This window comes from Paenibacillus sp. DCT19 (assembly GCF_003268635.1).
Lineage (GTDB): Bacteria > Bacillota > Bacilli > Paenibacillales > Paenibacillaceae > Paenibacillus.
Window position 1 is genome coordinate 6,386,713 of record NZ_CP029639.1, and the last position, 230,686, is coordinate 6,617,398.

A 230,686-nucleotide genomic window follows, 5' to 3' on the forward strand; every position below is an offset into this window, starting at 1 on the left:
AGATAAGATAGGGCGACTGATTAAAGTCAATTAACTTCTCCGCTGTATTGAACACCGTGCGGAAGCCAAGCTCCTCCCGAAGCGGCCGAAGCTGTTTCAATGGAATACACCAGTCTTCAGAGGATACAAACATCACATTGGTACGAGAGGCTGCACGCTTGGCATCTTCCCGATCCATGGTAGACGTATGAATCCCCGCCTCTCTCAGCAGCACTGGCAGTGTTACTCCCCACTTAGGAGGCAAGGGCTCGCTCCCATGCAATGTTACAGGGACACCCGCAGCAGCTAATACAAAAGCAACCGGAAACGTCGCTATAAACGACTTCGTTCGTCCATCATAAGGTCCTGCACAATCGAGTCCATTATCGAAAAGAGACATTCTGTCCGCACTGTTGCGGCATGCATGAATGAAAGCTTCGAGTTCCTCGACATTCTCCATCTTCATTCGTTCAGCCATCAGAAAGGCTCCCGCCTGGGCTGGTGATACCTCCTGCTTCAGAATCTTCTCCGCAACAGCCAACGCCTCGGCATAGTTTAAATCACGTGAACCCCGTTTTCCCCGTCCGACTTCCCTGAGAATTTCAGACATATCCATGATGATCCCTCCTTCCAATTAAGACTGGAGTAACTGATGCGCCTTCACAATCGCTGTAGCGACATCAACCATCCGTTTGCGTTCATCCATAGCCTTCTTCCGTAACAGATCATACGCTTCCGATTCAGAGATCTGCTTCAAATCACAGAGGATAGCCTTAGCCATATCGATCCACTTCCGATCCTCTAACCTGGATTGTAGCTGTTTGCGTTCCTGCTCCCATTGTTTCCGTTCCATATATCGCCTGGCTGCAAAATGCAGCGTCCAATGAATCTCCGACCCAGCCATAGATGGAGTAAGTATTCCGTCAAAAGAAGTTTCTACCTCGCATGATTCTACCGAAGATGCCGCCGTATCTGGTGCACACCACCAGAGCAATGGCGCATCTGACCTTCCCTTTTCCAGGCAGTGAACCCAGTGCTCTACATCGGCCAGAGATAGATGAAGAATGGAGGCCTCAGCCTTGCTGATCAACTTCAGCGCCTCGGTCTCACTGTCTGTCACCTGCACATGATATCCGTTCGCTGTAAGTAACTGCTCCGGTGTAAGAGGGATTGTTGCATCGGACGAGGCAGCTATCGTTGGTTGTACACGGATGACCAGTAAAGATCGCATGATGGATCAATCCCTCCCTATTACATCTATAACAAATCCATTAGAATCAATGCCTGAATGATTGCTTCTTCGGATTCGTGTTACATTACCTCACAATTCGGTCATATTACCGATCCTAATTAGACGATACTTCTGTTCGTTCATTTCCACTTCCATTACACACATGTAAACATAATTAACTTTAAATTTCAAACACTTTTTTATGTTAACTATATTGACACGAGAAGAAGGATCTTTTATAGTTATGCCATAACAACTCTATATTTGAATCGATCACAGTTACAACGGCGTAGCTGGTTGAAACGGCAATGAAGCCTGTTTTGCAATCTCGGAGCAAGGGATGCGTGTGTACTTACGCAATCCACCGAGGCATGACAGGCTTTTTATATTTTTCTGGACATGATTACTGGACACGATTGTTTGTAGGTATTTTGCAGAATGGATCTAAGGGGGCTAATCATAATGAGTTCAACAAAAAACTGGTGTTGGTCGGAAATGGTATGGCAGGTTTACGCACAATTGAACATATTCTTAAGCTTGCTCCGCACGCATATGAAATTACGATCTTTGGCGCAGAGCCGCACCCGAACTACAATCGGATCATGCTATCCTCTGTGCTGGCTGGCGGAACGAGCATCGAAGATATCGTTATTAATGACTGGAACTGGTACGAGGAGAACAACATTCGTGTATACCCTGGTGATCCGGTCGTTCAGATTGATGCTGAACGCAAAGAGGTCGTATCGGAGTCCGGTGTTCGCGCCTCGTATGATGAGCTTATTATGGCAACTGGCTCTTCGGCCTTCATCCTCCCCTCCCAGGGGCTAATAAAGAAGGCGTCATTGGCTTCCGTGATATTAAGGATTGCGAAACCATGATGGCTGCATCGCATAAATACCGCAAAGCGGCTGTCATCGGAGGCGGATTGCTCGGCTTGGAAGCAGCTCGCGGTCTACTTAACCTTGGTATGGATGTCACTGTTATTCACATCAATGGTCACTTGATGGATCGTAACCTGGATCTACCTGCAGGCTTGATGCTTCAACGGGAGTTGGAAGAACAGGGTATGAAGTTCCTTTTGAACAAACACACCGAGGAAATCACAGGCAAGAACCGGGTGAAGTCCCTTCGGTTCACGGATCAAACGGTACTAGAGACTGATCTGGTTGTTATGGCTGTGGGCATTCGTCCTCAGATCGAATTAGCTCGTCAAGCTGGGTTGGATGTTAATCGCGGCGTAATCGTAGACGACTATATGAATACCAACATTCCAGGAATCTCTGCTGTAGGTGAATGTGCAGAGCACCGCGGGATCGCTTACGGCTTGGTAGCTCCATTATATGAACAAGGTATGGTGCTGGCTAAACGTCTGGCAGGTGCGGCAACCGAGGGCTATGAGGGCTCCGTTACTTCAACTAAGCTGAAGGTGTCAGGCGTGGATGTGTTCTCCGCAGGACAATTCAAGGACTCCCCTGATACGCGCAGCATTCGCATTCAAGATGACGTGGATGGTGTCTACAAAAAGATGGTCATCCGCGACGGGAAACTCATTGGTGCGGTGCTGTTCGGGGATACCTCCGATGGAGCCTCACTCTTCTCCCTCATTAAAAGCGGCGAGGACATTAGCGGCCGTGAAAAAGAAATTTTGCTCGGCGTACCCTCTGGCGGTTCAGGCGCTGGCCCATCTGTAGCTGAACGCATGGCAAGCATGCCTGATGATGAAATTGTCTGTGGCTGTAATGGTGTTACCAAGGCTACCATCGGAGATGCTGTTTTGAACAAAGGCTGCAATACCCTTGGCGCAATTAAATCATGTACAAAAGCTTCCGCCTCTTGCGGTGGATGTAAACCAATCATTGAATCTCTGCTCACACATTATGCAGGTGATAATGTAGGCGAACAGGTCAAAGAAGGCATCTGTGGCTGTACGTCCTATGATCGAGATGAACTGGTTGCACAGATCAAGGAAATGGGATTGAAAAGTGTTAAAGAAGTCATGAACGTCCTCGGTTGGAACGAACCTGAAGGCTGCTCCAAATGTCGTCCTTCCCTGAACTATTATCTCGGTATGATCTGGCATACAGAGTATGAAGACGAGCGCGTATCCAAATTCACCAACGAGCGTTATCACGCCAATATTCAGAAGGATGGTACGTATTCCGTTATCCCACGGATCTACGGCGGAGTCACTTCTCCGGCAGAGCTGATCAAAATTGCTACCATTGCGGAGAAATATGATGTACCGATGGTGAAATTCACAGGTGGACAACGACTGGATCTACTTGGTGTACAGAAGGAAAATCTGCCGAAGATCTGGGAAGAGCTTGATATGCCGTCCGGATTCGGTTATGGCAAGGCACTCCGTACGGTCAAAACTTGCGTAGGTAATACCTTCTGCCGCTTCGGCACCCAAGACTCCATTGAAATGGGAATTCGACTCGAGAAAAAACTCGACAAGATGGTGGCTCCAGCCAAAGTAAAACTTGCTGTATCGGGATGCCCACGGAACTGTGCTGAAGCAACCATTAAGGATCTCGGTGTTGTTGCTATCGATGGTGCATGGGAACTGCATGTTGGCGGTAATGGAGGCGTCAAAGTCCGCGCTGCCGAGCTTCTCTGCACAGTGAAAACCGATGCTGAAGTCGAAGAATGGACATACGCTTACCTGCAATATTATAGAGAGAATGCACGTTGGAACGAGAGAACAGCGGCTTGGATTGAACGCGTAGGACTGGATCATGTGAAGACAGCACTGGAAGATCGTGAAGTCCGTCTGGCACTGGTTGAGCGACTTGAAGCAACACTTGGTCGCACCGTTGATCCTTGGAAAGAAATCATTGAAGATGAGAACTTACGCAAAAACTTCACACCCCTGGCTAGCGCTCAAAATGCAGCCCACTAGAATAGGAGGAACAGCGATGAATCGATTGCACATTGGACACCTGGCAGATATTGAAGAAAAGGGTGCACGTACGTTTATGGTAGAGGATACGGAGATCGCGGTCTTCAAGCTCAGCGACGGTAGCCTGCATGCGGTAGAAAATCGCTGCCCTCATAAGGGCGGCAAGTTGTCCGAAGGTATGGTATGTGGGACGTCTGTTCATTGTCCGCTCCATGACTGGAAGATTGATCTTCGTAACGGCAAAGTACATGAACCGGATGACGGTTGTCTCAATAAGTATAAAACGGAGATTGACGGAGCTAGTGGTGAAATTTATATAACTATCGCAGGTTAGATCGTCACGATTTGCGGTGGCCTGACAGCAAGGAGGAGTGCACTATGGATTTTGTTAAACCCGCAGAAGTACTGCAATCAATGGTGGAAGCAGGTGAGAATAAAGCCAGGATGAATCGGATTCAAATGCTGATTCGTGGTTTCTTGGCTGGAGCTATCCTCGCCTTTGCAACAACACTTGCTTATACCGCTGTATCTCAAACTTCCGTTGGTTTGGCAGGTGCACTGATTTTCCCAGCGGGATTCGTCATTATCATTCTTCTGGGACTGGAACTTGTGACAGGCAATTTCGCCATGATTCCACTGGCGCTGCTGAAACGACGAGTCACATGGATGAGCATGATGCGCAATTATTGCTGGGTTATTGTCGGTCATCTCTTAGGATGTTTATTCTACGCTGCTCTATACGGGCTGACTCTTACTAAAATGGGCACAGATCTGAGCAGTCCACTCATTCAAACGTTGATTCAGACAAGTGAGGCTAAAACATTAGGGTATCAACATTTAGGCGCAGCAGGTATCGGTCTCGTTGTAATCAAAGCGATATTATGTAACTGGATGGTAACCCTCGGCGCAGTGATGGCTATGACCTCTATGTCCACCATAGGCAAAATTGTTGCGATGTGGCTGCCTATCACGATATTTTTCGCGCAAGGATTCGAGCATGCCGTGGTGAATATGTTCGTCATTCCTGCAGGTATGATGCTCGGTGCTAATGTAAGCATCGCAGATTGGTGGTTATGGAATCAGATTCCCGTGTTAATCGGAAACCTCATTGGCGGAGCCATTTTCACAGGCTTAGGTTTGTACGCAGCCCATACGTGGGGAACTTCCTCCCACTCTCCTTCCAAACTGGCAACGATTCAGGGCAGACGTTCAGGCTTAACAAGCACAGATTCAGCACCGAAGGTGGGGACACGATCATGAGTACATCATTTGTTAGTATTATTGGCGCCGGCCCTGGTGATCCTGAACTAATTACGGTAAAAGCCTTGAAACGAATCCAAACGGCGGATGTCATTCTATATGATCGTCTTGTGAATGACCAACTGCTTGCTGAGGCTCGCGAAGATGCACTGCGCATCTATTGTGGCAAGGCTCCTGGGCTGCATTCGATGAGCCAAGAGATGATTGGACATATGCTTATCAGCCATGCAGCGGAAGGGAAACGGGTTGTTCGCCTCAAAGGCGGTGATCCGTTCATCTTCGGACGCGGCGGTGAAGAGGCACTTGCGCTGGCACAGGCTGGCATTGCCTTTGAAATCATTCCGGGCATTACCTCTGCTGTCGGCACATCCGCATCCACCATGATTCCACTAACTCACCGCGGACTGGCTTCTTCCTTCGCCTGTGTAACTGGAACCGGCAGTGATGGTAACGTATCCTCAGTGCGCTGGGATCTGTTAGCTCACAGCGTGGATACCCTGGTCATTTACATGGGAATCAGTCAACTAGCTGATATTCAACGGGAACTATTGCATCATGGCAAACACAGCTCCACACCAGCCGCCCTTGTAGAACGAGGCACGACTTCGCAGGAGCGAATCATTACGGGCACACTCGCCGAACTGCAATCACTCGCAGTCTCGGAAGATGTGAGTAATCCAGCTTTAATTATTATTGGAGAGGTCGTACGTGTGCGCGAACAATTGCTGCAACTGCAACGCGCCGCTGACGCTTCTATGACTGGATAGCCATCCTCTCTTTCTTTTCTTAATCTAACAGCATACGCTCGTGAATCGTCCGACCCTTCTGCCCTGGTTCAATCAGCAGACGGGTCGGTTTGATGTTGATTAGCGCCGTTAACTGCTCACCCATATAATGCGCAGAATATTTAAATCCAATCTCCGCCCAGTGCATAATGACACCAACCGTTGCCGATACGAGGTAACTAAGCATAATGTCGTAATTAATGACGTGCTCGCTATCCTCGGTGACAAGAACAAAATCCTCTGTTAAATAGGTACGAAACATATTACATAACCTGGAGCTCATGTCACTGTGCATCGTAATTAAGGCACGGAAGATGTCCTGGTGTGCTTCTATATAATTAAAAACCGGCATCGTAGATGGCAGCAATGCGGTCATATCCACTTCTTTTAAATGTGTATACGGTTCTGCGTACGCTTGTCCCACACCCTGCATGAAATCTTCCAAAATGAATTGCAGTAGCTCCGGCTTGCCCGGAAAATGCAAATAGAACGTACCTCGATTGTAATCCGCTCGCTCCGTAATGTCCCGAATCGTTACAGCTTCCGCTCCCTTTTCCAATATTAAAGAAACCGCCGCAGCGATGATAGCATCCTGCGTTCTTCGTGCTCTGCGATCCTGAGGATGTTCAATAATCAACATTCCCGCCTCCTTTGTCCATTATTGTAACCTAAATGAACACCGCTTACATCTGTGTTCGATAGCTGACATTTGCGTTGTCAATGACGATTGTCACATTCTTATGTATATCTTAACATTAAGACAGGAAGTATAGACGACAGGTTGAATCATTTTTTAAGAAATGGTCGCCTGAACAACATCACACCAAAGGAGAGGATTAGATCATGAGTACATCCTACACACATACAGCCGTAATTACAGGTGCAGCCGGAGGAATTGGTAAAGAATTAGCACGCCGCTTTGCTGAACGCAAAATCAACCTGGTGCTGGTCGATCTGAATCAAGAAGCAATCGAGCAGACAATTACAGATCTTAATCTAGATCAAGAGCATGTCATCGCGGTGAAAGCCAACGTATCTCAGGAAGAAGACGTTAAAAACTATGTGCAAAAAGCGCTTGATGCCTTTGGAAGAATCGATTACTTCGCCAATAATGCGGGTATTGAAGGACCAACTGGCTCCATTGATGAACTGAGCGTTGAAGCACTCGACCTCGTATACAATGTCAACGTGCGTGGTGTATTCCTAGGGTTGCAAAATGTCATTCCTGTTATGAAAAAACAAAAATCCGGAGCGATTCTGAACACATCCTCCCTTGCTGGCTTAATGGGAGCTCCTGGGATGTCTCCATATATTATGTCCAAACATGCGGTAGTAGGTCTTACCCGTACAGCTGCTAATGAACTGGCTTCTTCTAATATCCGAGTTAATGCAGTATTGCCAGGAACAATCAATACTCGCATGATGCGTCAGATTGAAGCTAACTCTGGTAATGTGGATGATTATCAATCTGCAACAGTTTCTACGATTCCAATGGGTCGCTATGGCGAAGCCGCAGAAGTTGCTGCCGTAATGAACTTCCTTTTGTCCGAAGAAGCTTCTTATGTAACAGGTTCTCTCTACACTGTGGACGGCGGAATGGTTGGTCAATAAACCATAAGGCACATGTAGCATTAACATTATCAATAAAATAGATCAATACGTTGAAAGACCTGCAACGAGAATGCGGTAAAGCATACCTCGAAGCAGGTCTTTCAAGTGTTAATATACGCTACTCTTAATCAATGTACCCTGCGTGGCCCTTGTCCATCAGGTAATCCATTTCAGCATCGAGGATGTTCTCTACTGTTAGTTCATCCAGCTTCACGTCTTTGCGACTCACGATATAATCGGCCAGATCGTCGCCGTCGATATCTACATCACCTTTGGCATTCTCATGTGCCTTGTTGATGTAAGCTTGCTCATGCTTCAGAACAAGCGCAATGTTCGCTTGACTCGCTTTTGTTTTATCTGCAATATATTGCATCATTTCTTGTTCGTTAATTGGATTCGTCTCGGTCAATTCAGTCAGCTCCTTGATTCATACATGCTGTTGTTATTGTAGCATAGGTTAACCCGTTACTGGCACATCTTATGCTAGGGCGAATCTCTTTTTCAAGATCATCCATGGCGCCAATGTATACAACGCACGCTCCATTTACGTTAAACGTACGTAGAACGTCGCTCCTTCTCCAACCACGCTTCGGGCATAGATCTCACCCTTATGCTGATCCACAATAGAACGGGCAATGGCAAGTCCCAGACCATGTCCACCATGTTGTCGAGCACGGGAGGCATCCGTTCGATAGAAACGATCGAAGATTCGATCCAGATGTTCAGGGGCAATACCCTCGCCTGTATTAGATACCGCAAGCACCACTTCGTTATTCTGCTTCTTCAACGTGACATTCACTGCACCCTTGGATTTAGCGTATTTAACGGCGTTGTCCAGTAGGATCAGAATGACCTGCTTGATCTGTTCATTGTTGCCATGAACCATAAGCTCAGGCTCTATGCTGTAGTCGAGTGAGATATTTTTCTCAAATATCATTGCTTCCATCGTCAAAATAATCGTCTCAACCGCATCGCTCATATTGAATTTGGCATGAATCATCGTAGATCTGGAATCATCAATCTCGGTCAGATACAGCAGACTACTCGTCAGTTTGGACATCCGCTCTGTCTCCGACTTAATGTAATGTAGCCATTTGGACTGATGTTCAATGGTATCCTCGCTATTGGCAAGCAACACATCGGCATTGGTATTAATGATAGCAAGCGGTGTTTTCAGCTCGTGTGATGCATCGGCAATGAATTGCTTCTGCTTCTCGAATGCTTCACGAACAGGCTTAATGGAACGATTCGCGAAGTAGCGGCTTAGGAAATAAATAACGATCAGCATGGCTAGCCCTACAACAGCAAACGTATAGATCAGGTTCGTAAGAATGCCCTGTTGTGCCGTTACATCTATGAACACGATCATATATCCATTACTGCTCGAATCAACTACATAGGCCCACTCGGTGCTATCCAGTGCAAATTGTCCGGTCTGACGATTACCCCCGCTCAGCTTATCCTGATCGACCTTTCCCAGGGCCTCTTCATAAAAGGTAGCATCCATGTCGAAGCGAGAATGTGTGTTGGTAATCTTCCAATCACGATCTGTCTGGATCATAAACGATACGGAACGTGCAGGCGGAGAGTTAGGATCTTCTCCCATCGCCCCTCCATTCTCTCCAAGCCCATCCGCTGGCGGTGACCCTATCCCTGACGCACCGGATGTACCCGATACACCCGACGTACCTGACCCTGATACACCGGAGAACCCATCTTCATTACGCGGCATTTTGGAAGAATTATAAGGACCGTGATAGAAATCAGAGACCTTATACAGCTCCATGTTGGTCTCTCGCTGAACATTCTGATAGGTAATCGTATAGATCGTTGCGAAGGCGACCAGCATCATAATCGAGATGGACACCAGGTTTACGATGAGAAACCGATTTCTGAGTTTCTTGAACATCAGGCTGTCACCTCAAGTACATAACCCACACCCCGAATAGTATTAATGCGGACAGCGGAATTCAGGAAGGTTAATTTTTTGCGCAAAAACGAGATGTACACTTCCACATTGTTATACTCCACTTCCGAATCGAATCCCCACAGCTTCTCAATGATCTGCTCCTTGGAGGTGATCGCCGATTTACGTGTGATCAGTAGCTCCAGCAGTTCATTTTCCTTGAGATTAAGCTTCATTTCTTTGCCTTGCACCGAAAGCTTCAGTTGCACGGTGTTTAGCTCAATATCTCCGAATTTGAGAGCATCCTCAGGAACAACCTCACCTTTGCGTCGCAGTGCTGCCCGAATCCGAGCTAGAAGCTCTTCTGTAGCGAATGGCTTCGCGATATAATCGTCGGCTCCATAGTCGAGCCCGGTGACTTTATCGTCAATCTCTCCCTTAGCAGTCAGCAAAATCACCGGTGTATGGTTACCTTCGCTGCGCAATGTCTTAAGTACCGTGATTCCATCCATTTCTGGCATCATAATGTCGAGCAGCAGTAAATCGTAAATGCCACTGAGTGCATAATCAAGTCCCGATCTTCCGTCATGCACCATATCTACGGAGTAATTATTTTTCTTCAATATCTGTGACACTGCTTCTGCCAAATGAATCTCATCTTCCGCAATTAGTATTCTCATCTGTATTCATCCCTCTATATGGATTGGTTGTGAACATGTTCATCTATTATACCAATGATTATATCTGTGGAACCTTGAATCAATCTTAATTTATGTTTTGGCTCAGCACTATTATAGGAAGGTAAAAAAATGTTAACGCAATGTAAAATCATTTAAGATTCATTCAAGGTTAGCCCTCTAAGATACAGACATGAAGCAAATACGCAACGAAATAAAACATACAAACTCACGAACGAAAGGATTGAACCCACATGGCAATTGAAGTATTCAACCGATATGAGAGCAAGTATCTACTGACGGACGAACAATACGAACATTTTTACAGCGATCTGCTGAAATACATGGAACTGGACGCCTACAACAAAAAACATGAATTCTACTCCATCAGTAACCTTTACTTCGATACACCGCAAGATTCACTGATTCGTGCAAGTCTCTCCAAACCGAAATACAAGGAGAAGCTGCGGCTGAGAGCATACGGTGTACCTGAGGAGAATGCCAAAGTGTACTTAGAGATCAAAAAGAAAGTTTTCGGCCTGGTCAACAAGCGCAGAACAGCCCTGAAGCTGGATGAAGCATACGAGTTCGTCCGCACTGGACAGGCGCCGGAACTCGCCGATTACATGAACAAGCAGGTCGTTGAAGAGATCAAATACTTCCTACGGCTGTATGATCTTGAACCGAAAGTGTATCTAGCGTATGAACGCAAAGCGTTGTTTGACAAAAACAGCCGCGATCTGCGGATTACCTTTGATACCAACATTCGTAGCCGCAGATACGATCTGAAGCTGGAACAGGGAGATTACGGCGAGCCGCTTGTGAAGGACGGTCGATGGCTCATGGAAGTGAAGGCAGAGAAAACCGTTCCGATCTGGCTGTCTCAACTGTTATGCGAACACGGACTCTACCGTACTGGATTCTCCAAATACGGTAACGAATACAGACATCTGGTGAGAACAACGAACCTGAACTACCAGACAGAGCGTGTACTCGTACCAGGTACAGACTTCGAACCTGCAATGGAACAAGAACAATCAATTAGAGAAAGAGAGCGTGTCCTATATGCTTGATTCATTATTCAGCTCCGCATTAGACGATACAACACTAACCTTTAGCAGTTCCGTTATCACCATTGGACTTGCCATTATTCTGGGACTCATCATTAGTCTCACCTACATGAAGACCAATCAGAGCACATACTCACAGAGCTTCACCTTGACCATGGTTGTTCTACCAGTCATTGTCGCCATTATCATCCTACTCATCGGCAGCAACATTGCCCGAGCGTTCAGCTTGGCGGGTGCCTTCTCTATTATCCGTTTCCGGAGCGCACCTGGTGACCCAAAAGATATCGCATACGTATTGTTCACGATGGCATCTGGTCTAGCGTGCGGTGTTGGTGCTTTTGGATACGCGGTTCTGTTCACGGTAGTCCTGTGTGTACTGATGTTTGTCCTGAGTCGCTTCAACTTCGGTGGCAAGAAGAGCCAACAGAAAACACTGAAAGTAACTATTCCCGAGAACCTAAGCTATGAAGAAGCACTGAACGAAGTGTTCCATACATTCAACGTACCATTTGATCTGAAAAAAATCAGAACGACCGAACTTGGTAGTCTGTATGAGTTGGTATACAGCGTAACCATTCACGAAAGTGTTAGCCAGAAGGAATTCCTCGACGCGATCCGTACACGGAACGGCAACCTGGATATCTCCTTAACGATGAGCCCAACCACCGACTATTAAAGCTCTATTAATTTAAATTTGAAGGGATCGATATAATATGAAGAAAAAAATGATAGCCGGCAGCAAACTGTGGTCTATAGCGATGATTACTGCACTTGTGACAGCATGCAGCGCCCCAGCTGCAACGAATACAACCGCCAATGCAGCAACAACAACAACGACAGGAACCACCAAAACTGTCTCCGTGAGTGAACAAACTTCCGTCAAGTTCGCCGACCTGGTCTCACTCGATGCAGATGATACCAATGTGAGCTGGACCGAAGCGGACTCCACCATCATCAAACTGAACGGAACAACCGCAGCAGTGACTGGATCGGGAGCTAAAGTGGCAAACGGTACGGTAACGATCTCAGAAGCCGGTACGTATGTGCTTAGCGGTGAGCTGACAGATGGGCAAATTATCGTCAACGTTGCCGATAAAGGTGTCGTACACCTCGTATTGAACGGGGCAAAGATTAATGATAACGATAGTGCAGGCATCTACATTCAGAAGGCTGGCAAAGCCGTCATTACACTTGAAAAAGGAACGAAAAACGAAGTTTCAGATGGCAAAACATACGTATACGCCGATGATACGACGGACGAGCCGGATGCAGCGATCTTCAGCAAAGCGGATCTGACATTTAACGGTACAGGCCAATTAACAGTCACAGGTAACTATAATGAGGGTATTACGAGTAAGGATGATCTGAAAATTATCAGTGGCACAATCAATGTTAAGGCTGCCGATGATGGCATTAAAGGTAAAGACATGGTTGCGATTCAGGCAGGAACAATCACTATCGATGCAGAAGGGGATGGCATTAAATCCACTAATGATACGGATACCTCTAAAGGTTTTGTCGCCATTGCAGATGGTACCTTCAACATTGAAAGTGGTAGCGACGGTATTCAGGCTGAGACTGCCCTTGTTACGGATGGCGGCACATACAATATCGTAACTGCTGGTGGAAGTGCAAATGCACCAGCCAAAGTAGAGGAAAGACCGTTTGGCGGCGGTGGCGGTGGATTCGGAGGTGGCACACCTCCAACAGACATGGGTACACCACCTACCGATATGGGTACACCGCCGGATGGCGAGCATCCTGCCGATATGCCGGATAATGCTGGCGGGAATGCTGCAGCAGGCACCAACAACGCAGCTGCATCCAGCTCTGCCAATACAGCAACGACGGAAACCAATGCCGATGCAGACACAGCCACCACGACAACGGAAGAGGAATCCATCAGCGCCAAAGCGCTCAAAGCAGGTACCGATCTCACCGTTAACGGTGGTACGTATACAATCGATTCCATGGATGACTCTCTGCACAGCAACAGTAATGTCACAGTAAATGACGGGACGTTCAGCTTAAAGTCTGGCGATGACGGAATCCATGCAGATCAGGCACTTACCATTAATGGTGGAGATATCACGATCGCGAACAGTTATGAAGGACTCGAAGGTGCAATCATTACACTGAATGATGGCAATGTGGATGTCACAGCATCCGATGATGGCGTTAATGCAGCTGGTGGTGAAGAGACTACAACTACAGCAACTACTGAAACTAGCCAAAACACGGGTACAACAGGTACGACATCCACTACTGATCAGACTGGCACGAATGCAACACAACAAAACGGTGGACCTGGTGGTATGCCGGGTGAATCGTCTGGCAACAACGAATTGCATATTAACGGCGGATCACTCACCGTAAATGCAGGCGGTGACGGGCTGGATGCGAACGGTTCGATCTATATGACAGGTGGTACCGTAATCGTCAATGGTCCAACAGACAATGGCAATGGAGCACTCGACTATGATGGCACATTTGAGATGAGCGGCGGATATCTGGTCGCAGCCGGAAGTTCAGGCATGGCACAAGGTACATCTGATGCGTCCACTCAAAATGCAATTGTCATGACATTCCCTTCCACTCAAAAAGCAGGAACACTCGTTCATGTCGAAGACAGTGAAGGCAACAACATTCTGACATTCGCTCCAGCGAAGGATTACCAATCCGTAGTCGTTAGCTCCCCTGACCTAAAAGCAGACGGATCTTATGTCATCTACTCTGGCGGAACTTCTACAGGCACAGCCGTGGATGGACTGTACACAGATGGCACCTATAGCGGCGGAACTAAAATCGTCGCATTCCAATCCACAAGCAATGTAACTTGGGTCAATGAATCAGGTGTCACTACAGCTCAGTCAGGCATGGGCGGTTTTGGCGGAGGTAATGGTCAAGGTGGATTCGGAGGTGGAAGAGGCCGCGGACAATCTGGCACTACTTCTGACAGCACAAGTACAACCGATTCGGCAAAATAAACAACGAGTTAACTCAAATTTGAATCTATGCAATAACTTAATAAACAACGTATCTGTTCCAAGCTAAACGTAAGGCTCCGAATCCACTTAAAGAGTGTGTTCGGAGCCTTTGTTCGTTCATATACATCCTTTTGCATATGATCATCCGTATTTTTCAGAACAGAGTCCCCACCGTTGTATTGCCTTAGAACACATAGACGTACACCTTCGTACGCAATGCATCCGGGCAAGTAATCGTGCGAAGCGGCACCTTGCCTGGCAATGCAAAACAGACACTAATCACTCTTGCACCTGGCGGCAATTCACGTATGAACTTGTCCAGCAATCGCTCCATCGCCCCAGGAAACAAATAACAGATGACGCAGTCGGCATGTTCATAGGAGCTATTGTAGATATTGCCGCGGATGAACCGCAGTCTACCCTTCATGGATTGTTGTCGACCTTTGGCCTCACGGAAGCGTACACTCAGATATGCTATTCCTTGGGAGACCCACAGAGGCAGGAGAGAATTTTCGATACCCGTAAGCCGTTTACCCGGACAATACCGTACCACATCCAAGCCGAGTGTACCCCACCCGGAACCCGCCTCAATGACATCACCATAACCAGGAATGCGATTCACCTCCTGAATGACGACGCGTCTGACCAATCGGGACGTGGGCATCGGGGAGATTCCATTTTTCCAGCTAACGAGCACGATCGACAGGACAGCAATTAAGGTAATCACGGCGAGCAGCCATGGAATGAATGGAATAATGAACATATAACCTCATCCTTTAGGGATTAAAGATGTTGATTAAATAGCGCTATTTCGCGATCCAGCAGGACTACGGAAGCAGCCTCTTTCGTTCAATTTCACGAACCTGTTCACAGCTTCCTTTCCAGCAGGTTCTCTCATTATACTACAGTACTCGTGCATACCCGTTTAATAATATTATTGAAAAATTATCTTGAAAGAGACCCGTACATATTTATCATAACGAAATTATTCTTCATGAAGATGCAGTTCATAGGTTTGTTCGATGTGATGCGTGCCCCAACCCATGTTCTCTTGTTCTAGGGTTTTGACGAACCCTGCTTTTGTATACATAGCGATGGCTGTCTTCTGATCATCCGTTGTTTCCAGAAAGACATCTCGGTATCCTTTTTCCCGGCAGTATGTGATAGCCTCTTGAATGAGCTTCTTCCCAATCCCCATCCCCCGATAATCTGTATGCAAGATAAACCAACGAATTTGGGCTCTCTCCCCCGGATGACCAATAACCGCGATACTACCGACAATTTCATGATCCGATTCTACCAACCAGAACCGATCCTTGTCCGGGCTGTAGGTTTGCAGAAAATCATAAAACGTTTTGCAGACATATGCTTCAAATGTGTGGTTATAGCCGCATTCCTTGGCATAGACCCAGCCGTGTAGTTGAATCAGTGCTCCGACGTCTCCCGGTTTCAGCTCGGTTCGGACATGTATTCTCCGTTCTGTAGGTTCACTAGACAACTCCCTCTCAATGACCGTCATGCTTCTGGCAATGCTTCGTTGGCTCTGATCGGGCAATTCGAGGATCATATTGCGTATCTGTTCATCGGATAACGCGTCCATCCGAGCCAGTGTTTCTTTTCCAAATTCTGAAAGATACAGCAGTGATGATCTTCCATCTTCTTTGGATTGTACACGGTAACTTAACCCCAACTTTTCAAACCGTTTCAACATTCGGCTCAAATACCCCGGATCCAGACGAAGTTGCTCGATGAGCATGCTAGCTGTGCAGTGCTCGGAATGGCCAATCTCATAAAGAACCCGCACTTCCGATAGAGAAAAGTCGCTGTCGAGCAAGTGTTTATCCAGCAGGCCAAGTACCTTTGTGTAGAATCGGTTAAATTGGCGGATGATAGGAATGATCGATGTATATGAATTCATGCAAGCCTCCTAAATGATACCTAGTATATTATTTGACTAAGTCAACTATATACACTGTATTCAATTTAATTGACTTAGTCAAATAAATTCAGTTAGGCTTGAATCCCATATCAACGCTAAGTTGCGCTCCTGAATAAGAAGAGCACACGATAGGCGGTATAGAATAAGTCATTTCAAAAGAGCAGCATGCATCCTTCGTAGCTACAAAAAAAAACAGACAAGCATTAGCGCTTATCTGGCCTCATTGATTGCATTTTTCTATTATACTGACTTGCTCTGAGTGCTCGAACTGCACAATAAGGTCACCCTATCATAAATAAAAAGGCTTCCTCCGACCCATCAGGATTACGGAGGAAGCCATTTACTTTAATCAGGTACATGAGATTTCATGTACACGCCCTTCTTATACACCGATTTGATCGTAAAATGAATGCCGAGCTTGCGGTTCGTCCGGTAGATCAAGGAGTTAATCTCATCGATCCCCACCGGTTCACTTTCCAATATGCTACGTTCAGGCCATACCTGACTGACAATCTGCTCACGCGTCACAAAATGGTCTAGCTGACTATAAAGTAATTTGAACAGCTGGAATTCCTTCTTCGATAACGGGATCTCCACCTCACCGACCTGTACGGTTTGCATATGGTCATGCACTCTAACTCCTTCACCGAGTAGGTCAGAAAGGCGATACTCCCTCGTCTCCTCCAAATCGTTCTCCATCCGAAGCTGGATCAGTCCATTCACCAGCGTCAGACTATCCCCTTCTGCAAAAGGATACCTCTCATATGGAACAAGGCGTTGCCCATTCAACTCCGTTCCATTTTTACTATCCAGATCCTCGACCCACAGCTGAAACTGTGCATCATAATGAATACGGCAGTGCCGTTTGGAAATCATCTGATTGTACACGGACAGATCCAGCTCACTACCTCCTGTGTAACGCCCCACCGTTATGGAGCGCCCTTGCCGTACATAAGCAAATGAACCGTCACTTTCCTGTCCAGGTGTACGAATGACGATTTTTGCCGTCTCCCGCATGTTATTCCCCACCTTCAAAATTCACTCTCTCTCTATATATGTTCAACTAAGGAGTATTTACAGTTGCACTCCGATGACAGAACAACCTCCGATCGCTGTTATCCCCGGATTTTTTTGAATCCCTTTTTCAAAGGGGAAATCCTGGGATAAAGGCGAACGCTTCGCTTCTTCAGTTTGTTTCTGTCCTCTCCGTTCCACTGTAAATGCTGAGCGAACATATATGTTCGTTCAAATAATAATGATAACTTCATCAGATTTGTTCCATTGTTTGCATTCATGACAATTTATATAGTGTATACATGGCGTCGTTCTATGCTTTTCTCTACTATACCAGACGTTGTGCTTTTTTTCTCATAACGGCCGGACAGATGCTTTAGCTTATCCAACAAGAGAGGTATTTCCCATGAAGAAAAAAACCATTTTAATATACGTGCTACTTGCCTTCGCTCTATCTATCACCTTAACTGTATTGTCTCGCGTAACTGAGGATGGTGGTTTATCACCAAAAGATACATCCGCCTCCGAAATCTCATGGCTTCGAATGAACAGTCAGCCTTAAAGCGGTAGTACCTTATTATAAACGAGGCTCCTGTACAAAACGTTTCACGAATGTCATATTAGGCAGGGGAGAATTCAGTGGAAGGATAACAGGGAGGTAATCATGAGATGAAAGGTAACCGGTTGAAACAAATAAAGATATTTTTCATAGTTGCGCTTGTTGTTATTCTTCTTGAACAGATCCCTCCAATTCAGCAGCAAACCGCTATTTTTGCATCCAAAATATATGTATTGGTCAACTATGGATCAACCTTTACGTATCAAAACATAGAATACAGTCCGCAATTCGGGAACTACGATGTGTTCTATACGGATCAACATAGAGAACAACACTCCTTTACAGTCATCCCCAAGTATTTTCCTATATTCGTAAGCTATGATTCTATAAGTAAACAGGCGTTAGCCTTCCCTGAATACAATAGTTAAAATAAAAAAACTTACTTCCACCAAAGCACCGTTTCAGTGGAAGTAAGTGAGATATATTCATTTATTTTGTTGCACGCTGTGAAACCTCATTTATTTTCTCCCGGATCAGTTGAACCATTACCATTACCATCATCCTCAGCCTTCACTGCACTTTCCCTAGGCTGAACTTCCTCCATCTTGCTCGAAACCTTTTGATACAGATAAGAGATGCCCAAGAGTAAGATACCAAAGCTGAAATAAGCGATAATCTTACTGCCCGCGGTCAGCAAACTAACATCATAGAATACCATCTTGCCTGTAGCCAGCAGGGTTAGACCTAGACCCAGACGGCGAATCATCACATATTTTCTACGGAAACCGTAGGCAATGTAGAGGATGGCAAGAATCAGGTAGATTAGGCTGAAGAGCAGCCCCACATCCCCCCATTGGAACTGCACCGTCATGAAGACGGTGATTACACCTAACAGGTAGACTCCTGCAATGACAGGATACCATTCAATACTTTTGAACTGCCCACGGATAGCTGTAATTAACAGATCTCTTCCTGCGAAGAATACCCCCACATTGAAGATGATCAGTACAATAAGTCCCACAATCTCGGCAGCCGTATGTTGCTGGACATCAGGTTGCAAGGCTGGCAGATTCAACGTTACCGCTAGCGCTATGCAGTAACCCACAGCATGTAGAATGTTCGTGTAGTAGCGTACAAATCGACCTTGTAACGACTTTACTTTGCTCAGTCCATAGGCTAACGCAATCGTCAGCGAGGCAAACAGAATGAATTTGTAGAACAGGTATAACGGGAAGCTATCATCCACAGCTCTGCTATACAGTTCATTCGATTCATACAGAACATAGAACCATAGGTTCACCAGCGTAACGTATTGGAATCCTTGCAGGAAGCCACGCTCTACTGTGTGATAACGCAGCATTCCTGAGGATGACAACGAGCCCCGTTGAACAAATGAATAATACAGCGTAATCGCCAGCGAACCAAATGTGATACAGGAATACTTCAGCATAAAGTGAGACTGCATTCCCATGATGAACATCACGAGCACATCAATATAGATAAAGGTAACGATGCAGAGCAGCACCACGCCCCATCCGGCACGTTCCACCGCTTTGAATCGCTTCAGATGACCAAGGGTGATAAGTAGAATTCCTTCGATTAACCAACCCAAGGACAACCATTCTGCTCCAAACTGGAACGGTATAATCAGAACCGCAAAGGTTAACGAAGTGATGTAGAACAACAGAATCGTCTGTCTTTCTTGCACCATATGACGACGGACGAATCGCGCCAGCCCGAAGTAAACCAGACAGAACACTAGAGCCAGCAGCCCTTGTGCATCCTCCCAGCCCTCTGCCCTGAACAGTACATAGAGCATGAGACAGCTGATACTTGTATTCATGGCGAGCAAGGCGAAGTCCCACCAGGTTAGTTTCACTCGATGTTTGAATGGATAAGCCAGCGTGATGCCCAGATACAACGCAAACGTCACAACCGAATACAACATGGCTACGATATTACTCGGCGATAACCACAGCAGAATGAGCATCGACGGTGTGTTGAACAAGAAGCTGATATAATGCACAATGGGCCAACGTTTACCAAACGAGATCAGAACGATAATCCCATTTAAGAGCAGCAAATAGATCATCGCCGCATAAACGGCGCGTCCTTCCAGCCCGAAATACCCCATGTATGAAAATAACGGTAAATAACCTCCGACGAGTCCTAGCGTACAGATTGTTTTGGATTGATACCTCAGCGACAGCACAACAGATACCGCTGATACAAGAACAGATAACCCTAGAGCCGTATACAGTCCAATGATATGCAGCAAGAAGTAACTGTAGAAAATGGACCCAAACAGGATGGATATGCCTCCACCTAACAGTCCCATGGCAAACGTCTGCCGCTTACGGCGGAACAACCACTCTCCCCCAGCGAGCATGAGTACACCTAATAAGAAAAAGGCTGTACCTTTCATCTGATCACTGAACCACGTGGAATAGGAGTAGCGGAATGCTGCACCCACACCCAGAATAAGGAGTAAAATGGCCACCTTGTTGATCCAACTTAAGCCAATCCTCATCTCCATCCGGTTTTGGCGAATGCGTTGCTTAATCGTCTCCTCACTCAGCTCTTCCGCAGCCATATGATCATATCCTTGATGCATCTGCTGACGTATCGCTTCTTCCCGCTCCCACAGCGTTTGCCGTTGCCGCTCTATCCGCTCTCTTACTTCCGCAGCTAAATATGCAATACGTTCCTTGATCTCATGCTCATCTTCTTGCAGCCCCTCGGCAGCCCGGTTATAGATGGCATTAAGATTCGCTTTGGTACGATGCTCATGAGCCTCCAGCCGATCATGATGTACAGCTGTCTTCCCCCGGAAATACGTCTCCATTTTCTCCTTCGATACACGGATCAGATTCAACTTCTCATCCAGCATCTGTTCAGACAGCGCCATCCGAAGGCGGCCATTCTCTTCTTCCATCTGACGCGCCCGAATCTCCAACTGTTTCAGCTTGAGCTTATACGCCTCAGACTGCTCGCGCAATTGTTCGTTCTGTACAATCAGATCATCGGATTGGTAATCCTGAAGCAGTTCGTTATACTCCTTAACCAACTGCTTCTGTTGCTCTTGCACCTGATGAAGCCGATCCTTGAACTCCTTCATACCTTTCCTCCATTGGTCGATGTTGATTTGTTTTCCTATATTTTACTCTATTGCGGTCTGAAAAAGATGTAAATGTTGCAATAACTCCGCTAATCCTTACCCATCCTTTGTGACAAAACAAAAAAAAGCCCAAGAAGCAATGAGCTTCTTCAGGCTTATATTTCACACAATCTGTACTCGAATCCATTATATTCGATGCTGAGATGCCGTCAGGCGTCCTTCGTAATCAAAAGTAAGCTTTTTGAACAACCTCTTTTATGCCGCATCTGTCGATTCTGTTGTATCATCTGTGCTTGGTTCAATAATTTCGGTCGCATCTGGATCAAGCCAGCTGGCAATCATTGTCCGTACATGTTGCAGATCTTCTTCCGATAGATCGTAATACCAGACACCGCCACGCATCGCACCCGTACCCTGTAACATATAATTGCTGATCGTAGGAATGCTATCTTTCATGTACAATGACTCGGCAAACTTCACAATAAAATCAGAGTTCATATTTGTTGTAAAGTTGGAGCCAGCAATCTTGATGACATCCGGGATCTTAGTTAGGTTTTTGACCTCAAGGGCACGATTCATGAATGCATTAAGAAAAATCCGATGACGCATCGTCCGGTTAAAATCGGAATCTTCACGATAACGCACATATCCCAGCGCTTCCTCTCCGTTATAGATCGGTTTGTTCGCTTCGACGAACAGCTTTTCATGCGTCTTTAGCTTGTTCTCAATATTTTTCTTGATTGGCAGCTCAACACCGCCTACCGCATCAACAATATCTTTCAGACCATTAAAGTTAATGGCCGCATAGAAGTCTACTTTATTCTCCAGCAGCTTCTCCACAGTATCCATAGCCATCTTGGCCTCACCGTGGGCATACGCTGAATTAATCTTCGATTTTACATCCCGACCTACGATTTCCGTATAGGAGTCACGCGGAATGGACAGTAACAGTACTTTATTATCTTCTGGACGAACAACGGAGTAGATGATGGTATCCGAACGACTTGGTTCGTTGTCACGTTGATCGATTCCGAGCAGTAGCAGCGAGAATGGATCGGTATGTTCCACAACGGGTGCATCTTCATTACCCGCTGGTTTGTAGGAATCATCCAGTGCTTCCTTCACGGTATTTGAGGCGAACATGTTAAATGCCAGTAAGACCAGTTGTTTTTGATAAATAAATCCCAGTCCGCCTAACAAGACAAGAACACTCAGGGTAATGATCAGGGGCTTCTTCCATCTCTTCTTCGGTTTCTTTGGCTTCCGTCTGGTTAGATGAGCTGCACTGTTTTCCATGATTTCTCCTTTAACTCTATAAGAGCGGTTTCTAACAATCATTTAACTATATTAATAACACCATTTCAATAGATTAGGTTATAATCGCCATGATAAGATATGGCACAAAAAGGAGCGATACATGATGGAATTTCGACATTTAGGCAACAGCGGCCTACGCGTATCTGCACTTGGTCTAGGCACCAATGCATTCGGCAAACGTGCTGACGAATCGACGTCTACCCGTATTATTCATGCCGCACTGGATCAAGGGATTAACTTCATCGATACCGCTAACATCTATGCTGGCACCGAATCCGAACGAATTATTGGACAAGCCCTTGCAGGCAAACGGGAAAACGCTGTGCTTGCTACCAAGGCCGGACTACCCCGGCACGATGGTCCTCATGGGCGGGGTTCCTCCCGCTATCATTTGCAACAAGAGCTGGAGCAGAGTCTCCGTCGTCTGCGGACGGACTATATTGATCTGTACCAGATCCATACCTTCGATCCGCATACACCGCTCGATGAAACGTTGCGCACGCTGGATGACATGGTATCCTCCGGCAAAGTCCGTTACATCGGGGCATCCAACTATGCCGCATGGGAGCTGATGAAAGCTCTCGGCACAAGCGAGTTGAAGGGCTACGTCTGTTATATTTCAACGCAAACAAGCTATTCCCTCGCTGACCGTACACCTGAGCTTGAATTGGTACCACTTTGCCTGGATCAAGGCGTCGGCATTATCCCGTATTTCCCGCTGGCTGGCGGTATCCTGACTGGCAAGTACAATGGAGAACAAGCTGTACCATCCGGCTCTAGGGCAGATACCGATCCATCTTTCAATCGTTTTCTGCTGGAGCACAATATTCATTTAGGACAACAGGTTAGCGAGAAAGCGGCAGAACATGGTTGTTCCCCGAGTGTATTATCCCTCGCTTGGCTACTGGCACGTCCGGCCGTTTCAACGGTGATCGTTGGAGCCACACGTACAGAACAACTGGAGCACAATCTCCAGAGCCTTGATCTCAAGCTGACATCCGACATGATGGCTGAACTGGATCAGCTTAGTGATTCGTTCCGTCATAGGGAGCCTTTTGCAACCTACCGGCTAACTGAATAACCATGAATCTAAACTTGCAACCGTTCATAGTTCATCATAATTTCTCTTAAGCTATGAGCTAGTTTAGCAAAATAATTAAAGCCCAAAATAAATAACCTCCCGGCTGCAACGTCAGGGAGGTTTTCAATGGTTGAGTATGATTTTATGTAGGATAATCTTCTTCTCTCACTACAATGTGTAGTTTAATAATGTATACAAAATCCAATAAAGTCCGTTATTCGGATTTATGATTAATAAACTCACGTAAAATATCCATATACTCTTCCTTACGATCACTTACCAGATCAAAAAACGCCTTGTCCGCAGCCTCTACAACCTGAATCCCCCGATTCGCAAGAGCCGTGCCCTCTGGAGTTGTAGAAATAATATTTGCTCGTGTATCCGTCTTATGACGAGTACGTTGAATCAGCCCTCTCTTTTCAAGCGCACGAAGAACTTGGGATGTGACATTAACATCAACATTAGTAAATTGGGAAATTTGAACCTGAGTAATACCATTACCCTCTTCATCGCGTTCATTCAACCATAAGCATCCATGTAGAAGTACAAATTGTGGGTGTGTTAACCCAAGCGGCTCTAGAACCCGTCTCATTTCCTTACTCCACATGGTTGTAACCTGCCATAGCAGGTGTCCTGGACTTTCATTTGCATTTTTAAACTGTGAACTCATCTCAATTCCTCCATCATCGATGCCTTAGAATTCTACTTAAATTTCATATACTAGAGAATAGTACAGAATAATGGTCGTCACAAGAACCGGCTCATGGCGGCTTTATCACGCTTTGGGACAACCACTATATCTAGGCATTACAGATTAATTATTGTTATAACGTTTTTGCCATCCTATCCGTTGCAACTTTGCAGCTTATTTCATGTCTGTTTAGCGTGAAGGGATAAATTGCTTCACCCATTGTCCGAACCCCTGCGGATTGCGACTCTGGATCAAGACCGTTCCTTCTCCCCTGAACCGGCATACCAATCCTTCTCCACTAGTTACGCTGGACAGCCAGCCCTGTGATGCCTTCTCAATGCGATAATTCATATACTGAGGCCATGCAACGAGATGCGCATTATCAACGATCACCTCTTCGCCCGCAGCCAGATGAATGGCATGGATTGCACCATACGAGGACAGAAATACCGTTCCCCGACCACTGATCTCAATAATGAAGAATCCTTCTCCCGAAAAGAGACCTTTTTTGAGATTCTGCATTTTGCTATTCACCTGAATACCTTCAGTACCCGCGAGAAATCCATCCTTCTGAACATAAAGAGAGTATGATCCGTCTAACTCAACCACTTGAACATCTCCCATGCTTGCAGGGGATAATAGAACCTCTCCCGATCCTCCAGTTGCCGTAAGCTCTTGAAAGAAGAACTTCTCCCCACTAATCATGCGTCCAAACCCTGCGAACATGCCGCCTTCCGCAGAGCCTCTCAGTTCAAGCGTAGGGGTCATAGATACCATCGCTCCACTCTCAGCCTTGAACCGTTCTCCGCGCTCCAGATTAACCTTGAGCATAGCAAACGCACCTTGATGCAGAATCTCATAATTCATTGCTTCATCAGCTCCTTGTGGTCTTCAGAACCAAAATCATTCAATCCATTGTCCTCTAACACCAAAGCCTTATCGCCATATTCTCTTACGATATGCTGATCGCCCCAATTGCATAATGCATTGAGTATCGGTTCCAAACTCCGACCATAATCGCTTAATTCATACTCCACCTTCGGTGGAACCTGGTTATACACGATTCGATTCACAATGCCATCATCCTCAAGCTCTCTCAATTGCTGTGTCAGCATCTTCTGTGTAATGGCGGGCATAATGCGCTTCAGATCACTGGTGCGTTTCTTCCCGTGGGTCAGATGGCATAAAATCACACATTTCCATTTCCCGCCGATAACCTCAAGGGTTGCCTCAACAGAAATGTTGTACTTCTTCCTCTCCATGGTATATCTCCTCCCTGGTGAATTTCATTAACGGTATAGGCACCAAAAAGTACGTATGGTACTAAAAAGTACGTACTATTCATTTTGTATGGAATATCTCATAATAGCATTTGCCAGTACGTAAATCCACATTCCAGGGAGTTGAGCTATATATGTTACAAAGTTCCAAACGAAGTACTTTCGCGCTGCTGGCACTCGCAATTAGTGCATTTGCCATCGGCACCACGGAGTTTATCAGCGTAGGTCTGTTGCCGCTTATTGCAGACGATCTAGGCATATCTGTAACCACAGCGGGATTAACCGTTACCTTATATGCACTTGGCGTGACGTTTGGGGCACCCATCCTGACCTCTCTAACGTCTACTATCTCACGCAAAACGTTGTTACTTGCAATCATGCTTGTTTTTATTGCCGGCAACACGCTTGCGGCATTATCTAGCGGGGTTACGCTGTTGCTTATTGCTCGGATCATCACGGCTCTGTCCCATGGTGTGTTCATGTCGATCGGTTCAACCATTGCAGCAGATCTTGTACCCGCCAATCGTAGAGCTAGCGCGATCGCCATCATGTTCTCCGGTCTGACCATTGCGACCGTTACCGGTGTACCTCTGGGTACCCTCATTGGTCAGCACTTGGGTTGGCGTGCAGCTTTTATCCTGATCGTGGTCATCGGGCTCATCGCTTTGGTCGGCAATCTGCTGCTCGTGCCCTCCACACTGGAGCGCGGCACACGCACGGCCTTCCGGAACCAGCTGAAACTTGTGACCAATGGACGATTGCTGCTTGCTTTTGCCATTACAGCCGTCGGCTATGGAGGAACGTTTGTTGTCTTCACCTATCTGTCTCCACTATTGCATGATATTAGCGGGTACGCTGAGCAAACGGTGGCACTCATTCTGCTTGTGTACGGCATCGCTATTGCAATCGGTAATATCCTTGGTGGAAAAGCAGCCAACCGTAGTCCACTGCGGGCACTTTTTTACATGTTTATGATCCAAACCGTCATTCTGGGTATACTATATTTCACAGTTCCCTTCCAAACAGCAGCATTGGTTACCATTCTAGGGATGGGGCTGCTTGCTTTCATGAATGTACCCGGATTACAGATGCATGTAGTGACACTCGCAGAGCGGTATGCACCGCAGGCGAAAGACGTAGCCTCAGCATTTAACATCGCCGCCTTTAACGCAGGTATTGCCATTGGCGCCTATCTCGGTGGTGTAATCACCGACTCCATAGGCTTAATCCATACAACATGGGTAGGTGCACTTATGGTGCTCGTTGCGGTCATCCTAACCGCTTGGGCGAGAGTACTGAACCGTAAAGAAATGAATGTACCGGCTCATGAGTAACGTCTCTCATTAAAGTCTACGAATCAAGATACTCTCTAATCTAGGAGCTTATCTTGAGTAGGGAACCGGTTTCAAAAAAGTGTATAGTTATATAATATACGTTGATTCCAATTTGATCTACTATGATTTGATTTTGTATCATGAAATAATAGCAATTCTGCATGAAGTAACGAATTGTATACACATCAAGGAGGACATTTTAATGACAACAGCACATAACCTACAATCGACAACAACATTGCATAACGGCGTTCACATGCCTTGGTTTGGACTCGGTGTATTTAAAGTAGAAGAAGGAGCAGAATTAATCTCAGCGGTTAAACATGCCATTAAACATGGTTATCGCAGTATTGATACTGCTGCGGTATATGGCAATGAAGCTGGCGTAGGGCAAGCGATTGCTGAAGCATTACAAGAGAACAACCTTAAGCGCGAAGACCTCTTTATCACGTCCAAAGTATGGAATGCCGACCTTGGATACGAAGAAACACTTGCCGCTTTTGATACAACGATGAATAAGCTGGGACTCGACGTCTTAGATCTATATCTGATTCACTGGCCAAAAGCGGGTAAATACAAAGCTGCATGGAAAGCCATCGAGGAGCTTTACCAAGCTGGACGGATTAGAGCAATCGGAGTAAGTAACTTCCAGATTCATCATTTGCAGGATCTCATGCAGGACGCTACGATCACCCCTATGGTGAATCAGGTGGAATACCACCCTCGTCTGACGCAGATGAAACTGAAAGCTTTCTGTGAAGAACACAACATTCAACTTGAAGCATGGTCGCCGCTCATGCAGGGTCAGCTGTTGGACAACCCAGTGCTTACAGAGATTGCATCAGCAAAAGGTAAATCCGTTGCACAGATCATTTTGCGTTGGGATCTACAAAACGGTGTCATTACGATTCCGAAATCCACTAAGGCGCATCGCATTGAAGAGAATGCTTCGATCTATGATTTCGAGCTATCTTCTGAAGAGATGGAACGAATCAATGCGCTGAATGAAGATCAACGCGTTGGCCCTGACCCGGATAACTTTAATTTCTAATGGGTTAAATTAGATATCTCCAGTTAATCATATCCATAAAGCCTCCATATCTACGCCATGGCGTAAGGTATGGAGGCTTTTCGTACAATCTCAGAAACTTCAATGTAGGGAATATAGTTAATACGAGAGCAACGCTCTCTACAGCTAAAATATGATTCACGGACACATGCGGATAAGTATGCTAACCGCTTGGCTTCTGAATCGGGGTGGAGGCACGGAAAGGTTGCCAATCATCCTCACCCGACAAAATAAGAGGTACCGTATATTCAGCCGCTTCCTCATCCGTTAGAAGGTTCGCCCAAGGTACACGAGCTCCTGCTTGTGCCTTTCCTGGCCCTGAACTGTTATATTCTGCGAATACCACCGTGCTCTCTGCATCTGTTTTATTCCAGTTATGCCAGCCTTCCTGCTTCACATGGGCTCCAATCCAGCACTTGAGGAAGCACACTTTTGCGTAATTGCGCCAAGGCCGCCCAAGATACACCGATTCAGGAGGTGCGTTGCTGGTCAGATCACAGTCAATGAACACATAACCATACTTCACATCTTCAGGCGTGGAAGCTGCGGTAACATAGCCCTGCACTTCTGCCTTTGCCTGATCCGTACCAGACACACGAACTTTAGAGAAGATCTCACAATCTTTGAATACCGCTGTCGCCGAGCCAAAAATAAAATCTACATCGCCCTCAATGTAGCAGCCTTCATAATACTGTCGTAGCTTACGCCGCTCAGCCCCATCGCGAGGACCGCCAAAAAAGCTTCGATCTAACGGTTGCTCCGGGAGCGGCCCGGTGAAGATTGTATCCTGGTGCCCAATGAATCGGCAGTTCCGGAAGGCTGCCCGGTCTCCATCAACATAGATGGCTAGAGCCTGACCAACCACCTTCCCTGGCCCCGCTGAGTTTACGAACGAGAGTCCTTCTGCGGTAAAGTCATCAGACCCAACAAGCACAGTATAAGAGTGAAAGGTATGATAAAGCTCGCCATTCGGGAACGTCTTGAGGGCATAGTCATCATACGTGATGATCGTCTGCTCGGCTCCCTCACCGATGAGGTGAACCATAGGCTTCTCAATATGCAGCTTCTCAACATACACACCTGGCTTAATGCGAATCTCTAGCCTGCCTTTAGAATGATCAGGAATTGCATCAATCGCAGCCTGAATGGTCTTGTAATCACCACTTCCGTCAGTTGCCACGGTATAACACAAGGTGTCCTGGTTCGAATCTGTGGGTGGCAGCATGGGTTTTGTCATGACAATCGCTCCATTTCCAGCGCGGCCAGTAGCAGTGGTGCTGTACCCATGAAGGAGTCACTAACTATCTGCTCACTTACGTAATAGCTGTACGATCCGTCTCGATCAAGACTGAGTCCTGCCCCATGACATATGCTGTTCAGCTTCACCCCATCTGCCGTCTCTTCTACCAACCGAGATGTTAGACCTTGCCATCCTTTCTCAGCCGCTTGCTTGAACTGTGGCTCCAAATAACGCAAGCGCACACCTTTAGCGAGTGCATACACAAACATACTGGAACCTGAAGCTTCCAGATAGTTGCCTTTGCGGAACCCTTGATCCAGCACCTGGAACCAAAGACCACTATCCTGCTCCTGCACGCGTACCAATGCGTTACACATCCGCTCGAAGATACCAATAATCGTTCCCCGCTTCGGGTGATGGATTGGGAAATGTTCTATACTGTCCACGATGGCCATCGCATACCAACCCATAGCTCGACTCCAGAAGTGTGCGGAACATCCTGTCGTAGAGTCTGCCCACACCTGCTCCTTCGATTCATCCCATCCATGATAGAGCAGACCTGTTCGCGGATCACGTGTCTTACGTTCAACCAGCAAAATCTGATGAGCGACCTCATCCCATAATTCCGGGCGATTGAATTTTTTCGCGTATTGTGCGAGAAAAGGGGAGGACATGTACAGTCCATCCAGCCACATCTGGAATGGATAGATTTTTTTGTGCCAAAAGCCACCTTCCGATGTTCTTGGCTGCCCCGCCAGTTGTGCCGCGAGTAGATGCGCCGCTTCCTCATAACGCTGATCTTCGGCATCTTCCATCAGCCGAAATAGATTCTTACCCTGATTAATCTGATCCAGGTTGTATTCTTCAAGCGAATACGTCGCGATCGAACCATCCTTATGAATATATAGATCCATATGCCGCTTCATAAAATCGATATATTCGCCTCTGCCATACTGTTCACCCGTTTGCGCCATCGCCATAAGAGTCATGCCTTGAACATAAGCCCAGCGTTCAGAAGGAAATGCATGATAACCGTCATTGTCACATTGCTCTACAATTGTCTCTGCTATTCGTTCAGACCAGGATAACTGCGTCTGTATTGGCATAAAAACCAACCTCCTAGGATGTGATACGGTAATGTATATTGCAAACTCGATCCTCAAACGACCAAAATACCTGTTATTCGTTATTGATGTTCAGGTAATCGCTTCCGAGAAACTGCCGTTGAACTGCGGTGATTCAGCTGCGGTTGAATCACCACCGGATACTCCCTCTGCTCGCCGCGAATCAACGATACGATTAACTCTGCTGCCTGTGCCGCCAGTTCCTCCAGCGGTGGACCAATCGTGGTGAGCGCGACTTCGGCGTACTGCATATCCGGCAGATCATCATAACCAATTAATGATATATCCTTAGGCACGTTATAACCGGCTTCGAGAAGCGCACGCAGCGCCCCCGGGTCACCAGGTTGTTCAGCCCGATAAACGCTGTTGGTGATTCCGACCCAAATGAATAATTTCGAATGGCAAAATATCCGTCCTCCCACGATGAGTGCGCAGGCAACACATCGTGAGGTTCAAATTCAAGACCTGTACGCTGCAACGCTTCCCGGTATCCCTCCAGCTTGATATTCTGGGAGTTTCCGATGAATCCGATTCGACTATGTCCCAGGGATTGAAGGTGCTGTACAGCCTTGTAGATTCCTTCTTTGCGATCAATCTTGATGTAAGGTGAATTCGGGGCTTCATCCGTACCGAGTACAAAACAAGGCATGTTCAAGGTAGCGAACTTTTTCCAGAAGGCTTCCCGATCTTCGAGCGCGTAATCCCAGAGGATACAGCCGTCCACACGTAACTGACTGAATATATCCACTCCATCATCCGCTACAACGAGGATCATCTGGTAGCCCCGTTTCTTGAGTTCCGCATGCAAATTGCCTGATATGTTGGAGAACAATGGATTGCTCAGTTCATCAAGAACAAAGCCAATGATGTTGCTTCTGCCAGTGGAGAGCTGCTGAGCCATAATGTTTTTTCGATACTGGTGCTTCTCTGCCACCGCGAGCACTTTCTGTCTCGTCGCAGGTTTGATTCGAGGATCACCGTTGAGCGCCTTGGATACCGTGCTATAGCTCACCCCTGCCAGTTTGGCAATGTCCTTAATGGTTATCAAAATCAATCAACACCTCTCATACCTTGGGAAACTTATTGCTGTGCAGCCTTATACCGGTCATATTGCGCCTGTCTGCCGGCAATAACTTGCTCAATGTTCATTTTCTTTAATGTTTCAATATAACTATCGAACTGATCTAGACTTGTATCTCCACTAATAAACTTGAAGTTCATTTCTTCCACATATGTCGTAATATCCGGCATGGACATGCTCTCTACGCTAGCTTCATCTGGCAGAGCATACACAAACGGGAAGGGCTCACGGATATACGGTTCCATTTCCTTATCAAGCTTGGCATGCCACTCTGCTACGACGGAATCCGCAGAATCGGTAGATTGGATATTCGGCAGATTGACCGGCCCAATACCGAGCTTCTGAATGTATTCGTTGTCTTTACCTTTATCCGTGAAGGTCTTTACGCCATTTTCTTCGGTGTATGTGTCATCCTTGATGCCCCATGTGTAATACGTCTGTGCTTCCTCACTTACCGCATAATCCAGGAAACGGAAAGCTAGCTCTGGATTTTTACTGTCCCGGGTAATCCCGAAAATGCCACTCACCGGTGTACGTCCAATATAGAACTGGTCACCATGCGGCCCTTTTAACGGCAGGATACCTTTGAAAATGGGCTCAGCCGGGTCGTAATCCTTGTACAGCGGACTGTAGACCATCGACATATACCAACTAAAATTAAACGTTGCACCTGTTAAATCCTGCGAGATCCGAGAAGTTACCTGATCACTCGTTGTGCTGGCATAATCTACACCGAGCAGACCTTCCTTATAAAGCCCGTTCAGATAGGTCAAATATTCCTTATAGGCAGGCTCATAATAGCTGAAATGGACCTTGCCTTGATCGTCAGCGTAGAATTGGTTCGACAGATCCAAACCAAATACTGGTCCAAATGCCATCGGAATAAACTTGGATTCCATGGACAATGGAATTTCATCCGCCTGCCCATTGCCATTCGGATCATCGGTCTTGAATTTGCGCAGCATTGCTGTGAACTCATCCAGCGTTGTTGGCTCGTTCAAGCCGAGCTTCTTCAGCCAGCGCTGATTAAGCATAAATACAGGCATATAGTTTTTGGTCAGCGTTTGCTGTGGCACATAATACATTTTACCATCTGGCGTTGTTAAACTGGCTTTGACAGAGGGGGATTGTTCATATATTTTTTTGAGGTTCACCCCGTACTTATCCACCAGCTCATTCAGTGGAATAAACAATCCACTATTAATGTATTTCATAAGCTGATCCTGATCCGGCAAGTAGACGATATCTGGTAAGCCAGTGCCTGCTGCCAGCCGTGGATTGACTGCATCCGCATAGTTCTGGGGCGGAATCAGATCCCAATCAACCTCAACCCCTGCATTACTCTCAATTTTTTTGACAATGGCGGCGGTAGATAGATCAACGTTGGTCGTCCACGCATTCGTTCCAAGAATGGACAGCTTCGCATCAGGCTGATCGGTCACCGGCCCTGCTCCGGTGTAATTGAATGCTGGTTCTGAGCTTGTTGGGGCATTCTCTGCATCGGTTCCTGTTCCTGCGCCGCCACTACATCCTGCTAAACTGATTGCCAATATTGCTGCAATGACACTTTTTCTTCCTGCTCCTCTAATTCTCATCCGCTAATCCTCCTTGTTATGAACAACCTGGGTCATACGGTGATCAAGTTGTAAGGCTATCCTTTCACGGCTCCGAGGGTAATCCCCTTGACGAAGTACCGTTGGATAAATGGGTAGATCGATACAATCGGCAGAATGCTGACCACAATAGATACGTACCGGACTTGAAGTGTTGAGACTGCCAGCGCACCTGAAGTCATGGTACCTCCCATCTTCTGCATCACCTCAGGTGAGGCCATGATCAATACTCGGCGTAAGAACATCTGTAAGGGCTGCATATCCTGCTTGCCGAGATATAGTAGCGCAGAGAAGAAATTGTTCCAGTGAAATACGGCATAATACAGCGTTAGAACAGCTAATGTTGGCTTGATAATAGGCACCGCCAGGCGGTATAGCATGGTCATTTCGTTGGCACCGTCGATGCTTGCGCTCTCGAAAATCTCATTCGGAATGCCTTCAAATGCAGAGCGACAGATCATCACGTTAAATGTAATGACCAGCACAGGCAACACCATGACCCAGCGTGTATTGTACAGTCCGAGAGATGTAATCAACATGTAGACGGGAATGAGTCCACCCGAGAAATACATCGTAAAGGCGATGAAAAAGTTCAACTTTCTACGCAGGAAAAATTGCTGTCTGGATAACGGGAATGCCGCTAAACAGGTCGCTACAATATTGAGCAGCGTACCTACGACGGTGTACCACAGGGTATTGTAAAAAGAGACCCATAACTCGCTATATTGCAGCACCATTTTATAACCCGATAGCGTAAAGCCTACAGGCCACAAGACCACTTGTTGTTTGTCGATGGCTTCCACCGAACTGAATGAAATACTAACAACGTACAGAAAAGGATATAACGTAACAGCGACTGCCAAGATGGTCAGCAAATAGATAAATGCATAGAATAACCGGTCACTTCTCGATTTTTGCATATCAGATCTCCTTTGGGGGAATGGTCTTACCAGAGTGACATCTTGGTCAATCGCCGAGTCATTGAATTGGCTGCAAATACAAGCACAAACGTGATGATGGAGTTAAACAGACCTACAGCTGTTGCAAAACCGTAATTCTGCCCTTCAATCCCCATCCGGTATACGTAAGTGGATAATACATCGGCCGTCTCGTAGGTAGCTCCGTTATAGAGCAGATATACTTTCTCGAAGCCTACGCTCATAATTCCACCTAGCGACAGGAGCAACAGAATGACAATCGTTGGTTTGATACTTGGAAGAGTCAGATGCCACAGCTCTTGAAATTTGTTGACTCCATCAATCTTGCCGGAATCATACATCTCAGGGTCTATGCCCATAATTGCGGCAATGTAGATAATGGAGCTGAAGCCGAAGCTCTGCCATATATCCGAGCTGGTGAAGATGGTGCGGAACCATCCGGCGTCCATCATGAAGTTCACTTTTTCCATACCAAGCTTGGCGATCAGGGTGTTGACGATTCCGTCTGTAGGGGACAGAAAATTGATAATCATGCCTGCAACAACGACGGTGGAGATAAAGTGCGGAAGATAAGTTACGGTCTGGGCAAATCGCTTGAAGGTTCGATTCTTGATCTCAACGATACAGACAGCGAACAGGATGGGGATGGAGAATCCGAATAGAAGCGGCAGGAAGGCGAGTAGGAACGTGTTGCGTAGCAGCCTCCAGAAGTAGATGGAATTCACAAACTGATCAAACCACCTTAGACCAACCCATTCCCCACTGAACATTCCCTGACCGGGGATGAAATTCCGAAAGGCGAGCAGAATGCCCGGCATGGGGACGTACATGAAAATCACGTAATACAGAAAGATTGGAGAGAACATAAGCAGCAAATACTTATCCCGTTTGACTAGGCTGAACAACGTGGACATCCGTTTTTTCACCTTGAATCAATCCCCTCGAAATAAAATTACAACGTTTGAATTTTTGGATAGAATTAAATCTTTTTTCCATAATCACACCTACTCAGCAAATTTATTATAGTTAATAAACATTATTAAATTAGCATAAAGTGCTATATACTCTGATGGTGTGAAGCTGGGTTAATAATCTACGTCCATAATTACAACGTTGTAATTTTAACTTAAATGTATACGCTTACATAAACTTTTAATCATCTTAGCAAAGTCTAACTTGTTTGGCAACAACAAAAATCAGTTTCCAGCTGTAACTTTCTTGAATGCAGTCTCGCATACGCGAGACTGCCCATGATAATTTAGACCTGATTCCGATATTCCATCGGTGTCATAACATACACTCGCTGAAAAGCTCTATACAACTGGCTGACGCTGGAGAATCCCAGCTCATAACTGATTGTGGTTACTGAATCAGTCGTAAGGCGGAGCCTTCTGGACGCTTCTTCTACCCGCAAATTCAGCAAATATTGATAAGGTGTTGATCCCGTAAGAGCCTTGAAAGAACGCATAAAATGATACCGGCTCTGATGCGCAACCACCGCCATCGAATCAATATCCATTGGGCCTGTGTAGGCACTGTGAATGTAATCAAGCACTCGGCGGAGATGAGGATCAATGAATGTACCGGTATCTACCGTTTCTATTTCATTTTCCTGCCCCATCAACATACGTCTTAGATATGTCTCAATCGCTAGTTCTGTTTCCTGTACTCGCAGCAAATCGGGCATGTCATCTAACAAAATGGAATGCCAGCTTCGAAACAAGCTACTGATCTCCGCAGGATCGAAAGTCTGGGCAAGCCGAAACTCAGTCCGTCCCCCACTTAACTCCGCGCCTTCGTAACTTCCTAAAGGCGGTTTACGGAACTTGATCACTATGACAGCCGAATCTGAACCTATTTCAAAATTATGCTCCATTTGAGGATGGGCAACAATCCCCATGCCTGCTTTCAGAGGGTATGCATGCTGTTCCTGTACCAGATAACATTGGCCTCTGACCGGCAGAGTTAGCTGATACCAGTCGTTATGTACATGAGGCTCATTCGCGAATCCACCAGTAGCTTTCCATAATTCCAACCCATTTAGCGTCATGTTTAATTCCATCGTTTCCTCACCTGCTGACATTATAGCAAATCGTGCTCACTTTCCAAGCACTTTTCACAAAGACATGATCTGCCCCATCTTTTATCATAGAAAAAAATAATTCGAGGTGATCTCCCATGGCTCAGGCCACTTTAAGCAAAATGCAAATCAACTCCTCCGCCAATTGGGCACTCGCCGGAGTTAGTTTCGCCCATCTGCTGAATGATGCGGTGCAGACGGTTGTTCCATCCGCGTTCCCGCTGTTCCAGCAGACCATGCAGCTCAGTTTCGCCCAGATGGGCTGGATTGCCTTCACCCTGAATATTACCGCATCCGTTCTTCAGCCACTGGTCGGTTATATGTCAGATCGTAGGCCAATGCCCATCCTGCTCCCCGGAGGCATGTTATTCTCCCTGGTCGGTGTTCTTGGCTTAGCCTTGTCTTCCGAGTTATGGATGCTGCTTGTTTCGGCAGCACTGATTGGTATCGGCTCATCCATCCTCCATCCCGAATCCTCACGCGTGGCGCATATGGCAGCCGGACGTGGACGCGGCATGGCGCAGTCGATCTTCCAGGTAGGAGGCAACACGGGGCAGGCACTTGCTCCATTGCTGGTTGCCTTTATCCTGCTGCCACATGGGCAGCGTAGTTTTCTGTGGCTGATGGGTTTTGCCCTGATCGGCATTGTTATTCAGTCTTATGTCAGTCGCTGGTACAGAGACAAGCTTGCCGAGACTCGCATTCGTCAGCAACAGCCTCTAAAATCAAGCGGCGCAGAGTCGGTAGCTCGACCTATGAGCAGGGGATTCATCGCTTTTACAATGGGAATTCTCATCCTGCTGCTGTTCTCCAAGTTCGTATATATCGCTGGCATGACCGGATACTACGCCTTCTATTATGCCGACGCGTATCACTTGCCTCTCTCCCAAGCGCAGATCTGTCTGTTCGTTCTGCAATTCGCAGGCATGGTCGGAACCCTGCTCGGCGGCCCACTCGCTGATCGCTATGGACGTAAACCGATGATCTGGTTCTCCATTGCGGGCACCGCACCGTTCTCCCTGTTACTGCCTTATGCAGGACCCGTCCTGTCCATGGTGTTGTGCGGAATGATTGGACTAATTCTGATGTCCGGCTTCAGCGTCATCATTGTTTATGCACAGGAATTGCTTCCTCGTCATATTGGAACGGTATCCGGATTGTTTTTTGGCCTGTCGTTTGGCATGGCTGGACTTGGCTCGGTTGTGTTAGGTTCTTTAATTGATGTGACCAGCGTTGCGTTTGTTATCAAGTTATGTTCGTTTTTACCACTGCTTGGTGTGTGTGCTGTATTTCTGCGCAGGGATCGAACAAGAACAGCGTGATGACCGTTGAAACCTTCCCCTTTTTGTGACTACAATAAATAAAGCGAGGATACAGAAAGAAGGAATGAATATGATAATTGATGTGCAGCACGTGTCCTGGCGAAGAGGAGCGCTTACCTTGTTGAATGATGTCCGTTGGTCCGTCCGCAAGGGTGAGCATTGGGCACTTCTCGGTCTGAATGGTTCAGGGAAAACGACACTGCTTAACATGATTACCGGCTATCAATGGCCGTCTGAAGGTAAGATCTCTGTGCTTGGACATGCCTACGGGGATGTCGATTTGCGGCAGCTTCGGAAGTCGATTGGATGGGTCAGCTCTTCACTACAGGAGAAATTACATGGAAGCGACCGAACGCAGCATGTTGTTATTAGTGGAAAGCATGCCACCATTGGGCTGTATGATCAATGTTCGGATGAGGATCTCGAACAGGCGAAAGAGCTGATGAATACGCTCGGCTGCCAACATCTATGGGATCGAGAGTATCGCACATGTTCTCAAGGGGAGAAGCAGAAGCTACTCATTGCGAGAGCGCTGATGGCCAACCCACGTATCCTGATTCTGGACGAGCCTTGCAATGGCCTTGATCTATTCTCTAGAGAACGACTACTGGAGAGCATTCATAATCTGACCCTGCGTCCTGATGCTCCTTCTCTCATTTATGTTACACATCATACAGAAGAGATTTTGCCTGTATTTAGCCATAGTCTGCTACTTCGTAGAGGTGAGGTTGTAAACCAGGGGTTAACCAGCGAGTTGATGAATGCCGACGTGCTCAGTCAATTCTTCGAAGCTCCAGTTGAGGTTGATCGACATGGGGATCGTGTGTATGTCAGGGCAGCAGAACAATAATTAGCTTATTTCATCAACATCTATTGCTATGTTGTACACACATTTCTGTGTATAGTGCTCTAATTCATCAGCCCAAACCTCTTATCCACATGTGGATAGATGTTTGGGCTGATGTCGCTTAGATGAATTATCCACAGTAAGCTGTGCAAGTTCATCCTTTTATTTGCGAGCTGATAAGAATAAAAATAGCGGAATCCGCTGACGCCGCAGATACGTCTCTTCATTCACAAAATGCTGACGCTGTGGTGCTGACTCCCGTAGATGCTCCACACGGAAACCCGCCTTCTGTAATGCTATGTAGTATGATTCAAGTGCACGGTGCATCTTCTTCACCGAACCACCTAACCACTGTTGCTCTCGAAACCCTTCGATGAAATATTGATCTACGATCCAGTTCGTGCGAGTACCTGAAGGCTGTAAGGTGGATGTGATTACTGGATGTTCAACCGAAAAACTGAACGTTCCTCCGGCCTTTAAGGTGTGATACACCTTTTGGAATAGGCTATCTATATCTTCGATGTAGTGAATGGCTAATCTGGATATTGCCACGTCATAGGTCTGCGCCTCATCATTCCAGTCCTCAAGGAACGCTTGCTTGATCTGAGCATTCATGCCTTTAATCGACTCACGAGCTGCATCTACCATATTGACCGATCCCTCAACCCCGGTGTAGCTAGCCGCCTGATGTTTCACTCCAAGCAATTCTGCACCAAACTTGGCATCACCACATCCTAGATCTAATACGCTTTTGCCTGCGACGTCCCCAATTAACTCCAGCATAATGGGCTTCTCCAGCGTATCGTTCGCATTCTCCTGCCACCGCCGTCGCTCCATATACTTCTCAAAGTTAGCCTCATTATCATAGAAATCCGATCCCCTGTTAACCAGCCCCATCGCCTCCTATATGTGCTTTTTGAACAACCTCTATATATTCGCTCGCATGAGTATACCTGAAGTCTGTAAACCCGTCCACCTATGGCAAAAGGCCACTTTCCGAAATGTTCAGAAAGTAGCCTGATGGCGTTAGAATGATGTTGATTATCCAAAACGTTGTGTCTTATACCACTTGCTCTCACGCTTCCGAATCTTATCCATCGTTAACGAATAAGATGCCTTAACGGAGATGAGGATAAATAACTGTGCATAGGTAAAGTAAGATAGGCAGGCATATATGAAATTGCGTATATTGCTCTGTCCAATATCAGAAGCCAGGGCGAGATTAATCTGCAGCACATAAATGTAGTACATTAATGCCCAAGCGATGACAAGATACACATACACGTCTCCAGAGAACTGGAACGGAGAACTTACCGCTGGATTAAATATACCGATGATACGAAACACGAGGTTAACGATAAAAATAATATCCGATACGATGATCGCAATCATAAACCAAAAATAGCTGATAGCATAGTAGAGCAATAATACCTTACTACGCCAGTTTGTGCGGTTGAACAGGTTCAGAAAATTATCCATAACCACCTGGTAGTTTCCTTTTGCCCAACGTTCACGCTGTTTCATGTATACACTGAGCTTCTCAGGCTCCTGTTGGTACGCCTCAGCTTGGGGAGCCAGTGCAATTAATTGCCCGCGAGCGAGAATGTCAAAAGAAAGTGCTGTGTCTTCGGTAATGGCTGTAACATCCCAACCACCGATCTCACGGATGAGTTCTGTTTTAATAATATAGTTTGTACCTGGAATGGTGCCTAGCTTGAACAACTCCCAGAGGCCGGTGTGATAGACACGTTGTGCCGTAACAAGCTCCAAGTTAATACATTTGGAGAGGAAGTTCTGCCCTCTGTTCCGAGCTTTGTTTCTTCCATATACGACGCCATACTTCTCAGGGTCTTCCAATGACTTCTGTGCTAGAAACATTAACGAATTGCGCTCTGGAGCTGCATCAGCATCGAAAATGCAAATCCATTCCCCTGTTGCTAGCTCCAATCCGTCATTTAATGCACCGGACTTTCCTCCAGTTCCTTTGCGCTCCATCACAGTCACATCACGATGGACATAACGGGTTTTGCTTAGGAAGGCATGCAGCTTCGCCGCGGTATCATCTGTGCAGTTATCGGCAATAACAATAACCTGTACCTTCTCTTCGGGATAATTCATCTGCAATATATGTTCCACGGTAGCTACAATGACCAAACCCTCATTATGAGCAGGTACCATAACCGTTACTGTCGGATAATGATCCATATCTTTAGGAATATGAACGCCTATTTTCTCCTGTTTATGAATGAAACGAATGGCTCCCGTCATGATGAGGATGGACTCAAATACAGCTATCCAGATACTAAAAATTGATAACAGTAAAAGAATATCAGCCACTTCATTTCCTCCGATCATATTTGCGATAGACTTTCGAACGGAATCGAAGCGTGGCAATCGTTAAGCCTATTGTACACACCATAAAAATACAGCTTATAGCGATACATATAGGGATGAACCAGGTTACATAGTTCACGGAGCTTCTCTCCTTCTAGCTAGTTTAGATATATTCACCAATGAGATCTGTCTCTGTGTTCCGTTCAAGCGCAGCAATAACCGCATCAATATCTTCGTATTTATTGAAATTTTCTTTCTGAAATATGAGTGCTCCTGAGCGAATAACCGTCTGTAGTTCATTTCCCTTCTTATCAATAAAAGATAGATCCATCATCGCAGTTTTGATCCGCTGAGTTAGCACCGGAAGATACTCTACGTTCACCATCGGACATAGAATGACAAAACGCCCACGATCTACAAAAAATTTGTAATCCTCAAATCGGATCTGCTTCTGGATCGTGCTGGACAACTCCAACAGAAACTGCGCATATCTCACTGATCCGAGAGATTCCATAACCAAGGGTAGAAATTCAATTTTAAACATCGCCATACTAAATCCATACTGCTCGGAATACCTTTTGGCAAGGTTACTCTGCTTGATAACCGTATCCGCAAGTGCATCCTTGTTTCCAAGAGAGGTATCGAGATCGATCTCTGGATTACGATCCTGCATCTCCTGCAAGCGATCCATAATTCGTGCGCTCCGCACAAGACTCGCCTTAATGAATGCAGCCACAGCAACATTAGCGGGAATGAGTAACCACCATGAGAATGTAAGCACATTAACATCGGCATAAGTTACCAACCACACAAAGTAAGTAACCAGGTACACAAATACGACAACAACTGACACACCGACAGGTAGTATAAAACCTAGAACCAGTGCACCTAGTGACACCATACTAAAAATGGCATCCAACGTGGTAAAACTTTGATTCATATAAATCTTAAGATATACAATAAGCTGCTGAATTACGGCTAATCCAATCAAGCTGGCATATCCCCATCCAATACGGCGAATAGGTGCTTTATTTCTCATCATTCTCTCCTTTCTACATGTAAATTTTGTTATTTATACACCCTACTGAGTATTTCACCACTTTTCGACAAAATAATGCAAAATATATGCTACCATATTCACCATCTTATAAGATGACAGAATGATTACTTTCGAAGGTATTTTTGCAATTCTGTCTCAGCAATTAATGGAAAAAGGTTATCAAAAGCATGTGTGTTCCCGTTAAATACGTAACCACCGGGATAATTGGGATCCTGGCTTCGGAATGTGATCATATGGTTATACAGTTGTTTAGCCCATTTTGGATCACCTGACTTGATCGCAAGTAGAATCGCAAGTCCATATACAGATGGAGATTCATACGCAACGACGGGTGTATGGTCACTTCGTTTATATTGTCCAGCTAGCTGCTTCCGGGTCTTAAATTCTTTCTTCAGGAAAGAAATGAGCTTATCCGGTTGGTGACTGGTTGTTGCCAGATGATTCGCCACAATTAATTGATCAATCAGGTTTACCTTGTCATCATAGATATACGTTTTGGAGGTCACATTGAACGATTTGGGATAGAATACACCATCATCCGGCATGCTTTTTAGCAAATACTCGTACTTCTCGTACGTCCCTGGCTCAATCAATTCATACTGCTCCATCGCTTTCAACGCTGGTAAATCCACGTAAGCCAAACTTAAGGTATCCGATGAAATTCCATTCGAGAAATCATGAAAATCGACATAATAGCCTTCCATCTGCACCGACTGATTCAGTGTTTTGGTGAGTTCGGCAGCCGTCTCTAGTACGCTGGCCTTGTCCTGTTCCCACAGTTCAGCAGCCGATAGCAACGCACCTATGATTCGCAGATCATCCCCTAGCGCATTGGTAGTCACCGAAGATTCCCCTTCAGCATCAAGCTTCCAGGCTATATATTTCTGCGGCATTAGATAATAGGTCGTTAGCAGATCATAGTTTTGCTTGAACAACGCCTCATCGTTCTTGGCGATAGCGTATTGCATCCATAATCCCAGGGACTCTGATAATGCTTCCCGTCCTGCTACAATATCAGGTTCCTCCGATGTAGCATCCTGTAGGTAAGAAGCCAGCGTACCGTTCGGATTGGTCATATGATGCTGCACAAATGCAACCGTTGGAGAACGTTCATCCACTACCCATTGCCCCTTTATATAGATCATCGACCCTGCCGTAATACTAGCAACGACAATAAGCAGCCATAGCAGTCCTTTCCGGCTTATGTTCCTCATGTTGTCCTCCTGTATTCTTCCTCGAAAGTGATCGATCGAGGAGCTGATCATTCCTCCTGATCCATATACGGTCTACGCCCACCCTTCTTCACGAACCGCCAATCAACCTCAATGTTATGACGCATCCGGCGTAACAAAGAGACGGCCGTCTCGATCTCTTCTTTCGTTAATCCCGCCAGTGTAACTTGATCAGAGTGCACCCCTTCTCTGCGTATAAACTCCCACGCCTCCAGACCAGCCTCTGTTGGATATAACTCTTTATTTTTTTTGTTATCCACCGCCGAACGCTTACTAATAAATCCGTCGGATTCCAGTTTGCTGATTGCACGAGCTGCCGTAGTTCGGTCAACCTTGATGAGTTCAGCGAGCTGGTTCGGGATAATTCCCGGGTTCTCACATATGCGATAAAGGTAGAGATACTGCCCCCGTGATAAATTCAAATGTTGGAATTCAACATTACTAATGGAATCCAGACAACGTGCAATCATGCCAATTTCACGCAATACGTCCTTCAACGTACTCACATCCTCATCTAAATTTATGTTGCATTCGCAACAAAAAAAGTGATATAACTAATTTTAAATAATACTACGAGATGCATGGGATTGCGTATGGTTTTGCTGAAAATGACTTTGTTTCAGTCTACCATGCCCACTTACTATTATAATCAACCAAAGGAGACATATCATGAACACCACTGTTGTTGAAGTCAACAATCAAGAATTACTCGAAGCCTGTTTCGCCATTCGCATGGCTATTTTTGTGGAGGAGCAAGGGGTTCCGGCAGAAGATGAATTCGATGCTTATGACGCATTAGATACGGAAGCTCGCCACATTCTTCTCTATGTAGACGGAGTGCCTGCCGCTTCCTCCCGATTGCGGATCGTTGATGACGTTGCCAAGCTGGAGCGAATCTGTGTCATGCTGGAATACCGTAAACATGGTCTTGGCCGTGTACTGATCGACAAGCTGGAGCAAATGGCGCTAGACCAAGGACTGGCAAAAGCCAAGCTACACGCGCAGGTGCAAGCCTCCGGTTTCTATGAACGTCTGGGGTACACGCCAGCATCCGATGTATTTTTGGAAGATGGCATTCCGCATCTACTGATGGTCAAACCACTTAAATAAATGAAATAAATCAAAGAACGCCTATGTCGCTCACAGGTTGAGCATACCATAGGCGTTCTTTGTTATAGGCAAACCGAGCAACTGAAACGTTCAGTTCCCATCCAGCAGGATGAGTATCCCGGAACATACCTAGCCAAGAGCGAGGCGACCCGATTGCGGACCAGGCGCGTTATTTTTCATCTGTTTACTACGCAATTGTCCGCAGGCTGCATCGATATCTGTACCATGCTCCATACGCACCGTAGCGTTAATGTTGTTCTTTTTGAGCGTATCATAGAAACCCAGAATGGATTCCTCTGTGCTCCGTTGATACTGGCTATGCTCATCCACCGGATTGTATGGAATCAGGTTAACACTGACCATACTCTTCCGACTGGACAGCAGTTCAGCCAGCTCAGCAGCATGCTCGCGTTGGTCGTTCACATCACGTAGCAGGATGTACTCGAACATGATGCGTTTATTCGTTGTTGCTAGATAGTAATCAACAGCATCCATCAACTGCTCAATCGGGAACGCCCGGTTGATCTTCATGATGTGTGTACGCAGCTCATTATTCGGTGCATGGAGGGAAATGGCCAGATTGACCTGGAGACTGCTGTCTGCAAACTCTTTGATCTTGTCTGGCAAACCACTCGTGGACACGGTGATCCGCTTCGCAGCAATGGCAAGCCCTTTGCGCTCCTTGATCACTTCGATGAAATCCGTCATGTTCTGGAAGTTATCGAATGGCTCACCGATTCCCATTACAACAACGTTGGTAACTCGCTCACCTTGACCTGCTGCATCGAGATGCCGCTGCACATGCATGATCTGTTCTACAATCTCGCCACCAGTCAGGTCACGGCTTTTCTTGATCAATCCACTCGCGCAGAAGCTGCAGCCGATATTACAGCCCACCTGGGTGGTCACACATACAGTGAGACCGTACTTTTGACGCATGAGTACCGTTTCGATCAGGTTTCCATCCTGCAAACGCAGCAAAAACTTCACTGTACCGTCTGCCGATTCCTGCTTCACATGTTCACTCAGAGAGTTCATCGTGAAGTGTTCGGAGATCACGTCCAGACATTCCTGGCGCACATCGGTCATGTCTGTAAACTGATGCACACGCTCTTGATATAACCATTCCCAGATGCGGGAGGCACGGGATTTCTTCTGCCCGTGTTCCGGCAACCAGGAACGTAATTGCTCTAATGTTAATCCATAAATGGATGATTGGTTCATTACGCAGTCCTCTTTTCGAAAAAAAGCATATGGCTCATCGGTTTTTATTCCAAAAAAACCTCTACTCCGTATTGTCCCAAAATTGTCGTTGGAACACAAGGGCTTTTGCAATTCTTCCAAGAGGTTTTATGCTTGGTAAATCTGTGTAAGCTTCATGATGCTCATTCCCTATCCTGTACACTTTAGAAGTGAATAATACCGGATGTGTGCAGCAACACCAGAAGTACCAGAATTGGTGCCACATAGCGCAGCATGAACAGCCAAACTTTGAACCAGCCTGATTTCAGACCGGAAGCTTCTGCTGCTGTCTTCCAGAAGTAACCGGCAAATATGGTTACAAGTAACCCACCGACAGGAAGCATGATGTTAGAAGCCATGAAGTCCATCCAATCGAACAGGTTTGTCCCGTTAATGTTAAACTCAGGCACGAGTCCCATCGACAGAGCTGAAGGAAGACCCACGATGAAGACCGCGAGTGAAATAACCCATACCGCACGGCTGCGGCTCCAAGACAATCTTTCCATGAAATACTTAACTGGCACTTCCAGCAAGGATACGGCTGATGTTAATGCTGCAATAGCCAATAAGATGAAGAACAATCCGCCAAACAGGAAGCCGAGTGGCATCGCCGAGAATGCAGCAGGCAGCGCAACGAAGATCAGTTTAGGCCCTTGATCCGGTGCGATACCAAACGAGAACGTTGTTGGGAAAATAATCAAACCGGCGATAAAGGCATAGATGAGGTCACCCGCGCCAACAGCTACTGTCGCAGCGCCAAGGGATTGATTTTTATCAACATACGAACCATACGTCACGAGAATACCCATCCCGAGAGATAGCGAGAAGAAAGCATGTCCGAGTGCAACCAGTGCCGATTCGGTCGTTAATTGAGAGAAGTCTGGATTCAGGAAGAAGGAAACCCCTGCACCTGCTCCTGGCAACGTAATAGCTCGAATCATCAGTATAATAAGCAAGACCAGCATCGCTGGTATGAGCACTTTATTAAACTTTTCAATTCCGTTAGAGACCCCTTTAGCTACAATCCAGCCTGTGATCAGAACCGAAACGAGTTGCCATACAATCGGCATATAACCACCGATAAAGGAATCAAATTGTCCACCAAAATCCGCGTTACTAAACAGACTACCACTGAAAGATGTGATCGCATACTGGAGTGTCCAGCCTGCAATGATCACGTAAAAGGAAAGGATGATAAACGGTGTCAGTACTTGCAGTAGTCCTGCTGCCAGCCACCCTTTATGTCCGCCAGCCTTGATGAACGCTGTAGCTGCACTTCCGCGCCCACTTCGACCAATCGCAAGTTCCGCCAGCAACACAGGCAGGCCAATGAGTAACAGACAGACGATAAAGAGCAGGAAAAACGCTGCGCCTCCATTCTCTCCCGTAATATACGGGAACTTCCACATGTTACCAAGACCAACTGAACTACCGATGGCAGCCAAAATGAATCCTGCACGGGAGAATCGTTCACCCTTACCCGAGTTGTTCTGTTCTAGATGTGACTTACTGAAATTCATCTTATCTACTCCATCTGTTCTATTATTTCCCGTAATTATATACTACTCATCGTGTCAGGTCATTGAAAAAATGAAATTAATCAGAATGTTATTTTTTTACACTAACGCTTTAAAGGGAATAACAATCAAGCTTGTTCATGTATAGTATGTGACAAAGTTTGAATTTCACTCCTGTATGTTTCACATATGCCAAAAAAAGAGAGGTTCCTCGGCTAGAATCAGCTTCGAAACCTCTCTTTATTCAACAAGGTTAATTTATTCATCATTGAAAAGTCGATGTTCGTTCGTGGTTAGATGCGAATTTCGAGCAACTCATACTTGATAACGCCCATCGGGGCATTAACATGAATGACACTACCCACTTCTTTGCCCATCAGTTCTTTACCAAGCGGGCTTTCGTACGAAATTTTGTTATCTGTAACGTCAGCTTCGGCAGGTCCGACGAGTTTATATTCAATCTTTTCTGCGAACTCAATGTCATTCAGCAACACTGTGGAGCCAACGCCCACTTTGTTCGAGTCCATGTTGTCCGCCGTAATCACTCGTGCATTCTTCAACATTTTCTCTAGAATCAAAACGCGGGTTTCCATAAATGCCTGATCATCTTTGGCTGAATGATACTCACTATTTTCCTTCAGGTCACCGTAACTAATCGCGAGTTTCAGACGCTCGGCCAACTCTTTACGCTTAACTGTCTTTAATTCCCGTAGCTCGTCCTCCAGCTTTTCCAAGCCTTCCTGCGTCAAAATCACTTCATCATTAGCCATATTAACATCTCCTAATCCTGCTTTCTATCTCTATTCTAACCTATATCCACTCTAAACGGTTAACATACCCAAGAAAAAGAGAATCCACTCTCCCATACATGGGAAGAAGTGTATGCGCTCAAGGTAAGCTCGGTTATCCTATCGGCTCCCCATCCCAAGTAGGGTTTTCCCTCCCCTAATATGAGGCGTTAGACTTAAATATTATAATGGTTAATATTGCCAACAAACTCTCGCTAACCTACAATAGGAATACTGAAATCGAAGGAGGACATCTCTTGATTGCTACACTTCAATTCCTAGGCTTGTTTCTAATTATTCCGGCTGCATCAGGATGGGTTATGCTGAATAGTTTCATCAAGAAGGCGGCTGGGAATGGACGAATATTCCTCACCGTATGCGAAATTTTTATAATGGGATTTACAGTCGTTGGCTTTGCCATAGGCATAGCCTTCGATGCTTCAGGTGTTAACGGGGGAGAACCACTGTCTGTGTATGAAGATACAGGCAATTCGGCTTCCAACTATGCGACGATCAGCCACTACAGTCTTCCTGTATTTATTACGACTCATATCGTTGGTTTGTTGGCGTATATCCTGCTGTTTAGTCGCTCAAATAAACTCTCGCCAATCGTCTACACACTATGCAACAGCGCTCTCGTTCTCAGTATTGTCTGGGGAATCGCCTATATCACGCATACAGGTCTATCCTGGTATTACGAAACAGGGTTGCTCATCACGTTTTCCGTACTTACATTACAGAGCAGTTACCTATCGCTCATATTCCTATATGTCGGTCGCCTGAAGCGCTCGTGGGATGGTTTTGTACAGGCTCATGTTGAGGGACAAAGTTTGCTAACGGATATGGAGCATCTGCCTGGATGGCAACGATTCCTGTATCGGCACATCAGTCGTTTTCGCACTGCACCGCTTGTCTGGGTGATTCTCATGTTCCCGCTACAACTGGTGATCCAGCTCATTCTTGTCTTATTTGGTCAGCGACCTGACAGTGCCATTCGGACCTTCCTGGATACGAGCAGCTACAATTACTCTCGTCTCCCCATCCCACCGCCTGATATCATTCCGGGAAGTGGACACTATTTGTGCACCGTTGCGGCTGGTGGACATGCCAAATGGGTCAAACCAGTGCGAGATGGCATACGACACGGCCACGTTATTAAAGTGAATCGACAATTAATGATCGCAAATGCTTTTGAACATGTATTGGAACAGTACACGCCCCGATTCCATCGGCTCGTTCGTGGGTTATATGATCGCTATGGCTATCCGGTGAGTAAACATATTCGTTCCCGCTGGACAGCGGATCTTGTCTATCTGCTCATGAAACCTCTGGAATGGATCTTCTTACTGGTTCTATATACAACAGACAAACATCCAGAGAACCGAATTCATATTCAATATAGCGAAATGAGAGGCAAGTTTACGAAATTTTAGCTCTGCTTACACAAGATTGTACCGGTACAGTAGAGTGAAACGGCGGTGTTCAGTAACTTGTGCCTTACCTACAATAGATGTAGGAGCTATCATCGTTTAAACATGTGATGGCTCTCCATATGATTGGAGGTTATGCCAATGTACACGTTGAATGGAACTGAAATTGAAGCCTATCTTAAGCGGATAGGTATTGATGAGATAAAGCCGCCAACACTTGAATTTCTATCCGAGCTGCAAGCGGCACATGTAGAGTACCTGTCCTGGCAGACGGTTGATATTTTTACAGGTCGCCCCGCCGGAATTCATCTCAGAGAATCTGTAGAGCTCTTGTTGAATGGGCGTAGCGGGTACTGTTTTCACTTGAACGGTGCGTTTAGCGTACTGCTTCACTCACTTGGATATACTGTGCGATGGCATCGTGCAGGTGTTCAACCCCATGGGGAGCAACCACGTGTTAACTCGTTTCATTTAGGGCTATCCGTATTGATACCAGGATCAGAAAATCCAGATGAACAGTGGATTGTAGATGTCGGGCTTGGCGGTATGCCATTTCAGCCGCTTCCGTTACGTTATGGCAGCTATGGGCAGGCACCTTTCACGTATAATCTAATTCCATCATCTGTTGCTGCTGAGGGGTGGAGACTGGAGTATGAACCGAACGGCCCTAGCCTAGGTGTGGACTACGCCCCGGATTGGGTCAGCCAACTGGATGAGTTCATTCCAAAGCATGAATTCTACAGCCAGTCGATCCAGTCACCTTGGCACAATAATTTTCTTCTTCGTCAAAGAGATGCTCAGCGTAGTCATGAACTACGTGGATGTATGCTACGAATCCATGATGCTGAGGGTATTCGTAAGATGGAGATTAGAACCTTCAACGAGTGGATTAGCACTCTCACCGACATTTTCCATGAACCGTTGCTACGGTACAGTAAGATGGAACGCGAAGAGATGTGGAAGCAGGTACAGACTTCACACGAGGAATGGAAGAGAACACAACAGAGCTGATAACCTTATACGTACGTAAGTTGTTCAAGCAGGCGGGTTGCATTTGATGCCGCTGTACTATCGAGTTGCTCCATGTGCTAAACAGGATTAGTGCTGCTAAATGACGAATCTATCGACAGGTGATTAATGATGATGAAAATACAGGTTATGCCAGTACCTTCAGTATTGCTGGAAGAGGATTGGGAGCTGTTACTCTCTATGGTTTCCGCTGAGCGACGTGCGGGCGCAGCCCGTTATGTACATCAGGCGGATGCCTATCGTTCTGTACTTGGCGAAGTATTGGCTCGGGTTACGTTAGCAGATCACATTGGTGGACAGGTGAAGGATATATCGTTTAGCCGGAATGCGTACGGGAAACCTTTCCTGCGTGACCGTGCAGATCTCTCCTTTAACCTCTCTCATTCTGGCGGCTGGGTCGTTATGATCTCGGGCGGACATGATCTTGTGGGCATCGATGTGGAGCAAACGAACCCGATTGACCTTCAGATTGCAGACCGTTTCTTCGCTCCGCAGGAGCATCGTTACCTGATCAGCCAGCCAGCCAATATGCAGATTGACACCTTCTATCGACTATGGACGCTCAAGGAAAGCTACATGAAGGCCGTAGGTAAAGGGCTGTCAATCCCACTGGACTCCTTCGCCATTCTTCCTAATGATCAGGGAGATTGGCATTGTGAGCAGGATGAAGCCTATCGTTTTCAGAGCGAGCGACTGGATGATGGACATATGCTGGCAGCCTGTTCTGTAGGAACAGCACTGCCCACAGAGTACGATGTCGTCACCGTGCAGGAATTAGTTCAAGCTATACGCGAATAAGGGGCAATCGCCCCTTATTTTTGTGTTGTATTTTATACCTCAGATTGTCTCTGGGCTACATGCCATACGAAGTGAACGACTAATCAGAAAAGGTAACACCGATACGTGATTCTCTCCTTCAAACTCCGTAAATTTAATCGTCAAACCCGGATGATGCAGGCTAGATAGACGTTCCGTAAGACCTAAGGCTCTCCCGTTATTACCAGCAGGATGGATCTTTTCCTGTTCTCCTATGCCAATCCATACCTCAGCCTGAATCGGATCGGAATCCAAACGGGCAATAAATGCCTCTTCCTCCGTCTGTATTAGCTTCTGATTCCAATGCAGTGACGGACTGCCAGAGATATAATAACGAAAAGCTTCTGGCTTCGTCAGCAATGTATGTAGAACGAACAACCCGCCCAGAGAATGGCCAAAGATTGCTTGTCTGCTCCGATTAATTCGGTATTGCGCTTCTATTCTCGGTTTCAATTCGTCTTCAATAAACTGTAAAAACCGATCCGCGCCTCCCTGCGGCGGCAGAGGTGTACCATCCGGTTGATGCGTATACTCCGTAGTCGCCTCCGGGGTAAAATCAGCATATCGATGAGGCGAGAAAGTAGCCTCTGTTGGATAACCTATGCCTACAATAATAGCCGGGATGACTCCTGTCTTCTCTGGTCTACGACCCTGTAAACGAACGGCTTCTACCATCGTACCGAATACAGCATTTGCATCCAGCACATAGATGACCGGATACCCTGCCGCAGGGGCTTCTTCCACCGGCTCGTATACCATAATCTGATACGCATGACCTCCTGTGCTGGGGTTCATAATCCATTGTTCGGCGCGTGGAATCTTCACGACACTTCGTGCATTTTCTTGTTCAGGTATATCTAATTGGGGTTGCTTGGACTGAAACGTCATGATCGTTAATCCTCCTTACCAGCACCTCTACGGGAGCCACTTCAACTCTCTATTATTCTGCCAATGCCTTTAACGTATCATCAATTACACGTCGATATGCGATCAATCCACCGCCTAGCCAAGAGGCTGGTTCAACGGCGTACACATGTCCTGCTTTTACGGCAGGGATGCCTTTCCATACTGCGGTCTCCGTCATTTCTTTCATGCTGCCTGGGCCTTGCTCTACCGTGAAAATAAAATCTGCATCGATCTCAGGCAATATCTCGGTTGATACCATCGCGCTATTCTCCGTCTCTACCAATGCCGGCTTCCCTAAGCCAAGCTGCTCGTACACGACATAACCGCTGAAGTAGTTTCCGCCCATCAAGGTGATGCCACGCGGGGCAAACCGGATGATCGCTGCCTTTTTACCCTCTGCTACTTGAGCCAGTTTGGCTTTGGCTGATTCGACTTCTGCGTGATAGTCTTCAATCGCCTGTTTCGCCTCAGCGGATTTACCCAGCAGATCGCCGATGACCTCCAAGGACTTCTCTACATCACCCGAAGCGTTGCTAAATACATAGGTTGGTGCGATCTTGGAGTAGCTCTCGTACACACCATTCTCCGCATAATTCGCTGTATGCAAAATAATAAAGTCCGGGTTGAACGCCATTAATGCCTCAGGCGCAGGCAACCCACTGGAGAAGTCGAGCGTTGGAACATCGCTTAACTGATCCTGCAAATACACATGCCCCTGCGTGCCGCTCGCCCATTGTGCTACAGGTTTAACTCCCAGCGTGAGCAGGGAATCTTCCAGATAGGGTGCGAAGACTCGCTCTACATTAGCCGGGACAATGACATCATGGCCTAGCTCATCCTTTACTGTATGTTCACCCACTGCCTCCTGAGCCTGATCTTCCTCTACATTAGTGTCAGCGGATGCTGGTGCAGCCGCTTCTGTTGTTGGCTGCTCTTGCTGCGATTCCCCCACTTGCTCTGCACTCGAATCGGAACTACAAGCAGACAATAGACTCGTGATAAGCACTAATAAAACGAAGACAGGCACCCGTACATGACGCAGTTTACGAGCAACGGATTGCTGTCCTTTGGCTTGATTCTGTTGCAACATGATATATCCCCCTTGATAAACATTCTCATTTAGATAGTAGGATTATATGTCATGTCACTTGTGAATCACCATGGACAGTATCCAGATAACCATTTGGACAATATCCCGTAAACATAAGCAAGGCTTCGCTGAGCATACGCATCACGCCGACAGCAGAGTAGTCGAACCACGGATCACCTGCAATTAGGTGGATCTGATAATGCTGCGCTGCCTTGAGCTGTCGCCATAGAGACGAGTGCTGCAATCTGAGCCATGTTGCCCGTGATGCAGCTTCGGGGCACACCATCACGAGCATCCGGTCTGGATTCATCGCAGCGAGCTGCTCCAGTGTTATAGGTACATTAGCGCTCACATCCATCAGCAAATCCAGTTGTAGCGCATGATGAAATACCTCTTCTATACCCCGATTACTGTAGTGGTAGAGGTGCTGACCATACAATCGGAGTACGATTACTTTTTCCTGACCTACTTCCCTCTGTACATGTTCCCGCGCTTCTTGCACCCGTTGATGATATCCGTTGATCCATTGCTCTGCTTGCTCTTCCCGTTCCAAAAAAGCAGCAATCGTACGCAATTGTGTACGCCAATCCGATGGAAGCTTAGGCACGACACAGCATGGAGCGATCTTGGCTAACGTTGTCTTATCCTGCTCACTAATCTGGTCATTGCCAATAATAGCGTCAGGGCGAATATGCACCAGTTTCTCCACATTTGCTTCCATTCGCCAGCTTGTATATGGGTCTGTCAGTTTCAGATGGGACGAAATCTCTGTGCGATACACATTATAGTAATACGCTGTCCACTTCGAATCGATGGGCGCAGCAACAGGCATGACACCAAGCGCCAGAAGCTGCCCAATCATATTGGAGGAGTATGTGGCGATGCGTTTCTTCGTAGTTCTTGCATAATCCGATGGAGAAATGCCCACTTCTTTTTTGAATTTCCGGCTAAAATAATACTCGTCGCTATACCCCACCTTCAGTGCGATGTCGCGTAACTTATCTCCAGATTCCTTCAAATATCGCTTGGCATGATTAATGCGAAGATCGGTTAAGTACTCCATGGCACTCTGACCATAGGTTTTCTTGAATAAATCTACAAAGTATTTGGGACTGATGTTGGCTCTTGCGGCCAGATCAGCAATGGATAATGGTAAGTTATAATGTTGAGCCATATATGTCTTAACTTTAGCGATATCTGTCTTGGTGCTTCGGCTTGTCACTGCTCTTGATTCAGCTGGTGTTGGTTTAGCGGCATGTATTCCCTTATCGAATATCATGAGATGACTCCTTTCAGATAAATGAGAACCATTATCATTTAGGGTATCATATTATTTTTCTTAAGGTCAATCTATATCTGTGCAATTCGGATCGTTATCGTCGCAATGAAGGAATATAAACAAAAAAAGCTAACGTCGTGTTTAGACACGCGTTAGCTCGTTAGCTCTATTGCGGATTCATATAGGCTTGGTCTTAGCAATTCACCTAATTAACCAATCCCACTCCTAGTTTCTGCTCCGAAGTTTGCTGAGAAGACGGATAATCTCAATGTATAGCCACACCAGCGTGACCATTAGACCAAATGCTCCGTACCATTCCATATACTTGGGAGCTCCCTGCTCTGCCCCATGCTCAATAAAGTCAAAATCAAGCACCAAGTTTAGCGCGGCCACAATGACGATCACCACTGAAATGCCAATCCCGATTAGACTATTGTCATGCAAGTAAGGCACGGTAATTCCGAACAAACGCAGTACGAAGCTGAGAAGATACATAATCATAATACCGCCAGTTGCAGCAACAACGCCCAGCTTGAAGTTCTCCGTTGCCTTAATCAATCTTGTTTTGTAGGCCACTAACAATGCGACAAAAACAGCCATCGTTAACAGAGCCGCCTGCAACGTAATTCCGTTGTATAACGATTCATATGCCGCGGAGAACGCGCCGAGGAACATGCCTTCCGCAACGGCATAGATCGGTACAAGATAGGGAGCAGCTACTGGTTTGAACGAAATAATTAGCGCTAGAATAAAACCGACGATCAACCCACCGTAAGCCAGTGGAAGCACCTCTTGGCCGTTGAAAAACATCATCCACGTAGCAAATGCACTACCTAACAAAATGATCAACGTGATAAATGCCTTGTTAACTGTACCGTTAATCGTCATGAATTGCTGATACCGATCATCTCCATACCCTCTGTTGCCTTCAAATGTACTTTCTTTCAGTGTCGGATTACCACTACGACCGATCAAACCAATCACCTCTTCTATGTAATGTTGTTGCTCAAAAACGTAATACACTTCTATGATTTACTTTCTATAGGACTGCTGCTTATGCTGCTTCTGTTAAGCTTAATCTACCTTGGAGTTGGATGCTGGTTGGTTGCTGCACTACTAATAATTTTGCATAAATGTGCATCTCTTAGGATACGGTATGGCTTCTGCAATCCACGAGAGTCAGTAACATCTCGTTATCCCGGTCTTAACCACAGCCTTGTTCAGGAGAAACTTAGATACGGATGTAACCGTAAGATCACACCCGTGTCCGTAAATCACACCTGAGAAGGATAGTCCTCAACAGTGCGGTTTCACCCTACCTTACTTGTACAGCTTACTCGTACTCGTAAAACTTACTTGTATAACACTTTATCTACATTGTATTTCGCACGCATCGTGTTAATGATATACGTCTCGTAAATTTCACGATCCATCGGATCTTCAACCAGACATACTTCAATCTTCGTCACTTCTTCACGGTGATTCTTGATTGGGGATACAGTATCCTCAAAATGCTTCTTAATGCGTGGTCTTAATTTTCTCGCTTTTCCGACAAATAACAACTCTTCATCAGCATTGTAGAACATATAAATGCCACCTTGTTCACGCGTGATGAGATGAAAATCCGTAAATCCGTAAATATGGCTAAGCTGCGGATTAGCCTGCTTCGTGATGGTGACATCTGGTGTTGGCACAGTAATTTGAATCAATTGGCTCACTTCCTCATTATCTATAGGCTTACATCCTATCACATATTGTAAAAGGAGACTATTTCATTCTATTAAAAGTTGTTCAAAATCTAACCCATCTTATTGAACTTGCACTATTAGACGCACAATTCACGCTTTTTTCAACTATTACGACAAATATTTCAAAAAAAAGGTTAACTTCCCTGATTCAAAGTGGTACTATAGGGGTATGAGGAAGAAATTGGGCACTAAGACATACGTCTTTATATCTACTCACGTCTATTGTACCCTATGATTGGCACTCTTTTTCATACTGAATTCGTCATGTGGCCACATAAGAGTACAGTCGGTATTACACTTAGCCAACAGCTTATAGATTTATCATCTTTTCGACCCCTTGCAGCAAGCAAATGTAGCAAGTACTAGATTGACGAAAAATTATAGCAATGGATTCATGTAGAAAGCCTGCAATGATAGTCGTACGAACTAAATAGACACACGTAGAAGGACAAAAAGCTTTTGATCCTAGAGAGATTAGTCATGCCATGCAATCTTAGAACGTTATAGCAGCAGAACTATAGAAAAAACAGGATCTAGTTTTACCAGACAGCCCGGCAGAAGCCAGGGCTTTTTTATTTGTCTTTTGAATAATGCCTTTTGAACAACCTTTAATAGCTACTTAACCACCTGTGCTGCGAAACAAAGGTATCGTGGTTCTTTCCGGCGTATTTATAATATGGCAAGATAGCACATAGAGGGAGTGATGGGATGTATTCCGATCTACAATTGACGGACGACCGCCCTGTATATATACAAGTTAAGGATTATATGAAACGTCTCATACTCAAAGGCGGCCTACAGACAGATCAGAAGCTTCCTTCGACCCGAGAACTAAGCACGCTAATGCGTGTAAGCCGCAGCACCGTTCTGCTCGCATATGCCGAGCTTGAAGAGGAAGGATTAATCTATGCCGTCAAAGGCAAAGGGAATTACGTCAGCGCTGCTGTGGATACACCAGAGTCAGCTTCGGGTTGGACGCTGGATTGGAGCAATCATGTTAGCGACTATGCAATTCAGGCAGAGCAATACGATCTGATGAAGCATGGCTCCGGTGCCGAACGTGGAGAAATTTCGTTCACCAGCATTGCTCCAGATGAGAAGCTGTTCGATCTGCACAATGTGAAGAGGGCTTTCCTCGATCGGATGTCACTTGAAGGTGAAGTGCTCCTGAATTACGGATATGCTCAAGGATATCGCCCTCTTATGAAGTATCTTCGTCAATATATGGAGAACAAGGGTGTGGATCTGAGCGGCAAGGACATTCTCATTACAAACGGATTCACAGAAGGATTCGATCTTGTACTCGGAGCTCTTCGCAAAAAAAGCGGTAGAGCGTTATGTGAGAATCCCACCCACCACACGGCAATCAAAAACCTAAAGCTTCATAATTTTCACCTTACCGGCGTGGATATGGAACCAGATGGTCTTCATCTAGGACAATTGGAACAGGCACTGATGAAGCATTCTTATGATCTCGCTTATCTGGTGCCTTCCTACCATAACCCAACGGGCATCGTTACATCACCCGCCAAACGGGCTGAAATTATTCGTTTAATGAACCAATATCACGTTCCCATGATTGAAGATGGGTTCAATGAAGAGCTTCGCTACTCTGGCTCACACGTCTCTCCCCTCATCGCCAGTATGGGCAAGGGTAATGGACTGGTGTATCTGGGTAGCTTCTCCAAGGTGCTCTTTCCAGGACTACGCGTCGGTTGGGTCATCGCAGATGCTGCATTGATCGATTATCTGGAAAGTATGAAACGGGCTCGGAGCATTCATACCTCAACGCTGGATCAATCCTTGCTGTATCAATATCTGAGCAATGGGAATTTCGATAAATATCTGAAACGCGCTCGTGCCGAATATAAACGCAAATATGAGCTGGTTGTTCGCTGCTTGCGCCAGCATCTACCTATGTGCCGTATTTCCGGCGAAGGCGGTCTGCACTTATTTGTCCAGTTTCCAGCAGCGTTTCGAACAAGGGATCTGCTCGCAGCCTGCAAATTAAAAGGAGTCACCTTCACACCTGGAGATACCTTCTACCTCGAACCCGGACAGGGACAGAACACGATGCGTCTAGGCTTCTCCAGAGTGAGCGATGATAATATACGCAAAGGCATTCGGATCATAGGTGAGACGGCAAGAACGATGCAGTGATGCACGGTTGAATGTAGTTGTTAAAATTCCATGGAATGGAGAGGATTACGCATGAAGGTTGGCGTCATCATGGGTGGGACATCTTCGGAGCGGGACATTTCTCTGCTTACCGGACAGGAGATGATCACGCATCTGGATCCACAGAAATATGAGGTTGTCCCCGTTGTCATCAATAATAAGCGAGATTTAATTGAAAAGTCCGTAGGACTGGATATCGCGTTACTCGCTCTACATGGCAAATACGGTGAGGATGGTACCATTCAAGGTACACTCGATTCACTGGGTATTCCCTATACAGGCTGTGGTGTGCTCGCAAGTAGTGTCTGCATGGATAAGGATATCTCCAAGCGAGTTATGCAGCAAGCCGGTGTGCCCACGGTAGAATGGCTGCAGATCAGTGATCTAGCAGAGCTATCCTCCACAACCGTGGCGCAGCTATCCTATCCTGTGGTCGTGAAGCCTAACTCAGGTGGCTCCAGCATTGGTACGCAGATTGTACGTGAACCTAGTGCACTTCGTGAAGCTACTGAGGCAGCACTTGCTTGGGATGATACGGTGATGATTGAGCAATATATTGAGGGTGAAGAGATTACATGTGCAATACTGGACGGCATCATGCTGCCTGTCATCTCAATCCGGTCGAGTGGAACGTTCTTCGACTATTCCTCCAAGTACGATGACGGCGGCGCCGAGGAACGAATCGTTCAATTGCCTGCCGATATTCATAAACATGTGGAGGCTGCTGCATTAACCTGTTATCGCGTGTTAAAATGCAGCGTCTATGCACGTGTAGACATGATTATCCGAGACGGCATGCCTTATGTGCTTGAGGTGAACACACTTCCTGGGCTCACTCGAAATAGTCTGCTGCCTAAAAGTGCAGACGCTGCCGGTATCTCTTTTGCCAAGCTACTCGATTCCATTATTGAACTCTCTCTGCAACAACGCCATAGGGAGGCGAAGAAAGGATGAGTACAGAGGTTACAATACGGCACAGCTCTTCGGATGATCTTCCAGATTTGGTCACTCTCATGGATCAGCTTGGGTATCCAACAACGTATGCAGATATGCTAGAGCGCTATACCTACCTTGCTTCAGATCCTAGTTATACGACACTGGTGGCGGAGTTACACGGGCGAGCAGTAGGTATGATCGGATTGCAGACATTCTATATGTATGAGCAAAGTGGTCGCCATTGTCGCATTGCAGCTCTGGTCATTCATAAGCAATATAGAGGCTCCGGTATCGGCCGACAACTCATTCAAGCTGCGGAACATTGGGCATCTGCTCAGGGTATCGAAACAGTTTCTCTGAACAGCGGCAATCGACCAGAGCGCCAGATTGCTCATGCATTTTATGCACAGATGGGTTATACGGCTGGGAGCACTGGGTTTAGCAAAAGGCTTCCATTGTTACAACACACGTGAATGTATCGTTCATAGTTATAGATGTTGGAAAAAAGACCTTCTCCAATCTGCATTGGAAAAGGTCTTTTCTTCATCAACTTATGGACGAACGATGTAAATCCAGCCCGTTTCTTTCTCCTTGTCGACTGTCGCTCCAAGAGATTCAGCTACAAAGCGCAGTGGAACATAGGTTGTGCCGTTTTTGTTCACATAAGCCGGGTGCGTTAGTGTGACTTCCTCACCCGCGACCGTAGCTTTGTTGGAGCCTATCGTCAGCACAATTTCGTCACCTGTAATATCGTCAATAACAACGATTTTATCCGAGCCTTTTGTCCATTTCACCTCAGAGTCCAATTGCTCAGACAGATAACGAAGCGGGACAAACGTTGTATTTTTCTCAGTCACCACACCAAAGTACTCATCATCTGGTGCCAACATCACATGTTTACTCGTGATGCCTACTTCATCTTTTAACAACTGATACATCACAGAATTTGGATCGAAATTACGTAGCATGGTACCTGGAGTGATCTCTGTTGTCATAATATCCAGTACGCCCGCAGATGTATCTACTGCATCCACAGTTACCTCGCCGCCAATATTCCACTGCTCACTGTCTCCTGATACGGTCACAGATTGGAGCGGCAGATCTTGGGATGCTGGCAACGCTACCTTCATCTCAAAAGTCTGTTTACGAATGTCGAGTTTGCTGTCCAGGAAAAAGTCGAGTACCAGCTTGGTGTCTGTACCAAACACGGTTTTCAGCTCAGGTGTCTCGGTCAACAGCTTATCCAGCTCCTGATCGTAACTCACCAGAATCTCATCCAGACCTGTCTTCACCATCGCGTACATGGATGCAACAGCAACTTCCTTGGACTCAGGAATCATTGCATTCAAGTCAACGCCATCGGTAGGCTCCGTTAGATTAACGTTTGCGAGAATCGGTACAACTACATCATACAGATCACCAATCAGGTCTTTCAGTCCTTGCTCATCCTTCGCTATACTTTCCAAGAACGGCTTCACCATCGCAAGCAATTCTTCACCGGTAATCTCCATGTGCAATTTCGAGAGACTTAGCGTCTCACCGTTTACGGATTCCTGCACTGGTGTTACCGAGATGTTTTTCGGATTAGACAGATGCTTCATTACAAAAGAAAGCAATTTAGGCGAAAGCTCTTCGATCTGCTTCTCAAGCGCCTTCGTGTCGATCATGAGCAGGTCATCCTGCCCCTCAAGTGAGTCCAGAGATATGTAAAGAGGCTTCTGAGCTCCTTCCATATCAATCACCATTTCCTTCTCATTCATGGAGAGATGGAAAGGCAGCTTCTTCCCTTGAAAACCAACTGCACCTTCAATGGATGCAGTGCTTGCATCTTTTACTTTTGCATCACTAATATCTAGAGAAATAGAGTTAATAAGCTCAATCATTTCAAGGTCTTTGGCAGTTGCCAGCTCCGTTGCTGGTTCAATGTTAATTTTCAGTGATTGTTTGGATTCAACGGACTTCACCGTTGTGCTCTGAGCCATTGCTTTGCCAATATCAACCCCGCCTACAGCCTGACATCCCGTAAGCGCAACCATCATTAAAACAAGCGGCACGGCGATCCATTTAGCTAACCTTCGATTCTTAATATGATCTCCTCCTTCGAATAATACGGTTCACTTCTATTATGAAGGCTATAGGTAATTGTTGTAAACCAGATTAACAAAAAAATGCCAAAAAGACCGGAAACAGTTCCGATCTTCGTCACAATGCTATATGTCAGATAAGCTCTTCACTTATGCTCCAGAGTTCTCATCACTATTGCTATTCTGTTCCTCATCTTCCGTAGTTACAGGCGTCTCGAATTGATCCGGTTCATCGTCTTGAATGGCTTTGTTCTCTTCATTCTCAGCGTTCTGGTTCTGTTCTTGAGTCATATCCTATTCCCTCTCTTCTACCGGATTTTTAGATTAAGGCGTAAGCCTTATTTCTATCAATAACCCGAATATCGGCGGGTCAAACAGGTTACAGCTTCGCACCTAGAAAATATAAAAGACTATTCCGTTTCCGCTCCCAGCCGTCGCTTGGTATAATGCCTGAACCTCATCCAAGGTCTGAATGATCTCTTGAAATGTCGCCTCTTCATCCCAGCCTTCCATCACAGGATAGACGTCTTTATCCATCATGTCCTGTAAGCTAAAACGTGCCTTCAATTCATCGCGATCCAGTTGCTCCATCGCCATGTAAGCCTCCAATACCTGTTCGTTCGTAAGCAGAAACAGATCCATATCCGAGTAGTTCCCCAGATATTGCTCACCTGCGAGCGGCACCACGTAACCGAGAGGTCGCTCACCTTCTGCCATTTTCCCTGTCAACGTGAACTGCAGCATCTGCCACACTTTATCAATATCGAGATCAACGGGACAATCGTGTACACTGACTTCTCCCGACTTGATGGATTCAACTAACTCGTCGGTAACCACAACATATCTGCCGGACATTCCCATAGTCTTATCCCTCCTGAACGATGATTGCTCTTGTCCAACATTAACCTCGGTTCAGATACAATATTCAACTCAGCCGTATAATTTTTCATAAGGGGCATCCAAGGGTATAACGTTATCAATGAATAGATAAGCGAATAAAGCATGTTTGTATCGTTAGGAAAATGCTCAATTTAGGTATGAAGGAGGATGACGAGCAAATGAAAAAGTTCGATTACGATCTGAATTACAAGGAGCTTGACCTGCGCAAGCAACCTGAACTGTATACCGTAGGACGCGGAGAGCAAGGTGTACTCATGGTTGAACCATACAAAAGCGAAATCCTTCCGCATTGGCGGTTCAAAACACCAGAGATTGCAACTGAATCCTCACAGAAGATCTATGAGCTGTTTTTGGAATATAAAAAACAAGGAGATTTTGTGGGGATGGACATGGCGCGCAAATTCCTCCAGATGGGATACACGCGTGCCAGAAGGTATACCAACCATAAAGGAGGCCGTAAATACTCAAAAGAGGATGGCTCCATTCTGCCGTATCAGAACGACAAGGTAAAAGCAGAGGCCGCAGCTATTTTCAAAGCACAATGGGAGATTGCCAAGTCTGATCCCGATTATGTGCAAATGAAGAAGGAGCACCGGGAAAACTACGAACAAGCCGACGAGTAGCCACCTGTCCCTATGTGGTCTGTGATGCACTAACATGCCGTGGATTCATATTGAGTCTAACGAAGATGGGGCGTACAATGGGTCATAACAATATAGAATGAAATCAACAAGTAGCGAACTGACGTAGCAGACAATGTACAGTTTCTCAAGCTTGCCTCATTCTTGGAAACAGGTGATGGAATGATCGTATGGATTGTCGGTATCGCCGGAATCATCCTTCAAATTCTCTGTGCTGCCGCGTCTGGCACTGGTCTAGTTGTGGGATTTATATTTTTTCTGATCGGCTTCGGTGGCATGAAACGTGAAAATCAAACAGCGATCAAGCTATGGCTGAGTAAAGATACGATGATGATTATGGGTACTATGCTGGTGGTACTTATTTTCTTCCTCATTGCGTACTGGAATGTGAGATTGATGGGTGACACGTTGTTCCCAGGTCTGTTGGGATCACCGGTGCGAGATATTTCAGGCAAACAACTGCTTATCGCAGGCATTGCAAGTGCTTGCTGGACACTCCTTATGCTGTACTGGCTGTTACCCACCGTATTCGATTTCAAAGGACTGGGTCTCAAACCGCAGTTGGCCGCATTAAGCGCGTCTGCGCTTAGCATCCTACTTGCAGCCTTGCATACGGATTAATGGGTTTAGTTGGTTTGTACATGAATTTGCAGTTAACATACTTATATGAAAAAGGCGCTGTTCGTGAGAAGTACTTTCGCAGACAGCGCCTTTTTACCGTATTTACATGTTTCGTCTCAATGGAACCAACTACGTCTGAGCCTGGAACTTACTGCTTTTGTTACGAGGACGAAGCATGTTACCTGCGATCTGTAGTATCTGTCTACGCGGTATGAGCCGAACGAATTGAGCAACCCAGTAATTTCTACTTCCTGGTACTGCATAAGATTTGCCCGATTTCAGCGCCTTCATTGCAACCTGCACCACATGCTGGGGTGTATCCCGTTTCCCAACGGAGGCTTCTTCTGCACCCACGATATCAAAGAAGGAGGTATCCGTCGAGCCAGGACACAACGCCAAAAACTGAACGCCACGCTTCCGATTTTCTTCGTACAATGCCTCTGTAAAAGATAGAACAAAAGCTTTTGTTGCCCCATACACGGCCATATACGGATCAGGCTGGAACGCAGCCGTGGAAGCAACATTAATAACTGTCCCTCTCCGATTCTGCAACATAGCTGGTAAGAAGAGATGGGTCATGTTGGTTACCGCCAACACATTCAACATGATTTCCTCCTGTTGCCGCATATTATCTAGCTCCTCAAAGAGTCCGTGTGTAGCAAATCCAGCATTGTTAATTAACATGTTGATCTGAAGACCACGACGCTGACATTCCTCATATATTTGCTGTGGTGCTTCTGCTTGGGATAGATCGGCTACAATAACTTCTGCCTTGACCTGATATGTACGTTTAATTCGTGCTGCGAGGTTATCTAACTTCGATACAGATCTAGCTACGAGGACAACATTCATCCCTTTCGATGCCATATCAATCGCAAAAACCTCTCCAATTCCTGATGAAGCACCTGTAATAAGAGCCCATTGCGGCTGTTCCTTTTTCATGAATTTAACCATCCTTCGCAAATGATATAAACTACGTTTTCTATTGGAAACAGTGTTTCCTAATGAAATCATTGTATCTTCGGAGGGCTGACCTTGTCAACTCATCTCCAATCCAATTGACGTTATCTTGCGTTAAACAGTAGAATGACCATAAGAAATATGGTTTTAATTCAACACCAATAAGGTTATGAGGATGAAAGAAATGAAGGATCAACTATTCAATACCAAGGATTCAACACATAATGTGACTACATTCCAAGAAGCAAGACTTCAACATACTGAGAACTTACGCCAAAATATCGTTCACGCTGCTGCCTCCCTTCTTCAAGAGCATGGGCCAGAGGCGGTCACCGTGCGTCGTGTGGCAGAACGGATGGAATGCTCAACCAAAATTATTTACAACCTCTTCGGTAAGAAGGAAGGGTTGGCGAAGCATTTGTATATGGAAGGGTGCACTCTTCTATCTCAGACATTCGAGAATGTGCTCCCGCAAGCATCATTTGAAATTTATTTCCGAGATCTAACGCAGGCTTACTGGAACTTCGGCATACAGCAATCCAGCTTTTATCAACTGATGTTTGGTGGTTCGTTTTCTGAATTCAAACCAGATGCGGAGAGCATGCAAGGAACAGCAACAGCCTTGAAACAGATCTCCGAACTTACTCAAACCGCGATTAAACAAGGTCTTATTCAGGAAAAAGATCCTCTACTTGCAGTTCGTCTGATCTGGGCGCCTCTGCATGGTGTAATTCATCTGTATCTGGGTGGGCACATCGAGAGTGAAGAAGCAGCCAAAAAGCTCTATGACCATACTGTAACAATGATTATGAACACGCTCATCAACCCTTCTGTGCAAGGATAACTTGCGAAGATTGATCATACCTCCCTCTTTAGGAAAACAAAAAAACTCTCATCCCCAAAAGGGACGAGAGTTCTTCTTACGTGTTACCACACAAAGCTGAAATTCCTTACGACATAAAAATCAATTAGTTATTCTCGCCGTTCTCTGCTTCCCACCGTGCAATTTCCTTGCGTACAATTGGAGCAACCTCTTTACCCAACAGCTCAATCGCACGCATAACCTCATTATGCGGCATTGTGCCAAGTGGGGTGTGCAACATGAAGCGAGTGATGCCCACTTCTTTGCGCAGGTAAATGATTTTCTGAGCTACGGTTTCCACGTCGCCCACGTACAATGCGCCTTCCAGACTACGTGCCGCATCAAATGTTGCCCGGCTGTAATGCCCCCAGCCACGTTCGCGTCCCAGCATGTTCATCACCGCTTGTGCTGGTGGGAAGAATTTCTCTACCGCTTCATCCATTGTATCTGCAATAAAGCCATGAGAGTGAGAAGCAACAGTCAGTTTCGATGCGTCATGCCCTGCATGAGCAGCTGCCTTTTTGTACAGTTGTACCAATGGTGCAAACTGCACTGGACGACCACCGATAATAGCAAGCACCAATGGCAAGCCGAGCAGCCCTGCGCGGACAACGGATTCTTGGTTACCACCGCTGCCGATCCATACCGGTAGTTTCTCCTGTACCGGGCGTGGGTAAATGCCCAAATTGTTGAAGGAAGGACGATGTTTACCTTCCCAAGTTACTTTTTCCGAATCACGCAATTTCAGCAATAGATCCAGTTTCTCGTCAAACAACTCGTCGTAATCATTCAGATCATAGCCGAACAATGGGAAGGATTCGATAAATGATCCCCGCCCTGCCATAATCTCTGCACGACCATTCGAGATACCGTCCAGTGTTGCAAAATCCTGAAATACCCGTACCGGATCATCTGACGACAATACCGTTACTGCACTAGTCAACCGAATGTTCTTCGTCTGTGAAGCTGCTGCTGCCAAAATAACAGCAGGCGATGAAGCAGCATAATCGACACGATGGTGTTCACCTACGCCATATACATCCAGCCCCACCTCATCTGCCAACACAATCTCCTCAACTACGTCGCGAATCCGCTGTGCATGACTGATTAATTCTCCTGTATTCACATCCGGGTTCGTCTCCACAAATGTACTGATTCCGATTTCCATGGTCTGTTCCTCCCTGTTATGAAGCGATCCGTCGTCTATCTAACCTATTGTAAGTAGATCACCTTTTGTAATATGTCTTAATATTGAACTATTTTGAGAAAAAAAACAAGTACCCTCTGTCTCCAGCGGGCACTTTTCTTATTTTTTCTATATTTATAGCTTGCTTATACGTAGTTCCATATCGTTTGCATCTATTACAGTACCTGTTTGTCTCATAAAGTTGAAACCTAAGATTCCATCTAGCTCTAGACCATAATCGATGTTTCCTATTTCAATCTCAAAATTGTGAAGTAGCGCTCCATCCACCGTAATTGAGTCTAGCAACTTGGTATATACGTACTCTATGCCGCCTACACCTCTAATAATATTAACGACGTCATTCTCTTCAGGAACCATTCCTATCCCTCTGACTGCATCTGCGTTTAATAACGTACTGGCTGAGCCAGTATCGAGCAGTACGTTTTCGAGAGTTACTTTCTTCCCTCTAAACTCAATTTGTATACTTACAAAAGGCAGGCCATACATCCGTTATGTTCATCTGGGTCCTCTTATCCCAACATATCGCTCTCTCGCCACAACTTCTGAACGCGAAGTATGAAAAAAACAGTATTCTCGTTTAGGGTTATCCTGATGCAATTCACCTGAAAAATAATCTCAATGCATGGGGTACTACTTTTTCCTCCCGATGTACAACAGATGTGAAGAGATGCCCAAGATCGACGGGTCTTTCGCCGCTTCAATCAAATAACGGATCAGTTCATCATATTCGTCGCGATCCCGCCAGTATTGTTGCTGCTCATCTGTGAGCATAGCGCCTAGGCTAGATGAACCAATTAACGCTTCTGTCGCGAAGCCATGCTGTTCCATAAACGGGGTGACATCCTGAATGTTGAAGTAATACGCTCCCGTAAATCGTCCCTCATCCTGATGATTGAATATCCCCTTTTCTATAAAAGAACGGATCGCTCCCATATGATCGTTAGGCTTCCATTGCTGCGGTGAACGTAGCGAATTAATACTCATACGTATTCGGCTCTGCATTGCGATGTACACCACGCCTCCCCGCTTAGTCACCCGATGCAATTCCTGTACAGCAGCCACTCGCTCCGCTTCGGCCTGTAGATGATATAGTGGCCCCAGCATGAGAGACGCATCATAAGTTTCGTCCGCGATACCTGAGAGCGAAGTTGCATCCAGCACATGGAATCCATCAAATTGCTGCATCACGCCGAGCTCCTGCGCCTTCTGCTGTGCAATATCCACCGATACTGGTGTCAGATCAGACAAGGTAACACGATACCCCAACTTAGCCAGCTCCATGGCATACTTCCCTGGCCCAGCACCATTATCGAGAATGCAGCCGCCAGCCGGAAGATGCTCTCTGATGTAATGCATATTGACGATGAACTCAAGCGGTTCTCGTTCCAGTCTTCCCCACTCATCGAAACCTGAATAGTAATCAATAATGCGCTCTCTCTTCACCTTTGCCACCTACCTTTTCCTGAATATATAGGTCAAAAAAAAGCAAAAAAACCTGCCGCCTCAGCTAAGAGGCGACAGGTTAGACCTTCGCGGTACCACTCTTCTTCATCCATGACAGGATACATTGAATACATATGAATCCGTCATAGAATCTCAGGATCTGATCACGGAGATGAACCGTCAGGATCTACAGTTGGCTTGGCTTTGTGCTAAGGTTCTTATCCTTAGCATATACCTCAGCCTGTGCCTAGGCTTTAGGCATAAACTGCCTACACACCTTTCAATCCTGCCACTCACAGGCGAGTTGGGGATAGGGATGGACTGCCTCACACCATAATGACAGTTCTCTGGAACCAACCATAATCCTTAGTACTCCTGATCAGCGCGTTTATCGTTTAGATCAATAAATTCTAACCAGTATATTCCACCCATATATTTCCTGTCAATCTTATTTCGTTCTCTCTTGCAACTGAACCGATACTTTGCGTTCAGGCTCCTCTGTGCTATACGCCCAAGGGTATACGGTTGCTGTATCCGAAGTGTATTGCTTGTATTGATCGATGCCCTTGTTATCGCCATCACCAGAGAATTGGGCTTTGGTCACTTTGCCATAGCTTCGTTTTCCATTCTCGATCATATAGGTCTGATTCACCCCGCCAAAGCGAAGATCGTCGCTATACCGCTCCACATACAAATCCCCATCTTTGCGATAATATGTCCAATGAACAACGTAACCCCCAGCACGGTATCCAATTGTTGTGGCTTTTCACTGATCTGCGTCAGCGTAACCGGCTCAAATTCACCGTGGAACTGGTTGATTTTGTGACTAGCAATCAAGGCGATCGGGGTGTCCTGATTCACTTCCATACCCGGCGTTACCTCAAAACGAAGCTCAGTTTCATACTCCAGGCCACCGTTCATCAACCCACCGTACAACGTTGTTCCCTCCACATCCAGTGTGTAATTCACATAGGACAATGGCATGTACTTCTCCTGGTGACTTATAATAACTCTGATCTGTGTCGGGGTAATAATAGCCTCTTTGATCAGCGCCCCTTCGGGCAGACCTTCCATAGGTAAGTTCAGTGCTCTTGTACTCGTTCCACTGAGCATCTCCGTCTTATCCAACTGGATGTCGATGTTGAACGCTTGATCCACCTGACTTTCCTGTCTATTATAAGCAAGCACATAGGATGCAGCCGATTCCTTCAACGTCTCTAGGCTATAGTACTGCTCTGCTGTGTATTCGCCATGATCGCCCGGTGTACCAAAAACACCTCCGGTGCTTTCCTTGATTACATTTCCATCATGATCGTAGATGATCACCTGCGGGAAGGCATAGTCACGAACCTCAGGTTGCTCAAAAGTCAGAGACGTAGACAACATCACCTGATTTTGCATATCGCTGAACGCACTCACTTCCAACGTTCCCAGACCATCTTTATCAAGGTTGAAGGTTTGCACATCCTTTTGCAACGGATCGATGGTAAGTGGAGCCTCTGCAGGAACTAACATCTGAATGCCGCCCACGATAAAGTGAACATCTGCAAGCTTGCCTTTGGGTGTCCACTCGGTCTCAAAGTATCCCTTAAACTTGCTTTCATCTGAATCATATACATGGTGATACCTGCCCTCAATCAGCTTGCCATCCTCACCCTGAAGACCGATAGAGGAGAACTCGATGTTGTCGCCCGTATACTTTCCCGGATCAAGTGTATACAAGATGACAGTACGGTTATCATCTGTAAAAGCGGTATCCAGCGTCAACGTTACTCCGTCTAACGTCATCGACTGGTTAAGCTGCTGGCCAAGCTCCATCTGCAAGGCATGCTGAATCCCACTTCTGCCATCCAACAGATCATCCCAGTTATAATGAACTGCGGCATATACCGGTGTTGCCAGCAACACAACTGCGGCCGTTCCAATCAGTACCGTCTTCTTGAATTGTATACGTCGTCCTGCGTATTCTCTGGTTCCTGATACATGTAAAGCGGGACAACGTTCTTGATCCTGGCTAATCTGATTCCACATTGCATCAAAGTCAGGATAAGGCATATCTTTATCATTTTTCAGATGATGAGACAATTGATTTTCTGTACTTTTCACCATACACTTCCCCTTTCTGATGAAGCTTTCTGGCCTTTTCCCACTTTTTTCGTAATAATCGCAGTCCTTTATACACTCTGGATTTCACCGTTCCGATCGGCACATCTAGAATCTCCGCAGCTTCTGACAAACTCAGTTCATTCACATACCGCAGCAAGATGGCTGAACGTATCTTCTCGGGTAATTCATGAATCCACTGTTTCCACGCTTCCGATTCCTCTAGTTGCTCCATTGCCTGATCAGCGGAGTGAGCTGTAGCCTGCGCTGTGAGCATAAACTGTTTCTTCTCGCGCTCTTTAGCAGATTGCTTCTTCTTCAGAAAGTTAAGACAATGGTTTACCGTGATTCTCATCAACCATGTCTTCATATATTCAACCTTTCTCCAGTCCTGACGAAATACGGTGATGAACACATCGTGGCATACATCCTCCGCATCCTGCGCATGATGGAGCATGTAATAACAGGTGCGGTACACATCCTTGTTGTACATCTCGAACAATTCTTTGTCGCTCAAAACCCACCCTCCTCTCTGTATTTCTGCCTGCTTCAAATCTATAGACAAAGCCATGCTTGGAAAAGTTCATTTTTTATCGACACGCACTAATAATAAAAAAAGAACATCCAGTTCGCACAATATGCGAAATTGAACATTCTTTTACATGTTGCTAGATTTTCTTCACAAATTCGGACTTGAGCTTCATCGCACCTAGGCTATCGATTTTGCAATCAATATCATGATCTCCGTCGATCAGACGGATATTCTTCACCTTCGTGCCCTGCTTCACGACGAGTGAGCTGCCTTTTACCTTCAGATCCTTGATGACCGTTACCGTATCACCATCATTCAGCACATTTCCGTTCGCATCCCGCACAACTTTGCTATCCTCTGTATTCTCATTCTCAGCTTCCAAAGACCATTCATGAGCACATTCTGGACAAACGAGTAGGTTTCCGTCCTCGTAGGTGTACTCGGAATTACATTTCGGGCAATTAGGTAAATTCGACATATGTATTAAACTCTCCATTCTTATATATGCTTCCCCGCAAGTATAAGGGATTACGCCACATTCTTCCACCCAGGCGCGCCTTATACCCAAAGTAAACTCACCGAATTTAAACCAAATTTAAGGTTCAATCATCCCTTACATTAAGGGTATCGCTTTAACATATAACTATCCAGTACAACACGCTGAGCAACAAATTTTCACGAAGTTTTCCCCTTAAGGGGTCACATACACAGACCTAAATTTACGTTATAAAGGAGTTCTCACTCATGTCTTCCTATGTATTTCCTGTACAGGCGGCATTGGCTATCTTCGTCGTCATGTCCATGTTCCTGCTTGTTCCGTGGCTGATCTACGGTTATCGCAAAGACGGCTTTTTTAGCTGGTCTCGCTTTTTCGTTAGCTTTTCGTTTATCTTCTACATTCTGGCTGCCTACTGTCTCGTCATCCTTCCTTTGCCATCCACACGAAACACCTGTGCGCAGCAAGCGGCTGATTCGATCTATTACAACCTTGTCCCGTTCACGTTTGTGAAGGACATTATGCGCGAGACACCTATCGTATGGTCACAGCCCTCCACCTATCTTGGCATGATTCAGGGTAGAGCGTTCTTACAAGTTTTGTTTAATATTCTACTGCTTATGCCGCTGGGTGTTTACCTTCGGTACTTTTTACAAAAAAGATCTTACTGGAAAGTTGCCCTGTTTAGTGGCTTCGGACTCTCCCTATTCTTCGAACTAACGCAGCTCACTGGACTCTACGGTTATTACACCTGTCCTTATCGTCTGTTTGATGTGGATGATCTGTTAGCCAACACGTCAGGAGCGCTACTTGGATATTTCGCAGCTCCCATTCTTCTAGCGCTGTTTCCTTCACGGGCAAGCATCCAGGCGAAAAGCGAACAGATTGTGGAGCAGAACCGCGTATATCCTGTGGCGCAATTGCTCGCATTAATGATTGATGGAATTGTGATTGTATTTATCTCCAATGTGATGTCGATCTTCACCGATTCCAATGTAATCAACGATGTGTTGAATACCTCTTTAGGTATGTTTATTGTATTGTTCTGTATTCCATGGCTGCGAAATGGAGTAACTCCAGGCTCAGCCATCCTGCGATTCCGTTATGTTAATCAACAAACGGGTGAACCTTCATATAGCGCTATATTCAAAAGGTTCATTGCACTCTACGTTCCGTGGCTGTCATTTGCAATTATTCGGTTGGTTAATGACTATGCCTTCAAAAATACGCAAGACGGACTCCTTCAGCCTTATCTAATCTGGCTGTCTGTCGGGATGGTTATGCTGTACATGATCGTTTCGGTGATTCTCATCATTCATGTATTCATGGTTCTGTTCTCTGGAGGTAAACGTTCCTTTTACTTTGACGAGGTATCCCATACACGCGCTTCTAGGAAATAAGTGTTGTGTGTTCTATCCGAGCTAGTCTCCATCATGATGCATAACAAAAGGCGACTTCCATTCAATCGTACATGGAAGTCGCCTTTATTCTTGTTCCAACCTAGCTGCCCTGTAAATATGAAAATTCAAATGTGCACCGCGGTATTCATACTCTTAGGGAAAATAGGATAACGGACTTCGTTATACCACGTTATATCCGTTATATCTTTATAGACCTAGTAGCTCCCGCTTAGACGCTTCAGGATCATGCACCACTTCAAGCTCATGGTTGAAAATTAACGTTGCGCGATCCTGTTCATATGCAGGCCAAGCTATACCCGCCGTCTCTGGCTTACCGTGCTTGGCAAAGGAAATCCAGGCATCCTGTACCTTGAGCGCAAGCTCTGCCGCTGCCTCGTCTGGCTCAGCATTCATGAATTTCAATACAGGTAATGTATTGAACACAAAGAACATTTCAATGCTGTGAATGGCTCTTTTTAACAATGGATGCTCTGGCATCACCCAATCGAAGCGATACATCCAGACGGATGCGTGCTTCTGCTGAGCTGCCGCATATTGTAACGATGAACGCCAGAAGAAGAGATCTGTCATGACCTGAGCTTGGCCATCTGCCGTTTTGGGATAACTGTCTGCAATGGCCACACGGTTCTCCAGATCTGGTGCCATAAAGTCCACACCTTGTACCATATCAATCTCGGGTGAGAAAGGCACATGTGGCTGGATAAATAGCGCACCTTCATGCAATGTTGTTCCAATCAATACAGGAATGTCCTGCGCAGAACCCGCGTTCACCGCTTCAAGTGGGGTCTGAGGTAGCGTATTGCCATCCAGTACAGGCTGGAATAACAGAGCCATCCCAGCACCGATCTGCTGTTTAAGGGTCTGACCTGCTGCGATAATCTCCTCTGCCGGAATAGTTCTCAGTTTTTGCAGATTGTCTGGCTCAACGCCAAGAATCTTCAACATCCCTTCACGCATCGCAGATGCTTGTTCCGCGGTTATGAACTGTGAAGCCCCACTTTGCATGATGGCACGGTTAAACAATCCTTTCGCAGCAGGCATAGCCATTAGAGCTGCAATGCTCATGCTACCTGCCGATTCTCCGAATACCGTAACATTGTTTGCATCCCCGCCAAACGCTGAGATATTGTCCTTCACCCATTGTAGGGCGGTGGCCTGATCAAGCAGACCTGCATTCGTTACATAGGACTCACCGAGTGGAGCCATATGCAGAAAACCAAGTGGCCCAAGTCGATAATTGATGGTGACAACGATAATATCGCCTCGATGAGCCAATTGTGTCCCATCGTACATCGGCTGACTGCCTGAGCCCGATACGAATGAGCCCCCATGAATCCATACCATTACAGGTAGGGATTGCGAGCTTTCTTTTTCCGGTGCCCAGATGTTCAGATATAGACTGTCCTCTGACTCCACTGGACGTTGCCCACCTGTCCAATCTGATTCGTGGCGAGGCTGTATATTCTCAGGCCCAAATTGTGTAGCCTGTCTGATTCCATCCCATGATTCCGGTGGTACTGGCGCTTGAAAACGCAACTCACCTACTGGCGGTTTGGCATACGGGATACCTTTCCACACACGTGTACCATGCAAAAGCTTGCCTTGAACTGTACCATACTTCGTTTCAACTTGAAGTTCTCTCATGCCGCTTCTACTTCCTCTCCATGGATAGGTTAAACTAACATTTTAATAGGTTGTTCAAAAAATTCCGCACTTTGATAACGCACGTTAAGTAATCCGCATGTGTATCTATTTGAGTATAAATCGTTGTGGCACCCATTTACAACTTTACCCAGATTCCGCTCTGCTACTACGTTTCACGTGGAACTTTCTTATATAAATTTGACCTTTCTGTAGGCGTGTCTTATGTGAGAAACACACTTAACGAGTTCCAGATGATATGAAGTATTATCCCTGGGAGCAGTGATTTTGTTTTGTAAAATATATAGCCAAATATAAGACCAAAGATGGAAGTCGCTATAAAAACACCACCGTGTAGCATACCAAAGACCACCGAAGATATGATTAATGCCCACCATGTTCCATATTTATTTGAGATCGTTGTAAAGAGCAATCCTCTAAATAACAGTTCCTCGAAGAACGGAATAATTATAGAAATGGCTAAAATAACAAAGATATTTTGAAACGTCACGGCTGAACGAAGATCACTCGATTCGAAGAGATGACGCTGACCCTCATTTGTTTCTATTCCAGTTCCTAAGATTAGCACTGAAGTTAAAGCCAATAATACGAATCCAGCGATGATATATAAGGCGGCTGTTCTTATCTTTACTTTGGAGCATAGTGGATCACGTATGTATTCTCTGAACCTTGGATTAAGCGCAAGAAACCACGTATAAGTTATGATTTGAAACAATATGAATACAAACGCTGTATCTACATTTTTCACGTCTAACATTTCTAATATTAAGGATGTAATGATAAAAAAGATTGCAGGCAGTAGCAGTATTAATCCTAGTTGTCTAACTACCTCTTTCAAACTGTAACTTCTGTCTTGCGGCATTCGTAAGTTCCACCTTTGTATGATCTAATCTAACCCTTAAAAGAAACACCCGATACGATCAGACTGATATGTATTAATAGTAGGGACACTGTAACCATCCAATAAAGGAAGAGAGACGTATTAATCTTGCCTGTGCGTGTAACTTCCAGAAATAGAAAGATTGTGAACGCAACTAATGGCATCAACAGTAAAAATGTCGCCGATCTCTGGGAAGAAAACATCACACTAATGTAGCTCACAACCAATATACTCCCGATTAATTTATGACCTTTCATTGATCTAACCTCCTTTCTCCGTAATTTCGAGGAACGACCGTGAGCACTATTGTCTTGGCGGGTCATGCTGTATGCATGATTCAGATGTAGCGTATCCAAGCTAAACCAATCCAACCTACACTGTACCAAAATTAGAATGGCATAATCTACCTTAAACTAAAAGAGCCACCCTTATCTAAGGATGACCCTTTAACGTAGACTAACCCACAACATGTGAACCGCTTCTGCTCACTTATGATACTTATGATTGCCTCATGATTAATCTAATACCGGATAATGTACCGTAAACTCCGCACCCTCAATCCATTCACCTGTCACGAAGTTGCGTCCCTTCACAACGACCCGATCCTTGTAAATCTCTACGTGGAGCCCTTCGCTACCCTCCAGATGCTCATCCTGATCCGTCCAGAGGTAACCGACAGAAGATGCATTAAACATCGTTGGCATGTGCCCTTCTCCATCATACATTGTACGCGGTGCTTCTAACTGCCAGTGGGTATGACCTGTGAAAAGTATAGCCTGCGGATACTGGGCTAGAATCGCCTTAAGCTCAGCATCCTGATTCACCCCGTACCATCCTTGTTCCTTCATTGATCCCGCTACCGTGTTCATGAGTGGTTGGTGCAGGAACAGGAAAATCGGGCGATCTGCCGTTGCATGCTCAGACAACGTAAGCTCAAGCCATACCAATTGTTCGGCAGATAACTCGCAATCCTTCGGATGAGGCTGCTCCGTACCTAAGAAGATATAATGATACCCATCAATCCAGTGATCGTGATAAGAACGTTTCACCCCAGTAGTGGCTTCAAAATCGCTCAACCGACGATGCCACAATTCAGCAACCGTGATTGACTCAACTTCCGAAAGAAGAGACTCTCCATCCGGAGGAGGCTGAATAGTATACAAACCGCGGGATAACTGCTCGACCAGTGCAGCCGATTCAGCCTTCGTTTGCGTTATCGTGGGCTCCACATGTTCATCTTGCTCTAACAGACCTGCTACTTCGGAAGACGTCATGCCCACCAGAAACAGCGGAGGGTCTTGAAACACGATAGCGCCAATATCATGGTTTCCTACCGTGTAGCGGATATCAGGTAGGTTCTCAGCGTGTTGCTTCAGTATGCGCTCAAGTTCACGATACTCAGCCGGTAGACCTCGATCTGTCACATCGCCAACATGCATAATGCCACTGCTTCCTTGACTGAAGGTTGCTATATCCGCCAAGGCCTGCACCAAATGTCGGTTATGAATATGATCTGCATCGTCTCGTACATGCGTATCCGTAATCACTTGAAAGCTGGCAAGAGGCAGCTCAGGCAAATGTTCATTTTTCATCAGGAATCACTCCATTTCAGTCCAATAATGCCGATCAGAATAAAGCCAATCCATACCATAGAAGTCAACCGAAGACGTTCGCCAAAATAGTAATGACCCACAATACCAATAAGTGTAATCCCCACGCCAGACCAGATCGCATAAGCCACCGCTAGAGGCATATATTTCACTGCAAAATTGAGGAACGTAAAGCTTGCTCCATAACAGACAAACATCATCACCGAAGGCCATAAACGAGAGAAACCATCCGATACTTTGAGCAAAATGGTGGCACTCAGCTCCAGTCCAATGGCAAGGGCGAGCAGCACCCAACCCAGATACGTTTGAGCATTAGTCATTCGCCAAACCACCATTCAGAAGCTCATGAAATGACTGAATCGTTCGATCTGCGAGCGTAAGTCGCCCCGGTTCTCCGATTCCAATCTTATAAGCTGCACCAGCCGCGCGCGCCATCTCCATATCACCATCCGTATCACCAATAACCAAGACCCGCGATGCAGGTATACCCAACTTCTCACAGGCGAGCGACACCATATCGGGAAAAGGTTTGCCACGATCCACGAGATCCGTACCGATTACCACGTCAAAGAATGCATCTAGCCCCATCCATTGCAGATGCTTAACCGCACTATGGGTGTCGTCGGCTGTCACAACCCCCAATACCACGCCCTGATTACGGCATTGCTCTAGAAATTCACGAACACCCGGTAACGGATGTGCTGGGCGATGAATCTCCATCGCTTCCTCTGCATGCGCCAAGCAATCTCGCACCATGATCTTGGCTTCAGCCCAGCTCAATCCTGCGCGGTATCCATGCCAGGTCAGCACGGCATATACTTCATCCATCGTTCCCATGGCGAGTGGCCCGCGTACATCATATCCGTTCATATGTCCCTGCTCATCATGGAATGTGCCCCAGATCTGTGGAATATTAGCCGCATCGATATGCATATCTCTAGCAGCCAACCGTTCTCTAAAGTCATTAAGCACACAATCGGTCCAGAACCCCACATACCTGTAAAATCAAGTAAAGTCCCGTCTTTGTCAAATAGGACTGCTTGAATCGGATGAGGCGATCCACCTACATACGTCTCCTCTTGTTGCATCTGATAAACTCCTTATCTACCATCGTAATGAACCGAAAGGACGGTACATCTTGCATATACCGCCCTCCCGGCTTGATTGCTTTTGTTATTGATATAATCCCCGTATCAATACTGATTAAGTTATTCTAGATCTACAGCTGAAAGGTAGCTTAGCTCAGCCTTACTTCGTGATACGATCAAGCTCTTTCTGAGCTTTCTCTTTCGCTTCCTTCAGTGCTTCTGCTGCAGGAACGTTGTTGATCTGCACTTTATCTGCTGCATCCTTCAATGCATCATTGATCTTACCACCCGTTGGATCACGGAATGGAGCGGATGCATGAGCTGCTTGTTGAAGTGGTACTGTAATTTGTGGATTTTCTTCACTGAACTTCTTGAACTCTGGATCATCTTGAGCGGATTGACGAACTGCGATATAACCTGTGTTCATCGACCATGCAGCCGTGTTTTCAGTCTTAGAGAAGTACGTCAGCCATTTGTACGCTGCTTGTTGTTGCTCAGGACTTGCTGCTGCCGGGATACCTGCCAAAATTGCATTGGCAACTGGCTTACCTTCACCAATACCTTCCCAGCCTGGTTGTTGCATTGCAGCGACAATACTGAAGTCCAGGTCACCTTGGTCACCACTGGAGCCCGTGTAGCCTGCTGCTTTATTTTTCATCACATTATCAATCGTTTTGTACCAATATTCCCAACCTTGACCACCGTACTCGATGCCCATGATCTTGTCTTCATGAATCCATTTACGGAACAGATCCCATGTCTCGATCCACTCTGGGGAATCGATCATAACCGTCTTGCCATCCTCACTAAGAATCTGTCCACCTTTACCCATTACGGCATCAATCATGTTGTCTTTGCCCCACATCGGTTGCCAGCCGTAGAAGGTGGTCTTGCCATTCTCTTGTTTGCTCATTTTCGCTGCGGCCTCAGCAAGCTTCTCCCATGACGTCAGGCTTGCCGGGTCGATTCCGTTCTCTTTGAGCGTATCCATACGGTAATACATGATTTGAGTTGTTCCGTACATTGGCAGGAAGTATTGTTTGCCGTCCACTTCTCCTTGGTTCAGGAACGTTTGAATGAAGTCATCCTTTTGGAAATTCGAATCCGCTGCGATCATCTCATCCATTGGTGCGTAGTAGCCTTTGCGCGCCCAGTCGATGTTGGCACTCAGTACAGCCGCTGGAACCTTCTTGGAAGCAATCGCTGCTTGCAGCTTCTGTTCCGTCTCTGTGTAGTCTGCCTGTACAATTCCTTTGACAACGACTTCGTCCTGGGAAGCATTGAACGCATCAATCGTCTTCTTCATATTGTCGCCCAGGTTACCACCGAGACCATACCAGAATTCAATTTCTACTGGCGCCTTCGCCTGAGTCTCTGTTCCACTTGCAGCAGCCGTTGTATCGGACTCCGCTGGTGCCGATGATCCACAAGCTGTCAGCAGAGCAAAACTTGCCGCCAGTACGAGGGACATACCACCCTTCCAGTTTGACCTCAGTCTGTTTTTCCATGTCATGTTCGCTTGACTCCACTTCATTGTTGTTCCTCCCGTTTAGGTGAAATGTTGGTTAGTACGGTTAATAGCATGTATCTAGTTGATGCAGGGTGTTCGGTGATTCGTATCAGTTCTTGTTCACACCAGCCGTCATATTGACACTTTGCATGATCGTTTTCTGAGTGAACAAGAAGAGAACAAGGAGTGGTGCGATGGTGAAGGCACTCGCAGCCATAATTTGCGGCCACGCCAGTCCATATGCCCCGCCTTCGACGAAGAAGCTTCTCAGACCAGCCGATACTAGCTGCAGATCAGGGTCTTTGGTGATCAGCATCGGCCAGAAATAGTTGTTGTACTGCTCGATAAACGTGATCAGTACCATTACGGCGAAGCTGGATCGAACAAGTGGCGCGATAATGGTCCATAAAATCCGGAAATGGGATGCACCATCCAGCTGTCCGGCTTCTACCAATTCATGAGAGACCTGCATGAACGCTTGGCGGATTAGGAAAATCGAGAACACACTAACACAGTTGGATACAATCAAGCCTGTGTAGGAATCGAGCAAATTAAGCTCGCTAAGTACCATGTAACTCGGCAGATACACAGCCGTACTCGGTATCATATAACCCACCAGAATTAAGGAGGTTAGTGTCCCTTTGAGGCGGAATTTCATATGAGTAAGCGCATATGCCATCATACTGGAGTTGACGATCTGGAATAGACAGATTGCCAAGGCTACCCCGGTACTGTTCAAAATGTAACGAGCAAATGGTGCGGCATTCCAAGCATCCACGTAATTGCTCCATAGGAATGTCTCCGGCCAGAAGGTCGGCGGGAATTGCCAGATCTCATCATTTGTTTTGAATCCGCTAATGACCATCCAATAGAAAGGAAATGCTGTACCTAGCGCAATAATGGCTAATAACAGATAGCGGATGAGTTTACTTATTTTCAATTTTACCGACACATTCTGCATCTCCTTGCGCTTCATCCTTTTCTGAATCTTCTTATTAGGCATCGTCATTGTCATTAGTAGTGCACCAAACGTCTGCCAAGCAGGAAGGATACTCCCGAGAGCAGTACGCAGATCAGAATAATTACAACGGCGATGGATGAAGCCTCACCCACATTGAAGGATTCAAATGCAGACTGGTAATACATATACAGCAACGTTCTGGTCGATCCCGCTGGTCCACCCTGAGTCATGACGTTAATCTGGTCATAAGCCTGAAGAGACTGAATCGTCAGAATAATGGAAAGGAAGAACGTCGTTGGTGAGATTAGTGGCAACGTAATACTTCGGAACTTATCCCAACTCCCTGCTCCATCAATAGAAGCCGCTTCGAGCAGATCAGAGGGCAGGTTGCGCAGTGCAACCAGATAGAACACCATCGCCCAGCCAATCGACTTCCACAGGGTAACGATTAGCACGGCAACCAGTGCCCAGTTTGCGTCACGCAACCATCCAATAGGAGATACTCCTGCCCAGCCCAGCATAAGATTAGCAAGCCCTACCTCTGGCTCGAAGATCCAAGACCATGCGATGGATACCGCAACCGTTGGCGTTACCCAAGGCGAGAAGAGTAATGTGCGGAAGATTCCAGTTGATTTGATTTTGCTATTCATGAGCATAGCCAGTGCTAGTCCACCAACGATGGTTGGAATGACACTCCCTAGCCCGAATAACAACGTCACTTTCAAAGATTGATAGAATTCAGAGTTGGTCAGCAGATAGCTGTAATTATCTAAACCAACGAATAACTTATCTGGGCTCATGAAGTCCCAATCGGTGAAACTGAGATAAACGATATATCCGAGAGGCCCCAGCCAGAAAACCAGCAACGGGATTAGAGCCGGCAACGTGAATAATACCGCTTCAGACTCCCTCCATAGCTTTAATCGCAATTCCCCACTCCTTATGTTCAATTTTTCTTTAATCCTTTAGAAATATTTGGCATGAAACGATTTTTTATTTATTCCGTACAAAAATGATTGTACACTCGTATTGAAAAATCTATTTCAGGGTTATGTTAAAATTAGGACAAGTCATTTAAAATATGAAGAGGCTAGTGGGAACGCTATCATAAACTTGAGGTGACATTGTGGTGAAAGAAACTACCGGGAACCCGAATCATTCTTCATTGCCCGATCGGTATGAGCTAAGGGAGAAGGTCATCGACGCCATCGCGAACACGATGGATCTATATGGAGTTAATCATACGTTTGGTAAGTTGTATGGAATTATGTATTTTGAAGATCGACCCATGACACTTGAAGAAATGAAGACCTCTATGAACATGAGTAAAAGCAATATGAGCTACGCTGTTCGTTCACTTACGGAATCACAGATGATATATAAGCTAGATGAGAAAAAGGATCGTCAGGATCAGTACTTGGCTGAAACGGACTTCTACCGAACCTTTCAGAACTTCTTCGGATCGAAGCTACAGCGGGAAGTGGATGTGATGTTAGAGGGGATACGAGAAGTCATTCCTGATCTGTCAGCGATCATCCTGTCAGAACATACCTTACCTGAAGACCGGAATGAAGCACTGCGTGACCTGCACAAGCTTCAACATGCGGAGCAATATTATATTTGGCTTCAGGGATTTGTAAACCAACTGCAAGAGGGTAGCTTCTATCCAAGCTCTGCGGAAGAATGAATATTTTACGATAATGTCCGGAATCCCCCGATTAAGAGTAGCAAACTGCCTGTTGAGCATCACGACTTGGATGGGCACAGCGCTAACGAATCTAACAAGTCTTATATGACCGATAAAGCTGAGATACCGATTATAACGAACCTGAGAGAAGTTATTGGTAAAAGAAGGCTTCCAAAGTAGCCCAATCTTCTACGTTTACAGTGGAATAATGTCGCTATGATTCGTTAGATATTCAGTTTGTCAAATTTGCTGCCAATAGCGTCTCCTCGGTTCGTTAGATTGGGAAGCATCACAATCCGATGGTTTGACAAATCATTGTTTAGTCACACGAGCCATTGTTGGGTTATATGTAAACGCAAAAAGGAGCTGTCCCTCGCCACGATATGGCACTTGGAACAGCTCTATTTTCTCCTACGATCCTATCACCTGTTGACCTGTGAAAATATTATTTTTGCGCTGCCGCTTCAATGTCTGCATATGCCCAGTGTGTTGCTGGTACATCGTTGAATGAAGGTGTCACCACTCCAGTTCGTGGTGCGCGATTGAACAGCACATTCAGAACTTTTACAGCTTCAGCACGTGTAAGCTTGCTATTGGGCTTAAACGTACCGTCGCTATAACCAACCATTAAGCCTGCAGACTGAACATAAGCAATCGCATCCGATGCCCACAGGTCTGCTGATACGTCCGTGAACGTAACTTCTGCTGCAGCACCGACAGTTGGACTTGCTTGTTGTTGCTGCATCCAACGATACGCAATCGTTGCCATCTGTGCACGGGTAATGGAGCCTTCCGGCGCAAATTGTGTAGTGTTCAACCCGTTCATGATACCTGCGGATTGAGCCTTCTGAATCTCACTTGTTGCCCAATGCGTTGCAGATACATCCGTGTAGTTCACACTAGCAGCAGAGCTTGATCCTGCTTCATCCGTCAGGTTGCGAGCCAGCATAGCCGCCATTTGCGCACGTGTTACCAACGCATCTGGACGGAAGTCTGCCCCAAAGCCTTGAATGTATGGAAGCTGTGAACTTTGCGAAGCTTTCAAGCCATCCACAACGACAAGTGTGAACGTACTGAATTTGGTTACAGTAAACTCTATACCTTCACTATTATCTTTGAGTTTCACCAGTTTACCTTGAATCAATTCTTTGGTACCGTCACTGTGTTCGATGTAGATCGCCAGGTTGTCCAATGCTTGCTGACGCGCAGCTGGATCTGTTGGCAAGCTATTACGCAGTGGTAATGTCAACGTAACTTCTCTGCTTTGCATATTGGTTTCAATCTCAACTGGACGAGCCAGTACACGCACGTTCGTATTGGGAGCAATCTCTTGAATCAACCGCTCCTTCTTCGCACGCTCTTCTACTTCCTTACGCTCTGATTCCAACTTCAATGGAACGACGCGGAAATACAAGTCTTGATCGAATCCAGCAATCGAACTCGTCGGAACAGATATCACGACATTGCCTGTAGAAATTTCAAGTTTAAGCGCACCATCATTCAGTGCCTTAACGGCTGCTTTTGGCAGTTCAATCCGTGTCTCGGACACAGCATCTTGGGCATCTGGAATGACAATACGTGCTGTGTCTGTTCCAAGCTGCTTCGCTTTTTCCACCGATTCCTTGGCAATCGCTTCACTCATTTTCACCAAATCTTTGATTATACCATTCGTTTCAGTTGTGCGAGTAATCGGTGTCTTGGTCAAGTTGGTGCCGTTAACACCGTTCACATCTACAACAATCTGTTCCTGTTTCGTAGCTGGAGCAGGTGTTGTACTTGATGACCCGGTAGACGGTGTTGACGTAGATGGGCTAGGCGTTGATGGATTAGTTGGTGTTGTTGTGTTACCACCATCTGATTCTTTCGCTGTAAAGACAAATTTCAGAGCACGCCCTGGCATCTCAACACTGATCGCTTTATAACGTACCAGCACTGTCACATTTCTATTGAAATCCAAACGGTCAATCGATGCTAGATCAAGCCAATGAACACCGCCATCAAAAGAAATTTCCATTGTAGGCTCTAGGCCAATCAATCTCTTATTCGTGTTGTCTGCTGTTACATTAGGAGCGGTGAAGAATGAGTCAATCACATATTGCAAGTGCGAAGCACTCTCATAACCGTCCTCTTTATGCTCCAGAACCCAGTCCGCCAGTTCCTTTTTGCCTTCATTGCTAAGGTCCGCTCTTCTGGATAGATTAAGTGAGCCTGAGAAGTCGATCTTTTTGCCATGGAAAAATTGTTCACCACTCAACTGATTTTTCATCGTTGTATCAAGCCACTCGTTCATTTGATCTACCGTAATAGCATTCTCAATCGGTTCGAACGGTGCGGAGAGAAGTCCAAGAATGAACTCAGGGTTGGGAATTTCCCCTGCTGATGTTCCTTCCAACCGCTCCTTCACCAATAAGTGCAAAAACGTATATGCAAATACAGGTTTATTCACTTTACCGAGATCAAGATAACGCTGTCCGACATCCTGCAGACTCTCTGTTTTACGATCATTGAAATGCTTAAGACCATCGGACAAAGACTGGGCTAGAACATCTAGTTTATCCTGAAGAACACCCAGTTCCTTCTGCTCCCAGACTAATTGTGCCTGTACAGCAAGCTCAATCATATATTGAACTTGTGACTCTTTTTCATAGTCTTCCCCAACTTGATAGATCAAGAATCTAGCTACATATTTTTTTAGTTCTGGCGTGAAGTTAGAATATTCCTGAGGTAAGGTGATATCCTCGAGATGTTCTATAGCCATGATCATATCAGCCGTATCTTCGTCCTCTCTTGCATAGTTCACATCACGCAAATCATATTTATTACCATTATCGATATCCGGATTCAAATATTGATTAAAAGCATTTTGAATAGCTGCATAGGTTAGATATCCTGCATTCGGACGTTTCTCCAACATTTGTTGGGCCAACTCATTCTTTTCTGTGCTAGTCATCGTATTGTAATCACTAAAGTCTAGCGGGAATTTCTCCATCGGTTTGGTCGGATTATCGATGTTGTATACTTCGACCTTGCTCTGCATATAAACAATTTTCTCAATTGTATCTTTCATATCTGCTTTCGTCTCAACCAGATTAAGGTATGGGGTTCCTTCTACCGCTGATTCCGTTTCGCCCATTACACGATTGATCGCTGAGCTTGTACTGAGTCTCAGTTCGAATCGGTATGCTGTCATACGCTTTTCTAGATCAGAGGAAGTTAGATACATGTTAACAAGACGATAGAACTCTTCTCGATCAACCGCTTCATTAAAGTAATTAGCACGTTCTGCTTGTTTGGTATAAAATGCATCAAGCGCAGTCTTAGCAGTTGGCTCCCCGATCTGGTGCATCACATCGAGTGCGCGCATAGCGACTTCCACCATAATTTGAACTTGCCCTTGGTTGGCGTATCCCCCTGTTGGTGGGTCAATTCGCAATAGGTAATCTGCCACAGCCTGCTGATCTTCAGTAGTCAGGGATTTAAAATCAGGTAACACTACGAACTGCTCGTCGCTAAAGAACGCTATAGCTTGCTGGATATCCTCTGGGTTAGTCCTTCTAGCGGTCTTTTTGAATTCGTTATACTGATCCAACCACGGTGCATCGGCAAAAAACGAATCAAATGCCGACTGCACTTGAGCAATGTTGTCATAGTATCCACTCACTGGTCTGTTATCAATGATCCAATCTGCCAATTCACCAAGCTCACTAGCATTAACAATCTCCGACATTTTACTCAAATTGAATGCAAATGGTGGAAAGCTGCTATCATGATTCTGTATATAATCTTGGTTAGCGATGTATACGTTATAAAGATTGTTTAAAGCAGAACTAACACTTGTACCATTCACGCCATCAAAAAGCGCTAACTGCGTCGTCATAAAGCTTAGCTTGGTTCCATAAGAGATAGGATTACCCAAGTTTGCTCTTGCGTACTTAGAATACGCTGTATTGACAAGCAATGCTTGATCTACACCTCTTAACAAGCTGTACGAACTGCTCGCCGTACGAAGTTGATTCAAGTCCTGATCACTAACATTCAGGAAGTAATCATCGACTTCTCCGAACAATTCATATAATGAAGTGGACGTTTGTTGAAATGTATTTGCATCCGCTTGTTTCGTAAGTTTTGCCAAATGGTATAGAAGGTTAAAGATATATCCAACCTGGCGATCCTCCGAATACTGGACGTTGTCTGAGATAAAACTCATCACACCTTCGGCAATCTCCGATTTCTGACTATCGGTTAACAAGCTATAGTCATCTGGTAGATTAATGAACCCCGGCTCCTCCAAAATACTCTGCACAGTTGAGATTATACTTGGATCATTGTTCAGGAAATAATCATTTCTCTGCTCATTAATACGCTCGCGAGGTGTTAATTCATCTGCACTGGCCACGCCCCCACATTAATGAGTGGCACCAACATAACTATGACCAACATTAAACTGATAAACCGCTTGAATAACATGTATTCTGTCCTCCTGTTCAGTGTTACTTGTATTGTAGTAAAACGCTCTGGACCGATTCTGAACATGGACAGACTATAGGGACTCTTTTGGACGATATGTGTGGTTGGGGAAAATCACATCTTGATTATCTACGTGTCAATAGAGACACGAAGGTGATGGAGGAGTTTGTTATGAACAAACAGTGATATAGAAAATAGGATGAGTCATTATATATCCCTCTTTCAAAGAAGCCTCGCTTGTGTAAGCCCTATCCATCGTCTATAATTTCGTTCAGTTGCACAATGATTAACAGGGCTAAACAGAAATGAACAGACATTAGGGATCAGGGATAATACACTGGTCGGCTACCTGATGAAGGAGGAACGGATATGTTGCAGCTTTCGGAGAAACAGGCACAGGATATCGTCGATAAAATGATGCAGGACATCCCCTACAACATTAATATTATGAATGAACAAGGAATTATTATTGGTAGTGGACAGCGTGAGCGCGTAGGTTCCATTCATCAGGGAGCTGTTCGAGCATTAACGACAAGAACCATGGTTGAAGTGTGGCAAGATGGCCGGTTAGAGAAAATGGGTACGAACGAGCCTATTATCATTAGCAATGAGCTAGTGGGTGTGATTGGCATATCAGGGCATCCAGATGAGGTCCGTCCATTCTGCAACATCGTGCGTACTACCGTATCCCTTCTTATTGAACAGCGCAATCAACTGGAGAATCTGGCTCATGAAGCTTCACGCAAAAAGGCTTTTTTGGAACGACTTCTTAACCATTCTGGTTCCTATTCACAGAAAATGAGGAAAGAAGCGCTGCAATATCATATCGATTTGCAATTGCCTACAATCCTTATATACATTCGATTCCAAGGGGAATCGCCACAGTTTAACACGGAAGCCTATAAAACCTTGCTGCCTTACCCTTGGTTTACACTGGAGGATGCAGGGGATGCGCAGTTGGTGCTCATTCAGAATGAATCAGAGGTAGATACGGTCATCCAGCAATTCCAGCAGGATCGACCTCAAGCCTTGATCTCTATTAGTAGACGAGAATCCAATATCGCACGCTGTTACGAGCAGGCAAGATCCGCCATGAACATCCTGATGGCACTTCGCCCCGCGTCCCCTCTAACACGGTACGATGATGTGCAGTTTCTCATACGTTTTAGCGCTGCCAACTTAACTAATCAATCCAACATTGTCAGTAAGCTAGAGGACACTGCCGATCTACTTGAGACGTTACGTAGCTTTATCCATCATAGTGGTAGCATGACTACCACAGCCGATGACCTCAACATCCATCGCAACACGCTACAATACCGGCTCAAACGCATACAATCTATTACGGGCAAAGACCCGCGTAACTGGCTCGAACTTATTGAGCTTACTCACGGGTTACTCGCGTTTTATCGGTAGATTGAGGCACCCAAAAGACGGATGCAAATTGCCCCATCATGCAGGCTTTCATTTCGCCATCCGTCTCTTCTGATCTTTATTCTGCTGTTATCCCGTTCTATGATGGTAGAAGACCAAGCCTCAACACCCGTGCGATGTTCTCCATGGTACGCTCCACATTCGCTGAGCCTTCCCGCAAGAGTGTATCTAAATCCGCTGCTCCTGGCACAATGCCAAACACGGCATCAATGCCTTCTGTGTACAGAGTCTCAATCCCTTCACCCACATATCCTGCGATAGCAATAACCGGGTTCCCTATTTCTTTGGCCGCTTGGGCCACACCGTAAGGCGTTTTGCCAAACTTCGTTTGAAAGTCAATGCCGCCTTCGCCTGTAAATACGATATCTGCATGAACTAGTTTTTCGCGTAAACCTGTATATTCAATCACGATCTCAATGCCTTTGCGTAATGTAGCTTGCGTGAAAATGAGAAGCCCTGCTCCCAAACCACCTGCTGCACCCGCACCCGGTACATCTCGAATATCCTTATGCAGCTGTTGGTTTACTACATCTGCATAATGAGACAGGTTTGCATCCAATAGCTGCACCATCTCCGGCGTAGCACCCTTCTGTGGGCCAAATACCCGTGAGGCGCCGTGTTCACCACAGAGTGGGTTCGTCACATCGCAGGCAACGATGAACTCCACTTCCTGTAGACGTGGATCTAAGCCCGACACGTCAATATGCGCTAATCGGTTAAGCGAACCTCCACCACGTTCAAGAGATATACCCTGGGCATCCAAAAATTTTACACCAAGCGCCTCAGCCACACCTGTACCCCCATCGTTAGTGGCGCTGCCGCCAATCCCGATAATAATTTTACGAATGCCTTGATCAAGACATTTCCGAATCAGTTCTCCTGTTCCGTACGTCGTTGTGCGAAGTGGATCACGCATCTCTGGAGCCACGAGATGGATACCGCTGGCCGAGGCCATCTCAATCGCTGCCGTTGTTCCATCTCCAAGAATACCATACTGTGCCATGACCTTCTGACCCAATGGACCCTGTACTTCTTGAAAGTGAATCGTGCCACCAGAAGCATCCACAAGCGATTGTACCGTCCCTTCGCCTCCATCAGCCATGGGTACATGGATATAACGTGCTGTTGGGTAGATTTTGCGCAATCCTTTTTCCATCGCCACACATACTTCTTTGGCTGTCATGCTTTCCTTGAATGAGTCTGGTGCCAGTACAAATGTATTTTCTCTCTTTTCTCCCATTCCTCTCACCCCATCCATATGATTAAAGTGCGTCTAGTAAACAAGCTCTTAAAGGATAAATCCATATAGCAATGTAGCCACAATAGCCATCGTACCACCAACAATCGCTTCATAAGGTATGACACCCATCCGTTGTCGAATTGTCATCTTCATACTGTCAGCAGACACATGAAAATAGTTACCTTGTGGCAGGGAATCGATGACCGTTGCACCCGTATGAACCATCACAGCCGCAGCTAGCGGAGCTGTCCCCATGTTCAAGATTGCATCGCCGAATGATCCTGTTGCGAGAATAACACCTGTCGAAGTTGATGCTGTCGCTGCTGCCATCAGAATGCCAGCGATTGGTGCCAGGAAGGTACCGGATATACCAGACGCTTCTATTAGACTAACGACTTGACCTGATAGATCCGATGCGGAGATCAACCCTGCAATCCCCCCGGCACCTACCAGGATGAGTACTGTCGCCGTCATTTTGTTCAGTCCCGACGTTGTATACTTCACAATGTTCTTGCTCTGTCCCATCGCCAGCATACCGATGATTCCCGCAATCGGGAGAATGTACATTGCGTCCACTTTGAACGTAGACAGTGCTCCAATGCCTGTAATTGAACCGATCGGATTGATCATGAGCAAAATAATCGCTACCAACGGTGCCACAATCGCTTTCTTCAGAGGTGGATATTGGGATGTATCCACCTCTCCTTGCTCTGCTTCCTGGTCAGAGACCATCACACCTTTGCCTTTAAGCATTGAAGCTACGATAACGGTTACAATTAATCCGCAGATGGCTGGAATCACTCCAGCCAACATCACATTGCTAAGATCCAGATCGAACCCTCGTGCCGCAGCAATCGTGTTCGGGTTCGGAGAAATGATATTCCCCGCTTTACCACCGCCGGATAAGGCTAACAGCAGCGCAAGCTTGGAGATACCCATTTTGTTACCTACGGATAGCGCAATCGGCGCTACGATTAGAACAGCGACAGGGATAAATACACCAACCGCAGTAATGATCATCGTTGCCAAAGCCAAGGCGAGAATCGCCTTACTGCCGCCAAACTTCCGTACGATAGCCTGTGCAATGGTCTCGGCTGCACCTGACTCCATCATGACTCCTGCAAGCACCCCAGCAGCTAGTACACGTAGGACGGTGCCCATGACACTTTGTGTACCATTTACGAGTATATTTACAGTCTCCTCTAGATTCGCTCCGCCAATTAAAGCGCCTACAATTGCTCCCAAAAATAAAGAATAGACTGGATTCAGTTTCTTCAGAATCAGTATGATCGCAATAGCAAGCCCTGCCAGTGCGCCGATCCAGCTAATTGTTAAAGGTTCCATTGTCCATTGCCCCCCATGCACTTGTTGAACACGCTTTCATTATAGTTGCTGGAGAAGCAAAGATATATTGATGAACAGACGAAATTCATTGTTCATTTGCACAATACACATGTTGAATAACGGATAACAAATCTCTCGATTCATACTTTAGAATACGCCATGCTACACAAAAAGCCTGTTAGCCAGTAATCCATGGCAGCAGGCTTTTTCATCTCATATTATTCTCCCTCGTCCTGATCCTTGTTTGCCGGCTTATACTCACCCAACTTCCCCTCATATACGAGCGCGAGTCTTTCACTTTGGCGAAAATCGTCCGGGGTCACCAAGGCGGGCAGCTTGTTCCACAGCTTGATTCCGGATCGCTGTAATATTTCTGCTACGAACTGTGAACAAAAGTAGGAGTTGCTAAACTCCACTGGCTCTTTCAGCGTAATGCCAATGACGCCAAGCAGGTTGTACATATATTTCTGGCGGCTACGGATGAAGATATGTAGCACACGTTTCATTTTTTCCACTTCACGTTCTGTCACCTGAAGCTCATAAATAACACATGTCGTGTTCGGATATTTGCTGTATGTACCTGTCTGGATATCTTCCTTCACAAACCCACCATTCAGCGGATTGCTTGGATGTTTACGACCGAAGCTGTATAACTCGGATAATTCCCGGTCAAACGAGATTGAGGCATGATTATAGGGTGCTTTGGTGTAACTCTGAATGACTTTGGTAAACAAGGTTCCTGTATTCGTAAGCAGGATATAGATGGAGCGTTGATCGGTCATAACAAAATTTCCCCTTATCATGTGGTCACTATTCCTTCATAATAACATAGGTACCCTTTTATGGAATCTTATTTTAGACAAGCAGGTGATCCTTCGGTGAGCAGTTCATTATTCACATTAACCTTAATATTCACTGCATTACTCGTCATACATATCGTGTACAAAATCATTGCAAAGCTACAGCCGGACAAAGACTATTCGGGCATCGGCAACAAAATCAAAACCTGGTGGGGTATGCTCGTTATCTTCTGCCTTGCCACACTGTTTAACCCTATCGTCTCCTTGCTCTCCCTGATGGTGCTGGCATTCTTCGCACTGAAGGAATACTTCTCCATGATTCGCAGTACACGCAAAGCTGACCGCAGGTTATTCCTATGGGCATATCTCGCGATACCCGCTCAGTTCTACTGGATCTATATTGGATGGTATGGGATGTTCATCATTTTCATTCCGCTGTATGTTTTCTTAGTGCTGCCCCTCCCGCGCTTAATTAACAAGGGAACGGTGGGCTTTCTACGCAGCGTCAGTTCCACGCAGTGGGGACTTATGCTCATGGTATTCGGACTCAGCCACCTTGCTTACTTTCCTTTCGCTACACCGGAATATGGGTCGAAGCTGGTCTTGTTCTTAGTGGTGCTAACTCAGCTTAATGATGTCATCCATTATGTGGTCTCTCTATATCTGGGCAAACGAAAAGTCGTGCCTACGGCCAATCCGTTTTTGACATGGGAAGGATTCGCCTGTTCCTTGGTCATCACAACGGCAGCCTCCTACTTCATCCATCCGTACCTTACGCCGTTTGATGCAGGATTCGCCTTATTTATCGGAGCACTAATCAGCCTCGCGGGTTTCTTTGGCAGTCTGACCGTATCTGTATTGAAGCGAGATCTGCTAATTGGGGATGATAACAAGTTTGACGCACTCAAAAAAAGCTACCTAAGCAGAGTCGACAGCCTTACCTACACATCACCCGTGATGTTCCATGTTGTGCGTTATTTCTTCGACTTTATGTAACAATTCTAGATATTAGATATAAGGCTCCATTTAATTTTTAAAAAACAAATCACACCTCCAAGCTAATCCAACCGGCCTAAACACCGGCTGATGAATTTGGAGGTGCTTCATTTTTAGCATATTACATTCGTTTAGGCTCATGCCATTTCAAGCGGGCGAATCCAGAAATACTGTCTATTTCTTCAGCTTAACTTCCTGCTCCGCCAGAACCTCTTGGCCAGCTTCATTCGTATACACCAACGTGACTTTGCCACGTTCACCCTTCATTTCATCTGTATATTTGAATTCATTGAGCTGACCATTATCCTTGATGTAGAAACCTTCTTTTTTGCCGTCTGCTTGATTCTCGTCTGCTTCATGCTCCGTTGCTTCTTGTACTGAATTAATGATTGTGATCTGATTGGATGTCCACCGCAGTTCAGATAACGTATATCCTTCTGGCACATCCTTCACCGAGTAGCGAAAGCTCTTTGCTTCCGTAAGCTTGTCCGATTGATCGATGGTGATCACAATTCCATCTCCGGCATTGGCCGAGGATTCAGATTGGGCTGTGTACGATCCATTGTCCTGCTTCGCGTCTGCATTAGGAATAGAATCAGGGCCTGCTTCGGCTATAGGCTCCTTCGATCTTGGATACGCATGCTCCTGTACAGATTCATTATTATTACGAGCACCGCATGCACTCGTTAGTACCATGATGCATAATAACGCAAATATCCAACGTGTCGATTTCATCCATGTGATCTTCATCATTGAATCCCTCCTGTTGATAAGTACGTGTCCCTAAAAATGTTAATTTATTGAATGACCCTCAATAACTAATACACGATATCCTTCCTCATGAAGCTCCATATTATGTAATCTCAATCGATACAAATAAAAAAACCTAAATATCATTTAAGATATTTAGGCTCGTTTTAGTTTGAGTTATCTTTGGCGTAGCAAACTATTTGGACGGCTACACACATGGACTATACACAACGTCATACGGTCATTTATCATCATATTGAGGCAAAATTAAGACCTGCCCCGCTTGAATAGAGTTAGAAGAAAGCTTATTAATTTTTTTCAAAACTTCTACAAATACCCGTGTATCCATTTGTTGCGGCTTATACTCTACGGAAAGATTCCACAGCGTATCCCCTTGGGAAACAATGACCTTTCTACCCGATAGCAGGTCTTCCTCACCACCTGCAAATGCAGTTAGCATCGTACTACAACCAATAATCACAATAAGAGAGATGATGGAAATTTTCAATAACAACGGTCGCGCCTTAAGTTGAAGTATTTTTTTTCTAAGCTCACCCGTGCTCCATTGGACCGATGCTGAACTCACCGGTTTATAAATGCTCTGATACGTAGAATGTCTCATCATTTCATCAACCTCCGAACCTAGCTCCTATTCCTATATGTAACGAGCGCATGATGATCCCCCTGGACCTTCAAACAACAATCGCGCAATTTGTCTATCTCCGATGTCTTCAGTCATCACGCCTACAAATGCGTAACCCGTTTATTATTTTGCACTTGTTCAAGGGTCAGTACTCCCTCTCACCTATATTTGTAAGTAGGTATCATAGACCTATACTAATCCCTGTAGGTAGGTACATTATACCACTACATTCTAAACAAATTCTGAACAAACCGATCAGATTTCGCTACAAACATGCATAAATCTATCATTTACGTACTATTTCGACGGAAATAGCTAAAAAAAATAAAAAATTCATGCCTGATTTTCGGCGATAATATAGATTGGATTTTTTTATACTAGAAGAGTGCAGTGGATGATCTATTCTCATAAACGTAAGGACGTGTACCCATGATTGCTGATGATCTGAAAGAACAATATTACCAAGCCCTTCTTGCCAAAGACTCAGAGTACGAAGGATTATTCTATGTTGGAGTCAAAACGACAGGTGTATTCTGCCGCCCAACTTGTCCAGCTCGAAAACCAAAATTCGAAAATTGCGAGTTCTATGAGACCGCTCAGGAGGCATTACTCGCTTCATTCCGGCCATGCCAGCGCTGTCGTCCACTATCTCATCCCAATCACGTATCTGACGTTGTACGCCTGTTGGTTGAGGCTGTTGAGAATAATCCGGAGAAACGGTGGAAAGAACAGGATTTCAAAGACCTGTCGATTGATGAATCGACAGCGCGGCGTCAATTCAAGAAGCGCTTTGGCATGACTTTTGTGGAGTATGCTCGCGCTCGCCGTATGGGACTTGCGCTAAAAAATATCCGTTCAGGTCACACCGTCATTGATAGCCAGCTATCCACGGGCTATGAGTCCAGTAGCGGCTTCCGAGATGCATTCTCACGCATTATGGGTGCTGCCCCTACACAAGTAAATGAAGGACAGGTGCTTAAAGCGTCCTGGATTGACACCCGCCTCGGCCCCATGATGGCTATAGCTGATGACAAACAACTATACTTACTTGAATTTATTGATCGTAGAGGGCTTGAGCGCGAGGTAGAGCGACTGCGGATTCGAACCAAGTCAGCAATTGTACCTGGCATGACGCCGCCAATTCAATCCATAGAACGAGAACTTGAACAATATTTCGACGGGACGCTGACAACGTTCGACACACCGTTGTTCTATTTAGGAACACCATTTCAGAAGAGGGTATGGGAGCAGTTATCTTTGATTCCAGCAGGGGAAACACGTTCCTATCAAGAGATCGCAATCGCCCTGGGTAAACCAACCGCATGTCGCGCCGTAGCTCAAGCGAATGGAGCCAATCAACTAGCGATTGTCATTCCGTGTCATCGAGTCATTAATACAAGTGGTGAGCTTGGCGGATACGGGGGGAATTACTCGCAAAAACTGGCTGCTTCAACACGAGAAACAGGGGGCGTTACAGTGAGAAACAGCATCGCATTTATTTATAAAGGAGTGAACTGAGATGAACGCCAACAAGCGTACGATGGGAGAAAAAGCTGAACAATTTCATCAATATCATGTGAAGGGGAAACCACTCGTACTGGTGAATGTATGGGATGCTGGAAGTGCACAGACCATTCAGTCTACAGGAGCCATGGCTATTGCTACCGGAAGCTGGTCTGTTGCCACAGCCCACGGTGAGCAGGATGGAGAAGCTCTGCCATTCCAGCTGGTGCTTGCTAACCTATCACGGATTACCAAGAGCGTAGATTTGCCTGTAACCATCGATATAGAGGGAGGGTATGGCAGGTCTGTGTCAGAAGTGAAGCAAAATGTATTGCAAATTATTGAGCATGGTGCGGTAGGCATTAATATCGAGGATCAGCTTCCTAATGGGGCGGGTTTGTACAGCATCCCAGAACAGTGCTTGAGGTTATCCGCCGCCCGAGAAGCTGCGGAGCAGGCAGGCATTCCCCTTTTTATCAATGCACGCACAGATTTATTCTTGCAACAGGTTCCTGAGCAGCATAATGAAGCGTTACTGGGCGAAGCCATCACACGATCCAAGGCTTACGCAGAAGCAGGGGCTAGCGGTCTATTCGTTCCAGGTTTACAACATTCACAATGGATTCAAGAACTGTGTGACCAGTCGCCACTTCCCGTCAACGTGATGGTAACATCGCCTGAGCCTTCACCTAAACAACTGGCTGCACTGGGTGTAGCACGGATCAGCTATGGACCGTATCCTTATCTGCAAGTCATGGAACATCTGAAAGGGCTCGGGCAACGTATTCTAATGGGATCATAATGATCTTGATGAAGAGGTGTGTTCGTATCACGCTATCCCTCATGGACAGAGGGTGTTTCCAGCCTCCACCTGTGGTATAATCCCACTACCTAACAGTAACAGGAGGCATATATGCTTAACGTTGAACAAAAGCTCGAAATTCTGGAATCGTACCCTCAGCTGCAGCGCAAAAATGTTTCTCTAGGGCGTGTGAATTTCCACTATGAGGACAGCGCCTATGAGAAGAAAATTGTAGCACTCCATATTCACCCGAACGGTAATGGTTATATCTACGCAGGGCTGCTGCCGAACTACGAGACGGATGCCAAAGGGTTCGTTAATATTCGTGATTACGCTGAAGCCGATCTGCGCACATTGCTAGATGCAACGATCCAAGCGATGTCCTATAATCCAGACGCAGTTGAAGTCGTTGAGCACGCACCCGTATCAAAAGAATCTGTTCCAGTTACACTGTCTTCGGGCGGCGGAGTCTGGATCAATGAAGAAGGACAAACGCTCACGTTAAAATATGATAATGACATGTGGTGTGTGTATGCTGGTCATGATCTAGAGATGGCTTATGAATCACGCAGTGAGGCTGGCGAATACCTTCAGGAGGAAGGATTCAGACCGCAAGCCCAGGCTTAAATTGAATACAGCAAACGTTTGAACATACAGCAAACACGAGGGAGCATATACTCCCTCGTGTTTTTTCATATCATCTGTATCTACTTAAAAAATAGACTCCGTTAGACCTTCGACCGGTTCTATCCTTAGTCTTTGCTGCCTTTTCGTACAAGCGGCGCATGTTTCATCATGGGATACGTGGACAGTAGCAGCACTCCGCCGATCAAACCCAGCACAGTAAAAGACACCATTCTGTTTAGTCTGGCGATCCAAAGCGTCAGTTGCCCCATATCTGCAAATGCAATTACCAGTGACAATACTAGACCCAAGCCAAAGAGCATAATCAGGAAGTTACGCATTCCCAGTCGAATCCAGCAGACCGTCAGGAAGACGGAAAGACCAAGTACCCAAAGCCCAAGCATCAAGTCAATCCAGAAATAAGGCAACACAAGATACTTCGAAGAGTATAGCATGCCTGGCTGGTACAACGTGACTTGTAGCCATCCGCCTACATTCAGCCAATGAACGACCAGATAGATCAAATGCAGAATGACCATCGTGCCAGCAACCATACAGAGTCCCATCATGTAGAATGATTTCATAAATTGAATTCGTGTACTGCCCATACCAATGGCTATCGGGTAGATCGTGATCAGACCCGCAACAGCAAAAGTACAGATTCCTCCATACATCGGTCCGAATAACTGCGAGGAATAACTGACATCAAACAATAAGCCAATCGCGGTATAAACTACTGTCAGTCCAAGAGCAATGGAAGTAAAAATGATCAAATATAAACGCATATCGTCCAAAATCAGCCGATTGGTTCCTTTTACTGCATTCATACCCTCGCCTCCTCCTTCCGGGTTACATTTACCAGATAATCCTGAAGTGCTGCTTTTTCAATGGAAAGCCCATGATGCTGAGCCTTGGCTATCCATTCCTTTGAATACACGTCATCAATCATCACTTTGCTGGTTGTACCCATCCGGGCAGAATCGATAATATCAGCACCTTGAGAAGCTATTCCTATATCTTGAATTAACCCTGTTAGAAGAACCCCACGCTCGCGTATCTCTTCCATAGGATGATGGTATAACACCTTTCCTTGATGTACCACAATCAGAGTTTCACACAAAGGCTGTATCTCTTCAATATGGTGCGTTGATATTAGAATCAGACGAGGGTTATCTTCATACGTTTCCAATAATGCTTCATAGAAAAGCTTTCGTTTCTCCGCGTCGAGTCCATTAGTCGGCTCATCCATAATCGTTACACTTGCGTTACTGCACAATCCTAGAATAATTTGAGCCGCTGTCTTCATGCCCTTCGAAAATTTACTAATTTTCTGTTTGGACGGTAACTCGAATACATCAATGAGCCGCTTGGCAAGCTGGTGATTCCACTGTGAATGGAAATGTGATCCGATGGTGACCAGATCATTTATATTCCAGTTTTTGCCGAGTGGATGATTCTCCTGGATATAGCACAAATGCCCCTGAGCAGACAAATTATTGTATGGATTCTGATCCATAATCTGAATGGTTCCACTGTCAGGACGGTTGTGTCCTGCAAGCAGGCTCATCAGTGTAGTTTTGCCAGCCCCATTCCTTCCCCAGATCGCCCCGATTACAGGTTCACTCTCATGCAAGGTAACGTTGTTCATAATAGGGGCTTTGTTCTTCTGATAGCTGTAACTTACCTGCTCCATATGAATCATACTTCACTCTCCTTATCCTTCTTGCCACGGATTAGATCAATAATCATGTCCTCATCCATACGAATGCGTCTGGCTTCCTCAAGTAAAGGCTTGATATATTCTTCGTAAAAATGCTGCTTCCGTTCAACAAGCAATGCTTCCTTGGCTCCCTTAGCAACAAACATTCCTACACCTCGCTGTTTATAAATGATGCCTTTGTCTACCAACTCCTGCAGCCCCTTTCGCGCCGTAGCTGGATTAATATTGTAAAAGCGAGACAATTCATTCGTAGAAGGAACCTGCTCTTCCACTTTCAGTCTGCCTTCCACAATATCATCCATGATCATCATGGCGATCTGATGAAAAATAGGCTGGGATTCATCTAAAGTTGATTTCATCTGTTCCCAACTTTCTTACATAATAGTGATTCGTATGTCATCATACGTGCCTCAATAGCTTACAGTTTAGCCCCGTGCTTATTTACACTGTTCTTTCTTCATCACTAAGTCGGTTAGTCGGTTAGTTACTCATGTAACTAACTATAGTACACGAGGGCAGCAAAGTAAATAGTCAAATGCCTACCCACCATTATTTTTTCCAAACTTAAACTGCTTCGCTTAGATCAACCCCAGAGTTTAGCTCTAGCTTAGCCCGTTGCTAAGCTAGCCAAGTTAAATCACATTCCCGATCTTAAGGGCGCTTTCCGCTTAGCCTGATTGAATTGGTTAATTAAACCGTCTAACACTACGGACTGCTGGATAACTTCAGGGTGCAGCAAATTCCCATATTTCATCTCAATCGTGTACAGCAACTCCCTAGCCGATTCAATCTGGACGATCAACGCAGTATGTTCCATAGTGTCCCCTCCTTTTGTCATATTTTAGCTGATTATGTCAATCGGTAGGACTATAGTCATATGACATTACTAATTTTTCCAAACTAAAAAACCCCTGAATAGGCTTCAGAGGCATCTTCCAATTCTGTTATGTTCTAAGTACCAAATCCATGATCAGCAGGTCTCGCTATTGAAGGGCTTGGAGCTTCGTTTCCAGAGGCAGGCTCAGGAGCAGGAATTACGATACTTACCCAAATGCTACATGTGGCTATCAGCAAAGCCAACGTTCTCTTCATTGAGTTTCTGCACCTCACTAATTATAATTTTGTACTGCTGTTTAGCGGTGTCTGTCGCAAAATCCCTGTATTGCTCAAACAGCCCGACACCTCTAAGCATAGCCCGACCACTACAAATTTCAAGTGAAAATTTCAGACTATTTATGACAAAATCAAGCCCTTTTTGAAACTCATCTCTCTTCAGATAATATGCTCCCAAATCAGCTAAAAGACGTACATATCGATCATCAGTAACTTGTTTGCTGACCTTTCCTATTCGATTGCTCTGTTCCTGGTATGTGAAGTAGGATTCGTACTGTTCTAACACAAAATCGATATTTCCGTTATATCGATTGGCTGCTTTTACGATATCACACAGCGCTGGAAATATCTCATTCTCTCGCGTTGATATATAATTCAAATAATCAGGCAATACTTCAAATTGCCCTGCCATCAAACGATAAATATAGCGGTTCGCCTCAGCCCATTCCTGAAACTGAGTGATGACTAATGCTTCCTCGTCGTTGCACTCTTTTACCCAATTATTTACCGCGTAGAGCGACACGTACTCAAGCGCCTGATCGTAATCTTTGAGATGATAACAGGCACTACCTGCCGCTAGATATGAATATAAGATATAAAATATGATAGGACGCTTGGTCTCTTCTGGTTTCTTCCTACCATTCAATTCATAATGAATCGTTGCTTTTACCCTTAACTTCTCTGATAGCTCTTGTACCTTGTTCCAACGGTGTAGTGCACCGAACGCATTAATAAGCTCATTCAAGGCATCCAACTGATAACGTTCATCCAGACGATCTACATAGTATTCAAACTGTGCTGCAATGATCAGATTCCGTTGCTGATCCTTAGAGAGACCAAGCTTGAACAGTCGGTATTGGCATAAAGCTAACCGCTCCGAGTGCTGCATTTTCTCACTCTCGGCAATCGTTTCGTATAAAAGGATCGCGGGTTCGAATTTGCCATCACGATAGAATTCTTCTGCCACTTCAAACAACAAGGGAATATAGGATAGATTATCCATCATTAAACGGATAACCTCTTCAATACAATTTAATTTGCCCAAATCGGCACATCGATGGAGGAATGGCCCTAGTCTCCGCCAGTCAGGAGTCGCATGCACAAAACACTCATCTATGTATAGTTCATAGAAATGACCTTCTCCTAATCTCATAGCCGCAGTAATTCGATCCAATTGCTGCATAGCAATCGGGCGATTTTTATTAAGAATGTTACTTAGCGTACCTGAATTAATGCCTGACGTGTCTGAAAAGAAGCTAATCGACATCTGCTCACGCTTGAGATAACTCTCCAAATGATCACGTATCGTGGTTGTGGACTGCAAACGAACACCACCCTCCAAAATAAAAAAACATAAACGAATGAATCCACTTCATCCCTTTAATGAAAAGAATTCCAGTTTGACGATATTTTTAAAATAATTATATGTATTTATTAAGTATGGGTCAATAAAATAATTTGAACTAATTTGTATTAATTACAATTTAATCCTTTTATTTATGTCACACTATTTCTTCGATTCTATACGATTAAAGCATCTTCCTGCTAACCTCGAACAATATAAAAACACGAGTGAAGATACACCCGTGTTTTTATGATCGTTTCTAAGAGAACACTATTACACTATTGCTATGATTTATGGCAATACATTACCCGCAGCACGGTAAATATCGTACCATTCTTGGCGAGTAAGATGTACATCGGACGCTTTAACACAGTCTTGCAGACGTTCAATATTCATCGTACCTGTCACGGGTTGCATCTGTGCCGGATGGCGGAGCAACCAAGCGATTGCAATCGTTGTATTGCTCACTTCATACTTCGCTGCAATCTCGTCGATCTTCGCATTCAACTCAGGGAACTTGTCGCTACCCAAGAACACCCCTTCGAAGAATCCATATTGGAAAGGAGACCATGGCTGAATCGTGATATCATGCAGACGGCAATAATCCAATATACTGCCATCACGGTTAATTGCAGCTTCGTTCTCCATGTTAACATTGATTCCACTGTCAATCATCGTTGTATTCGTGATGCTCATCTGGAGCTGATTCGCGACCAGTGGCTGTTTAACATACTTTTTGAGCAATTCAATCTGGTTTGGATTCTGGTTAGATACCCCGAAGTGACGAACTTTACCTTCGCGCTCCAACAGGTCAAAGGCTTCTGCCACCTCTTCCGGCTCAACAAGCGTATCTGGACGGTGCAACAACAATACATCCAGATAGTCCGTTTTCAGACGCTGCAAAATACCATCGACTGAATTCAAAATGTGCTCTTTCGAGAAATCAAACATCCCCTTGCGAATCCCGCATTTGGATTGCAGAATGATGTTCTCCCGAACTTGAGGGCTCATCTGCACAGCATCAGCAAAGATCTCCTCACATTTCCCTGTTCCATAAATGTCGGCGTGATCGAAGAAATTCGCTCCAATCTCCATTGCAGAACGAACAAAATGCTCCGCTTCCTTACCGTCCAATGTATTAATCCGCATGCAGCCAACCGCTACAACCGGTACCTCCAGCGAGCTACTGCCAAGTTTAATTGTTCTCAAGATGATTCCCCTCCATATTCGGATATGTGTTTAGTGTAGTGCTACAATCATCGTCGATGGTACTTGTCTTCCGTCTATGATTGTGACATACATCTGCAATCGGTTTCAATGGCTTTTTAGAATTCTTGTATGGAAAAATGACCGTTTGTGACAAACATGAAGCACTCCGCGGTTAATCCCTAATCTTCATCAGCTTGTACTTCTTCTGGAACAATCACCTTCATATACTGAGGAAGAACTTGAATCTGGATTGGCAGCGGTGGTCCTTCCTCTCCATCCACATTGGTTCCAATCGGTTCATTGGATGTCACACGCACGTCTTTTGCAGTAAAATACTCCACGTCTTTATGGTCTTTCAGGCTACCGAACAATAAGGATGTCCCTAAAGTCAGCGTGTTCAGCATACTCATGTTCCTAATCACAAAACAATGAATGACGCCATCGTCCACCACCGCATCTGGAGACAGCTTCTCAAACCCACCCACGGAATTTGTTAACGCAGCGAGGAATAAGGGAGAGTCACCCTCCCAGATCTGACCGTCATGTTCAATGGTTAGCCGGTTCGCAGGCGTATTCACCAAGTCCTTCAGCCCTTCCTTCAGGTAGGCAAATGAACCCAGCTTTGATTTGTCTTCGGATGAAACCGAGGACAACGCTTCGGCTAGCGAACCTGCTGCTACAACATTAGCAAACAGACGCCCATTCATATTCCCGACATCCACCGCACGCACATGATTGGAACTCAGCCCGCGAATAGCTTCTTCCGGATCAAGGGGGATATGAAGTGCTCGCGCAAAATCATTGACCGTACCCAAGGGCACGATGCCAAGCGTAGGACGGTGATCCTGATCCATCATGCCGTTAATCGTCTCATGCAGCGTTCCATCCCCTCCAATTGAAATAACGAGATCACATCTGTTTTTACATGCATCTAGACAGAAGTTGGTCGCATCTCCTTCTTGAGCCGTTTCGTTGACAACAACCTCATACTGCTGTGATGCCAAAATTCTTTTGACCTGGGATACATACTGCTGAGCCTGTTCTTTACCGGACGATGGATTACTGATAATCATGGCTTGACGCATACTCGCACCTTCTCCTCCAAATGGCGTATTTACCTATCTATACCCCTTCTTAACGTGCATTGAATTACAATAGAAGAAGGCATTTAAATTTTTTGGCGCAAAGTGGCTTAGAAGTGTGCAGTGTAAGGTACATTCATATAAAATAGAAGTAGAGTTGTTGGCTTATTCTGAATAGGGTGTTCCTTTTTTCATATGATGGGTTAATAACTAGGGATGTGTGCATCCTGATCTTTCTATACATGACAATAAGGCTTGAACTACATAGAAGTTGTGCAAACGAATGGCGCATCATCAATTCATAGAATCGGAGGGAATCGTTGTAATGAGAAGAGTGGCTCTACTCGTTCTACTATTTATCCTAAGTATTGGCTCAGCCGGGCAAGCTTTGGCGTACCCAACCGGCGAATCGGGTGACAGACTCATCGAAGATCCTGCACTGGAGGATGGCTTGAAGCTTATTTTGAACAAACCGCTGGATGCTCCGCTGACTGTATCTGATCTGCAGCAACTCACCGTCGTAGATCTGAGCAATGCGGGCATTCAAAGTCTAGCCGGACTTGAACAAGCGTCTAACCTGACACATCTCCGACTATACGGCAACGAGATTGAAACACTGACACCCCTAACACATCTGACCCAACTTCGGGAGATTGATGTACGGAACAATTACATTACATCTATTGATGCACTTGCAGAACTGAAGGATCTCGGACGACTCTTGGTTAGCAATAATTCAATTTCTTCTATTGATGTTATTGATGAATTCACCCGGCTACATACGTTTTTTGCTAGTGGTAACCAGCTTACAGATATTACGCCGCTGACGGATCTAGCTGATCTAACTTGGGTTGAGCTTGCCAACAATAAGATTGCAGATATCTCTTCACTTGCACATTCCACCAAGCTGCAGCAGTTGAATGTAGCGAACAATCGAATTCAGCATCTGGACGATCTCGCTGATCTGCCTGACACCCTCCGCAAACTCAATGTGGCGGGAAATGAAATTTCAGACCTAACGCCTATTGAACATATGACAGGGCTTCGGACGCTCGATATTAGCGGCAACCAGATCCAGCATCTGCATGCTATTGCAGGTATGCGCCATCTAACCGAGTTGAACGCTGAATCGAATCAAATCTATGACCTAGAACCGCTAGCGTCATTGACGCAGCTCAAGTCTCTTCAACTAGCTAATAATCGGGTGTGGGATCTAAGCCCAATCGCAGGGCTTTCGTTTACTCGCGGAGATGCTACGAACACCATCACGGATATCACGGCTTCGGTATCTTTTGGTACGAACATGCAGACGTCGATCAATGAGAGTGAACTCGGAGGGCTAACGGTACAGAATAACTATTTGGATGTTACCAGTGGCAGTAATACGATGCACTTGCTGAACCAGATGAATGTACGGGAGCAGAAACGAACCCCTCAGGGCAGCTTCCAACGCTTGGTTGAAGGTTCTACGACAGCTTATGTGGGGGATCGGGCATATGCCCTGGATGCGGCACCTTTTATTGATGAAGGTCGGACTTATGTTCCTTTGCGCTTTATCTCCGAGCAGTTAAACGCCCATGTGGACTGGAATGCGGCAGCGCATGAGGTTACGATTACGCAGAACGATCAGACCATTCACTGGAATGCTGACAACAAGCAGGTGCGAGTCAATGATCAACTAATGATGAATGATGCACCTCTGTTAATGAGAAACGGAAAAGCCTTCGTGCCTGTGCGGTTTATCTCTGAGCAACTGGATACGACCGTCGGCTACATCGCCAGCAGCAAAACGATCCTGATCTTCCAGAATAAGCAACCATTGATTAGAGAATAGTCTCACCCTTAAATGCACTCATATATATGATATTTTGGCTAAATACCAAATTCGACGCGGAGATGCCGCCAAGCATCCTTCGTTATCAAAAGCGTATTTTTTGAAGATCTCTAAAAGGCTGTCCCTCAGTACCGTTCGCTCGTATGAACTATACAGGGAAGGCCTTTTTCAATTATTCAAAAAAATGAATTCCTCCAACGGTCTGTCTATACTCACTCGGACTCATGCCTGTCCAACGTCTGAATTGCCGACTGAAATGAGCAAGAGAAGAATATCCCAGCATCGTGGCGATCCGAGTCAGACTCAGGTCGGGCTGATGAATGAGCTGCTTGGCTTCATGAAGCTTCAGTTCAGACAAATACTTACGCGGAGAGATACCGTACACCTTCTGAAACGTCTCCAGCGCGTACCCTGTACTGATCTGCAGTGAGGATGCAATTTCTTCAATTCGAATAACCTTTCCCCCTAATCCACTATCCCGAATGTGATCCACATTAAACTGATTTTTAATCGCTTCGGCAATCAGCTTCGCATAATGAGCTACCGTCGGAGATACAGCCTCCTTGGCACGTGAAGAGCTCCGCTCTGCTAAGACCGCCAAAATCTCTAGCAAGCCTGCCTGCATGCGAAACAGATCGGGCGTCGTATATTCTTTGTTGCGGTTAAGTAGCTCTACCCACTTCAGCATGATGTCCTTAATGCGCTGATTATCTTCGCTACCATTTGGAAATAACCATTGCACATGCTGACTCATCTCCTGCCGAAATAACACCTCGTCCACATTGAAATGAGCGATAAAGTAAGTTAATCCTTGTTCCTGGTTACATTCATTCGTATGTCTACAGCCTGGTGGAATAAGCAAAATATCTCCTTGATGCAGTTCGTAATGGATATTCTCCATACTCGTCGTCTGTACCCCTTCCAGAATAAGAATTAACTCAAAGGCCAGATGGGATTCCGTCGGTACACGCCAGCCTTGCTTCACCTGCTGCATATGCGCACCAAATAGCTTCACATTCCAATCGGTAGCGGGTAGCCAGCGACTCTCTCGAGATAAATAGGAACGATATTGTTCTGGAATAATCATGAATTCCACCACCTTGGATTAGGGCAAATTTTACGCGGATCAGTGTATCTTCATTTCGTAGAAGACTTGTTATACTGACTGTACTGTACACCATAACCGAGGTTTAGGCGAGGAGGAAAATTAGATGTCACTAACGATACAAGGATACTCCACAACACCTGATACAGCATGGAAAGAGATCTCTTTTATACCTACAAAAGAAAGCGCTAACTTAACACTGAGTGGTGCTGAGCACCAGCTTGTGGAGGGATTCGGTGGATGTTTCAATGAACTGGGTTATATTGCCCTATCCCACCTGGATGATGAGCAGCGGCGTGAAGTATTTCATTCCCTTTTTCACCCTGAAGGTGAACATAAATTCAACATTTGCCGACTCCCGATTGGGGCAAGTGATTATGCAGAGCAATGGTATAGCCACAACGAGGTTGATGGGGACGTGGCAATGGAGCATTTTTCGATTGAACGTGACTTCAAATATCTCATTCCGTACATCAAGGAAGCCCTGACGTATAATCCGAACTTACAACTCTTCGCCTCCCCTTGGAGTCCGCCAACCTGGATGAAGACACCCAAAGCGTATAACTATGGCACACTGCGCTGGGAGAAGGAGATTCTGGAAGCCTATGCTCTGTATTTCGTAAAATTCGTACAGGCTTACCAAGAGGCGGGTATTACGATTCATCAGGTTCATGTTCAGAATGAGGTCATTGCGGATCAGAAATTCCCTTCCTGCATGTGGACAGGCGAGCAGCTTCGTGAATTTATCGCTGATTATCTTGGCCCTGCTTTTGACAAACACGGCTTGGATACGGAAATCTGGTTAGGCACGATCAACGCACCCGATCCATGGGAAGAATTGATGAAGAAGAAAACGAATGATTTCGACGAATATGCCGGGCTTGTTCTCAGCGATCCTAAAGCATACGCCTATATTAAGGGTATCGGATACCAATGGGCTGGTAAAAATGCGATTCAACGTACCGTCGCAAGCTATCCCGAGCTTCGTTATATGCAGACCGAGAATGAGTGTGGTGACGGGAACAACTCCTGGAACTATGCGAAATATGTATTCAATCTATACCAGCATTATTTCAGCAACGGGGTGAACGCATACATCTACTGGAATATGGTGCTTGAACCGAAAGGCCGCAGCACTTGGGGATGGGAGCAGAACTCCATGATTACAGTGAATCCGGAGCTGAAGGAACTCACTCGCAATCCGGAGTACTATGTAATGAAGCATTTTGCTCATCAAGTGGCGCCAGGTGCCCGGAGACTAGGATTGTCTGGAGCTTGGGCTGGTAAAGCCGTCGCTTTCCGCAATGAGGATGGTCGTCTAGTCATTGTCATCAACAATCCCTTCAAGGATAAGCGTGAGCTTCATCTTGCCTATGAAGAACAAACACTAACGTTTGAGCTGGAAGCCGACTCCTTCAATAGCATTGTGATTGGGTAACCATTAATCGAGTAATCGATAATCGTTGGACACTTCAAAAGCTGAACACTCTCATAAATATATAAGATAAACGAATTGGAGCCTTCATCTTGTGGAATCAAGATAAGGCTCCTTCTCTCTGGGTCTCTGAATCACCTTTGGGCAATCTTTACGTTGTCTTAGAGGTAGTAGATCGATTCAATAAAATTAGGCCTTATCCATACGATGGCTTAAGGGTTATTCGCTAGGTAGTTTCTCAACCACTGCAAAGCCGGGCGCTCCGTACCATTGCTATTCACCAAGTGAGATCCGTTTACCCACGTCTGTCCTTGATTATATCCCCACAGCGTAATACCCTTCACACCTGAATGCTTCCAGAGGATCGGGAATTTCTGCTGATAGCGTTGCAATTGCGTGTTGTCGTCACCCGTCATATCCAGCTCAGACACATAGATTGGCAACCCTGTTGCCGCCAGCTTGTTCAGAACAGTTGTCATGGTGCTAGTCGATACCGTATCCATATTGAAATAATGCCCTTGAATACCGATGCCATCGATCAGTCCTCTATTTTTCAAAAGGTTAATAATTTGAATATATTGGTCTGCTTTGTTCGGATCATTAATGATGCCATATTCGTTGATGAGCAGCTTGGAATTAGGGAAGGCTTGTCTCGCCTGCTCGAACGACCAGATCACCCAATCCCATCCGGTAGCTCCATCTCCACCAATCGCGTTGCGATACGAAGGCTTCGCATGTAACGGTTCATTCACTACGTCCACAAAAGCGGCTTTGGAATAACGTTGACCCGCTGCCTTGATCCATTGGAGAACTTCGGCTCTCTGATCAGCGGCCGAGAGACCACTAACCCAGCCAGGCTCCTGACTCCCCCAGACGAGCGTATGAAATTTGAATGGGAAGCCATTGTTATTCGCGTAGTTATAAGCCATATCTGCCTGAGACCAGTTCATTGAATTACGAGTTCCCTCTACAGCACCCCATTTAGTAGAATTTTCGGGTGTCACCTGATTCCAGTAAGGACTGAAGTTGGAGGGAATGCTGCTTGCGATAATGTTTCCAAGAAACTTACTTCCTTTTGCCAGACCAGCACTCACACTACCGACCGCTACGGACGTAGCCAACACACCTACTAATGCGAGCGTGCCCACTGTCTTGAACCACTTGGATTTAAACATGTTATTCCTCCTTGGTTTATTTAATGTTAAGCGCTTACAAAATCATCTTACTGGATAAATTTGGTTTAAAACACCTACAAACTATACTATTTACTTCAAAAAGTATATCGTTTCCCACTATCGGTAATCAGGCTCACTTTTCCCAAATCGAGCATAATTATTACATACGGGTTTACATTCCCTTAATGTTTATCTAGTATAAAATGACACATATCTTTACATACACTAGATAACAAGGGAGATTACAACATGCGCAAATTTTCAACGAAAGGTTTCGCCGGATGGTCTTTATCCTTCCTCTTATGTACCTCCATTTTGTTCGCTCCATTCACTTCAGCCCCGGCTGAAGCAGCCGAATCAGCAAAAGAAACCAAAATTACGTTGCTCGGCACATCCGATATTCATGGGCGTTTTATGCCATGGGACTACGCTCTGGACGGTCCAAACCCAACAGGAAGCATGACACAGCTCTATACCATCGTTAAAAAAGTACGAGCTGAGAATCCTAATACGATTCTGCTAGATGCAGGAGATATGATACAGGATAACTCTGCTGAGCTCTTCAACGATCAACCGCAATCTCCCATGATGGTTGCAATGAACGAGATGAAATATGACGCATGGGTCATGGGCAATCATGAATTCAACTTTGGTCTGGATGTGTTGGAGAAGATTTCTTCCCAATTCAACGGACAACCTCTTGTAGGTAACATTTTCAAAGAAAACGGCGACCGCTACATGCCTGCCTATACGATTATTGAGAAGGATGGCATTAAAGTGGGCGTCATTGGAATGAACACACCGATGATTACTGAGTTTGAGAAAGGCACCGATCACCTAGATGGCATTATTGTTAAAGATCCTGTCGAAGAGACCAAAAAGGCCATTGCTGAGCTTAAAGGCAAAGTAGATGTCATGGTTGGACTTATGCATATGGGTCTCGACAACGAGAACGGCAATCCGGGAACCGGGGTAACCGATATCGCGAATGCGAACCCTGAGCTGGCGGCTATTTTTGCCGGACACATGCATACTTTAATTGAATCACAAACGGTAAACGGCGTATTGATCTCCGAACCGAACAAATACGGATCCCATATCTCACGAATCGACCTGACCTTTGAGAAAGATGGCGACAACGTTGTTTTGAAAAGCAAAGAGGCTCAAGCACTGGCTGTAAAAGCAGCAGATGGTACCTATGAGGTATCCGATGCAGGACTTGAAGAGACACTGCACCCGTTCCACGAGTTCGCTCGTGCAGATGCTAACATCGAAGTCGCTGAATTGAAAGGAACCAACCTGGTACCTGCCGATGAGATCAAAGGCATTCCTGCTGTGCAGATTCAGGAGACCCCTCTATCCGACTTCTTCACCGAAGTTATGATTCATTACAGCGATGCCGATGTGGTTGCACACCAGATTGATAACGACAAAGCCAAGCTAGATATTGGCCCGATTAAGAAAAAAGATATTGCCTTCAACTATCAATACACCTTCGGTGAAGTCACTGTGTATGAAGTAACGGGACGTGATCTGAAGGATTACATGGAGTGGTCTGTAGGGTACTTTAACTCGACGCGCCCAGGGGATGTAACGATTAGCTTTGATCCGAAGCGCCGTGCTTCCAAGTACAGTACGAATGATTTCTTCGGCGGCGTAACCTATGAGATTGATCTCACCAAGCCATATGGTAGCCGGATTACGAACCTCAAATACAGCAATGGTGAAGCAATCAAAGAACAAGATGCGCTCAAGCTCGGCATGAATGCTTACCGGATGGAAGCGTTAATTGCGAAGGGAGGGGCACTGGAAGGACGTACGTTCAAGCAACTCTGGTCATCGAAGGATGCTTCGGCATACGGTGAGATTCAAGGTACCATCCGTAACCTGTCTATTGCCTACCTGAAAGATGTCATGAACGGTGTTTACGAACCGAAGATTCAGCATAACTGGACAATCACTGGTGTTGACCTCACTGCACCAGCACGTGCAGATGTTGTAGAGCTTATCAATGATGGCGTAATGTCTGTGCCTAACACAGAAGATGGCAAATACACCAACATTGCCTCCATTAACATTCTGGATGCTGTGACGCAAGAAGAGATTGATGCCCTATCTGCCAAAGCAAACGTAGATGCAGCACAATTCTCAGGTGTAACAACCAAAGGTGAGTTCTATCAGAAGTTGAACGCAGCTCGTAAAGCGGCAGCAGGAAACGGTGAGGATACAACTACACCTGCACCTGAGAAGCCTGTTACACCAACGAAACCAAAGCCAACACCAGAACCAGCTAAACCAGGCAAACCTGCTACCACACCAGGCTCAACGAAGCCAGACACGGTAAAAGACAACAAGGTTAAGCAAGCCAAAGTAACCGCCGCTTATCTGAATGTTCGCGCTGGTGCTTCATCCCAAGCCAAGATCGTCACGGCTGTACCCAAAGGAACCATTCTTGAAGTAATTAGCACAGAGAAATATGGCTGGTTGAAAGTGAAACTGGATGGACGTGTCGTTTATGTATACGGTAAATACGTAAGTATGTTGAAGTAAATCGCAAGGTCGTGGTGACAGTTTCCTGATGTGTCACTACAGATATAGTCTTGTACATCTAAGGAGATCCTCTGCCTGAGCAGGGGGTCTTCTTTCGTTTAATTTTTAACGAGTACATCTGAATTACATCAAATATTCCGTTAACGCTCCAACATATCGAGTATAATGAGAAGGTATACGCAAATAGTACGGTGTAATGCTAATATGTAGTATTCAAAACTAATGCAAAAGAGGTTAATCATGAGCAAGCAACAATTTAGTAAGTTTCAGCTTGGAGAAGAAATTGTACGAGCACTGGATAGCCTGGGCTATGAGACAGCAACTGAGGTTCAGTCCAAAGTCATTCCAGTCGCCCTAGAGAATAAAGATCTGGTCGTCAAATCCCAGACAGGTAGTGGCAAAACAGCTGCATACGGCATTCCGGTCTGCGAACAGGTGGACTGGAACGAGAATAAACCGCAAGCGTTAATTCTAACCCCTACCCGCGAGTTGGCTTTGCAGGTTACCGAAGACATTACCAACATCGGCCGCTTCAAACGCATCAAGGCAACGGCACTATACGGACAGTCCCCTTTCCATATCCAGAAGGCCGAGTTAAAACAACGGACTCATGTTGCTGTCGGCACACCAGGACGGGTATTGGATCATATCGAACGCGGAACGCTGCCACTGGATCGAATCGCCTATCTGGTCATTGATGAAGCTGATGAGATGCTGAATATGGGCTTCATTGAGACGGTGGGAGCTATTATTCAGGCGCTGCCACGGGAGCGTGTAACGATGCTCTTCTCCGCGACCTTCCCGGAAGATGTAGCCAATCTATCCCGTAAATACATGAAGGATCCGGTGGAGATCGAGATCAAGGCAAGTGGACTGACAACTGCCACGATTGAACATGCCGTTATTCATACTTCTGAAGTGAACAAAACTGCGCTGCTGCAAGACTTGTTCATCGTGGAGAACCCGGAGAGCTGTATCGTATTCTGCCGCACGCAGGAGAATGTAGACAAGCTGTTCCGCGTGATGGCTGATCTCGACTATCCAGCAGATCGCATCCATGGCGGCATGGAGCAGGATGAGCGAATTGAGGTCATGAATGCCTTCCGACGTGGACAATTCCGTTATTTAGTTGCGACGGATGTAGCTGCTCGGGGGATCGACATTACCAATATCACACATGTAATTAACTACGATATTCCGCTTGAAAAGGAAAGCTATGTTCACCGTACAGGCCGTACTGGGCGTGCAGGTCAGACGGGTAAAGCCTTTACCTTCATCACGCCGAAGGATGGCAGACGCCTCGCTGAGATCGAATCCTACATCGGGTTCGAGATCCCTGTGATTAAGGCTCCTTCTGAAGATGCTGTAGATCGCCGTAGAGAAGAGTTCGAGAAGCGGCTGAAGATTGTACCTGAGCGCAAAAAGGACAAACGCGAACAATTGAATCAGCAGATTATGAAACTGAACTTCAATGGAGGCAAGAAGAAGAAACTTCGTGCTGTCGACTTCGTTGGAACCATCGCCAAGCTTGAAGGCGTGGGCGCAGACGATATTGGCATCATTACCATTCAGGATAACGTAACCGATGTGGAGATTCTGAACGGTAAAGGGCCACTTGTGCTAGAAATGATGCAAAATACAACGATCAAAAAGATGCAGCTCAAGGTTCGTAAGGGGAAGAAGTAATTCATTCTCTGTCTAAAATAAATACACAATGACGTAGGGATAGCGAGCTTGTTACCAAGCCTGCTATCCCTATTATCATGTGGTGATATAAATGAGGACATATCCCCTCCTCTGTTAAGCCTAGTTAAGCATGCATTATTGTACTACGATACCGCCAACACTACCGTCTAGCATCATCTTCCGATCTTACCCGACCTATCGCCGCTCTTCCTGCTCGTTATGAATAAATTGCCGCTTTGTTCATCAATGGATGTATTGTTCACTTGTCATCGAATGTAGCCCAACTAGAATATAATTGAAAGCGCTATATTGATCTTCATTCTATCGGGAGGTGTATGTAATGGGTAAAAGGCAAGCTGTCTGGTGTCTAGTCTTAGCGCTCACGTTCACTCTGTTTGGTCTTCATCCAGAGCGAACAAGTGCAGCAAGTGTCACGATAACCAACGGAACCGACTGGCTGGATACGGCGGGCAATCCCATCCATGCCAACAGCGGCAACATTCTGCAGGTAGGCTCGACGTATTATCTGTATGGTGAACATGCAGTAGGCGGCAGATTCGACAGTGTTAACGTCTACACCTCCACAGATCTGAAGAATTGGACATTTAGCAATGCGATCCTGACGAAGGATTCTGCAACAGAACTGGCATCCAGCAAAATCGAGCGTCCCAAAGTCATCTATAATGCCGCCACCTCCCAATATGTGCTGTGGGCACATTATGAGAACGGGACGGATTACAACCTTGGGCGTGTAGCGGTAGCCACAAGTAATACGCCGAATGGCAAATTTTCGTATGAGGGCAGTTTCCGTCCACTCGATTATGAATCCCGTGACATGACCGTATTCGTGGATACGGATGGCACAGGTTATCTGGTTACCGCTTCCCGCAAGAATGGCGGGGCTAATGATACGATGGCTATTTTCAAAATGAATGCAAGCTACACCGGAATTCAATCCTTCGAAGGCTGGCTATTCGAGAATGCCTATCGCGAGGCACCTGCCGTTGTGAAAAAAGGAAACCGTTATTACCTCTTCACCTCCCAAGCCGCGGGCTGGTATCCGAATCAAGGAGCGTACGCCACTGCGACGTCTATGACAGGGCCATGGACATCCCTTACGCCATATGGCAATCCATCTGCCTTCGGCTCGCAGATCCATGATATCGCCACGATTACAGGCAACAGTACAACATCCTATATCTACATGGCGGACCGTTGGAATCCAATGAATCTCGGAGAACACAAGCATATCTGGCTGCCGCTAACTTTGAATGATTCGAACGGAACGGCATCACTGGAGTGGTACACCACGTGGAACATTGATGCAGCTACAGGCACAGTAACCCCACCCGCTCTCGTCAATCATGCACAAGGGAAAACAGCTACCGCCAGTTCGACAGCCTCCGGCTCATCTGCTTCCAACGTGAATGACGGCAACTACCAGACTTCATGGGTGGCTTCATCCAACAGTTGGCCGGCATGGTGGCAGGTGGACTTCGGCGCTCCGAAGACCATCACGGAGATCGATACGTCTTGGTTTATGTATAAAGGCTCTGAAGGGTATTACAAATATAAAATCGAGATCAGCAACGATGGCGTTAATTACGCCTCAATAGATCGCACCAACAATCTGACCTATGGCTTCACGACCGATGCGGTGCATTTCACTGCTCGTTATGTACGAATCAATATGGTGAATGCCGTCTTATGGAACAATCCTGGCAACTGGTATACGCCAACCTTACACGAGGTCAAAATGTTGGGTCCTGCTACCCCTGATGCCACCGGATATAGCCGCTTCAATTCACACAACTATCCAGATCGATATATCCGTCATGCGAATTATGCAGCTCGTGTGGATGCCAACGTCACGCCAGTACTCGATTCCCAGTTCCGCGTTGTTCCTGGTCTTGCCAGCTCCACAGGAATCTCGCTGGAGTCCATCAACTTCCCTGGCTATTTCTTAAAGCGGAATGCCAGCAACAAAATTGTGCTTGAAGCTTATACCAATACCGCCGCCTATAAGGGAGATGCCACGTTCCTAAGCAGTCCCGGCTGGGCGGACAGTAGCAAAGTTTCACTGCAATCCTACAGTCAGCCCGGCTATTACATCAGGCACTATGATTATGTGCTGCAACTTGATGCCATTAATGCATCCAGCAGTTCAACTGTGAAGAGTGATGCCACGTTTGCCCGTACGAACTTCTAGCAGCGTAGCGGTAAAATGGTCTTTAGCGGTGCATCTGTAACATAGAAAAGCCACCATTTACACATGAGGACACAAGAACGAACAACCTTCTATACATTGACGGAAAAAAGTCTCTGATCAGGCACCACCGCCTGAAATGGAGACTTTTTCTCTGCGCTTCACCCGCTATGAGATATGATTCTACAACGCGTTCTCATACCGAGAACGCTGGTGTAATCATGGCATAATCGCCAGCCAGACTGGCTAATGGCTGCCAGTTCTCTAGGGCTAATTTATAATCACCGGCGTATGCCTCTGCATCGACCCGAACATGCTCGACTTTTCCAAGCACCACATGATCTGTACCAACCGGGATGATTCGATCCAGTGTAAGCTCAAAGGCAATGGGAGACTCCTGCACGGAAGGCACACGCACGCATATCCCTGGCTGGGGTGTAACTCCTGCAAGTTCGAACTCACTATCCTCCGATGCTACATGAGCGGACGAGCGCTGCATTGAAGCCCCAAGCGAGGCAGGAACGACATTAATAACGTACTCCCCCGTCTCCCGAATGTTGACCAGTGTGTCCTTAATCGTGCCTTGTCTCTCTTCTACACCAGGTCCAATCGATATGAGCAACGTTGGTGGATTACGCGAGGCAATGGTAAAAAAACTGAATGGCGCCAGATTAAGCACCCCCTCCGCACTTCTCGTAGAAACCCAAGCAATCGGCCGGGGTACCACTGAACCAATCATTAATTTATACATCTCATCAACCGTGATCTCACCTGTTGTAAATTCATGTGTATGATCCTTTACCAATTACACTCACCCTTCCTTATCCCTCAGTAGATCCTTCCATTTACAAAGACTGACGGGACAAATATAGTTGGTATAAGAATATACACTTGTCTACCATAAAAAAAGTACGCACTTTAAAGTGCGTACCTCGATCAAAACATAGATTCATTTTAGATAAATTTAGATAATGCTAACTTCAGTTAAAATTCTATTTTGGAGCATAGCGAACTCTAGTCCGAGTTACTGTGCGTATCCTTCAATAAAAAGGTGTGAATGCATGTCAACCTATCAAGTCGTTCCGATGATCTATCATTCCCAAGAACAGATTGAGGCGATTGTCTCGCTCGAACAACAATGTAAACAACTCGATTCCGTACATCTTAAAGCCGATCTTGATCATATCAGCAAAAAAGACGGAGATCACGCGCTTCTCTGTTATCGCGACAGCGAACTAGTTGGACTCCTCAGTTGGTATGCTTCTGACGCTGAGACCGGAAGTATAAATGCCATCGTACATCCACAGCATCGCCGCCAAGGTGTGTTCCGCAGCTTACTGAAGCAAGCTATTTTGGACATGACACCTCAGGGTATACATCAGCTCAGCTACCGTATTCCTCAGGGTTTATCTCCAGGAATCCACACGGCTGAATCACTCGGAGCAGTGTATGATCGTGCGGAGTACGTCATGCAGCTTGTAAGTGAAATCTCTCCTATGGATGAACTGCCCGAAGTTACTTTGCGTGTAGCAGAAGCTCAAGATTGGGATTTTATGATCACCTGCTCATCCCAAGCCTTCGGCGATTCAGAGAGCTGGACTCGTGAATATTTTATACAAACGAATGAACCTAGCCGAGTAACCTATATTGCCTGTCAGGATGAACAGCCTGTTGGGCTAGTACGGGTCAATTCCATTAATGCCACGACTGCATTTATTCATAACTTCTGCATTTTGCCTGCTCATCAGGGTCGGAAACTGGGACGTGCTGTGCTCACCATTCTGTCGAATCTCTTAACGGAGCAAGGCTATACCGATATTCGGCTGTCCGTTGTTACGGAGAATGAGCGTGCTCTGAACCTGTATCGAAGTGTTGGTTTTGAAGTGAATTCCGAGTATCACTACTATAGAGGCAAGTTGGTATAAGTAGTTTAGAGAGATCGGCCTTCGCTATGGAGGCGGGTCTCTTTGTTATGGATTTTCTAAGCCAAGGTACACATTCCAGATCACAAGGATCACACTTAGACATACGGCAGTGCCTATATTCCATTTGGTTCTTACACGGAACGCGGTGTACCCCATCAGCGCAATCATGACCACACTGAAGATGAGGGCTGCTACGTTATTCCGAAAGATGACCATCATGATGAGTAAAATGAAGGTAATGATTGTTGTCATCTTATTCAAATTCACCATTCTCATCTCCTTTAACAATATGTTGTATCACTTATAGTAATTTACATTTGTTAACAATAATCAATAACTTTATGATTGTACTGACAAAATGAGGGAAATTGTGAAAACAAATCATCAGAATAATTCATTTACACTCATCTAGCTTGCATAGTAACCAAAAGCTCATATAACACAGCAAACAGATGCGTCGCGTAGTACATATGGCAGGATTTACAAATATTATGTCGAACTTTATCATAATCTAATTGAAGGAGGTCACATCTTGTTTATTCACAGAAAATCATCTTTAACCAAGCGTAGGCGCTTCATCACCAAGATTGCTTATGTCACGACAGTTCTGGCTCTCTTTAGCCTACTAGCCGGAGCATTTAGCACCCATGTTGTGCCTCGTGCCAGCGCCGACAGTGCCGGGTACACCCAGGATCAACTGGATGCGTTAAATTTCCTTAATGCGGTGCGCGCTAAGGTCGGCGTTCCTCCACTCAAGTTGAATCCACTCATTACACGCGCTGCCGAGTCTCATGCTACTTATTACAACACCAACAAAAGCAAGGCACCTGACCTAAGCTCTCATCTACAAGTGGAAGGTATGCCCGGGTTTACAGGAAAAAATATGAAGAACCGGATTGAAGCAGCTGGCTATGTCGCTCCAAAGGGTTATGCTTACTCCGAAGCTATGCATTTCAAGCAGAAGAGCAGTTCAGCCGCTCTACAAGGATTCCTAGATACTGCATATCATCGGGAAATCGTTCTTGATCCTACCCTTGTTGAAGTTGGGTTCGGTCTGGTCGATGGAACGGCTGTCGCAGATTTCGCAGGCCCTTGGATGACCAAAGAAGAGGGAACGATGGCTGTATATCCTTACGATCAACAGACCAATGTACCGGTAGGATTCTATGGCAATGAAATCCCGAATCCGCTCAAGCAGTTCGGCGTAACGTTCTCGGGTTATATTATTTCCGCAGCAGCTCAGCTCGAAATGATCAATCATCAAGTTGTCATCAAAGATAGCCGAGGAAACGAACTTCCTTATCATGAACAGTTACATGGCAAAACGTTATTTATCTATCCAAAGTCGGTGTTAAAAGGTAATCAGACATATACCGTTTCACTCACTTACTCCACAGGTGAAGCAACAGGTTCTAAAAACAAGACATGGTCTTTTACGACCGGAAAAGGAACGAACTTAACTTCAATCACACCTTTTACCGAAGAAGTTACTCTTAATCAGGGTGAACAGCTCCAGTTGAGGTGGACAAGCCACTATGATGATAATGCTTTTGATGAAGCAACAGAAGGATTAAGCTACATAAGCAGCAATGCCAAAGGCCTTAAGGTGTCTACTGCTGGAATTATCAGCGCAATACAACCGGGCGATTACACTGTGAAAGCCACATTAGAAGGTAAAACAACACAAGTAAAAGTTAAAGTCTATCCGAAGTGGAAAACGAGAAATTATAGCAGTTCGCTAACCAAGTTACCTACTGATGCCACAGGCCATCCTTTACAGGAGGCTCTAGAGTGGGGATTAAAGTTAGATATTGTAAGCCCAGCAAGCAATGGATTGCTCCAGCCGAATACGACCGTAACAGAAGCAGAGTTCTGGATGATGCTCCTAAAAGCTTACCGTATCGATATTCAATCTTATCAAGCTCCTAAGAAGACATTAGTGGATGCAGCTTATCAGATTGCGAAGGATCGTAACTACCCACTTGCAGGGATCAACAAGGCCGCCTCCAGGAACAAGGCTATTACACGCCTGCAAATTGCGGAGATTCTGTCTGCCGCAGATGGTAAACATTTTGCCGGATCTAACGCAATTCAGTATGTACTTGCAAACGACTACGTACGCGGGAAAACGGAGTTGTCATATTCCGGCTACGAAGGTTCCGACACAGTGACTCGGGCAGAAGCACTCCAGATTCTTAAGTATCTGCACAACAGAATAAGTGTATTAGAGGGAAGACCCACGATCCCAACAGATCCATTAACCCTTCCCAAAATGCCAAAAAAAGAAGTGTACATCAAACCAGTCACATATACCGATCAGAGCTTCTTCGCTGAATATCGTAGTGATGGAAGCTTGGTTCTAGAAGGCAAATTCCTTAAATTAAAAGGACAGAGCATTAACATTAAAGTGCAAGAAGGACCTATCTCCAAACATATTGAGGAAGTAACCGTTCAGTTTGATCAAAATGGAAACTTCCATACAGAGGTTGGCCCTTACTCACCGCAACAGTTAAATCTGTATATGTATGCTCCTTCAATCACCTACGGCTTGACTGTAATTAAAGGAAAAATGAATATGGGTCAATTCTAATTCATGATTCATAATTCCTGAACCATTTGCATCTTCGCGTCTCGAGCAACCTCAGGCTCACCTCACTTCGTTTGATCAAAGTGGAGTGAGCCTGAATTATTGTTGTTTTTTTACTAACGAATACGATGCTGTTCTCCCTGTTCATAAGAATGAATTTCGGTTTACAAATTCCATAAATCTTCTCAAAGGAGTCCGACCAATATGGACGAAACTACAGCAATCAAGAAAGATGTTGTTCTAACCCCGTTTGACTATACCTTGTCTATTATTGGCGGGAAGTGGAAAATGAAAATTATGTACCAACTCGCATTCCACGGAATCACTAGGTACGGAGAGCTCAAGCGTCGTGTCTCAGGCATTACATACAAAGTGTTAACCGCTCAATTGAGTAATCTTGAAAGTGACGGTGTTATTCAAAGGGTAGAATATGACCAATCTCCGCCAAAGGTAGAGTACTCCTTAACGAGTAGAGGCCAGAGCTTGATGCCCATCCTTGAGGAAATCTGCAAATGGGGTGTGCACAACGTCGAAGAATCACAGGGTAATAAGGGAGATAAGCCTCACACCTTTACAGTCAGGGACTACCTGTAGTCCTTTTTTTCTGTACGTCTGTTCTTCTTTACAGATATTGCTCCAGACTACTCTCCAGCATACTTCGCACCATTTGCTTCAATTCTACTGGAGCCACGACCTTCACTTCTGGTCCATAGGTCAGAAGCCCACGCGCTGTATATGGCAGCTCATCCACGGGAACCGCACCCTTCCATACCTTATCCTGTACAGACTTAAATACGACATCCGAGGCAGCTTGCCTTGCCCCCGCATCCGTAAAATGTAGCACGACCTCAATACTTTCCCGTTCATCCTTCGCACGCAGCCAATCATGCAGGTTCGGGGTAGATTCATCCGTTTCATCCATAATCTCAAGATTACTCATGCGATCTACACGGTACAGCAACACTCTCTCCTTATTCCGTGCAGGCATATACCAGTACCCGCGATCATAATAAATGCCGATTGGAAAGACCTTTACTGTTTTCTGTCCATTACGGGAAGAATATTGGAAGGTAACACCTCTCTTCTCCACCGCTGCGTCCAGCATTGTAGTTGTCATAGGCTGAGTGTGCGTCGATGAATGTGGCTGAAGAAAAGTAATATGTTCTCTCATTCGCATCACGAGATCCTGTACATCCTGCGGCAGACTTGAAAAGTACTGCTCTGCCAGATGTTCTCGCACCGATCCATAAGGGAAATCCGGTACTTTCTCTAAATATTCAAGCATCAGAAACAAACCTAACGCCTCGCTCTGATGAAGCTGGAGGGTGGCAACAAACGATTCGGTAAAACCTGGTACCCTCCGTGTACACCTACCTCCGTATATAGAGGGAAGCCCATTGACTGCAACGCATCCAGGTCACGTTGGATCGTACGAATAGATACCTGGAACCGCTCAGCCAGCTCGCGAGCCGTAAATTTACGCCTAGAATCCATTAATCTCATGATGGCAAGTTTCCGATGATTCATAATTCCCCACCTTTAATTACGTCAACTTTTGTCATAGTTAGAGTGTATCATAATGTTAAGAAGAAGGGAGCGATGCATATGTCAAATACTAAGGTTATCTTGTATGTTGCAATGAGTATGGATGGATATATCGCAAGACCAGATGGTTCTGTAGATTGGCTGATGGATGTGGAGGGAGATGGAGGTGACAATGGGTACGCAGCATTTTATCAAGAGATCGGTTCCGTTGTCATGGGACGTGATACTTATGAAGTGGTGCTCACACTAGCTAAAGATTTTATGTATGCCGATCGTCCAACATATGTCATGTCCCGTTCGAAGCAGCCGCCAGCTCCACACGTTGAATTCACAGATGAGCCGGTGGAACAGTTAATCGCCCGACTTAAGGCTTCTACAACAGGTCATATATGGATTGTTGGCGGTGGGAAGCTGGTTCAATCCGTGCTAGAGCAGCATCTACTGGATGAGATTGAAGTGGCGATTATTCCGAAAATTCTAGGAGAAGGCATTCCGTTATTCCCCAAAGGCACGGTGCCGAGTCTGTGGAAGACCATCGAGACCAAGACGCTCGGGCAGATCATTGCGATCCGCTATGAGGCAGAACATGCACAGGCTTAATGCATGCTTAGGCGTTTAAAATTATGGAATGACTACGCCAATTTACTAACGATCACGATCTACTGCGGATACAAAATTCTAAATCAATGCAATGCAAAACAAGCCCACTGCGTAGTTCGCGGGCTTGTTTTGCATTCGTTTCGTGTCATTTGTGAGAGAACTCTGGCCTCGTGTCTAACGCTTTTCCTTTGCCATAATTCGTTCTGTATTCTAGGAATGGTGCAGTATGCCTTTCAGATGCTCCGTTAAGGTTTCGGCTGCCCGTTTATGGGATAACATCCCTGGATGAGTTCTAGCCCCTACCGTCTCACTCGTTGTATTCGGCAATTGAATGACCGACACATTTCGGTCGCCCGTTTCCTTCATATAGATATCTACCGCGCGATATATAGCAGGCATCATCGGAAATCCAAGCATGCCATACGCCCAGACAATGTGTGCCTTGGTGTTATTTTTCCGCAACTGAATCAAGAATTGGTATGCTGCTTGCTCGAACTTAGCTACATCCTCCTCATGGTACGTCCCATCGGCATTCAATCGTTGTTTATACGTGACCCCCGTGTTGGGATCTTTCCACTCTGGTGTCTGGAAGGCACCGCCATCATTACTGCCTAAATTCACGACCACCACATCCGGCTGCCATGCGATGAAGTCATGCGGGTTATGTGCTCCCAGCGCTTCATTCATCTCCCCCGTTAATAGACCGCACACTTGATCATAATACTGTGGAATGTTGGCGCCCGGATTGTTGTCCCAGCTCGTCATCACGCCCCAGCCGCTCTGAGAGATGACGCGATAATCTGCGTGAAGAGCCTCCGCCGTCATCGCCGTATAATTTTGAGTCGCGCTGAACCACATCGGAATCCAATCTTCCTCGGCTTGAGCCCCAATAGCACCTTCACCTGATGTAATGCTATCTCCGATGAATTCTACCTTATAAGGTCTATCCTCTACCAACTGGAATGCACCGTCCGATTTCAACGCATGAATCTGTAGTGAGAATCCCGGATCCCCACTCATGGCTTGGGTGTCTTTTACGATTCGCACATTTTTGGTAACGCTTTCGTTCATTCCTCTGAAAATACATACCCAGTACCTTCCGTGCACCAACATCTGGCGGCTTACAACTACGTCGTTAATTAGAACGCTGATCCATGGTTCACATACATCATATTTGGAATCAACCTCTATCCATAACTCTGTCCCTGTCACGTTCAGCTCCACTGCACTACCTGTCCAAAACAATGTCAGCGGCGACCTGCTCTCCGTCGTTCTCCCATGAACCTTCAACTGAGCAACATCGGGTAATGCATAGTACTTTAACTTATTGTTTTCCATCATCACACAATCCCTCTCTTGGATTTTGTTTTGCGCCAATATGCTCATCATACCAAAAATACCCAGACAACTATACCAAGTTTGTTACTACTACAGCTACATGAGCCAACACAAAAAAACGACCGACCCGCTATTTAGCAGGTTCAGCCGCCACTTAATTTCTCCACCGTCTCCATGTAGAACACATGCAGGAACTTCTTAATATTGACCTTGCCTTTATCACCAGGCTGATCCTCTTCCATCGCCCGCATCTTCATCCGAACATCCTGAAAGTCAAAGTAGAGCGGTGCATAATGCTCAAACTTGTGATTGCTATAATCGGTCAGACCGATCGAAGCCATATTCGTTAATGCTGCATTGACGGTTCGCCGGATGCGCTGTTCCATAGCCTTGCTTTCTTTCTCCACCTCTTTGGCTGTCGGCTTATAGGTCTGTGCAACAGCTTCGTACATTTCCTTGAGCGAAGGCCACTCCTCAGCCTGCTTCTGTTCGATGACATATTCCATCAATGCGATAACATCTTTGCTGCCACTCTCACCCAGAATACCTAGGTCCATCAGAATGGCTCTCGATACATCACGAACAGTGCGTCCTTTCGCGATAGGGGAGTCTCCACAATGTTGAATTTGGTAAGGGACTGCTGAATCTCAAGCACATAACGCTCGTACTTCCACTGCTCATTCACCCTTTTGAGCACATGCTCCACTTCCACACGATTAATGGGCTTATGAATGAAGAACTCAATCCCTTGCTGGTAAGCCGCACCTACCATTTCCTTATTATCTACCTGTGAGATCATAATGAACTTGCCCGCGAATCCCAGTGTTTTGAGCCTTGCAACGGTCTCAATGCCATCCTGATCAGGCATCAGTAGATCGATAAGCACGACATCGGGTCTCAGATTCATAATCATCTGCTCCCCCTCAATGCCTCCCTCTGCCGTACCTACAAGCTCACCTGCTCCACATTCATCTATAATATCCTGTAACATACTTCTACTTACGCTATCATCATCTACGATCAGGATAGAAAGTGTCATCGACCCCGGCCTCCTTTACCAAACTCACTTTGGGAATGCACACGACAAATCTAGAGCCGGTACCACCTTGCGGCACGCCTACCGTAATCGTACCTTCCAAGGATTGAACAATATCACGCACATGAGATAGACCGATGCCTGTTGCAGCAATCCCTACCTCATTGTATTTGGTCGTATACCCTGGTTCAAAAATAATCTGTCGCTTCGATTCCGGGATTCCTTTGCCTGAGTCCGTAACCTCAAAAACCACATCCATCTCCTGGTCGTACACATGAATCTGAATGGTTCCTTGCGTCTCAATCGCCTCTACTGCATTTGCAACCAGATTGTTCATCACGGTGAGTAGAGGAATACAATATGGAGACTCACAATCGAATTGCTGATGCTTCTCAAGCGTAATCTGTTTATTCAACATCTCCGCATATTTCCGATTGCCCTTGGCAGCGAAGTGCAGCATTTCGGATAATTGAAGATGAACTGCCTTTTCACTATCATACACCTTGAGCAGACCTGCCAGAATACGCTGAGAATCCTTCTTCACCTCATGGATCTGCTGTGCGATGCCCAGTGTCCGTTGACTATATTCATTCATCTCATGTTCTCTCAGATCCCGATACAGCTCATAACTATCCGCCGTAATACCTTCGATGGTATTCATCGACTTCTTCAGATAAAAGACTTCACCATATAACCCTGAGTTCACACTCATCATCTGTTCCATCCGCTTCTCCTGTTCAGCATGAAGAAGCCGCATCTGCCTTACCGCGAAGCTGTTATATAACCCAATAACGAAGTAGCTTCGCAGAGCTCCAACAATCAACAGATACAACCATTCTTTCAGATAGAAAATGTTCGTGCCATTAAATATGCCGCGCAGCAGAAGCTCCGTCAGATTGGAGGAGAAGTCTATAATCGTAATCATTCCACCAAGAACCAGTGGCTGGAATTCATGAAATCGATGTTTAATCCTACTCAAGCCATAAGCGAATACGACGTAGTACATACCTGCACCTATATTGTCGCGCATACTTTCTAAGATCGGCATCGTACTGACATGGCTCAGCAGATCCACAGATTGAAAGATCAGATTAGCGATACCTGTCAGAATTCCTGTCTTCACATAAGATAAGTGGGGCATAATCATCAGCAAAAATAGAAGAATGCTGACACCCAGACCGATGCGAAAATAGTCTTCCCGAAAAGGATTAATCTTGAACTGTGCGCCAATAGCTGTAGCCAAGGCGATAGCCGTCATCTGCACGTTTTCATTTTTGACCCAGTTACGCATCGATCTCTCCACCTACTATTACAACGATTAGCGCTTATCGTTACACTCCGCGCTTCTGATGTTAAATATACTAACATATGGAGCCTTGATTAGAAATAATTAAAATACGGCAATTAAAACAGATCCGTTACTCTTACCATCACGAATATCATCTCACCTTAGATAAAAAAACACCCAAATAGATCCCTACACCAAAAGTATAGGAGGGATCTATCTAGGCGATAAACCGTCTCGTGAAAGGGACTAATTCAATTCATGGTACATTGGTCACGTGTTCGATTGATCCTCATATGGGATGACGAACGAAACAGATGTACCTTCTCCTAGTTTGCTACGAATGCTCAATCCCTTATTATAGAGTTGCATTAGTCTGCGATTGGTATTAATTATTCCGATGCCTCGCTTATCTTGCATTGAATCGTTCAGTAACTGTGTAACCGTCTGGGGCTCCATACCAATACCGTTGTCGCGAACCTCAATCAGTACCTCTTTACGCTGCTCCTGCAGGGTAATATTTAAGGTAAGTGTTCCACCTGCAACTCTGCTAAGCAGTCCATGTCGGACTGCATTCTCTACCAAAGGTTGGATGGAAAGCGGAGGTAACATTACCTTTAGATCGAGGTCTATGTTCCATATAACGGACAACCGTTCTCCAAAACGTTCTTGTTCAATATATAAATACGATTTAACCAGTTCCAACTCATGATGAAGTTCGACCTTTTCTCCGGTATTAAGATAATTAAAACTGATCTGGAGAAAAGAAGTTAAGGCCGCCCCAAACTCAAACATTTTATCAATGTCAACCATACTTAGAACAATAAGTGAATTCAATGAGTTGAACAAAAAGTGGGGGTGAATCTGTGCCTGAAGATAGGCTGCTTCAATTCTCAATCGCTCATTAATGGACTGCTTCAAATCAGTTAATACTTTAATTCGATACTTCAACTCTAAGGCATCGACTGGCTTAGTCACATAATCGTTGGCGCCAGATAAGAAGCCAGTATAAATATCCGAGGGTTGGCTGCGAGCCGTCAATAATAAAATGGGTAACTCTGAAACAGAATAGCGCTCACGTACCTTTTGAGTCAGTTCGTATCCCGACATCTGTGGCATCATTACATCTGAAACTAACAGATCCCATTGGCGCGTACCTAATAACTCTAGCGCTTCACGACCAGAATTCGTTGTAGTTACTGTGTAGGATTCAGAGGATAAGATACTGACCAGCACCTTCAGGTTAATAGGATCGTCATCGACGACCAAAATATGAACTGGGCTCTCCTTTAATAATGGGCTGATGCCAGCAGTACCGCTGGTCTCCCACACACTTTTATTTAATTCCCCCAACAAATTCGTTTCCAGATGATGCTTGGATGCGAGAGATAACTCTTCATCGGGAGGCAGTTCTAGTTCCTGCCCACCATCTTGCTGATTATTCAGGGGTGCCTCTGGTAATTTCACATTAGCACCCATGTCCGCAAGTTGAAGACTGAATGTAAATGTGGAGCCTATTGAAGGTTCCGAGAGAACATCCAAGCTACCACCATGCAACTCAACAAGTTTTTGGCAAATACTCAAGCCAAGCCCAATACCTTGCTCATTGATTACACCTGCCGCTCCTTGCTCATATTGAATGAATATTCGAGAAAGTGTCTCCTTGTCCATACCAATTCCCGTGTCCGAAACATGAATGAAAACTTTTCTCTCGCGTACTTCGGCAGATAGTGTTACCGTACCCCCGTCTGTAAATTTAATCGCATTGTGAACTAAATTATAAATTATTTGCACCAGTCGCTTTTCGTCTGCCATAACCATAGGTAACGAGTCTGGAATATTGTTATGCAAGGTAATCGCTTTGCTCTCAATCATGAATTTCATCATCGCCACAACTCCAGGCACAACAGACTGAAGTTTTAGCGGCTCGGTTTGCAATGTAATTTGATGTTCCTTAAGTTGAACAACATCCAGCAAGTCTCCAATAAGATGTGACATGCGGCGACTAATTGTTATGAGGAGATTCATATCTTGCACACTGTCAGCAGACAACCGATCTTTTTCTTTTGATACAATATGATGAGCGATGTTCATGATGCCATTCAGAGGCGTTCTTAGCTCATGAGAAGTATTAGCTAGGAACTGATCCTTGAGTTGATCTGCTTTCAATAGTTCTTCATTTAATTTTACGTTTAAACTCACATTGCGGAAATATTTCTGAAACCAGTATGTCGAAAATCCGGTAAGAGCCATGATAAGATCAAAAGGATAATAAACCGTTGTTATGTCATAGGATGTCTCAGCAAAACTCCACAATAAGTTCGTAACGATACACGCCGCTGAAATTAAGAGAAAAATGATATCACGATCATTCTTTTGTTTACTCACCATCTTAATAGCGATTGTGATAAACCATAGAAAGGCAGCATAATATAGACCATCGAACACAAAATATTCAATGATTTCATATACATATGAAACTGGCACTGCAAGTATTGTAACTATGGCTATAAGTAACATTGCGATGTATATTCGTGTCCATAGACCTGAAGCGCTTCTACTAAGGAAACTCTGAAATAGTAAAATGATTAGGATACTTTGTGATAATAAAGCGACAAGCTGAATTTTTAACAGCCATGTGTAGTTAATCGGTAGCCAGAGTGCGATAATATTGTCTCGGTTGCATAAAATGGCTACACTGACGGAGATGACCAGAAACATAGCATATAATAATGCCCGCTCGCGTGAATTAATCAAATATAAAATTCCTGCATAAGCCCCGTGAAGCATCAATACTAAGAAAATAAAGATTTGAAAACCGATGGAATACCAACGCGAGTAATCCAACGCATTCTGGGATCCGAAATAGGCAGGAAGCAGAATCCCTCCATCGTAAGGACTGTCAAAGTTAGCAATACGCAGTACAAGGTCAATCTTTGTAATATTTCTAGCAGTATAGGAGGGGCTAGAGGATATTTTATAGGGTTCATACTCTTCAGCGGACTTGGCGACTTTGCCCTGCCCACCTAACTTCTCTCCATTGACCTCTACCTCAAATGAAGCCTGGAGCTCTTTGAACCAAAAAGCTACAGGCTGATCTATTGGATTAATTAATATTTGAAGGTGATAGGTACCATATCCATAGGAATTCTGTGAAGAGTCCCCCCACGCTGTACTCCAATCTGCAGGGACTTGCAGGGGTGTCATATTATAACTTCCGGATTCTATCTCAGATAGAGTAAGAAGCTGATCTGGGTAAAAACTCCACTCTCCGCTCAGCGAGGTAAGAGGCTCATTATCCAAGTTGATGTCTCGTAGATCCAATACACCATTAATAGGGGTATAGTTATGTAAAACAGGGAACATCTGATACGACCAGTACCAACGCATACCAAATAACAAAGCGAATGTGGTCAAAATAATTATGGTGTTTTTTACTATGTTCTGCTTATAAAGCTTTGCGTTTTGCATGATGAGAGTGACTCGACAAAAGGATCGATCCCTTTCTAACAGAATTTTAGAATTTTAACTTCTGCTGATACACCTACCTACGGATAGGGCTGATTGATCTTGCAAACACATGAAATCAAAATTCAATTATATAGGATCGACCTATACACAATATATACATGAAGTTCATTTCATCCCTCTAGAATGATGCACTCATTCATTCTGCAAGACTGTCTGATTCGATCAACTGAGTTATTTTAAACCCATGCTCCAGTCCTGGTACCATTTGCTGATATTCTCTCTAACAGGTATCTCCAGATCTTGCTCCATTCTAGTCTTTAAGAGTCGATACTGCTCCTCCACACCTAGTTCGTTGTCCATCTCAGCATATAACTTCATAAGGGTAAAATAACTTTCTTCTTCATCCGGTAACATCCGCTGGATACGCTGCGTATGTTCAATTAACTTCTCAACCAGACCCTGCTGTTGATAAAACAAGCTAAGTTGTTTCATATGGTACAGCCACAAGTAACGAAGGCTTTCCCGTTCTGGTTCAGCCCACATGTATTCGTAATTGCCGAGGTAAGTGCCTGTGTACATATGTAGCACCTTCTCATAGGCATCAACTGTACCTAAGTCGACACCTTTCCATGTTCTGATCTCACGTTCCCACTGCTCGCTATCCAACTGGGCTCCTCCCAGTTCAAGTTTATAGCCAGCCTCTAGGCTTCCGCTCTGAATTGTAATCATGTCCATACCGTAGGATTTCAACGTTTGGCGGACATGATACATGGCGGTGTATAGCTGATGTACCGTTTTATCCTCTTCCAGTTCGGGCCACAGCATCTCAAGCAACACACTGCGATGAACCATCTGGTTTCGATGATGCAACAAATAAGCAAACAACTCCTGCGCTTTGCTTGTACGCCATTTGGCAATCTGGATTTCCTGGTTAGGCAGCTTAAACCGAATTTGATTAAAACAATAAATAAACGGTACTTTTGTATCCTCTGGCGAACCCTTCTGTTTCATGCTCAGTTTATCCTGTACACGAATTACCGTCTGCTTCAATCGTTTTATGGAGATAGGCTTCATTACGTAGTCCAGCGCCTGTAACTCAAATGCATGTACTGCATATTGGTCGTGGCTGGTTACGAATATAATTTCAATATCAGGTGTTGCCTCCTGAATCTGTCTTCCCAGAGCCATACCATCCAGCTCTGGCATGTGGACATCCAAAAATACAACATCAGGGTGATGCAACGTAATACCTGCCATAGCATCAGTCGGATTCATATACGTAGCAACGATTTCAATATCACTTACTTCTTTCTCCAGCAATTTTTTGAGACCGATTAACGCTAGCTGTTCATCATCAACCAATATCACCTTCACAGGAGCTTCCTCCTTGACTCCGAAGTCTTGAAACACATTAGAATAACACAGAATTTTACAGTTCTCTTTTTCATATTCAATCTACTATTTCATTTTTTAACGATTACAATTGTTACTATTCACTATAGGTCAGGGTCTATAAATCTGCAACAATATTGATCAAATGATAAGCTATCCAGCCTGATGAAGCCACGCCAAACAAGCTGTCCTCGGTATGCCTACCAACAACAGCTTCACGTTTATATGATATAAATGAAGGTAGCACCTCTTCCTCCCTTATATGATTCCGCGGATCTCATCCAACGAATTTACCTTTTCCCGCTGCATCCACTCTTCAAGACCCTCTACCAATTCCGCTCCTGCTCGCAACTGAACGAAATTATAGGTTCCAATCTGAATGGCTGCCGCACCGGCCATCGTGAACTCAATAATATCCTCGACCGAACTGATGCCGCCAATGCCAATCACCGGGATGGATACCGCCTGTGCCACTTGATGTACCATTCGTAAAGCAATCGGCTTGATCGCAGGCCCAGAGAGACCTGCATACGTATTCTCAAACACACTACGCCGACGACGGATATCAATTTTCATCGCTGAAAAGGTGTTAATTAGAGATACGCCATCTGCACCTTCCTTCTCACACATGACCGCCATCTCTGTAATATTCTCTGCATTGGGAGACAGCTTAACGACTAGCGGGAGAGTTGTTACGTTACGCACCTGTCGCACCACGTCCCGCGCCATTTCCGTCTGAACGCCGAATTGCATGCCTCCCTGCTTCACATTGGGACAAGAGATGTTCAGCTCCAGCATATCGACTCCCCTGCGATTCATAGTACGCCGTTTCTGTGCATTCTCCGTAATCAGGGCAACAGCCTGCACATATTCCTCCAGATTGGCCCCGCCTATATTCGCAATTACTGCCGTATCCCAACGAGTCATCTCATCCAGTTCTTCCTTCAGAAAGGCAACGACCCCCGGATTCTCCAGACCTACACTATTAAGTAAGCCCGACGCCGTTTCATTGATTCTCACACCCTGATTACCATCCTTGGGATGTAAGGTTAAGCCCTTGCCAACGATGCCACCCAATAAGGTAGGCGCTACATATTCCTTATATTCACGTCCAAATCCATACGTGCCCGAAGCCATAATGATCGGATTTTTCATAGACACACCTGCAATATTACATGCCATGGAGATCATCGAACTCCACCTCCTCAACGGGAAATACAGGCCCTTCCTTACAGACCCTACGATTACCTGTGCGGGTGCGAATCGTACAACCCAAACATGCACCAATACCACAAGCCATATGCCGTTCCGTAGAAATGTATAAACGAGAAGACGTCCCTACTGTTTGCAGCGCAAGAGCCTGAAGCATGGGAGTCGGGCCACAGGAGAACATATACTTGTAATGCGCTGGATTAACCAGCTCCACAATACTCCCGCCTATCTTCACTTGCACAGAAGCAGCCACAGCCTGAAATGCCTCAACACCGAAGGATTGCTCCGCAAATCCCAGATATACATGAGCATGAGGGTAACGCTTGGCAGCCAGTAGTAATGGAGCTGTGCCCATACCACCTCCAATGAGAGACAAGCTCCCCTCGACCTGTGGGAAACCATTCCCAAACGGACCCTCCAGTAGGATCTCCTGACCAGGCAATAGCTTGGATAACTGCTGTGTTCCTTCCCCAACGACGCGGTACAAGAAAGAAATGTCATGTTCCCCAATGTCATAAATGCTAATGGGTCTAGGTAGCAATGGGTAGCTCATTCCACTACGTAGCATGTAGAACTGTCCCATCTTCCCGTTGTAGTCCCCCTGTACTTTCATCACATAGATTTGTGGAGTAAGTGCTTCATTCGAAATGATCATAGCCATAGCCAATATAACCCCTCCATTAACCACTCACTATATCGCAAAAGGGTCGAAAAGTACGTGACAGGTTTCACATTGCGAACTATAGATTTAGGCTTAAAGTAGGTCATTTTAAACAATGAACTCGTCTATTCCTCCCATCGTTTGTGTGGCATGACATGTTTAATTTAGACTCATACTAATCGTATCCATTTCCTTCACCACAGATTACTCTGGATCACTGGGAATGGAGGGGCTATTGTTCAGTATTTTTATTTTGCAAAATTTAATTGTATACTATTGTTAAAGCCATAAACTTAATTAGAGAATTAGAGGAGATGAAATCCGCATGTCGGATGCAAATCAATCGTTTGGACAAGCTTTGGTACAATCACTCGTTGGAGAACGTGGGCATCTACCCATTGCTCGCGCTCTACCCGACATCAGCGTGGAGCTCGCCGGGCGTGTCCATGAACATATGCCGTACACGATCTATCAGCTCGTTAAACATATGCACTACTGGCAACAATTCATGTTGGCACATATCGAGGGTCGGAAGCCACAGCTTCCTGCCCATGTGATGGAGAGCTGGCCTGAAGAGACCGGCCCGCAGGATGAAGCAACGTGGACAGCAGATATTCAGGCTTTTCTAGCGGGTATTGACCAGGCGGTAACGATTGCGAAGACGGCTCAACTGGATGGCACATTGCCGTATTTCCCAGGTGAAACGATCGCTGGACTACTGCGCAACATTGCATCTCACAACTCCTATCATCTAGGAGAGATTGTACTGTTACGTCGTTTCTACGGTGCATGGCCGCCACCTGGAGGCGGTTACCCGGCATAAGTCCGCCAAGCCGAGCGTAGATAAGACAACAATAAGCCGTAGAGGGAGCACTCGCTCCTGCTACGGCTTGTTTAAGCTCTTTATTCCGTACTTCACTGTACCCATGAATCTATAGGTGCTTGCCCCGATCCTCTTTTACACCATGCTACTTAATTCCTTTTTCAGACGAACCTTGTCCCAACAATACGGAAATGTAGTCTTGCGCTACCATCCGATCTTCCCTCAGGTTATCTCTACACCTCTCGATGCACAAGCCCCTGAACAAATGTCTCGAAGTTTGGCGCAAGCGTCGTCACCTTATACTGGTTGTCCTTGTCCACATGAACGACCTCGGGCTCTGCGTCATTTCCAGCTGAACGATAATCCAGCATGACCACTCCGGACTTAGAGGCACACTCACTAAGCACCACTCCAAATTCCGGATAACCGCCCTGCTCAATCAAAGCCCAGCTTCCCGCCGAACCGCACAATGAACTTGGTTTCTCACGACCAATTCCCAAGATCCCCTTCAACTCGATGTACTCTTCCACACCTGAATCTGTTGCACCGATAGGGAAATACCGATTGTTCGGTATACCTCCGTTGTGGTTCTTCATCATCTCAACATAGGACTCCGGTAGTCTGAATACCAGTTCTTCTTCAACGGAAGCGATAAGCCCTTCACTTGGCGGATTAGATACATATTGCTCCAAAGCCTGCTTGCTATCATTCCAGAAGTGGGTCGGATCGAAGTTTTCATTAAGCCGAACTGTTGGAACTGTAGGCGCAGAAGTCGTAATCTCTTCTACAGACTCCGACTCAAGTTCAGACTCATGATCAGATTCAGAATCTTCTTCAGCTTCTGTCTCCTCATCGGATTCATCGCTGTCATTGTTTCGAATCCACTCCAGAAATTCCAGGGTATCCTCATCCCCAGGTTCCAGTTCATCCGATCTCTCAAAAGCTTCCTCTGCACGATCATATTGCTCTAGATAGTAGTAGGCTAGACCAATCCGGTAATGCCACAGTGCATCGTCTTTGCCCTCTTCGGCAACCGTAAGGAATTGTTCAACTGCCTCTTCATAACGCTCCAGATTATTCAGCGCTCTCCCCAAATGGTTAACCAGTTCGTAATTTCTTTCTTCCGCAGGAATTGCTTGAACTGCATCTACGATGCTCTGAAATTCATCCTCTTCATGCCACTCTTCCAATTGAACCAACAGATCGTCTCTCATGGTTATCCTCCCCGTTCATTCACGTTAAACAACTTGTTGAAAATTATACCACTTTCCAGATGCTCGTCTCCAGTTAGGCCGGAACTCATAAGCCAGTTTCGTAATCCTCGATTAGATGCGACCAATACCCTTCAACATTGTTCATCGCAATTGGATCAAGTTCTTCATATATTTTACGTAACTCATCAGCATAGATATATGTAGTATATTTGCCTTCCTGCCTCATTTGCATCGCTACTTCGTTCCTCACGAGATAAAATAAGAAGAATGACTTCATATCTTGGTTCAGCTTATATACATGAGGCTCGTGGAAGGAAGAGCTTGCGTACAGTGCACTACTACCTTCTTTAAGGTATAGCCCATACTGACTAAAACTATAATGACCTATTTGGATAAAAGACTCACCACCAAGAGTACATTTCTGAAAATGGACTATTTTATAAAACACAAAAATGTCTAGTTGTGCAGGTATACCAACCTCAATCATAAAATCGGCATTATGACGACTCACACCTAAACTCAATAATTGGTTGTAATCATATTCTTGTAGCTGTGTGTCATAGTAATCTCGGATCTGTCGAATGTCGAAATCCATATTGAACATCCTATGACCCCCATTTTAAATTCTCGTCTGCATTATCTGATCTACCTTCACTCTTGATGGATCGACAATAATATCTAATAGAGGAAGATCGCTAAAACCGATGAACTGGAGGTGGACTAGATTCATGTATTCTTCTGGATCATGATCCATTTCCTTTAATTCTCTTTTTTCAATCTCAAGCAGTTCTGATTCACGAAGTACATTAACGGTATTGATCTCTCTGCCTAATGAATTATACTCGTATAACCTGGTGTAGTGAGCAATCATTATGCTCATTCTGGTCAGATCCCATCGTTGAATTACTATTTCTAGTTGTTCTTGCGATATATGTAATGATGAGATGTATGCTTCATCTAGTTGAAGATTCAGGGCTTCCATTTAATCCCCCCATTTCTGATCTTGGTACATGAACCTGTGACATTGAATTATTCCGACTCCGACTTCTTAATAGTTGATAACTTCCCCTCAGTTGAACCCTTGTCCCGCGTGTAAGTAACCGTGTAGTGTTGATTGATTTTAAATAAGAAGCCTTACCTGTTTCACTAGAATCTCATCCTTCCTTGAATATGCTCCACATCGCGCTATAGCTCACTTCACGCTCATGGATATTCCATATTTCTCAAATAACCAGGAGGTGCTCATCTCTTGAGCTGCACTTGGGCTAATCCGTACCGGAGGCTTCTGCTCCTGTAATGCATCTGATGATACCCCGCGTATACCTTGAACCGAAGTGGCTTGGTCATTTTTTTGATTGATTGTGAAGCCTCTTCAAATAACGCATATGTTAACGGCAGATGCTCCCGAATATCTTCATAAATATAATAGTTTCCCCGTTCGTCCTGAAGATTAACTTGGAAACCCTTTGGCAATGAGAGCAAGATATAAGGGAATTCATCCTCTGCCCACTGTTCTTGAACTGGGAAGCTATGTCCTTCATTTTTCATAAAAAATCCAGAGATTCGTTGATCCAGATTACACGCAACAGAATACACCCAATGAGGGTGGTAGTTCGGCTTCTCTTGTGCTGTGAAATACTGATAATATGTTTCATAAGCTTCGCACACTTGATCTAGATCATGCGTGGTCGCAGCATAGTTCGAAAGAGTAAACCGACATTCCTTTTGTTGAAAGAGTTCCAATGTGCTTCTCATTTCTTCTGGTGTCACTAGAAACTTAAGTTTATAGAAACCACTATTCTTCATCGATTCAGGTGCCTCCTGTGTAGAACGTGTCTCAACATCTGCGTCTTTTGTAGTTTTCAGACACGACCTAGATTGGTTTTGCGCGATCAACGTCAGTCAGCCAACATATAAACGAATCTCACACCCATTCTACACATGGAACACCTTCTCCTGCTAATGTACACATTGGGCAACTAACGATCTCATCTCTTCTGCACAGGTATCCAAATCTCACTCCTATAGTGCGGATCAGTGGTATCCTTATGCTCATTCCAAAGTATTTCTGGCCCTTCACTCAGCTCATAATCCGATGAAGGGAACCACTCTGTATAGATCCGTCCCCAAATCTCCTGAAGTGTGCTTGGGAATGGACCAACAGCGGTAAATACCGCCCAAGTCGAAGCAGGTACCTCCAATTGTGCCAAACCCTCTGGTGCCTCTTGTGTTGTGGCTGCACCGATATAGTGATCTAGTTCTCCCTGCTCCTGCATCCGATCCTCACTGAAATGAATCGAAGCACTGATTATTCCATGGGGTTCTACATTCGATAAGCCTTTAATGGTACCAATTAACTCCGGCGTAAGTCGCTGAACCATCGCAGCAATGTGCGGATTCACACCATGGAATATGATCGGTACCCGCTCACTAATACCGACAATTTGAAACGCTTCTTTTTCCTCAATACGGTAGTTCATTTCGCTTCCTCCTTGAATGGTTAACTGAAATGTCATCCGCGGGAAGGCTTTGAGTGATGGACTATGCTCTCGTACTTCAGAAGGCGTAACACCATGTATGCTTTGAAAAGCCCGAGTGAATGCGTCTGGCGAAGTGTAGCCGTATTTTAGTGCAATATCAATGATCTTGCTATCGTTTCGACTCAGCTCCATCGCTGCTAACGTTAGTCGCCGACGCCGAATATATTCTGAGAATGTGACACCGCTAAGAAAAGAGAACATCCGTGTAAAATGATACTCCGAGCAACAGGCGATCCGGGCAACCTCTTTCATATCGACAGTGTGCAGCAGGTTCTCTTCAACGTAATTCAGAGCTTCATTTAAGCGCGTTAGCGATTCCATATCATCATCCCTCCCTCGTTATTGGAAGCATAACAAAACCTCTCTGTTCACATCCGACTTTACTTGCACCATTCTGTAGGCTCGATCTGATATGGTTAGTTAATGGAGTGCGATACATTCTGTAGAAACATCATAACTTTTAATCCTTGGATGCGTTGTATCTTTAAGCATGTAAATATTTGTGTAAGGAGAACGACCATTGAGAAAAAAGAATGCAATAAAGTACATCTTCATCATTGTTGCTGCAGTACTCGTTTCTAACGTAATCCAATTCTATGTATTTAATCAAAACAACACAGAACAAAAGGATGAAACCCTCCAACCGATCTACGAAACTAAAATGAACATATACTCGGATTATTCCAGTCGTGTTCAAGTTATATACCAGTTTTTGGTGAACCTGAACAATGCAAATACACGAAATGAAGCTCAATTTTTCTCCGATGGCTTCATATCTGGCATGAGCGCAGACCATTATACGTATCTAGAGTCGATCATACAGAAAATGAACCATGGTGAGTATACGGACGAAGTACAGCGCATTATGGATACAAATCAGAATCTGTACCTGATGGTCTACGAGTTAAGGGACTACTTCGATGTTGAACAGGACGATGCAGACTTCCATGCCAATTGGAACGAAGTTCATGCATTATTAGAGGAGATCACCAATCAGATCGCTTCCGGCTCTTCCGAAAGTACAACCTTATACAATATTACGAGTTATCCCGAGAATTTCATTATTAAAACAGACTATGAGACGACCATGTCATCCTTAAACGAAAATATAGCTAAAGTCATCGAACTAATTCGCTGATTATATTTTACGTAATTCTGGTTCAGTGCAATGTACTTTGCGCTTCCACACCTGAGTCTGTCGTTCCATTAGGAAAACAAGGATAAATAGGGTAACCTACATCCGGTTATGAAAACCACCGTAGGCTACCCCTTTATACCTTCCAGTACATTGAGCTTTTGACTTAATTCAGCAACTCAACACAGTCATAGACCCAACCCGCACTTAACCAGTTACCCAAGTCACTGGAACCACTAATCGGTGTAATCGTGATCGTATTGGAGCCATTGACGAAGTAAGATGCTGGAACATTCCAGCTGAACGTTGTGTTGTTTCCACGATAGGTACCAATGGTGAAACTGCGAGAGTTAGGCTGTGAGGATGCGGCAGGGTTGGATAACGTGTGCCCGTTAACCGTAATACTTGGTCGGCCATTATTGTATGCCGCGGTAATACCAATGTTCAGCATATGAGAAGTGGCGGCTTGAGATGCATTCAAGTTAAACGTAATTGCAGTCGGAGAGTTTTCGCCACGGAACTGAATTGCCGGGAATCGATTGGTTGCACTCCCCGTAGCGTAGGTAACCGGTCCCCAGCTAGGATTGCGACTATCGGAAGGGTGACGGATTGGAATTGTCTGTCCATTAAGGAACTCCCGTGGTGTACCATCCCAGTTACCAATCCGCCAGATGCTGGAGGCTTTACTCGGATCATTGTTAATGGTACGTGTATTCAGAGTCGTCGTTTGTCCTGCTGTGATCGTAACCGTTTCCTCATATACAGCCAGTTCTCCCTTGTAGGCTGTCATGGTATATGTTCCTGGAATCATGCCATATTTGGCAGCTGCCCCACTTGCAGATGTCCCCACCCAATACTGGGCATTGCTGTTGGCGAACCCGATGGTGTATGCATAACCCATATCCATTCCCGACAGACCATTCAGCACCACATTTCCTCGACTCGATACCCAGCCCTGCAGATTCAAGCCAGACATCCAGTTGAAATCAGGAACACTTGGCGTACCACCAGTTGTGAAAATCAAAGCGTATGGTCCATGCAGACCAACTCGCCAGCCTTCCGTCTGTGCATGTCCGGAATTCATATAGTTATACACTTCTGTTTCTGTCCCACTTTGAAACTGGATATCACGGAAGAATGGACCACCAGAGCTCTTTTCTCGATTGCCGTAGGCCATAAATACACCAACACCATTGCCTGTAACGCCGCGCACAGATAAATCTTTGGCCTGATCATTACCATAATATTTAGAGGCACTTCGACCATTCGCGAAACCAAATACATCCTGACTCTCAATAGCTCCTGTGTTGCCTCGATTATTTGAATGCTCAGGAACTCCTGTCAAGACACTGCCATTACCGCGAAAAATGTAACGTAATTCCCCAATGGAAGGTTGAGCCGTGGTATGCGTTGCCATGTAAATAATGTTCTCTCCACCACGCGAAGCATAATAGTGCGTTAGGGTGCTTGTAGACACCGTGATTAACACCGTTGATCCTGAAGGAGAGGTATTCCAAGTGACATTGACGGAGGAGCCTAGACCCGAACCGATATGCGATCCTCTGTTGCTGTTGAGCTCCGTACCGTTCATTTTGGCTGATATGATGTCCCCATTGGTTTTGTTCACCACGTAGACTAATCCGGAACCCGTATTCACTTCAATTCTGGAGCCAGTATCATTCACATATATCGTAGCCGCCTGTCCGGTAGATGCTGGATATATACTAGCCGTAACGATTAAAGCGAGAATTAAAAACAAGCCAAGCGACTTTCTCACGAAGCGTTTTGCCATAAGTAAATCCCTCCTCGAGCCTAATTATAAAGCGCTTACATTATATTGTATTGAAACTTGCTCTCCCGTCTCATTTTGAAATAGCTTATGTGAGCATGTCCATAATGACTGGCATGTGATGTGTATGTGTTTGTGTGTGAGTATGTGTTTGCATATTGAGTAGATCCGCCAATTCATGTAATGCTTGATCTTCCACCTCCTCCTTATACCACTCATTTGCATTCAGTAATTTTACAATTACAACAAAATAATACCGTTATATTACATAAAATTGCAATGAAAATGCTGCATCTATCCTTTAAAAATCTCATAAAAAAAGAAGCTGCCCCTCGTCATATGTATGACTTATAAGGACAGCCCTGAAGAAATTAAATAAGTTAAGTCAGATACTCCGCCATAATCTGCTCGATATCATAAGGAGTAACCCCCTGCTCTACCGAATAGATCGTATCTGCCTGATCCATCGTATCCACCAACTCACCGCGCGCCTTCGCATGGAGCAGGAACAGGTCATGCAGAGCTGGTTTGCGCAGCGTCGTCATGGCTTTGCCCATCAATACCATGCCTCTCTGGTTACCTTCCACATTGTTATACAGCTCTGGATGTCGGGTCAGGGCCAGATCTGTCCAGATCACGGTACGCTCTACCAGATCCATAATGACAGGAATCGCAATTTGCGTATCTGCGGTGACATCAATTTTGTTAGATACGGTAGACGGTTCAAAGACTTCACCTGAACCAGGCTTCTTCCGCATCATCCAACCTACAAAACATTCCGGCAAATCGCAGTAGGGATGACTGGTAAAGGATAGCATCGTAGCGACCACATATCGTCCACCATAGTTCACAATCGACGGGATGTGCAGATCAATAAACTCACATGCACCTTGTGGTGCTGCAACAATATCCCCGCTATGGACAGCCTTATACTTGGAAGACCGAAGGTTAGTGTAGGAAATGTGCTCGACATAGTTCCAGTTCTTATCATACATGACGGCAGACAAATCAATATCCACACGCCCTGTCGATTGACCATTCACGTTCCCTTCTCTCCACCAGTTGAAGAAACGAATCGTATCTCCCTCTGCCATTGGCACACGACTTCCGCGCACAATCGTATGCAATGCCTTGCTCGCCGACCTCTGGGAGAAGGGCACCAGATAATGGTGCAGTCTTGGATCGACATACGTCTTCCCCAGTGGAGGAAGGGCAGCAAACCGCGTTACCAGTTCCTGTTCGCATAATTGCACAACATCACGGCATATCGCCTCATCGATATAAGGCAGTTCATCCGGGATAGCGACTGCTTTCGCCACATTGCCTTTAGGGAAAAAGACACGCAGATGCTGCGGTTCATTACGCTGCGCGAAGTGTTGCTTCACCTGCAACAGCACCGACGTGGATACTTGCGATACAACCTCGCTGAATGCCAGCAGTACATACACATCATCTTCGGTGATCCGTAGCAAGTGATCCAATCTTCTCGCGAATTCACCCGGACGCTGTGATAACAGGTCGATGAGACTCCACACATTCCGGTATTGAAAAGCAAGCTCTACACTGCCGTTAAAGGTTGAATACGGTTTATTGTTACGCAAAATATCAAAAGCCTCTTGGCATCGTGGATACCGATGCTTATATTCCGAAGGATGCAGAATTTCGCCAAGGCGAATCCAGCGATCTTTGTACCGCAGCATATCCTCTGTAATTGAGCCACATTGCTCTAGCAAGCTGAGCAGTAGACGTCTCTCACGCCGTTTGAATTTACGGAATGGCGAAGCCAGCGCCAGGCTGACATCCCCATCCGACCAAGCAACCGCCAGACGGAGGACATCGCTTGCCGTTTTGAAGTACAGACCGATTCGCTCCATATTCGCCTGTTCATGCTTCAATAATGAAGCAACCACAAAGCCTACATTTTCTTTGAACGGAATTTCGGAAGGTAGAATGGCATCCACATCACATGCATCTGCATGTTCCAGCACTGTATCGATATCTTCCTTGTCTGTCTGCGAAATGGAACCTTTGGCTTCGATCATCTGGCGAATTAGCGTCTGGAACGCTTGCTTGGTACCAAGACCAATCACGTTCAGCTTTGTCTTCTCCATGAAGGGTGATCTCTTCACCGATGATTGGTCCAGATGCTCTGCCGTTACATGGGTCAGATAATGGATGATGGCGTGCAGATATAAATCTGCCTCATTCTCCTCCATCACTTGTAGGGGGAACCCTGGATACATTGGTTTGTACGCCACATGGGCACCTACCATGACTTTCAAATCACGAATAAGCTGTGTATACACTGCTTCAAATTGCCCTTTGGACAATTGCTTTACCGCTTGGATTAATTCATTGGAGAAGATGTATCCAAGGGCTTCCACATTTTTGAGGGCTGTTGCCAGTACCGTTTTAGATAGCTGTTTCGACCCTTCGCTCGATTCAATTATAAGTTTGTTTGCTCTGCGCAAATAGATTGTATTGTTCATGATTAAAGAGTCCAGGAAAGCCACATCCCTAAATAACATGAAAGGTTAGGGGTAGAAGGAAGGAATGTGATAGCCTGGACGCCTCCTCTCTGACATAAAATCCTTCAGGAGAGCTGCGACCCTATTATCTCAATATGATGGTAGAAGGAAGGATCGCAATAGCCTGAAGGCCGAAGGTCGGAAGTTCGTAACCCGAACCTTTGGTGAACCCATCATCTCAGATTCCATGAAATCCCAACAGGGCAAAAGTATTACGACTTGATATCAGACGCAATGAACTTGAGATGATCTTGGAATAGCAAGGTGGCACGGCTTGAACAAACTCAATCAGAGTGCTATCGTTCCTAATAACGAACAGAATGCGCAAAGTTTACCAGAACCTATTGTCACGCTAGCAGTAAAATACATATAAGAACCGAGGATATCATCAATGGAGATACAACCACTAATTCAGTTATTCATTCAAGAATACCTTAAGATTAAATGCAAAGAGGAAATTCAGCCTGCTCCGTGGGAGCCTTCCAATATAGTTTGGATGAGGATGATTGTGCAGAGTTATCTTTTATCCGTGAACCAGAGGAATCTTTTACGAATTGGATATACGATCTACAGCCGCGAGACGCCCGCTATGTTGTAAATCCAGACTGGCAGCCGGTACTCGCCGAGAGGTTCAACCAGATTGATGTCTATGATGAACTCATCCTGTATCACCTACTATTCACGATCAACAGCACGCTTACGATCCGCCCGACGAATGACTACACCGCCATGAATGATAGGATGAAAAGCTATAGCTTCTTTCAATTGTCTCACTGTCGTGCGACGTCTCGAATTAGCGAAGAACAGCAGCACCAGTTACGCGACTTTTTCTTCTTTTTCTATCTCTACGCCCATCCCGTGAACGAGGACACACTCTATGCCTGTTCATTCCATGAGCAGCGCTTAGTCCATACCCAAACGAACATCTCATTAGAGCATTATTTCGCAGCATTTCACGACCACTACATTGCACATGCGGATCAATATAGAGATGACCTCATGATTGACCCTGACGACATCCAAGCCAGCAAACACCTCACACTGGAGCTGTTACGCGTAATTGAGGGCAAGTCGTCCCCACTGCACATGCCTTCGGAGGAAGGATTGGAAGCAGTGGTGCAGATGATCAACAACGTGGATCTGATGCTACAGCTATACGAAGATAACACCTCGGCGCTATTCGAGATCATGAGAGATTTCCTGGCTGAAGATGCTGAAGATCGTTCCACGCTGTACCGCGAACATTGCTTCACCACACTGCTCCAGAACTATGTATGTTACATTTTGTACTTCACGTTTGATGAGATTCACACCTTGGTAGATTACTTCGGCAGCACACCGACTTGGTGCGGGGTCATCATTAATAAAATGTTTACGGATACGATCTTCCTCCAGAAAATCATACGATTGAAACAGATTGACATTAACGCATACCCGGATGTTATTGCATTCTTTGGCGAGGAAGCGAGAAGCATCTATTTATCATAGCTTGCTTAGCAGCTATATCTTCACAATCTGTGTCTCTGCAATATCTGTCTTTTTTACAATATCTGTCTTTTTTACAATATCTGTCTTTTTTACAATATCTGTCTTTTTTACAATATCTGTCTCAAACTAAGGCGGTCTATGTATCTCATGCAGGATTTTGCAGGATCATGTCGAACTTATCTCAGCTATGAAAACGTTTATTCATAAACTCATCCCTCGATATGTCGTCATGTCGATTCTATTCTTATCCGTTCTACTCGGATTCCGCTGGTTATGGGCCGAGTCCTTCGCCATGCCAGAACAACCACATCCTGAGCGTGGTGTGCTGGATCTTCGCGGTTGGAATTTTGCCGAAGCTCCCATTCTGTCGCTGGACGGGGAGTGGGAGTTTCACCCGAGTGCATTCTTTGGACAGCATACGTTACCACCAGTAGACCAATCCGCCCCAACGATTAATGTTCCGAGTGATTGGCGTAGTGCGATGCCTCATTCAGAATCCTACGGGTATGGAACCTACCGGCTACGTGTTCTTCTTGATCCTTCAATCGAGGAAGTCGCTCTCTGGGCGCAGAAAATTCAGGCCTCCTCCATCGTCGAGTTTAACGGCACGGTGGTCGCTGAATATGGACATCCTGCTGCCCATGCCCAAGACTATCAACCAGAAAGGACAACCTTCACTGTTGCTTATAATCTCAATGGCGCTGAGGAGCTTGAGATTATTGTGCGCACAGCCAACTATGATGATCCGTTTAACGGGGGCATTATACGCTCAGTCTATTTTGGTACAGAGGAAGCTATAACAAGTGAACATGGGCTCTCGATCGATTTGCAAAAAATCACCTTTGCCGCTTTACTATTGCATAGCCTGTATGCAGGTTTAATGTTTTTCTTCAATCGTAGACAGCGCGGGCTACTTACCTTCTCCCTGCTGACTCTATCCGCAGCAATGACCGTGGTCTCTGATCATGATGGATTATTGTTAAGCTGGCTACCGCTCAACTTCACCTGGATGGTCAAAGCGAAGGCTCTTTCGTATCCGTTATTTTCATTTTTCTTGTTGATGATGGCTCGTAGCTTCTCGAACAGCTCTCGCGCTGAAATCATGTTCCGTATATATGCTGGCTTGCTTGGGGGCTATTGTGCATTCCTACTCGTCGCTCCGGTCCACCTCATCTATTATCCGGTTGAGCTGGGCTTCTCCAATGCGCTATATCTCTTTCCAATCGCTTGGTCTGCATACCTATTTGTCAAAATGGCCGCTCAAAAACGCAGTGATGCGACCTTCCTGCTCTTCGCCGCAACCTGTAGCCTATCTAGTGTGCTGTGGGGGCTCGTGAACTCGATCAGTGAGGTTACAAATGTATATTATCCGATCGATGTGCTGGCAGCGATCTTTGGATTCTCTGCGTATTGGTTCAAGAAATACTTCCGCAACTCTTCCGAGATCGAAAGTCTCTATGAACAATTGAAAGAAGAAGATCGGCAGAAGGATCAATTTCTCGCGAATACTGCACATGAGCTGCGTACACCACTGCACGGGATTATTAACATTGCAGAAAGTATCGCTGTTACGGATCAACGTTCATCGGCTAATGACCATGTCGAAAATCTAAATCTGGTCATTACGATTGGTCGCCGGATGTCACAGCTAGTGGATGATCTGCTGGATGTCATTCGCCTGAAGGAAAACCGGATTACGCTGTATAAAAAGCCCCTTGGGCTTGCATCTGTCGTGACAGGTGTCATCGATATGTTCAAGTTTATGGCTGAGGGCAGGCCCATTCAATTGGTTATGGACGTTCCAGATACCTTGCCTCGGTTGATGGCAGATGAACGAAGACTGATCCAGATTCTATATAATCTCATTCACAATGCCCTGAAATTTACGGAAAAAGGCACAATAACCGTCTCAGCTAGTGATGTTAGAGGACAAGTACTTATCCAGGTTACCGATTCGGGGATTGGCATGAGTACAGAGACGCAAAAGCGAATATTCGATGCCTATGAGCAAGGCACACCCGAAGCTCGGGTGAGCGGTGGAATCGGTCTAGGCCTGAGTATATGCAAACAGCTTGTTGAGCTGCATGGTGGAGAGTTAAGTGTGCAGTCCATTCTGGGTCAAGGAACCACATTTTTTATTTTGTTCCCACCAGAGGATCATTCATCACAACCCGCTCAGCCGGACTATACCGAGGAACCGGTCATTAGCGAAAACGCATGGATGGTCGAGCCGGTGCTGGTAGCTCCACTTGTACAGGAAAGTACATATCGAAGTTCGCCGGATTCTGACCAACCTATGGCTAGCATTCTTGCGGTTGATGACGATCCCGTCAATCTGCGTGTTCTCCGCGCGATGCTTGCTGATGAACCTTACCACATCCAATTAGTAGCCTCAGCGAATGAAGCGCTGCAACTACTGGATACGAAAACATGGGATCTTCTCATTACGGATGTGATGATGCCTCAGATGTCTGGATATGAACTGACACAGAAGGTGCGAGAACGTCTATCCGTATCAGAGTTACCAATTTTACTTCTTACCGCACGTAATGAGCCTGCGGATATCTACACCGGATTTCTGGCAGGAGCTACCGACTATATTGCTAAACCAGTAGATGCGGTGGAGATGAAGCACCGGATTAGATCCTTAATTGTGCTCAAGCAATCGATTGATGAAAGGCTCCGTATGGAGGCTGCTTACTTACAAGCGCAGATTCAGCCTCATTTTCTATTCAATACGCTGAATTCCATTATGGTTCTGAGTGACATTGATACAGAGCGGATGCAGAAGTTGGGTGATGCCTTTATTGAATATTTGCAGACAAGCTTTCATTTCGTGAATTCGGAGAAAATGGTTGAGATCACACACGAGTTAGAGCTCTCCCGTGCCTATCTCTATATTGAGAAGGAGCGCTTCGCAGAACGGCTGAACGTCATCTGGGATATTCCTGATGAATTGAACCTGTTCCTGCCACCACTAACCATTCAGCCGCTTATTGAGAATGCAGTTCGACATGGTGTGTTAAGTAAAGTCATTGGTGGAACGGTTCACATCCGGATCAGTCGCGAAGCTAATGCTACACTCATTGAGATTATGGATGATGGTGTGGGAATGCAGCCTGAGCAGATCAAGCGAGCGTTGGCTTGGCCTAAGCAAAGCGCAGGAGGAACCAGAGGTATTGGCTTAACCAATACACATCGTCGGTTAACTCAGATGTATGGACAAGGTTTGAGTATCGTTAGCTCACCTGGGCAGGGGACTACCGTTTCCTTCTCCATTCCTAAGCGTCATCATGATCATTAGAATTAGATGGTAGGATACCACTGATCGTACAGGTGGGCACACAAAGTGCTCATAACGACCTGTCAAAATAACGAATTGAACGCCAAATAGCTAAGCACGGTTTATATACCGGCTTAGCTATTTGGCTTGGGCGACAGAACACGATATTACGCTTTTAAGAATGTCCGTCAGCCTACATGTACCCGTTCGTGCTTTATTTCTATACGAGAAGAGCCAATTTCTCATCCGATAGACCAAGTGCCTTTGAAGTGGCTAAATGGATCTCTTGTAGCAGATCAATGTTCTCCACAAGCGACACACCATAAGAAGGAATCATCTCTTTGATCTTCGGCTCCCAATCCGTTATATGTTGTGGGAAGCATTTCTCCAGAATTTCGAGCATGACATGAACAGCAGTAGAAGCACCTGGCGAAGCACCAAGCAATGCCGCAATCGAGCCATCCGCAGCCGTAACCACTTCTGTACCGAATTGAAGTGTTCCTTTGCCACCTTGAACGGTGTCTTTAATAACTTGCACACGCTGTCCAGCCCAGACCATATCCCAATCCTCGCTTTTGGCTCCTGGGACAAAATCTCGTAATTCCTCCATACGTTGCTCCTTGGATAACATGAGCTGTTGAATTAAGTACTTGGTTAATGAGATTTCTTTGACACCTGCTGCGAGCATCGTTAACAGGTTATGCGTCTTCACGGATGTGATCAGGTCAGCATTCGAACCGGTCTTCAGGAACTTCGGTGAGAACCCTGCAAACGGTCCAAATAATAGAGACTTCTCGTTATCGATATATCGAGTATCCAGATGCGGAACCGACATAGGTGGAGCTCCGACCGAAGCCTTACCATACACTTTGGCATGATGCTGCTTTACGATCTCCGGATTTTTGCAGACCATGAAGAGACCACTCACCGGGAAGCCACCGATGTGTTTGCCTTCTGGAATACCGGTTTTCTGTAACAAATGCAAGCTGCCACCGCCGGCACCAATAAATACGAATTTGGCTGTATGGCGCTCGGTTGCACCACTGCTTACATTTTTCACAGTGACTTCCCATGCTCCATTACTTGTTCGTTTCATATTTTTCACGCTATGTTGATAGCGAACATCTACATTTTGATTTTTCAAATGATCGATCAGCATACGCGTTAAAGCACCAAAGTTAACATCCGTGCCTGAGTCAATCTTCGTAGCTGCAATCGGTTCATTGCTGGTTCGGTTTTTCATCATCAGTGGAATCCATTCCGCCAATGTTTCCTTATTATCCGAGAACTCCATGCCTTCAAATAAAGGGTGGTTCGATAACGCATCAAAGCGTCGTTTCAAAAATTGGACATTGTTCTCCCCATGTACATAACTGAGATGAGGCAGCGGCATGATGAAGTCCCGCGGATTACGAATCAGATTGCTATTGACGAGATAGGACCAAAATTGCCTTGAGATTTGAAATTGTTCATTCACCTTGATGGCTTTGCTTATGTCCACGGATTTGTCTGGTCGTTCTACGGTATAGTTAAGTTCGCAGAGCGCAGAATGCCCAGTTCCGGCATTATTCCATTCGTTGGAGCTCTCTTCCCCTGCACTGGCAAGCTTCTCAAAAACTTTAATATTCCAGTCTGGTGCCAATTCTTTAAGCAAAGTTCCCAAAGTTGCACTCATAATTCCGGCACCAATCAAGATAACATCTGTACTCGTTTGTCCCTGGCTCATGTCTACCGTCCTTATATCCTATATTTGCCAAAAGGATGTAAGCGTTATCGATTTGGCATTGCAGCAAGCCCATTTTTGAACGGGATCGCACCTTCTGTTGTATGAATATAACCTTGATCTAGTGTATCAATAATATAGAGCAATTTAAATATGCAATTTGAAGATATTTGCTATTCCCTCAGTATACGCTAGTTTGCTTGCAATGGTTAGCCCGGTTATAGGGCTGAAAGATTTATTTGTTCATCGGCTATATAAATTGAACTAAAGAATATTTACACTTGCCACTCCAATGACAGAACAACCTTACAATCGCTGTTATCCCCAGATTTTTTGATTCTTTTTTCCTAAAGGGGAAATCCGGGGATAAAGGCGACCGCTCCGCTTCTTCAGGTTATTTCTGCCCTCTCCGTTTCCGTGTAAATGTTTAGTTCAATTTATATAGAACAGGGATGTTCGCAGACCCGTTGATTGAAAAAGAGTGCGTAAAGAGCCGCTTTCTAAACTTCACAAAGCGGCTCACCCAACCATACAGCTTATTCCCATTAGACTATCTATTCTATTCAGAAGATCGAAATTAGTTCTTTCGTATACGGATGGCGCTCTTCGGCGAATAACGCATCCGCATCGAACCGATCTACGATCTGACCATCCTGCATAACCATCACCTGCTGACTCATCCGGTGTACAGCGGCCAGATCATGTGAGATGAACAGATAAGATAACCCCAGCGAGGTGCGCAGATCGGTCAGTAACTGGAGAATGGCACCTTGGGAGATGACATCCAGACTCGCGGTTGGCTCATCCAGCACAACGACGTCAGGTTCAATGCTGATGGATCGTGCAATCGTTACGCGCTGACGCTGCCCTCCACTCAGTTCATGTGGGTAGCGTTCTGCCAGCTCTCCCGAAAGCTCGACAGCCTCAAGCAAGCGGCGGATATAAGCTTCTTTGGATGTATAAGTGAAATGAGATAGCTTGGTATTATGACCGAGCTGCTCATAGGGATCGATTAATGAATCTGCAATTTTGAGCTTTGGATTCAAGGCCGCAGATGGATTTTGGAATACGATCTGAATATTGCGGCGATAGGGGCGCAGGCGGCGTCCAGCTAGCCGTGCAATGTCCTGCCCACCAAGCAGAATCTTGCCATGATCTGCATCTTCTATCCGGAGCAGACAGCGGGCAAGTGTGCTTTTGCCACATCCACTCTCACCAACAAGACCCAGACATTCACCGGCTTGTATTGAAAAAGAAACGTTCTGGATTGCTGGACGTTCTGCGCCAGCATATGTGCGGCTCAGGTCTTCCACACGAAGTACGGGATCACTTGAGTTGTTAGGCATGATCTTCATTCCACTTCAGCCTCCTTCAAGCCAGACTTCAAAGAGCGGCTCAGGACGGGAGCCGCCTCAATCAGCTTGCGTGTATACTCATGCTGGGGATGATCAAGGATACGATGTTTACCGCCTGATTCAACGATCTGCCCTTCCTTCATTACCGCCAAGCGATTCGCATAACGGCGAACGTGACGCCAATCATGCGTAATAAACAGAATGGCGCAGCCTGTCTCTGCCTGCTTGCGGGCAAGCAGTTCCAACACGCGATGTCCAGACACGCTGTCCAGCGCTGTTGTTGCTTCGTCTGCGATCAGCAGCCGAGGGATAACATCAGCGATGTTGCTATGGATGCTCGCTGAAGCTGACCGCCGCTCAGTTGGAATGGGTAACGGCGAAGCAGCTTTGCATCCAGACCCACCGATTGCAGCGCCTCTTCCGCGCGCTTCTTGCGGACAGCAGAAGACTTCTCCCCATGTACCTTCTGGTATTCATCGAAGTGCCCACCAATGCTGCGAAAGGGCGTAAATGCCCCCTGATAATCTTGGAAAATGTAAGAGATGCGGCTTCCCCGCAGGGCACGCATCTGCTTCGGCTTCTGTTCAAGCAGATTGCTGCCCTCGAACAGAACACGCCCTGATGTCTGAAGGTTGGGCGGCAGGAGCTGACCAATGGCCTGCGAGAGCAGGCTTTTCCCACTACCGCTCTGTCCAACCAGAGCCATGAACTCCCCTTCGCGAACAGCTAGAGAGACTTGATTCACGATCGTACGATCTCGACTGGAGATGCTCAAATCCTCAATGGAGAGAATCATGACTGCACCTCCTTTTTCACGTCAAACCGGTCTCTCAGATAGTCACCCAGCATGTTCGCAAGTAATACAACCGATACTATCGCAAGTCCCGGATACACCATCAACTCAGGTCGGGATTGGAAGTATGGACGGGAGTCGTTCAGCATGGCACCCCATTCAGGTGTTGGGGGCTGTGCACCGAGTCCGATATAGGACAGCGAAGAGATGAGCAAAATGATTTTGCCCAGATCCAGGCTTGCCAACACAAGTACATGACCTGCAATATGCGGAAGCAGATGCTTCCTCATGATGCGTCCGTCCGATAGACCATTGGTTCGTGCTACACGAATGTAATCCTTCTGCGATTCTGACAGAACGGTACTTCGAACAAGGCGTGCGTAGCTAACCCATTTTACGATAACAATCGCCAGTACCAGATTACCGATGCCCGCACCCAGCAGTCCGCTCAGTACAATCGCAACGATGGTGTCCGGAAAGGCTAGGAAAGCATCCGCAATTCGCATGAACAGCTTGTCGATCCAGCCGCGTTTGTAGCCAGCGATTAGTCCGAACGGAATACCAATTAGCAACGCTGCGCCAAGAGCAAGCAGACTGTACCCAAGCGTCTGGCTCCCGCCAAGCAGCAGGCGGGTCAGAACATCGCGCCCAAGGTGATCGGTGCCGAGCGGATGAAGCACGCTAGCACCTTGCAATCGTCCTCGTAAATCAGTGAGGGTGTGGTCATATTTAAGAACTAAAAAGGCATACAAGGAGGCCGCGATGACCAGCAGCACAAATAACAGGCCGATAACTGCCTGCCAGCTGTGCTTTTTGGATTTTGTGACTGGATTACGCAGGGATATCGTTTTCATCGAAGGGCCTCCTTTTCCTTGAGTTTCATTTCAGGATTCAAATAACGGTAAGATAAGTCAACGAATGTATTCACAACGAACACCACGATCGCCATGATCAAAATATAACCTTGGATCAGCGGATAGTCCCGCTGACGAATCGCATCCACCACCAGCTTGCCGATGCCTGGATAAGCGAATAACACTTCAATAACTACAACCCCGCCAATCAGGCTGCCCAGGCTGACACCAAATACCGTAATGACCGGCGGCAAGCTGTGCCGGAACGCATGAAGTAAGAAAATCCGGGCTTCGGATAACCCTCTTGCCCGGGCAGAACGTACAAATTCTTGGCTAAGCGAGTCCAGCAAACTGGAGCGCAAAAGACGCACATAGACGCTGGAGATTGCAAGTCCCAGCGTCAGAGAGGGCAGAATCAGTGAGGCGAATCCATCCCGGCCCATCGTTGGCAGACTGCCAAAGCGTACGCCGAACATGTCAATCAGGATCAAGCCGAGCCAGAAGCTAGGTACTGCTGCCCCAACGATAGACAGTATACGGCTGACCTGATCAATCCAGCGACCTCGATGCAGTGCCGATAGAGATCCGAGCGGAATGGCGATCAGCAGCATTACCAACAATGCACCAATGGTCAGCTCCGCTGTCGCCGGGAGTGCTCGCATTAACGTCTGCATCACTGGTTGACCCGTGGAGTAGGATACACCGAAGTCGAGTCTTACGAAATCAAGCAGCCAGTTACCAAACTGCACGGGAAGTGAGTCGTTAAATCCCATTTCCTCTCGCATTGCTTCGACTTGCTCCTGACTGACGGATAGTTCATCCACATTCAGGATGGTAAGTACCGGATCACCGGGAGCAAGACGGATGAAGAGAAAGCTCACAAACATGATGAATAATAGAAAGATGAATACCTCTAGAAACTTTCGCAGAACAATGCGAAACATTACATCACATCCAGCTTGTTGGTAATCATGTAATACTCACTGCGTGTTGTGACCCAGTTCTTAATCTTCTTCCCGTTATATGCCACAATGGTTCCCGGATGCAGTACAAATGAGTTCAACACATGATCATGCACATAATTTGCCGCTTGCTCGGCAAGCTCGGCACGCTTCTCCGGTGCAACTGTGAGATTCAGCTCATCAATGATCTTCGTCAGTTGCGGCTCTTCCGATCCACTGAAGTTAAGCGCACCCTTCGGATGGTATGTAGCATTCAGGTAGTAACCAGCGTCTCCACGCGGAGCCGTTAGATTACTATACGTAGCGATATCCCAATCACGGTTAGACGCCATATAATCCTCAGGTGTATCGATCTGGCGAATCTGCACATCGATGCCGATCTTCTTCGCATCAGATTGGAACACTTGAGCAATCAGGGGTAGATCTGCACGAGAAGAATACGTTAAAAGTGTAAGCTGCAACGGTTTGCCGTCTTTGGTCATCACACCATTCTGTAATGTGTATCCCGCTTCGTTAAGATATTTAACTGCAACATCCGCTCCAGACTCTGTTGTAGCATCCGTGTAGGTTGGTGCAAACGGTAGGGATGGCAGGAACGGGCCAATCGCTGACTCACCGTAACCAAGCAGGATTGTGTCCACGATACCCTGACGGTCAATAAGTGCATCTAGCGCACGACGTACATTCAGATCCTTGATGCTCTCCCGCTGCATATTCATCGTCATCTGATGCACGCGGAACGTCGAAGTAGATTCTACCTTCATGCCGTCTAACGTTTGCAGTGAATCCAGACTCTCCACCTCTGGGCGATATACGATATCAACCTGTCCGGATTTCAGTGCAAGAGAGCGAGCATTCGCATCTTCATTAAACGAGAATGTCACGGAGTCGAGCGGTGAAGCACCATCCCAATATGCATCGTAACGATCTAGCTCCAGCTTACTGCCTGGTATAAAGGAAGTAAGTTTAAACGGGCCTGTACCCATCGGCTTGTTCACAATATCTGGCTCACTCACGTCAATAATGGCCGTATTCGGATTCACTAGCTCGGAAGCAAACTCCGGGAATGGCTGTGTTGTCGTGATCTCCAGTTTGTCGCCTTCAGCTTCAATCGTATCGATCTTGAGCGCATTCTGGATGGCTACATTTTCTTCTAGCGCGCGTTCAAGCGAGGCTTTCACCGCTTCCCCTGTCATTGGCTTACCATTCTGGAACGTCACATCATCTCGCAGGTCAATCGTCCAGTGCTGACCATCTTCACTCTCCCAGCTCTCCGCGAGCCAAGGTGCAACTGTCAGATTCTCTTCATCCAGACGCACCAGCGTCTCCGTAATACCCGCGCGAAGCGGTACATAGCTTGAATCCACATGAGGGTCCAGTGAACGGGTAGAGAAGTTATATAGGAAGTGTACGTTTTTGTCAGTGGATGATGACTGTGCAGCAGGGCTGGACTCAGATGCTCCACAAGCGCTCAACAATCCAGCGCCCAAGGCCAGGGAGACCAGCACCAGCAAAGGTGACTTTATATTCAAGGTAATGCCCCTCTCTCTTAATCGTAATCATTATGATTTGCAAACAATGAGTATTATCATATCGTAATGATTACGTTTTGACAAGCTATAGTTTAATGGCAAAATGCCAAAAAATCCGTCTCTCTAATGAGAGCGGATTTTTCATGTTTTTTGTTACATATGCGGGGTTGAGGGAGGGTTAAAAGAAGCCTATTAACGTTCAACCACAACTTGATACGAATTTAGAATATATGAAGTACCGTGTCTTCAGTAATGAAGGCATAGGGCAAAACCTTTTGTAAATTCTCAAATCAACCCTGCCATATCCTTCTCAATAAAATCCCCATCTAGTAATTCATAAGGCCAATCATAGATATCCGGGTTCTCTCTGCAATGTGAATTAATGATAAGTTGACCGTTAGCTCGGAGAAAGATTACGCCAGACTCACTGTCAGTCAATGCCATATCCCCGTTTAAACTCTCTTTTAGAGTATTAATCGCTTCAAATAGGCCTTGTAATCCCTCATCAGGTGAACGTGAAAAAATAGAAATAGTGATACAGTAGTTAATATTTAAATTAAGCTCTTCTCTCGTAAAACTCACTAATTCATCATCGTCTTGTACACTCGTCGAGAAATTAGGGTTCGTAATTGAGTAATAAGCCTCTTTGCATTTCATATGAGTCTCCTGAGAAAAATCTTTCAGAGAACTCAACAATAATTCTGCTAATTGTTCAGTGTCATCTTTATAAAATAGGTACAAGGATAAGTCGATACTATTCCTCCAGAAGAACTAATTATAATTAATACAATTCTTGGTTTCACTCATTTACAACTTAGTATATTTCTTAGCAGTAAGAAGCCCTGGATACGATGTCTCTAGAGTTTTAAAGGTTATATCTATCTCATCACCGACATTGAATTCAGACAGTTTTACACCACTAACCCAATATACTTCGCTATATTTGTTGGATTGAATTAATTTATTAGTATCTTCCTCAAGATCGTCTGTTGCTAGATCACTAATGACAAGAATTCTATTGTTTACTTGGTCAATATCTTTTACCGTCCCCTGAACAGACTGATCCTCTGAACTTGGAATACCGCACGCGCTCAATAATAACAAGGACATGAATATCAACAAAATCTTATATACTTTGTCCATGGTTATCCCCCTCTTCTCTACTGATTAGCCCAGGCTCTTAATCCTGCATCGCTTATATCGATTGGTTCCTGTTTGGACATATATTCAGCAGTTGCCAAAGGAAAGGCATATCCTCCTGTGATGATTTCGCCATGCTGCCTTCTAATAGTCCCACCCTTTTCAATTAGAAGAATGAGTGGTTCATATAGATCATGAAACTTCAATGCAACTTCATTGCCAGAGTCAATTAACAATAACCACTCTAAGTATGCTTCACAAGTTCCTTTAATAAAATTATTCTTTAGTTCCCCTAAGGCAGGACACTTCTCTGCTATACATGAATTAGCCTCATACCCGAGTGCCTGAGAAGCTTTGAAGAAAGGATATGACGTATTTAATTCATAGGATGTGATTAGCAATGCTGCGCGCCTGATATATTCCTGTAATAGTGCCATGTGTGACGGATCATCTACACTACCTGATTTGCTCCAGTTCATGTTATTAATTCTTGCTATACCTTTGGAAAAAGTATTCATGGATGACCTCCACAATATTACCTATGTGTTTAACCCTTCTAAATCTAGCGGTTTCATCTCAAGGAATTTACCATACCAACTATTTAACGGAATATGAGCGCTCCCTACTACATCTAGTTCTCTTGGTTCAAGTATGACTAATCCATCTTTTTTAAAGATTTGTATGAATGGTCATATATACTAACTACTCTCGAAATGATAGGTCAAATTCCCTCTCTAGCTTTAGCTTATAACCAATCAGCTGCGTCTTGCCCTTATTCAATGGTTATTCCAAATTAAATGCTCCCTCATTAGATGTCCACTGATTACTCGTTATTTAAATATAGATATTTTAGTTAAATGGTTATACATAAATAGCACTATAGTTCCTCCAAAACGTCGTTTAACATAGAATATACTATATTAGAGATCAATAGCTAAGGGTTGAGATAATGAGTAAAATACAAATTCCTGTGGATCAAATGACGCATACGGTTAGCTTATTCAAGTTAGGGCATGGGCATATGCGGCAAATCTTAGCTGGACTAAACGTCCAACTTACTCCTTTGCTTAGCAGTTTTGAAGGTGAGACAGCAGAGCGTTTTGCCCACTTATACCGTTATGCGGAAAAAAACCTAAATACTACTCTGGAGTTGCTTCACACAATATCCCTGAGATTAGAACAGATTAAAGTGCGCTTTGTGGATACAGATTCAACTATGGTTAATATATCTGCGCTTCTTGATTATCAGGCTAATCCCGGTACTCCACGCAATGATTTAGTCTGTGGCCCCAATGACCCTCGACCCAAACGAAGTGTAGAGGAGCATGTGGAAGCTTTCTTCAATCAAGCTGGAGACAATGTATTAGCAGTTGGTGATTCTGTGATTCAACTTGGAAAGGACTTTATTGAGCATCCCTTAGATACTGCAGGCAACTTTCTATACGATAATACTATTGGTACCATTAGTGATATAGGGGACGGAATTGCCTTCACATGGAACTATGCATGGGATAACGGAGATACCCGTAAACAGGCCGAGAAGCACGTTGCAGACGAATTCAATAAAATGAAGCAAGAAGGCGGAGCAGAGTATGCTGCCAATATCACTACTTCTATGCTTCTTGGACTTTTCGGCAGAAAAGTTGGGATTAAGTCTATTGATGGAAAGCAGCATCACTCACCCCATACTGATTCTGGTGGAAATAGTGAATCTAGAAAGAATCCTAACGTGGATAGTTATGAAAATGAAACTTCCTTTCATTATAGTCACGAGCCCACAAAAAGAGGCGGTAAAAGTATCTCGGATCAAATTACTGAACGTGGTTGGAATGACCAACGATTGGGTGAAGCTATTAATACACCTGCAGGTACTGTTGATTGGATTGACCAGAGAAAAGGACAAAATAATGCACCTGTTACTGTATTTTATCATCAAGATGGGGGTTACGTTGTCAGAAGAAATGATAGTGGGGAAATTATCCAGATAAGTCAGGTGGATGACCCCAATTGGAGCACATACTGGTCAGATGATGATATAAACTGGAATAAATAGAATCAAAGTCATCGTATCTATTTAAAAGGAGTGAAACAATTGTCAGATAATAATAATTGGAGTACAAATTATCCTCCCGTTGATATTAATACAGTAAAGACCGTTGAGAACAAGTGGGGGATTCGATTCCCTTCGGAATATATCAGCTTTATAACAAACTATCACGGTGGAGAGCCTACTAAACGGACGTTAAATATTGGTGAAAAAGAAGTGGCGTTCTCTTACTTTTTAACCTTTATCGCATTTGATGAACTTGATATTTTGGATGTATATAATGAGCAAAAGGGTAATCTTCCCCCTAAACATTTTCCTTTTGCTATGGATAAAGAGAGTAACTTATTTTGTTTCAACTTCAATGACACTAGGCAACCGTCTATTGTGTATGTAGAAACGATATCTTCTTCAGAACCTTCGGTATATAATGTGGCAAGTAATTTTACTGAGTTTGTCCAACAATTTAATTAAATAATCAAGCTTTTTAGTAACACGTATGGCTCTTGTTGTAATCCGTCATAGGGAAGGACAAGATTACTTATTTAGTACATGAGAAAAACAAAAGGCTGTCTACGATCTAATATCATCATAGGCAGCCTCAAAGATAGTCTATAGTTTTGAAACATCGGTAAAGCATTAACAATGTCTTCTGACATTTGTCTTTTACATATCTTCTTTCCTATACTGCTCCCCGCTCCAACACCCCAAACTCCACCCTGTTCCGCCCATTCTGCTTCGCTTGATACAACGCCTTATCTACCGCAGCAAAGAGCTGTGTCAGATACCCCTCCGCATTCTCTGGCACATGTGCATAGGCAAAATCCTCAATCGACAGAATGCCGATGCTAATCGTTGTGGACACCTGTGCAGTCCCATGATCGACCATGACTAGATTGGACTCCACCGCGAGTCTTACGCGTTCAGCGATAACATTAGCTAAGTCATGTTCGGTGTGCGGAAGGTAGATCATGAACTCCTCCCCACCATAGCGGGTTAAGATATCCGTACTGCGAATGGATTGTCTAACAGCCTCCGCTGTGCGTACGAGCACTTCATCACCAATTACATGCCCATAGCGATCGTTAATCGCCTTAAAATGATCAATGTCGAGCAGTAATAGAGAGAATGGCGTCCGGTACTGAATGTTAGTAATGACCTCATGATTCAGATGCTGGGTCAGGTATCGACGATTGTAACACTGCGTTAGGCTGTCGGTCAGCACCAGTTCTTCCAGCTTACGATTGGCCTCGGACAACTCCTGACGGATCAGATCCAGCGAATGATTACGCTCCTGAAGCGTCTCATACTGCCAATTCAACTCTTTCACATAATAGCGCTCCTGCGAGACGTCCTGAAAGGTAAGAATATGACCAATGGGCACAAGCATCGAATCGACAATCGGAGACGATTGCATAATATAGTGGTAAGCCTGGTTATTCCCCTCTACAATCACCTCAAGCTGCGATAGAACGATTTTCTTCGACCTATATTCATACAGAAACTTCTGGTAACTGCCTTCTACACGAACACCACTTAGAAATGCCTCCATATCAAAAGAATCCCCCACATGCATATCCATAAATGACCTGGAAGCTTTGTTCGCTTCAACAATAATCTCATTCTCATCCAGAACGAGGATGCCGTAAGGAATCGTGTTAATCACATCCTCATGGGCAATGGAGACCAGATCGAACACGTTATACCTTTTGATAACATAGACGAAGAACAGATCGGATAGAAAAATGCCAAGCGAGGTCATTCCGGGAATGATCGGCAACCACGGACTCAAGATCACATTCAGAATAGCATCAATAGTTGCAAAAACAGCTAACACCAGAATACCCCTGAGGGTGATTCTTACCTGATTTTTGATCATCGTAGGTGTCTTAGCTGAAGATAGCGCGCGGAATAAAATGACAAGAGAGACTAAGAAATAGCTCACCAGAATAGCCATCACTACCCAAAACCAAGGACCGTATGCCCGCTCAATATAACCGCCCTCTAGTGGAATAACAAACTCACGCCAAGGATTGGCGACCACGCCTATTGCTCCAATTAAAGCTGGAACAAAAAGCAGATACGCCCCTTTGGTACTCAATCGTTCTGCGTAGCCAGTAATGAAAATCGTCAATAATAACCAGCCACTCCCTAGTAGAGAAACAGCGACGAAAGACAACGTAACATAGAACAATTGCAAGCCGGGATCATCCGTTAACGTGATTGCAAACTGACAGAATGGCCACAATATCATCAACCCGTGAAACAGAAAATACACCTTATGTAAGTTCGTAATTCTAGCGGTAGCAAATACATACACACCTACACCAAACAATAGGACAAATAACAAGAGATCATACCATACGAGTGGGTTCACGAGCCTTCTCCTTCTTGGATGCGACAATGACTACACAGTTCATCAGCAAATAGATCTGAAATACATCTCATACGTTGCCGAACTTCATTACTTCATAAACATCTATATTGGATACTTCTAAAATAATTCTATTTACGTTCTGGTTAAATTAACCATATATTATCATACCGCTGATACGCTGAGTAGCCCAGTCGTTGGAAGTATGACCAACCTCTGATTGAAATGCTGATCTATTTTGCACTTTTGTGAAAGATTTTAAAGGTTCCACGCCAAAAAAACGTCCAGCTTTAACTGAACGCCTTCCAGCCCGTAACGGGATGAGCTTTCTATACTATTGAAAAGATCCAAACAATTCGCGCAGGTAGTCTCTCCGTCCATGCAAAATCCGGTGTATAACAACTACTCCACCAAGAATCCGATAAAAAACTAGATAGGGCTCAACAGTTATAAAACGATACCCTCTGGATATCAGGTTATATTCATCTTCTTGCAGTACCGATCCCAAATTAGTAAATTCAGCAAGATTAGCTATGGAATTATCAAGCTTCTGTAGCATGTTGTCCGCGGCAGAAGCATTATCATGTGATATATATGAAAAAATTTCGTCCAAGTCATCTACAGCAGCTGGAGAATAATTGATTTTACTTTTTGGATTCATTTATTTTTCTCCGCATTCTAGCCATGACTTGGTCATGATCAAGCAGTTCTTCACCTTCAGCAACCTGTTTTTCCGCAACCAACAATTTTGATTGGAGCTTGTATCTAGCCTCCATTCTCCGGTATGCTTCATGACTCATTACGACCAGGTCTGCTTCGCCATTACGGGTAAGGACAACCGGTTCATCAAGTTCATGGCAAAATTTCGAGAAGCCATTATAATCTTGGCGAATTGTTGTGGAGGGCTTTATGTGCATAATCAAAACTCCTTTCTCACATTACTTTATTATGACATTATTATATCATTATAATAAATAAAATTTCTAATTTTTTGTATATAATACCCGATTTATCTTTTTGATAACGGCTCATTATCCGAGAAAAGAGCCGGGTTATCCTTCAACATCTCCGTAAGCACCTCGGTTGTTCTAGCAGCATCACACACGCTGGCGACTGCATCGCCGAAGCTTCCTTTATGCATCGCACCTTCTTGAACCAGCACCTCATCCACCTTCCAGAAATGCTCTGACCAAGATAATCCGCAATGTCTGCGGGAAGGCACCGAGATTTTAGTTCCATCTGGCAAAACGGTGTACAACATCTCATGTTCATCGGTCATTCTGCCTGGAATGTCCACCCACTCCTCGATACCATGGATAAACGTATTTCGTTTCAAATCCACGCCCACGAGCAATATTGTCGCTTTGCGATCAAGCAACTTCCCCCATGCCGAGCCCCGCGCACATGGCGTATCGAAGAGATGGTCGTCCTCTGTGAACGCCCGTGCGTCCTTACCTAATGCTGCGACAGAATGTGTAGGGTGCCAAGAACGAACCACGTTAGGACGTTTGCGGAACAGCTCTGGTAGAATCCCCACACAACAGGAAGACGTTTCCACGTGGAACAATGGATTGATTTTGTTAATAGTAGACCATGTATGCGTAGGCAAAACGAGCAATCCATCCTTCATATATTCACTCAACGCATCCAGCACAGTATCAGCGCCACCTTCCACCTCCCCCATACTTTTCATGGAAGAATGCATTAGCAGTGTTCCCTGTTTATCAATACCTAGTTGCTCTAGCTGTCTCAGCAAACTTTCTTTCGTGTACATATCCTTCCTCCTTGTCCAAGGTATAACTCCCATGACTATCCTAATTAATTATGCTTGTTGCACACCTCTCATCATTTTGAGGAGCGTTTGGTCTGCACATGCCTCAGCCAGATCTATAGGTGTTGTTCCATCTCGATCCTTAGCATATAGATCCACACCATATTCTAATAACACTTTGATAGCATCGGCATTTTCTGCACTTACAGCTCTATGTAACGCCGTTTGCTTACAATCGTTTCTACTTTCTTGATCAGCACCGTTATTTAAAAGAAATCGCATCGCCACCACATTATTGTAATCAGCAAAGTTATGGAGCGGCGGAAAGGCTTTCCCTTCTTGATCCATATCACTGCCAAACTTTAGAATGCCTTCTAACAAGTTTCCATCTGTGCAATGAAGGGCAATACTAAATCCCTTTTTACCCACTTCTTTTGTATACACATCTGGAAAGTCAGACTGAATATAGTTCACAATATCTGGTGAGTGTTCAAATGCAATTTCAAGAGGTGTTCGCGTAAGCGCGCGTTTCCCCACGGTTGCCCCTTTTTCCGCTAACAGTTGAAATGCTCCCAAATTATTGTGCCTACTACAAAACTGCAATGGTGTTCCACAATTTTTAAGCACTTTATCTAGATGAGACTTCTTGGCATTAGCTGCTAAAGCTCTGATTCTTTCCATCTCATTCATGTAACATGCGAATACTAGCGTGTCTTTAACTTGCTCCGCTTTTAGCGACTGTTGCAGAACTACCTTTCGATCCTCTTCCCACGGTTCCAAACCATATCTCTGATATACAATTAACTCCAAAACATCCATGTCATAAATTTCAGGATTCATATCATGTACTAAGCCATACTCAACCAAGCTGCCTTCGCTTACCCTAATACAGAGAACACCCTTTCCTTGCATAATGTCCGTATTCTTGTTGATATACTTGTCAAATAAATGGATCGTCATATCTCCGTCATACGAGAAAAATTGATTTTCTATCATGCGATAGTACCCGCTCGTGAATGCATTTTGAGTACCCAAGATTAAATATGTATAGGTTTGTCCACTTAATATTGGGTCATTAACTATCGCATTGACTAACTCCTGTATATCCTCCATCGAAAACAACTCTCCGTTCCGATTGTATTGTGCCTTTCTCACAAATCATTCCAAGTAAACTACCTTCTAGGAACTATTATAGCAAACTCATCCTAGCGCTCTTAGCCGTAGGAGAATAAAAATTAACTAAGATTTCTCAACGTAACACTAAACCAATCCTAAGCCACCTACTAAACGAAGGCATAGCATGATAAAGAGCCGAGGCTAACCCCCGGCTCCAATATAGTTGATCGATTATGAATTCATAATTCTATAAATACCACATTATTTAATAACAACATAATCCAGGTTAACGAGCTTCGCGTACGTGATGATCTGGTCTGTTGTCAGGTTCAAGGATACAACCGTATGGTGACCGCCACCATTTTCGATCCATGCCTTCACTCCGTCTTGGAAGTTAGGCTTCACGTTCCAAAGCACACGTGCTACTGGCAGATTAGGTGCTGGAACCGTCGGCTCGAATGCAGACACTTCGTTGATCAGCAATTTGTAGTGGGTACCGAAGTCAGCCATCGATACCACAACGCCTTCGCCTGCTTTACCGTCGAATACAAGACGTGCTGGATCTTCACGATCGCCAATTCCCAGTGGTGACACGATAATTCTTGGTTTGGTGCTAGCGAGTGTTGGATCAACTTCAAGCATGTGAGATTGCAGGATTGCTTCTTGGCCTGCTGCCATCTCGTATGTGTAATCCTCCATGAAGCCTGTGTTTTCATTGTGAGCCATGATTTTCAGCAAACGGTCAAGCGCTGCTGTTTTCCAGTCACCCTCACCAGCGAATCCATAACCTTGAGCCATCAGGCGTTGTACAGCCAGACCTGGAAGCTGCTTCATGCCATGCAGATCTTCGAAGTTGGTTGTGAAGGCACTGTATCCACCTTCGTCCAAGAAACGTTTGATCGCAATCTCATAGCTAGCTTGCACACGCACACTTGCTTCCCATGCTTCCTTGCTATTCGTACCATAGTCGAACTCATACAGCTCTGCATATTGAGCGATAAGATCATCGATCTCTTGCTCAGTTACAGCATTCACGTATTGAACGAGATCACCGATACCGAAGTAGTCCACTGTCCATCCGAACTGGATCTGCGCCTCTACTTTGTCGCCTTCCGTTACACCTACGTTGCGCATGTTGTCACCGAAGCGAGCAACTTTGAGGTTATAACCTTCGTTATACGCTACCGCTACGTCCATCCAATCGGCAACTTGTTGCTGTACTTCTGGGCGTTCCCAGTAGCCAACAACGATTTTATTTTGTTTTTTCAGGCGCGCATTGATGAAACCATATTCCCGGTCACCGTGTGCCGCTTGGTTCAAGTTCATGAAGTCCATGTCGATGGTAGCCCATGGAATGCTCTCATTAAATTGAGTTGCCAAGTGAAGCAGTGGCTTTTGCAGCAATTTCGTACCACGAATCCACATTTTTGCTGGGGAGAAGGTATGCATCCATGTGATCACACCCGCTACTTCGTCACGGTAGTTCACTTCTTTCATAATGCTCGTGATTTTATCTGCGCTTACAGCCAGATCCTGCAATACGAGTGGGTAAGGGAGCACGCCGCTTGCGTTAAGGGCATCCGTAATTTTCTGTGCATTTGCTTTAACTTCACCTAGTGCTTCTTCTCCGTACAGATGCTGTGAACCTACGACAAACCAGAATTCTTTCGCTGCTGTTGCTGACATGTAATCATCCTCATCTCATTTTTATAGTTGAACATATGGGTTTACACTTGCCACTTCGATGTCAGAACAACCTTCCTATCGCTGTTATCCCCAGATTTTTTGATTCCCTTCTCCAAAGGGGAAAATCCGGGGATAAAGGCGAACGCTCCGCTTCTTCAGGTTATTTCTGCCCTCTCCGTTATCGTGTAAAAAGTATAGTTGAACACAAGCCATTCCCACAATAAACCACTTGGAAGTTAGAACACACTTCCTATCACCCTTATAACCACATTACTTCTGACCGTAGTACGCATCCTTGCCGTGTTTCCGCAGATAGTGTTTATCGAGGATGCCCTGTGGCAGTTCCTTCGCAAAGTTGTTCAGCTGGCGCGCGTACAGGTTCATTTTGCACACTTCCTCTAGTACGACGCTGTTCACGACGGCCGACTTAGCGTCTTTGCCCCACGTGAACGGTGCATGACCATGCAGCAGGACAGCCGGAATGGCCATAACATCCAGTCCGCGTTGTTCAAATGTCTCAATAATAACGCGTCCTGTCTCCGCTTCGTATCCACGATCAATCTCGTCCTGGTTCAGGAAACGTGCACAGGGTACAGATCCGTAGAACGTATCGGCATGGGTTGTACCCATGACAGGTACGTCTAGACCCGCCTGCGCCCAGATCGTGGCCCACGTGGAGTGCGTGTGTACGATGCCGCCAATCTCTTTGAAATGCTTATATAGAACGGCATGGGTTGCGGTATCCGAGGAAGGTCTCATCTCCCCTCAACTACGTTACCGTCGAGATCGACGACAACCATGTCGCTGGCTTTCATTTTTTCATAATCGACTCCGCTTGGTTTAATGACGAATAGACCGCTTTCCCGATCAACCGCGCTGACGTTACCCCAAGTGAATTTCACCAAACCGTGCTTTGGCAGTTCCAGATTCGCCTGGAATACCTCTTCCTTCAGTTGCTCTAGCATGTTATTCCCTCCCGTTCTCTACCAGATGCTCTACAGCTGCGTGCTCAATTGCGATTCCACTCCGGTAGCGTTCGATAAATGCTTCGAATCCCTTCACATCGGCCGCCTCCGGTGCCACCTCGACACCTTCTACATCCTTGAATACCTTCTGCTCCAGGAAAACATCCAACGTCTCTTGCTGACCTTGATTAATCAGGTACGAAGCAAGCAATGCCATTCCCCATGCGCCACCTTCGCCAGCTGTGGACATGACGGATACTGGAACGTTCATCGCTGCGGCTACAATTCGCTGTCCCACCACAGGCGTTTTGAACAATCCACCATGTGCCAAAATGCTATCAATGGCTACCTGCTCCTTCTCGGTAAGAATATCCATACCGATCTTGAGTGCGCCAAAGGCACTAAACAGATGCGTACGCATGAAGTTCGCCAGGTTGAACTTGCTCTCTGGAGAACGGACAAACAGCGGACGACCATGCTCCAGACCTGTAATATTTTCACCCGAGTAGTAACCGTAGCTGAGCAATCCGCCGCCATCTGGATCAGCCTCTAACGCCTTGTTAAACAACACGCTGAACAGTTTGCCGGAATCCACCTCGATACCCATTGCCTCAGCGAATTCACGGAACAGTCCGATCCACGCATTAATGTCACTGGAACAGTTGTTGGCATGCACCATGCCGACCGGGCTACCATCTGGGGTAGTTACCATGTCGATCTCGGGATACACACTGGACAATTCCTTCTCAAGTACGATCATCGCGAATACGGATGTACCGACCGAGATGTTCCCTGTACGTTTCCGCACACTGTTCGTCGCCACCATCCCCGTACCTGCGTCACCCTCTGGCGCACAGAGCGGAATACCCGTAACCAAGTCCCCTGAAGGATCAAGCAGCTTGGCTCCTGCTTCATTCAATTCACCTGCATGTTCACCTGCAAGGTATACCTTAGGCAGCAAATCCTCTACTTTCCACGGATATCCTTTGCCAGCGATATGTTCATTGAACTGGTTTACCATGGATGGATGGTAGCTATGCGTAGCTTCGTCGATTGGGAACATCCCCGATGCATCACCAATACCAATCGCTTTATTACCTGTCAGTAACCAGTGGATGTAACCCGCCAGCGTAGTCATATAATCAATCTGAGGCACATGCTCTTCTTGATTCAAAATGGCCTGGTACAGGTGAGCAATACTCCAGCGCTCTGGAATATTGAACTGCAACAGGTTGGTTAATTCCCGCGCCGCTGCTCCAGTAGTGGAGTTACGCCATGTCCGGAACGGTACCAGCAATTCTCCTGCTTTATCTAGAGCAATGTATCCATGCATCATCGCTGAGAATCCAATCGATCCGATCGTTGTCAGCGTAATTCCATACTTCTGCTGCACATCCTCTTTCAGCTCACGATAAGCCGTCTGTAGACCTGTGATGATGTCCTCCTGGTTGTACGTCCAATATCCGTCTTTCAGCAGGTTCTCCCACTCATAACTGCCTGACGCAATCGTTTCAAAACGCTCATCGATCAGTACCGCTTTAATCCGCGTTGATCCAAGTTCAATCCCAAGTGAGGTAGCTCCCTTGGCAATGGCTTCTTTAATATCCAGATGACTCATATTCCCGCGTATCCCCTCTCTGGTCGCCATTTACGTGCGAAGGATAATATCTATTAGATGTTGTTGAACACACACTATTAAGAAGCATCTTAGAAAAAACGCTGCTTCACTTACGTTAATGGCTGTAATCGACTCTATGATTCAGTACCAAGCATCCCTATTCACACGATTCCTCTCCATCAGGGAGTAGTGTCATGTCCTCTTTTGCTAAGAATGCGCTTTCCTAATCTGACAGCCTTAGTATATTTTTTGTACGTACATTTGTCAATTATATATTATAGTTATACTTACAATGACCATATATTGATCTATATGCTGCTATTACAGCGTCTTATAGACAGATAATCTGGTTATGCTGTAAGGTACACATCAACTGTATTTAGCTTGAAATGTACGCAACATTGCGAAAAATGTACAGCTTCATTCTCATCTAAATCAAATCATGCTAGAATATGTACGTACAACTATTTGAACTCTACACGTTAATATAGATAAGTCATGACGAAAGAAGTGGAATATGTGAAGCCTAAATACCAAGTCATTATTGATGATATAAAGAGCCATATCCTCTCGGGAACGTACAGCATAGGCGAACAGATTCCGACAGAATCCGCTTTGCAAGACAGCTATAATGTAAGCCGCCAGACGGTGCGGAAGGCCATTCTGGAATTGTCTAACGAGGGGTTTTTGCGGAGTGAAAAAGGTTCCGGAACGTATGTAAGCAATCAGTATCGATCACGTTCGGGTGGCAACACGTCGAAAAAAACGATAGGCGTCATTACGACGTATATCTCGGACTACATCTTTCCATCCATTATCCGTGGTATAGAGAGTCGTCTGAATGAGGACAACTATTCGTTGCTGCTCGCCAGCACCAACAATGATGTTGCACAGGAAAAGAAGGCACTCGAAATGATGCTCTCCTACGGCGTCGATGGTCTGATCGTCGAACCCACCAAGAGTAACCTTTACAACCCGAACATCGCGTATTACCTGTCATTCAAAGAACAGGATGTGCCGTTTACGATGATCAATGCGTTCTATGAAGAGCTGGAGGTGCCTTTCTTCTGTCTGGATGATGTGCAGTCCAGCTACCTCGCTACCCGCGAGATGATCGCGAAGGGTCATACCCAGATTGGCATTATTGCGAAGATGGATGATCTCCAGGGCAAATACCGGATGAAGGGATACATTAAAGCGCTGGGTGAAGCAAAATTACGTTTCCATCCCGAGCAGGTGCTTTCGTTTGATACAGCATCCAAACCTGAGTTATCCTCCAATGTGACTGCGTATCTAAACGAAAATAGGGATGCGCTCACCGCGATTGTCTGCTACAACGACGAAGTGGGGCTTGAAGTGGTGAACGCTTGTCGGCAACTGGACATCTCCATCCCGCACGAGTTATCCATCATCGGTCAGGACAATTCGTACATTGCCAAGAACGCAAATATCCGGCTTACTACATTAACCCATCCCCAAGAGCAAATGGGACGTGATGCTGCGGATTGGGTGATTAAGAAGCTGCAAGGCAAAAAGGATCTGCCGACCAATACCTACTATCAGCCCGTATTGGTAGAAGGTGAGACGGTGAGGGAGATCGAGGTAGAGTAAATTAGCATTCGGAGAGTCGGTCGAGATTAAACACTTCACGTCAAAAAGTGGCGGCAGGTGAGCGCTATCTATCGTCTACACGAAAGTAATGCATATCGTAATACATGATGGAATCGAATCTTCTTCATTTATATGTAATATCGCAACCGCTCGGCAGGTAAATCCAACTTGCCCTGCGGTTTTTTTTCATTTCTCAGTGGCTTAACAAAGGTACACTAACTCTGTTCTCAAAACCTCCTTATTAATTATTAGAAATCGTTTTAATAGAATCAGGTGCTACATATAGATTAAACTGATGCCTCTCGTCTAGATCTAGTTGTAAAAACGATACTTTCATAGGTTATGAAATTGATTAAAAACCATATTTTTCATTGACACCCTCTCCAGAAAAGCGATATATTTATTGACGTTGATAATCATTATCATGGTTAGAAAACGTTTTACTATGTTCTTAATCGAATTTCCACTCTTAATCTTCAATGTTTAACTACATAAGCCGGAGATTCAGCATCATCCAATACATTCAAGGGTTCAGGAAGGGGAAACACATGAACACGAAGAAAAAGCTATCGATCGGAACACTCCTTATCTCATTCATGCTGATCATGGTATTAGCAGCGTGTGGGAATAAGACAGAAGAACCTGCAGCTGCTCCTGCTGCAAGTGACACGACCGCAACTCAGACAGAGACAGCAACACCTGCAGCTGAAGATGAAAATGCAGGCTATCCAATTACGATTAAACATGCGCTCGGCGAAACAGTTCTAGAGAAAAAGCCTGAGCGTGTAGCTACTGTACAATGGGCGAACCATGACGTTGTTCTTGCACTTGGACAAGTTCCTGTGGGCTTCTCTGCCGCAAACTTCGGTGTACAAGATGACAGCGGACTTCTGCCTTGGACGGCTAAGAAGCTCGAAGAGCTTGGCGTAACTGATCCAAACGTATTCATGGATACAGACGGACTGGACTTTGAAGCCATTTCTGACTCCAACCCCGATGTTATCCTTGCTGCATATTCCGGCATTACACAAGAAGACTATGATCTCCTAAGTGAAATCGCTCCGGTAGTCGCATATCCAACAGCTCCATGGGCAACAACATGGCGTGAACAGGTTAGCCTGAACGCTGAAGGTATGGGTATGAAAGCAGAAGGCGAACAACTGATTAAAGATACAGAAGACATGATTAATGAGAAACTCAGCGCATACCCTCAGATCAAAGACAAAAAAGTGGTATGGGTTAACTTCTCCGCTGAAGACATGTCCAAACTACACATCTATACACCTGTAGATTCCCGTGTTGCCTTCCTGAAGGAACTGGGACTGGTTATTCCAGATAGCATCACTAGCCAAATCACAGATCCTAACAGCTACTCTCTGAGCCTAAGTGCAGAGAATGCAGAAGCTCTTAATGATGCGGATATCCTCGTTGGTTACGGAAATGCTGAGTTGTTGAAAGCTATTCAAGCTGATCCACTTCTAGGCAAAATCCCTGCTGTTCAAAGAGGCTCTGTTGCATTTATTGAAGCAGATACACCTCTGGTTGCTGCAGGTACACCTAACCCACTGTCCATTTCCTATACCATTGATGATTACCTGAAACTCATTGGCGCAGCGATCGACAAGGTCAATGAATAATACATCCGTTTCGAATGATAACCAAATACGAGCACATATGCCCAGGAACTTCATTCTGGTGTTGAGCATTTGCGTGATTCTGCTCGGTGCAACTCTAATTGCCTCACTGGTCTTCGGCTCTCGACCAGTGAGGTTTCATGAGTTAATCGACGGATTATTTCACCCGGAAGTAGACTCCTATGGAGCCAATATTGTGCGCAAGCGGATTTCGCGAACAGTCTTCAGTTTGTTATGCGGAGCCGCTCTTGGCATTTCAGGAGCACTGATGCAATCCGTCACTCGGAACCCCCTTGCTGACCCGAGCATATTAGGCGTCAATACAGGGGCTTCCTTGTTTGTGGTTTGTGGGATCGCGTTCCTGAACATCAGCAGTGCTAATCAGTATATCTGGCTAGCACTTGCCGGGGCTGCAATCACTGCTGTGTTCGTATTCGGGATTGGCTCAATGGGGCGTGGCGGAGCCACGCCCATTAAGCTTGTTTTAGCCGGAGCGGCCATCAGTGCCGCACTTTCCTCCCTCGTCACCGCCATTATGATTCCACGATCTTATGTCATGGATCAATTCCGATTCTGGCAAGTCGGAAGCGTGGGCTCCGCTACCTGGAGTGGAATCAGTACGTTCATTCCGTTCCTCATTGTAGGTGTGATCATTGCATTGCTTACGGCTCCTGCACTCAATGCACTGGCACTAGGCGACGATGTCGCAACAGGGCTCGGTGTTCGAACCGGAACGTTGCGCTTCATTGCCGCACTTGCAGGGGTTCTATTGTGCGGAGCAGCGACAGCTCTTGCAGGTCCCATTGGCTTCATCGGCTTGTTATCTACGCATGTCATTCGCCTGATTCTGGGGCCAGACTTGCGATTTGTCATACCGATGTCCGCCGTTGCCGGAGCCATCATTTTGACGATATCCGACGTTGGCGGCAGGCTCATCAGCAACCCTGGAGAGCTTGAAGTCGGTGTCGTTACCGCGTTTATTGGCGCTCCAATACTAATCATCCTAGCGATGCGATCGAAAGTGCGATCCCTATGAGAGATCAATCCATTGAATTTATTATGGCGGGCAGACGTCACCGACGTCGCCGCTGGATACTCGTCACTAGTCTGCTGGCAGCACTAGCCTGTGTGTTATGCTGCGCTATGCTTTTACTGGGGAATACCATCTATCCGGTAAAAGATGTGATTGCCTCCCTCTCAGGGGAGAAAATCAAAGGTGTTACGTTTGCCGTAAACACGATCCGTTTACCAAGAATGCTGACAGGTCTCCTTGCCGGGTTTGCATTCGGTATTGCAGGGCACACCTTTCAGACCATGTTACGCAATCCGCTAGCGAACCCTAATGTGATCGGCATAACGTCTGGTTCAAGTGCAGCAGCCGTTTTTTGCATCGTTGTGCTTCAAGCGAGTGGGGCAGTCGTTTCCTTAGCCTCCGTAATTGCAGGTCTGGCTACTGTGCTATTCATCTATGTACTCTCTAGAGGAAAAGTGTTCTCCATTGGACGTTTAATTCTAATCGGTATTGGAATTCAGGCGATGCTTGATGCGGTCATATCTTATCTATTACTAGTCAGCTCCGAAAAAGATATTCCTGCCGCAATTCGCTGGCTTACAGGCAGCCTCAACGGTTCTCAGATGAGTGCTCTGCCACCTCTACTGATTACGGTACTTATCTGTTCGCCTATTATCATTCTATTAGGTAAACACTTAAGCATATTGGAGCTTGGTGAACAGTCGGCATTCTCACTCGGCGTGGACACGGACAGAACTAGAATTGCTCTAATTGTAAGTTCTGTTTGCATGGTTGCTATTGCTACAGCAACTACAGGCCCGATTGCCTTTGTCTCCTTCCTTGCGGGACCAATCGCGAAGAGACTCGTCGGTGCGGGGGCGTTGAACAGCATCCCGGCAGGTCTGGTTGGTATTAATCTCGTTCTAGGCGCAGATCTGATCGGGCAGTTTGCTTTTGAATACAGATTCCCCGTAGGCGTCATTACCGGATTACTCGGAGCACCATATCTAATCTTCCTGTTAATCCGAATGAATCGAAAGGGGGAATTATAATGAAACCGACACATGTGTTTGAAGCCAAACAGCTTGTTGCTGGATATGACAATAAAACGATCATTCATGGCGTCGATCTGGTTATTCCGAGCAATAAAATAAGCGTGATTATCGGTTCCAATGGTTGTGGCAAATCCACACTTCTCAAAACCATGGCTCGGCTCATTAAGCCGACATCTGGCAGCATTACGCTGGACGGCAAAGCCATCGGTAAGATTCCACCCAAGCAGTTGGCTCGCGTAGTCGGGCTTCTCCCGCAGTCTCCCATTGTTCCAGAAGGTATCTCCGTTGCGGATCTCGTTGGTCGAGGCAGATTCCCACACCAATCCTTGTTTAGTGGTTGGACGAAGAAGGATTACGAGGCTGTCGCGGAAGCAATGACCATTATGAACATTACCGAGTTCGCCAATCATAACATCGACGAGCTCTCCGGCGGACAACGTCAGCGTGTCTGGATCGCCATGGCGTTAGCGCAACAGACCGACATTCTGTTTCTGGATGAACCAACGACGTTCCTTGATATCACCTATCAAGTGGAGATTCTTGACCTGCTTACCGAACTTAATCGTACACATGGGACAACCATTGTTATGGTGCTTCATGACATCAACTTGTCTGCACGTTATGCGGATTATATCTTTGCACTCCACACCGGAAAGCTTGTCGCTGAAGGCACGCCTACAGAGGTTATTACAAGCGGACAGGTCAAAGACATTTTTGGACTAGATTGCACGGTTATTGAAGACCCAATCTCGGGTTCTCCTCTCGTTGTACCAAAGGGACGATATCACGTTCATGGTGCGCATTAGGCTGGTTTCATACTAAAAATGAGAATGAAGAACTCAAATGGCTCCGAAGATGAGTCTACAAGATTTCGTGAAACAAACCCCTGTCTTATTAAGACAGGGGTCCTTGCTCTTTTCAGATATAGAAATAATCTAGCTACATCTCGTCTATTAACTTTGTTGTTTATGCTGATAGATCTTCATGACAGATGCATACAGAAATATCGGGATTAACACCGCCATATATTTCACTGATCCCTCGATATTCGTAAACCATATTATAGTCACACTTGTTAGGATATACATGATAGCTAAAAGCAGTTTAAAAGGTTTCATTCCCCATATCCTCCCATTCCTTTAAGGTACGTAATATTCACCTATACGACTCGGCTATACTCCTCCAATGATCAGTAGAGTACTTACTCCTATGCAAAAAAGAGGCTATACAAGCTTAACGCCGTATATACCTCTTCTCTATCCATTTTACACTATTTAACCATAAATGGAACCTAGGTCTTATATTAGAACATAATCTACGTTAACGTAAGAACGATTTGTTCTCCGGATCGGGTAATTTTATAGATACCCTCCTGCATGTCGATTCCGTAATGCTTTTTCAGCAGGTATTTGGCGTTGAGATCGGTCTCGACAACCACGAGATAATCATAGTTACTCAGCAAGTTGTCCATGTTATCCTCATAGAACAACACGATGCCGTCCACATGCGGTGCATATAGGAAGTATTTGCCGACATACTGCATGTAATAATTCGTAACCTGTTGATCCCGGTCAGAGCCGTAGAAGAGATACCGTTGTGTATCTTCTTGACCACCTGCGTACCACCGATCACCCGTCACTGCATGAATTTTATAGGGAAGTGTCGTATCATAGCTATTCGCAATGGAGGCCATACCATTGTATTCCGACAACAAAATGGTGCCTGCAAGTGCCATACATGCGATGATTCCCTTTTGATAATGCCCCTTCGACTGAACTGATTTGAACGACTTGAAGTCCGGTACTTCACCGATTCGATAATGAAACGAACGCTCGACATCAACGGCAGCACACAGCACCAACCCACCAGCGAAGAGAACTACAATACTGGAAGCATAACGTTCAAATCCAGCCAGTCTCACCGCTTCATCCACCGGCATGGAGAAGAGATAGAGCGCCAGTATCCCTGCATAGTACAGCAGCAACACAACATTCAGTGCAATCAGCACTTTCCACAGGTTCCACTTCTTCTTGAGTACCGTGTAAGCCACAATGGATGCTGCAATAGCCACAAGCTGGAAAAGCACAATACCGATTACGGGTCTAGTCGTAATATCTATACTTGATTTCAGGAAGAGCGTCAGAATCTCCCACTTCTGCTCTGCCGTTTTGCCAGCTTTAAGCGCCGAACCTGCGCCCTCGAACTTGTTATCTATCCCTTGGAACACTGTCGCCATACGCCAGCTCCAGCCGAAATACGGCAACAATGCACCACCAATCGTTCCGAACACTGCCAAACCAATTTTCCAGTTCGAGCGTTGCTTATTTCTAAGCCAGGTGTACAACAGGAAGATCAGGCCAATCGCTGCAAAAATAACACCTGTACTCTTAATCACTGTCAGCACACCTGCCAGCGGAAGAACAATGATACAAGCCCGTTTAAGATCATGCCGATACTGATAGATCACTGCCAGAATGGCAAGTGCATAGATCGGAAGCAAGAAATCCACCAGCAGGTTGGTGATGCGAATCGTCAGGTTGAAGAAGGACAGTGTCGATAAGCCGAATCCAAGAAAGGCATACAGCAGGAATCTTTTCTTCTCTGACACGACGCCAAACATCGCATAGAAACAGGAAAAGATCAGCAGCGCCTGTGCCAGCAACATCGTGGACTGGGCATGTCCCATGAACCGGCAGACGTAATAGATAAACGACGATGTTCCGAGCGGATAGTTTTTGAAATCGATCAGGTCAGAATCTGGCGTCGGGAACGCATTGGTACTGAGCATCTGCTTCAACACAATCGCCCAGTGCGAGAAGTTATCGTAGTGTGTCAGTTCATTTTGGAACAGAATCAGCAAAAAGATAAACGTTCCGCCTAGAAAGCTAAGCTGGAATAGCGAGAACATGAATTGTGGCTTTGCCCCTAGTCGTACAGCTTGAGCCAACGTATCTCGAAACAGCAGTAAACCTATAATTAGCACCACGATGCTTCCTATAAAGAGTTGACCTACCAGGCCAATAAAAAATACGATACAGGCTATTGCGGAGAACACAAATATAGGGATGAACTCCCAGCGTAATGAGAGTACCTTCCGAACAAACTGCATGTAACCTACAAAGGAGATTATCAACAAAACTCCCATTACAAATTGAAGCAAACTGAGCATCTCTATCTCTCCTAACCCTCTCGGATGAAACTCTCGGATTGTGGGGGAGTCAAATCATTCAACAATTGATTAATAAGGCCGCGCTCCACGATATCATCGATATTCTCCACGGAGAGAAGCACTTCACGATGATTAGCTGTTGTATTGCCCGTATGTTTCAGCATCACTTCAATATTGCTTTTGGTCATAAACGTAACGATGGATCCCGCGGAGATGTTGCCGTGTAACCCCGTCGCCGAGAAGAAACGATAGTTGAAGCTACGCAGAATGCAGCCTGAGTTATTCGTAAACGTGACCGGAAGCTCCATTGAAAGTCGCGGCATTTTCCGCTGATCGGATCGCTGCTGAACAACCCGCTTCTTCACATTACGTAGCATATCGTCATACGCCGTATCCCAGAGGTTCATCTGTTCTGGCAGCGAGTGTTTGCGGTCATAAATAATCTGCATGTACTGGCGGTTATCTGTCTCTTCAATTGGTTGTACCGTTGCCGAATAGCGCCAGCCGGCTCCATCCTGTTTCACATATACGATAACCGCGTCAAGATTCGCCTCGTACCGCTCGCTTTTTACAACGAGAGAGATGGTCTCTTTTTCAGGCAAATAGATTGGATAGGGTACATAGAAGGCAATACCTTGCTCGGATACATCGACGGTCTTCGCCTCATACTGCAAATTTCTCGCTTTGTAACGGATGGTCACATTCTCCTGTGCCCGAATGCGCTCTGTCTCCCGATACGCACGTCGACCAATCATGAAGAACAAGGCATAGCATAGCGCTATCATGTTATGAACCAACCAGAAGATAATGATACTACTGAAAAATAGGGCAATACCATACTTTCCGCTGGCATAACGAATGATAGCGGCAATGGATAACAGGAGCAGGAAAATATGCGGAAGCGCATATAACAGAGCTGACATCCACTTTCGCCCACTAGACCTGCTTTTGTTCGTAACCTTGAACTTCTTCTCCCGAATCCCTAATGTCTCAAGGATGACCGGCCATATGAGATATGGCATAAATATTGTATCGATGACCTGACTCCAGCGCTGATTCCGTATGTTACTGGACAGGTAACGCATGGATAGGCTATAGAAGAAATACGAAGGGAGCCAGAATATGAGAATCTGCCAGAAGGTTGTATTAACGATCTGGAAATCAAATAACGCAAACAAAATCGGTGACAGGATAAAAATCAATCGGTTAAAGAACGACCACCAGTATAAGAAACTGCTCACATAGGTCACTCTCGTCCAGAACGGAAGCTTCTCGGAAAAGGGAGCACGGGTATTCTGTAAGCTCTGAATAATGCCCCTCGCCCAACGAATCCGCTGCTTAATCATGCTCGGAACCGTGGTAGTTGTTTGCCCAGCAGCTTGAACTTCTTGCGTCGCATAAGTGATATACCCCTCTTGCTGCAACCGGATGCTTGTCTCAAAGTCCTCCGTGATTGTATTCAGCGGGAAACCACCGATGTCTTCCATACCTTGCCTTGAAATAATGGTGTTACTTCCGGTATACGCTACGGCATTGGAAGCATTACGCAGAATGTTGACTTCTCGTGAGAAAAAGTCCTGTTCATTCGGAATCCCTTGCTCCGCGTACAGGTTAAATTGAAATAGATCTGGATTATAGAAGCTTTGCGGTGTCTGCACCAGTCCAAGCTTGAACTTTTTATCCATTTCATCCTCTCGGCGAAGTCGCCACACTCCGCCCTCTTTGATGAATGTAGAGAGTAGGAAATAGGGAACGGTTTTCATCAGAAAGGTATGCTGTGGAATCATATCCGCATCAAAGGTAGCAATGAGCGGAGACGTGGTTTTGCTTAATGCATTGTTCAAGTTACCGGACTTAGCATCCTTATTGCCAGGAAAGCCTAAGTATCCAACACCAAATTGATTGGCAAGTTCCTCGACCTCAGGTCTCGCCCCATCATCACATAAGTAGATATGAACCTTCTGCTTATCCGGGTAATCCATGAATGTACAGGCATTCACCGTCTTATACAACAGATCGACCGGCTCATTATGGGTTGCAATAAACACGTCTACATGTGGATAGTAATCCGGCGGGACATCGGGAAAATCGAGCTGTGTACGTTTCTTCTGCATTTTTTGAAAGAACAATTCAAAGGTCGTAAGAACCGTTACCGTTTCCGCTACAATGAGCAGCATGCCGAAAATGACATTGAGGACGCCCTCGCCCCATGGCAGTGTAAAAAAGATACGCCATAGCAAGTAGATCGTCATTAAGATCATGGTGATGACAAAAAAGATGTTTTGCCGTTTCTCGTTTTGCACTACAACTGCTTCCTCCTTGCTGCAAATACCCATCTACGCTGCAACTGAAAGCTAAGCAGGAACAACAAGGCATCACAGACGAATTTCGCTATCTTCTCATCTATGTAGAAAATAGTATGGAATACATATACACCTGTACTAGAAAGCAAAATGACTAATCCGCACAGCGATAAATACCGCCATAGACTGCCTTGGCTGTCCTCTTTGCGAAATACAAAATGTCTATTCAATACATAATTAATCGCAATCGAAATAACTCTCGCAATGACTGTAGCTAGTAGAATTCTTAAATAGTGCTGCTCCCCTAATATAGGCCGTAAGAGGTCAATCAGAAACCAGGCAATGCCCAAATCGACGACGGAACTGGCTACTGACGATGATATAAACCGAAAAAAGTTAGAAAAAAGCACACCCATTACCCGGGCGCTATCCTGAACAGCTTTGAAATGTGTACCTGCATTCCCATTCTCGTAGATGACTTGGATCGGCATCGTATGGATCGGTATGCCCGACTGGATGCAGGAAATGAGCATCTGCAGCTCATATTCGAAGCGAGAGCCGCGAACCTCTTGCATAAATGCAAGTAACCCGGGGCCGAAGGCGCGGAGCCCGGTCTGGGTATCTGACAGCTTTTTACCATATAACATTGCAAAAATGAACGAGGTCATCCGGTTGCCCAGCAACGACTTCGGTGGGATTCCTCCCTCGCTGAAGTCCCGTACGCCAAGAACCAACGCATCAGGATGACGTCTAGCTTCCACCGCCAGACGGTATACATCTTCTGCAGCATGCTGTCCATCCGAATCAGCCGTGACTACAAAGGCAGAGGAATCACAGTTTTGGCTAATGTACTGAAAACCAGTCTTGAGTGCGTCACCTTTACCTTGATTCTTCGAGTGGCGAAGTAGGACACAACCGTTATGATGGAGTTCCTCAAAAATGGACTGGTATGCTTCTCCAGAACCATCATCCACGATAACAATATTAGTCAAGCCATATTCTCGCAATTGCTTCACATAGAGCGGAAGTCTCTCATCTGGCTCAAGCGATGGAATAAGGATGATCGTTTCGCCATGCTGTGCACCTTTCATCATCCTACATAAGCTCCAATTCGACATATTTTCACAAAATTCTTTCTTGGAATATTGAGAGTATAACACCGAAAAGGTTGGCAGTAAACGAGTAAACTGTAACCTTTTTGGTAAAAATTTTGGCTGAAATTACATATAAAAATGACTCGTTTATACGACTATTAGAAGAGTGTAAACTGCCCATCATCTTAACTATTATTGGGGTAAATTTCCCCTATTCTATTCATCGGCAAAAGCCTCTCCGAATTACAGAGAGGCTTTCAAATCTAGACGAATGGTCACTTATGCGAGCCACTCATTTGAATTAGAATGATTATAAAACATAAAAGATTAAACAAAGGCTGTGATTCCAATGTTGATCCAACGAGACAAATGGATACAGTATGGCATCCTCGGCAGCGAAGCCTTGCTCACTAAACGCCTGCCAGCAACACAATTGCTTACGCAGAATACATTAAAGAACATGCTGCTGCAATATCCAAGCGTTGTACTGAAACCCCGCAATGGGAGCTATGGAAGAGATATTGTGTTTATCCAGCGGAATCGTTCTAACGGCTATCGTATTCAAAATGAGAATAATACCGTTCATATAAAAGACATGGAACAATTGCTCCAGTGGATCGAGAGCACAGACAAAGCGGATGGGTATATCGTCCAAAAGCGCCTGCGGCTGGCTCAGATACAACATAAACCGTTCGATATTCGCATCATGGTTCAGCGCCAAAAAGGAACATCTTCTTCTTGGCACGTAACAGGTTCCTACGCCAAAGTTGCATCAAAAGGATATCTCGTTACCAATGTGGCAAGTCGCACCATCCCAGTGCTCAAGGCATTACAACTAGCCCGAATCGATAATTCCGGCTTAATAAAAAGAATGGAACAGATTGCCCGAATCGCTGCCCAGCAACTAGGAAAGCATTACCCTGATCTCAGGCAAGTTGGGTTCGATATCGGCATTGATCGGAATCGGCGTATATGGATTATTGAGGGTAATTATAAACCAGACTTGCGTCCTTTCCGGCGCTTACGAGATTCATCCATGCACCGCAGAATATTGTGGTATAAAGAACACTAGAACAAACAAAGGACGACACGTCTTCAACCCTTGGCGTGTCGTCTCTTCACGTTCGTAAACTCTTCTTGTCTATTCATTTCTATCTATAATTATAAGTGCTGCAGTTATTTGCGGCGGCGTATAGCTGTACTTACTACACGTGTCACTCGGAAGCTATTTGGGCCTACTTGAATAATGGCAAACTGACTGAACGAAGTACCTGTAGAAGTGTACGGTTCCGCTTCAATATTGCCGCTTGGTGTTCTAACCGTTGCGGTAATTCTCGTGAGTAAACAAACGCCACGACCAGAAGCCCTCCAAGTTTCGTCACGCTGAACACTATAAAGGTCGTCACTACAAAAGAGCGATGAATACTCCACTCTTCCAACTGCATTAAACGAAGTAGAGTTAAAGATTTGCACGGGGTCATACCCGCTGCCAAGTCTTCTATTTCCCATTACCAAAACCTCCTTATTATTGATAGTTTTATTAAATGCAGTAGATTTGTTTTGGTGAGGGATAAGTGTGGACAAGGCGCATAAAGTGCGTCTGTCCGGTAGCAAGTAGCATAGTGGCTCTACACGGGCGCAGATGCATCTCGAACAAAAAACAAAAAGCCACCCTTAGGTAAAAGGGTGGGCACGAAAATATGTATTTCCAATATATTATGCCTGTTTATAGGCTGCATCATTTCGCATTTTTTCGGGAATATTATACCAGATGGTCAAATGACTTGATCCTTGTATATAGGGCACCTGCCATTTCCTCTGGCAACGATCTGATCTTGATATCTTCACCCAAGAACAACAGCCAGTTGAGCATGTCGGACAGCTCTTCTGCATGATCAGCATTGACGTGTGTTTTTAGAATCGCTCTCGATTGAAAAGGATCAATATAAGAGATAGAGACCTTTAGCGGATGGTACTTTTTAAACTGCTCAATCGCCTTTGGCCCAAGCTCAAGAATCATATTGAACGCTTCTTCTTCCTTCATCAGTTTTTCTTGGATTTTCTTATGGCTCAACCTTTTATTTACGGAGTATGGTTCTACATCTGTAAGGTAGTCGACGGGAAAAAGGCGTCTCTTCTCTTCCTTTAATTCGTAACCTTCAATCAACCAGATGCTCTTCTCGCGATAAAGGTGCAAGAGATAGATCGGATAAGAATTTATGTCATGCCCTTCTCTAATCGTGATCCATAAGTAGCGGTCCAACAGAAGAAGCTGAATCAGCTTCTCTAATATAGGGTGGGGCAGGTCTGACAGTTCAAGCAAATCCGGATTATTGGGATTGGTGCCTTCAAACAGCAAGAGTTGATTGAGCAGAACGAGGTCATCTTGATGGCTTTGTGAGATCAGCCCTAACAATTTCTCCGCCAAAGACTGTCGACTCTTCAGATATGGAAGCTGCTGGTTACGTGTCGCCATAAAAGCAATAAACAGAGCCTTAATCTCGGTATCCGTAAAACGAACAGGCGGCAGGACAGCATTGCTCATGACAAAATAGCCACCATCTCTACCCACTTCAGCGACGAGCGGCATTCCCATGGCTTCGATTTCCCTGATATCCCGAATAGCTGTTGAACGGGAAATACTGAATTCCCGCATGATTTCGGAAATGGTGAAGGAAGCGCGATTATTGATATACCGCATGATGAGGTTAATCCGTTCAACTTTTTTCACGACGGCCTCCTAAACAGTATCACTTTTTGACATGATTAAAAGCTATTATAAACTCATCAAGCGAAAGAAACACCCTTTCAAAAAAATAAAAAGGAGCGGAGAAATAATGAATAACTACACTCTCGAAGAAAAAGAAAGCTTTACCGTATTAGGCATGGGAACGGATCTGAAGAGCCATTACACCGATTATGCTGGCATTAACAAGGAAAAGCTGGACTTCTGGCATACGGTCCAAGAAGATGGCAGGCTGGATGCACTCAAAGCGGTAGCTAAGAATGATTACATTTTTGCTGTGAACGAAGCTGTAAACCACAAAATGATGCATTACGCTGGTGTGCTAACGGATGAAACCCTACCTGATGCTACCCGTGTCATTCAGTTCCCTAAGGGAGAATACCTAGTTATCCAAGGAGAAGCGGAGACAGCAGATGCTCTGAGTAACATGCTTACGGGTATCGCTTTTGGTCAGATCCTGCCAGAAGCGAAAGACTTTGCTTATGTTGGTGGACCAAATGCAACAGTCGAGATGGGCAAGCGCAATGGCTCCGTTTTCGGTGAAATATGGATTCCTGTCGTTAAGAAATAATTAGGGAATGGATGTACCCGCCGAACTGGTAGAGAAGTTTAAGTTCGCAAGGCAAAAGTCCAAGCTTGCTGGTACGATTCGTGGCTCATTCTTTGTGATTAAAGGGGAGTACTAAGAATAAAAAAACACATCCTACATCGGGAAATAGAGCACTCTTGGATAAACCCATTCTGAATTGAAGTTCGAGTGGAGGTTTATCCAGAGAAGAGCGCCTATATACCCCTAAGGATGTGTTTTGCTATCTTACGATAAGATAAGAATAAGTTCTAGATTATGAAGCTTTGGCTGCAACTGCTTTTTCAATCAGAGCCTTAGCATCGTTCGTAGTAAGACCTTGTTTTGGTTGAAGCTGCTTGCTATCTGCACCAAAGATACCTTTGTCGATCAGTTTTGCCATCGAATCCACGGCATATTTAGACACGGTTGCACCATCCTCGAAACCTGCAATGATCGTAGCTGCATTTTTATCCGTAGCTTGATCCTTCAACAATTTAGCGAGGATTGTAGCAGCTTCTTCACGGGTAATATCGCGATCCGGGTTGAAGTTACCGCCGTAGCCTTGAATGAAACCAGCATGTGTAGCTTCAGCGATTGCGTCAGCATATGCAGCGTTAGCAGCAACATCCTTGAATGCTGGCGCTGTAGTTACTTCGTTCAGCTTCAACATCTCTACGAGCGCAGTTACAAACTCAGCACGCGTAATAGATTCATTGGAAACTGGCGCTTCTGGTTGCTCTGCAGCCGCCACGTTCGTAATACGACCCTCATTTTTAGCGACAATGCTCTCGCCTTTAAATGTATCTACGATGTATTGGTAGAATACATCCAGATCGATAGGGCCTGCCAAGGATGATTTAGCATCCAACAGCACTTTATAGTTATCTCCACCTGCGGCCATGAAGTTATTCACTACAGCCGTATACGTTTTTGCAGGATCAATGGGTGTTCCATCTTCCAGACTCAGACCTGTAACACGTTCTGCAACTGGTTTATTGAAATCTGCAGTATACTTCAAACCAGCGATTTGAAGAGTTTTCGTATTTGGTGTACCGTCCGCATTTGTACCCCATTGTTGCTCTAACAAGGTTTTGATCTGTGCACCAGTCAACTCCAGTTTCACGAGCGTATTACCAAAAGGTTGGATTTTTGCAAGATCAGCAAAAGTCACATCACCTTGTGGTAGATCTGCACGAATACCACCTGGATTCATAAATGCAAAGTCAGCAGCGTCTGCATCATCGCCGAAGTCAGCTTGACGCATCGCATCTGCAATCAAGTTACCCAGAGGAGCTTCATTATTATAAGCATCCGTACGTGTAACAGAACCATCTGTTGTACCTACTGGCTTAGTCAGCTCAGGATGCTTGTCCAATGACTTCTTAATGATCGCCAAAGTCTCAGGGTCTTCTTTTACACCCTCTTGGAAAGTCGTTGTAACTGTAGCTGATTTCTCCGTTACATCCCCTGTCTTAGGGTCAATCATCAGCTTGATATCTTCAAATGCCGTACCATATGAATACGCTTGAACAATCAAAATGCCATTTACTTCACCGTTAGCCAGAGCATGATTGTCACCTGCAACGATGACGTCAACAGGGGTATTTGCTGGCAGAGCTTTAGCCAAATCAGCCGCTTCTCCAGTCGTTACGCCTTCTTTCGTTGATGCTGGGTCATGTGCCAGAACGATAATTGTTTCTACGCCTTGGTCTTGCAATTCTTTTGCATATTTATTAACGGCTTCAACTTCTTCTTCAGCGCTTAAGAACGTTACGCCTGCTGTACCGGATGGAGATACTTTAGCAGGTGTAGATTTCGTTACTAATCCGATAAATCCGATTTTGACGCCGCCCACTTCTTTAATAACATAAGGTTTAATCAATGGTTTGCCTGTAGCCGTTTCAATTACGTTTGCGTTCACATAATCGAATTTAGCACCAGCATGTGTTACTTTGCCTTCTTTGGGATCAAGTCCACCAAAGATTTGTGCTTTCAGTGCAGCAATACCTTGGTCGAATTCATGGTTACCTAAAGAACCTACATCAAAGCCCATCATATTCATCCATTCCATGGTAGGCTCATCCCGATCGAGAGATGAAACTGGAGCAGATGCACCGACTGAGTCTCCGTTATGGAAGAGTAGAGAGTGCTCGTATTTGGCTTGAGCTTCTTTCAGATAAGTTGCTAGAATTGGAGCGCTTCCTGCCTTTTTATCACTAACAATAGAGGTAGTATCTAGCTGACCGTGGAAATCATTGATTCCAATCAAGTGAACTTCTACATCTGTGTCTGCAGCAGAGACACCAACAGCGCCGAATAGTTGGCCGAGCAATAGTGCAGTAGCAGCCACACGAATGGTGCTTTTAGCCACGTATTTTTTCCAAGACATGAATTAACATAACCCCTCTCCAAATTCTGATCCTGAGATATTCTACCATAGTTCAATTCATTATAAGTACTAAATTTATTAAATTAATGTAAAATTTTTGCGAGATTGATAGAAAACTGAATTCATTCAGGATCGTTACTTCACATTTAATGTAATCGAATACATAGGAACGATAGGATTCGTCTAAAAAAACAAAAAAGAACCACCTTTGTAAGTACAAAGGCAGTTCGGCAGTTCGGGACTTCCACACTCACCAAATAGAGAACACAATATAAGGTAGAGAGATAAACGTAATTGAGGTTATAACATCGTCATGAAATCTTGCGGGCAACCACCGCTAACCGTCCGTTCTCAGTTGAGTACTCGCACGTGGACAGGACAACTAGCTTGTCGCCATACTGTGCTGTTACCCCCGTGTCATATAGAGCGAGTTGTTGGATGTTCTGAATATAGGAATCGAACTCGGCTGGCGTGTTTACATGTTCAAGCTGATAGTATTTAAAAACGTCATCCGATTTGCGGTAGATTTCCGACACAATAACGGCTACAATCTCATACTCTTCCTTCTCGTAAAGTGTGCTGAACTGGAAGGTAGCATGCTCTCTATAGAATCTTTCACTCTTGTATTTCATTAAGTCTTTAAACATCCAGCCACTTTTCATATGGTGACCATGAATGAGTAGAATATCTGAACCGTTGATCTGACTATGCTTATCCAAAAAAGGGAGGCCGCCATGGTTCTCTTTTTTATCAAAATCATGATCGAGGTAGTACTCTGCATCCCGTGGATTCTGCATCACAGGGTACTCAATACGAGTGCCGTCAATGTTCAGCCAGCCTGCAATATCCGAATTCCTCTCATACAGCTCTCGGAATTCGGGAAGCATGACCGGTTCAGCAGTCTTATTAGACAAAAGGGAGGGGACATAGTCCCCTCCGCCCTTGCCCGAACTATCCTTCCAAACCTTGGTCAACTCTGCGATTTTCTGCTGCTCAGCATAATCTCTCAGATACGTTCTCGTCATATTGACGAGAGAGAAAACCAACACAAGGAGGGAAACGGCGATAAGAATTTTTTTGGTTTTGCTCATGTTCTTACCGCCTTTCCAATCATTGAATTCGCTTGTTCTTCTTATTACCAAGTAAACAGAGCACAATCGTCATCAAGGACATCAGAGCCAGTGCCATATAGATCATTGGCGTTACGCTGTTGTCTCCCGTTTTCGGAGCATCGTCCAGCTCGTTGCTGACGTTGTTAACTTCATGGTTACCATTGTCGGTGTCGTTATTAACCTTGCCCGGATTTGTCGTACCTGTATCTGGGTCGGTATTATCGCTCACCGGATTAGTCACTCCGTTACTTGGCTCGGGCGTTCCATCAACCGGATCGATAGTGCCGTTATCCGGATCAGTAGCTCCGTGATCTGGCTCGGTGGTGCCATGAACTGGATCTGTCGTTCCATTGATCGGATCTGTAGTTCCGTTGACTGGCTCCGTCGTTCCATTGACCGGTTCGGTCGTTCCTTGAACTGGCTCGGTTGTTCCCTGACCTGGGTTAGTCGTTCCGTTACCCGGATCAGTTGTTCCATTCCCCGGCCCGCTTGTTCCGTTGCCCGGGTCAGTTGTTCCACCGCCACCGTTACCGCCACCGGAACGAATTGGCTTCATAGGCACATCATATCTAACAATGTCGAAATCGACAGAGATCGTATTGCTTCGGTGTGTCTCGTATCCATCCTTCGTTACGATTAGATAATAATCCGCTTCAGGGAACACCATGTACGCATAAAAGCCATTGGCATCGCTATCCTGCTCTGGACTCTTATTGTCGTGCGGTGGGAAATTAGGAACCGCAGGAAGTGTTACTTTTGTACCCGGAATACGACCTTTATCTCGATTCCGCTGCGTATCCGCATAATACAGAGTAACGATGGCTCCTTCAATTTTCTTGCCAGTAGTCGCATCTCCGGTCGTTTCATCATAAACCGTACCGTAAGGGTCAACTAGCTCCTCGGAAATATTAAGTTCTCCGTTCGCCTTAACATTCAGTTGTGCGACTTTGAGGAGTAATTCTTCGCCTGTCTCCGACTCATAACGAACTTCCATGATGTACTTCTGCTCGCTTAGCCCTTCTACGGAGAACGTTCCATTTGAAGCCATCGGGAATGCTTTAGGACGACCATTTTCTTCAATATACGTACCGTCAATGTTCTTCAAATAGATATGCATATGACTGGTAAACTCATCATTGAACAGTTCTGTTGTTCCGTTCAGTTGCTTGAACAGCACAATTCCTACTGCCGTAATATCGGCTGGAACAGTCTCGTCTGTCACGCTGCCATCTACATTTGCTTTTTGCGTGAACTCGACAGGTACATCTTTACCACCTACGCGATACCACTTCGTATACGTGATGGTATAGTCCGTATCTGCCACAGCTGGAACTGCATACTCACCGTTCTCATTCGTCACTGTCTGAATTTTCTCACCTGTCTTCAGATCAGTTACTGTAATTGGCGCATTAGGAATGACTTCGCCTGTATTGTTGTTACGCAGGACGCCCTCCAGATACGGACGAGTATTTACATAATCTGCTCTGGACACTTGTTTCTCAGGAATCGTGCCTGTACGGACAAAGCTTTCCGGATCTGTCACATAACCATCTGTCGTGTAATCCTCTTGGGTTACTGTATATTCCAGATTGGTCGGAAGATCTTGTACACCGAGTGTCTGTCCATCGGTAAGCTCAAAGGTATCTCCATTACGGATAACACCTGTGCTACCGTCTGACTTCACATAAACATAGGATTCGTCCGCCCCTTCACCTGTGAAAGTGATCGTGTACGTGAACGGTTTTTGTTTGTCGTCGTCTTTACCTTTAACAGTGTTGCTGATGAGCAGACCACCTTTTAACATACGGATATTCGTATATGGCGCTACTTCATCTGTGCCGTCCATCACTCCGGTATAATACCGTTCCTCAGGATTAGTCACGTAATCCTCGGCTGTGTAATCCTGCTGGGTAATGGTGTATTTTAGATGCTTAGGTAAACCCACCAGATCCAGTGTCTCTCCATCCTTAAGTCTGAAAGTATCACCGGATTTGATTGTACCTGTACTACCATCTGATTTCTCGTAAGTGTAGCTTCCATCCTTACCCGCATCCTCCAAGATAACGGTGTACTCGAATTCCTTCGTTGGGTCACCGCCGTTGCCCATCACTGTATTGCTGATGGTCAGCTTGTTAACGATGCGTTCATTAATGAAATCTGCCTTATGATCGCCTTTGTTCACGACTGTGCCAGAATACTCTCTCGTCTCTGGTGTAGTGGTGTAGCCATCACTAGTCGTATAATCAGCCTCGGTCACGGTATACACAAGATCTGCAGGCAATGCCGCGAGCGTCACAGATTCCCCATGCTTAAGCGTAATTTTATCTCCGCTCTTGATCTTGCCAGACGTACCATTTGACTTCGTGTAGGCATATTCCTTGTCCTTGCCTTCACCATCGAAATTCACAGTGTATTCGAAGTCCTTGGAAGGATCACTTCCATTTCCTTGCACTGTATTGCTGATCGTTAACTTACCTTGTGCTGGCGTAGGCACGATCAGTGGAAGTTCAGAGTTCACTTTTATGCCGTCTACCCAGATTGGTTTACCAGGTGTATTGCCAACGTACACTTGATAAATTTTGGTCATAGGCAACCATGTTGTTGTATCGATATACGTTTCCTTCAGCTCATAATATCCGGGGTCTGGGATGAGTAGATTCAGTTTCCCTTCACTATTCGTTGTGCCATCAGTGACGCGATCCCCGTTGCTTTTCTTGTAAAGTGTGAATTCCACGTCTTTTAACGGATTGTTGTTCGGATCTACCTTCCTCAAAGGCAAGAGCGCATTGGAGGTTGAAGTACCAGCTACGTCTGAACTGTCCAGCGTGCTTTCACTTCTGGCACTAACCGATTTCAGCTTATCATCGCCCATAAGCTTAACCTCATTGCCCATTTTATCTCCAGCTTTTGCTGTAGTCGGGTCAACCTCGGTTTGGTAGACAAACTGATAGAACTTGTTCGGATCGTCCATTTTGAATAACAAAACAGTAGTGCCATCCACTCCCGGCGCAGCTTCTACCTGGACTTCAGCATTCGGATCACTAAGATCGAGTGCAGCGCCAGTTCGCTCGAGAGCACCACTAGCAGTCAGTGTAGCCGGATAGACCGCCATGCTTGGTGCTGACAGCACAAGCTTTCCATCTACCTCATAACGCAGATTCATACCTGCACCTAGCGTATCCTGTAAATACGCACCCTGCTGCATGTTGAATGGTGGTGTATAATTTACCGTCCACTCCAGTACGCCTGGAACAGGTTTAGTTACCGACTTGCCTAGTGTCTGAATAGGTACGATAATCTTACGTTGTTCCGTAACAACCTTCTCTTCTCCGCCCCAGGTCATATGTAGGTCGGCTTTGTTGTACATCACTTGTTTATCAGTACCATTCGTAGTGTAATCCTCTATATATTGCGCAAGAGCTTCATTGGAAGGTCTTGCTTTGACCAAAATGATATAAGGACTTTCTAATTTCGAAAAGGTAAACGTTCCTACGTTTCCGCTATGGGAGAAGTTTACCACGTGGGCAGCTGTGCCCGGTTCAATCACTGTTCTTGCATCGTTTCTAGTACCATATTCTGTTCCCGAACTATTGTCCGAGAATCCTTTCCATAGCTCAAAATCCTTACCTTCGGAGTACGGTACGAATTCCCAGCCTTCGGGCAACGTATCCACTAGCTTAATATTGCTAATAACTCGATTACCGCCGTCCTTAGCCATTTCTTCTGTGTTATATCCAGGCATATTGACCCCTAAACGGAATGTAACCGTCTTGGTAATTCTGTCATAGCCAGAAATGGTCCATGCATCATTGTTATCGTTTCGAATGTAGCTGCTCACATTATTCGGACTAACATTCTCCGGCGTGCCATCTGCTTTCAATGGCTTCGACGCATAGAGCATATCCTTGTTTAACATCCGAAGGTGAAGGTTTGCGTTATTTTGCGCTTGAATTACAGTCTCACCATCAATCAGTAAAGCCCGATTCCAGATTGATTTCCCTGTATTAATATCCTGTTTGAAAAGGACATCCGTGTTGGTCTCCAGTGCACGGAAGCTGAAGGATGCTGCTGCTTCGGTGTATCCAGTCACCTTGATTAAATCCGCTACTACTTTACCATCTACGGTTAAAGGAATACTTTTCATGGTCAGACCGCTTGCATTCGTCTTTAGCGTGCCTTCCTGATATTTACTCCAAAGCTGCGCGTTATTGATGTTTCCTTTAATCTTGGCAATAGTGTCAGCACTCACCTCACCAGTCTCATCCATAGCATTGTCCAAAACGTTCAAATTCCCGCCATGCACCAGCACATCGTATACGGCAGCATTGGGCAATGCATACTGTGGATTAAGATTAACCGTCCATGTAATTCCGCCCAGATTGTAATCCTCTGTCGATACAGCACCTGTTTTGGTAAACGCATGTGCGCCAACCGTGACGGAGGCCTCATCCGTAACCGCACTAGGTCTTGTACCCGCAGTTACGTTATTGTTCTGTATGCCGCCTGGTGTAGCCAAATTCCAGTTGGTACGAGGCGTGATCTGGAAGTTCGAACCGCTAATGACCTTGCTTTGAATCAGCAATTCTACTCTACCGTTAATTTCTCCAAAGGAATAAGTCCCGCTCGCATCTGGTACAATAGCCTGCACCTCTGATGCATTGCCATCTACCATTGTCTGCCATGTAGCAGAGGTGAACTCCAGCCCTGCAGGAAGTACATTGGTGATGGTAAAGTCCTGTAGTCCTCTTTTGTTATACTGGTTAACGACAACTTTCCATGTGATCATTTCATTCGAGTGGTCATATGAGGCAGATGCTTGAATCCAGTCTGGAGCAAAAGAAATCTCTAGTGCTGTATTCACTAACATCGTAGCGTCCTGTCTCAGTTCCACTTTGCCCTGCATATCCCGGTGACTTCGACCAAGGTTGCCTGGCGGAGTACGATATTCGTAATAATAAGCTTCCTTAGGAATCCAAGTCTTATATTCAACCTTTGGATCCAGACCTGTTCCTTCTGGAAATGTGTATGTCAGTGATCCATCTGCGCCAATGACTGGAGTTACATTCTGATCATTAACCTTGAATGAGTCCTCCATATAAATGCCTTGAACATTACCGAAGCCAGTATTATAAACGGAGGGATTCGTATAAAATACCTTTCCGTCTAACGGCAGCTTAACGGTGTTATCAAACTTATCACTTGAAGATACGTTGGACTGCCAAGTAACTGCACCTTCAACAAATTGTGCTGGTTGAATTCCACGATAACTATACTGATCCCATCTCACCATTCCAGGTGAGCTTAGCGTAATGCTATAAGCCGGGGTAACATCCGGATTTTTTAGCTGGTATGCTCCACCAAAAATCGAGATCGGTTTGCTATCACCGTAATTCAAGCCTGTTACATCCGAATTGGCCGTGGTATCAAAGCTGAATGTGACCGCTTTACCAATACCATTGAAAAACAGATCATCACCATTAAATACAATCCGGATGCTATTCGGAGTGAAATAAACGGTACCAAGCTGTTTCACACCATTTTCAGTAGTGGCATTCAAGGTTCTGGTCGCTGTTGGCAGAACGACCTCCTTGAAGTAGGTGTCTCTTTTTAGCTCAATAAAGTCACCCTTCTGCAAGTACTTCGTCGTATCGTTCTGATCCTGTGTACCAACATAGTCACCCATTACCGGCACTTTGAGCCCCTCTGATGTAAGGGTAAATGCCTGTCTCCCCTGGATGGTACCGCCTGGAGCAACTTCAGTTCCTTGCGTTACTTTCAGTGGAAAGATTGCATTTGCATCCATGAATACTGCTGTTTTGTCCGATGGATCGACGGCCATTAGCCCCACCATGCTATTAGCTTGCGGCTTGGACTCCGCCTCAGGTGTCAACGTTGGACTGTCTGAAGAAGGTTCTTCTGCTGCATCGTTTGCTTCTTCTTCTTCTTCTGCTGGCGGCAGATTGTTCTCCGACGTTTCATCTGACGGATCACTCACTTCCTCCGCTTCCGAGGAAGAATTGTCTGATGGAAGCTCGCCTGTTGCGTCGTCCACCACCTCTGACGTCGATTGTGATTCGACTACGCTCAGTGAGCCGGAATCGTCATTCGCCAATGCAGCAGCAGGGAACGCTACAGTTTGCAAGACAAGCATAATTGCCAAGCAGATCGATAGCATCGTTTTACCTATACTGCGTTTGTGTTTCAATATCGAAATCTCCTCCACTTCTGAAAATTTTAGTTGCTGTCTGCCACTTATGTACGTTCTCTCCTGATCTCTTACACTCAAGAAAGTGACAAAGTGAGCCAATTTAATGGCATATTCGACCATTCTAATGTAGAGACCTATACAAAACCTCAACAAAAAAAGGCAACCCCTCTGCGTTACAAAGGGATTGCCTCTTCTTATTGGTAAAGCAAGATTACCACAGATCTTCTGGGATATACTTGATCATCATTTCAGATCCATCTTCATTAATTTGATACGTATGCGTTCTTGTTGCTTCCTCAACCTGTCCGAATGACCATTTGTCTTGACGGTTATCCGGATACGAAGGTTCAACTCCCGTTAGAGGACCTCTGTACAGCATACCGTTAATCATCTTAACGGCTTCCTCACGGGTGAGCTGACCTCCAGGCTGGAAGGAACCATCCTTATAACCCGATACGATACCGAAGCGGAACACTTCCTCAATCGACTGCTCTGCCCAGTTCTTCTCAATATCGGTAAACGAGCTTATTCTCAAAATAGGATCGATCCGCAGCTCTTTCGCAACGCCCAGATAGCGGGCGATAGCTGTTGCCAGCTCTGCTCTTGTAATCGGCTGATCTGGTTTGAACGTATGATCGGCATAGCCTTTAAATATTTCTCTGTTTGCGACTGCTTCGATATACTCAGCACCCCAGTAATCTGTAGTAACGTCATCGAATAGCTTCACATGTCGAACCTCATCTTGCAACTTCAGTGTACGGGCAAAAATAGCAGCAATCTCCGCACGAGTAATGAGTTTCTCAGGCTTCACATTACCATCCGGGTAACCCATAATATACCGATCATGCTGATGCTCGTAACGGTTAGAATACATCATCACTTTAATTAAAGATGTGTCGTCCTGCACATTCATAAGCTTAAGCTTATCGTCTGTGCCAATGGCAGCCGTTACGGCAGCGTAGTTCTCGCCTTCGTTCATTTCATTGACCTTGAGCTTGAACGTCAGTTTACCCTGCGTGCCTCCTGCAAGCTTACCTAGCGCCCACTTCAGTTCTTGATCTGTTACCACACCACCGTTTGCATCAACTAAGCTCATTCCTGCCGGGATGTTGGCTTTAACGTACACGTTGCCTGCCTCAGTCAACGTTTTGTTAGCGTAAATAATCGTGAAGGTTATCGTATCGCCTTCTCTGACTTTCATTTTGTCGACAAGAACCGCTGTAGCAAGGTCAATCGACTCTGCCGTGCCCGATGCTGGGTCAGTAGGCTGTGTCGTGCTGATTGGCGGTGTGACAGGATTGGTCACAGTTGGTGGCGTAACAGGTGTTCCGATTGGAGAACCCCCTCCGCTAGATGAAGACAGAGGTGTCATGCTAAAGTCGTACAACACAATTTCCGTACCGACATGAATCAGTGGACGACTTGGATCAACAAATCTACTGTCAAAATCCTTATATCCTGCCTTTGTCGCCGTTAAATAATAATCTGTATGCGGAAATACCATATATGCATATTGTCCTGTCGCATCACTTGTCTGTGGGTTGGCATTATCCGCTGGCGGGAAGCCGTTCACAGGCGGTAAGATTACTTCTGTTCCGTTGCTGTAATGAAGCTTAACGACTGCACCCGGTATTGGGTTACCCGTAACGGAATCCGTGATTGTGCCGTAGGGGTCAATAAGCACCTCACTGATGCTGATTTGACCGTTAGAACTGATCTCCACCTTCGTATGACCAATAATAACAGGCTTGGTTCCGCCTTCAGGAAGCGGAATATTATAGATGACATCTGCAGTATAGCTACCATCCAGCACGCTGTCGATGTTAAATACCCCATTGGAGTCAATTGAGCCTGTATGGGCACCATTACCATCGGTTAGCGATATGGTATAACCTCCGCCTACCGTTCCGTTTAGTGCCGAGGTACCGTTTTGGGATGATCCAATTAAAATAACACCGGAGACGGTTTTGTTCGCCTCATAGGATTGTCCATCAATATTAGCATTCACTGGAACGCTCTGATGAAATGTAACGGACGTTTTCTTGCCACCAATTTCAATGGGCTTGGTAATGGAGACATCATATGTCTCACTGCCCTTCGGTATAGCTATGGTGTAAGCTCCGTCAGCCTCAGTAACTGCAACAGCATGAAAATCAACAATACCGTCACCGTCAAAATCTTTACTTACAGTAATACTTGCGCCTGCTATAGGGTGACCCAGTGAGTCTGTAACCACACCTGTAATAACGCCTGGAGTGAACGTAATATAGATGGTATCACTCACGTAGAGACCTCTTTGACTATCGTCAACCGTTGCCCTCAACGGGATAGAAATAGGATCTGTACCTCCAAGAGTGCCTGCGGTGAACGTTGTGGTTGCGATCCCTTGTGCATCCGTTGAGACGCTCACCGTATTCGAGTTACCTGTAAAATGACCGTACATCGTATCTGGCACATCAAATACAACTTGAACTCCAGCCTGAGGACGACCCTCGATATCAGTCACTACAGCTTTGAAAACCGATGTGGCTGTACCATTCCCGAGTATGGACGAGGGGTTGGCTGTCAGTGTAATTTTGTACTCGACGAGCTCAAAATCCTCGGTAACAACGCCGTTCGCATTGCCGTTGACTGTAGATACTGAAACCTCTCTATGAGCAGGACTATACTCATGACTAACGACTTCTAAAATATATTTATTGATCACAACATTATCGAAGTTGTACTTACCATCTGAACCTGTTGTAACCCGTCCCTTCTCTTTCCCTGCAAGATCACGCAAAATCACTGTCGCATCGGATATCGGATCTCCCGTTTTCTTATCAATCACCGTTCCGTTAATACTCGGATTGGTAAACGTGATCGTCACCGTGGCTACGTTTGACTCACCTACGCCATCCGAAGCTTGATACGTGAACGTCACACTGCCCGACGCGTCTTCTTTCGCCTCAAACGTGAATGAACCATCCGTATTTACAGTCAGCGTACCTTTACTTGGATCGCTAATTGGACTCATATTCACGGCTGTGAGTGTATTATTGCCTACAACCGTATCATTGGCTAGAATACCGTTTGCCGAAGGAACAGTCAGTTTACCTCCCCTAACAACCTGGTAGCCGTCATTCTCGGCAATAGGTAAAGAACTGAATTTAGCATAATAGTCTCCAGCTGATGTAACGTTAAATGTATATGTGGCATTCGTACTTACAGAAGTACCTGTTCCTGATTCGTTATCATACCATCCTACGAATGCATAACCAGTGGCTGGAGTCGCCGTAAGTGTTGCTGATTCGCCAAGTCCGTAGGTATTGTCACCCGCAGTCGTTCCACCAACATTGCCTAAGACATGTGTTGTGATTGGCATAGTAATTGTAATGGTCACTGTAGCCACGTTCGACTGACCTGTTTCGTCAGAGGCTCGATACGTGAATGTCACACTACCCGATGCTCCATCATCTGCAACGAATGAAAAAGATCCATCATTGTTGACCGACAAGGTACCCTTGCTTGAATCACTGAGTGAACTGATACTCACAGCTGTGAGTGTACCGTTTCCTGGAGCCGTATCATTCGCTAGAATGCCCGTTTCGGCTGGAACATCTAGGGTCTCCCCTCTCACAACTCGATAGCTGTCATTCTGAGCGAAAGGTAATACTCTGAATTTGGCGTAATACTCTCCGGCTGATGTAACCGTAAACGTATATGTCGTGTTCGTGCTAATAGGAGTGCCTGTACCTGCTTCGTTGTCATACCATCCCACAAATGTGTATCCGTCGTTTGAACTAGCCGTAAGTGTTGCTACTTCGTCAAGTGCATAGTCACCATCTCCGGCAGTCGTACCACCAACATTTCCAATGACATGGGTAGCAACGGGTACGGTAATCGTGATTGTTACCGTCGCTACACTTGAATAGGCAGTTCCATCAAAGGCTTGGTACGTAAATGTCACCGTACCGGACGCCTCACCGTCGGCTACGAATGTGAACGAGCCGTCAGGGTCTACAGTAGTCAGCGTGCCCTTGCTTGGATCACTCAAGGTGCTGATTCTTTCCGCTGTAAGTGGATGATTCTCATCATCGCTATCGTTTGAGAGTATGCCTGTCTCAGCTGGAACTGTGAGCGTTTCTCCCCTTTTTACACGATAAGTGTCATTCTCTGCGATAGGCTCATGCGTAGCCACGGGCAGAGTAATCGTGATCGTTACTGTGGCTACGTCTGATTTGACGATGCCGTTATCGGCTCGGTACGTAAACGTCACCGTACCGGACGCTTCATCATCGGCCACGAATATGAACGATCCGTCAGGATCTACAGTAGTCAGCGTGCCCTTGCTTGGATCGCTAAGAGTGCTAACATTTTCCGCTGTGAGTGGAAGACCCTCCCCATCGGAGTCGTTCAACAAGATGCCTTCAATCGCCGGAACTGTGAGCGTTTCTCCTCTTACGACACTATAGCTGTCGTTTTCGGCATATGGCATCATCACAAATTTTGCATAATAGTCTTCATCTGTCTGAACAGTTACATCATATTCTGCATCCGTACTTACAGGATTACCTGACCCTGCTGGGTTGTCATACCATCCTACGAATGCATAACCGAGCATTGGGATTGCTGTAATTGTAGCTAGGTCACCAATGTTATAGGTGTTGTCTCCTGTAGTCGTACCGCCGTTATCTCCGATGACATGTGTGTTGATTACAGCTGTTGTCACATTCGTTACATCGGTAGTAACTGTATTAGATACAAGTCCAATGCCAGACAATACAGCCGTACCACTAGTTACAGTCTGTGGCGTGCCTGGTGCGGTTATCGTAAAGGTGAGCTCCTTGCTGTCATTCGAGAGAACATCAATCCCCGTTTGTGTCTGACCGTCACTTGTTACGCTAAGACCTGTTTTATCCGTATCTGTGTAGTTATAAATTGTAACCTTATAGTCTATAGATCCGTTGGTCTGAACCGTTGCCGGCCCTGACTTGTCAATTCCCATTAACAAATCAAGCTTACCGTTGTTCCCCAGTCTCATCGTGGCTTTTGTATCGCTCAGCCACTCCTCACTAACGTAGCTTGCACCGATTCCGTTCGTTTTGGATACCGTCTGCTTACTTTTTAAGGCATCGTAATACGGACTGTCGGTCGGTGGGAAGAAATATGCTGCTGTTTTAGCCCCATCGGTGTCGTTACCCGAATTAAGGTAGCGAGTTATCTCACCTACATTATTCGGTGGTACCTGAAATGTCGGTTTAACGTTATAGCTTAGCTTAAAAGTACCTTCTGCTGGAGGACTGTACTCTCCCGACTGTGGATTCGTCCGGTTCTTAAAGCGGTAAATATGTGGCTGCATATCGCTTGCATCGATATACCAAGTTAAGCTGCTAACGCCTGACACCGTCTTGATCACGGCTCGACTCCCGTATCCAGCAAACTTATATGCTGTACCGCCGGAGATCGCCGTACTTGTGTCCACCGTTGCAACGGCATCCCCAATTTTCAACGTGGACAGATCGACAGTAAAATCATTGCTGATTTCATCCGAAACGACGATGGCACTCGCGATATCCGCGGTCTCAGAGCCAAGATCGGTAGTCTCCGGTATGTTGAGAAGCGGAAGTATCGTTGTAGTAGCTTCTACATCGTTCGCCAATCCAGCGAAGGCTGAACTGACAATGTCATACGTCGGAGCGAATGTATAATAATTGCTGTAAACAAATGCATCTGCATAGTTAAAGCCACTCGGCCCTTGAGCTGCATAGGTCTGCAAGCTGTTATAGGCACTCTTTGCTGAGCCGTTTCTAAAATCACTGTCTTTATTATCTTTGACACTTTTCGGATCCAAACCCGCCCAAGCGTAGACAGGCTTAGTACCAGAAGGTCCGTTAATCGCTGTTGAGGATCCTAATCCCACCGTATATACTTTTGCCTGAGTCGACTCTCCTTCATTGTAGGTCGTGTATCTACGATCGATCAGATCCTTCATATAGGCTCCCGTGAGAATGGTTAATGCAGCGATCTCAGGGTCTCCTGTACTTGCCAAACTCAAACCGTCAGAGGCTCTACCTGGCACAAACTTTGCGTTATCATTTGCACTCTGAGTATAGTTTGCAATCGTTGTGGCATCGGTTAATGCATTGTTATAGTTGGTCTCGAACGATATAGCACTTGGTGAAGAAAACCATGCTTTCTTCGCATGAATTGCAGCCCCATCCGATAGCAGGAATATATAAGGCTGACGCTTAGGTCCTGTTCCCTTGGTTCCCACATTGCTCATCGTTTTGGAAAGACCATACATGATACCATCCTGCGTTGGTGTTCCTCCCCCTAGTGAAACTGGCGATGGTGATCCAACAGTACTGCCATCCTTGTTTAGATTCCTGTTCAACGTGATGTTCTGGTTTGAACTGTCATACTTCAAAAAATCTTCTGCTGCATGACCTGAACTAAATTCGTAATGACCTAGTTCCATAAACGTTCCCAGATGGGTCGAATTAGCAGCTCCACCAAACCAGTACACCGCAACACGGTTTTTGGGGTTTGCGTCCATCACTGTGCGAATTGCATCATTCGCAGCCTTGGCCATAGCTTCCACACGATAGTAAACCCCTGGTCCACCCGCTGTTTCCGCTATTTCTCTGCCGTTCAAAGTTCCCATAGAGGAACTCATGTCCAAAACAAAAGTGACGTCCGCTGCCGGTCCGTTAGCAGTACTAGTTCCACCGACTCCTGGATTGGTCGTATTAATCGTCTTATATTCTTGTGCCAATGCAGATAACTTCACATTGAAACTGCCGTCGTTCTCCGCCGTTACACTCTTGTCTGTCCAGATTCGTCCATCCGAATCGGCCGTACCAAAGCCGCTAGGTGCTGTATCTGTCACTGGGTCAGCAGTCAATTTGACCTGGTACGGGCCATAGTTCGTCTCCGACATCGTCGGAGTACTAGCCGCATGAGCTACTGAGCCAACCAAAGGAGATAGACCGCTAATCCCCAATAGCAGACACACCGTAAGCACAATTGAAATCAATTTGGTGAAGCCTTTGTTCATACTTCATGCCTCCGTATAGATTAGAATTTAAACGTACAACTTCCACGATAGATTCTTCTGAATCCGCTTCCAGTTCATGTAAGCTAGATGTCTAGTTATGAATACCGTAATTCAGATTAGTTCCATGCATGTACGTTTCTAGCAAAGTAGATGACTTTAGGAATATAGTTCTGTGTTCCCAAAAACAGCTAGCGTAAGCACCTTTTTCACCTACCATCTGCGCATTTCATCAAATAACTCTCACAGCTCTTATGACCTTCTTCCTATTTCGAGAATGAATTGCGAAATCTAGTATACTCATTCGCTCTGAACAAAAACTGAACAAAATCATATAGATTCATATTATCGTTTCTGAAGGGGCTTCCAGGGTAAGTGAAGGTACGGTAACATGTAATCTGTTGGTGGGAAAAACATATAGAGTGGAGTTCTCGCTATTTTTCATAGAACTATATTTAAGGGTGTGATTGAATGACTGTGGTTATCGGTGTTTTGGCCTTGATATTAGGATTGCTATGCGCGATCTGGCCTTACTTGGGATGGTATCTAAGATTGGGATGGAGACTTAAAGATGCGGAGCCAAGTGATTTGTCTTTAAGTGTTGACCGGATTCTAGGCGTTGTCTTGGTAATCATTGGTCTAGTACTGATCGTCTCCAGTTGCTCCACAGGCAGCAAATCCGATTACACGTGGGCGGAACAATTTAAAGAGAAACTTGATGCAGGGCAAGTGAAGGAAATCAGGATCGGCATGTTTAATCCCACAACATTAAGTGAGGAAGAAACAAATACCGTTGTGCAAATGATTCAAAACGCAGAACTTAGACCTTTTGAGTCAGGCAATGCCTTTGGAGCGAATAATACCGGGGAGATTACATTTATAAACGGAACTAGCGTAGAACTCGTGATTTGGGGCTCATCTGGAGGGATTGAACTGCATCCAGATGCTACTCAGACGCAGTATGAGATCATGAGTGAGGAATTGAAAAATTGGTTTATGACAAATTATAGTGATGAGTAGCATCTAACGTCGCTATACTCTTTAAAACTTCTCCACTTAACTATCTCAAGCTTGTATCACTGACCACTTATTTTTTCTAATGAAAAGTTTACAGCAAAATGACTATCCAGTTCGTAACATTGGATAGTCATTTCTTCACTATAGCTCTAGCTACGGCAAGAGCTCATTTCTTATTCCATGAATCCTTTAACGGGACAATTCGGTTGAATATTAGCCTATGATCGGAACTATACTTTTTATCAATACAGAAGTAGCCGTGTCGGAAGAATTGAAACTTCTGCTCTGGACGACCATGTAGTATGAAAGGTTCTATTAAAACATCCTGTATGGTGACCAACGATTCCGGGTTAATTAATGTACTCCAATCCCTCTCATCCGCCTTAGGAAGATCCTGATCCAGTAGCAGCTTCTCATAAAGATTCACATTTGCCTTTACAGCTTGATCCGCGGCAACCCAATGAATTGTGCCCTTCACCTTGCGACCGGTAAATCCTGTACCACTCTTGGTCAGTGGGTCATAGGTACAGTGAAGTTCTATAATTTCACCAGTGTCACGATCCTTGATTACTTCTTCACACTTGATGAAATAGGCTCCTTTTAGCCTTACCTCAGCATGAGGACTCAGCCTGTGAAAACCTTTTGATGGTTGCTCCATAAAATCATCACGCTCAATATAAATTGTTTTGGCAAAAGGAACTTCTCTCTTTCCGAGTGTCTCGTTTCCGACATTATTTTCAATCATTAACAGCTCTACCTCATCGCTTGGATAGTTGGTAATGACGACTTTTAGAGGATGCATGATTGCCATTACACTCACTGTTTTTTCTTTTAAATCCTGCCTGAGGCAATGATCCAAGAGCGAGATATCTGCTGTACTTTCCGTCCGAATACTACCAATGCTCTCAATAAAGCTACGAATGCTCTCTGGCGTAAATCCTCTTCTTCGAAGTCCTTGGATTGTCGGAAGCCTTGGGTCATCCCAGCCATCGACGTAACCCCCTTCGACCATTGGTCTCAAAAAGCGTTTACTTGTCACCACACCCGTTAAATTTAGCCGCCCAAATTCCCTTTGACGCGGAGGGTTAGCGAGACTAAGCTCTTGTAACACCCATTCGTATAAAGGACGATGGTCTTTAAATTCAATTGAACATAAGGAATAGGTGATACCTTCAATGGCATCTTGGATTGGGTGAGCGAAATCGTACATCGGAAAGATACACCAGTCCGTTCCTGTCCTGTAATGCGTAGCATGGATAATTCGGTAAATAACGGGATCTCTCATATTTATATTGGGCGAAGCCATATCTATTTTGGCACGAACAACCCTGGCGGCAGCCGGAAATTCTCCATTTTTCATTTTCTCAAACAGCTCCAGATTTTCCGCAACTGATCGGTCTCTATAAGGGCTATTCTTGCCAGGCTCTGTCAACGTTCCTCGATATTCCGCTACTTCATCGGGTGATAGGTCACAGACGTAAGCCTTCCCCCGCTTGATCAATTGAACCGCAGCCTCATAAATTTCATCTGAATAGTCTGATCCATAGTAGATGTGCCCACCCGGATCATATCCAAGCCACTTGATGTCCTCAATGATCACGTTAACGTACTCGATGTCTTCTTTAAGGGGATTCGTATCATCAAAGCGCAAATGAAATGTCCCGTTAAACGTTTGAGCTAGAGAATAATTCATGTGAATGGCATAAGCGCTTCCGATGTGAAGGTAACCATTAGGCTCTGGTGGAAAACGCGTGCACATGTGCCTGTCAAATGGATTTTGTTCAAGCTCTTCCTTAATCAACTTGTGCATAAAACCTTCCGTGTGATGTTCGTTCTCGTTAACCATGCTGACGCCTCCTAATGAATTGGATATGGACACAAATAAAAAAAACCTCACCTCCAAGACCTTATGTCTTGGGGACGAAATTTTCGTGGTGCCACCCCGGCTTCATTAATATGTCGCCATATTAACCTCTTCAAGTACGGCATGTAGCCATGCTTATACTCTAGCTCTATAACGGGAGCTCCCGTCATGCCATCCCCGCATATACGGTTCCTACCTGCTGCTCAGAGGCTTGTTTCTGGGTACAACTCTTGACTCCTTTTCAGCTACCGGAGCTCTCTGTGCAAGAACAGTTTCCCGTACTCTTCTCATCATCGCGTTTGATTATTACCTTCATAATATCAAATGATTCCCTTTTTTGTAAACTTCAATTCACAGCAGTAAGTACCTCATTAAAGCACCCTGGAAGTCAAATTCCTTTGTTTTCACACCATCACCCCAATAAATACTTCCAGGTAACTATTTATTAGTTCGTTTGTTAACTTCAATCGCAATGAACTCTGGCAAATAATTAGGCGTACAGCCCTTTGATACCATTTCGCCTTTATAAAGACCCGTTTGCTCACCCAGTTTAATACAACGCGCTCGATACTTTGGATCATAAACGCCGATCCAGCCTGCAATGAAATTCATAGCCCATTGAACTTCCGGTTCTTCCTGCGCAATATTAGCTTCAATTGCTGTGAGTAAGTCTTCGGTGTTATCAGGTGGTGCTTGTCCTGTCCATCTCAATCTCGCTTGATAATACCAGAACGTTCGCCTTTGAAGAGTAGAAGAGCTATATTCCCATGATTCCATCAATGCAATGGTCTTCTTGTCTTTGGTGAGCTGATTAGCCATTAACCAATCCATTAAGTTATTTCGCTCATCAAAAGTGTGAGTCTGCATATCCTGATCAAGCTTATCTAGCACTTCTTGTGAAAGGAGTTTTTTATCCATAATTAAGATTGCTAGTAGTCTAGGCAAGAATTCTTCGGTAGACCAAAGTTCCATAGCTAGTTCGTGATCTTTTTAATGTCCTTCGCAATTTTTCGTAAATCGCCTAGCTTCGTTTTGCTATTGATCTGTGATAGGATATTTGCTGCTTTTGAAGAACGTTTCATTTCTGAACCTTCATTCTTATTCATTTGACACCACAACTCCCTTATTAGAGCATTGTTTCATAGTATGTCCTGGTTGCAATACATCAATAACTTTATTCGTTATAAGTCTTACTGCTTACAAATGTAACATATCGAAGGTATGTAAGGTTCACTATGTTTTCTACAACGGCACGTATTTATGCTAGGTATAGCGTACCTTGATCTAATAAAACTATACCTGAACGTACCCTAGGCAATATACTGCAAATAAATGTGTTAAACTACAACGAGAAGTGCCTATCTATACGAAAGAACGCTATACAACCGGATGTAGGCAGATTATACGCCACATATTGAGAAAGGATCGCCATGAATAGTTCTCTGAAGCAACTGACGCAGTCATTATTAGTACCCGTCATTCCCGGTGGAATCATTACTATTCTTATATTTGTTTTGGATTACTTCTCATTCGAACTTGTTGAAAAATTTCTACTGTTTGCGGCTTTCGTCATTGTACCTCTTGTAATCTTGCTATTGAACTATGACGAAAAGAATAAGCAGCAACGAATGATTTATGCCGCTATGAAATGGCTTCAATTTCCCGCAGCACTTCTTACCCTGGCCTCTGTAATGAGCAGTAAGATATGGGGATTAGAAAGCACAGCAATACCAGGGATTCTCTCCCTTGGGTGGCTACTGTTCACGCTACTACTTGGCATCTATGGCTTAACCATCATTGTGATTGCGAAAGAAAAAGCAGCGGAAATAGCGATTGGCGCGGGGCTCGTTTATTTTTTTATCGGGGCATATGGTTTACGTTATATCAATATCAATTGAACCTCTTCCAAGCTAATCCTGCAACACACGCATTAAGCTCGGTTCACTTTCATTTCTCATCTGCGATCGTTCCGATTTTTATTGGTGCACTGGGCCGCATCATGACGAAGAAAAGCTGGTATCCCTGGGTCGTTGCCATCGATATCATCGGACCCATATTGATTGCGATTGGTATGATTTTCTCCAAGCCCATTGAATACATCGGTGTCACATTGTTCGCCTGCAATATTGTAATTTACACTGCTTATCTCCTTGCATACTTGAGGAAAAACGCTTTGGATACTAAGGCAACCTTCTTTTTAGGCCTTTCTTGCCTAGCCTTTTATACGGTTGTTGTGATTTCCATGTTCTATCCGTTACTTAAAAAAATGTTTTCCTTAACCATACTCGATTTCATTCCCATTTACGGATCTCTGCATGCGTTTGGTTTTGTCTTATGTGGGCTGATTGGATGGGTGTATATGGTAGACTTCATTAAGAAAAAGAAGCGTGTCACGGAGGATAGATCGGTTGATACATCTTGATGAGTGATTACATACAGAAACAAGCGACCTTCATCCTGTTCCCCTTGCAACAACATGAATTAGCGAATGCAATTTTTAGGCTAACCAATCGGCAAGAATGAAGTAGTTTAGCCAGGTTCGTGCTATAATGGTGTTCACCTGATTAACATTCATCATTCTGCCGAGATGGCGATGATTAAGGAGATTGAACTTTGACGAACAACCATGAAATTGGAGTAGTTAACGAACTACCGGAAAACTTTGAAGAGCTCAAACGAGCGGCTAATCGGTCTTCAAGCTGGAGAGACAGACTGAATGCAGTGAACGAATTGGGAAACTGGGATACAGCCCCTACCATTAAATTGCTGCAAAATGTTTTGAAAAATGATCAAGTGTTTCAAGTGCGCGAAGCCGCATATAGCAAGCTCAAACAGTTGGATGAAGATGTACAAATGCCTGTCCAGAACAAAGGCGATCTGTTTAAAGGTCTTAACAAAATCTTGCTACGGATTAAAAAAAGCCTTCCAGAAGGCCACACATTTGAGCAATTTAAGGAAAAACTGCAAAAGACACGTCTGGATATCTATGATACCTACGAAGGCGACAAAGATGCTGAGTTCGACTCTTGGCTCCATGGAATTTGGGAGACACTAGGTCGAAAATAGCCACCGCTCATCGTATTATAGCTAAGTACAAAGCCACTCCCAAAAAAATGGAGTGGCTTCTTTATTATTCTGGTATATAAGGAAGATCCAGCGTCTTCGGTACGTTGATGACATGCTTTTCTGTGTACGTGCGAATGCCTTCCGTGCCGTATTCACGGCCAATACCCGATTGCTTGAAGCCACCGAAAGGGAATCGAACGTCGAGCCCCTGTACAGCAGCTGTATTGATCATAGTCGTTCCAGCTTCAAGTTGACGTGCGACGGAGATGGCATCCTCTTCTTTTCCCCACACAGAACTCGTCAATCCATATATGCTTTCATTGTGTAGATGAATAACCTGCTCTTCATCGTCAAATGGTAGAATCGGAACCGTAGGGCCGAACTGTTCCTCCACCACAATCGGATCATGAACATCACAACCTAAAACCAGCGTAGGTTGCAGGTAGTAACCTTGTTCAAACAGCTTCTGATCCAGAATTTGACCGAGAGGGATGACCTTAGCCCCGCGCTTTTGCGCATCTTCAACCAAACCCTGTACATAATCTCGCTGCTTCAGGTTATTAACCGGACCTACCGTCGTATTAGAATCGAATGGATCACCAATCCGAATCCAGCGATTTGCTGCCTCTATATATTTTTCCACAAACGCATCATAAATAGAACGGTGTACATACACACGTTTGGCGATCATACAGATTTGGCCTGCTGTCAAGAAATTAGAAATGACAATCCGGCGCATTGCTCGCTCATCATGAACATCAAAGCTTTCCAAGAAGATAGCCGCATCATTACCACCAAGCTCCAGCGTCATATCCTTAATCGTTTCCGAGGCAGCTTTGATAATATGCTTCGCTGTTGCGGTTCCACCTGTAAAGGTGATTTTAGACACAAGAGGATGACTAGTCAGCTCAACGCCCACATCCGCATCACCATAAACGACATTGATTACACCAGCCGGGAACTCACTCGCGATAATCTCTGCCACTTTCGCCGCCGCTAATGGTGCAAATGGACTTGGTTTGAGCACAATCGTGTTGCCCGCAAGTAAGGCAGGAGCGATCTTAATCGTAGATAAAGCAATAGGGTAGTTCCAAGGACTAATCGCTGCCACCACACCCATTGGATCATAAGAAAGAATCGTTTTACCATGGTCATGCTCTTGGATCTCTTCCTGTAGAGCTGATTTAGCTTCATTACAAGCAAACTCCATCCACATTAACGATACATAAATTTCACCGTGTGCATCATACAGGGGCTTGCCATGCTCCCTAGACAGCAAATGAACAATTTCATTCTCAGCTGCTCTAATCTTCTCGATTGCCTTGCGCATCATGATAATGCGTTCATCTATGGAGGTCTGCTTCCAAGTTTTAAAAGCTCCTGCCGCCGCTTCAATCGCTTCAACCGCTTGTTCTTTCGTAGTGATAGGGACATAGCCTACGATCTCCGTTGGGTTTGTTGGGTTCTCTTTTGCCAACTGCGAAAGGGATTCTACATGTTGACCATTAATGAACGCTTCAACGATAACTGTCTCTTGGTCTGCTTGTATCGTCATTTTACATCCCCTCCGTTATATAAATGGAACGAAAAAATATTTACACTAGCCACTCCAATGACAGAATAACCTTCCGATCGCTGTTATCCCCAGATTTTTGTGATTCCTTTTTTATAAGGTAAAATCCGGGTATAAAGGCGAGCGCTTCGCTTCTTCAGGTTTTTTCTGCCCTCTCCGTTTTGTGTAAATGTTTAGTTAAATTTATATATAGCTATTAATTCCATACTTCTTCTGCAATTTCTTTCACATAACGAAGTTTCCGCCATTGTTGTTCTTCCGTTAGAATATTGCCTTCTTCCGTAGACGAAAAGCCACATTGTGGGCTCAAACAGAGTTGCTCAAGGGGTACATAGGTTGCCGCCTCTGCGATCCGAGCTTTAATGTGTTCTTTATCCTCTAGCTCACCTGATTTGGATGTAAGTAAACCAAGCACGATTTTCAAATCTTTACGATTTACATATTTTAATGGCTCGAAACTACCTGAGCGCTCATCATCAAATTCCAAAAATAACCCATCTACATTTAAGCCGCCAAAGATAACTTCAGAAGCGTAATCATAACCACCCGTTGAGAAATAGTTCGACTTATAGTTACCCCGACAAATATGCATCGTCACCACTAAATCTGCCGGTTTATGAGCTAACGTTTCATTAATCATCCGCTGCATCGTTTTCAATTCTTCTGCCGGTTCCAAGCCTTTAGCACGGAACTTATCATGACCCGCTTCTGAGAATAAGTCTGCCCATGCTGTATCATCTAATTGCAGATATCGACATCCCGCATCATAGAAGGCTTGAATAGCTTTTTGATACGCCGCAATCGTATCCTGAAGGAATTGCTCTCTGTTCGTATAGATATTGGCGCCATTCTCCAATCGGTATAGGAGCATGTTAGGACTTGGAATGGTCTGTTTCGCCACTGCGTCACCTGCGTGCTTTTTCAAAAACTTAAAATCCTCGACAAAGGGATGACTTGAGAAATCGACCTTACCAACAACACGAATCCCGCCCTTGCGCGTTTGCATGTTATGGAACTGAGGTCCATCAATTTGCTCATATAACTCTACGCCATCCAAGCCACCTAGAAAATCAAAGTGCCACCAGCTTCTGCGGAATTCACCATCCGTAACTGCGAATACGCCATTTTCCTTTTGCAGTTCAATAATTCGAATAATCTCTTTATCTTCCACAGTTCTTAATTCTTCATATGTGATGTTGCCTGATTTATATTGTTCACGCGCCTGACTTAAGTTTGCAGGACGTAAAAAGCTACCTACATGATCATTACGAAATGGTATCATAAAAAAATCTCCTTCTAACTTTTTAGTTTCCTGAGTATAGCATGATCAAGTGGGATGCTAGTTATATGAAAAATGCATGGCTGGTTATAGCTTTTAACAATAGCAAGGGGGACTCAAACAACAAAAAATCCACCTCTTGAAGAGGCTTTAAACTGCCGTACTTATATTGAGAGATTCATTACATTGAGTCGATTACGAAGCTAGTGGAAAGAACAAAGAAGGTCAACAGCTTCGAGTATTTTCCCAATGCATACCACATTTTTTCAACAATTTCTTTATATGCATGGTTGCTAGTCACTTCCATGACACCAATCAAAGAGATGGGGTAAGCAATAAAAAAACAATTTCAATTCCTGCAACGGCAAGCCATTCAAGCTAATTTACAGATGCGAAAGTCGATTGAATTATATTTAATTATTGACTTATTATGTAATTTATATATAATATATAACATATAAAATGTAAACACTTTATTATCCTTATAAACCAATTTTTGAACAGTTGGCCAACTTTCAAATATACCAAATTTTGAAGGGACGATCACAATGAAAAAGGTAGTTACAGCTTTATTGGTTACGGCATCCTTATTTGTAGGTAGCGTTTCATCTTTTGCATATTCTATAGATTCTTCAAATACAATTCCTACTAAAATGAATCCAGGAACCATAGTAGAGTATGACGAAACCAACCAAATGATTGTTATTGACCAAGGTAAACTAGTAACACTGCCTTCTATTTATCAAAGCCAAATAACCCAGTTCAGTTCAGCAAAGGTAGATATAGAACAACTACAATCAGAAGAAGAATTTGTTGAGCAAATCAAAGAAGAAGCTAAAGATTTACCGGTATATAAAATAGAAAATCCTCTTCCACAACCGGGGTTGAGAGTTTTATACGATGGCGAAGGTTATATAAAAGAATTTATATATCCTCAGGAAAACGTCTTCGCATTAGCAGCATATAAAGCATTACCTAGAGGAACTAGAAAGGCAGCCGGTACTTATACTTACGGTAGTAATAATAATAAAATCACAATAACATCCAGTACTGTTCTTGGAGAAGGCCGTTTTACAAATTTCACTGATACTACTGGTGAAAACAGCAATACACTCAAAAAAGGTGATGCTGCAACGAGGGGCGATATAGATAATCCTAAATATGAACAGGTACTGGATGCGCGAAACTTGGATAATAATGTATTTGCTAATGTTACCAAAAGAGATAACGGAGCACTTCCTGACGCTACATTAGATATTTGGAAAACAGGTGTAGAACTATTTGATTTAAAATGGTCTTCTTCTCTTTCATTTAAAGGTAGATACTTCTACTCATTCTAAATTTAAAGTATTAAAGGAGGGGGCGGAATTCTTCGCCTCCTTATCAAATTTTTAAAAGGGTGATCATTTATGCGAATAGAGTATTCGAAAAATTACTTCTTTCTATTTTTGTTTGTTTTACTCATTTTAATTTCAGGATGCAGTAATGATGCAACAAATGTAAAAAAACCTTCTGTCGATATAAAAAATACTGTTTCACAATCCCGTGAATATCTCTCCATCACTAACACCGAATACGTCAATGGAACAGATCCCAATGATGGAATGAAAATGAATGTGTATACATACGACTTACAGTCCAAAGCTCTCAACAAAATGACTGACTTACCATATAACTCTCAATATCCTCTGACCGTAGTTTCTTTGGCCGAAGACACCACCTATTATTCGGGCGAAGGCAAAAGTAAAGGCGACGAGTTATTCGCTTATGATATGAAAACACAGCAGGTGCAGCAATTAAGCTCCAATTTATTTGCGATTAATTCAATTATCCCGGATGTCACTGAGAATACACTAATGATGGCTGCTGTGCAAAAAGGAGAACGCCCTGTAAAAGTCATGTTTCTGGATAAAGCAACTCAAAAAATCTCGATATTAAATGAACAAGATTCAGATACGACCACATGGGACATCGCCTATGATCCGGAAACAGAAAAAGGATACGCCATTCAATATTCTGAGGATGAACAATACGAGCAGATGGAAAAGTCAAATCAGACCCAAAAACCGATGGTTCCACCGAGTCATACCATTATCGAAATTGATCCCGTATCGAAACAAACTCGTGCAATAATTAAACTTAAAGATGAACAGATTCTCACTCTATCTGCCAGAGGAAATCAGCTTCTCATAGCAACTGCAAAATACATTAATAAGATGCCTATCGGGTATAGTCTGGTGGATCTGCAGACAGGACAACGAAAGGAACTTCAGCTTCCGATTAAAGCCAGCAGTGAACTATTTCTGGACAAAGACGGTAACGGGTTTTATTTTCTCGGGGAAAAAGGAAATGGAAATACCGAGCGAGGTATTTATTTTTATGATATGAAAACGGACAAGATTGAGACTGTTTTCTTGCAAAAAGAAGGATTCATCAATAACTTCACGCTAGTATCTGAACTGAACTAATCTAACAAATGTCGTCAGAGCAGCTTTACTTGATTCACCATCCTGAAAGAAGCGCTAGAACTAAAAATGCCATTCAACACTTAGACTCTTTAGATCTATTAGATCAGGTCAGTACTAGAATAGAAGTAGCACGTCGGAATTCATTTATTGACAAAAAGTTATTTCAATTAAAAACATTTTAAATGAGTTAGTTAAAGAATTTCGGCAAAACGATCTAATGAATATACATCATAAATTTCGTCCTACTTATGGTACGGTTCACCGTATCGGTTGATATGGTAAAATAGAGTAAGGAAAAGGAGAGGTGTGTTGCCTCTCCTTTCATTTCTACTTATTCTGCTTTAATGCCCATCGAGTCAACCTGCCAGTTTTATCTTCTGCCGCATATGTTTTTCCACCACAATAAACAATACGACATTCATCAGTCAATAGTTCAATCTCTCTTTTATCATTTAAATAAGCTAAACCCTTTTTACGAAGGCTTGTGACAATATCATCTAAATCACGATTTTCTTTCTTTAGCCAGTCAACGAAAATATCTTCATCTACATTTAAAATCTCTCCATAACAAAGCCAATTGATAATCATATGTTCTTGATCATCAAGTTCAGCAGGAGTCCATTCATACATGTCCACTCTTTCTTCTAAATCTTTTTTCTCAACATAATGATAATTATATTCCCATCCTGTTTGGTTACCGATTTTTTTAGGTCGGGCAGAAATATAACGATGCAATACTTCGGCTTCCAAGTCTTCTCCAAAAATATCACTTGAAATATTATATCGATAAGTTAATCTTGTCCACAACAGTTCTAATAAATGTAGTAATGGATTGTGTGATGAGCTCGCATATACATCCCAAAAATCATTTTTATCGACATTTCCAATGTAAGGCATTGCGTTTAATTTCACGAGAGAACTATTCCTAGCCACGATTAAATTCGGGAAATTTATAGGCCCGAACCCCTTCTTTATATTCATAGAATCAGGGCTCATGTTGTCATCAAGATAGTTAATAAAAGACTCTCTTAAACTATATTCAGATGAATAACCGTAATATCCAAAAACTATTCTAAGCGGTAATAACTCTTCAATAATAAGAGTGTGATATAACATTTGCTCTGTTAGATTCAAGTTCACAAGTTGTGCTTTTTCTGGTAATTCCTTTTTTACAATCTGCTTATATGCATCTCTTACAGGATGTATTTCTATAGGATCATGATCACTAATTTCAAAAATCCTTCTCATCTTTTGATGTGAGTCAATTAAATCATCGAGATATAAATTCTTCTTCACTTCAATAACCGCTAATACCTGAGAACAAGAGTACACATAATCATTAGAATAAGGAAGCTTTTCCCCTTCACCTTCCACAATCATACAGTCTGTTTGGTGACTTAACTCCCCTTTACTATTCTTAATCATACCGGAAACAACACGGATATCTAAATTTTTCGGTAAACTCTTTTCTAGTATATCAGTTGTCAGACCTTCATACATTTGACCAATCATGGAACCATGTTTTACAAATTCGAAGTTCTTTATTGTTTCCTTCTCCTTATCCATTAAGTCCTTAAGCAAGTCAGCTACTGTTGTTAACATCGTATCCTCCTAGAAAACGTATTCTATAGTGTTGATGAATTAGTTTCACAATATCTGTTCAGCGTAAGCTAACTGCCTATGAATGTGATGAGTATTATAGAATCCCTATATGAATCTGCTACTATACTATGCTATCATATAATGGTTTATAGATGACAAGTTCACTTCGCGTGTCTGCTTTATATGTGCTTTACAACCTAACGGCAATGATATACTAAGCACATTATTTAAATCTAAGAGGTAAGATCGACATATTGGTGTTTCTCAACCTATGTGCCGCTAACCCGTCCATTGCATGACATATCAGAGCTTCTTTACTTGAATAGGTGTCAAGATCGCGGCCGTTCAGATGGATCTGGAGCCTCTCAAGCTTGGAGGTAGACACGTCTAGAAGACTGATACTGAACTGACTGCTTAAAAAGCTAAATTGAATTTGCCGGATAAAATTCAGCCAGATGATGGTGAACTTTTATCATTATCTTTAAGAACGTGAGGTAGCTTTTATATGAAGATCAGTGTGTATGCTGTCGGAGACAAGATGGAAAAGTTCTATCTTGAGGCCACTAAAGAATATGAGAAGCGACTGAGCCGCTACTGTAGTATTAAGCTTGTTCAGTTGAAGAAGATAGACGATCTGCAAAAGAAATTGAATCCCAACTCATTCGTTATAGTCATCACAACTTTGGGTAAGAGCATTTCTTCGGAAGAACTGGCGGTTAAGCTCGATCAAAACGCATCGTCAGGCGTCTCTGACATCTCCATAGTTGTTGGTGCAAATCCATCTGAATACAATGAAACTCTGACACTGAGTCAGATGGAGATGGACTTCGGGTTACAAACAACCGTTCTGGTTGAACAAATTTATCGAGCTTATCGCATCATCAACAATCATCCATACCACAAATAAATGGTTATATTATGGACAGCACTCACACATAGTTATATTACTTGCGTGAGTGCATCTTCATACAATTTATTGTAACTCATAATTCAATAACCGGATGCTCTAAAAAAATTTCCGCTAAAAGCTGTATGTCGTTTAATTGAGTTGAAATAGTTCTTCGCGAGATCAAATTCTCTGAATTGTGAGGTCCTAATCTCGCTTGTGGATGTATACAACGATTTCTACTTTCTCTCAATCCCTTTATTTTCTCCTCATCAAAAAATGCATTATATTGAGAAGCATGTTCGGCAACTTTCTTATCAAATACTAACCTATCGAATTCTTTAATACTTGTATCAAAAAAGTGCTCAATTACTTTAAAAAATTGCTCAAATCGCCTAAGTGGATTTTGTATGCGTAGTGCATCAGTATAAGTTGCTAGAACAGATGAATAATTAAATTTATCTTGATTCATAAACATTTCAGGATCAAGCTTATCTGGAATGTTCAGCATTCCCCCAATAGAACTGTAGCCAATAAGAGTTTCACTCCTTAAAAGCTCTTCTTCTTCAGTGTTTTCCGCCTCGTAGGTAGGGCTTTCCAAAAACAGTGACTCGGCATCCAACAATTGAAGTTTTGTTTGGACATAAACCGAATTAGAACAGAACGAAGCTATTCTATAGACCCTCATTTCTAGGTTGTCTTGTTCTTTAAAAACAAATCCATCTTCATTCTTACCAATCACTTCAACATTGCTTACTGAAATACAAACCCCTTTGAAAAGTCCGCTTTCGTTAGCCTCCCATTTGACCTTACAATCTTCTATATAAGAAGTCACTTCTTGATTGAAAGGCCGGCGAATCAACGGGTTAGCTTTGAGATAGTAGTTAATCTTCATCTCTTTCTCCTTCTACAATTTTGAATGCCTGCATGAAAAGTGTTTGCAATAAAACATTAAAAGCTATTCATATCATCGTTTCCTAATAATAAATTAAAACATAGGACTTCCACTGGCCATAATAATCTGTTGAGCCACTAACTTAATTAACTCAATGTCATACGTCAAATACTCAGCTTGTTTTGAAAAAGGTAAGATCATCTCAACGTTTTGATCTACGTCACTGGCTTTTGTATGGACAATTTTACAACGTATATCATATATCCGCTCCTTTAGGTTATTGATCAGCTCGTCATCATCTTGATTTTGAGTGAGCGGAACAGATGAAATCTGCTTACTGTGCTTTCCTTGCTCATTCTTCATAGAGAAAAAATCACTCTTTTTAGTACCCCTTAGAAAATCTCTGACTTCATCAGGGTTCACACACTCTCTTAAGGTTGATAACAATTGTGTTCTCTCGTTAGCAAACCCTCTGCCATTTAATCTTGGTCGAATCATAGTAATTAATTTTGTTAAATCCTCATCCTTGTCTTCATCGAAAACTGGATTTTTTAATATTTTCTTCAACATCTTCTTTGCATCAAGTTCAGTGTACATTGGAAAATAGAATTCAATTGCCTGATAGAAAGCAAGATATTGTAACAAAGGCATCTTTGTAGCACTTCTAGCGTACCAATACAAAGAAATAGCATCATTGTTATATTTCATCTTTGGAAACTTCAACTCAGCAACATTGGCTTTCTGAGGCATTACACCGCCTATCCCAATTGAGCTTCTCTTAGAAAGCATCAAAGGAAGTTTAAATCTCAAGTCAATTTGGAAAAAAAGTGAATCACTAATTCTTTTTAATAGTTCTACTGCCTTGTCATGTTGATTTATATTTACTCCCCTGATTTTTATAGAAACAGGAGAATTTCTTCTCATTTCTTTTTTCATTAACAAAGATAGTTCTTTTGACCAGCCACTTAATTCAATGGTTACATGCCCAATGTCACTTTCCTGGCTTAAAACAATGGGTTCACTTGCTAATGTAGATTGGAATTCACCAAACAATCTTCGGTTAATAAAACCGTTATGTTGGCTAATGTATACATGTTCAATGCTGGCCTCTATCATTTTATTTTCATATGAGCATATTGCTGTATAGTGTTTTAAGACAGTGTATCTCTCAAAATCAAATTCCAAGAAGTTAAGAGCAATGGATTCTTCATCTAATGCAACTTCATACTTATCCCTTCCGGAATTCATTTTCAATAAAAATTCACCTGCCTCAGTAACGTACTCAACATTGGATGTAGTACAGCGAGCAATTAGTTCAGCCTTTGTACTTTCACTAATACGCTCTTTTGCTGTTTTGACCGCCGCTTGCATTGACCTCTCATCCATTACCAAATCATACATCTCCTTCGCAAATGGAAAGTTGAAAAAAGAAGAGGGGCTTCCCCCTCTCCCTAAATGTTATCCATGAATTCTTCAAATGCCTTTGTCCAAACAGCAATATGTCGACCATCATCTTCTAATGGTGCTGTGCTGAATCTTGATTGTAACAACAGTTGGTTTGCTTCGGCAGATTGGAGCCATTCAAGGGTATAATCAAATCTTGCCTGCATGTCTGACAGATCAATAGTCGATAACTCGTTACTCGCTCTAACTAACCTTTCAATTTTATGAATTGTGGCCGTAGTAACGTTGTTCAAACTTTCACGCCATAATGGTACATCATTGGCTGATAATCCATCTTTCAAAGCGTTCAATAAATCTTCGCTCGCTTCTGTATGATCATTCATTAAGAGCCTTAATAATTTGCCATCCCTTAACTTAGATAGATCACGATCTGTCAAAAATTCAAGCAAAAGTGTATGAGAATAAAATCTTGGGTAGGCTCCCCCTCCACCTTCTTCAAGGAAATCATCCAGATTCATTCTTCTAGTTTTATTCGTATAGCCACCCGCAAAACCTGTAGCCCCCACGGCTAAACAAGCATAGCCGAATGCGTCAGCGAAATTCACCATAACAATCTTTTCATTTTGAGCCCCTACAATATGACTGATATAAAGAAGAGTTTCAGCAACTCTTTTGTGATTAGTTCTAATAGAGCCATTTCCCGTTTGTACAGGAAGCACATAGATACCATCCAGTTCTTCTCTTGCTGAAAGATTATCAATAATAGTTTGAATGACTTTATTTTCGAGTGGATTTTGATGAAGTACAATGTTATCCGTGAAGGCAACTGTTGCTAACATACTGTGATCATACTCTGCTTTTAGTTCTATCGCGGCGTCAATCCAATTGAGTTGAAGTGCAAATTCATCCTCGGAGTCTTCAACTAATGGTGTAGGAATTATTAAATGAGTCACACCAAGGCCTACTTGGAAATCAAAACAGCCTCTCAAGCTATCAAGTATTTCCTCTTTTATAACAGGCAAAGTATATGGCCATGCCATAGATGTTTTGTGGTCATCAAACCATTCTCTTTGAGTTTGAATTTGACTATCAAACTCGTACTCACTCCCCCAAACCAGGGATATGTCGATAATCTAGCACATGTATTATTGCAATTATCAAAATTTAAACCAGATAGATATAACTGGGGATCAAAGAGCAAGCAATCAGGTGTGACTGACAAATTTCTTCTTGTGGCCTGTGCTTTATGTACACCGCTTGCATTAATCACCACACCATCAACACGATCATGATTAGTCCACTTGTAGCCAACATTGAGTAAAAACATCAAATCACCTCTTCGATAAGACTTAGAATTTGTTTACATGATGACGGCCTTCTTACTGGGTTGGCCTGTAACATCCACCTAAGAGCTTGTTCAAGCCGCGAGTCCACCTCTACAAATTCACTCAAGGGAAGTGGTTCCATATTCCCAATATGGAACTGATTCTTATGGAATGGATGTACTCCTGCCAAAGCTTCATAAACAACAATCCCCAAAGCAAAAAGGTCAACTCTTAATGTGAAATTCTTTCGTCCGCGAAGCTGTTCAGGAGCCATGTATCCCAGTGTACCCATAATCATCCCAGCCATTGTAATCGTCTGAGTGTCAAGGTGCTTGGCTAGACCTAAATCTATAAGTTGAAACTCACCCGAAATAGAACACATGATATTTGCCGGTTTAATATCACAGTGGACAATTCTTAACTCCCACATTTCTTCTATTGCAAACAACATCTGCTTAAGGAGTTTAGCCGCTTCAGATTGACTAAGAGTGGCCTTCTCTAAATACTTCTTGAGATCTGTTCCAGGCACATATTCTGTAGCAACAAAAAAACATTCCCTTCCTCTCAGAGCTAAGCTTCCATGGTCAACTAATCTTGCTAAGTGCGGGGACTTAGTTTTTTCAAGTTTGGCAACTTCAAGTTCAGCACGTTTTATAAGTTGATCTGGTGAATACACCTTTACAGCTATCTCTTGAGAATCATGACTAAGTACTGCTTTAAATACCGTCCCCTGACCTCCATCACCAATCGGAGAAAGGAACAAGAATTGCTCTCCTATAGAAGTGCCGTTGAGTTCATCAACTGTAATCTCAGGAGTAAATGGTTTGCTCATCAAAATTTCCCCTTGTTTATTGAATAAAGCCCCATTTAGAATTTTGGCATATTAAATCTCTACAAAGTCGAAGTCTTTGAAGTCTGAAATCAGAGTACTTATATGACTTATTCTTTTTAGGCTCAAAAAGAATTGTGACTGTACTGTTAGCACTTACACTCATCAAACCAATATTCGCATCCATAAATTTCTGCACAATTTCCGGTTTGAACTGCATTCCCTGATCCATAGCCACGTAAGAGTAATCAGCAAAATTCAAGTTATATACTGCTTGATCTAATGCTTCTTGCCACTTAACAAGTTTGGCTTCTATAGCTACAACATATGTTGGCGAAACAGTGGACCAGCCCGTTGAAGAATAGGTATATTTGGATATCCGCTGAACCAGTTCAAGTTCCAAGAAACGATTTAAGTAAGAATCCTTAATTCTTTCAGGTTTCATCCTCAAAATTTTGCTCAGCCGCTGTATTGATATCCCCTTTTGGTGTGTCATAAAAATAGCTAAGACATCTAGCTGAGACATGTTTAGCTTTTTTAAAGAGCGTTTGTAATCATTGTTGTTTAAAGTGTTTGTATCCGCATGTATCGGAGCAAACAAGAGATCGACAATTCGATGATTCACTGGAAGCTCTTCTGCAACAGCAATCAAGCTGTCCACCTCTTTATTTAGTAAAGTCTCGTATTGGGACTTAATGATAGGGATCATTTCCATCTCTAAAGCGAATTCCATAATAATTACCTCTTTCCGTTGGATTGTATCCAGCTTAGTAGTTAATTTGCCCTACAAATCCTCCGAATATAGTCCATAGTACCCCATTAGGGAAAAAGTGTAAATACCACCCTGTGATGGGATTATTGGGCGGTAAGTGAATGAAACTGTAGGCAGCTCTCCGCCACCCCCACTTTTCAGCGAATTATATATAAATTCAACATATACTGGCCCATATCCTTGCTCACGCTCAGGCTTGACCTAATTATACTATTTCATATATTCGCTTTTTAATTATTTTGTAACAGAGGTACTATTCAGAATACCCAACCTCGCGGCGATAGACTATAGACAGCAAACAGCGGAAAAGACAACTGCATCCTCTCCGCTGTTTATATTATTCATCCACATTAATCTATCCGTATCCTCACGCTGTCTTCTTCAAGCTTCCCTCTCAGATTATCATTCTTTATTACATAGTGCATATTCAGAAAGTCTTTCTCACAAATCAGCCCCGCTTCTGGAGTATTTTAATCTTCTGTGCTGAGAGTAACAAGTTCGTCAGAAAGCCTTTATAATGACAATTTTACTTAAAGAATGAATTACTGTGCTTCTGAGAAACAACTTGGTAGTAATTTTAATTAAAGGCCTTGGCTTCCTCGAACCACCTACAAAAACACTACAAAAAAGCCATAATTACAGCTTGCTAACCTTCATCCAAGACGAAAAATGATGATCTCTTGCATAACTCAATCTATTTATTGTATAAAATCCTATTTTGTAACACAGTCCTGAATAAATAATATCAATGTTCCTGTTCTTTGAGCAATTGATAGATTTCCGTATGTCCTAATTCCTCAGCAATCTGAAGTATACTCTTCTCTCCTTCGATAAATCTGTTACTATCAGCTCCGTGTTTTAGCAATAGCTGCACCATGTTAATTGAGCCTAATTCTACTGCAATTTGGAGCGGTGAGGATAAAGGGGTTCCCATTTCAGGATCTGCTCCATGATCAAGCAATTGGCTCACTAACTCTACTTCATCATCCTGAACAAGTATGGACAACGGGGTTTCTCCTCTGAAAAAGTAATCTGGATCAGCACCGTACTGAATTAAGAGGCTTATCAAAGCAACGTTTTTATTACGGGCAGCCGCTATTATTGATGAAGAATTGGCAGGATCGGCCCCTTGATCCAGCAAACGGACTACTTCATTATAATTATCATCGGCTACAGCATAGTACAAATCTTCATCGAGAGCATCACTTACATCTATAGAGTTTTCTGCCTGTTGTAATTGTCCTTTAATCACTCCCATAATTTCAATCAGATTCATATGGGCATATTTGCTGTCCCCATATAGGGCAATCACTAGCTCAGTTATAATCGGAGAATCCTGATCTATAATAATTGGAGTGCCATCCACTTGTAAATTTTCTTGTTCCCAGCTCTTCATCAAGCCTGCAACGATAACCACCAGACGTTCATACCCTACCATTTCACTCCAGTTATAACCGTTGATCTCAGTTGCAATAGCTGTCCATTCTTTCTTGTACTCAGTTGTGTCACTAGATGTAGAGTTCACCGTTGTTGCCAGAGATGTATTCATATTCTCAGTTTGCTCTCTTCGTATATTTTGACTCAGACTATCTGAAACAGCTCGGAAAGTTGTAAAGAAATTAAACATAAAGCTTATGATGGCAATGAGGGTTGGCAGAAGAATTAGTATAAAAGGTAGAGCTAGATTGACGCCTCCTGCTTTGACAATATCACGTTCGCCTGATAAGACATGTTCAACAACTTGGTGGACACGGTCAATTTTACGTTTGGTATGACGTAAGTAAAGTTGATTGCCTGTTGTACCGATTATCACTTTGAAGATACTATACATGACTGTACCTGTTATTACTGGGGCGACCAATGAGTTAGACATGTTTGATACCATAGTTCCAATTAAATAAATGCTAAAGTAAACCACTGCTAGGTAGATAAAGAAGTACCTATACATTCTTCTGTAGAGCAACCAGTAGAAATCAAAGATAAACGCTGCCCAGTTCCATGCACTGTCCTCTCTCCATTTTTGTAGATATGTATCTTCATTCTTGCCAATGAATAAGGACAACTCCCCTTCGGATATCCCCATAATCATTTCTTCAGTAGTTGGCACATCATCCGTATTTTCTTCATTCAACTGAGACAGCACATACCAAATATCTGAGTCTTCCAGTTTACGATGATTCATCTTGTCGCCTCCGTCATTGATAAAAAACGGACTGGTTTCAGCCCGTTTTATAAAATATTGCTACAGATTGATTCTGCGGATGGACTTGCTGTTGTCGTCATAAAAAATAACATTTCCTTTTACGAATGTAATCATATTACCGTCTGTTGCCATCTCGTAGACAGTGTCAGCCATAGTCATGTACATTTTCCCGTTGTAAGTAGAAACGCTATCATACCGGCTACCATCATACTCAACGATCTTTTTCACTTTCACAGGAAACCTTTGCAGATCATACATCTTACTTCGGCCAAACACATATAGATTGTTAGCTGTTGCATGTGCGGCTGCTACAGGAGCATATCCATAGTAGTCCGTCAGATCAATTGCGTTGTAGGTCGTACTACTGACTACTTGCTCGACTTGCGATTGATTCAATTTCCCTTCAAAGATATTCAATTCGTGACTGGCTGTGACACCATACATAACGCTCTCAGCATCGGGGAACGCAATGAAGTCCATATAACGGGCTGCGACATGGTTAACATCATACGTAGCTACGCTGATGCTGTTGGTGATGTCGTAAAGGATTGTGGCAGTTGAATGTCCTGAAAATACTATTGCGGCGAGATACAGTTTGCCACTCGCTGAATTATAGGCAAGTTTGAGGGGCGTCAGGTCTTTATAGTCATAGTGTTTCGTTTTCCCGTCGGCATCCTTGTAGTTCCAATTGAAATCCTGATTGATCGTTTTGAATGTCTCTATCGTTCCGTTAGAACTGTTAAATTTACGTATCTTCAATTTCTGACTATCTAGGAAATAGATGTTGTTGCTCTTGTCCACAACCATGCTGTCAATCTGGTTAATCTTCTCTGTTCGCACAGGGCCATCAAAAGGACAAACATATCGATACTATATCTGCGGACAATTTCATAACAAAGGAAAAACTGTTTGTCGCTCCAATAGTATTCGAGCGGATGTGGCCGAGAAGCAGTTGCTTGAGGATCTTGTCCGTATCGCTTCTCGACCAGAAATCACTCATCAATTGGCATATAATATTAACAAGATTCGCTCCCATACAGATGCTCCCTTGCAGGCAGAGAAGAAAGCTATCTTGGATGAGCTGAACACTGCAAGCAAGAAGCTTCAAAAGCTCAAAGACAAACTACTGGAAAATCTTGAGCTAGTCCCTATTCTCAAGCCTGAGCTTATGAAAGTCCATACGAAACATGAACAGTTACACAAAAACCTTGAAGCTGTGGAAGCAAAGATTGCCGAGGACAACAGTACTTTAGTAGATGCAGATGCTCTGTATAATCTCCTAATACTCATAAAAGACAAATTGATTACTTTGGATGCCGAAGAACAAAAAGTTCTATTGCGATTGATGGTCGAGAGTATCCAAATTACTATGGAAGCTCCCCGTAGTTTAGGACGGCAGGTGAAAAAAATAAACTTACATTTCGATTTCACATTTGAAGATGAGGCCCGACACTCCTTCGACTTACTTGAACGCCTGTCATCGGGCAAAACATTGGACTTCATTGCTCCGGTTGAACCGTGGATGCTTGATCCAAGTATTAATTTGAAAATAGAAAGGGATTCCATTATGGAGTCCCTTTCTATTTTACCCTTAAAGGCGATACGGTTCATTCCGATTGATCTTCACTGCGCGATAAATCTGCTCCGCCAACACCAGCCGCATAAGCTGATGCGGCAGGGTCATGCGCCCGAAGCTCAAGCGCTGCTTCGCGCGGCGCAGCACCTCATCGGAGAGCCCATGGCTTCCTCCGATGACAAACACGACATGGCTCGTCCCATACGTGCCGAGCTTGTCGATCTCCATAGCCAGCTCCTCGGAACTCCAGAGCTGGCCATCCAATGCGAGCGCGACAACATGCGCCTCGCTCTTCACATGCGCGAGGATGCGTTCGCCCTCGCGCTCCTTCACCGCCCGTACCTCTGCTTCGCTCAGGGTATCGGGCGCTTTCTCATCTGGGACCTCGATCATCTGAAACTTGATGTACGGGGCGAGCCGCTTGGCATATTCCTGAATGCCGAGCGTTAAATATTTTTCCTTCAATTTGCCTACGCCAATAATTTGAATCAACATGGATATCCATTCCTCCTAAATGTCCTGCAAAAGAATCTATAAGTAAGATGCATCACCGCATCGTTTAATCTACCTGTTTCAGCTACACGTTATATCTTCGCATCCCAATATTCTAACGAACCCCACACACCTTATTTAGCCCATTTTAGCTTCTTATAAAATCTAACGAATCTCACACACGCTATCGCAGTAGAAACAAGCGTTTCCCACCACTTTCAAGGTCATTTCATTAAAATAGCATGCCTGCGATTCGTTAGATTTCAACCAGGGAGTATTAGCACCATATAAGAGGTCTCAGATTCGTTAGAGCTCCACAGTTACTCTACTGCACAGCTACTATAATGCTACTGCAAAGTTACCACCATACTACAGCACACAACGCTATCACTCACCCGACACAACTCCCACCTCAAAGTAGGCTTCCACTACGCGGCTAAGCACCCTATCATTATTACCTCAATTCATTGTTGATCGGCAAGGCGCTAGCCATCTTCCACGACCAACTCGTTAAGGCGCACGCCAGACAGGACACGCACATGTTGCACTTAGGCTTCTTCGTCCCCACCCCATCACTCCAACGCCCCATCTTCTCCTACCAAAAAAGCAAAAAGAGCGCTCAACACGCTCTCTTCGCTCCTTGCTGTGATGTTCATACCGGATGGAAAGTGAGTTCCAGCGGAGAAGTGCCACCTATAGTGACGCCTTCTGCCGCCTTCAATTCCTACAGTACGCTAAACGACAAGAAATTCCGCATGCTGCTCGCACTCAGCGCACTTCGCAGGCGGATCCCAGTCGGCAAATTCCGTCTCCTTCAAATCCACGATATCTGGAGCGTCCTCATACTCATCGACAAACTTGTCGATCGCAATGTCCACGTGTTCTTTGCATACAACGTACATCCGTTCAAGCATCCTTTCTGTAACCAGCTATGCTCCCGATTCACAACCGCTTATCCATATAGGATAGCCACTTCTCTGTTCTATCACACCTGGGACGTAAAAGAAACCCCTTATAGAATATTCCCGCATAGATCGGTTGAAAATACATAGCCAAAATGAACCAGCCCCAGCTAAGGTGGACGCTCACCCACCACATCCAAACACAAAAACAACACCCCTCCCCTAACTAAAGGGGCAGATGTTGCTCTTGAGTTCACTGCCTATGCCATATTAGAACAAGATTCATCAATCTAACCATGGAAAAAACCATGCCTTAATTTATGTCCTCTTATGGCCAAGAAATTTCACCTTTGATCACCTGAGCACTCGTTTCCAAATCACCTGTATTGGTGAAGTCCGGATACGCCTTTTCCATTGTTGCAATTAGCTCTTTGGAATCTTTGGCTTTCTCTGCTTCTGCTTCAAACTTTGCAATATAATCGCGGGTAAACGTTACACTGGATAGATCTCCGGCACTGGTTCCCACATAGTGACCTGGGATCACTCGCTCAGGGTTCAGAGCAGTAATTTCATCCAACAGTTCACGCCACTCATTACGGCTCTCTGGTGTTTGATTATCTGCCATCCAGACATGTACGTTCTCGTACACAGGAACGCCGCCCAGAACCGTTTTAATGGATGGGATCCACAGGAAGGTGTGCGACGGATCAGAACCATCCAGACCAATGATATCAACGGCTTGTCCATCTACTGTGAACTGTTTGCCGTCGAAGACATCAGGAACAATCTGTGCTGTTGGCGCATTTTCCTTCAGAATTGGGTTCCAGTAATCATTCTTCACTTGGATCGTTTCCTTAATGCCTTCCACTGTTCCCGGCGTTGCGACAATCTTCACATCTGGGAATGCTTCACGGATGACCGACAGACCGAAGTAATAATCTGGATCTTTATGGCTGATAAATACGGTCGTAAGTTTCTTACCTGTATCCTTAATCATTTTCACCAGTTGCTCCGCATCATTCTTCTGGAACTGGGCATCGACGAGCACCACCTCAGTAGGCCCTTCAATCAGGTTAGAGGAAACACCAAAAATACTTTTCTCCCCTGGATTAAATGTGGTCACTTTAAGCTCAGACGTTGATGTATCTGCTTCATCGCCCGTTGTATTGTTAGCACCGGCCACGTTGGACGAGGTGTCTGTCGTATTTTCGGTTTTACTTGCTGTACTTGTACAAGCGCTCAAAATTAACATGATACTGAGGAGTAGCATGACTCCAATGGATAATTTTTTACGAAACACTTTATTCATCTTCCTCTCATAATACTGTCGCCAGTTAGATTAATAAGGCACAGTGCAGTATGTTTTTAATTTTGGTTTTGCATTTTTGGTTAAACGTCTTATCTTTGCTTTTTGGATTTTGCTCTTTAGATTTTGCTTTTTGGGTTAGCGTTTTGCTTACCCTTTTTGGATATTACATTTTAATCTAGCTTTTGCTCCTACGATGTCTACATTTCAAACCTTGACTTCACATTTGACATTGAATGACGGACATAGTCGGTTCATAACACACAATGCAATACACACAACGCTCTCTTACTTTGATCAAACAAGACCCCTTCCCACTTTTATGTAACTACTACAGTTACAACTTTTAATATGTAACTATTATAGTTACAACTTAAGTTTCATGTCAAGGACTTATCTCTACAATTTTTTAAAAATCAAACATTATAGCTCACCTCTCTACTAAGCACCATCCATACCAAAGGTGAGTATTCATCGAGAACATCACAAAAAAACCAACCAGAATATCCTGATTGGTTCCCTTCATAAACCCATTTTCTATTATTGCAGCCCAGATTGAGCCTTTGTCAGCAATTTGCCACTTTGAAAAGCAATAACCGCATTCGCTCCCGTATCTCCGGTACCTTTATAGTTGTAGACAACCATATTCTCGGCTTCACTCAACGCTTCACCTTCGCCGCCGAGGATCGCGATCACTTCCTCCACCGTCATACCCACTTCAAGCTTTTCGTATTGAGCAAAGGTAATGAGCACCCCATCGCCCTTTCCTGCCGATCCATTATTAGTAGGTGCGCCTGTAGCCGTCCCTCCGGTTTCAGTCGCAGTGGACACCGTCGTACTGAGCTCATTCAGCTTTTTCTCCAGCTCCGCAATCTTATTATCCTGCTCCCCGCTCTTCTGAACCTGCTCCGCAAGCCGCTGCTCTAGACCTGCAATCTTATCCTCCAACCCACTTGCATCCACAGCCCCCGGTGTAGCTTCCTTCGAAGTGCAGGCAGATAAGAGAGACAGCGACACGAGTAGAGCCGTTCCCCCTAGCATCCCTTTCATTGTACGTTTCATAATTGAATAACCCCTCTTCTATAGTTTAGAACATCCAGATCGTCAAAGACCTGTTACTTGCACACCCGTGCATCACGAACACATTGACAACAGTTTATCATAGCAAAGGTCTAATGTAACTGAGTCTTAGGCTCTGATCCTGTCCGATCATTTGTCAAAAGAGTAACCTCTGTCCCGGAATATTGAGCCATTTCGACAGCAAAATCAACAGTGAAAACCATGAATCTAGTAGCACAAATCTTGCCCATGTAATAAAAAATCAGTCCTTTTGCGTACCCAGCAGTGATCCAATAACCATTAAGTAATTGATACCTCATCATCATTTCGGTATAGATTTCATAAGTTCTGATCGACACTTGTTCTACTCATTCATTGTGAGATACCTAATTCTGATTTCATCTTCTGCTCGTCAATCCGTTCTGATTAAATCTCGGTTTCAACCTATAATAACCCATGACAGTAGGGTTTTTAATGAGTGCTAACTCCGATAATTTGCAATAACTCCGAGTAACTTACATTTTCTACAATGTTAAAAAAAGAGCCGATCAGCAACCTGACCAGCTCTCTCTATTATTTCCTATCACCATCTCAACATAGTATGTGCTAGATATATGTTTTACTCCGGTTTATCCGACAGCTTCACCGATACCTTCTCGGCTTTGCCGTCCCGATAGAAGGTTACCTCAATCGTATCGCCGATTTTCTTCTTATCGTACAGATATTTACGAAGATCGAGCGTAGAGGTAATTTTTTGCCCGTCAAATTCAGTAATGACATCGTTGAGCTTCATACCCGCTTCCGATGCAGGCCCAGATGCTTCGAGCACCACCACACCACTATCGACGTGGGATGGTAGTTTCAGATCCTTACGCTGCTCGTCATCCAACGGAGCATAAGGATTGCTCAGATCGACAGTGTACACGCCCAGGTATGGACGAGATACTTTACCGTGAAGCAATAACGAATCGACGGTTTTCATCACTTCGTTCATCGGAATAGCAAATCCCAGACCTTCAACGCCCGTATCCGATATCTTCATCGTGTTAATGCCGACCACTTTCCCGTTCAGATCGACCAATGCTCCGCCGCTATTACCTTCGTTGATCGCTGCATCTGTCTGAATAACGTTCTGCTCCCAGTCGTACACACCATCCTGATTAATCGACACGGGTAGAATGCGATCGGTATAACTCACAATCCCGGATGTAAGTGTACCACCTAGACCAAGCGGGTTACCGATGGCAAGTACGGTCTGACCTCGTTTAAGCTTGCTGGAATCGCCAATTTCCGCCACAGCTCCCAGCCCTTTATCCTCTGTCGACAGCACCGCAATATCGCTCACCCGGTCTTTGCCAACCAGCTTCGCCTTATGTGTCTCGCCGTCCACCGTTACGATCTCAAGATCACTCGCACCTTCCACCACATGGTGGTTGGTCATAATGTAGGCTGTGCCCTCTTCTTTCTTGAAAATGACACCTGACCCTAGCGCCGAGTCCTCCATAGATAGGCTGCTGCCCGTTTTATGATTCACAATGCTCACCACAGAAGGGCGCACCTTCTCAGCTGCCTGAATGATCCGGTCGTACGGGTCAACAGCTTGAGCCGAGGGCGCACCGCCACCTGCACCATTGCCTATCGCCGCATTGGATAACGGTACAGATGCTGGCTGCATGATGAAACTAAACAGGGTAACGGTAACGATGGAGCTGATCACGGAACTGATCACGGCTACTTTGACCGTGGAGCTAATACCCGAGCGCGATTTGCGCGGATTCTGCCACCGATCACGCCCTCCTGGGCGGAGAATCTGAAGTTTGCCCTTCTGCACAGGTTCGGCGCGTCTTGAAACTTTAGTTGAATAAAAATCGTCTCCGAACAATCCCATCGTGATCCTCTCCCCTTCGTTGTCACGCATCAAGATCCTGACTGCCGCCTGATCATTGTCGCATGGGACGACGATGGTGTTCTCACATACCCCACTCCGCCGACAGATGAGCTTCCGAACGCTGTTATCCCCAGATTTCTTTGAGCCCCTTATGTAAAGGAAAAATCCGGGGATGAAGGCGTGTTAATGCTCCGGATACAGCTTCCTTTCAGAAAGCTCTGAGCTCCGCTTTTCCAGCTTCGTTCTGTGTCCTCTGTGACGCACGTGGCGTACATACCAGCTCTTTCCCCATGCTTTATTGCATTAGTATTTCAAAATCCTTTTGCATATCGCTGCACTCCCAAGTACACGAAATGAAGCGTCTATGTATAACAGAATGAATCTCCCATTCTGCCAGCGACTTTATCAATCACGCTCTCGCATTTTTTTGATATGCCAATACACTCACCAGTTCGCTCACATTCCAGCCTATTTCCAAGTGCTCCTTATATACTAAACACGTTATATCTGAAAAAGTTGCATAAATACGAAGAATAACGTAAATTTCCGCTAATTTGCAGCTATCGATAAAGATCCATACTATATCTATCACCACAAAATCCCGTTCGCTAAGCGCAAATTTACCCTTTCAGGCAAACTTTTTCTCATCCGATAGGCTACTGTTTCAGCATACACGCCCTCTTCTTTCATTTATAGCGGCAAAAAGAGGAATGTTTTCCAACCAGCCTGACTACAATAATAGTAAAAAGGTTGTTCAAAGTCGGCATTTGGTACCGACGGATGCCCACAGGCGTCTTGACACCAATTTGCCTAATTGCACTCTCATTTTAAGAAAAGAATTCGAAGGTTCATAGAAGGAGGATTCGCTTATGGAACGCACACGTACACTCACAGCCATGGAAGAGGTTCATATGGCGGCCAAGCTAGCCGATCTCAAAGAAGAGCATTACCGCAATACATTAGCCCTAAGCACCATCATTGAGCTGCTCGTGGACAAAGGCATCCTAACCCGCGAAGAAGTAGAGCGCAAAGCCGCTGAGCTAGACAGCTTTATGGCTCACCCACCCTATCCCATGGTGTAGGACGGTCATAATACGTATCACAGAGTTTGAACTCATGATCCCGATAGAAGCATCCACGACTCTCCATCGCATCGCGCACGGTCATTTTCGCCAGATCCATCATATTATGATCCCGGCTGAGATGTGCAAGATACGTGCGCTTGATGCGTCCATTCATCAATTCACTGAGTGCTGCCCCTGCTGCTTCATTCGACAAATGCCCGATATCGCTTAAGATTCGGCGCTTCGTATTCCACGGATAACGTCCCATCCGCAGCAATTCGACGTCGTGATTCGATTCGAGCACAAGCACGTCAGAATTCGAGATGGCATCGCGAACCTTGTCGCTCATATAGCCCAGGTCTGTCGCAACAGACAGCTTCTCACTGCCATCATCGAACGTGTACCCTACAGGTTCTGCTGCATCGTGTGAGATCCCGAAAGACTCCACGCGCAGCGAGCCAAAATCATGCTTCTCACCCGTTTCAAAGATCCGCCGGTTCTCCTCCGGAATGGCCCCAACCGACTTCTCCAGCGCCGCCCACGTATTGGTGTTTGCATAGATTGGTAAATTATATTTCCGAGACATCGCGCCTAGTCCTTTAATGTGATCGGAATGTTCATGTGTGACCAGAATGCCGTCCAGCTCTGTTCCTGCGATCTCCCGTTCCTGGAACAGTGCATCCAGTCGCTTCGCACTGAGGCCTGCATCAATCATAAGTGACGTGCCTCCATGCTGTATGACTGTGGCGTTTCCTGTAGAACCACTAGACAATACGGTAAAATAAATCCCCATAACTCATTACTCCCCTGGTTTATCTGTCTTGGGACTGAATACATCCCCACTGATGCCCTGCACGTACAACACTTCGCCACTTTCCAGCACGAATCGCCATGCCGGCATCGCAACTTGTAGATCTGAATTGAACAACTGGCCATAATAGCCAAGCTGAATATCTTTGACAATGGAATCGTTGGGCAAAAAGTTCTCGATCAGCGTACCCAGCGCCTTCGACGCCGGAAGCACCTGCTGCTCGCTCTCCTCCGCTGTCGTAATCTTCACCGGAGTCTGACGGTAACCTGTAATCTTCTGGTCGCTGTAGAATAGCTCCAGACTGACATTGAAGAGCGGCCATTTGCTATCCACCAATGGATGAAGGACAAATGCCCCATCCTCCGCCATCAGTTGATCCAGCCGGTACGTGCCGATCTGCGGAATCTCATCTTGCAGCGCATCCTCCAGCTCACTTTGTGAGAAGATTAACTTGCTGTCTACAGGCTGCTCCAGGTCAACACGAATACCTGCCTCGTCCTCTTCTATGAATTCATAGGACAGCTTCGGTAGCTTCGGTGTTTCATTCGGGATAGGTGCGAGCACCTGAATCCCCTTCTCTTCCATTGCCTGCTGTGTATTATCCGCCAGCGAGGTGAAGTCCAGATTGGCTCCGGCCGTCTCCCGTGCATCCATCCAGATCTGATATCCCAACACTAGATTCAGCAGCAGAAAGGCATAGATTAATACATTTTTCGCCCGTCCCCAATCCAAAACGTTCACCTCCATCAGTTAACTAGGTCGTGTCTGAAAACTCACTGAATGAAATACTTGTTTCTTAACGAACTCCACACGTCTTATTAGCTCTATTTTCCGCAAGTTTGTAATCTAACGAATTGGAGAGACGTTATTTCTAGCATCTATAGACCTTCTATCGATTTTCACCGGTACTCTACGACAATAGCATCACTGAGGTTCGTTAGATTTTGCTACCTATGCTGATTCCGCCATTTAAGGTGTGTCAGATTCGTTAGCCCTCTGCTCCACCCTACGAACCATCAAGAAACCGTCGTTTCCTCACCGTTACCGAAGCGAATCACCCATACCGGGATCAGTTTAAGGCCATCCTCAATCGCAGACGGTCGATACGCTGGATATACATCTACAACCTCGCGGTTTGCACCAGCTACCTTCTGAATGAGTGCCTTCAGCTTGTCCCCGCCAGGCAGCTTAACCGACTGTTTCGTCTCCGTACCTTCGTTTAGATACTCCAATGAACGCTCATAGCTCGATACGGTCTCCTGCCGCATTTCCATATTGATCGTACCGAAGCGGAATTGCATCGAGTCCATAATCGGAAAGCTGCCGTAATACTGCTGGAACTGAAGCTGTGTTTTGTTATCCGCTGTCTCCAGCATTAGACGTGACCGTCCCTTCCAGCCCCCGTGCTGGTTGACAAAATCCACCGCGGACAAGGCATCCTTGGCCGCATCAATCTGTCCCGCAGGTGGTGCAGCTGGGTCGGTGTAGCTAATCCATCGCTGATCCTGCTTCACTTGCAAACTGCGTTTACTATCCGTGTAGATCTCTGACCCATCCTTTTCCCGGATATTCCGGGTCATGCTAGGGTCGAAGAACAAGCTACGCTGCATCTGCTCTACCGTAAACTGGCTTGTCGGCATACTCGCCTCAATCGTCTCGATAGCTTCAGAAGGAATGTAATAACGGCCATCCATCAGCGTATAAGGCGTCCAGTTGCTGCCGAAGTCCACATGCTGCTGCACATCCTGCACCGTTAGGTCAGCCTGCGTAGCCTCGTACACGACATCTCCCTTGGCGCTGAAGAATAGAGCATGCGCTTTGGTTTCATTTTTGGCGGTATAGATCGAAATTCGGTTAATCGTCTCTCCTTGAAAGAGGGAATCCGTGCCTAGTCGCATTACGCGCTGTAACAAAGCCACCGGAATACCCTCCTTGAAAGACAGCTCAAAGCCAGGGTTGTCCTTCCGAATCTGATCCCAGTTCACAGACTGCACACTACGCCGCTGAAAATCATCAAACGTGCGTCCCTGCAGTCGTGAGAAGATCAATTGATAGAATGTATTGCCTGGGTAAAACACCGTATGTTTATCCTCACCTAGATGAATAATCATCTGATCCGGAAAAATTAATTCCTCAATGTTACGCTCTTGACCCATATTCTCGGTCTTCACATAGTTCGTTTCAGATGTCACAACCGAATCC

At 45.0% G+C, this 230,686-nt stretch carries 193 protein-coding genes, 6 pseudogenes and 1 other annotated feature (2 of these 200 running past the window's edge); of the genes and pseudogenes, 62 read left to right on the forward strand and 137 right to left on the reverse strand.

All coding sequences use genetic code 11. The features are described 5' to 3' along the window. Positions 1-595 carry the 5' portion of an anthranilate phosphoribosyltransferase gene (locus DMB88_RS28885; protein ID WP_254438388.1) on the reverse strand. It extends 482 nt beyond the left edge of the window, so only the first 595 of its 1,077 coding nucleotides appear in the window; it begins with the start codon at positions 593-595; its stop codon lies off the left edge, out of view. A gap of 18 nt (positions 596-613) precedes the next feature. Next, positions 614-1,210 (reverse strand): ANTAR domain-containing response regulator, encoded by a 597-nt coding sequence (locus DMB88_RS28890; protein WP_128104050.1) that lies wholly within the window; start codon positions 1,208-1,210, stop codon positions 614-616. Positions 1,211-1,710: 500 nt separating this feature from the next. On the opposite strand from DMB88_RS28890, the pseudogene nirB reads away from it, so the two are divergent. From nirB to cobA, 4 genes and pseudogenes are all read left to right on the forward strand, one after another. Further along, a pseudogene (gene nirB, locus DMB88_RS28895) lies at positions 1,711-4,112 on the forward strand (nitrite reductase large subunit NirB). Between the two features lie 16 nt (positions 4,113-4,128). Then, positions 4,129-4,446: a nitrite reductase small subunit NirD gene (gene nirD, locus DMB88_RS28900; RefSeq protein WP_128104051.1), complete on the forward strand. Its 318-nt coding sequence runs from the start codon at positions 4,129-4,131 to the stop codon at positions 4,444-4,446. Positions 4,447-4,490: 44 nt separating this feature from the next. Beyond that, complete coding sequence (locus DMB88_RS28905) at positions 4,491-5,372, forward strand: formate/nitrite transporter family protein (protein ID WP_128104052.1); 882 nt, start codon at positions 4,491-4,493, stop codon at positions 5,370-5,372. After that, on the forward strand, positions 5,369-6,139 hold the full coding sequence (gene cobA, locus DMB88_RS28910; RefSeq protein ID WP_128104053.1) for a uroporphyrinogen-III C-methyltransferase: 771 nt from the start codon (positions 5,369-5,371) through the stop codon (positions 6,137-6,139). Before DMB88_RS28905 ends, cobA begins: the two co-directional genes overlap by 4 nt. 19 nt (positions 6,140-6,158) lie before the next feature. Here cobA and DMB88_RS28915 read toward each other — a convergent pair whose 3' ends face one another. Continuing rightward, a complete protein-coding gene (locus DMB88_RS28915; RefSeq protein ID WP_128104054.1) occupies positions 6,159-6,797 on the reverse strand; it encodes a TetR/AcrR family transcriptional regulator in 639 nt (212 codons plus the stop codon). Positions 6,798-7,000: 203 nt separating this feature from the next. Here DMB88_RS28915 and DMB88_RS28920 point away from each other — a divergent pair, with 203 nt between their 5' ends. Beyond that, complete coding sequence (locus DMB88_RS28920; protein ID WP_128104055.1) at positions 7,001-7,768, forward strand: SDR family NAD(P)-dependent oxidoreductase; 768 nt, start codon at positions 7,001-7,003, stop codon at positions 7,766-7,768. 124 nt (positions 7,769-7,892) lie between these two features. Here DMB88_RS28920 and DMB88_RS28925 read toward each other — a convergent pair whose 3' ends face one another. From DMB88_RS28925 to DMB88_RS28935, 3 genes are all read right to left on the reverse strand, one after another. Then, positions 7,893-8,144: a hypothetical protein gene (locus tag DMB88_RS28925; protein ID WP_128104660.1), complete on the reverse strand. Its 252-nt coding sequence runs from the start codon at positions 8,142-8,144 to the stop codon at positions 7,893-7,895. Positions 8,145-8,312: 168 nt separating this feature from the next. After that, positions 8,313-9,677: a sensor histidine kinase gene (locus tag DMB88_RS28930; protein ID WP_128104056.1), complete on the reverse strand. Its 1,365-nt coding sequence runs from the start codon at positions 9,675-9,677 to the stop codon at positions 8,313-8,315. After that, positions 9,677-10,354, reverse strand: a complete 678-nt coding sequence (locus DMB88_RS28935) for a response regulator transcription factor (protein ID WP_128104057.1) — start codon at positions 10,352-10,354, stop codon at positions 9,677-9,679. Before DMB88_RS28935 ends, DMB88_RS28930 begins: the two co-directional genes overlap by 1 nt. A gap of 251 nt (positions 10,355-10,605) precedes the next feature. Here DMB88_RS28935 and DMB88_RS28940 point away from each other — a divergent pair, with 251 nt between their 5' ends. Genes DMB88_RS28940 through DMB88_RS28950 form a run of 3 tightly spaced genes read left to right on the forward strand, consistent with a single transcriptional unit; the run spans position 10,606 to position 14,408 of the window. Then, positions 10,606-11,424 (forward strand): polyphosphate polymerase domain-containing protein, encoded by an 819-nt coding sequence (locus tag DMB88_RS28940; protein ID WP_128104058.1) that lies wholly within the window; start codon positions 10,606-10,608, stop codon positions 11,422-11,424. Further along, positions 11,417-12,097, forward strand: coding sequence for a DUF4956 domain-containing protein (locus tag DMB88_RS28945; protein ID WP_128104059.1), 681 nt, complete (start codon positions 11,417-11,419; stop codon positions 12,095-12,097). The genes DMB88_RS28940 and DMB88_RS28945 overlap by 8 nt, the downstream gene beginning before the upstream one ends. A gap of 37 nt (positions 12,098-12,134) precedes the next feature. After that, positions 12,135-14,408 carry a carbohydrate-binding domain-containing protein gene (locus DMB88_RS28950; protein WP_128104060.1) on the forward strand — a complete coding sequence of 758 codons (2,274 nt, stop codon included), beginning with the start codon at positions 12,135-12,137 and terminating at the stop codon, positions 14,406-14,408. A gap of 184 nt (positions 14,409-14,592) precedes the next feature. On the opposite strand, the gene DMB88_RS28955 is transcribed toward DMB88_RS28950, so the two are convergent. The 3 genes from DMB88_RS28955 to DMB88_RS28965 all read right to left on the reverse strand — a co-directional run bounded on the left by DMB88_RS28955 (position 14,593) and on the right by DMB88_RS28965 (position 17,364). Next, the gene (locus DMB88_RS28955) at positions 14,593-15,171 is read right to left on the reverse strand and encodes a class I SAM-dependent methyltransferase (RefSeq protein WP_128104061.1); all 579 of its coding nucleotides are present in this window, start codon (positions 15,169-15,171) and stop codon (positions 14,593-14,595) included. A gap of 222 nt (positions 15,172-15,393) precedes the next feature. Next, the gene (locus tag DMB88_RS28960) at positions 15,394-16,326 is read right to left on the reverse strand and encodes a bifunctional helix-turn-helix transcriptional regulator/GNAT family N-acetyltransferase (RefSeq protein ID WP_128104062.1); all 933 of its coding nucleotides are present in this window, start codon (positions 16,324-16,326) and stop codon (positions 15,394-15,396) included. Between the two features lie 366 nt (positions 16,327-16,692). Beyond that, positions 16,693-17,364 carry an FHA domain-containing protein gene (locus tag DMB88_RS28965; protein WP_128104063.1) on the reverse strand — a complete coding sequence of 224 codons (672 nt, stop codon included), beginning with the start codon at positions 17,362-17,364 and terminating at the stop codon, positions 16,693-16,695. A 403-nt stretch (positions 17,365-17,767) separates the two neighbouring features. Here DMB88_RS28965 and DMB88_RS30395 point away from each other — a divergent pair, with 403 nt between their 5' ends. Both DMB88_RS30395 and DMB88_RS28970 read left to right on the forward strand, forming a co-directional pair. After that, the gene (locus tag DMB88_RS30395) at positions 17,768-17,923 is read left to right on the forward strand and encodes a hypothetical protein (RefSeq protein ID WP_164848815.1); all 156 of its coding nucleotides are present in this window, start codon (positions 17,768-17,770) and stop codon (positions 17,921-17,923) included. 107 nt (positions 17,924-18,030) lie between these two features. Further along, a complete protein-coding gene (locus tag DMB88_RS28970; protein ID WP_128104064.1) occupies positions 18,031-18,348 on the forward strand; it encodes a hypothetical protein in 318 nt (105 codons plus the stop codon). 86 nt (positions 18,349-18,434) lie between these two features. Here the strand turns inward: DMB88_RS28970 and DMB88_RS28975 are convergent, their stop codons facing one another. Together DMB88_RS28975 and DMB88_RS28980 are read right to left on the reverse strand one after the other, a co-directional pair. Then, positions 18,435-21,038, reverse strand: coding sequence for a DUF2339 domain-containing protein (locus DMB88_RS28975; protein ID WP_128104065.1), 2,604 nt, complete (start codon positions 21,036-21,038; stop codon positions 18,435-18,437). Positions 21,039-21,293: 255 nt separating this feature from the next. Beyond that, the gene (locus tag DMB88_RS28980; RefSeq protein WP_128104066.1) at positions 21,294-22,334 is read right to left on the reverse strand and encodes an LCP family protein; all 1,041 of its coding nucleotides are present in this window, start codon (positions 22,332-22,334) and stop codon (positions 21,294-21,296) included. Between the two features lie 124 nt (positions 22,335-22,458). Between DMB88_RS28980 and DMB88_RS28985 the strand changes: the two genes are divergently transcribed. Further along, positions 22,459-23,436: an aldo/keto reductase gene (locus tag DMB88_RS28985; RefSeq protein WP_128104661.1), complete on the forward strand. Its 978-nt coding sequence runs from the start codon at positions 22,459-22,461 to the stop codon at positions 23,434-23,436. Positions 23,437-23,650: 214 nt separating this feature from the next. Here DMB88_RS28985 and DMB88_RS28990 read toward each other — a convergent pair whose 3' ends face one another. The 3 genes from DMB88_RS28990 to DMB88_RS29000 all read right to left on the reverse strand — a co-directional run bounded on the left by DMB88_RS28990 (position 23,651) and on the right by DMB88_RS29000 (position 25,389). Next, positions 23,651-24,106: a MarR family winged helix-turn-helix transcriptional regulator gene (locus DMB88_RS28990; protein ID WP_128104067.1), complete on the reverse strand. Its 456-nt coding sequence runs from the start codon at positions 24,104-24,106 to the stop codon at positions 23,651-23,653. A 210-nt stretch (positions 24,107-24,316) separates the two neighbouring features. Next, positions 24,317-24,994, reverse strand: a complete 678-nt coding sequence (locus DMB88_RS28995) for a TIGR00266 family protein (protein WP_128104068.1) — start codon at positions 24,992-24,994, stop codon at positions 24,317-24,319. Beyond that, entirely contained in the window at positions 24,991-25,389 is a 399-nt protein-coding gene (locus DMB88_RS29000; protein ID WP_128104069.1) for a winged helix-turn-helix transcriptional regulator, read from the reverse strand. Before DMB88_RS29000 ends, DMB88_RS28995 begins: the two co-directional genes overlap by 4 nt. Before the next feature lie 152 nt (positions 25,390-25,541). Between DMB88_RS29000 and DMB88_RS29005 the strand changes: the two genes are divergently transcribed. Beyond that, positions 25,542-26,741: an MFS transporter gene (locus DMB88_RS29005; protein WP_128104070.1), complete on the forward strand. Its 1,200-nt coding sequence runs from the start codon at positions 25,542-25,544 to the stop codon at positions 26,739-26,741. A gap of 202 nt (positions 26,742-26,943) precedes the next feature. Then, a complete protein-coding gene (locus DMB88_RS29010) occupies positions 26,944-27,792 on the forward strand; it encodes an aldo/keto reductase (RefSeq protein ID WP_128104071.1) in 849 nt (282 codons plus the stop codon). A gap of 181 nt (positions 27,793-27,973) precedes the next feature. On the opposite strand, the gene DMB88_RS29015 is transcribed toward DMB88_RS29010, so the two are convergent. From DMB88_RS29015 to DMB88_RS29050, 8 genes are all read right to left on the reverse strand, one after another. Continuing rightward, on the reverse strand, positions 27,974-29,047 hold the full coding sequence (locus DMB88_RS29015) for a pectinesterase family protein (protein ID WP_128104072.1): 1,074 nt from the start codon (positions 29,045-29,047) through the stop codon (positions 27,974-27,976). Next, positions 29,044-30,156 (reverse strand): glycoside hydrolase family 88/105 protein, encoded by a 1,113-nt coding sequence (locus tag DMB88_RS29020; RefSeq protein ID WP_128104073.1) that lies wholly within the window; start codon positions 30,154-30,156, stop codon positions 29,044-29,046. The genes DMB88_RS29015 and DMB88_RS29020 overlap by 4 nt, the downstream gene beginning before the upstream one ends. A gap of 80 nt (positions 30,157-30,236) precedes the next feature. Next, positions 30,237-30,470: a substrate-binding domain-containing protein gene (locus DMB88_RS29025; protein WP_164848816.1), complete on the reverse strand. Its 234-nt coding sequence runs from the start codon at positions 30,468-30,470 to the stop codon at positions 30,237-30,239. Then, complete coding sequence (locus DMB88_RS29030) at positions 30,449-31,222, reverse strand: LacI family DNA-binding transcriptional regulator (RefSeq protein WP_164848817.1); 774 nt, start codon at positions 31,220-31,222, stop codon at positions 30,449-30,451. Before DMB88_RS29030 ends, DMB88_RS29025 begins: the two co-directional genes overlap by 22 nt. A 32-nt stretch (positions 31,223-31,254) precedes the next feature. After that, complete coding sequence (locus DMB88_RS29035; RefSeq protein ID WP_128104076.1) at positions 31,255-32,850, reverse strand: extracellular solute-binding protein; 1,596 nt, start codon at positions 32,848-32,850, stop codon at positions 31,255-31,257. A 56-nt stretch (positions 32,851-32,906) separates the two neighbouring features. After that, entirely contained in the window at positions 32,907-33,788 is an 882-nt protein-coding gene (locus DMB88_RS29040; RefSeq protein WP_056703312.1) for a carbohydrate ABC transporter permease, read from the reverse strand. Between the two features lie 26 nt (positions 33,789-33,814). Further along, positions 33,815-34,732 (reverse strand): ABC transporter permease, encoded by a 918-nt coding sequence (locus DMB88_RS29045; protein WP_251383214.1) that lies wholly within the window; start codon positions 34,730-34,732, stop codon positions 33,815-33,817. 332 nt (positions 34,733-35,064) lie between these two features. Beyond that, on the reverse strand, positions 35,065-35,868 hold the full coding sequence (locus DMB88_RS29050; RefSeq protein WP_164848818.1) for a helix-turn-helix domain-containing protein: 804 nt from the start codon (positions 35,866-35,868) through the stop codon (positions 35,065-35,067). A 116-nt stretch (positions 35,869-35,984) separates the two neighbouring features. Between DMB88_RS29050 and DMB88_RS29055 the strand changes: the two genes are divergently transcribed. Both DMB88_RS29055 and DMB88_RS29060 read left to right on the forward strand, forming a co-directional pair. Next, the gene (locus DMB88_RS29055; RefSeq protein WP_128104078.1) at positions 35,985-37,208 is read left to right on the forward strand and encodes an MFS transporter; all 1,224 of its coding nucleotides are present in this window, start codon (positions 35,985-35,987) and stop codon (positions 37,206-37,208) included. Between the two features lie 64 nt (positions 37,209-37,272). Beyond that, positions 37,273-38,058: an ABC transporter ATP-binding protein gene (locus DMB88_RS29060; protein WP_128104079.1), complete on the forward strand. Its 786-nt coding sequence runs from the start codon at positions 37,273-37,275 to the stop codon at positions 38,056-38,058. 159 nt (positions 38,059-38,217) lie between these two features. Here the strand turns inward: DMB88_RS29060 and DMB88_RS29065 are convergent, their stop codons facing one another. The 5 genes from DMB88_RS29065 to DMB88_RS29085 form a co-directional block, all read right to left on the reverse strand. Next, complete coding sequence (locus DMB88_RS29065) at positions 38,218-38,952, reverse strand: class I SAM-dependent DNA methyltransferase (protein ID WP_164848819.1); 735 nt, start codon at positions 38,950-38,952, stop codon at positions 38,218-38,220. A gap of 144 nt (positions 38,953-39,096) precedes the next feature. Next, a complete protein-coding gene (locus tag DMB88_RS29070; protein WP_128104080.1) occupies positions 39,097-40,392 on the reverse strand; it encodes a glycosyltransferase family 2 protein in 1,296 nt (431 codons plus the stop codon). A 160-nt stretch (positions 40,393-40,552) separates the two neighbouring features. Then, entirely contained in the window at positions 40,553-41,428 is an 876-nt protein-coding gene (locus tag DMB88_RS29075) for a diguanylate cyclase domain-containing protein (RefSeq protein WP_128104664.1), read from the reverse strand. Positions 41,429-41,553: 125 nt separating this feature from the next. Next, positions 41,554-42,663 carry a glycosyl hydrolase family 8 gene (locus DMB88_RS29080; protein WP_128104081.1) on the reverse strand — a complete coding sequence of 370 codons (1,110 nt, stop codon included), beginning with the start codon at positions 42,661-42,663 and terminating at the stop codon, positions 41,554-41,556. A gap of 47 nt (positions 42,664-42,710) precedes the next feature. Beyond that, entirely contained in the window at positions 42,711-43,178 is a 468-nt protein-coding gene (locus DMB88_RS29085) for a MarR family winged helix-turn-helix transcriptional regulator (RefSeq protein WP_128104082.1), read from the reverse strand. A gap of 172 nt (positions 43,179-43,350) precedes the next feature. Between DMB88_RS29085 and DMB88_RS29090 the strand changes: the two genes are divergently transcribed. After that, complete coding sequence (locus DMB88_RS29090; protein ID WP_128104083.1) at positions 43,351-43,791, forward strand: GNAT family N-acetyltransferase; 441 nt, start codon at positions 43,351-43,353, stop codon at positions 43,789-43,791. A gap of 129 nt (positions 43,792-43,920) precedes the next feature. Here the strand turns inward: DMB88_RS29090 and rlmN are convergent, their stop codons facing one another. The 3 genes from rlmN to greA all read right to left on the reverse strand — a co-directional run bounded on the left by rlmN (position 43,921) and on the right by greA (position 47,320). Then, positions 43,921-45,015: a dual-specificity RNA methyltransferase RlmN gene (gene rlmN, locus DMB88_RS29095; RefSeq protein WP_128104084.1), complete on the reverse strand. Its 1,095-nt coding sequence runs from the start codon at positions 45,013-45,015 to the stop codon at positions 43,921-43,923. A 182-nt stretch (positions 45,016-45,197) separates the two neighbouring features. Beyond that, positions 45,198-46,553 carry a sodium-dependent transporter gene (locus tag DMB88_RS29100; RefSeq protein ID WP_128104085.1) on the reverse strand — a complete coding sequence of 452 codons (1,356 nt, stop codon included), beginning with the start codon at positions 46,551-46,553 and terminating at the stop codon, positions 45,198-45,200. Positions 46,554-46,843: 290 nt separating this feature from the next. Then, positions 46,844-47,320: a transcription elongation factor GreA gene (greA, locus tag DMB88_RS29105; RefSeq protein WP_128104086.1), complete on the reverse strand. Its 477-nt coding sequence runs from the start codon at positions 47,318-47,320 to the stop codon at positions 46,844-46,846. A 275-nt stretch (positions 47,321-47,595) separates the two neighbouring features. Between greA and DMB88_RS29110 the strand changes: the two genes are divergently transcribed. From DMB88_RS29110 to DMB88_RS29120, 3 genes are all read left to right on the forward strand, one after another. Continuing rightward, a complete protein-coding gene (locus DMB88_RS29110; RefSeq protein WP_128104087.1) occupies positions 47,596-48,771 on the forward strand; it encodes a DUF6688 domain-containing protein in 1,176 nt (391 codons plus the stop codon). Between the two features lie 138 nt (positions 48,772-48,909). Next, positions 48,910-49,779, forward strand: coding sequence for an arylamine N-acetyltransferase family protein (locus tag DMB88_RS29115; protein ID WP_128104088.1), 870 nt, complete (start codon positions 48,910-48,912; stop codon positions 49,777-49,779). 126 nt (positions 49,780-49,905) lie between these two features. Beyond that, entirely contained in the window at positions 49,906-50,595 is a 690-nt protein-coding gene (locus tag DMB88_RS29120; protein ID WP_128104089.1) for a 4'-phosphopantetheinyl transferase family protein, read from the forward strand. 39 nt (positions 50,596-50,634) lie between these two features. Here the strand turns inward: DMB88_RS29120 and DMB88_RS29125 are convergent, their stop codons facing one another. The 5 genes from DMB88_RS29125 to DMB88_RS29145 all read right to left on the reverse strand — a co-directional run bounded on the left by DMB88_RS29125 (position 50,635) and on the right by DMB88_RS29145 (position 55,597). Then, the gene (locus tag DMB88_RS29125; protein ID WP_128104090.1) at positions 50,635-51,501 is read right to left on the reverse strand and encodes an alpha/beta hydrolase; all 867 of its coding nucleotides are present in this window, start codon (positions 51,499-51,501) and stop codon (positions 50,635-50,637) included. A 52-nt stretch (positions 51,502-51,553) separates the two neighbouring features. After that, positions 51,554-52,609 (reverse strand): ABC transporter substrate-binding protein, encoded by a 1,056-nt coding sequence (locus tag DMB88_RS29130; protein WP_128104091.1) that lies wholly within the window; start codon positions 52,607-52,609, stop codon positions 51,554-51,556. Between the two features lie 49 nt (positions 52,610-52,658). Further along, on the reverse strand, positions 52,659-53,888 hold the full coding sequence (locus tag DMB88_RS29135; protein ID WP_128104092.1) for an ABC transporter substrate-binding protein: 1,230 nt from the start codon (positions 53,886-53,888) through the stop codon (positions 52,659-52,661). A gap of 225 nt (positions 53,889-54,113) precedes the next feature. Then, positions 54,114-54,863: a Bax inhibitor-1/YccA family protein gene (locus DMB88_RS29140; RefSeq protein WP_128104093.1), complete on the reverse strand. Its 750-nt coding sequence runs from the start codon at positions 54,861-54,863 to the stop codon at positions 54,114-54,116. A 377-nt stretch (positions 54,864-55,240) separates the two neighbouring features. Beyond that, positions 55,241-55,597 carry a nucleotide excision repair endonuclease gene (locus DMB88_RS29145; protein WP_128104094.1) on the reverse strand — a complete coding sequence of 119 codons (357 nt, stop codon included), beginning with the start codon at positions 55,595-55,597 and terminating at the stop codon, positions 55,241-55,243. Positions 55,598-56,344: 747 nt separating this feature from the next. Here DMB88_RS29145 and DMB88_RS29150 point away from each other — a divergent pair. From DMB88_RS29150 to DMB88_RS29160, 3 genes are read left to right on the forward strand one after another with little or no spacing between them, the layout of a single operon-like run. Further along, entirely contained in the window at positions 56,345-57,796 is a 1,452-nt protein-coding gene (locus tag DMB88_RS29150) for a MocR-like pyridoxine biosynthesis transcription factor PdxR (protein ID WP_128104095.1), read from the forward strand. A gap of 51 nt (positions 57,797-57,847) precedes the next feature. Beyond that, a complete protein-coding gene (locus DMB88_RS29155; protein WP_128104096.1) occupies positions 57,848-58,768 on the forward strand; it encodes a D-alanine--D-alanine ligase in 921 nt (306 codons plus the stop codon). After that, entirely contained in the window at positions 58,765-59,223 is a 459-nt protein-coding gene (locus DMB88_RS29160; RefSeq protein ID WP_128104097.1) for a GNAT family N-acetyltransferase, read from the forward strand. Before DMB88_RS29155 ends, DMB88_RS29160 begins: the two co-directional genes overlap by 4 nt. A 78-nt stretch (positions 59,224-59,301) precedes the next feature. On the opposite strand, the gene DMB88_RS29165 is transcribed toward DMB88_RS29160, so the two are convergent. The 3 genes from DMB88_RS29165 to DMB88_RS29170 all read right to left on the reverse strand — a co-directional run bounded on the left by DMB88_RS29165 (position 59,302) and on the right by DMB88_RS29170 (position 61,695). Beyond that, positions 59,302-60,804 (reverse strand): copper amine oxidase N-terminal domain-containing protein, encoded by a 1,503-nt coding sequence (locus DMB88_RS29165; RefSeq protein WP_128104098.1) that lies wholly within the window; start codon positions 60,802-60,804, stop codon positions 59,302-59,304. A 180-nt stretch (positions 60,805-60,984) separates the two neighbouring features. Beyond that, positions 60,985-61,125, reverse strand: coding sequence for a hypothetical protein (locus tag DMB88_RS30400; RefSeq protein WP_164848820.1), 141 nt, complete (start codon positions 61,123-61,125; stop codon positions 60,985-60,987). 102 nt (positions 61,126-61,227) lie between these two features. Next, a complete protein-coding gene (locus DMB88_RS29170) occupies positions 61,228-61,695 on the reverse strand; it encodes a YfbM family protein (protein ID WP_128104099.1) in 468 nt (155 codons plus the stop codon). Between the two features lie 197 nt (positions 61,696-61,892). Here DMB88_RS29170 and DMB88_RS29175 point away from each other — a divergent pair, with 197 nt between their 5' ends. Next, positions 61,893-62,357 (forward strand): DUF4385 domain-containing protein, encoded by a 465-nt coding sequence (locus DMB88_RS29175; RefSeq protein WP_128104100.1) that lies wholly within the window; start codon positions 61,893-61,895, stop codon positions 62,355-62,357. A gap of 180 nt (positions 62,358-62,537) precedes the next feature. Beyond that, the gene (locus DMB88_RS29180) at positions 62,538-62,996 is read left to right on the forward strand and encodes a hypothetical protein (protein WP_128104101.1); all 459 of its coding nucleotides are present in this window, start codon (positions 62,538-62,540) and stop codon (positions 62,994-62,996) included. Positions 62,997-63,125: 129 nt separating this feature from the next. On the opposite strand, the gene DMB88_RS29185 is transcribed toward DMB88_RS29180, so the two are convergent. After that, positions 63,126-63,938 (reverse strand): SDR family NAD(P)-dependent oxidoreductase, encoded by an 813-nt coding sequence (locus DMB88_RS29185; RefSeq protein ID WP_128104102.1) that lies wholly within the window; start codon positions 63,936-63,938, stop codon positions 63,126-63,128. A gap of 202 nt (positions 63,939-64,140) precedes the next feature. Between DMB88_RS29185 and DMB88_RS29190 the strand changes: the two genes are divergently transcribed. After that, positions 64,141-64,800: a TetR/AcrR family transcriptional regulator gene (locus tag DMB88_RS29190; protein ID WP_128104103.1), complete on the forward strand. Its 660-nt coding sequence runs from the start codon at positions 64,141-64,143 to the stop codon at positions 64,798-64,800. A 124-nt stretch (positions 64,801-64,924) separates the two neighbouring features. On the opposite strand, the gene DMB88_RS29195 is transcribed toward DMB88_RS29190, so the two are convergent. The 7 genes from DMB88_RS29195 to DMB88_RS29225 form a co-directional block, all read right to left on the reverse strand. Next, on the reverse strand, positions 64,925-65,986 hold the full coding sequence (locus DMB88_RS29195; protein WP_128104104.1) for an LLM class flavin-dependent oxidoreductase: 1,062 nt from the start codon (positions 65,984-65,986) through the stop codon (positions 64,925-64,927). A 153-nt stretch (positions 65,987-66,139) separates the two neighbouring features. After that, a complete protein-coding gene (locus tag DMB88_RS29200) occupies positions 66,140-66,511 on the reverse strand; it encodes a retropepsin-like aspartic protease (RefSeq protein ID WP_128104105.1) in 372 nt (123 codons plus the stop codon). A 144-nt stretch (positions 66,512-66,655) separates the two neighbouring features. Further along, on the reverse strand, positions 66,656-67,468 hold the full coding sequence (locus tag DMB88_RS29205; protein WP_128104665.1) for a class I SAM-dependent methyltransferase: 813 nt from the start codon (positions 67,466-67,468) through the stop codon (positions 66,656-66,658). Between the two features lie 448 nt (positions 67,469-67,916). Next, positions 67,917-68,156: a hypothetical protein gene (locus DMB88_RS29210; RefSeq protein ID WP_128104106.1), complete on the reverse strand. Its 240-nt coding sequence runs from the start codon at positions 68,154-68,156 to the stop codon at positions 67,917-67,919. Then, positions 68,117-69,577, reverse strand: a complete 1,461-nt coding sequence (locus DMB88_RS29215; RefSeq protein WP_128104107.1) for a DUF4179 domain-containing protein — start codon at positions 69,575-69,577, stop codon at positions 68,117-68,119. The genes DMB88_RS29210 and DMB88_RS29215 overlap by 40 nt, the downstream gene beginning before the upstream one ends. Then, on the reverse strand, positions 69,531-70,088 hold the full coding sequence (locus DMB88_RS29220; RefSeq protein ID WP_128104108.1) for an RNA polymerase sigma factor: 558 nt from the start codon (positions 70,086-70,088) through the stop codon (positions 69,531-69,533). The genes DMB88_RS29215 and DMB88_RS29220 overlap by 47 nt, the downstream gene beginning before the upstream one ends. A 151-nt stretch (positions 70,089-70,239) precedes the next feature. Further along, the gene (locus tag DMB88_RS29225) at positions 70,240-70,581 is read right to left on the reverse strand and encodes a zinc ribbon domain-containing protein YjdM (protein ID WP_128104109.1); all 342 of its coding nucleotides are present in this window, start codon (positions 70,579-70,581) and stop codon (positions 70,240-70,242) included. A gap of 266 nt (positions 70,582-70,847) precedes the next feature. Here DMB88_RS29225 and DMB88_RS29230 point away from each other — a divergent pair, with 266 nt between their 5' ends. Continuing rightward, on the forward strand, positions 70,848-71,999 hold the full coding sequence (locus tag DMB88_RS29230) for a VanZ family protein (protein WP_128104110.1): 1,152 nt from the start codon (positions 70,848-70,850) through the stop codon (positions 71,997-71,999). A 207-nt stretch (positions 72,000-72,206) separates the two neighbouring features. Here DMB88_RS29230 and DMB88_RS29235 read toward each other — a convergent pair whose 3' ends face one another. The 9 genes from DMB88_RS29235 to DMB88_RS29275 all read right to left on the reverse strand — a co-directional run bounded on the left by DMB88_RS29235 (position 72,207) and on the right by DMB88_RS29275 (position 80,660). Then, on the reverse strand, positions 72,207-73,664 hold the full coding sequence (locus tag DMB88_RS29235; protein ID WP_128104111.1) for a carboxylesterase/lipase family protein: 1,458 nt from the start codon (positions 73,662-73,664) through the stop codon (positions 72,207-72,209). Between the two features lie 220 nt (positions 73,665-73,884). Next, complete coding sequence (locus tag DMB88_RS29240) at positions 73,885-74,544, reverse strand: CPBP family intramembrane glutamic endopeptidase (RefSeq protein WP_128104112.1); 660 nt, start codon at positions 74,542-74,544, stop codon at positions 73,885-73,887. 29 nt (positions 74,545-74,573) lie between these two features. After that, entirely contained in the window at positions 74,574-74,819 is a 246-nt protein-coding gene (locus tag DMB88_RS29245; protein ID WP_128104113.1) for a hypothetical protein, read from the reverse strand. A gap of 258 nt (positions 74,820-75,077) precedes the next feature. After that, positions 75,078-76,154, reverse strand: a complete 1,077-nt coding sequence (locus DMB88_RS29250) for a metallophosphoesterase family protein (RefSeq protein ID WP_128104114.1) — start codon at positions 76,152-76,154, stop codon at positions 75,078-75,080. Continuing rightward, entirely contained in the window at positions 76,154-76,492 is a 339-nt protein-coding gene (locus DMB88_RS29255; protein WP_128104115.1) for a DMT family transporter, read from the reverse strand. The genes DMB88_RS29250 and DMB88_RS29255 overlap by 1 nt, the downstream gene beginning before the upstream one ends. Next, entirely contained in the window at positions 76,485-77,144 is a 660-nt protein-coding gene (locus tag DMB88_RS29260) for an HAD family hydrolase (protein WP_254438389.1), read from the reverse strand. The genes DMB88_RS29255 and DMB88_RS29260 overlap by 8 nt, the downstream gene beginning before the upstream one ends. A 276-nt stretch (positions 77,145-77,420) precedes the next feature. Beyond that, a complete protein-coding gene (locus tag DMB88_RS29265) occupies positions 77,421-78,794 on the reverse strand; it encodes an ABC transporter substrate-binding protein (protein ID WP_128104116.1) in 1,374 nt (457 codons plus the stop codon). Positions 78,795-78,879: 85 nt separating this feature from the next. Then, on the reverse strand, positions 78,880-79,731 hold the full coding sequence (locus DMB88_RS29270; protein ID WP_128104666.1) for a carbohydrate ABC transporter permease: 852 nt from the start codon (positions 79,729-79,731) through the stop codon (positions 78,880-78,882). Positions 79,732-79,784: 53 nt separating this feature from the next. Next, complete coding sequence (locus DMB88_RS29275; protein WP_128104117.1) at positions 79,785-80,660, reverse strand: carbohydrate ABC transporter permease; 876 nt, start codon at positions 80,658-80,660, stop codon at positions 79,785-79,787. Between the two features lie 200 nt (positions 80,661-80,860). Between DMB88_RS29275 and DMB88_RS29280 the strand changes: the two genes are divergently transcribed. Continuing rightward, positions 80,861-81,418 carry a GbsR/MarR family transcriptional regulator gene (locus DMB88_RS29280; protein WP_128104118.1) on the forward strand — a complete coding sequence of 186 codons (558 nt, stop codon included), beginning with the start codon at positions 80,861-80,863 and terminating at the stop codon, positions 81,416-81,418. Positions 81,419-81,863: 445 nt separating this feature from the next. Here DMB88_RS29280 and DMB88_RS29285 read toward each other — a convergent pair whose 3' ends face one another. Then, the gene (locus tag DMB88_RS29285) at positions 81,864-85,814 is read right to left on the reverse strand and encodes an S-layer homology domain-containing protein (protein WP_128104119.1); all 3,951 of its coding nucleotides are present in this window, start codon (positions 85,812-85,814) and stop codon (positions 81,864-81,866) included. A 440-nt stretch (positions 85,815-86,254) separates the two neighbouring features. Between DMB88_RS29285 and DMB88_RS29290 the strand changes: the two genes are divergently transcribed. Further along, a complete protein-coding gene (locus tag DMB88_RS29290; protein WP_128104120.1) occupies positions 86,255-87,301 on the forward strand; it encodes a CdaR family transcriptional regulator in 1,047 nt (348 codons plus the stop codon). Positions 87,302-87,398: 97 nt separating this feature from the next. Here DMB88_RS29290 and DMB88_RS29295 read toward each other — a convergent pair whose 3' ends face one another. From DMB88_RS29295 to DMB88_RS29305, 3 genes are all read right to left on the reverse strand, one after another. Continuing rightward, entirely contained in the window at positions 87,399-88,559 is a 1,161-nt protein-coding gene (locus tag DMB88_RS29295; RefSeq protein WP_128104121.1) for a glycerate kinase family protein, read from the reverse strand. A 48-nt stretch (positions 88,560-88,607) separates the two neighbouring features. Then, entirely contained in the window at positions 88,608-89,903 is a 1,296-nt protein-coding gene (locus tag DMB88_RS29300) for a GntP family permease (protein ID WP_128104122.1), read from the reverse strand. Positions 89,904-90,121: 218 nt separating this feature from the next. After that, positions 90,122-90,685: a hypothetical protein gene (locus tag DMB88_RS29305; protein ID WP_128104123.1), complete on the reverse strand. Its 564-nt coding sequence runs from the start codon at positions 90,683-90,685 to the stop codon at positions 90,122-90,124. 96 nt (positions 90,686-90,781) lie between these two features. On the opposite strand from DMB88_RS29305, the gene DMB88_RS29310 reads away from it, so the two are divergent. Further along, positions 90,782-91,699 carry a phosphatidate cytidylyltransferase gene (locus tag DMB88_RS29310; protein ID WP_128104124.1) on the forward strand — a complete coding sequence of 306 codons (918 nt, stop codon included), beginning with the start codon at positions 90,782-90,784 and terminating at the stop codon, positions 91,697-91,699. 174 nt (positions 91,700-91,873) lie between these two features. Here DMB88_RS29310 and DMB88_RS29315 read toward each other — a convergent pair whose 3' ends face one another. Beyond that, on the reverse strand, positions 91,874-92,452 hold the full coding sequence (locus DMB88_RS29315) for a hypothetical protein (RefSeq protein WP_128104125.1): 579 nt from the start codon (positions 92,450-92,452) through the stop codon (positions 91,874-91,876). Between the two features lie 238 nt (positions 92,453-92,690). Beyond that, complete coding sequence (locus DMB88_RS29320; RefSeq protein ID WP_128104126.1) at positions 92,691-93,074, reverse strand: cell division suppressor protein YneA; 384 nt, start codon at positions 93,072-93,074, stop codon at positions 92,691-92,693. A 447-nt stretch (positions 93,075-93,521) separates the two neighbouring features. Between DMB88_RS29320 and DMB88_RS29325 the strand changes: the two are divergent. The 3 genes and pseudogenes from DMB88_RS29325 (at position 93,522) to DMB88_RS29335 (ending at position 96,024) form a co-directional block, all read left to right on the forward strand. Next, positions 93,522-94,572: pseudogene (locus DMB88_RS29325) on the forward strand (bifunctional transcriptional activator/DNA repair enzyme AdaA). A 39-nt stretch (positions 94,573-94,611) separates the two neighbouring features. Continuing rightward, positions 94,612-95,397 (forward strand): isocitrate lyase/PEP mutase family protein, encoded by a 786-nt coding sequence (locus DMB88_RS29330; protein ID WP_217363763.1) that lies wholly within the window; start codon positions 94,612-94,614, stop codon positions 95,395-95,397. Positions 95,398-95,508: 111 nt separating this feature from the next. After that, positions 95,509-96,024, forward strand: a complete 516-nt coding sequence (locus DMB88_RS29335) for a hypothetical protein (RefSeq protein ID WP_128104127.1) — start codon at positions 95,509-95,511, stop codon at positions 96,022-96,024. Between the two features lie 125 nt (positions 96,025-96,149). Here the strand turns inward: DMB88_RS29335 and DMB88_RS29340 are convergent, their stop codons facing one another. The 7 genes from DMB88_RS29340 to DMB88_RS29370 form a co-directional block, all read right to left on the reverse strand. Then, positions 96,150-96,848, reverse strand: coding sequence for a hypothetical protein (locus tag DMB88_RS29340; RefSeq protein WP_128104128.1), 699 nt, complete (start codon positions 96,846-96,848; stop codon positions 96,150-96,152). Next, positions 96,845-97,723: an ATP-binding cassette domain-containing protein gene (locus DMB88_RS29345; protein WP_128104129.1), complete on the reverse strand. Its 879-nt coding sequence runs from the start codon at positions 97,721-97,723 to the stop codon at positions 96,845-96,847. Before DMB88_RS29345 ends, DMB88_RS29340 begins: the two co-directional genes overlap by 4 nt. Then, positions 97,720-98,100: a GntR family transcriptional regulator gene (locus DMB88_RS29350; protein ID WP_128104130.1), complete on the reverse strand. Its 381-nt coding sequence runs from the start codon at positions 98,098-98,100 to the stop codon at positions 97,720-97,722. The genes DMB88_RS29345 and DMB88_RS29350 overlap by 4 nt, the downstream gene beginning before the upstream one ends. Positions 98,101-98,378: 278 nt before the next feature. Next, positions 98,379-98,558: an aspartyl-phosphate phosphatase Spo0E family protein gene (locus DMB88_RS29355; RefSeq protein ID WP_128104131.1), complete on the reverse strand. Its 180-nt coding sequence runs from the start codon at positions 98,556-98,558 to the stop codon at positions 98,379-98,381. Positions 98,559-98,795: 237 nt separating this feature from the next. Further along, complete coding sequence (locus tag DMB88_RS29360) at positions 98,796-100,178, reverse strand: transcriptional regulator (protein ID WP_174715321.1); 1,383 nt, start codon at positions 100,176-100,178, stop codon at positions 98,796-98,798. A gap of 312 nt (positions 100,179-100,490) precedes the next feature. Beyond that, positions 100,491-101,408 carry an aldo/keto reductase gene (locus DMB88_RS29365; RefSeq protein ID WP_128104132.1) on the reverse strand — a complete coding sequence of 306 codons (918 nt, stop codon included), beginning with the start codon at positions 101,406-101,408 and terminating at the stop codon, positions 100,491-100,493. Between the two features lie 179 nt (positions 101,409-101,587). Next, positions 101,588-102,493, reverse strand: a complete 906-nt coding sequence (locus DMB88_RS29370) for a diacylglycerol/lipid kinase family protein (RefSeq protein WP_128104133.1) — start codon at positions 102,491-102,493, stop codon at positions 101,588-101,590. A gap of 322 nt (positions 102,494-102,815) precedes the next feature. On the opposite strand from DMB88_RS29370, the gene DMB88_RS29375 reads away from it, so the two are divergent. After that, positions 102,816-104,324 carry a leucine-rich repeat domain-containing protein gene (locus tag DMB88_RS29375; protein ID WP_164848821.1) on the forward strand — a complete coding sequence of 503 codons (1,509 nt, stop codon included), beginning with the start codon at positions 102,816-102,818 and terminating at the stop codon, positions 104,322-104,324. Between the two features lie 172 nt (positions 104,325-104,496). On the opposite strand, the gene DMB88_RS29380 is transcribed toward DMB88_RS29375, so the two are convergent. After that, complete coding sequence (locus DMB88_RS29380; RefSeq protein ID WP_128104135.1) at positions 104,497-105,411, reverse strand: AraC family transcriptional regulator; 915 nt, start codon at positions 105,409-105,411, stop codon at positions 104,497-104,499. Positions 105,412-105,535: 124 nt separating this feature from the next. Here DMB88_RS29380 and DMB88_RS29385 point away from each other — a divergent pair, with 124 nt between their 5' ends. Beyond that, on the forward strand, positions 105,536-106,867 hold the full coding sequence (locus tag DMB88_RS29385; RefSeq protein WP_128104136.1) for a glycoside hydrolase family 30 protein: 1,332 nt from the start codon (positions 105,536-105,538) through the stop codon (positions 106,865-106,867). Positions 106,868-107,076: 209 nt separating this feature from the next. Here the strand turns inward: DMB88_RS29385 and DMB88_RS29390 are convergent, their stop codons facing one another. Further along, positions 107,077-108,039 (reverse strand): endo-1,4-beta-xylanase, encoded by a 963-nt coding sequence (locus DMB88_RS29390; RefSeq protein WP_128104137.1) that lies wholly within the window; start codon positions 108,037-108,039, stop codon positions 107,077-107,079. Positions 108,040-108,288: 249 nt separating this feature from the next. Between DMB88_RS29390 and DMB88_RS29395 the strand changes: the two genes are divergently transcribed. From DMB88_RS29395 to DMB88_RS29405, 3 genes are all read left to right on the forward strand, one after another. Then, on the forward strand, positions 108,289-110,589 hold the full coding sequence (locus DMB88_RS29395; protein WP_128104138.1) for a 5'-nucleotidase C-terminal domain-containing protein: 2,301 nt from the start codon (positions 108,289-108,291) through the stop codon (positions 110,587-110,589). A gap of 240 nt (positions 110,590-110,829) precedes the next feature. Beyond that, positions 110,830-112,275 (forward strand): DEAD/DEAH box helicase, encoded by a 1,446-nt coding sequence (locus DMB88_RS29400; protein ID WP_128104139.1) that lies wholly within the window; start codon positions 110,830-110,832, stop codon positions 112,273-112,275. Between the two features lie 340 nt (positions 112,276-112,615). Further along, positions 112,616-114,484, forward strand: coding sequence for an AbfB domain-containing protein (locus DMB88_RS29405; protein ID WP_128104140.1), 1,869 nt, complete (start codon positions 112,616-112,618; stop codon positions 114,482-114,484). Positions 114,485-114,677: 193 nt separating this feature from the next. Here DMB88_RS29405 and DMB88_RS29410 read toward each other — a convergent pair whose 3' ends face one another. Beyond that, positions 114,678-115,286, reverse strand: coding sequence for a flavin reductase family protein (locus DMB88_RS29410; protein ID WP_254438390.1), 609 nt, complete (start codon positions 115,284-115,286; stop codon positions 114,678-114,680). A gap of 256 nt (positions 115,287-115,542) precedes the next feature. On the opposite strand from DMB88_RS29410, the gene DMB88_RS29415 reads away from it, so the two are divergent. Next, positions 115,543-116,406: a GNAT family N-acetyltransferase gene (locus DMB88_RS29415; RefSeq protein ID WP_164848822.1), complete on the forward strand. Its 864-nt coding sequence runs from the start codon at positions 115,543-115,545 to the stop codon at positions 116,404-116,406. Between the two features lie 45 nt (positions 116,407-116,451). On the opposite strand, the gene DMB88_RS29420 is transcribed toward DMB88_RS29415, so the two are convergent. Further along, the gene (locus tag DMB88_RS29420; RefSeq protein ID WP_128104142.1) at positions 116,452-116,676 is read right to left on the reverse strand and encodes a hypothetical protein; all 225 of its coding nucleotides are present in this window, start codon (positions 116,674-116,676) and stop codon (positions 116,452-116,454) included. 262 nt (positions 116,677-116,938) lie between these two features. Here DMB88_RS29420 and DMB88_RS29425 point away from each other — a divergent pair, with 262 nt between their 5' ends. Both DMB88_RS29425 and DMB88_RS29430 read left to right on the forward strand, forming a co-directional pair. Further along, positions 116,939-118,996 carry a CAP domain-containing protein gene (locus DMB88_RS29425; RefSeq protein WP_128104143.1) on the forward strand — a complete coding sequence of 686 codons (2,058 nt, stop codon included), beginning with the start codon at positions 116,939-116,941 and terminating at the stop codon, positions 118,994-118,996. 201 nt (positions 118,997-119,197) lie between these two features. Continuing rightward, entirely contained in the window at positions 119,198-119,587 is a 390-nt protein-coding gene (locus DMB88_RS29430) for a winged helix-turn-helix transcriptional regulator (protein ID WP_128104144.1), read from the forward strand. Between the two features lie 28 nt (positions 119,588-119,615). Here the strand turns inward: DMB88_RS29430 and DMB88_RS29435 are convergent, their stop codons facing one another. Both DMB88_RS29435 and DMB88_RS32260 read right to left on the reverse strand, forming a co-directional pair. Continuing rightward, positions 119,616-120,278 carry a helix-turn-helix transcriptional regulator gene (locus DMB88_RS29435; protein WP_368028231.1) on the reverse strand — a complete coding sequence of 221 codons (663 nt, stop codon included), beginning with the start codon at positions 120,276-120,278 and terminating at the stop codon, positions 119,616-119,618. 11 nt (positions 120,279-120,289) lie between these two features. Next, a complete protein-coding gene (locus DMB88_RS32260) occupies positions 120,290-120,520 on the reverse strand; it encodes a helix-turn-helix transcriptional regulator (protein WP_368028232.1) in 231 nt (76 codons plus the stop codon). A 72-nt stretch (positions 120,521-120,592) separates the two neighbouring features. Between DMB88_RS32260 and DMB88_RS29440 the strand changes: the two genes are divergently transcribed. After that, positions 120,593-121,138, forward strand: a complete 546-nt coding sequence (locus DMB88_RS29440) for a dihydrofolate reductase family protein (protein WP_128104145.1) — start codon at positions 120,593-120,595, stop codon at positions 121,136-121,138. 210 nt (positions 121,139-121,348) lie between these two features. Here DMB88_RS29440 and DMB88_RS29445 read toward each other — a convergent pair whose 3' ends face one another. From DMB88_RS29445 to DMB88_RS29475, 9 genes are all read right to left on the reverse strand, one after another. Further along, positions 121,349-122,479 (reverse strand): SGNH/GDSL hydrolase family protein, encoded by a 1,131-nt coding sequence (locus DMB88_RS29445; RefSeq protein ID WP_128104146.1) that lies wholly within the window; start codon positions 122,477-122,479, stop codon positions 121,349-121,351. A 140-nt stretch (positions 122,480-122,619) separates the two neighbouring features. After that, positions 122,620-123,033, reverse strand: coding sequence for a DNA-binding domain-containing protein (locus tag DMB88_RS31660; RefSeq protein ID WP_254438391.1), 414 nt, complete (start codon positions 123,031-123,033; stop codon positions 122,620-122,622). Then, positions 123,033-123,515, reverse strand: coding sequence for a response regulator (locus tag DMB88_RS31665; RefSeq protein WP_254438392.1), 483 nt, complete (start codon positions 123,513-123,515; stop codon positions 123,033-123,035). The genes DMB88_RS31660 and DMB88_RS31665 overlap by 1 nt, the downstream gene beginning before the upstream one ends. Further along, entirely contained in the window at positions 123,487-124,803 is a 1,317-nt protein-coding gene (locus DMB88_RS29455) for a sensor histidine kinase (RefSeq protein WP_128104147.1), read from the reverse strand. Before DMB88_RS29455 ends, DMB88_RS31665 begins: the two co-directional genes overlap by 29 nt. Positions 124,804-125,070: 267 nt before the next feature. Beyond that, positions 125,071-128,100 carry a hybrid sensor histidine kinase/response regulator gene (locus tag DMB88_RS29460; protein ID WP_368028233.1) on the reverse strand — a complete coding sequence of 1,010 codons (3,030 nt, stop codon included), beginning with the start codon at positions 128,098-128,100 and terminating at the stop codon, positions 125,071-125,073. 399 nt (positions 128,101-128,499) lie between these two features. Then, positions 128,500-129,642, reverse strand: coding sequence for a response regulator (locus DMB88_RS29465; protein WP_128104149.1), 1,143 nt, complete (start codon positions 129,640-129,642; stop codon positions 128,500-128,502). Positions 129,643-129,778: 136 nt separating this feature from the next. Continuing rightward, positions 129,779-129,907 (reverse strand): hypothetical protein, encoded by a 129-nt coding sequence (locus DMB88_RS31835; RefSeq protein WP_302476279.1) that lies wholly within the window; start codon positions 129,905-129,907, stop codon positions 129,779-129,781. Between the two features lie 11 nt (positions 129,908-129,918). Further along, complete coding sequence (locus DMB88_RS29470) at positions 129,919-130,851, reverse strand: dihydroorotate dehydrogenase (protein ID WP_128104150.1); 933 nt, start codon at positions 130,849-130,851, stop codon at positions 129,919-129,921. After that, positions 130,832-131,533 (reverse strand): dihydroorotate dehydrogenase electron transfer subunit, encoded by a 702-nt coding sequence (locus DMB88_RS29475; protein ID WP_128104670.1) that lies wholly within the window; start codon positions 131,531-131,533, stop codon positions 130,832-130,834. The genes DMB88_RS29470 and DMB88_RS29475 overlap by 20 nt, the downstream gene beginning before the upstream one ends. A 325-nt stretch (positions 131,534-131,858) precedes the next feature. Here DMB88_RS29475 and DMB88_RS29480 point away from each other — a divergent pair, with 325 nt between their 5' ends. After that, positions 131,859-132,356: a DinB family protein gene (locus DMB88_RS29480; protein WP_128104151.1), complete on the forward strand. Its 498-nt coding sequence runs from the start codon at positions 131,859-131,861 to the stop codon at positions 132,354-132,356. A gap of 233 nt (positions 132,357-132,589) precedes the next feature. On the opposite strand, the gene DMB88_RS29485 is transcribed toward DMB88_RS29480, so the two are convergent. From DMB88_RS29485 to DMB88_RS29505, 5 genes are all read right to left on the reverse strand, one after another. Continuing rightward, a complete protein-coding gene (locus DMB88_RS29485; RefSeq protein ID WP_128104152.1) occupies positions 132,590-133,570 on the reverse strand; it encodes an SMI1/KNR4 family protein in 981 nt (326 codons plus the stop codon). Positions 133,571-133,655: 85 nt separating this feature from the next. Further along, positions 133,656-134,174, reverse strand: coding sequence for an SUKH-4 family immunity protein (locus DMB88_RS29490; protein WP_254438393.1), 519 nt, complete (start codon positions 134,172-134,174; stop codon positions 133,656-133,658). A 15-nt stretch (positions 134,175-134,189) separates the two neighbouring features. Next, positions 134,190-134,450, reverse strand: coding sequence for a hypothetical protein (locus DMB88_RS29495; protein ID WP_128104153.1), 261 nt, complete (start codon positions 134,448-134,450; stop codon positions 134,190-134,192). A gap of 362 nt (positions 134,451-134,812) precedes the next feature. Beyond that, positions 134,813-135,376 (reverse strand): hypothetical protein, encoded by a 564-nt coding sequence (locus DMB88_RS29500; protein WP_254438394.1) that lies wholly within the window; start codon positions 135,374-135,376, stop codon positions 134,813-134,815. 182 nt (positions 135,377-135,558) lie between these two features. Then, positions 135,559-136,431 (reverse strand): AraC family transcriptional regulator, encoded by an 873-nt coding sequence (locus DMB88_RS29505; protein ID WP_128104154.1) that lies wholly within the window; start codon positions 136,429-136,431, stop codon positions 135,559-135,561. Between the two features lie 199 nt (positions 136,432-136,630). Between DMB88_RS29505 and DMB88_RS29510 the strand changes: the two genes are divergently transcribed. Beyond that, positions 136,631-137,248 (forward strand): hypothetical protein, encoded by a 618-nt coding sequence (locus tag DMB88_RS29510; protein ID WP_128104155.1) that lies wholly within the window; start codon positions 136,631-136,633, stop codon positions 137,246-137,248. Between the two features lie 163 nt (positions 137,249-137,411). On the opposite strand, the gene DMB88_RS29515 is transcribed toward DMB88_RS29510, so the two are convergent. Together DMB88_RS29515 and DMB88_RS29520 are read right to left on the reverse strand one after the other, a co-directional pair. After that, positions 137,412-139,037, reverse strand: coding sequence for a rhamnogalacturonan lyase B N-terminal domain-containing protein (locus DMB88_RS29515; protein ID WP_128104156.1), 1,626 nt, complete (start codon positions 139,035-139,037; stop codon positions 137,412-137,414). Positions 139,038-139,414: 377 nt separating this feature from the next. Continuing rightward, positions 139,415-141,523 (reverse strand): TerD family protein, encoded by a 2,109-nt coding sequence (locus tag DMB88_RS29520; RefSeq protein WP_128104157.1) that lies wholly within the window; start codon positions 141,521-141,523, stop codon positions 139,415-139,417. Between the two features lie 531 nt (positions 141,524-142,054). Here DMB88_RS29520 and DMB88_RS29525 point away from each other — a divergent pair. Beyond that, positions 142,055-143,050 (forward strand): hypothetical protein, encoded by a 996-nt coding sequence (locus tag DMB88_RS29525; RefSeq protein WP_254438395.1) that lies wholly within the window; start codon positions 142,055-142,057, stop codon positions 143,048-143,050. A 229-nt stretch (positions 143,051-143,279) separates the two neighbouring features. Next, on the forward strand, positions 143,280-146,354 hold the full coding sequence (locus tag DMB88_RS29530; protein WP_254438396.1) for a hybrid sensor histidine kinase/response regulator: 3,075 nt from the start codon (positions 143,280-143,282) through the stop codon (positions 146,352-146,354). A gap of 199 nt (positions 146,355-146,553) precedes the next feature. Here the strand turns inward: DMB88_RS29530 and DMB88_RS29535 are convergent, their stop codons facing one another. From DMB88_RS29535 to DMB88_RS29575, 10 genes are all read right to left on the reverse strand, one after another. After that, complete coding sequence (locus DMB88_RS29535) at positions 146,554-148,059, reverse strand: malate:quinone oxidoreductase (RefSeq protein WP_128104158.1); 1,506 nt, start codon at positions 148,057-148,059, stop codon at positions 146,554-146,556. Between the two features lie 560 nt (positions 148,060-148,619). Beyond that, the gene (locus DMB88_RS29540) at positions 148,620-149,411 is read right to left on the reverse strand and encodes an ABC transporter ATP-binding protein (protein ID WP_254438397.1); all 792 of its coding nucleotides are present in this window, start codon (positions 149,409-149,411) and stop codon (positions 148,620-148,622) included. Further along, positions 149,408-149,674, reverse strand: coding sequence for an ABC transporter ATP-binding protein (locus tag DMB88_RS32265; RefSeq protein ID WP_368028234.1), 267 nt, complete (start codon positions 149,672-149,674; stop codon positions 149,408-149,410). The genes DMB88_RS29540 and DMB88_RS32265 overlap by 4 nt, the downstream gene beginning before the upstream one ends. A 32-nt stretch (positions 149,675-149,706) precedes the next feature. Continuing rightward, positions 149,707-150,207 carry an ATP-binding cassette domain-containing protein gene (locus DMB88_RS32270; protein WP_368028236.1) on the reverse strand — a complete coding sequence of 167 codons (501 nt, stop codon included), beginning with the start codon at positions 150,205-150,207 and terminating at the stop codon, positions 149,707-149,709. After that, positions 150,204-151,058 (reverse strand): nickel transporter permease, encoded by an 855-nt coding sequence (gene nikC, locus DMB88_RS29550; RefSeq protein WP_128104159.1) that lies wholly within the window; start codon positions 151,056-151,058, stop codon positions 150,204-150,206. Before nikC ends, DMB88_RS32270 begins: the two co-directional genes overlap by 4 nt. Then, entirely contained in the window at positions 151,055-152,002 is a 948-nt protein-coding gene (nikB, locus tag DMB88_RS29555; protein WP_128104160.1) for a nickel ABC transporter permease, read from the reverse strand. The genes nikC and nikB overlap by 4 nt, the downstream gene beginning before the upstream one ends. Then, positions 152,002-153,552 carry a nickel ABC transporter substrate-binding protein gene (gene nikA / locus DMB88_RS29560; RefSeq protein WP_128104161.1) on the reverse strand — a complete coding sequence of 517 codons (1,551 nt, stop codon included), beginning with the start codon at positions 153,550-153,552 and terminating at the stop codon, positions 152,002-152,004. The genes nikB and nikA overlap by 1 nt, the downstream gene beginning before the upstream one ends. Positions 153,553-153,837: 285 nt before the next feature. Continuing rightward, the gene (locus DMB88_RS29565; protein WP_128104162.1) at positions 153,838-154,209 is read right to left on the reverse strand and encodes a hypothetical protein; all 372 of its coding nucleotides are present in this window, start codon (positions 154,207-154,209) and stop codon (positions 153,838-153,840) included. Between the two features lie 150 nt (positions 154,210-154,359). Next, entirely contained in the window at positions 154,360-154,695 is a 336-nt protein-coding gene (locus DMB88_RS29570; protein WP_128104163.1) for a DUF3221 domain-containing protein, read from the reverse strand. Positions 154,696-154,712: 17 nt separating this feature from the next. Next, a complete protein-coding gene (locus tag DMB88_RS29575; RefSeq protein WP_128104164.1) occupies positions 154,713-155,210 on the reverse strand; it encodes a hypothetical protein in 498 nt (165 codons plus the stop codon). A gap of 431 nt (positions 155,211-155,641) precedes the next feature. Between DMB88_RS29575 and DMB88_RS29580 the strand changes: the two genes are divergently transcribed. Both DMB88_RS29580 and DMB88_RS29585 read left to right on the forward strand, forming a co-directional pair. Further along, positions 155,642-156,745, forward strand: a complete 1,104-nt coding sequence (locus DMB88_RS29580) for a colicin E5-related ribonuclease (protein WP_128104165.1) — start codon at positions 155,642-155,644, stop codon at positions 156,743-156,745. Between the two features lie 39 nt (positions 156,746-156,784). Then, positions 156,785-157,210 carry an SMI1/KNR4 family protein gene (locus DMB88_RS29585; RefSeq protein WP_164848823.1) on the forward strand — a complete coding sequence of 142 codons (426 nt, stop codon included), beginning with the start codon at positions 156,785-156,787 and terminating at the stop codon, positions 157,208-157,210. 208 nt (positions 157,211-157,418) lie between these two features. On the opposite strand, the gene DMB88_RS29590 is transcribed toward DMB88_RS29585, so the two are convergent. From DMB88_RS29590 to DMB88_RS29625, 8 genes and pseudogenes are all read right to left on the reverse strand, one after another. Beyond that, entirely contained in the window at positions 157,419-159,113 is a 1,695-nt protein-coding gene (locus tag DMB88_RS29590) for a histidine kinase N-terminal 7TM domain-containing diguanylate cyclase (protein WP_128104167.1), read from the reverse strand. 331 nt (positions 159,114-159,444) lie between these two features. Beyond that, positions 159,445-159,771 carry a type II toxin-antitoxin system RelE/ParE family toxin gene (locus DMB88_RS29595; protein ID WP_128104168.1) on the reverse strand — a complete coding sequence of 109 codons (327 nt, stop codon included), beginning with the start codon at positions 159,769-159,771 and terminating at the stop codon, positions 159,445-159,447. After that, on the reverse strand, positions 159,755-160,027 hold the full coding sequence (locus DMB88_RS29600) for a type II toxin-antitoxin system Phd/YefM family antitoxin (RefSeq protein WP_128104169.1): 273 nt from the start codon (positions 160,025-160,027) through the stop codon (positions 159,755-159,757). Before DMB88_RS29600 ends, DMB88_RS29595 begins: the two co-directional genes overlap by 17 nt. Before the next feature lie 92 nt (positions 160,028-160,119). Further along, positions 160,120-160,884 (reverse strand): AAC(3) family N-acetyltransferase, encoded by a 765-nt coding sequence (locus DMB88_RS29605; RefSeq protein ID WP_128104170.1) that lies wholly within the window; start codon positions 160,882-160,884, stop codon positions 160,120-160,122. Between the two features lie 48 nt (positions 160,885-160,932). Then, the gene (locus tag DMB88_RS29610; RefSeq protein ID WP_128104171.1) at positions 160,933-161,994 is read right to left on the reverse strand and encodes an ankyrin repeat domain-containing protein; all 1,062 of its coding nucleotides are present in this window, start codon (positions 161,992-161,994) and stop codon (positions 160,933-160,935) included. Between the two features lie 264 nt (positions 161,995-162,258). After that, a complete protein-coding gene (gene araA / locus DMB88_RS29615) occupies positions 162,259-163,683 on the reverse strand; it encodes an L-arabinose isomerase (protein WP_128104172.1) in 1,425 nt (474 codons plus the stop codon). 270 nt (positions 163,684-163,953) lie between these two features. Next, a pseudogene (locus DMB88_RS29620) lies at positions 163,954-164,648 on the reverse strand (L-ribulose-5-phosphate 4-epimerase). Position 164,649: 1 nt separating this feature from the next. Continuing rightward, entirely contained in the window at positions 164,650-166,266 is a 1,617-nt protein-coding gene (locus DMB88_RS29625) for a xylulokinase (protein ID WP_128104173.1), read from the reverse strand. 519 nt (positions 166,267-166,785) lie between these two features. Between DMB88_RS29625 and DMB88_RS29630 the strand changes: the two genes are divergently transcribed. The 5 genes from DMB88_RS29630 to DMB88_RS29650 all read left to right on the forward strand — a co-directional run bounded on the left by DMB88_RS29630 (position 166,786) and on the right by DMB88_RS29650 (position 172,384). Continuing rightward, positions 166,786-167,877: a GntR family transcriptional regulator gene (locus DMB88_RS29630; protein ID WP_128104174.1), complete on the forward strand. Its 1,092-nt coding sequence runs from the start codon at positions 166,786-166,788 to the stop codon at positions 167,875-167,877. Positions 167,878-168,425: 548 nt separating this feature from the next. Next, positions 168,426-169,514, forward strand: a complete 1,089-nt coding sequence (locus DMB88_RS29635) for an iron-siderophore ABC transporter substrate-binding protein (RefSeq protein ID WP_128104175.1) — start codon at positions 168,426-168,428, stop codon at positions 169,512-169,514. Next, positions 169,507-170,547 (forward strand): FecCD family ABC transporter permease, encoded by a 1,041-nt coding sequence (locus DMB88_RS29640; RefSeq protein WP_128104176.1) that lies wholly within the window; start codon positions 169,507-169,509, stop codon positions 170,545-170,547. Before DMB88_RS29635 ends, DMB88_RS29640 begins: the two co-directional genes overlap by 8 nt. Further along, positions 170,544-171,575, forward strand: a complete 1,032-nt coding sequence (locus DMB88_RS29645) for a FecCD family ABC transporter permease (protein ID WP_128104177.1) — start codon at positions 170,544-170,546, stop codon at positions 171,573-171,575. The genes DMB88_RS29640 and DMB88_RS29645 overlap by 4 nt, the downstream gene beginning before the upstream one ends. Further along, entirely contained in the window at positions 171,575-172,384 is an 810-nt protein-coding gene (locus DMB88_RS29650) for an ABC transporter ATP-binding protein (protein ID WP_128104178.1), read from the forward strand. Before DMB88_RS29645 ends, DMB88_RS29650 begins: the two co-directional genes overlap by 1 nt. A 509-nt stretch (positions 172,385-172,893) precedes the next feature. On the opposite strand, the gene DMB88_RS29655 is transcribed toward DMB88_RS29650, so the two are convergent. Genes DMB88_RS29655 through DMB88_RS29665 form a run of 3 tightly spaced genes read right to left on the reverse strand, consistent with a single transcriptional unit; the run spans position 172,894 to position 178,144 of the window. After that, positions 172,894-174,747 (reverse strand): hypothetical protein, encoded by a 1,854-nt coding sequence (locus DMB88_RS29655; protein ID WP_128104179.1) that lies wholly within the window; start codon positions 174,745-174,747, stop codon positions 172,894-172,896. An 11-nt stretch (positions 174,748-174,758) separates the two neighbouring features. Continuing rightward, entirely contained in the window at positions 174,759-177,050 is a 2,292-nt protein-coding gene (locus DMB88_RS29660; RefSeq protein WP_164848824.1) for a glycosyltransferase family 2 protein, read from the reverse strand. Then, entirely contained in the window at positions 177,050-178,144 is a 1,095-nt protein-coding gene (locus DMB88_RS29665; protein ID WP_164848825.1) for a bifunctional glycosyltransferase family 2/GtrA family protein, read from the reverse strand. The genes DMB88_RS29660 and DMB88_RS29665 overlap by 1 nt, the downstream gene beginning before the upstream one ends. A gap of 349 nt (positions 178,145-178,493) precedes the next feature. On the opposite strand from DMB88_RS29665, the gene DMB88_RS29670 reads away from it, so the two are divergent. Beyond that, entirely contained in the window at positions 178,494-179,216 is a 723-nt protein-coding gene (locus tag DMB88_RS29670) for a YheC/YheD family protein (RefSeq protein WP_128104182.1), read from the forward strand. Between the two features lie 104 nt (positions 179,217-179,320). On the opposite strand, the gene DMB88_RS29675 is transcribed toward DMB88_RS29670, so the two are convergent. Further along, positions 179,321-179,653, reverse strand: a complete 333-nt coding sequence (locus tag DMB88_RS29675) for a hypothetical protein (RefSeq protein ID WP_128104183.1) — start codon at positions 179,651-179,653, stop codon at positions 179,321-179,323. Between the two features lie 253 nt (positions 179,654-179,906). Continuing rightward, positions 179,907-180,875 carry a helix-turn-helix transcriptional regulator gene (locus DMB88_RS29680; RefSeq protein ID WP_128104184.1) on the reverse strand — a complete coding sequence of 323 codons (969 nt, stop codon included), beginning with the start codon at positions 180,873-180,875 and terminating at the stop codon, positions 179,907-179,909. A 106-nt stretch (positions 180,876-180,981) separates the two neighbouring features. Between DMB88_RS29680 and DMB88_RS29685 the strand changes: the two genes are divergently transcribed. Further along, complete coding sequence (locus DMB88_RS29685) at positions 180,982-181,461, forward strand: GyrI-like domain-containing protein (RefSeq protein ID WP_128104185.1); 480 nt, start codon at positions 180,982-180,984, stop codon at positions 181,459-181,461. Continuing rightward, positions 181,454-181,576 (forward strand): annotated as a pseudogene (locus tag DMB88_RS29690) (phage tail protein); the annotation flags it as partial. The gene DMB88_RS29685 and the pseudogene DMB88_RS29690, both read left to right, overlap by 8 nt. 156 nt (positions 181,577-181,732) lie before the next feature. Here DMB88_RS29690 and DMB88_RS29695 read toward each other — a convergent pair. The 4 genes from DMB88_RS29695 to DMB88_RS29710 form a co-directional block, all read right to left on the reverse strand. Next, positions 181,733-183,847: a 5'-nucleotidase C-terminal domain-containing protein gene (locus tag DMB88_RS29695; RefSeq protein ID WP_128104186.1), complete on the reverse strand. Its 2,115-nt coding sequence runs from the start codon at positions 183,845-183,847 to the stop codon at positions 181,733-181,735. A 311-nt stretch (positions 183,848-184,158) separates the two neighbouring features. After that, on the reverse strand, positions 184,159-184,938 hold the full coding sequence (locus tag DMB88_RS29700; protein WP_128104187.1) for a class B sortase: 780 nt from the start codon (positions 184,936-184,938) through the stop codon (positions 184,159-184,161). Positions 184,939-184,957: 19 nt separating this feature from the next. Beyond that, a complete protein-coding gene (locus DMB88_RS29705) occupies positions 184,958-191,164 on the reverse strand; it encodes a DUF7601 domain-containing protein (RefSeq protein ID WP_128104188.1) in 6,207 nt (2,068 codons plus the stop codon). A gap of 214 nt (positions 191,165-191,378) precedes the next feature. Further along, positions 191,379-198,206: an Ig-like domain-containing protein gene (locus tag DMB88_RS29710; RefSeq protein WP_128104189.1), complete on the reverse strand. Its 6,828-nt coding sequence runs from the start codon at positions 198,204-198,206 to the stop codon at positions 191,379-191,381. A 468-nt stretch (positions 198,207-198,674) separates the two neighbouring features. On the opposite strand from DMB88_RS29710, the gene DMB88_RS29715 reads away from it, so the two are divergent. After that, positions 198,675-199,223, forward strand: a complete 549-nt coding sequence (locus tag DMB88_RS29715; RefSeq protein WP_128104190.1) for a DUF6199 family natural product biosynthesis protein — start codon at positions 198,675-198,677, stop codon at positions 199,221-199,223. Between the two features lie 163 nt (positions 199,224-199,386). Here the strand turns inward: DMB88_RS29715 and DMB88_RS29720 are convergent, their stop codons facing one another. Together DMB88_RS29720 and DMB88_RS29725 are read right to left on the reverse strand one after the other, a co-directional pair. After that, positions 199,387-201,066, reverse strand: a complete 1,680-nt coding sequence (locus DMB88_RS29720) for a glutamine--tRNA ligase/YqeY domain fusion protein (RefSeq protein ID WP_128104191.1) — start codon at positions 201,064-201,066, stop codon at positions 199,387-199,389. A 67-nt stretch (positions 201,067-201,133) separates the two neighbouring features. After that, positions 201,134-201,387: a binding site (T-box leader), on the reverse strand. Positions 201,388-201,522: 135 nt separating this feature from the next. Then, positions 201,523-202,190: pseudogene (locus tag DMB88_RS29725) on the reverse strand (DNA alkylation repair protein). Between the two features lie 324 nt (positions 202,191-202,514). Here DMB88_RS29725 and DMB88_RS29730 point away from each other — a divergent pair. Beyond that, a pseudogene (locus DMB88_RS29730) lies at positions 202,515-203,506 on the forward strand (YndJ family transporter). Between the two features lie 191 nt (positions 203,507-203,697). Then, positions 203,698-204,150, forward strand: a complete 453-nt coding sequence (locus DMB88_RS29735) for a HEAT repeat domain-containing protein (RefSeq protein ID WP_128104192.1) — start codon at positions 203,698-203,700, stop codon at positions 204,148-204,150. A 64-nt stretch (positions 204,151-204,214) separates the two neighbouring features. Here DMB88_RS29735 and DMB88_RS29740 read toward each other — a convergent pair whose 3' ends face one another. Next, positions 204,215-205,705: an aldehyde dehydrogenase family protein gene (locus DMB88_RS29740; RefSeq protein ID WP_128104193.1), complete on the reverse strand. Its 1,491-nt coding sequence runs from the start codon at positions 205,703-205,705 to the stop codon at positions 204,215-204,217. A gap of 214 nt (positions 205,706-205,919) precedes the next feature. Beyond that, positions 205,920-207,005, reverse strand: coding sequence for a 5-methyltetrahydropteroyltriglutamate--homocysteine S-methyltransferase (locus DMB88_RS29745; RefSeq protein WP_128104194.1), 1,086 nt, complete (start codon positions 207,003-207,005; stop codon positions 205,920-205,922). Between the two features lie 545 nt (positions 207,006-207,550). Between DMB88_RS29745 and DMB88_RS29750 the strand changes: the two genes are divergently transcribed. Both DMB88_RS29750 and DMB88_RS31670 read left to right on the forward strand, forming a co-directional pair. Continuing rightward, positions 207,551-208,342: a hypothetical protein gene (locus DMB88_RS29750; protein WP_128104195.1), complete on the forward strand. Its 792-nt coding sequence runs from the start codon at positions 207,551-207,553 to the stop codon at positions 208,340-208,342. A gap of 69 nt (positions 208,343-208,411) precedes the next feature. Next, on the forward strand, positions 208,412-209,470 hold the full coding sequence (locus DMB88_RS31670) for a hypothetical protein (protein ID WP_254438398.1): 1,059 nt from the start codon (positions 208,412-208,414) through the stop codon (positions 209,468-209,470). 327 nt (positions 209,471-209,797) lie between these two features. On the opposite strand, the gene DMB88_RS29760 is transcribed toward DMB88_RS31670, so the two are convergent. Continuing rightward, positions 209,798-211,072 carry a DUF6602 domain-containing protein gene (locus tag DMB88_RS29760; RefSeq protein ID WP_128104196.1) on the reverse strand — a complete coding sequence of 425 codons (1,275 nt, stop codon included), beginning with the start codon at positions 211,070-211,072 and terminating at the stop codon, positions 209,798-209,800. A gap of 505 nt (positions 211,073-211,577) precedes the next feature. On the opposite strand from DMB88_RS29760, the gene DMB88_RS29765 reads away from it, so the two are divergent. Then, a complete protein-coding gene (locus tag DMB88_RS29765) occupies positions 211,578-211,979 on the forward strand; it encodes a 23S rRNA (pseudouridine(1915)-N(3))-methyltransferase RlmH (RefSeq protein ID WP_128104197.1) in 402 nt (133 codons plus the stop codon). 76 nt (positions 211,980-212,055) lie between these two features. On the opposite strand, the gene DMB88_RS29770 is transcribed toward DMB88_RS29765, so the two are convergent. The 12 genes from DMB88_RS29770 to DMB88_RS29825 form a co-directional block, all read right to left on the reverse strand. Beyond that, positions 212,056-212,853 (reverse strand): hypothetical protein, encoded by a 798-nt coding sequence (locus DMB88_RS29770; protein WP_128104198.1) that lies wholly within the window; start codon positions 212,851-212,853, stop codon positions 212,056-212,058. A gap of 93 nt (positions 212,854-212,946) precedes the next feature. Further along, positions 212,947-214,245 carry a hypothetical protein gene (locus DMB88_RS29775; protein WP_128104199.1) on the reverse strand — a complete coding sequence of 433 codons (1,299 nt, stop codon included), beginning with the start codon at positions 214,243-214,245 and terminating at the stop codon, positions 212,947-212,949. 59 nt (positions 214,246-214,304) lie between these two features. Beyond that, a complete protein-coding gene (locus DMB88_RS29780; protein WP_128104200.1) occupies positions 214,305-215,297 on the reverse strand; it encodes a hypothetical protein in 993 nt (330 codons plus the stop codon). Between the two features lie 286 nt (positions 215,298-215,583). Next, complete coding sequence (locus DMB88_RS29785; protein ID WP_128104201.1) at positions 215,584-216,414, reverse strand: serine/threonine protein kinase; 831 nt, start codon at positions 216,412-216,414, stop codon at positions 215,584-215,586. A gap of 16 nt (positions 216,415-216,430) precedes the next feature. Then, positions 216,431-217,144, reverse strand: coding sequence for a hypothetical protein (locus tag DMB88_RS29790; protein ID WP_128104202.1), 714 nt, complete (start codon positions 217,142-217,144; stop codon positions 216,431-216,433). 784 nt (positions 217,145-217,928) lie between these two features. After that, positions 217,929-219,365 carry an ankyrin repeat domain-containing protein gene (locus DMB88_RS29795; RefSeq protein ID WP_128104203.1) on the reverse strand — a complete coding sequence of 479 codons (1,437 nt, stop codon included), beginning with the start codon at positions 219,363-219,365 and terminating at the stop codon, positions 217,929-217,931. Positions 219,366-219,425: 60 nt separating this feature from the next. Then, on the reverse strand, positions 219,426-220,226 hold the full coding sequence (locus tag DMB88_RS29800; RefSeq protein WP_128104204.1) for a hypothetical protein: 801 nt from the start codon (positions 220,224-220,226) through the stop codon (positions 219,426-219,428). A 751-nt stretch (positions 220,227-220,977) separates the two neighbouring features. Continuing rightward, positions 220,978-221,457 (reverse strand): 23S rRNA (pseudouridine(1915)-N(3))-methyltransferase RlmH, encoded by a 480-nt coding sequence (gene rlmH, locus DMB88_RS29805; RefSeq protein ID WP_128104205.1) that lies wholly within the window; start codon positions 221,455-221,457, stop codon positions 220,978-220,980. A 731-nt stretch (positions 221,458-222,188) separates the two neighbouring features. Next, on the reverse strand, positions 222,189-222,356 hold the full coding sequence (locus DMB88_RS29810; protein WP_082560598.1) for a CxxH/CxxC protein: 168 nt from the start codon (positions 222,354-222,356) through the stop codon (positions 222,189-222,191). Between the two features lie 328 nt (positions 222,357-222,684). Then, entirely contained in the window at positions 222,685-223,665 is a 981-nt protein-coding gene (locus DMB88_RS29815; protein WP_254438399.1) for an MBL fold metallo-hydrolase, read from the reverse strand. A gap of 537 nt (positions 223,666-224,202) precedes the next feature. Continuing rightward, positions 224,203-224,724 (reverse strand): hypothetical protein, encoded by a 522-nt coding sequence (locus tag DMB88_RS29820; protein WP_128104206.1) that lies wholly within the window; start codon positions 224,722-224,724, stop codon positions 224,203-224,205. A 616-nt stretch (positions 224,725-225,340) separates the two neighbouring features. After that, positions 225,341-226,609, reverse strand: a complete 1,269-nt coding sequence (locus tag DMB88_RS29825) for a S1C family serine protease (protein WP_128104207.1) — start codon at positions 226,607-226,609, stop codon at positions 225,341-225,343. An 869-nt stretch (positions 226,610-227,478) separates the two neighbouring features. On the opposite strand from DMB88_RS29825, the gene DMB88_RS29830 reads away from it, so the two are divergent. Then, positions 227,479-227,691: a hypothetical protein gene (locus tag DMB88_RS29830; RefSeq protein WP_056697491.1), complete on the forward strand. Its 213-nt coding sequence runs from the start codon at positions 227,479-227,481 to the stop codon at positions 227,689-227,691. Here DMB88_RS29830 and DMB88_RS29835 read toward each other — a convergent pair. The 3 genes from DMB88_RS29835 to yycH all read right to left on the reverse strand — a co-directional run. Then, the gene (locus tag DMB88_RS29835; RefSeq protein ID WP_056697493.1) at positions 227,660-228,466 is read right to left on the reverse strand and encodes an MBL fold metallo-hydrolase; all 807 of its coding nucleotides are present in this window, start codon (positions 228,464-228,466) and stop codon (positions 227,660-227,662) included. The genes DMB88_RS29830 and DMB88_RS29835 overlap by 32 nt on opposite strands. A gap of 6 nt (positions 228,467-228,472) precedes the next feature. Further along, complete coding sequence (gene yycI / locus DMB88_RS29840) at positions 228,473-229,216, reverse strand: two-component system regulatory protein YycI (protein WP_128104208.1); 744 nt, start codon at positions 229,214-229,216, stop codon at positions 228,473-228,475. 284 nt (positions 229,217-229,500) lie between these two features. Beyond that, a protein-coding gene (gene yycH / locus DMB88_RS29845) for a YycH family regulatory protein (protein ID WP_056697497.1) crosses the window boundary here: on the reverse strand, positions 229,501-230,686 show its 3' portion. 95 nt of this gene lie beyond the right edge of the window; only the last 1,186 of its 1,281 coding nucleotides appear in the window; the start codon falls outside the window, past its right edge; the stop codon is at positions 229,501-229,503.

Excerpts from the sequence above, each read along its gene's own strand:
- DMB88_RS28890 (WP_128104050.1), bottom strand. The coding sequence starts at position 1,210 with ATGCGATCTTTACTGGTCATCCGTGTACAACCAACGATAGCTGCCTCG.
- nirD (WP_128104051.1), top strand. The coding sequence starts at position 4,129 with ATGAATCGATTGCACATTGGACACCTGGCAGATATTGAAGAAAAGGGT.
- DMB88_RS28905 (WP_128104052.1), top strand. The coding sequence starts at position 4,491 with ATGGATTTTGTTAAACCCGCAGAAGTACTGCAATCAATGGTGGAAGCA.
- cobA (WP_128104053.1), top strand. The coding sequence starts at position 5,369 with ATGAGTACATCATTTGTTAGTATTATTGGCGCCGGCCCTGGTGATCCT.
- DMB88_RS28915 (WP_128104054.1), bottom strand. The coding sequence starts at position 6,797 with ATGTTGATTATTGAACATCCTCAGGATCGCAGAGCACGAAGAACGCAG.
- DMB88_RS28920 (WP_128104055.1), top strand. The coding sequence starts at position 7,001 with ATGAGTACATCCTACACACATACAGCCGTAATTACAGGTGCAGCCGGA.
- DMB88_RS28925 (WP_128104660.1), bottom strand. The coding sequence starts at position 8,144 with ATGATGCAATATATTGCAGATAAAACAAAAGCGAGTCAAGCGAACATT.
- DMB88_RS28930 (WP_128104056.1), bottom strand. The coding sequence starts at position 9,677 with ATGTTCAAGAAACTCAGAAATCGGTTTCTCATCGTAAACCTGGTGTCC.
- DMB88_RS28935 (WP_128104057.1), bottom strand. The coding sequence starts at position 10,354 with ATGAGAATACTAATTGCGGAAGATGAGATTCATTTGGCAGAAGCAGTG.
- DMB88_RS28940 (WP_128104058.1), top strand. The coding sequence starts at position 10,606 with ATGGCAATTGAAGTATTCAACCGATATGAGAGCAAGTATCTACTGACG.
- DMB88_RS28945 (WP_128104059.1), top strand. The coding sequence starts at position 11,417 with ATGCTTGATTCATTATTCAGCTCCGCATTAGACGATACAACACTAACC.
- DMB88_RS28950 (WP_128104060.1), top strand. The coding sequence starts at position 12,135 with ATGAAGAAAAAAATGATAGCCGGCAGCAAACTGTGGTCTATAGCGATG.
- DMB88_RS28955 (WP_128104061.1), bottom strand. The coding sequence starts at position 15,171 with ATGTTCATTATTCCATTCATTCCATGGCTGCTCGCCGTGATTACCTTA.
- DMB88_RS28960 (WP_128104062.1), bottom strand. The coding sequence starts at position 16,326 with ATGAATTCATATACATCGATCATTCCTATCATCCGCCAATTTAACCGA.
- DMB88_RS28965 (WP_128104063.1), bottom strand. The coding sequence starts at position 17,364 with ATGCGGGAGACGGCAAAAATCGTCATTCGTACACCTGGACAGGAAAGT.
- DMB88_RS30395 (WP_164848815.1), top strand. The coding sequence starts at position 17,768 with ATGAAGAAAAAAACCATTTTAATATACGTGCTACTTGCCTTCGCTCTA.
- DMB88_RS28970 (WP_128104064.1), top strand. The coding sequence starts at position 18,031 with ATGAAAGGTAACCGGTTGAAACAAATAAAGATATTTTTCATAGTTGCG.
- DMB88_RS28975 (WP_128104065.1), bottom strand. The coding sequence starts at position 21,038 with ATGAAGGAGTTCAAGGATCGGCTTCATCAGGTGCAAGAGCAACAGAAG.
- DMB88_RS28980 (WP_128104066.1), bottom strand. The coding sequence starts at position 22,334 with ATGGAAAACAGTGCAGCTCATCTAACCAGACGGAAGCCAAAGAAACCG.
- DMB88_RS28985 (WP_128104661.1), top strand. The coding sequence starts at position 22,459 with ATGGAATTTCGACATTTAGGCAACAGCGGCCTACGCGTATCTGCACTT.
- DMB88_RS28990 (WP_128104067.1), bottom strand. The coding sequence starts at position 24,106 with ATGAGTTCACAGTTTAAAAATGCAAATGAAAGTCCAGGACACCTGCTA.
- DMB88_RS28995 (WP_128104068.1), bottom strand. The coding sequence starts at position 24,994 with ATGAATTATGAGATTCTGCATCAAGGTGCGTTTGCTATGCTCAAGGTT.
- DMB88_RS29000 (WP_128104069.1), bottom strand. The coding sequence starts at position 25,389 with ATGGAGAGGAAGAAGTACAACATTTCTGTTGAGGCAACCCTTGAGGTT.
- DMB88_RS29005 (WP_128104070.1), top strand. The coding sequence starts at position 25,542 with ATGTTACAAAGTTCCAAACGAAGTACTTTCGCGCTGCTGGCACTCGCA.
- DMB88_RS29010 (WP_128104071.1), top strand. The coding sequence starts at position 26,944 with ATGACAACAGCACATAACCTACAATCGACAACAACATTGCATAACGGC.
- DMB88_RS29015 (WP_128104072.1), bottom strand. The coding sequence starts at position 29,047 with ATGACAAAACCCATGCTGCCACCCACAGATTCGAACCAGGACACCTTG.
- DMB88_RS29020 (WP_128104073.1), bottom strand. The coding sequence starts at position 30,156 with ATGCCAATACAGACGCAGTTATCCTGGTCTGAACGAATAGCAGAGACA.
- DMB88_RS29035 (WP_128104076.1), bottom strand. The coding sequence starts at position 32,850 with ATGAGAATTAGAGGAGCAGGAAGAAAAAGTGTCATTGCAGCAATATTG.
- DMB88_RS29040 (WP_056703312.1), bottom strand. The coding sequence starts at position 33,788 with ATGCAAAAATCGAGAAGTGACCGGTTATTCTATGCATTTATCTATTTG.
- DMB88_RS29050 (WP_164848818.1), bottom strand. The coding sequence starts at position 35,868 with ATGGAATTAAACATGACGCTAAATGGGTTGGAATTATGGAAAGCTACT.
- DMB88_RS29055 (WP_128104078.1), top strand. The coding sequence starts at position 35,985 with ATGGCTCAGGCCACTTTAAGCAAAATGCAAATCAACTCCTCCGCCAAT.
- DMB88_RS29060 (WP_128104079.1), top strand. The coding sequence starts at position 37,273 with ATGAATATGATAATTGATGTGCAGCACGTGTCCTGGCGAAGAGGAGCG.
- DMB88_RS29065 (WP_164848819.1), bottom strand. The coding sequence starts at position 38,952 with ATGGGGCTGGTTAACAGGGGATCGGATTTCTATGATAATGAGGCTAAC.
- DMB88_RS29075 (WP_128104664.1), bottom strand. The coding sequence starts at position 41,428 with ATGAGAAATAAAGCACCTATTCGCCGTATTGGATGGGGATATGCCAGC.
- DMB88_RS29080 (WP_128104081.1), bottom strand. The coding sequence starts at position 42,663 with ATGAGGAACATAAGCCGGAAAGGACTGCTATGGCTGCTTATTGTCGTT.
- DMB88_RS29090 (WP_128104083.1), top strand. The coding sequence starts at position 43,351 with ATGAACACCACTGTTGTTGAAGTCAACAATCAAGAATTACTCGAAGCC.
- rlmN (WP_128104084.1), bottom strand. The coding sequence starts at position 45,015 with ATGAACCAATCATCCATTTATGGATTAACATTAGAGCAATTACGTTCC.
- DMB88_RS29100 (WP_128104085.1), bottom strand. The coding sequence starts at position 46,553 with ATGAATTTCAGTAAGTCACATCTAGAACAGAACAACTCGGGTAAGGGT.
- greA (WP_128104086.1), bottom strand. The coding sequence starts at position 47,320 with ATGGCTAATGATGAAGTGATTTTGACGCAGGAAGGCTTGGAAAAGCTG.
- DMB88_RS29115 (WP_128104088.1), top strand. The coding sequence starts at position 48,910 with ATGTACACGTTGAATGGAACTGAAATTGAAGCCTATCTTAAGCGGATA.
- DMB88_RS29120 (WP_128104089.1), top strand. The coding sequence starts at position 49,906 with ATGATGATGAAAATACAGGTTATGCCAGTACCTTCAGTATTGCTGGAA.
- DMB88_RS29125 (WP_128104090.1), bottom strand. The coding sequence starts at position 51,501 with ATGACGTTTCAGTCCAAGCAACCCCAATTAGATATACCTGAACAAGAA.
- DMB88_RS29130 (WP_128104091.1), bottom strand. The coding sequence starts at position 52,609 with ATGTTGCAACAGAATCAAGCCAAAGGACAGCAATCCGTTGCTCGTAAA.
- DMB88_RS29135 (WP_128104092.1), bottom strand. The coding sequence starts at position 53,888 with ATGATATTCGATAAGGGAATACATGCCGCTAAACCAACACCAGCTGAA.
- DMB88_RS29150 (WP_128104095.1), top strand. The coding sequence starts at position 56,345 with ATGTATTCCGATCTACAATTGACGGACGACCGCCCTGTATATATACAA.
- DMB88_RS29155 (WP_128104096.1), top strand. The coding sequence starts at position 57,848 with ATGAAGGTTGGCGTCATCATGGGTGGGACATCTTCGGAGCGGGACATT.
- DMB88_RS29160 (WP_128104097.1), top strand. The coding sequence starts at position 58,765 with ATGAGTACAGAGGTTACAATACGGCACAGCTCTTCGGATGATCTTCCA.
- DMB88_RS30400 (WP_164848820.1), bottom strand. The coding sequence starts at position 61,125 with ATGACTCAAGAACAGAACCAGAACGCTGAGAATGAAGAGAACAAAGCC.
- DMB88_RS29170 (WP_128104099.1), bottom strand. The coding sequence starts at position 61,695 with ATGGGAATGTCCGGCAGATATGTTGTGGTTACCGACGAGTTAGTTGAA.
- DMB88_RS29175 (WP_128104100.1), top strand. The coding sequence starts at position 61,893 with ATGAAAAAGTTCGATTACGATCTGAATTACAAGGAGCTTGACCTGCGC.
- DMB88_RS29180 (WP_128104101.1), top strand. The coding sequence starts at position 62,538 with ATGATCGTATGGATTGTCGGTATCGCCGGAATCATCCTTCAAATTCTC.
- DMB88_RS29185 (WP_128104102.1), bottom strand. The coding sequence starts at position 63,938 with ATGAAAAAGGAACAGCCGCAATGGGCTCTTATTACAGGTGCTTCATCA.
- DMB88_RS29190 (WP_128104103.1), top strand. The coding sequence starts at position 64,141 with ATGAAGGATCAACTATTCAATACCAAGGATTCAACACATAATGTGACT.
- DMB88_RS29195 (WP_128104104.1), bottom strand. The coding sequence starts at position 65,986 with ATGGAAATCGGAATCAGTACATTTGTGGAGACGAACCCGGATGTGAAT.
- DMB88_RS29200 (WP_128104105.1), bottom strand. The coding sequence starts at position 66,511 with ATGTATGGCCTGCCTTTTGTAAGTATACAAATTGAGTTTAGAGGGAAG.
- DMB88_RS29215 (WP_128104107.1), bottom strand. The coding sequence starts at position 69,577 with ATGGTGAAAAGTACAGAAAATCAATTGTCTCATCATCTGAAAAATGAT.
- DMB88_RS29225 (WP_128104109.1), bottom strand. The coding sequence starts at position 70,581 with ATGTCGAATTTACCTAATTGCCCGAAATGTAATTCCGAGTACACCTAC.
- DMB88_RS29230 (WP_128104110.1), top strand. The coding sequence starts at position 70,848 with ATGTCTTCCTATGTATTTCCTGTACAGGCGGCATTGGCTATCTTCGTC.
- DMB88_RS29235 (WP_128104111.1), bottom strand. The coding sequence starts at position 73,664 with ATGAGAGAACTTCAAGTTGAAACGAAGTATGGTACAGTTCAAGGCAAG.
- DMB88_RS29240 (WP_128104112.1), bottom strand. The coding sequence starts at position 74,544 with ATGCCGCAAGACAGAAGTTACAGTTTGAAAGAGGTAGTTAGACAACTA.
- DMB88_RS29245 (WP_128104113.1), bottom strand. The coding sequence starts at position 74,819 with ATGAAAGGTCATAAATTAATCGGGAGTATATTGGTTGTGAGCTACATT.
- DMB88_RS29250 (WP_128104114.1), bottom strand. The coding sequence starts at position 76,154 with ATGAAAAATGAACATTTGCCTGAGCTGCCTCTTGCCAGCTTTCAAGTG.
- DMB88_RS29255 (WP_128104115.1), bottom strand. The coding sequence starts at position 76,492 with ATGACTAATGCTCAAACGTATCTGGGTTGGGTGCTGCTCGCCCTTGCC.
- DMB88_RS29265 (WP_128104116.1), bottom strand. The coding sequence starts at position 78,794 with ATGAAGTGGAGTCAAGCGAACATGACATGGAAAAACAGACTGAGGTCA.
- DMB88_RS29270 (WP_128104666.1), bottom strand. The coding sequence starts at position 79,731 with ATGCAGAATGTGTCGGTAAAATTGAAAATAAGTAAACTCATCCGCTAT.
- DMB88_RS29290 (WP_128104120.1), top strand. The coding sequence starts at position 86,255 with ATGTTGCAGCTTTCGGAGAAACAGGCACAGGATATCGTCGATAAAATG.
- DMB88_RS29295 (WP_128104121.1), bottom strand. The coding sequence starts at position 88,559 with ATGGGAGAAAAGAGAGAAAATACATTTGTACTGGCACCAGACTCATTC.
- DMB88_RS29300 (WP_128104122.1), bottom strand. The coding sequence starts at position 89,903 with ATGGAACCTTTAACAATTAGCTGGATCGGCGCACTGGCAGGGCTTGCT.
- DMB88_RS29305 (WP_128104123.1), bottom strand. The coding sequence starts at position 90,685 with ATGACCGATCAACGCTCCATCTATATCCTGCTTACGAATACAGGAACC.
- DMB88_RS29315 (WP_128104125.1), bottom strand. The coding sequence starts at position 92,452 with ATGATGAAGATCACATGGATGAAATCGACACGTTGGATATTTGCGTTA.
- DMB88_RS29320 (WP_128104126.1), bottom strand. The coding sequence starts at position 93,074 with ATGATGAGACATTCTACGTATCAGAGCATTTATAAACCGGTGAGTTCA.
- DMB88_RS29330 (WP_217363763.1), top strand. The coding sequence starts at position 94,612 with ATGAACGCCAACAAGCGTACGATGGGAGAAAAAGCTGAACAATTTCAT.
- DMB88_RS29335 (WP_128104127.1), top strand. The coding sequence starts at position 95,509 with ATGCTTAACGTTGAACAAAAGCTCGAAATTCTGGAATCGTACCCTCAG.
- DMB88_RS29340 (WP_128104128.1), bottom strand. The coding sequence starts at position 96,848 with ATGAATGCAGTAAAAGGAACCAATCGGCTGATTTTGGACGATATGCGT.
- DMB88_RS29345 (WP_128104129.1), bottom strand. The coding sequence starts at position 97,723 with ATGATTCATATGGAGCAGGTAAGTTACAGCTATCAGAAGAACAAAGCC.
- DMB88_RS29350 (WP_128104130.1), bottom strand. The coding sequence starts at position 98,100 with ATGAAATCAACTTTAGATGAATCCCAGCCTATTTTTCATCAGATCGCC.
- DMB88_RS29355 (WP_128104131.1), bottom strand. The coding sequence starts at position 98,558 with ATGGAACATACTGCGTTGATCGTCCAGATTGAATCGGCTAGGGAGTTG.
- DMB88_RS29370 (WP_128104133.1), bottom strand. The coding sequence starts at position 102,493 with ATGCGTCAAGCCATGATTATCAGTAATCCATCGTCCGGTAAAGAACAG.
- DMB88_RS29375 (WP_164848821.1), top strand. The coding sequence starts at position 102,816 with ATGAGAAGAGTGGCTCTACTCGTTCTACTATTTATCCTAAGTATTGGC.
- DMB88_RS29380 (WP_128104135.1), bottom strand. The coding sequence starts at position 105,411 with ATGATTATTCCAGAACAATATCGTTCCTATTTATCTCGAGAGAGTCGC.
- DMB88_RS29385 (WP_128104136.1), top strand. The coding sequence starts at position 105,536 with ATGTCACTAACGATACAAGGATACTCCACAACACCTGATACAGCATGG.
- DMB88_RS29390 (WP_128104137.1), bottom strand. The coding sequence starts at position 108,039 with ATGTTTAAATCCAAGTGGTTCAAGACAGTGGGCACGCTCGCATTAGTA.
- DMB88_RS29395 (WP_128104138.1), top strand. The coding sequence starts at position 108,289 with ATGCGCAAATTTTCAACGAAAGGTTTCGCCGGATGGTCTTTATCCTTC.
- DMB88_RS29400 (WP_128104139.1), top strand. The coding sequence starts at position 110,830 with ATGAGCAAGCAACAATTTAGTAAGTTTCAGCTTGGAGAAGAAATTGTA.
- DMB88_RS29405 (WP_128104140.1), top strand. The coding sequence starts at position 112,616 with ATGGGTAAAAGGCAAGCTGTCTGGTGTCTAGTCTTAGCGCTCACGTTC.
- DMB88_RS29415 (WP_164848822.1), top strand. The coding sequence starts at position 115,543 with ATGTCAACCTATCAAGTCGTTCCGATGATCTATCATTCCCAAGAACAG.
- DMB88_RS29420 (WP_128104142.1), bottom strand. The coding sequence starts at position 116,676 with ATGGTGAATTTGAATAAGATGACAACAATCATTACCTTCATTTTACTC.
- DMB88_RS29430 (WP_128104144.1), top strand. The coding sequence starts at position 119,198 with ATGGACGAAACTACAGCAATCAAGAAAGATGTTGTTCTAACCCCGTTT.
- DMB88_RS29435 (WP_368028231.1), bottom strand. The coding sequence starts at position 120,278 with ATGCTTGAATATTTAGAGAAAGTACCGGATTTCCCTTATGGATCGGTG.
- DMB88_RS32260 (WP_368028232.1), bottom strand. The coding sequence starts at position 120,520 with ATGAATCATCGGAAACTTGCCATCATGAGATTAATGGATTCTAGGCGT.
- DMB88_RS29440 (WP_128104145.1), top strand. The coding sequence starts at position 120,593 with ATGCATATGTCAAATACTAAGGTTATCTTGTATGTTGCAATGAGTATG.
- DMB88_RS29445 (WP_128104146.1), bottom strand. The coding sequence starts at position 122,479 with ATGATGGAAAACAATAAGTTAAAGTACTATGCATTACCCGATGTTGCT.
- DMB88_RS31660 (WP_254438391.1), bottom strand. The coding sequence starts at position 123,033 with ATGGACCTAGGTATTCTGGGTGAGAGTGGCAGCAAAGATGTTATCGCA.
- DMB88_RS31665 (WP_254438392.1), bottom strand. The coding sequence starts at position 123,515 with ATGACACTTTCTATCCTGATCGTAGATGATGATAGCGTAAGTAGAAGT.
- DMB88_RS29455 (WP_128104147.1), bottom strand. The coding sequence starts at position 124,803 with ATGCGTAACTGGGTCAAAAATGAAAACGTGCAGATGACGGCTATCGCC.
- DMB88_RS29470 (WP_128104150.1), bottom strand. The coding sequence starts at position 130,851 with ATGATCTCCATGGCATGTAATATTGCAGGTGTGTCTATGAAAAATCCG.
- DMB88_RS29475 (WP_128104670.1), bottom strand. The coding sequence starts at position 131,533 with ATGGCTATGATCATTTCGAATGAAGCACTTACTCCACAAATCTATGTG.
- DMB88_RS29480 (WP_128104151.1), top strand. The coding sequence starts at position 131,859 with ATGTCGGATGCAAATCAATCGTTTGGACAAGCTTTGGTACAATCACTC.
- DMB88_RS29485 (WP_128104152.1), bottom strand. The coding sequence starts at position 133,570 with ATGAGAGACGATCTGTTGGTTCAATTGGAAGAGTGGCATGAAGAGGAT.
- DMB88_RS29490 (WP_254438393.1), bottom strand. The coding sequence starts at position 134,174 with ATGTTCAATATGGATTTCGACATTCGACAGATCCGAGATTACTATGAC.
- DMB88_RS29495 (WP_128104153.1), bottom strand. The coding sequence starts at position 134,450 with ATGAGCATAATGATTGCTCACTACACCAGGTTATACGAGTATAATTCA.
- DMB88_RS29500 (WP_254438394.1), bottom strand. The coding sequence starts at position 135,376 with ATGAAGAATAGTGGTTTCTATAAACTTAAGTTTCTAGTGACACCAGAA.
- DMB88_RS29505 (WP_128104154.1), bottom strand. The coding sequence starts at position 136,431 with ATGGAATCGCTAACGCGCTTAAATGAAGCTCTGAATTACGTTGAAGAG.
- DMB88_RS29515 (WP_128104156.1), bottom strand. The coding sequence starts at position 139,037 with ATGGCAAAACGCTTCGTGAGAAAGTCGCTTGGCTTGTTTTTAATTCTC.
- DMB88_RS29520 (WP_128104157.1), bottom strand. The coding sequence starts at position 141,523 with ATGAACAATACAATCTATTTGCGCAGAGCAAACAAACTTATAATTGAA.
- DMB88_RS29530 (WP_254438396.1), top strand. The coding sequence starts at position 143,280 with ATGTCGATTCTATTCTTATCCGTTCTACTCGGATTCCGCTGGTTATGG.
- DMB88_RS29535 (WP_128104158.1), bottom strand. The coding sequence starts at position 148,059 with ATGAGCCAGGGACAAACGAGTACAGATGTTATCTTGATTGGTGCCGGA.
- DMB88_RS29540 (WP_254438397.1), bottom strand. The coding sequence starts at position 149,411 with ATGAAGATCATGCCTAACAACTCAAGTGATCCCGTACTTCGTGTGGAA.
- DMB88_RS32270 (WP_368028236.1), bottom strand. The coding sequence starts at position 150,207 with ATGATTCTCTCCATTGAGGATTTGAGCATCTCCAGTCGAGATCGTACG.
- nikC (WP_128104159.1), bottom strand. The coding sequence starts at position 151,058 with ATGAAAACGATATCCCTGCGTAATCCAGTCACAAAATCCAAAAAGCAC.
- nikB (WP_128104160.1), bottom strand. The coding sequence starts at position 152,002 with ATGTTTCGCATTGTTCTGCGAAAGTTTCTAGAGGTATTCATCTTTCTA.
- DMB88_RS29565 (WP_128104162.1), bottom strand. The coding sequence starts at position 154,209 with ATGAAATGCAAAGAGGCTTATTACTCAATTACGAACCCTAATTTCTCG.
- DMB88_RS29570 (WP_128104163.1), bottom strand. The coding sequence starts at position 154,695 with ATGGACAAAGTATATAAGATTTTGTTGATATTCATGTCCTTGTTATTA.
- DMB88_RS29575 (WP_128104164.1), bottom strand. The coding sequence starts at position 155,210 with ATGAATACTTTTTCCAAAGGTATAGCAAGAATTAATAACATGAACTGG.
- DMB88_RS29580 (WP_128104165.1), top strand. The coding sequence starts at position 155,642 with ATGAGTAAAATACAAATTCCTGTGGATCAAATGACGCATACGGTTAGC.
- DMB88_RS29595 (WP_128104168.1), bottom strand. The coding sequence starts at position 159,771 with ATGAATCCAAAAAGTAAAATCAATTATTCTCCAGCTGCTGTAGATGAC.
- DMB88_RS29600 (WP_128104169.1), bottom strand. The coding sequence starts at position 160,027 with ATGCACATAAAGCCCTCCACAACAATTCGCCAAGATTATAATGGCTTC.
- DMB88_RS29605 (WP_128104170.1), bottom strand. The coding sequence starts at position 160,884 with ATGTACACGAAAGAAAGTTTGCTGAGACAGCTAGAGCAACTAGGTATT.
- DMB88_RS29610 (WP_128104171.1), bottom strand. The coding sequence starts at position 161,994 with ATGGAGGATATACAGGAGTTAGTCAATGCGATAGTTAATGACCCAATA.
- araA (WP_128104172.1), bottom strand. The coding sequence starts at position 163,683 with ATGTCAGCAACAGCAGCGAAAGAATTCTGGTTTGTCGTAGGTTCACAG.
- DMB88_RS29625 (WP_128104173.1), bottom strand. The coding sequence starts at position 166,266 with ATGAGTCATCTGGATATTAAAGAAGCCATTGCCAAGGGAGCTACCTCA.
- DMB88_RS29635 (WP_128104175.1), top strand. The coding sequence starts at position 168,426 with ATGAACACGAAGAAAAAGCTATCGATCGGAACACTCCTTATCTCATTC.
- DMB88_RS29640 (WP_128104176.1), top strand. The coding sequence starts at position 169,507 with ATGAATAATACATCCGTTTCGAATGATAACCAAATACGAGCACATATG.
- DMB88_RS29645 (WP_128104177.1), top strand. The coding sequence starts at position 170,544 with ATGAGAGATCAATCCATTGAATTTATTATGGCGGGCAGACGTCACCGA.
- DMB88_RS29650 (WP_128104178.1), top strand. The coding sequence starts at position 171,575 with ATGAAACCGACACATGTGTTTGAAGCCAAACAGCTTGTTGCTGGATAT.
- DMB88_RS29655 (WP_128104179.1), bottom strand. The coding sequence starts at position 174,747 with ATGCTCAGTTTGCTTCAATTTGTAATGGGAGTTTTGTTGATAATCTCC.
- DMB88_RS29665 (WP_164848825.1), bottom strand. The coding sequence starts at position 178,144 with ATGATGAAAGGTGCACAGCATGGCGAAACGATCATCCTTATTCCATCG.
- DMB88_RS29670 (WP_128104182.1), top strand. The coding sequence starts at position 178,494 with ATGTTGATCCAACGAGACAAATGGATACAGTATGGCATCCTCGGCAGC.
- DMB88_RS29675 (WP_128104183.1), bottom strand. The coding sequence starts at position 179,653 with ATGGGAAATAGAAGACTTGGCAGCGGGTATGACCCCGTGCAAATCTTT.
- DMB88_RS29685 (WP_128104185.1), top strand. The coding sequence starts at position 180,982 with ATGAATAACTACACTCTCGAAGAAAAAGAAAGCTTTACCGTATTAGGC.
- DMB88_RS29695 (WP_128104186.1), bottom strand. The coding sequence starts at position 183,847 with ATGTCTTGGAAAAAATACGTGGCTAAAAGCACCATTCGTGTGGCTGCT.
- DMB88_RS29700 (WP_128104187.1), bottom strand. The coding sequence starts at position 184,938 with ATGAGCAAAACCAAAAAAATTCTTATCGCCGTTTCCCTCCTTGTGTTG.
- DMB88_RS29710 (WP_128104189.1), bottom strand. The coding sequence starts at position 198,206 with ATGAACAAAGGCTTCACCAAATTGATTTCAATTGTGCTTACGGTGTGT.
- DMB88_RS29715 (WP_128104190.1), top strand. The coding sequence starts at position 198,675 with ATGACTGTGGTTATCGGTGTTTTGGCCTTGATATTAGGATTGCTATGC.
- DMB88_RS29720 (WP_128104191.1), bottom strand. The coding sequence starts at position 201,066 with ATGGTTAACGAGAACGAACATCACACGGAAGGTTTTATGCACAAGTTG.
- DMB88_RS29740 (WP_128104193.1), bottom strand. The coding sequence starts at position 205,705 with ATGACGATACAAGCAGACCAAGAGACAGTTATCGTTGAAGCGTTCATT.
- DMB88_RS29745 (WP_128104194.1), bottom strand. The coding sequence starts at position 207,005 with ATGATACCATTTCGTAATGATCATGTAGGTAGCTTTTTACGTCCTGCA.
- DMB88_RS29750 (WP_128104195.1), top strand. The coding sequence starts at position 207,551 with ATGAAAAAGGTAGTTACAGCTTTATTGGTTACGGCATCCTTATTTGTA.
- DMB88_RS31670 (WP_254438398.1), top strand. The coding sequence starts at position 208,412 with ATGCGAATAGAGTATTCGAAAAATTACTTCTTTCTATTTTTGTTTGTT.
- DMB88_RS29760 (WP_128104196.1), bottom strand. The coding sequence starts at position 211,072 with ATGTTAACAACAGTAGCTGACTTGCTTAAGGACTTAATGGATAAGGAG.
- DMB88_RS29765 (WP_128104197.1), top strand. The coding sequence starts at position 211,578 with ATGAAGATCAGTGTGTATGCTGTCGGAGACAAGATGGAAAAGTTCTAT.
- DMB88_RS29770 (WP_128104198.1), bottom strand. The coding sequence starts at position 212,853 with ATGAAGATTAACTACTATCTCAAAGCTAACCCGTTGATTCGCCGGCCT.
- DMB88_RS29780 (WP_128104200.1), bottom strand. The coding sequence starts at position 215,297 with ATGGCATGGCCATATACTTTGCCTGTTATAAAAGAGGAAATACTTGAT.
- DMB88_RS29785 (WP_128104201.1), bottom strand. The coding sequence starts at position 216,414 with ATGAGCAAACCATTTACTCCTGAGATTACAGTTGATGAACTCAACGGC.
- DMB88_RS29790 (WP_128104202.1), bottom strand. The coding sequence starts at position 217,144 with ATGGAATTCGCTTTAGAGATGGAAATGATCCCTATCATTAAGTCCCAA.
- DMB88_RS29795 (WP_128104203.1), bottom strand. The coding sequence starts at position 219,365 with ATGAATCATCGTAAACTGGAAGACTCAGATATTTGGTATGTGCTGTCT.
- rlmH (WP_128104205.1), bottom strand. The coding sequence starts at position 221,457 with ATGTTGATTCAAATTATTGGCGTAGGCAAATTGAAGGAAAAATATTTA.
- DMB88_RS29810 (WP_082560598.1), bottom strand. The coding sequence starts at position 222,356 with ATGTACGTTGTATGCAAAGAACACGTGGACATTGCGATCGACAAGTTT.
- DMB88_RS29815 (WP_254438399.1), bottom strand. The coding sequence starts at position 223,665 with ATGAATAAAGTGTTTCGTAAAAAATTATCCATTGGAGTCATGCTACTC.
- DMB88_RS29820 (WP_128104206.1), bottom strand. The coding sequence starts at position 224,724 with ATGAAACGTACAATGAAAGGGATGCTAGGGGGAACGGCTCTACTCGTG.
- DMB88_RS29825 (WP_128104207.1), bottom strand. The coding sequence starts at position 226,609 with ATGGGATTGTTCGGAGACGATTTTTATTCAACTAAAGTTTCAAGACGC.
- DMB88_RS29830 (WP_056697491.1), top strand. The coding sequence starts at position 227,479 with ATGGAACGCACACGTACACTCACAGCCATGGAAGAGGTTCATATGGCG.
- DMB88_RS29835 (WP_056697493.1), bottom strand. The coding sequence starts at position 228,466 with ATGGGGATTTATTTTACCGTATTGTCTAGTGGTTCTACAGGAAACGCC.